The organism is Micromonospora sp. NPDC000663 (assembly GCF_042898105.1).
In the GTDB taxonomy this organism is placed as follows: Bacteria; Actinomycetota; Actinomycetes; order Mycobacteriales; family Micromonosporaceae; genus Micromonospora.
In genome coordinates, this window is sequence record NZ_JBIAYR010000001.1 from 338,947 (window position 1) to 568,092 (window position 229,146).

211 protein-coding genes, 1 tRNA gene, 1 other RNA gene and 1 pseudogene (2 of these 214 cut by a window edge) are annotated in these 229,146 nt (G+C 71.7%); 135 read left to right on the forward strand and 79 right to left on the reverse strand.

Annotated elements, in window-relative coordinates; genetic code table 11:
• The 6 genes from ACFY1S_RS01655 to deoC form a co-directional block, all read right to left on the reverse strand.
• A protein-coding gene (locus ACFY1S_RS01655) for a cytochrome ubiquinol oxidase subunit I (RefSeq protein WP_387111626.1) crosses the window boundary here: on the reverse strand, positions 1-130 show its 5' portion. 1,121 nt of this gene lie to the left of the window's left edge; the window shows 130 of its 1,251 coding nt (coding positions 1-130); it begins with the start codon at positions 128-130; its stop codon lies beyond the left edge, outside the window.
• Positions 131-292: 162 nt separating this feature from the next.
• Positions 293-1,198, reverse strand: coding sequence for a M56 family metallopeptidase (locus ACFY1S_RS01660; RefSeq protein ID WP_387111629.1), 906 nt, complete (start codon positions 1,196-1,198; stop codon positions 293-295).
• 8 nt (positions 1,199-1,206) lie between these two features.
• Complete coding sequence (locus ACFY1S_RS01665; protein ID WP_387111632.1) at positions 1,207-1,665, reverse strand: BlaI/MecI/CopY family transcriptional regulator; 459 nt, start codon at positions 1,663-1,665, stop codon at positions 1,207-1,209.
• 341 nt (positions 1,666-2,006) lie between these two features.
• Positions 2,007-2,831: an aldehyde dehydrogenase family protein gene (locus tag ACFY1S_RS01670; RefSeq protein WP_387111635.1), complete on the reverse strand. Its 825-nt coding sequence runs from the start codon at positions 2,829-2,831 to the stop codon at positions 2,007-2,009.
• On the reverse strand, positions 2,824-4,254 hold the full coding sequence (locus ACFY1S_RS01675) for an aldehyde dehydrogenase family protein (protein ID WP_387111638.1): 1,431 nt from the start codon (positions 4,252-4,254) through the stop codon (positions 2,824-2,826). Before ACFY1S_RS01675 ends, ACFY1S_RS01670 begins: the two co-directional genes overlap by 8 nt.
• 6 nt (positions 4,255-4,260) lie before the next feature.
• Positions 4,261-5,220 carry a deoxyribose-phosphate aldolase gene (deoC, locus tag ACFY1S_RS01680; protein ID WP_364368217.1) on the reverse strand — a complete coding sequence of 320 codons (960 nt, stop codon included), beginning with the start codon at positions 5,218-5,220 and terminating at the stop codon, positions 4,261-4,263.
• Between the two features lie 127 nt (positions 5,221-5,347).
• On the opposite strand from deoC, the gene upp reads away from it, so the two are divergent.
• Positions 5,348-5,980, forward strand: a complete 633-nt coding sequence (gene upp / locus ACFY1S_RS01685) for a uracil phosphoribosyltransferase (protein WP_139585043.1) — start codon at positions 5,348-5,350, stop codon at positions 5,978-5,980.
• A gap of 74 nt (positions 5,981-6,054) precedes the next feature.
• The gene (locus ACFY1S_RS01690) at positions 6,055-6,732 is read left to right on the forward strand and encodes a GPP34 family phosphoprotein (protein ID WP_387111643.1); all 678 of its coding nucleotides are present in this window, start codon (positions 6,055-6,057) and stop codon (positions 6,730-6,732) included.
• Positions 6,733-6,769: 37 nt separating this feature from the next.
• Here the strand turns inward: ACFY1S_RS01690 and ACFY1S_RS01695 are convergent, their stop codons facing one another.
• The gene (locus ACFY1S_RS01695) at positions 6,770-8,437 is read right to left on the reverse strand and encodes a phospho-sugar mutase (RefSeq protein WP_387111646.1); all 1,668 of its coding nucleotides are present in this window, start codon (positions 8,435-8,437) and stop codon (positions 6,770-6,772) included.
• Positions 8,438-8,485: 48 nt separating this feature from the next.
• Positions 8,486-10,543: a serine/threonine-protein kinase gene (locus ACFY1S_RS01700; RefSeq protein WP_387111648.1), complete on the reverse strand. Its 2,058-nt coding sequence runs from the start codon at positions 10,541-10,543 to the stop codon at positions 8,486-8,488.
• 205 nt (positions 10,544-10,748) lie between these two features.
• Here ACFY1S_RS01700 and ACFY1S_RS01705 point away from each other — a divergent pair, with 205 nt between their 5' ends.
• A complete protein-coding gene (locus ACFY1S_RS01705; protein WP_364368204.1) occupies positions 10,749-12,332 on the forward strand; it encodes a methylmalonyl-CoA mutase family protein in 1,584 nt (527 codons plus the stop codon).
• Positions 12,333-12,862: 530 nt separating this feature from the next.
• Positions 12,863-14,122, forward strand: a complete 1,260-nt coding sequence (locus ACFY1S_RS01710) for an amidohydrolase (RefSeq protein ID WP_387111652.1) — start codon at positions 12,863-12,865, stop codon at positions 14,120-14,122.
• Here ACFY1S_RS01710 and ACFY1S_RS01715 read toward each other — a convergent pair.
• Entirely contained in the window at positions 14,079-15,044 is a 966-nt protein-coding gene (locus ACFY1S_RS01715; protein WP_387114221.1) for a DUF4349 domain-containing protein, read from the reverse strand. The two genes, ACFY1S_RS01710 and ACFY1S_RS01715, sit on opposite strands and share 44 nt — an antisense overlap.
• Before the next feature lie 93 nt (positions 15,045-15,137).
• Here ACFY1S_RS01715 and ACFY1S_RS01720 point away from each other — a divergent pair, with 93 nt between their 5' ends.
• The 4 genes from ACFY1S_RS01720 (at position 15,138) to ACFY1S_RS01735 (ending at position 18,547) form a co-directional block, all read left to right on the forward strand.
• Positions 15,138-15,767 carry an MBL fold metallo-hydrolase gene (locus ACFY1S_RS01720; RefSeq protein WP_387111654.1) on the forward strand — a complete coding sequence of 210 codons (630 nt, stop codon included), beginning with the start codon at positions 15,138-15,140 and terminating at the stop codon, positions 15,765-15,767.
• A gap of 3 nt (positions 15,768-15,770) precedes the next feature.
• On the forward strand, positions 15,771-16,715 hold the full coding sequence (locus tag ACFY1S_RS01725; protein ID WP_387111657.1) for a hypothetical protein: 945 nt from the start codon (positions 15,771-15,773) through the stop codon (positions 16,713-16,715).
• A gap of 74 nt (positions 16,716-16,789) precedes the next feature.
• Positions 16,790-17,524 (forward strand): hypothetical protein, encoded by a 735-nt coding sequence (locus ACFY1S_RS01730; RefSeq protein ID WP_387111659.1) that lies wholly within the window; start codon positions 16,790-16,792, stop codon positions 17,522-17,524.
• Positions 17,525-17,587: 63 nt separating this feature from the next.
• Positions 17,588-18,547, forward strand: a complete 960-nt coding sequence (locus tag ACFY1S_RS01735) for a GNAT family N-acetyltransferase (protein ID WP_387111662.1) — start codon at positions 17,588-17,590, stop codon at positions 18,545-18,547.
• 72 nt (positions 18,548-18,619) lie between these two features.
• Here the strand turns inward: ACFY1S_RS01735 and ACFY1S_RS01740 are convergent, their stop codons facing one another.
• Positions 18,620-19,075 (reverse strand): gamma-glutamylcyclotransferase, encoded by a 456-nt coding sequence (locus ACFY1S_RS01740; RefSeq protein ID WP_387111665.1) that lies wholly within the window; start codon positions 19,073-19,075, stop codon positions 18,620-18,622.
• 106 nt (positions 19,076-19,181) lie between these two features.
• Between ACFY1S_RS01740 and ACFY1S_RS01745 the strand changes: the two genes are divergently transcribed.
• Positions 19,182-20,585: an NAD(P)H-quinone dehydrogenase gene (locus tag ACFY1S_RS01745; RefSeq protein ID WP_387111668.1), complete on the forward strand. Its 1,404-nt coding sequence runs from the start codon at positions 19,182-19,184 to the stop codon at positions 20,583-20,585.
• A 2-nt stretch (positions 20,586-20,587) separates the two neighbouring features.
• Here the strand turns inward: ACFY1S_RS01745 and ACFY1S_RS01750 are convergent, their stop codons facing one another.
• Both ACFY1S_RS01750 and ACFY1S_RS01755 read right to left on the reverse strand, forming a co-directional pair.
• Entirely contained in the window at positions 20,588-21,214 is a 627-nt protein-coding gene (locus ACFY1S_RS01750; protein WP_387111671.1) for a DUF998 domain-containing protein, read from the reverse strand.
• Between the two features lie 141 nt (positions 21,215-21,355).
• Positions 21,356-21,970 carry a DedA family protein gene (locus ACFY1S_RS01755; protein ID WP_387111674.1) on the reverse strand — a complete coding sequence of 205 codons (615 nt, stop codon included), beginning with the start codon at positions 21,968-21,970 and terminating at the stop codon, positions 21,356-21,358.
• Between the two features lie 517 nt (positions 21,971-22,487).
• Between ACFY1S_RS01755 and thrS the strand changes: the two genes are divergently transcribed.
• Positions 22,488-23,705, forward strand: a complete 1,218-nt coding sequence (thrS, locus tag ACFY1S_RS01760) for a threonine--tRNA ligase (RefSeq protein ID WP_387111676.1) — start codon at positions 22,488-22,490, stop codon at positions 23,703-23,705.
• 4 nt (positions 23,706-23,709) lie between these two features.
• On the opposite strand, the gene ACFY1S_RS01765 is transcribed toward thrS, so the two are convergent.
• The 4 genes from ACFY1S_RS01765 to ACFY1S_RS01780 are packed head-to-tail and all read right to left on the reverse strand — an operon-like array spanning position 23,710 to position 28,432.
• Complete coding sequence (locus ACFY1S_RS01765) at positions 23,710-25,755, reverse strand: ABC transporter ATP-binding protein (RefSeq protein ID WP_387111680.1); 2,046 nt, start codon at positions 25,753-25,755, stop codon at positions 23,710-23,712.
• Positions 25,752-27,485, reverse strand: a complete 1,734-nt coding sequence (locus ACFY1S_RS01770; protein ID WP_387111683.1) for an ABC transporter ATP-binding protein — start codon at positions 27,483-27,485, stop codon at positions 25,752-25,754. Before ACFY1S_RS01770 ends, ACFY1S_RS01765 begins: the two co-directional genes overlap by 4 nt.
• Positions 27,479-27,961 (reverse strand): MarR family transcriptional regulator, encoded by a 483-nt coding sequence (locus ACFY1S_RS01775; RefSeq protein WP_364368166.1) that lies wholly within the window; start codon positions 27,959-27,961, stop codon positions 27,479-27,481. Before ACFY1S_RS01775 ends, ACFY1S_RS01770 begins: the two co-directional genes overlap by 7 nt.
• A gap of 24 nt (positions 27,962-27,985) precedes the next feature.
• Entirely contained in the window at positions 27,986-28,432 is a 447-nt protein-coding gene (locus ACFY1S_RS01780) for a DoxX family membrane protein (protein ID WP_387111687.1), read from the reverse strand.
• A gap of 84 nt (positions 28,433-28,516) precedes the next feature.
• On the opposite strand from ACFY1S_RS01780, the gene ACFY1S_RS01785 reads away from it, so the two are divergent.
• A complete protein-coding gene (locus ACFY1S_RS01785) occupies positions 28,517-29,062 on the forward strand; it encodes a TetR/AcrR family transcriptional regulator (RefSeq protein WP_387111690.1) in 546 nt (181 codons plus the stop codon).
• Positions 29,063-29,109: 47 nt separating this feature from the next.
• Here ACFY1S_RS01785 and ACFY1S_RS01790 read toward each other — a convergent pair whose 3' ends face one another.
• The gene (locus ACFY1S_RS01790; RefSeq protein WP_387111693.1) at positions 29,110-30,549 is read right to left on the reverse strand and encodes a GuaB1 family IMP dehydrogenase-related protein; all 1,440 of its coding nucleotides are present in this window, start codon (positions 30,547-30,549) and stop codon (positions 29,110-29,112) included.
• 69 nt (positions 30,550-30,618) lie between these two features.
• Positions 30,619-32,370 (reverse strand): acetyl/propionyl/methylcrotonyl-CoA carboxylase subunit alpha, encoded by a 1,752-nt coding sequence (locus ACFY1S_RS01795; RefSeq protein WP_387111696.1) that lies wholly within the window; start codon positions 32,368-32,370, stop codon positions 30,619-30,621.
• Positions 32,371-32,508: 138 nt separating this feature from the next.
• On the opposite strand from ACFY1S_RS01795, the gene ACFY1S_RS01800 reads away from it, so the two are divergent.
• From ACFY1S_RS01800 to ACFY1S_RS01810, 3 genes are all read left to right on the forward strand, one after another.
• Complete coding sequence (locus ACFY1S_RS01800; protein ID WP_387114224.1) at positions 32,509-33,129, forward strand: PadR family transcriptional regulator; 621 nt, start codon at positions 32,509-32,511, stop codon at positions 33,127-33,129.
• Positions 33,130-33,241: 112 nt separating this feature from the next.
• Entirely contained in the window at positions 33,242-34,201 is a 960-nt protein-coding gene (locus tag ACFY1S_RS01805) for an ATP-binding cassette domain-containing protein (RefSeq protein WP_387111699.1), read from the forward strand.
• An 18-nt stretch (positions 34,202-34,219) separates the two neighbouring features.
• Positions 34,220-34,975 (forward strand): ABC transporter permease, encoded by a 756-nt coding sequence (locus ACFY1S_RS01810; protein WP_354817453.1) that lies wholly within the window; start codon positions 34,220-34,222, stop codon positions 34,973-34,975.
• Between the two features lie 58 nt (positions 34,976-35,033).
• Here the strand turns inward: ACFY1S_RS01810 and ACFY1S_RS01815 are convergent, their stop codons facing one another.
• The 5 genes from ACFY1S_RS01815 to ACFY1S_RS01835 form a co-directional block, all read right to left on the reverse strand.
• The gene (locus ACFY1S_RS01815) at positions 35,034-35,687 is read right to left on the reverse strand and encodes an O-methyltransferase (protein WP_364368142.1); all 654 of its coding nucleotides are present in this window, start codon (positions 35,685-35,687) and stop codon (positions 35,034-35,036) included.
• The gene (locus ACFY1S_RS01820) at positions 35,684-36,352 is read right to left on the reverse strand and encodes a Maf family protein (protein ID WP_387111704.1); all 669 of its coding nucleotides are present in this window, start codon (positions 36,350-36,352) and stop codon (positions 35,684-35,686) included. Before ACFY1S_RS01820 ends, ACFY1S_RS01815 begins: the two co-directional genes overlap by 4 nt.
• 168 nt (positions 36,353-36,520) lie before the next feature.
• The gene (locus tag ACFY1S_RS01825) at positions 36,521-37,606 is read right to left on the reverse strand and encodes a S8 family serine peptidase (RefSeq protein ID WP_387114227.1); all 1,086 of its coding nucleotides are present in this window, start codon (positions 37,604-37,606) and stop codon (positions 36,521-36,523) included.
• Between the two features lie 1,417 nt (positions 37,607-39,023).
• Complete coding sequence (locus tag ACFY1S_RS01830; protein WP_387111706.1) at positions 39,024-39,473, reverse strand: hypothetical protein; 450 nt, start codon at positions 39,471-39,473, stop codon at positions 39,024-39,026.
• 86 nt (positions 39,474-39,559) lie between these two features.
• On the reverse strand, positions 39,560-39,754 hold the full coding sequence (locus ACFY1S_RS01835) for an acyl-CoA carboxylase epsilon subunit (RefSeq protein ID WP_387111709.1): 195 nt from the start codon (positions 39,752-39,754) through the stop codon (positions 39,560-39,562).
• Between the two features lie 90 nt (positions 39,755-39,844).
• Here ACFY1S_RS01835 and ACFY1S_RS01840 point away from each other — a divergent pair, with 90 nt between their 5' ends.
• Together ACFY1S_RS01840 and ACFY1S_RS01845 are read left to right on the forward strand one after the other, a co-directional pair.
• Positions 39,845-41,800 carry a protein kinase gene (locus ACFY1S_RS01840; RefSeq protein ID WP_387111711.1) on the forward strand — a complete coding sequence of 652 codons (1,956 nt, stop codon included), beginning with the start codon at positions 39,845-39,847 and terminating at the stop codon, positions 41,798-41,800.
• A gap of 65 nt (positions 41,801-41,865) precedes the next feature.
• Positions 41,866-42,093, forward strand: a complete 228-nt coding sequence (locus ACFY1S_RS01845; RefSeq protein ID WP_357988666.1) for a hypothetical protein — start codon at positions 41,866-41,868, stop codon at positions 42,091-42,093.
• A gap of 82 nt (positions 42,094-42,175) precedes the next feature.
• Here the strand turns inward: ACFY1S_RS01845 and ACFY1S_RS01850 are convergent, their stop codons facing one another.
• Both ACFY1S_RS01850 and ACFY1S_RS01855 read right to left on the reverse strand, forming a co-directional pair.
• The gene (locus ACFY1S_RS01850) at positions 42,176-42,928 is read right to left on the reverse strand and encodes a GH25 family lysozyme (protein ID WP_387111714.1); all 753 of its coding nucleotides are present in this window, start codon (positions 42,926-42,928) and stop codon (positions 42,176-42,178) included.
• Positions 42,929-43,054: 126 nt separating this feature from the next.
• Complete coding sequence (locus ACFY1S_RS01855) at positions 43,055-43,606, reverse strand: Uma2 family endonuclease (RefSeq protein ID WP_387111717.1); 552 nt, start codon at positions 43,604-43,606, stop codon at positions 43,055-43,057.
• 100 nt (positions 43,607-43,706) lie between these two features.
• On the opposite strand from ACFY1S_RS01855, the gene ACFY1S_RS01860 reads away from it, so the two are divergent.
• The 4 genes from ACFY1S_RS01860 (at position 43,707) to ACFY1S_RS01875 (ending at position 46,872) form a co-directional block, all read left to right on the forward strand.
• Complete coding sequence (locus ACFY1S_RS01860; protein ID WP_387111719.1) at positions 43,707-44,450, forward strand: M50 family metallopeptidase; 744 nt, start codon at positions 43,707-43,709, stop codon at positions 44,448-44,450.
• A gap of 22 nt (positions 44,451-44,472) precedes the next feature.
• Positions 44,473-45,456: a ketopantoate reductase family protein gene (locus tag ACFY1S_RS01865; RefSeq protein ID WP_387111722.1), complete on the forward strand. Its 984-nt coding sequence runs from the start codon at positions 44,473-44,475 to the stop codon at positions 45,454-45,456.
• 62 nt (positions 45,457-45,518) lie between these two features.
• Positions 45,519-46,019, forward strand: coding sequence for a sigma factor-like helix-turn-helix DNA-binding protein (locus ACFY1S_RS01870; protein ID WP_357988651.1), 501 nt, complete (start codon positions 45,519-45,521; stop codon positions 46,017-46,019).
• Positions 46,012-46,872, forward strand: coding sequence for a hypothetical protein (locus ACFY1S_RS01875; protein WP_387111726.1), 861 nt, complete (start codon positions 46,012-46,014; stop codon positions 46,870-46,872). The genes ACFY1S_RS01870 and ACFY1S_RS01875 overlap by 8 nt, the downstream gene beginning before the upstream one ends.
• Before the next feature lie 10 nt (positions 46,873-46,882).
• On the opposite strand, the gene ACFY1S_RS01880 is transcribed toward ACFY1S_RS01875, so the two are convergent.
• Positions 46,883-48,466 (reverse strand): acyl-CoA carboxylase subunit beta, encoded by a 1,584-nt coding sequence (locus ACFY1S_RS01880; RefSeq protein ID WP_364368104.1) that lies wholly within the window; start codon positions 48,464-48,466, stop codon positions 46,883-46,885.
• A gap of 84 nt (positions 48,467-48,550) precedes the next feature.
• Here ACFY1S_RS01880 and ACFY1S_RS01885 point away from each other — a divergent pair, with 84 nt between their 5' ends.
• Entirely contained in the window at positions 48,551-49,426 is an 876-nt protein-coding gene (locus tag ACFY1S_RS01885) for a biotin--[acetyl-CoA-carboxylase] ligase (RefSeq protein WP_387111729.1), read from the forward strand.
• Between the two features lie 95 nt (positions 49,427-49,521).
• Complete coding sequence (locus ACFY1S_RS01890) at positions 49,522-50,094, forward strand: PH domain-containing protein (RefSeq protein WP_387111732.1); 573 nt, start codon at positions 49,522-49,524, stop codon at positions 50,092-50,094.
• Between the two features lie 44 nt (positions 50,095-50,138).
• Here ACFY1S_RS01890 and ACFY1S_RS01895 read toward each other — a convergent pair whose 3' ends face one another.
• The 4 genes and pseudogenes from ACFY1S_RS01895 to ACFY1S_RS01910 form a co-directional block, all read right to left on the reverse strand.
• Complete coding sequence (locus ACFY1S_RS01895; RefSeq protein ID WP_387111735.1) at positions 50,139-50,807, reverse strand: MaoC/PaaZ C-terminal domain-containing protein; 669 nt, start codon at positions 50,805-50,807, stop codon at positions 50,139-50,141.
• Positions 50,804-51,505, reverse strand: coding sequence for a GtrA family protein (locus tag ACFY1S_RS01900; RefSeq protein WP_387114230.1), 702 nt, complete (start codon positions 51,503-51,505; stop codon positions 50,804-50,806). Before ACFY1S_RS01900 ends, ACFY1S_RS01895 begins: the two co-directional genes overlap by 4 nt.
• Positions 51,506-51,569: 64 nt before the next feature.
• Entirely contained in the window at positions 51,570-52,106 is a 537-nt protein-coding gene (locus ACFY1S_RS01905; RefSeq protein WP_387114233.1) for a GtrA family protein, read from the reverse strand.
• Between the two features lie 213 nt (positions 52,107-52,319).
• Positions 52,320-52,409 (reverse strand): annotated as a pseudogene (locus tag ACFY1S_RS01910) (GtrA family protein); the annotation flags it as partial.
• 135 nt (positions 52,410-52,544) lie between these two features.
• Here ACFY1S_RS01910 and ACFY1S_RS01915 point away from each other — a divergent pair.
• The 4 genes from ACFY1S_RS01915 to ACFY1S_RS01930 all read left to right on the forward strand — a co-directional run bounded on the left by ACFY1S_RS01915 (position 52,545) and on the right by ACFY1S_RS01930 (position 57,586).
• Positions 52,545-54,389: a phosphoenolpyruvate carboxykinase (GTP) gene (locus ACFY1S_RS01915; RefSeq protein ID WP_387111737.1), complete on the forward strand. Its 1,845-nt coding sequence runs from the start codon at positions 52,545-52,547 to the stop codon at positions 54,387-54,389.
• Between the two features lie 37 nt (positions 54,390-54,426).
• Positions 54,427-55,299, forward strand: a complete 873-nt coding sequence (locus tag ACFY1S_RS01920) for a hypothetical protein (protein WP_387111740.1) — start codon at positions 54,427-54,429, stop codon at positions 55,297-55,299.
• A gap of 342 nt (positions 55,300-55,641) precedes the next feature.
• Positions 55,642-56,784 (forward strand): NAD(P)/FAD-dependent oxidoreductase, encoded by a 1,143-nt coding sequence (locus tag ACFY1S_RS01925; RefSeq protein ID WP_387111743.1) that lies wholly within the window; start codon positions 55,642-55,644, stop codon positions 56,782-56,784.
• 31 nt (positions 56,785-56,815) lie between these two features.
• On the forward strand, positions 56,816-57,586 hold the full coding sequence (locus ACFY1S_RS01930) for an isoprenyl transferase (protein WP_139585087.1): 771 nt from the start codon (positions 56,816-56,818) through the stop codon (positions 57,584-57,586).
• A 21-nt stretch (positions 57,587-57,607) separates the two neighbouring features.
• Here the strand turns inward: ACFY1S_RS01930 and otsB are convergent, their stop codons facing one another.
• The 3 genes from otsB to ACFY1S_RS01945 all read right to left on the reverse strand — a co-directional run bounded on the left by otsB (position 57,608) and on the right by ACFY1S_RS01945 (position 59,459).
• Positions 57,608-58,432 carry a trehalose-phosphatase gene (otsB, locus tag ACFY1S_RS01935; protein WP_364368082.1) on the reverse strand — a complete coding sequence of 275 codons (825 nt, stop codon included), beginning with the start codon at positions 58,430-58,432 and terminating at the stop codon, positions 57,608-57,610.
• Between the two features lie 67 nt (positions 58,433-58,499).
• Complete coding sequence (locus ACFY1S_RS01940) at positions 58,500-58,853, reverse strand: hypothetical protein (RefSeq protein WP_387111747.1); 354 nt, start codon at positions 58,851-58,853, stop codon at positions 58,500-58,502.
• Between the two features lie 162 nt (positions 58,854-59,015).
• Positions 59,016-59,459 carry an XRE family transcriptional regulator gene (locus ACFY1S_RS01945; RefSeq protein ID WP_364368076.1) on the reverse strand — a complete coding sequence of 148 codons (444 nt, stop codon included), beginning with the start codon at positions 59,457-59,459 and terminating at the stop codon, positions 59,016-59,018.
• 264 nt (positions 59,460-59,723) lie between these two features.
• On the opposite strand from ACFY1S_RS01945, the gene ACFY1S_RS01950 reads away from it, so the two are divergent.
• The 7 genes from ACFY1S_RS01950 (at position 59,724) to ACFY1S_RS01980 (ending at position 66,807) form a co-directional block, all read left to right on the forward strand.
• On the forward strand, positions 59,724-60,068 hold the full coding sequence (locus ACFY1S_RS01950; RefSeq protein WP_364368073.1) for a hypothetical protein: 345 nt from the start codon (positions 59,724-59,726) through the stop codon (positions 60,066-60,068).
• Between the two features lie 31 nt (positions 60,069-60,099).
• A complete protein-coding gene (locus tag ACFY1S_RS01955) occupies positions 60,100-60,435 on the forward strand; it encodes a hypothetical protein (RefSeq protein WP_387111750.1) in 336 nt (111 codons plus the stop codon).
• Positions 60,436-60,838: 403 nt separating this feature from the next.
• Positions 60,839-62,254 (forward strand): PhoH family protein, encoded by a 1,416-nt coding sequence (locus ACFY1S_RS01960; protein ID WP_387111753.1) that lies wholly within the window; start codon positions 60,839-60,841, stop codon positions 62,252-62,254.
• A 276-nt stretch (positions 62,255-62,530) separates the two neighbouring features.
• Entirely contained in the window at positions 62,531-63,208 is a 678-nt protein-coding gene (locus ACFY1S_RS01965) for a transglycosylase SLT domain-containing protein (RefSeq protein WP_387111755.1), read from the forward strand.
• Positions 63,209-63,322: 114 nt separating this feature from the next.
• The gene (locus ACFY1S_RS01970; protein ID WP_387111758.1) at positions 63,323-63,976 is read left to right on the forward strand and encodes a rhomboid family intramembrane serine protease; all 654 of its coding nucleotides are present in this window, start codon (positions 63,323-63,325) and stop codon (positions 63,974-63,976) included.
• Positions 63,977-64,081: 105 nt separating this feature from the next.
• Positions 64,082-65,050 (forward strand): NAD(P)/FAD-dependent oxidoreductase, encoded by a 969-nt coding sequence (locus tag ACFY1S_RS01975; protein ID WP_387114236.1) that lies wholly within the window; start codon positions 64,082-64,084, stop codon positions 65,048-65,050.
• Positions 65,051-65,115: 65 nt separating this feature from the next.
• Positions 65,116-66,807, forward strand: coding sequence for a hypothetical protein (locus tag ACFY1S_RS01980; RefSeq protein WP_387111760.1), 1,692 nt, complete (start codon positions 65,116-65,118; stop codon positions 66,805-66,807).
• Between the two features lie 49 nt (positions 66,808-66,856).
• On the opposite strand, the gene ACFY1S_RS01985 is transcribed toward ACFY1S_RS01980, so the two are convergent.
• Positions 66,857-67,828, reverse strand: coding sequence for a DMT family transporter (locus ACFY1S_RS01985; protein WP_387111762.1), 972 nt, complete (start codon positions 67,826-67,828; stop codon positions 66,857-66,859).
• The gene (gene glpX / locus ACFY1S_RS01990; protein WP_357992627.1) at positions 67,825-68,856 is read right to left on the reverse strand and encodes a class II fructose-bisphosphatase; all 1,032 of its coding nucleotides are present in this window, start codon (positions 68,854-68,856) and stop codon (positions 67,825-67,827) included. The genes ACFY1S_RS01985 and glpX overlap by 4 nt, the downstream gene beginning before the upstream one ends.
• Before the next feature lie 156 nt (positions 68,857-69,012).
• Here glpX and ACFY1S_RS01995 point away from each other — a divergent pair, with 156 nt between their 5' ends.
• The 3 genes from ACFY1S_RS01995 to ACFY1S_RS02005 all read left to right on the forward strand — a co-directional run bounded on the left by ACFY1S_RS01995 (position 69,013) and on the right by ACFY1S_RS02005 (position 71,783).
• Positions 69,013-69,756: a DUF4245 family protein gene (locus ACFY1S_RS01995; RefSeq protein ID WP_387111766.1), complete on the forward strand. Its 744-nt coding sequence runs from the start codon at positions 69,013-69,015 to the stop codon at positions 69,754-69,756.
• Positions 69,757-69,873: 117 nt separating this feature from the next.
• Entirely contained in the window at positions 69,874-70,695 is an 822-nt protein-coding gene (locus tag ACFY1S_RS02000) for a hypothetical protein (protein ID WP_387111769.1), read from the forward strand.
• Positions 70,696-70,931: 236 nt separating this feature from the next.
• Entirely contained in the window at positions 70,932-71,783 is an 852-nt protein-coding gene (locus ACFY1S_RS02005; RefSeq protein ID WP_387111771.1) for a hypothetical protein, read from the forward strand.
• A gap of 42 nt (positions 71,784-71,825) precedes the next feature.
• Here ACFY1S_RS02005 and ACFY1S_RS02010 read toward each other — a convergent pair whose 3' ends face one another.
• On the reverse strand, positions 71,826-72,047 hold the full coding sequence (locus tag ACFY1S_RS02010) for an exodeoxyribonuclease VII small subunit (protein ID WP_364368042.1): 222 nt from the start codon (positions 72,045-72,047) through the stop codon (positions 71,826-71,828).
• Between the two features lie 46 nt (positions 72,048-72,093).
• Positions 72,094-73,308 (reverse strand): exodeoxyribonuclease VII large subunit, encoded by a 1,215-nt coding sequence (gene xseA / locus ACFY1S_RS02015; RefSeq protein WP_387111775.1) that lies wholly within the window; start codon positions 73,306-73,308, stop codon positions 72,094-72,096.
• A gap of 132 nt (positions 73,309-73,440) precedes the next feature.
• Between xseA and ACFY1S_RS02020 the strand changes: the two genes are divergently transcribed.
• Entirely contained in the window at positions 73,441-74,421 is a 981-nt protein-coding gene (locus ACFY1S_RS02020) for a 4-hydroxy-3-methylbut-2-enyl diphosphate reductase (RefSeq protein ID WP_387111778.1), read from the forward strand.
• Positions 74,422-74,458: 37 nt separating this feature from the next.
• Positions 74,459-74,896, forward strand: coding sequence for a hypothetical protein (locus tag ACFY1S_RS02025; protein ID WP_387111780.1), 438 nt, complete (start codon positions 74,459-74,461; stop codon positions 74,894-74,896).
• Position 74,897: 1 nt separating this feature from the next.
• Here the strand turns inward: ACFY1S_RS02025 and ACFY1S_RS02030 are convergent, their stop codons facing one another.
• The gene (locus tag ACFY1S_RS02030) at positions 74,898-76,076 is read right to left on the reverse strand and encodes a DNA recombination protein RmuC (RefSeq protein WP_387111783.1); all 1,179 of its coding nucleotides are present in this window, start codon (positions 76,074-76,076) and stop codon (positions 74,898-74,900) included.
• A gap of 54 nt (positions 76,077-76,130) precedes the next feature.
• Between ACFY1S_RS02030 and ACFY1S_RS02035 the strand changes: the two genes are divergently transcribed.
• Positions 76,131-76,949, forward strand: a complete 819-nt coding sequence (locus tag ACFY1S_RS02035; protein ID WP_387111786.1) for a hypothetical protein — start codon at positions 76,131-76,133, stop codon at positions 76,947-76,949.
• Between the two features lie 70 nt (positions 76,950-77,019).
• On the opposite strand, the gene ppc is transcribed toward ACFY1S_RS02035, so the two are convergent.
• Together ppc and ACFY1S_RS02045 are read right to left on the reverse strand one after the other, a co-directional pair.
• Positions 77,020-79,806 (reverse strand): phosphoenolpyruvate carboxylase, encoded by a 2,787-nt coding sequence (gene ppc / locus ACFY1S_RS02040; protein ID WP_387111789.1) that lies wholly within the window; start codon positions 79,804-79,806, stop codon positions 77,020-77,022.
• A 128-nt stretch (positions 79,807-79,934) separates the two neighbouring features.
• Complete coding sequence (locus ACFY1S_RS02045; RefSeq protein ID WP_387111792.1) at positions 79,935-80,963, reverse strand: hypothetical protein; 1,029 nt, start codon at positions 80,961-80,963, stop codon at positions 79,935-79,937.
• 70 nt (positions 80,964-81,033) lie between these two features.
• On the opposite strand from ACFY1S_RS02045, the gene ACFY1S_RS02050 reads away from it, so the two are divergent.
• Entirely contained in the window at positions 81,034-82,074 is a 1,041-nt protein-coding gene (locus ACFY1S_RS02050; RefSeq protein WP_387111795.1) for a S66 peptidase family protein, read from the forward strand.
• 280 nt (positions 82,075-82,354) lie between these two features.
• Here ACFY1S_RS02050 and ACFY1S_RS02055 read toward each other — a convergent pair whose 3' ends face one another.
• Both ACFY1S_RS02055 and ACFY1S_RS02060 read right to left on the reverse strand, forming a co-directional pair.
• On the reverse strand, positions 82,355-83,275 hold the full coding sequence (locus ACFY1S_RS02055) for a helix-turn-helix domain-containing protein (RefSeq protein ID WP_387111797.1): 921 nt from the start codon (positions 83,273-83,275) through the stop codon (positions 82,355-82,357).
• Between the two features lie 108 nt (positions 83,276-83,383).
• On the reverse strand, positions 83,384-84,295 hold the full coding sequence (locus ACFY1S_RS02060) for a cyclase family protein (RefSeq protein ID WP_387111800.1): 912 nt from the start codon (positions 84,293-84,295) through the stop codon (positions 83,384-83,386).
• Between the two features lie 339 nt (positions 84,296-84,634).
• Between ACFY1S_RS02060 and mfd the strand changes: the two genes are divergently transcribed.
• The 4 genes from mfd to ACFY1S_RS02080 all read left to right on the forward strand — a co-directional run bounded on the left by mfd (position 84,635) and on the right by ACFY1S_RS02080 (position 91,781).
• Complete coding sequence (gene mfd, locus ACFY1S_RS02065) at positions 84,635-88,264, forward strand: transcription-repair coupling factor (RefSeq protein ID WP_387111803.1); 3,630 nt, start codon at positions 84,635-84,637, stop codon at positions 88,262-88,264.
• 66 nt (positions 88,265-88,330) lie between these two features.
• A complete protein-coding gene (locus ACFY1S_RS02070) occupies positions 88,331-89,119 on the forward strand; it encodes a hypothetical protein (protein WP_387111805.1) in 789 nt (262 codons plus the stop codon).
• Positions 89,120-89,121: 2 nt separating this feature from the next.
• A complete protein-coding gene (locus ACFY1S_RS02075; protein ID WP_387111808.1) occupies positions 89,122-90,108 on the forward strand; it encodes a nucleoside triphosphate pyrophosphohydrolase in 987 nt (328 codons plus the stop codon).
• A gap of 53 nt (positions 90,109-90,161) precedes the next feature.
• Entirely contained in the window at positions 90,162-91,781 is a 1,620-nt protein-coding gene (locus ACFY1S_RS02080; protein WP_387111811.1) for a DUF885 domain-containing protein, read from the forward strand.
• 16 nt (positions 91,782-91,797) lie between these two features.
• On the opposite strand, the gene ACFY1S_RS02085 is transcribed toward ACFY1S_RS02080, so the two are convergent.
• The gene (locus tag ACFY1S_RS02085) at positions 91,798-92,490 is read right to left on the reverse strand and encodes a hypothetical protein (RefSeq protein WP_387111814.1); all 693 of its coding nucleotides are present in this window, start codon (positions 92,488-92,490) and stop codon (positions 91,798-91,800) included.
• Between the two features lie 213 nt (positions 92,491-92,703).
• Here ACFY1S_RS02085 and eno point away from each other — a divergent pair, with 213 nt between their 5' ends.
• The 7 genes from eno to ACFY1S_RS02120 all read left to right on the forward strand — a co-directional run bounded on the left by eno (position 92,704) and on the right by ACFY1S_RS02120 (position 98,457).
• Entirely contained in the window at positions 92,704-93,987 is a 1,284-nt protein-coding gene (eno, locus tag ACFY1S_RS02090) for a phosphopyruvate hydratase (RefSeq protein ID WP_387111816.1), read from the forward strand.
• Positions 93,988-94,065: 78 nt separating this feature from the next.
• On the forward strand, positions 94,066-94,707 hold the full coding sequence (locus ACFY1S_RS02095) for a septum formation initiator family protein (RefSeq protein ID WP_387111819.1): 642 nt from the start codon (positions 94,066-94,068) through the stop codon (positions 94,705-94,707).
• A gap of 32 nt (positions 94,708-94,739) precedes the next feature.
• Entirely contained in the window at positions 94,740-95,294 is a 555-nt protein-coding gene (locus ACFY1S_RS02100; RefSeq protein ID WP_387111821.1) for a DUF501 domain-containing protein, read from the forward strand.
• Positions 95,294-95,815 carry an amino-acid N-acetyltransferase gene (locus ACFY1S_RS02105; protein ID WP_387111824.1) on the forward strand — a complete coding sequence of 174 codons (522 nt, stop codon included), beginning with the start codon at positions 95,294-95,296 and terminating at the stop codon, positions 95,813-95,815. The genes ACFY1S_RS02100 and ACFY1S_RS02105 overlap by 1 nt, the downstream gene beginning before the upstream one ends.
• Before the next feature lie 177 nt (positions 95,816-95,992).
• Positions 95,993-96,187, forward strand: a complete 195-nt coding sequence (locus tag ACFY1S_RS02110; protein ID WP_387111827.1) for a hypothetical protein — start codon at positions 95,993-95,995, stop codon at positions 96,185-96,187.
• Positions 96,188-96,500: 313 nt separating this feature from the next.
• On the forward strand, positions 96,501-97,505 hold the full coding sequence (locus ACFY1S_RS02115) for an ArsR/SmtB family transcription factor (RefSeq protein WP_387111830.1): 1,005 nt from the start codon (positions 96,501-96,503) through the stop codon (positions 97,503-97,505).
• A gap of 22 nt (positions 97,506-97,527) precedes the next feature.
• The gene (locus ACFY1S_RS02120) at positions 97,528-98,457 is read left to right on the forward strand and encodes an exopolyphosphatase (RefSeq protein WP_387114239.1); all 930 of its coding nucleotides are present in this window, start codon (positions 97,528-97,530) and stop codon (positions 98,455-98,457) included.
• 109 nt (positions 98,458-98,566) lie between these two features.
• On the opposite strand, the gene ACFY1S_RS02125 is transcribed toward ACFY1S_RS02120, so the two are convergent.
• The gene (locus ACFY1S_RS02125; protein WP_387111833.1) at positions 98,567-99,718 is read right to left on the reverse strand and encodes an FAD-dependent oxidoreductase; all 1,152 of its coding nucleotides are present in this window, start codon (positions 99,716-99,718) and stop codon (positions 98,567-98,569) included.
• 165 nt (positions 99,719-99,883) lie between these two features.
• On the opposite strand from ACFY1S_RS02125, the gene ACFY1S_RS02130 reads away from it, so the two are divergent.
• The 12 genes from ACFY1S_RS02130 (at position 99,884) to ACFY1S_RS02185 (ending at position 109,882) form a co-directional block, all read left to right on the forward strand.
• Entirely contained in the window at positions 99,884-100,369 is a 486-nt protein-coding gene (locus ACFY1S_RS02130; protein ID WP_364367970.1) for a MarR family transcriptional regulator, read from the forward strand.
• 114 nt (positions 100,370-100,483) lie between these two features.
• The gene (locus ACFY1S_RS02135) at positions 100,484-100,816 is read left to right on the forward strand and encodes a PadR family transcriptional regulator (RefSeq protein ID WP_089017691.1); all 333 of its coding nucleotides are present in this window, start codon (positions 100,484-100,486) and stop codon (positions 100,814-100,816) included.
• Positions 100,813-101,793, forward strand: a complete 981-nt coding sequence (locus tag ACFY1S_RS02140; protein ID WP_387111838.1) for an HAAS signaling domain-containing protein — start codon at positions 100,813-100,815, stop codon at positions 101,791-101,793. The genes ACFY1S_RS02135 and ACFY1S_RS02140 overlap by 4 nt, the downstream gene beginning before the upstream one ends.
• A 130-nt stretch (positions 101,794-101,923) precedes the next feature.
• Positions 101,924-102,457 carry a hypothetical protein gene (locus tag ACFY1S_RS02145; RefSeq protein ID WP_387111841.1) on the forward strand — a complete coding sequence of 178 codons (534 nt, stop codon included), beginning with the start codon at positions 101,924-101,926 and terminating at the stop codon, positions 102,455-102,457.
• A 198-nt stretch (positions 102,458-102,655) separates the two neighbouring features.
• A complete protein-coding gene (locus ACFY1S_RS02150; RefSeq protein WP_387111844.1) occupies positions 102,656-103,342 on the forward strand; it encodes a dienelactone hydrolase family protein in 687 nt (228 codons plus the stop codon).
• A 19-nt stretch (positions 103,343-103,361) separates the two neighbouring features.
• Positions 103,362-104,075, forward strand: a complete 714-nt coding sequence (locus ACFY1S_RS02155) for a uracil-DNA glycosylase (protein WP_387111846.1) — start codon at positions 103,362-103,364, stop codon at positions 104,073-104,075.
• 20 nt (positions 104,076-104,095) lie between these two features.
• Positions 104,096-104,881, forward strand: a complete 786-nt coding sequence (locus ACFY1S_RS02160) for a DUF4129 domain-containing protein (protein ID WP_387111849.1) — start codon at positions 104,096-104,098, stop codon at positions 104,879-104,881.
• Complete coding sequence (locus ACFY1S_RS02165) at positions 104,878-105,462, forward strand: hypothetical protein (protein ID WP_387111852.1); 585 nt, start codon at positions 104,878-104,880, stop codon at positions 105,460-105,462. The genes ACFY1S_RS02160 and ACFY1S_RS02165 overlap by 4 nt, the downstream gene beginning before the upstream one ends.
• A complete protein-coding gene (locus ACFY1S_RS02170; protein WP_364367951.1) occupies positions 105,462-106,469 on the forward strand; it encodes a MoxR family ATPase in 1,008 nt (335 codons plus the stop codon). The genes ACFY1S_RS02165 and ACFY1S_RS02170 overlap by 1 nt, the downstream gene beginning before the upstream one ends.
• Positions 106,469-107,890, forward strand: coding sequence for a DUF58 domain-containing protein (locus ACFY1S_RS02175; RefSeq protein ID WP_387111856.1), 1,422 nt, complete (start codon positions 106,469-106,471; stop codon positions 107,888-107,890). Before ACFY1S_RS02170 ends, ACFY1S_RS02175 begins: the two co-directional genes overlap by 1 nt.
• The gene (locus tag ACFY1S_RS02180; protein ID WP_364367945.1) at positions 107,887-108,447 is read left to right on the forward strand and encodes a hypothetical protein; all 561 of its coding nucleotides are present in this window, start codon (positions 107,887-107,889) and stop codon (positions 108,445-108,447) included. The genes ACFY1S_RS02175 and ACFY1S_RS02180 overlap by 4 nt, the downstream gene beginning before the upstream one ends.
• 103 nt (positions 108,448-108,550) lie before the next feature.
• A complete protein-coding gene (locus ACFY1S_RS02185) occupies positions 108,551-109,882 on the forward strand; it encodes an NAD(P)/FAD-dependent oxidoreductase (protein ID WP_364367942.1) in 1,332 nt (443 codons plus the stop codon).
• A 55-nt stretch (positions 109,883-109,937) separates the two neighbouring features.
• Here ACFY1S_RS02185 and ACFY1S_RS02190 read toward each other — a convergent pair whose 3' ends face one another.
• The gene (locus ACFY1S_RS02190; protein ID WP_387111859.1) at positions 109,938-111,773 is read right to left on the reverse strand and encodes a hypothetical protein; all 1,836 of its coding nucleotides are present in this window, start codon (positions 111,771-111,773) and stop codon (positions 109,938-109,940) included.
• Between the two features lie 101 nt (positions 111,774-111,874).
• Between ACFY1S_RS02190 and ACFY1S_RS02195 the strand changes: the two genes are divergently transcribed.
• The 4 genes from ACFY1S_RS02195 to ACFY1S_RS02210 all read left to right on the forward strand — a co-directional run bounded on the left by ACFY1S_RS02195 (position 111,875) and on the right by ACFY1S_RS02210 (position 114,143).
• Positions 111,875-111,958 (forward strand) — tRNA-Leu (locus ACFY1S_RS02195).
• Between the two features lie 106 nt (positions 111,959-112,064).
• A complete protein-coding gene (locus tag ACFY1S_RS02200) occupies positions 112,065-112,880 on the forward strand; it encodes a Bax inhibitor-1/YccA family protein (protein ID WP_364367937.1) in 816 nt (271 codons plus the stop codon).
• A gap of 137 nt (positions 112,881-113,017) precedes the next feature.
• Positions 113,018-113,776: a Bax inhibitor-1/YccA family protein gene (locus ACFY1S_RS02205; protein ID WP_387111862.1), complete on the forward strand. Its 759-nt coding sequence runs from the start codon at positions 113,018-113,020 to the stop codon at positions 113,774-113,776.
• Positions 113,777-113,822: 46 nt separating this feature from the next.
• Positions 113,823-114,143, forward strand: a complete 321-nt coding sequence (locus ACFY1S_RS02210) for a hypothetical protein (RefSeq protein ID WP_387111864.1) — start codon at positions 113,823-113,825, stop codon at positions 114,141-114,143.
• A gap of 7 nt (positions 114,144-114,150) precedes the next feature.
• Here the strand turns inward: ACFY1S_RS02210 and ACFY1S_RS02215 are convergent, their stop codons facing one another.
• The 3 genes from ACFY1S_RS02215 to ACFY1S_RS02225 all read right to left on the reverse strand — a co-directional run bounded on the left by ACFY1S_RS02215 (position 114,151) and on the right by ACFY1S_RS02225 (position 117,348).
• Positions 114,151-115,413: an acetyl-CoA C-acetyltransferase gene (locus ACFY1S_RS02215; protein ID WP_364367928.1), complete on the reverse strand. Its 1,263-nt coding sequence runs from the start codon at positions 115,411-115,413 to the stop codon at positions 114,151-114,153.
• A 73-nt stretch (positions 115,414-115,486) separates the two neighbouring features.
• A complete protein-coding gene (locus ACFY1S_RS02220; RefSeq protein ID WP_387111867.1) occupies positions 115,487-116,299 on the reverse strand; it encodes an SGNH/GDSL hydrolase family protein in 813 nt (270 codons plus the stop codon).
• Entirely contained in the window at positions 116,296-117,348 is a 1,053-nt protein-coding gene (locus ACFY1S_RS02225; protein ID WP_387111870.1) for an SGNH/GDSL hydrolase family protein, read from the reverse strand. The genes ACFY1S_RS02220 and ACFY1S_RS02225 overlap by 4 nt, the downstream gene beginning before the upstream one ends.
• Positions 117,349-117,498: 150 nt before the next feature.
• Here ACFY1S_RS02225 and ACFY1S_RS02230 point away from each other — a divergent pair, with 150 nt between their 5' ends.
• Complete coding sequence (locus ACFY1S_RS02230; protein WP_139584153.1) at positions 117,499-117,855, forward strand: YkvA family protein; 357 nt, start codon at positions 117,499-117,501, stop codon at positions 117,853-117,855.
• Positions 117,856-117,928: 73 nt separating this feature from the next.
• Positions 117,929-119,299: a cystathionine beta-synthase gene (locus ACFY1S_RS02235; protein WP_387111874.1), complete on the forward strand. Its 1,371-nt coding sequence runs from the start codon at positions 117,929-117,931 to the stop codon at positions 119,297-119,299.
• A gap of 201 nt (positions 119,300-119,500) precedes the next feature.
• Here ACFY1S_RS02235 and ACFY1S_RS02240 read toward each other — a convergent pair whose 3' ends face one another.
• The 4 genes from ACFY1S_RS02240 to ACFY1S_RS02255 all read right to left on the reverse strand — a co-directional run bounded on the left by ACFY1S_RS02240 (position 119,501) and on the right by ACFY1S_RS02255 (position 122,468).
• Positions 119,501-120,010, reverse strand: a complete 510-nt coding sequence (locus ACFY1S_RS02240; protein WP_387111877.1) for a GNAT family N-acetyltransferase — start codon at positions 120,008-120,010, stop codon at positions 119,501-119,503.
• Positions 120,007-120,936: a ribonuclease Z gene (locus tag ACFY1S_RS02245; protein WP_387111880.1), complete on the reverse strand. Its 930-nt coding sequence runs from the start codon at positions 120,934-120,936 to the stop codon at positions 120,007-120,009. Before ACFY1S_RS02245 ends, ACFY1S_RS02240 begins: the two co-directional genes overlap by 4 nt.
• 372 nt (positions 120,937-121,308) lie before the next feature.
• Entirely contained in the window at positions 121,309-121,971 is a 663-nt protein-coding gene (gene msrA, locus ACFY1S_RS02250; protein WP_387111883.1) for a peptide-methionine (S)-S-oxide reductase MsrA, read from the reverse strand.
• Between the two features lie 74 nt (positions 121,972-122,045).
• Complete coding sequence (locus ACFY1S_RS02255) at positions 122,046-122,468, reverse strand: HIT family protein (protein ID WP_387111885.1); 423 nt, start codon at positions 122,466-122,468, stop codon at positions 122,046-122,048.
• 67 nt (positions 122,469-122,535) lie between these two features.
• Here ACFY1S_RS02255 and ACFY1S_RS02260 point away from each other — a divergent pair, with 67 nt between their 5' ends.
• The 3 genes from ACFY1S_RS02260 to ilvA all read left to right on the forward strand — a co-directional run bounded on the left by ACFY1S_RS02260 (position 122,536) and on the right by ilvA (position 126,386).
• A complete protein-coding gene (locus ACFY1S_RS02260; protein ID WP_387111888.1) occupies positions 122,536-123,678 on the forward strand; it encodes a cystathionine gamma-synthase in 1,143 nt (380 codons plus the stop codon).
• 12 nt (positions 123,679-123,690) lie between these two features.
• A complete protein-coding gene (locus tag ACFY1S_RS02265; RefSeq protein WP_387111891.1) occupies positions 123,691-125,100 on the forward strand; it encodes an amidase in 1,410 nt (469 codons plus the stop codon).
• 65 nt (positions 125,101-125,165) lie between these two features.
• Positions 125,166-126,386 carry a threonine ammonia-lyase gene (gene ilvA / locus ACFY1S_RS02270; RefSeq protein ID WP_387111894.1) on the forward strand — a complete coding sequence of 407 codons (1,221 nt, stop codon included), beginning with the start codon at positions 125,166-125,168 and terminating at the stop codon, positions 126,384-126,386.
• A 49-nt stretch (positions 126,387-126,435) separates the two neighbouring features.
• Here ilvA and greA read toward each other — a convergent pair whose 3' ends face one another.
• Both greA and ACFY1S_RS02280 read right to left on the reverse strand, forming a co-directional pair.
• Positions 126,436-126,933: a transcription elongation factor GreA gene (greA, locus tag ACFY1S_RS02275; protein ID WP_139584162.1), complete on the reverse strand. Its 498-nt coding sequence runs from the start codon at positions 126,931-126,933 to the stop codon at positions 126,436-126,438.
• Positions 126,934-127,089: 156 nt separating this feature from the next.
• Complete coding sequence (locus tag ACFY1S_RS02280) at positions 127,090-127,530, reverse strand: DUF4307 domain-containing protein (RefSeq protein ID WP_387114242.1); 441 nt, start codon at positions 127,528-127,530, stop codon at positions 127,090-127,092.
• 200 nt (positions 127,531-127,730) lie between these two features.
• On the opposite strand from ACFY1S_RS02280, the gene mca reads away from it, so the two are divergent.
• From mca to ACFY1S_RS02300, 4 genes are all read left to right on the forward strand, one after another.
• Positions 127,731-128,612 carry a mycothiol conjugate amidase Mca gene (gene mca / locus ACFY1S_RS02285; protein ID WP_387111897.1) on the forward strand — a complete coding sequence of 294 codons (882 nt, stop codon included), beginning with the start codon at positions 127,731-127,733 and terminating at the stop codon, positions 128,610-128,612.
• Positions 128,613-128,660: 48 nt separating this feature from the next.
• A complete protein-coding gene (locus ACFY1S_RS02290) occupies positions 128,661-128,954 on the forward strand; it encodes a hypothetical protein (RefSeq protein ID WP_387111900.1) in 294 nt (97 codons plus the stop codon).
• Positions 128,955-129,133: 179 nt separating this feature from the next.
• Complete coding sequence (locus ACFY1S_RS02295; protein ID WP_387111903.1) at positions 129,134-131,656, forward strand: putative bifunctional diguanylate cyclase/phosphodiesterase; 2,523 nt, start codon at positions 129,134-129,136, stop codon at positions 131,654-131,656.
• 40 nt (positions 131,657-131,696) lie between these two features.
• Positions 131,697-133,742: a thioredoxin domain-containing protein gene (locus ACFY1S_RS02300; protein ID WP_387111906.1), complete on the forward strand. Its 2,046-nt coding sequence runs from the start codon at positions 131,697-131,699 to the stop codon at positions 133,740-133,742.
• 7 nt (positions 133,743-133,749) lie between these two features.
• Here the strand turns inward: ACFY1S_RS02300 and ACFY1S_RS02305 are convergent, their stop codons facing one another.
• Complete coding sequence (locus tag ACFY1S_RS02305; RefSeq protein WP_387111909.1) at positions 133,750-134,223, reverse strand: hypothetical protein; 474 nt, start codon at positions 134,221-134,223, stop codon at positions 133,750-133,752.
• 230 nt (positions 134,224-134,453) lie between these two features.
• On the opposite strand from ACFY1S_RS02305, the gene ACFY1S_RS02310 reads away from it, so the two are divergent.
• Entirely contained in the window at positions 134,454-135,629 is a 1,176-nt protein-coding gene (locus tag ACFY1S_RS02310) for a 5-(carboxyamino)imidazole ribonucleotide synthase (RefSeq protein WP_387111911.1), read from the forward strand.
• 31 nt (positions 135,630-135,660) lie between these two features.
• Complete coding sequence (gene purE, locus ACFY1S_RS02315) at positions 135,661-136,152, forward strand: 5-(carboxyamino)imidazole ribonucleotide mutase (protein ID WP_387111913.1); 492 nt, start codon at positions 135,661-135,663, stop codon at positions 136,150-136,152.
• A 106-nt stretch (positions 136,153-136,258) separates the two neighbouring features.
• Here the strand turns inward: purE and ACFY1S_RS02320 are convergent, their stop codons facing one another.
• Positions 136,259-141,154, reverse strand: a complete 4,896-nt coding sequence (locus ACFY1S_RS02320) for an SCO7613 C-terminal domain-containing membrane protein (RefSeq protein ID WP_387111916.1) — start codon at positions 141,152-141,154, stop codon at positions 136,259-136,261.
• A 151-nt stretch (positions 141,155-141,305) separates the two neighbouring features.
• Positions 141,306-142,733, reverse strand: a complete 1,428-nt coding sequence (locus ACFY1S_RS02325) for a UDP-glucose dehydrogenase family protein (RefSeq protein ID WP_387111919.1) — start codon at positions 142,731-142,733, stop codon at positions 141,306-141,308.
• Between the two features lie 250 nt (positions 142,734-142,983).
• On the opposite strand from ACFY1S_RS02325, the gene ACFY1S_RS02330 reads away from it, so the two are divergent.
• Complete coding sequence (locus tag ACFY1S_RS02330) at positions 142,984-144,153, forward strand: acyl-CoA dehydrogenase family protein (RefSeq protein WP_387111922.1); 1,170 nt, start codon at positions 142,984-142,986, stop codon at positions 144,151-144,153.
• Positions 144,154-144,338: 185 nt separating this feature from the next.
• Positions 144,339-145,619: a Bcr/CflA family efflux MFS transporter gene (locus tag ACFY1S_RS02335; RefSeq protein ID WP_387111925.1), complete on the forward strand. Its 1,281-nt coding sequence runs from the start codon at positions 144,339-144,341 to the stop codon at positions 145,617-145,619.
• A gap of 31 nt (positions 145,620-145,650) precedes the next feature.
• Here the strand turns inward: ACFY1S_RS02335 and ACFY1S_RS02340 are convergent, their stop codons facing one another.
• On the reverse strand, positions 145,651-146,322 hold the full coding sequence (locus tag ACFY1S_RS02340; RefSeq protein WP_387111928.1) for a hypothetical protein: 672 nt from the start codon (positions 146,320-146,322) through the stop codon (positions 145,651-145,653).
• A gap of 23 nt (positions 146,323-146,345) precedes the next feature.
• Between ACFY1S_RS02340 and ACFY1S_RS02345 the strand changes: the two genes are divergently transcribed.
• Together ACFY1S_RS02345 and ACFY1S_RS02350 are read left to right on the forward strand one after the other, a co-directional pair.
• Positions 146,346-146,864 (forward strand): hotdog domain-containing protein, encoded by a 519-nt coding sequence (locus tag ACFY1S_RS02345; RefSeq protein ID WP_364367858.1) that lies wholly within the window; start codon positions 146,346-146,348, stop codon positions 146,862-146,864.
• Positions 146,865-147,006: 142 nt separating this feature from the next.
• Complete coding sequence (locus ACFY1S_RS02350) at positions 147,007-148,989, forward strand: acetoacetate--CoA ligase (protein ID WP_387111931.1); 1,983 nt, start codon at positions 147,007-147,009, stop codon at positions 148,987-148,989.
• A 205-nt stretch (positions 148,990-149,194) separates the two neighbouring features.
• Here the strand turns inward: ACFY1S_RS02350 and ACFY1S_RS02355 are convergent, their stop codons facing one another.
• Positions 149,195-149,884 carry a TIGR03089 family protein gene (locus ACFY1S_RS02355; RefSeq protein WP_387111933.1) on the reverse strand — a complete coding sequence of 230 codons (690 nt, stop codon included), beginning with the start codon at positions 149,882-149,884 and terminating at the stop codon, positions 149,195-149,197.
• Between the two features lie 154 nt (positions 149,885-150,038).
• Between ACFY1S_RS02355 and ACFY1S_RS02360 the strand changes: the two genes are divergently transcribed.
• On the forward strand, positions 150,039-151,184 hold the full coding sequence (locus tag ACFY1S_RS02360) for a glycosyltransferase family 1 protein (RefSeq protein WP_354817741.1): 1,146 nt from the start codon (positions 150,039-150,041) through the stop codon (positions 151,182-151,184).
• Between the two features lie 62 nt (positions 151,185-151,246).
• Positions 151,247-152,341, forward strand: a complete 1,095-nt coding sequence (locus ACFY1S_RS02365; RefSeq protein WP_387114245.1) for a mannose-1-phosphate guanylyltransferase — start codon at positions 151,247-151,249, stop codon at positions 152,339-152,341.
• Here ACFY1S_RS02365 and ACFY1S_RS02370 read toward each other — a convergent pair.
• Positions 152,310-152,927, reverse strand: coding sequence for an NUDIX hydrolase (locus tag ACFY1S_RS02370; RefSeq protein WP_387111938.1), 618 nt, complete (start codon positions 152,925-152,927; stop codon positions 152,310-152,312). The two genes, ACFY1S_RS02365 and ACFY1S_RS02370, sit on opposite strands and share 32 nt — an antisense overlap.
• Before the next feature lie 39 nt (positions 152,928-152,966).
• Between ACFY1S_RS02370 and ACFY1S_RS02375 the strand changes: the two genes are divergently transcribed.
• Together ACFY1S_RS02375 and ACFY1S_RS02380 are read left to right on the forward strand one after the other, a co-directional pair.
• A complete protein-coding gene (locus ACFY1S_RS02375) occupies positions 152,967-154,025 on the forward strand; it encodes a hypothetical protein (protein ID WP_387111940.1) in 1,059 nt (352 codons plus the stop codon).
• A gap of 276 nt (positions 154,026-154,301) precedes the next feature.
• Positions 154,302-155,300 (forward strand): winged helix-turn-helix domain-containing protein, encoded by a 999-nt coding sequence (locus ACFY1S_RS02380; RefSeq protein ID WP_387111943.1) that lies wholly within the window; start codon positions 154,302-154,304, stop codon positions 155,298-155,300.
• A gap of 15 nt (positions 155,301-155,315) precedes the next feature.
• Here the strand turns inward: ACFY1S_RS02380 and ACFY1S_RS02385 are convergent, their stop codons facing one another.
• Together ACFY1S_RS02385 and cofD are read right to left on the reverse strand one after the other, a co-directional pair.
• The gene (locus ACFY1S_RS02385; RefSeq protein WP_387111945.1) at positions 155,316-156,404 is read right to left on the reverse strand and encodes a coenzyme F420-0:L-glutamate ligase; all 1,089 of its coding nucleotides are present in this window, start codon (positions 156,402-156,404) and stop codon (positions 155,316-155,318) included.
• The gene (gene cofD, locus ACFY1S_RS02390; RefSeq protein ID WP_387111948.1) at positions 156,401-157,402 is read right to left on the reverse strand and encodes a 2-phospho-L-lactate transferase; all 1,002 of its coding nucleotides are present in this window, start codon (positions 157,400-157,402) and stop codon (positions 156,401-156,403) included. The genes ACFY1S_RS02385 and cofD overlap by 4 nt, the downstream gene beginning before the upstream one ends.
• Before the next feature lie 98 nt (positions 157,403-157,500).
• Between cofD and ACFY1S_RS02395 the strand changes: the two genes are divergently transcribed.
• From ACFY1S_RS02395 to ACFY1S_RS02420, 6 genes are all read left to right on the forward strand, one after another.
• A complete protein-coding gene (locus ACFY1S_RS02395) occupies positions 157,501-158,436 on the forward strand; it encodes a hypothetical protein (protein ID WP_387111951.1) in 936 nt (311 codons plus the stop codon).
• A gap of 161 nt (positions 158,437-158,597) precedes the next feature.
• On the forward strand, positions 158,598-161,141 hold the full coding sequence (locus ACFY1S_RS02400) for a bifunctional FO biosynthesis protein CofGH (protein ID WP_387111954.1): 2,544 nt from the start codon (positions 158,598-158,600) through the stop codon (positions 161,139-161,141).
• Positions 161,142-161,301: 160 nt separating this feature from the next.
• The gene (locus ACFY1S_RS02405; RefSeq protein WP_387111957.1) at positions 161,302-161,580 is read left to right on the forward strand and encodes a hypothetical protein; all 279 of its coding nucleotides are present in this window, start codon (positions 161,302-161,304) and stop codon (positions 161,578-161,580) included.
• A 49-nt stretch (positions 161,581-161,629) separates the two neighbouring features.
• Positions 161,630-163,024: a DUF4331 domain-containing protein gene (locus ACFY1S_RS02410; protein ID WP_387111959.1), complete on the forward strand. Its 1,395-nt coding sequence runs from the start codon at positions 161,630-161,632 to the stop codon at positions 163,022-163,024.
• Between the two features lie 20 nt (positions 163,025-163,044).
• A complete protein-coding gene (locus ACFY1S_RS02415; protein WP_387111962.1) occupies positions 163,045-163,374 on the forward strand; it encodes a phospholipase in 330 nt (109 codons plus the stop codon).
• A 469-nt stretch (positions 163,375-163,843) separates the two neighbouring features.
• Positions 163,844-164,101, forward strand: a complete 258-nt coding sequence (locus ACFY1S_RS02420) for a WhiB family transcriptional regulator (protein ID WP_007455784.1) — start codon at positions 163,844-163,846, stop codon at positions 164,099-164,101.
• A 35-nt stretch (positions 164,102-164,136) separates the two neighbouring features.
• Here the strand turns inward: ACFY1S_RS02420 and ACFY1S_RS02425 are convergent, their stop codons facing one another.
• Complete coding sequence (locus ACFY1S_RS02425) at positions 164,137-164,586, reverse strand: metallopeptidase family protein (RefSeq protein ID WP_074316962.1); 450 nt, start codon at positions 164,584-164,586, stop codon at positions 164,137-164,139.
• Positions 164,587-164,739: 153 nt separating this feature from the next.
• On the opposite strand from ACFY1S_RS02425, the gene ACFY1S_RS02430 reads away from it, so the two are divergent.
• The gene (locus ACFY1S_RS02430; RefSeq protein ID WP_387111965.1) at positions 164,740-165,105 is read left to right on the forward strand and encodes a DUF3499 domain-containing protein; all 366 of its coding nucleotides are present in this window, start codon (positions 164,740-164,742) and stop codon (positions 165,103-165,105) included.
• A gap of 19 nt (positions 165,106-165,124) precedes the next feature.
• Here the strand turns inward: ACFY1S_RS02430 and ACFY1S_RS02435 are convergent, their stop codons facing one another.
• Positions 165,125-166,471 carry an aspartate aminotransferase family protein gene (locus ACFY1S_RS02435; RefSeq protein WP_364367817.1) on the reverse strand — a complete coding sequence of 449 codons (1,347 nt, stop codon included), beginning with the start codon at positions 166,469-166,471 and terminating at the stop codon, positions 165,125-165,127.
• Positions 166,472-166,748: 277 nt separating this feature from the next.
• Positions 166,749-167,261 (reverse strand): Lrp/AsnC family transcriptional regulator, encoded by a 513-nt coding sequence (locus ACFY1S_RS02440; RefSeq protein ID WP_203177830.1) that lies wholly within the window; start codon positions 167,259-167,261, stop codon positions 166,749-166,751.
• 160 nt (positions 167,262-167,421) lie between these two features.
• On the opposite strand from ACFY1S_RS02440, the gene ACFY1S_RS02445 reads away from it, so the two are divergent.
• From ACFY1S_RS02445 to ACFY1S_RS02475, 7 genes are all read left to right on the forward strand, one after another.
• Positions 167,422-168,606 (forward strand): extracellular solute-binding protein, encoded by a 1,185-nt coding sequence (locus ACFY1S_RS02445; protein ID WP_387111969.1) that lies wholly within the window; start codon positions 167,422-167,424, stop codon positions 168,604-168,606.
• Between the two features lie 4 nt (positions 168,607-168,610).
• A complete protein-coding gene (locus ACFY1S_RS02450) occupies positions 168,611-169,762 on the forward strand; it encodes an ABC transporter ATP-binding protein (RefSeq protein ID WP_387111972.1) in 1,152 nt (383 codons plus the stop codon).
• Positions 169,759-170,667, forward strand: a complete 909-nt coding sequence (locus tag ACFY1S_RS02455; protein ID WP_387111975.1) for an ABC transporter permease — start codon at positions 169,759-169,761, stop codon at positions 170,665-170,667. Before ACFY1S_RS02450 ends, ACFY1S_RS02455 begins: the two co-directional genes overlap by 4 nt.
• A gap of 55 nt (positions 170,668-170,722) precedes the next feature.
• Positions 170,723-171,556, forward strand: a complete 834-nt coding sequence (locus ACFY1S_RS02460; protein WP_387111978.1) for an ABC transporter permease — start codon at positions 170,723-170,725, stop codon at positions 171,554-171,556.
• The gene (locus ACFY1S_RS02465) at positions 171,553-172,974 is read left to right on the forward strand and encodes an NAD(P)/FAD-dependent oxidoreductase (RefSeq protein ID WP_387111981.1); all 1,422 of its coding nucleotides are present in this window, start codon (positions 171,553-171,555) and stop codon (positions 172,972-172,974) included. The genes ACFY1S_RS02460 and ACFY1S_RS02465 overlap by 4 nt, the downstream gene beginning before the upstream one ends.
• The gene (locus ACFY1S_RS02470; protein ID WP_387111984.1) at positions 172,974-174,155 is read left to right on the forward strand and encodes a saccharopine dehydrogenase family protein; all 1,182 of its coding nucleotides are present in this window, start codon (positions 172,974-172,976) and stop codon (positions 174,153-174,155) included. The genes ACFY1S_RS02465 and ACFY1S_RS02470 overlap by 1 nt, the downstream gene beginning before the upstream one ends.
• A 682-nt stretch (positions 174,156-174,837) precedes the next feature.
• On the forward strand, positions 174,838-175,260 hold the full coding sequence (locus ACFY1S_RS02475) for an endonuclease domain-containing protein (protein WP_387111986.1): 423 nt from the start codon (positions 174,838-174,840) through the stop codon (positions 175,258-175,260).
• A 121-nt stretch (positions 175,261-175,381) separates the two neighbouring features.
• On the opposite strand, the gene ACFY1S_RS02480 is transcribed toward ACFY1S_RS02475, so the two are convergent.
• Genes ACFY1S_RS02480 through ACFY1S_RS02490 form a run of 3 tightly spaced genes read right to left on the reverse strand, consistent with a single transcriptional unit; the run spans position 175,382 to position 178,557 of the window.
• Complete coding sequence (locus ACFY1S_RS02480) at positions 175,382-175,726, reverse strand: DUF779 domain-containing protein (protein WP_387111989.1); 345 nt, start codon at positions 175,724-175,726, stop codon at positions 175,382-175,384.
• Positions 175,726-177,231, reverse strand: a complete 1,506-nt coding sequence (gene adh / locus ACFY1S_RS02485) for an aldehyde dehydrogenase (protein ID WP_387111992.1) — start codon at positions 177,229-177,231, stop codon at positions 175,726-175,728. Before adh ends, ACFY1S_RS02480 begins: the two co-directional genes overlap by 1 nt.
• A gap of 42 nt (positions 177,232-177,273) precedes the next feature.
• Positions 177,274-178,557, reverse strand: a complete 1,284-nt coding sequence (locus ACFY1S_RS02490; RefSeq protein ID WP_387111994.1) for a GAF domain-containing protein — start codon at positions 178,555-178,557, stop codon at positions 177,274-177,276.
• A 164-nt stretch (positions 178,558-178,721) separates the two neighbouring features.
• On the opposite strand from ACFY1S_RS02490, the gene ACFY1S_RS02495 reads away from it, so the two are divergent.
• Positions 178,722-179,396 (forward strand): hypothetical protein, encoded by a 675-nt coding sequence (locus ACFY1S_RS02495; protein WP_387111997.1) that lies wholly within the window; start codon positions 178,722-178,724, stop codon positions 179,394-179,396.
• Here ACFY1S_RS02495 and gabT read toward each other — a convergent pair.
• Positions 179,393-180,676: a 4-aminobutyrate--2-oxoglutarate transaminase gene (gabT, locus tag ACFY1S_RS02500; RefSeq protein WP_387112000.1), complete on the reverse strand. Its 1,284-nt coding sequence runs from the start codon at positions 180,674-180,676 to the stop codon at positions 179,393-179,395. The genes ACFY1S_RS02495 and gabT overlap by 4 nt on opposite strands.
• Positions 180,677-180,679: 3 nt before the next feature.
• The gene (locus ACFY1S_RS02505; RefSeq protein ID WP_387112003.1) at positions 180,680-182,116 is read right to left on the reverse strand and encodes a gamma-aminobutyraldehyde dehydrogenase; all 1,437 of its coding nucleotides are present in this window, start codon (positions 182,114-182,116) and stop codon (positions 180,680-180,682) included.
• 139 nt (positions 182,117-182,255) lie between these two features.
• Here ACFY1S_RS02505 and ACFY1S_RS02510 point away from each other — a divergent pair, with 139 nt between their 5' ends.
• On the forward strand, positions 182,256-183,695 hold the full coding sequence (locus ACFY1S_RS02510; RefSeq protein WP_387112006.1) for an aldehyde dehydrogenase family protein: 1,440 nt from the start codon (positions 182,256-182,258) through the stop codon (positions 183,693-183,695).
• Here ACFY1S_RS02510 and ACFY1S_RS02515 read toward each other — a convergent pair.
• A complete protein-coding gene (locus tag ACFY1S_RS02515) occupies positions 183,692-184,939 on the reverse strand; it encodes an SUKH-3 domain-containing protein (protein ID WP_387112009.1) in 1,248 nt (415 codons plus the stop codon). The genes ACFY1S_RS02510 and ACFY1S_RS02515 overlap by 4 nt on opposite strands.
• A 79-nt stretch (positions 184,940-185,018) precedes the next feature.
• Here ACFY1S_RS02515 and ACFY1S_RS02520 point away from each other — a divergent pair, with 79 nt between their 5' ends.
• The 12 genes from ACFY1S_RS02520 to ahcY all read left to right on the forward strand — a co-directional run bounded on the left by ACFY1S_RS02520 (position 185,019) and on the right by ahcY (position 199,071).
• Positions 185,019-185,441 carry a YbaB/EbfC family nucleoid-associated protein gene (locus ACFY1S_RS02520; RefSeq protein WP_387112012.1) on the forward strand — a complete coding sequence of 141 codons (423 nt, stop codon included), beginning with the start codon at positions 185,019-185,021 and terminating at the stop codon, positions 185,439-185,441.
• A complete protein-coding gene (locus ACFY1S_RS02525; RefSeq protein WP_387112015.1) occupies positions 185,438-185,770 on the forward strand; it encodes a hypothetical protein in 333 nt (110 codons plus the stop codon). The genes ACFY1S_RS02520 and ACFY1S_RS02525 overlap by 4 nt, the downstream gene beginning before the upstream one ends.
• A gap of 16 nt (positions 185,771-185,786) precedes the next feature.
• Positions 185,787-189,986: a toxin glutamine deamidase domain-containing protein gene (locus ACFY1S_RS02530; RefSeq protein WP_387112018.1), complete on the forward strand. Its 4,200-nt coding sequence runs from the start codon at positions 185,787-185,789 to the stop codon at positions 189,984-189,986.
• Positions 189,987-190,039: 53 nt separating this feature from the next.
• Positions 190,040-190,423, forward strand: a complete 384-nt coding sequence (locus ACFY1S_RS02535) for a hypothetical protein (RefSeq protein ID WP_387112021.1) — start codon at positions 190,040-190,042, stop codon at positions 190,421-190,423.
• Between the two features lie 101 nt (positions 190,424-190,524).
• On the forward strand, positions 190,525-190,761 hold the full coding sequence (locus ACFY1S_RS02540; RefSeq protein WP_387112024.1) for a hypothetical protein: 237 nt from the start codon (positions 190,525-190,527) through the stop codon (positions 190,759-190,761).
• Positions 190,762-191,127: 366 nt separating this feature from the next.
• On the forward strand, positions 191,128-192,171 hold the full coding sequence (locus ACFY1S_RS02545; protein ID WP_387112027.1) for a hypothetical protein: 1,044 nt from the start codon (positions 191,128-191,130) through the stop codon (positions 192,169-192,171).
• A gap of 68 nt (positions 192,172-192,239) precedes the next feature.
• Positions 192,240-193,625, forward strand: coding sequence for a phosphomannomutase/phosphoglucomutase (locus tag ACFY1S_RS02550; RefSeq protein ID WP_387112029.1), 1,386 nt, complete (start codon positions 192,240-192,242; stop codon positions 193,623-193,625).
• A gap of 61 nt (positions 193,626-193,686) precedes the next feature.
• Complete coding sequence (locus ACFY1S_RS02555) at positions 193,687-193,872, forward strand: Trm112 family protein (protein WP_139585754.1); 186 nt, start codon at positions 193,687-193,689, stop codon at positions 193,870-193,872.
• Positions 193,869-195,065 (forward strand): SIS domain-containing protein, encoded by a 1,197-nt coding sequence (locus ACFY1S_RS02560; protein WP_387112033.1) that lies wholly within the window; start codon positions 193,869-193,871, stop codon positions 195,063-195,065. Before ACFY1S_RS02555 ends, ACFY1S_RS02560 begins: the two co-directional genes overlap by 4 nt.
• A gap of 67 nt (positions 195,066-195,132) precedes the next feature.
• Positions 195,133-196,134, forward strand: coding sequence for a cation diffusion facilitator family transporter (locus ACFY1S_RS02565; protein ID WP_387112035.1), 1,002 nt, complete (start codon positions 195,133-195,135; stop codon positions 196,132-196,134).
• A gap of 3 nt (positions 196,135-196,137) precedes the next feature.
• Positions 196,138-197,301 (forward strand): mannose-6-phosphate isomerase, class I, encoded by a 1,164-nt coding sequence (gene manA, locus ACFY1S_RS02570; protein WP_387112038.1) that lies wholly within the window; start codon positions 196,138-196,140, stop codon positions 197,299-197,301.
• Positions 197,302-197,571: 270 nt separating this feature from the next.
• Positions 197,572-199,071 carry an adenosylhomocysteinase gene (gene ahcY / locus ACFY1S_RS02575; RefSeq protein ID WP_387112040.1) on the forward strand — a complete coding sequence of 500 codons (1,500 nt, stop codon included), beginning with the start codon at positions 197,572-197,574 and terminating at the stop codon, positions 199,069-199,071.
• A gap of 58 nt (positions 199,072-199,129) precedes the next feature.
• On the opposite strand, the gene ACFY1S_RS02580 is transcribed toward ahcY, so the two are convergent.
• Positions 199,130-199,279 (reverse strand): hypothetical protein, encoded by a 150-nt coding sequence (locus ACFY1S_RS02580; RefSeq protein WP_203176626.1) that lies wholly within the window; start codon positions 199,277-199,279, stop codon positions 199,130-199,132.
• 125 nt (positions 199,280-199,404) lie between these two features.
• Here ACFY1S_RS02580 and efeU point away from each other — a divergent pair, with 125 nt between their 5' ends.
• From efeU to hpf, 8 genes are all read left to right on the forward strand, one after another.
• Positions 199,405-200,322, forward strand: coding sequence for an iron uptake transporter permease EfeU (gene efeU, locus ACFY1S_RS02585; RefSeq protein WP_387112042.1), 918 nt, complete (start codon positions 199,405-199,407; stop codon positions 200,320-200,322).
• A gap of 24 nt (positions 200,323-200,346) precedes the next feature.
• Complete coding sequence (efeO, locus tag ACFY1S_RS02590) at positions 200,347-201,480, forward strand: iron uptake system protein EfeO (RefSeq protein ID WP_387112044.1); 1,134 nt, start codon at positions 200,347-200,349, stop codon at positions 201,478-201,480.
• 25 nt (positions 201,481-201,505) lie between these two features.
• Positions 201,506-202,783 (forward strand): iron uptake transporter deferrochelatase/peroxidase subunit, encoded by a 1,278-nt coding sequence (gene efeB, locus ACFY1S_RS02595; RefSeq protein ID WP_387112047.1) that lies wholly within the window; start codon positions 201,506-201,508, stop codon positions 202,781-202,783.
• A 142-nt stretch (positions 202,784-202,925) separates the two neighbouring features.
• On the forward strand, positions 202,926-203,615 hold the full coding sequence (mtrA, locus tag ACFY1S_RS02600; RefSeq protein WP_007455837.1) for an MtrAB system response regulator MtrA: 690 nt from the start codon (positions 202,926-202,928) through the stop codon (positions 203,613-203,615).
• A gap of 12 nt (positions 203,616-203,627) precedes the next feature.
• Positions 203,628-205,385 carry an MtrAB system histidine kinase MtrB gene (gene mtrB / locus ACFY1S_RS02605; RefSeq protein ID WP_387112051.1) on the forward strand — a complete coding sequence of 586 codons (1,758 nt, stop codon included), beginning with the start codon at positions 203,628-203,630 and terminating at the stop codon, positions 205,383-205,385.
• Positions 205,382-207,190: an LpqB family beta-propeller domain-containing protein gene (locus tag ACFY1S_RS02610; RefSeq protein ID WP_387112054.1), complete on the forward strand. Its 1,809-nt coding sequence runs from the start codon at positions 205,382-205,384 to the stop codon at positions 207,188-207,190. Before mtrB ends, ACFY1S_RS02610 begins: the two co-directional genes overlap by 4 nt.
• Positions 207,191-207,194: 4 nt before the next feature.
• Positions 207,195-207,905, forward strand: coding sequence for a ComF family protein (locus tag ACFY1S_RS02615; RefSeq protein ID WP_387112057.1), 711 nt, complete (start codon positions 207,195-207,197; stop codon positions 207,903-207,905).
• A 244-nt stretch (positions 207,906-208,149) separates the two neighbouring features.
• Positions 208,150-208,788: a ribosome hibernation-promoting factor, HPF/YfiA family gene (hpf, locus tag ACFY1S_RS02620; protein ID WP_364367706.1), complete on the forward strand. Its 639-nt coding sequence runs from the start codon at positions 208,150-208,152 to the stop codon at positions 208,786-208,788.
• A 65-nt stretch (positions 208,789-208,853) separates the two neighbouring features.
• Here the strand turns inward: hpf and ACFY1S_RS02625 are convergent, their stop codons facing one another.
• Together ACFY1S_RS02625 and ACFY1S_RS02630 are read right to left on the reverse strand one after the other, a co-directional pair.
• A complete protein-coding gene (locus tag ACFY1S_RS02625) occupies positions 208,854-209,966 on the reverse strand; it encodes a GNAT family N-acetyltransferase (RefSeq protein ID WP_387112061.1) in 1,113 nt (370 codons plus the stop codon).
• Positions 209,963-211,105: a GNAT family N-acetyltransferase gene (locus ACFY1S_RS02630; protein ID WP_387114248.1), complete on the reverse strand. Its 1,143-nt coding sequence runs from the start codon at positions 211,103-211,105 to the stop codon at positions 209,963-209,965. The genes ACFY1S_RS02625 and ACFY1S_RS02630 overlap by 4 nt, the downstream gene beginning before the upstream one ends.
• Before the next feature lie 177 nt (positions 211,106-211,282).
• Here ACFY1S_RS02630 and secA point away from each other — a divergent pair, with 177 nt between their 5' ends.
• A complete protein-coding gene (gene secA, locus ACFY1S_RS02635) occupies positions 211,283-214,207 on the forward strand; it encodes a preprotein translocase subunit SecA (RefSeq protein ID WP_387112064.1) in 2,925 nt (974 codons plus the stop codon).
• A gap of 102 nt (positions 214,208-214,309) precedes the next feature.
• On the opposite strand, the gene ACFY1S_RS02640 is transcribed toward secA, so the two are convergent.
• Positions 214,310-214,891, reverse strand: a complete 582-nt coding sequence (locus tag ACFY1S_RS02640; protein ID WP_387112067.1) for an Rv3235 family protein — start codon at positions 214,889-214,891, stop codon at positions 214,310-214,312.
• 111 nt (positions 214,892-215,002) lie between these two features.
• Positions 215,003-215,230: a helix-turn-helix domain-containing protein gene (locus tag ACFY1S_RS02645; RefSeq protein ID WP_030490852.1), complete on the reverse strand. Its 228-nt coding sequence runs from the start codon at positions 215,228-215,230 to the stop codon at positions 215,003-215,005.
• Positions 215,231-215,445: 215 nt separating this feature from the next.
• Between ACFY1S_RS02645 and ACFY1S_RS02650 the strand changes: the two genes are divergently transcribed.
• The gene (locus ACFY1S_RS02650; protein WP_364367690.1) at positions 215,446-215,955 is read left to right on the forward strand and encodes a DUF6912 family protein; all 510 of its coding nucleotides are present in this window, start codon (positions 215,446-215,448) and stop codon (positions 215,953-215,955) included.
• A gap of 10 nt (positions 215,956-215,965) precedes the next feature.
• On the opposite strand, the gene ACFY1S_RS02655 is transcribed toward ACFY1S_RS02650, so the two are convergent.
• Positions 215,966-217,000: a hypothetical protein gene (locus tag ACFY1S_RS02655; RefSeq protein ID WP_387112070.1), complete on the reverse strand. Its 1,035-nt coding sequence runs from the start codon at positions 216,998-217,000 to the stop codon at positions 215,966-215,968.
• 349 nt (positions 217,001-217,349) lie between these two features.
• Here ACFY1S_RS02655 and pruA point away from each other — a divergent pair, with 349 nt between their 5' ends.
• The 10 genes from pruA to ACFY1S_RS02705 all read left to right on the forward strand — a co-directional run bounded on the left by pruA (position 217,350) and on the right by ACFY1S_RS02705 (position 226,108).
• Complete coding sequence (gene pruA, locus ACFY1S_RS02660) at positions 217,350-218,978, forward strand: L-glutamate gamma-semialdehyde dehydrogenase (protein ID WP_387112073.1); 1,629 nt, start codon at positions 217,350-217,352, stop codon at positions 218,976-218,978.
• A gap of 175 nt (positions 218,979-219,153) precedes the next feature.
• Entirely contained in the window at positions 219,154-219,669 is a 516-nt protein-coding gene (locus tag ACFY1S_RS02665) for a PadR family transcriptional regulator (RefSeq protein ID WP_203177078.1), read from the forward strand.
• Positions 219,670-219,787: 118 nt separating this feature from the next.
• Positions 219,788-220,909 carry a peptide chain release factor 2 gene (gene prfB, locus ACFY1S_RS02670; protein ID WP_387112075.1) on the forward strand — a complete coding sequence of 374 codons (1,122 nt, stop codon included), beginning with the start codon at positions 219,788-219,790 and terminating at the stop codon, positions 220,907-220,909.
• 118 nt (positions 220,910-221,027) lie between these two features.
• Positions 221,028-221,708, forward strand: coding sequence for a cell division ATP-binding protein FtsE (ftsE, locus tag ACFY1S_RS02675; RefSeq protein WP_030331491.1), 681 nt, complete (start codon positions 221,028-221,030; stop codon positions 221,706-221,708).
• 67 nt (positions 221,709-221,775) lie between these two features.
• The gene (ftsX, locus tag ACFY1S_RS02680; RefSeq protein WP_357980199.1) at positions 221,776-222,651 is read left to right on the forward strand and encodes a permease-like cell division protein FtsX; all 876 of its coding nucleotides are present in this window, start codon (positions 221,776-221,778) and stop codon (positions 222,649-222,651) included.
• A 151-nt stretch (positions 222,652-222,802) separates the two neighbouring features.
• Positions 222,803-223,282, forward strand: a complete 480-nt coding sequence (gene smpB / locus ACFY1S_RS02685; protein WP_387112079.1) for an SsrA-binding protein SmpB — start codon at positions 222,803-222,805, stop codon at positions 223,280-223,282.
• A gap of 104 nt (positions 223,283-223,386) precedes the next feature.
• Positions 223,387-223,762, forward strand: a transfer-messenger RNA (tmRNA) gene (gene ssrA / locus ACFY1S_RS02690).
• Between the two features lie 70 nt (positions 223,763-223,832).
• Positions 223,833-224,483 (forward strand): hypothetical protein, encoded by a 651-nt coding sequence (locus tag ACFY1S_RS02695; protein ID WP_387112082.1) that lies wholly within the window; start codon positions 223,833-223,835, stop codon positions 224,481-224,483.
• Between the two features lie 110 nt (positions 224,484-224,593).
• On the forward strand, positions 224,594-225,109 hold the full coding sequence (locus ACFY1S_RS02700) for a hypothetical protein (RefSeq protein WP_387112084.1): 516 nt from the start codon (positions 224,594-224,596) through the stop codon (positions 225,107-225,109).
• Between the two features lie 45 nt (positions 225,110-225,154).
• Positions 225,155-226,108: a hypothetical protein gene (locus ACFY1S_RS02705; protein WP_387114251.1), complete on the forward strand. Its 954-nt coding sequence runs from the start codon at positions 225,155-225,157 to the stop codon at positions 226,106-226,108.
• A 12-nt stretch (positions 226,109-226,120) separates the two neighbouring features.
• On the opposite strand, the gene mdlC is transcribed toward ACFY1S_RS02705, so the two are convergent.
• Entirely contained in the window at positions 226,121-227,716 is a 1,596-nt protein-coding gene (mdlC, locus tag ACFY1S_RS02710) for a benzoylformate decarboxylase (RefSeq protein WP_387112087.1), read from the reverse strand.
• 120 nt (positions 227,717-227,836) lie between these two features.
• Complete coding sequence (locus ACFY1S_RS02715) at positions 227,837-228,637, reverse strand: S-methyl-5'-thioadenosine phosphorylase (RefSeq protein ID WP_387112089.1); 801 nt, start codon at positions 228,635-228,637, stop codon at positions 227,837-227,839.
• A 172-nt stretch (positions 228,638-228,809) separates the two neighbouring features.
• Here ACFY1S_RS02715 and ACFY1S_RS02720 point away from each other — a divergent pair, with 172 nt between their 5' ends.
• Positions 228,810-229,146, forward strand: the 5' portion of a protein-coding gene (locus ACFY1S_RS02720) for a YqgE/AlgH family protein (RefSeq protein WP_357980217.1). 254 nt of this gene lie beyond the right edge of the window; the window shows 337 of its 591 coding nt (coding positions 1-337); its start codon is at positions 228,810-228,812; the stop codon falls past the right edge of the window.

Here is a 229,146-nt window from a genome sequence, read left to right on the forward strand (position 1 = left end):
TGCCGGTGAGCACCCAGGCGGTCTGCATCCCGACCAGCAGGGTCACCAGCCCGAGCGTGACCACGACGAACAGGAAGTGGATCGAGGTCGTGGTGGCGAACTGCAGGCGGGCGAGGAGCAGGGTGTCCATGGCCGGCCCTCCGTAGGTTGGCTCGCTTGTCATAGTCACCCTACACGTAGCTTGGCTACATGTTCAGCTACTACACATTGTCGTAAGAGCGTTTGCTACGACGCGTAGTACGTGAGGGAGCGCGTGCTCGTCCCCTGACCGGGGCACGGCGGGCGGGTCAGCTCAGGACAGGAACAGCGTGATCGGGAGGGCGACAAGTGTGGTGGCGACCGCGAGGGCTACGGCACCGACCACCCGGGGCGGCCGGTCGATGACCAGCAGGCGCTGCACCCGTACGTCCAGATCGCGGTCGCCCACGCCCAGCGCGCCCGCCGGGGTGATCCGGTGACCGGCGGCGGCGAACCGGCGCAGCGCAGCCGCGAGGGGCGCCTCGGCGTGCAGCTCGCGCGCCTTGTCGTCGGCGCGCATCTCGACCAGCAGGGCGACCCGCTCGTGCGCCTCGCGGACCCAGCCGAACCACGGCAACGCCCGGCAGAGCGCGGTGAACGGCAGCAGCACCAGGTCGTGCCGCTCGTGGGCGTGCGCCCGCTCGTGGCTGAGCACCGCGGCCAGCTCCGCCCGGTCCAGCAGGCTCAAGGTGCCGGCACTCACCACCACCTGCGGCTTCACGCCCGGCAGGCAGTACGCGGCAGCGCTCGGATGATCCAGCACGAGCGCGCCGGGTGCGGCCGGGTCGTCCCGGGCGACGAGGGTGAGCAGGTCCCGGTGGCGGCGCTGGGCGCGGACCGTGCCGTGGATGCTGCGCACTGTCGTGGCGAGCAGTACCGCGCCGATGCCGAAGCCGACCCCGACACCCGCCAGATGGAAGGCGGTCTCCCCGACAGGCAGGGTGCCGTGCGCGAGATCGGAGGCCAGGGCGAGCAGCGCGCTTCCGGTCGGCAGGTCGTACGCGCTCAACCCGAGCGCCATCGGCAGGCCCATCGCGGACAGGCCCAGCGCCAGGCCGACCGCCTGCCAGCAGACGATCGCCACCCGAGGGCTGCGCCACGTCCAGGTCGAGCGGGCCAGCACCTGAGCGGTCAGATAGCAGGCCAGCATGGTGGCGGCGAAGTGCACGGCGTACGCCATGGCGCGCCCTACCGCTCCGCTGCCTCGTCGGCCGTCCGCCGGCCCGCCGGCCCGTCCACGCGGTCGGTCAGCTCGGCCCCGTCGGAGCTGCCCGTCGCGGTGAGCCCGGCCTCGCTGCCCAGCGCCGCGCGCAGCACCTCGGCCTCGGTGCCGGTGACCGAGCGGGCGAAACGCACGAGCGCGGCGTCCCGGCTGCCGCCCAGGTCGAGGGCGTCGAGCATGAGCTGGGCGATGTGCGCCTCACGGCTGGCCGCCGGCCGGTACCGCCAGGCCCGGCCCTCGCGTTCCCGCTGCACCATGCCCTTGCCGGCAAGCCGGTCCAGGACGGTCATCACGGTCGTGTAAGCCAGCTCGCGGCCGTCGAGCGCGTCGGCCACCTCGCGCACGGTCACGCCGTCCGACGTGCCCGGGACCACGTCCCACAGCACGTCCATCACCGCACGCTCAAGATCGCCCAACCGAGTCACAAGCCAATCCTACCCCCGGTAGTAGACCCTTACCTCCCGCGCCCAACCGACGGGCTGGCCGAAGATCCGCGCAATTTCAGCGATGTTGCTGCCTCCCGGGCGATGGAGGCAGCAACATCCCTGTTCTTGTGCAGATCTTGGGCTGCCGGCGGCGGCGGGGCAGGGCAAGGAAGGAGAGGGGGAGGGGCCGCAAGCCAACCCGAGGCAGCACCCGTGAGCTGACCCAACCGACGAACCCGGACAGGTCAGGTTTTCCGGGGGAGCCCGCCCACGCAGGGATCAAGCCTGACCGCCCGGAGTGGGCGGGCTCCCCCGGAAAACCCCCGAAGGCCGGGAGCGAATCACACCCCCTTGGGGTGCCAGACCGTCTTCGTCTCCAGCAGGGACGTCATCCGGGCCAGACCCGGGTCGGCGGACCAGTCGTGCTCGGTCGGCGCCGGCCGGAGCACCCGCTTGAGGTTCTCGGCGGCCTTGACCTCCAGCTCCGTGGCCAGCTCGGTGTCGGTCACCCCGGTCAGGTCGATCGCGTTGACGTCCATGTGCGCGGCAAGCGTCGGCGCGGTCTCGGTGATCGCGCCGGTGAGGATGTTGACCACCCCGCCGGGCAGGTCGGACGTGGCCAGCACCTCGGCAAGCGTCACCGCCGCCAGGGGCTCGGACGGCGACGCCGCGACGACCACCGTGTTGCCTGTGACGATCGCCGGGGCGATCACGCTGACCAGGCCGAGCAGCGCCGGACGTTCCGGGGCAACCACGGCGACCACCCCGGTCGGCTCCGGCGCGGAGATGTTGAAGTACGGGCCGGCGACCGGGTTGGCGCCGCCGTACACCTGGGCGAGCTTGTCGGCCCAGCCGGCGTACCAGACCCAGCGGTCCACTGCCGCGTCCACCTCGTCGCCGGGGATGCGCAGGGCCACGAACTGCTCGCGGCGGCCCTCCAGCATCTCGGCGGCCCGGTAGAGGATCTGACCCCTGTTGTACGCGGTCGCCCCGGCCCAACCCTTCACGGCGGCGCGGGCGGCGACCACCGCGTCCCGGGCGTCCTTGCGGGAGGCCAGTGACACATTCGAGGACTGCACGAGATACGACCGTCCCGACTCGCTGCGCGGGAACTTCCCGCCGATGAAGAGCTTGTACGTCTTGCGTACCGCGACCCGCTCAGACATTGAGGTAGCCCTCCAGCCCGTGCCGGCCGCCCTCGCGACCGTAGCCCGACTCCTTGTAGCCACCGAACGGCGAGGTGGGGTCGAACTTGTTGAACGTGTTGGCCCAGACGACGCCGGCGCGCAGCCGGTCGGCCATCCACAGGATTCGGGAGCCCTTGTCGGTCCAGATCCCCGCCGACAGCCCGTACGGCGTGTTGTTGGCCTTCTCGACGGCCTCGGCAGGGGTGCGGAAGGTGAGCACCGACAGCACCGGGCCGAAGATCTCCTCGCGGGCGATCCGGTGCGCCTGGGTGACCCCGGTGAAGATGGTCGGCGCGAACCAGAAGCCACGCTCGGGCAGGTCGCACGGCGGCGACCAGCGCTCGGCGCCCTCGGCCGAGCCGGCGTCGGACAGCTCGCGGATCCGCTCCAGTTGGGCGGCCGAGTTGATCGCCCCGACGTCGGTGTTCTTGTCCAGCGGGTCGCCGACGCGCAGCAGGGCCATCCGCCGCTTCAACGACTCCAGCACCCGGTCGGCGACGTTCTCCTGCACCAGCAGGCGGGACCCGGCGCAGCAGACGTGCCCCTGGTTGAAGAAGATGCCGTTGACGATGCCCTCGACGGCCTGGTCGATAGGCGCGTCGTCGAAGACGATGTTGGCGGCCTTGCCGCCCAGTTCCAGGGTGAGCTTCTTGCGGGTGCCGGCGACGGACCGGGCGATGGCCCGGCCGACCTCGGTCGAGCCGGTGAACGCGACCTTGTCCACGTCGGGGTGCTCGACGAGGGCGCGACCTGTGTCGCCGGCGCCGGTGACGATGTTGACCACACCGGCCGGCAGTTCGGCCTGCTGGCAGATCTCGGCGAACAGCAGCGCCGTCAGCGGGGTGGTCTCGGCGGGCTTGAGCACCACAGTGTTGCCCGCCGCGAGCGCCGGGGCGATCTTCCAGGCCAGCATGAGCAGCGGGAAGTTCCACGGGATGACCTGTGCGGCCACGCCGATCGGCTGCGGGTTCGGCCCGAATCCGGCGTACGGGAGCTTGTCGGCCCAACCGGCGTAGTAGAAGAAGTGCGCGGCGACCAGCGGCAGGTCGACGTCGCGCGACTCCCGGATCGGCTTGCCGTTGTCCAGGGACTCCAGGACGGCCAGCTCACGGGAGCGCTCCTGGATGAGGCGCGCGATCCGGAACAGGTACTTCGCCCGGTCGCGGCCCGGCATCGGACCCCAGACCTTGTCGTACGCCTTGCGGGCGGCGCGTACCGCACGCTCCACGTCCTCGGCGCCGGCCTCGGCGATCTCGGCCAGCACCTCCTCCGAGGCGGGGTTGATCGACTTGAAGCTGCCACCGTCGGTCGGGTCGACGAACGTACCGTCGATGAACAGCCCGTACGAGGGTTTGAGGTCCACCACCGAGCGGGACTCGGGGGCGGGGGCGTATTCGAACATCGGCTATCAGTCCAGGGTGAAGTAGTCGGGACCGGCGTAGGTGCCGGTCGTCAGCTTGGTGCGCTGCATCAGCAGGTCGTTGAGCAGGCTGGACGCGCCGAAGCGGAACCAGTCCGGGTCGAGCCAGTCCGCGCCGACGGTCTCGTTGACCATCACCAGGTACTTGATCGCGTCCTTGGTGGTCTTGATGCCGCCGGCCGGCTTCACGCCGACCTGCCGCCCGGTGGCGGCGCGGAAGTCGCGGACCGCCTCCAGCATCACCAGGGTCACCGGCAGCGTGGCCGCGACGGGGACCTTGCCGGTGGAGGTCTTGATGAAGTCGCCCCCGGCCAGCATGGCCAGCCACGAGGCGCGGCGCACGTTGTCGTAGGTGGCCAGCTCGCCGGTCTCCAGGATCACCTTGAGGTGGGCGTCCCCGGAGGCCTCCTTGGTGGCCACGATCTCGTCGTAGACCTCCTTGTACCGCCCGGCCAGGAACGCACCCCGGTTGATCACCATGTCGATCTCGTCGGCGCCGGCCGCGACGGCGGCCCGCGTGTCGGCGAGCTTGATCTCCAGCGGCGCCTGACCGGACGGGAACGCCGTCGCCACGCTCGCCAGGTGCACACCGCTTCCGCGCAGCACCTCGGCGACGTGGGGGACCATCGCCGGGTAGACGCAGACCGCGCCGACGTGCGGGCACGACGGGTCGGCCGGGTCGGGGCGCAGCGCCTTCGCGGCGAGCGCGCGCACCTTGCCGGGGGTGTCGGCGCCCTCCAGGGTGGTCAGGTCGACCATGCGGATCGCCAGGTCGATCGCCTGCGCCTTGGCGGTGGTCTTGATGGAGCGGGTGCCGAGCTGTGCCGCCCGCTGCTCCGCGCCGACCTGGTCCACGCCGGGCAGGCCGTGCAGGAAGGTCCGCAGAGCGGTCTCGGATCGTCCCAGCTCGGAGAGCTCCGACCGGGCCGACGTCGTTGTCGCCGTCATGCCACGAAGTCTACGCACGAAACAGCTGAGTGATCTTGGTCACGCCGGGCCGCTCCGACGTGAGCGGCGTCGCTGCACCGAGTGCAGCCGCACCGGGGTGCCGACCGGACCGGTAGGTTGAGCGATCGTGGACGTACACGTCATTGACCACCCGCTGGCCCAGGCCCGGCTGACCGCCATGCGGGACGCGCGCACCGATTCGTCGACGTTTCGGGCGTCGCTGCACGAACTGACCACCATGCTGGTGTACGAGGCGGCGCGTTCCTTCCCCGTCGAGCGGTACCCGGTGCAGACGCCCGTCACCGGCACCGAGGGCACCCGGCTGGCGAACCCGCCGCTGCTGGTCCCGGTGCTGCGGGCCGGGCTGGGCATGGCGGACGCCGCGCTGGGCCTGCTGCCGGAGTCCTCGATGGGCTTCGTCGGTCTGGCCCGCGACGAGGAGACGTACGAGCCGCGCGCGTACATGGAGTCGCTGCCCCGCGACCTGGCCGGTCTGCCGGTGCTGGTGCTCGACCCGATGCTTGCCACAGGCGGCTCGCTGGAGCACTGCTGCCGGCTGCTCGCCGACCGGGGCTGCACCGACATCACTGTGCTCTGCGTCCTCGCCGCGCCTGTCGGCATCGAGCGCCTGGAACGCTCCGGTCTGCCGTTGCGCCTGGTCACGGCCTCGATCGACGAGGGGCTGAACGACCGCAAGTTCATCGTCCCGGGCCTCGGCGACGCCGGCGACCGCCAGTTCGGCGGCATGCCCCGGTTCTGACGCGTTACCCCGGTCGGTGCCGGGTCCGGCGGGTTCGCGCGCGGTGTGGCGCGGACCCGCTAGCGTCTCCGGCCATGACTGGTGTTGCGCTCGCCGAGGAGTTGCTGCTCCTCGCCTACGACGACACGACCGGCAAGGCGACCATGCCACGGATCAGCCTGGACCTCGGCATGGCCGCGGCGGTGCTGGTCGAGCTGGCCCTGGCCGGTCGGATCGCGTACGCCGACGGCTCCCTGACCGTGGTCGACCCGACGCCCACCGGCGAGCCGGTCGCCGACGAGGTGCTGGGCCGGATCGCCGCCGACACACCGCACACGCCGGCGTCCTGGGTGCAGCGTCTACGACACGGCCTGCGCGACAGGATCCTCGGTGACCTGTGCACCCAGGGTGTCGTCAGGGATGTCGACGAGACCGAGCTGGGCTTCATCCACGTGCACCGCTACCCGGTGGTGGACAGGTCCGTCGAGGCGGACACCCGCCAGCGGCTCACCGAGGCGCTGACCGGCGCGGCGGCCCCGGACGAGCGAACAGCCGCGCTCGCCACCCTGGTCGTGGTGCTGCGGATGGAGACCGCGCTGGGGATGAGCGGCGAGACCGCAGCCGACGCCCGCCGCCGGCTGGAGGAGATCGCTACCGGCGCCGGGTTCTCCGGCGAGGTGAGCGCCGACGACTCGGTGGTACGCCCGTCGGTGGGCCTGGTGGTCGCGGCCCTGGGACGCGCCGTCGACCAGGCGCTCGGCCCGCGCCGCTGACTGTCGCGCGGACGGGCCCGGACGTGGCGCGCGGAATTCAGATGCCCAGGGCGGCGCTGACCTCGGCGCGCAGCGCGGTGACGGCCGACGCCGCGCGGCCGCGGGCCGCCGCGACGTCACCGTCCACGACGGGTTCCACCACCTCCAGGTACGCCTTGAGCTTCGGCTCGGTCCCGGACGGGCGGATCACCACCCGGGCCGCGGCGGTGCGCAGGATCACCACGTCCGACTCGGGCAGCAGATCCTTGGCGCTGTCCACCGGCTGCCCGAGCAGCGTCCTCGGGGTGGCCGCCCGGATCCGGGCCATCGCGTCGGCGATCAGCCGCAGGTCGTCCACCCGGACCGAGAGCTGGTCGGTGTGGTGCACGCCGAACTCCGCGGCCAGCTCGTCGAGCCGGTCGGTGAGCGTACGACCCTGCGCCTTGAGGCCGGCGGCGAGTTCCGCCACGGTCAGCGCGGCCGTGATGCCGTCCTTGTCCCGTACGTGCTGCGGGGCGACGCAGTAGCCCAGCGCCTCCTCGTAGCCGAAGACCAGTGGCGCACTCCCGCCGCCGGCCCGGACGATCCACTTGAAGCCGGTGAGCGTCTCGTCGTACGGCAGGCCCCGGGCGGCGCACATGGCCCGCAGCAGGGACGACGAGACGATAGTCGTCGCGTACAGCCCGGTTACCCCGCGCCGCATCAGGTGGTCGGCGAGCAGGACACCGACCTCGTCGCCGCGCAGCATCCGCCAGCCGTCGCGGTCGTCACGGACCACCACGGCGCAGCGGTCCGCGTCCGGGTCGTTGGCGATGGCGAGATCCGCGCCTGTCGAGTCGGCCAGGGCGATCAGCCGGTCCACCGCTCCCGGCTCCTCAGGGTTGGGGAACGACACGGTGGGGAACTCCGGGTCCGGCTCGGCCTGGTCGGGCACCACACCGGGCACCGGGAAACCGGCGCGGGCGAACGCGGCGGTGAGCACCGCCGCGCCCACCCCGTGCAGCGGGGTGTACGCCACGTTCAGGTCCCGCGACCCGTCCGGGTCGATCACCGCTGTCGCCCGTTCGACGTACGACGCGACCAGGTCGTCGCCGAGCACCTGGCCGGGCGCGCCCAGCGGCACCTCGGTCAGCGGGCCGACCGCCCGGATGGCCGCCTCGATGCCGGTGTCTGCGGGAGGCACGATCTGCGCTCCCGCGCCCAGCTCGCCGCCCAGCTCGGCACCCAGGTAGACCTTGTAGCCGTTGTCCTGCGGAGGGTTGTGGCTGGCCGTCACCATCACGCCGGCGACCGCGCCGAGCTGGCGCACCGCGTACGCCAGGACGGGGGTGGGCAGCGGGCGCGGCAGCAGCAGCGCGGGACGCCCGGCCCCGGTGGCCACCTGGGCGGTGCGCTCGGCGAACTGGCGGGAGCCGTGCCGGGCGTCGTACCCGATCACCAGGGGGCCGGTGCCGCCCTGCGCGGCGAGCCAGTCGACCAGGCCGGCGGCGGCCCGGGTGACCACCGCCAGGTTCATCCCGTTCGGGCCGGCGCGCAGCGGCCCACGCAGGCCCGCGGTGCCGAAGGTGAGCGGCCCGGCGAACCGGTCGGCCAGGTCGGGGGCGCTCGACGGCAGCGCGTCGAGCACCGCCGTCAGCTCGTCCCGGCTGGCCGGGTCCGGGTCGTCGGCCAGCCAGCGCCGGGCTTGCTCACGAATGTCGTCGATGTCAGTGGTGTCCGCCGCCATGCCTCTTGATAGCACGGCGGCGGATCACCGCTGTCGGTTGCCTCCGGCTCAGCCGTCCCCGGTGAGCTGGAACGTGCGCACCATCTCGTCGAAGATGGGCTTGCTCTCGGCGAACTTGGCGTCGGTGGCGGTCAGGTAGAACGAGTACGCCTTGCCGCCCTGCGCCACACCCCGCCAGACGCCGTGCCGCATGGTGTCGCCCTCGCCACATGTGTACTCGAATTCGGCTGCCGGTTGGCTTGCCAGCTCCGTCTCCGTGGCGCTGATCTGGGCGTACGGCTTGACGCAGGAGGTGCTCCTGGTCTTGAGGCCGTTCTCGGCCGTCTCCGCCCACCGGGCGGAGCTGCTGGACCACTTCTCGGTGATGATGCGCACCTTGCGACCGCTGTCCTCCGGGTCGATGTAGTCGGTGTAGGAACCGCCGGTGGCCTTTTTCCAGCCCTTGGGCACCATCACCTGGATGCCTCGGGCGGCATGTTCCTGCATCTCGACGCCGGGGCCCGCGGCGGCGGACGGCGAGGGCTGCGCCTGCGGCGCGCTCGGGGCCGGATCGTCGCCGCCGGAGAGCGCCACCACGGTGATCAGCAACACGACGGCCAGCCCGCCGGCCGCGGCGAGCTGGACCTTGCGCGGCCAGCCCTTGACGGTGCTGACCAGTTGACCGCCGGTGGCCCGGACCTTGTCGAGCGCGCCGCCGCTGGACGTGGCGGGCGTCGTCCACGGCTGGCCGGTGCCCGGCACCGACCACTGGTTGCCGCCGCCGTAGGTGCCGCCGATCCGCTGGGTGGCCTCCGGCGCGCCGCCGTACCCGACCTGCTGGGTGGCGTCGGACTGGTTACCGTAGGTGACCCGCTGGGTGGCGTCCGGGTGCGCCCCGGCGTCCACCCGCTGGGTGGCGTCGGCGTTGCCGCCGTAGGTGCGCCCGACGGCGGGCCGCCCGGGGGCGGGCATCGCGCCGGTCGGGGTGTGCAGCGGACCGGCCAGCGCGTCGGCGCTGGTCTCGTCGAGCCTGGCGGCGCCTGCGGGAGCGGCAGGCGGCGGGCGTTCGCCGCGACGCAGCGCCGCCAGCCGGTCGGTCAGGGACTCGTCGGCGGCCAGCATCGCCCGGCCGCCGATCTGGTTGTCCGGCTTGGGCTCCGGCTGCGCCGGCGGGTGTACGGGTGCGGGGCGCTGCTGCACCGGCACCACGGCGTACGGGTCGGTGACCGAGTGCACTGCGGTGGCGGTGCTGCCCAGCGGGCCGGCGAGCAGCTCGCGGAGCATGGCCCGGGAGGTGTGCACGTCCAGGCGGCGGGCCGGGTCCTTCTCCAGCAGACCCATCAGCACCCGGGTCAGCGGGCCGCTGCGCTGCGGCGGGGCCGGCGGGTCCTCGACCACCGCGTGCATGGTCTCGATCGGGTCGCCCTTGTCGAACGGCGGCCGGCCCTCGACCGCCGTGTAGAGCGTCACACCGAGCGAGAACAGGTCGCTCGGTGGGCCGAACTCCTGGCCCATGGCCCGCTCGGGTGAGATGAAGTGCGGCGAGCCGAGCACCATGCCGGGGGTGGTGAGCTGCACGTCGGTGGGCATCCGGGCCACACCGAAGTCGGTAAGCACGCAGCGGCCGTCGGTGCAGATCAGCACGTTCGCCGGCTTGACGTCGCGGTGCAGCACGCCGATCGCGTGCGCGACCTCCAGCGCCCCGAGCAGCGCGATGCCGATCTTGGCGACGGCGCGGGGAGCGACCGGACCGTCCTCGATCACCATGTCGGCGAGGCTGCGCGCGTCCAGCAGCTCCATCACGATCCACGGGCGACCGGCCTCGGTGACCACGTCGTACACCTGCACCACTGCCGGGTGCTGGATCGCGGCGGCGGCGCGGGCCTCGCGCAGGGTGCGTTCGTACATGGCGTCGCGGTCGCTGGGGGCCAGCCCCGGGGGCAGGACGACCTCCTTCACCGCCACGTCACGGCGCAGCAACGTGTCTGTGGCGCGCCAGACCGTACCCATGCCGCCGTTGCCCACCGAGGACCGCAGCGAGTACCGGTCACCGATGGTGGTGCCGGGTGCTGCGCGGCCGTTGGCGGGACTGACTGGTCCGCCGCTCCACGTCGGGATCTGAGTCACAGAAAAGCCACCGGGGGAAATCGAGGGGGCTGGGACACAACCCCCCTATCTTGCTGGGTCCGACGCCCGATATGAAAGCCGACGCGACGGGCGTTTATCGAAGTCGACAGAACGTGCCCTGTCGTTCACCTCCTGTCGACCGGTCGGGACGCAGTGTGCGGTATCCCTCACCCGACGACATGCCCGGGCGTCCTACCATCCGGGGATGAGTGAACGGCGGTCAAGCGAGTCCGGTTTTCCGATCAAGGGCGTCTACACGGGTGCCGACCTTCCGGAGGACCTGGACTCCCGGCTGGGCGGTCCCGGCGAATTCCCGTACACCCGGGGCGTCTACCCCACCATGTACACCTCCCGCCCGTGGACCATGCGCCAGTACGCCGGTTTCGGCACCGCCACCGAGTCCAACGCGCGGTACCACCAGCTGTTGCGGGCCGGCACCATGGGTCTCTCGGTCGCGTTCGACCTGCCGACCCAGATGGGCTACGACTCCGACGAGCCGATCGCGCACGGCGAGGTCGGCAAGGTAGGCGTGGCCATCGACTCCATTGAGGACATGCGGCTGCTCTTCGCCGACATCCCGCTGGACAAGGTGTCCACCTCGATGACCATCAACGCGCCCGGCTCGGTGCTGCTGCTGCTCTACCAGCTCGTGGCCGAGGAGAACGGGGTGCCGGGCGCGGCGCTCAACGGCACCATCCAGAACGACATCCTCAAGGAGTACATCGCCCGGGGGACGTACATCTTCCCGCCGAAGCCGTCGCTGCGCCTGGTGGCCGACACGTTCGCGTACTGCCGCAAGGAGGTGCCGAAGTGGAACACCATCTCCATCTCCGGCTACCACATGGCCGAGGCCGGCGCGACGCCCGCGCAGGAGATCGCGTTCACCCTGGCCAACGGCGTGGAGTACGTGCGGGCGGCGCTCGCCGCCGGGCTCGCCGTTGACGACTTCGCGCCCCGGCTGTCGTTCTTCTTCGTGGCCCGCACCACGCTGCTGGAGGAGGTGGCGAAGTTCCGCGCCGCCCGGCGGATCTGGGCCCGACTGATGCGTGACGACTTCGGCGCCAAGGATCCGAAGTCGATGATGCTGCGGTTCCACACCCAGACCGCAGGCGTGCAGCTCACCGCGCAGCAGCCCGAGGTCAACCTGGTCCGGGTGGCGGTGCAGGGGTTGGGCGCGGTGCTCGGTGGCACCCAGTCGCTGCACACCAACAGCTTCGACGAGGCCATCGCGCTGCCCACCGAGAAGGCCGCCCGGCTCGCGCTGCGGACCCAGCAGGTGCTGGCGTACGAGACTGACCTGACCGCCACGGTGGACCCGTTCGCCGGCTCGTACGTGGTGGAGGCGATGACGGCCGAGATCGAGGCCGCCGCCGTGGAGCTGATGGAACGGGTGGCGGACCACGGGTCGGCGGTGGACGCCATCGAGGCCGGGTTCCAGAAGCGGGAGATCGAGCAGTCCGCGTACCGGATCGCCCAGGAGATCGACTCGGGTGAGCGGGTGGTGGTGGGGCTCAACCGGTTCACGGTGGACGAGGAGGAGCCGTACGAGCCGCTGCGGGTCGACCCGGCGATCGAGGCGGCGCAGGCCGAGCGGCTGGCGCGGCTGCGCGCCGAGCGGGACGCCGACGCGGTGGCGCGGGCGCTCGCCGACCTGCGGGCCGCCGCCGACGGTACGGAGAACGTGCTGTACCCGATGAAGGAGGCGCTGCGGGCCCGCGCCACGGTGGGTGAGGTCTGCGGGACGCTGCGCGAGGCGTGGGGGCTGTACCGGCCGACCGATCGGTTCTGATCGCCCTTCTGTCGTTTTCCCAGGTCAAGGGGTGTTTCCGGGCTTCGGCGGAGCTACCGTGGAGGGCGGAACCCCTGGGCGGCGTGGCCCTCGCGGGGGCGTTTGCGGTGTGCTCACCGCGGTTTGCGGGTACCTCGACCGGGTCGTCGGGACGCACACCCTGTGCGGTGACGGTGGTCCCGTGCGTGTGAGCGTCTTTCCGGCTCGTTGCGGAGCGTGGTCGGCTAATTGTCGGAGTGTCAGTTCATCACCCCGACTAATGCGACAATTCGCAACAGGGGCCGGTGACCGGCACCGAGATTCGTGACCGCCGGGATCGGTTACGCGTTGTAGGAGGTGAGGGGCAGATGACGGCCTTCGACCGCGATCTACCTGCTGTCCCGCACCTCTCCGAGCGTTCCCAGCAGGGCATACGTGACGCTGCGCGGTCCGATCATTACCGGAACGAGGTTGCGCAGCGTCACCGCCGGAGGTCTAGGCTGTCTGCTGTTCCCGATGATCCATCCATTTCTAGTGATCGAGAATTCGACGTGACGAGTGCGTTGACGCTGCCCACCGGCAGCCAGCTGGCGTCGTCCTGGCCGGAGCCGCCGCCCGGTTCCCAGCCGCTGCCCAGCGACCTGGACCACCTCCTGGCGCTCCGGGTACCCGGGCTGATCGCCACGCGCCGTCACATCCACTCGCACCCCGAGCTGTCCGGCACGGAGTTCGAGACGGCCGCCCTGATCGCCCGGGAGCTGTCCCTGGCCGGCCTGCAACCTCGGCTGCTGCCCAAGGGCAACGGCGTGATCTGCGACATCAACGGCCGCCCCGACGGCCCGGTCGTGGCGCTGCGCGCCGACATCGACGCGTTGCCGCTGGACGACTCCAAGGACGTGCCCTACCGGTCCACCGTGGAGGGCGTCTGCCACGCCTGCGGCCACGACGTGCACACCACGATCATGCTCGGCGTCGGCATGCTGCTGGCCCAGCTCGCCGACCTCGGTGAGCTGGACGGCCGGGTCCGGCTGATCTTCCAGCCGGCCGAGGAGATCCTGCCCTGCGGTTCGCTGGAGGTCATCGAGGCCGGTGGCCTGGACGACGTGGTGCAGATCTTCGCCCTGCACTGCGACCCGAACCTGCCGGTCGGCCAGGTCGGCCTGCGGGTCGGCCCGATCACCGCGGCCGCCGACAACGTCACCGTCCGGCTCTCCGGCCCCGGCGGGCACACCGCCCGTCCGCACCTGACCGTCGACCTGGTCGACGCGCTCGGCCGGCTGATCACCGAGGTGCCCGCCCTGGTCAGCCGCCGGGTGCCGGCCAACAGCGGCCTGCTGCTGGTCTTCGGCCACGCCTCGGCCGGCACCCGCTACAACGTCATCCCGTCCGAGGCCAGCGCGTCCGGCACCCTGCGGGTGATGGACCGCGACACCTGGGAGCAGGCCCCGAAGATCGTCGCTCAGGTGGTCCGGGACGTGATCGCCCCGACCGGCGCGACTGTCGACCTGGAGTACCTGCGCGGCCGGCCACCCGTGTGCAACGACTCCCGGGCCATCCAGGTGCTGACCGCCGCCACCGGCGCCGCCCTCGGCCCGCAGGGGATCGCCGAGACGCCGCAGAGCATGGGCGGCGAGGACTTCTCCTGGTATCTGGAGTACGTCCCCGGCGCACTCGCCCGCCTCGGCGTGGGACGCTCCGGCCCCAACGTCGACCTGCACCGCGCGTCGTTCGACGTGGACGAGGGGGCCATCCCGGCAGGCGTACGCGTCATGGTGCAGACCGCGCTGCGGGCACTTGCGGCGGCGCGCTGACCGGAGCGACAAGGGCGGGTGACTTCCGCCGCCGTCGCAGCACGACCAGCAGCACCGCAAGCGGTACGCCGAGCGCCACCAGCCACGGCAGCAGCGCGCCCAGCACCGTGAGCAGGACGGTCATCGAGACGACGAAGGCCTTCCAGCCGCCCCGGAGCCCGACCAGGAAGCCGGTCTGGGCCTTCTCCTCGGTGGCCTTCGCGGCCGGCCCGGCCAGCGACACGGTGACCGTGGAGAGGGCGGTCAGGTCGGCGAGGCGTCGCTTCTTCGCCTCCAACGAGGCCAGGTCGGCCTCCCGGCGGCCCAACTCGTTCTCCAACGACACCAGGTCGGCGATCGAGGTGGCGCGGGCCAGCAACCGGCGGGCGCTGTCCACCCGGGCACGCTGACTGGTGATCCGGGCGTCCAGGTCGACTGTCTCCTCGGTGACGTCCTGGGTGCTGATTTCCCGGCTCTGCTGCCGGCCGAGCTTCGCGATCTCCTCCACCACGCCTGTGAACCTCGCCGCCGGCACCCGCAGCTCCAACTCCGCCACCGCGTCGGCGTCGGCGCTGCGTCGCTGGTCACCGCCGACGAAGCCGCCGGCCCGGGTGGCCACGGCGGCGACCTCGCGGGCGGCCGCGTCCACATTGTCGACCTGCACCCGCATCGCTCCGGTGTAGATGATCGCCCGCTGGTCGACCCGCAGGTCCGGTGCGCCCGCTCCGGCGGCCCCCGGCGCTTCCGCTGCGGCGTCCCGGCCCGCCTCGCCGCCGACGACCGGCGCCTTGGCCGCCGAACCCGCGCTGTCCCGTGCCCCGCTGTCGTCGCCGCCGGCACCGCAGCCCGTCACGGCCAGCGCCGCCAGCAGTGTCGTCGCCGCCAGCAGTGCGCCGCGGCGTCGTCCCTCCCGTTTGTCCATCCCCGCTCCCATCGTTGTCAGCCGGTGTGGCGATACCTCGGACGTGGCGCGCGCGGCGGCTGGTTCCGGCAGACTGCGCTGAGGACGTCACGATTCGATAATCGAGGAGTCACGATGCGGCTCACCAAGTACGCGCACTCCTGCCTCCGGGTGGAACACGACGGGGGAGTGCTGGTCGTCGATCCGGGGGTGTTCAGCGATCCGGCGGCGTTGGACGGGGCCGACGCGGTGCTGATCACCCACGAGCATCCCGACCACCTCGACCTGGCGGCGGTGCGCCTGGAACTCGACAGGCGGCCGTTCCCGATCCACGGGCCCGCCGCGATCGCCGGCACCCTCGGCGACGCGGCAGAGGTGCTGCGCCCGGTCACGACCGGCGAGTCGTTCACCGCCGCCGGCATCGCCATCCGGGCGTACGGCGGGAAGCACGCGGTGATCCACCCGGACATCCCGGTGATCGACAACCTCGGCTACCTGATCAACGACGTGGTCTACCACCCCGGTGACGCCCTCGTGGTGCCGGAGGAGACACCTGTCGACACGCTCTTCGCGCCGATCCACGCCCCCTGGTCGAAGTTCTCCGAGGTCCTCGACTTCATCCGGGCGGTCGCACCCCGACGCGCGTACGCCCTGCACGACGCGCTGCTCAACGACAACGGGCTGGGTGTGCTCAACCGGCAGTACGCGGCGCTGTCCGGCACCGAGTACCAGCGGCTGGAGCCCGGTAGCCGGGTGGACGTCTGAGCGATGCCCGGCCCCTCCCCGGAGCTGGTACGACAGCTCTACCGCATTCCGCCGGACCGGTTCGTGGCCGCCCGGGACGCGGCCGTGGCCGAGGCCCGGCGGGCCGGCGACCCGAAGTCCGCCCGGGAACTGGCCCGGCTGCGTCGTCCCACGGTGGCCGCCTGGCTGGTGAACCTGCTCGCGATCCGCCGCCCCGAACTGGTCGCCGACCTGGTGCAGCTCGCGGACGCGCTGCGGTCCGCCCAGCGGGACCTGCGCGGGCCCCGGCTGCGGGAGTTGTCAGCCCAGCGTCGGGCCGTGGTCGGCGCCCTGGTCGCCGAGGTCCGCAAGCTCGCCGCTGCGGAGCCCGACGCACCGCCCGTCGGCAAGCTGCCGCTGGCCGAGGTGGAGACAACTCTCAACGCGGCGCTGTCCGACGCCGAGGTCGCCGAACAGGTCCGGGCCGGGCGCCTGCTCAGGTCGGCCACGTACGCCGGCTTCGGCGAGGTGCCCCGACCTCAGCTGCGTCTGGTCACCGGCACCGAGGAGAAGCCGGAGCCGCGCCAGCCGGCAACCAGGCGCGTCCGCACCGAGGCGGCTCCCGACCGGGCCGCCGAGCGCGCCGCGCGGGCCGCCCGCGCCGAACGGGACCGGCAGCGCCGGGCACTGGACCGGGAACTCGCCAAGGCCCGTGCCGATCAGCAGCGGGCCGAGGCCGAGTTGACCGAGGCGAGCGGGCAGGAGCGGGACGGCGCCGAGGCGCTGGACTCGATCGAGGCCGAGCTGGCCGAGTTGGAGCGCCGGCGGGCGGTCGCCGAGCAGGACCTCAGCCGGGCCAAACTCGCCAGGCGCGCGGCCGAGCGGGCGGTCACGGCGGCCCGGCGGCGCGCCGGCGAGGTCGAGGCGGCGGTGGAGGCGTTGGCGGCCGAAGAGGGGACTGCGGACTCCGCCGGTGGCGCGGCAGACTGACGATCGATGGACGACGACGAGCGGGCCTGCGGTCCGGCGGTTCCGGGCCGGAGCGGGCCGGGGTGGGCGCTCGGATGACACCGGAGCAGGTCGCCGCCGCCAGCAAACCCGTCGTGCTCGATCTGGGCGACGCGTTCAGCCGTAGCCCGACCACGCTGCGGCGGGCCCGGCTGCTCGGCATCTCCGGCTGGGCGTTCTACATCAGCGGCCGGGCCGGCGCGCTCGGCGACGTACGTGCCGAGACGGCCGCCGCCGCCCTCGGCTTCGTCGCGCCGGACGCGGTCGCCGACGGCTGGGACGCCGCCGCCCGGACCGTCCGGCCGGTCGAGGTGGCCGCCGCGAGTTTCGCCGAATGCTGCCGGTGGGGCACCCAGCAGCTCGGTCCGCTGCCCGGGACCGAACGCCTGTCCGCGCTCGTCGAGCGGGCGGTGGGAGCCGCGGACGCCAGCGGGATGCCGCTCTTCGCCGCCTGGCGGGCCATGCCGCTACCGGAGAACACCCCGGGCGCCCGCACCGCCGCCGGGTTGCGACTGCTCCGCGAACACTTCACCGGCGCGTACCTGCTGGCCGTGCGCGCCGCCGGGATGACACCGCTGGAGGCGGTGCTGGCCGGCCCGGAGGGGGAGGCCGGAGCGGTGGCCTGCGGCTGGCCCCCTCCGTACCCGCCGATCGGGCCGCTGGTGCGTCGGCGGCTGTGGGCGGAGGCGGTGACCAACCGGTTGGCCGCGCCGGCGTTCGCGGCGCTCGGCCCGGCCGACGGCGCCGAACTGGTGGAACTGCTGCACCGCACCCGGGCCGACCTGGGCTGACCCGACCGGCGGCGACGAAAAATGGGCGGCGCCGGAGCCGATCGGCTGCCAGGATCACCAGCCGTGACCCTCCCCGCAGGTTGGACCACGCGCCGACCCACCCTCGACGACGTTCCGGCGATCCTCGCGGTGGTGCACGCCGCCGACACCTTCGCCATCGGCCATCCCGACTTCGACGCCGACGATGTGACGGCGTCACTCACGGCACCCTTCTTCGACCCGACACGCGACTCCTGGCTGGCTGTCGACCCGGACGGCACCGTGGTCGGCTGGGCGACAGTGGACAACCCGACAGGGGTCGGCCGGGAGTTCGTGGAGGTCTACGTCGACCCGGTACGCGCCGCGACGGTCCGGGCGCCGCTGCTGGCCCGACAACTGGAACGGGTCGCCGAGCGCGCCGCCGAGCGGGGGCTGCCCTCGCTCACGGTCCGCTGCACGGTCTGCGCGCCGGAACGCGACTGGGAGCGGGACCTGCGGGCGGCCGGTTTCACCCGCGCCAAGCGGTACGTCCGGATGAGCCGGCCTCTGGCCGACCTGCCCGACGAGCCGGCGGCCCCGCCCGGCGTGCGGGTGCGGCCGGTACGCCCCGACGACGAGGCCGACCTGCGGGAGTTCCACCGCATCCACGAGTCGGCCTTCGCCGACACCCCCGATCACGAGCCGCTGCCCTACGACCGCTGGCGGGCCCGGATCGGTGACCTGACCGCCTGGGACGAGTGGTTGGTCGCCGAGGTGGACGGGGTGCCCGCCGGGGCGTTGCAGTCCTCGGACCAGGCGCTCGACCAGCAGGAGGGCTGGGTGAAGAAGCTGTCGGTGCTGTCCGCGTACCGTCGGCGGGGTGTGGGTGCGGCGTTGCTGCGCCGCGCCTTCGCCCGCTACGCCGCGAAGGGCCGACGCTCGGCCGGCCTGGGCGTCGACCTGACCAACCCGACCGCGCCCCTGTCGCTGTACGAGTCGGTGGGCCTGCGGGAGACCCTGTGGACCGACATGTACGAGCGTGTCGTCCCGGCCGCCGGTGTGTGATTGACGACGCCCGCGGCACCCGGCGGACGCGCCGGTCGCTGACGGTTGCAGACTGGGGGCGTGGGATACGCGCTACGCGGACGCGGTGCCGGTGGGGCGGGACCGCAGCTCGTTGACGTAGTCGTCCGGCGCGCCCGCCTTCTCGGCGGCGTTCGCGATCTCGGAGAGATACCACGACGTGGGCAGGCCACCCTCGTACCCGTTGAACACGTAGATCCACGCGGTCACGTCGCCGTCGAGGGTGGAGACCCGCACGTGCAGCTTGCGGTACGTGCCGGCGGTCGCCCCCTCCAGCTCGTCGAGCTGGGCCGCGTCGTACGGGTGGATGTCGTAGATCGCCACGAACACCCGGTCGCCGGGGGACTCGACGACCGTGGTCACCGCGCCCTCCCAGCCGATCACGTCCTCGCCGGCGAAGGTCAGCCGCCACCCCTCGAGCCAGCCGGTGCCCACCATCGGCGAGTGCGGGCAGTAGGCGCGCATCCGGGCGGGATCAAGGTTTGAGCCGTAGGCGGCGTGATGACGCACGGCGATGACGATAGCCCGGCGGACGGGTGGGGGAGAATACGACTGTGCGTGTCGGGTGCGTTCGGGAGAAGAAAGTCACTGTGAGCATCAACGAAGGGCGAACGCTGTGAGCCGGATTGTGATCATCGGCGGAGGGCCGGCCGGGTACGAGGCGGCCCTCGTCGCCGCCCAGCTGGACGCCGATGTCACCGTCGTGGAGGCAGACGGTGCGGGCGGGGCGTGCGTGCTCTCCGACTGCGTACCGTCGAAGACCTTCATCGCCAGCTCGGGGGTGGTCACCGGCTACCGGGACACCGAGGAGTTCGGTGTGCACTCGGACGGCCTGGAGGCGGTGACCGTCGACGCGCGGGCGGTGCACGAGCGGGTCAAGCGGCTGGCGCTCGCGCAGTCCGCCGACATCCACGCCAAGCTGCTCAAGGCCGGGGTCACCTTCGTGGCCGGCACGGCCCGGCTCGGTGAGGACGCTCTCGGGCACACCCACCTGGTCGTCGTCACCCCCGCCGACGGCTCCGAGGAGTACTCGATCGCCGCGTCCTCGGTGCTGGTGGCCACCGGTTCGACGCCCCGGCAGCTGCCCACCGCCGTGCCGGACGGCGAACGCATCCTGACCTGGCGTCAGGTGTACGACCTGCCCGAGCTGCCCGAGCACCTGATCGTCGTCGGGTCCGGTGTGACAGGTGCGGAGTTCGCGAGCGCGTACCTCGCCATGGGTGTCGAGGTCACCCTGGTCTCCAGCCGCGATCGGGTGATGCCGCACGAGGACGCCGACGCGGCGTCCGCCATCGAGCGGGTGTTCCGTAACCGGGGCATGGAGATCCTCAACAACTCCCGGGCGGACGCGGTGCGCCGTACCGCCGACGGTGTCGAGGTGGAGCTGTCCGACGGCCGCAAGGTCACCGGCTCGCATGCCCTGATCGCGGTCGGCTCGATCCCGAACACGGCAAACCTGGGCCTCGCCGAGTACGGCGTGGAGCTGGGCCGGGGCGGCTATATCACTGTCGACCGGGTCTCCCGGACCAACGTGCCAGGCATCTATGCCGCCGGTGACTGCACAGGGGTTCTGCTGCTGGCCAGCGTCGCCGCCATGCAGGGCCGGATCGCGATGTGGCACGCGCTCGGCGAGGCGGTCCGCCCGCTGCGGCTGCGGACCGTCGCGGCGAACGTCTTCACCGACCCGGAGCTGGCCACCGTGGGTGTCTCGCAGGACGAGGTGGACGCCGGGAAGGTGCCGGCCCGGCAGGTGATGCTGCCGTTGTCCGGTAACGCCCGGGCCAAGATGGACGACTTCTCCGACGGCTTCGTGAAGTTGTTCTGCCGGCCGGCGAGCGGTCAGGTGATCGGAGGGGTGGTGGTCGCGCCGAAGGCCAGCGAGCTGATCCTGCCGATCACGATGGCCGTGGAGAACAACCTGACAGTCAACGAGCTGGCGCAGACGATCACCATCTACCCGAGCCTGTCCGGTTCGATCACCGAGGCCGCCCGCCAGCTGATGCTCCACGAGCTGGAGTAGCCCTAGCCGGTGGTGACGCGCGTTGCCGGGCCGGAACGGGCGAGGACGAGCGCCACCGCCGTCAGTACGCCGACCTCGGTGAGGATGAGCAGACGCTCGGCCAGCCCGATCAACATGCGGTCGCCGGGGTACGCCGACCAGACCATTGCCCCGGCGAGGGCGAGACTGGCCACCGCCAGTCCGCGCAACCAGCGGGCGGCGGGCGTCAGCTGATCGCGCCGGGCGAGCAGCCAGCCGCCGGCCGGGAGTGCCAGGAAGGCGACCACCGAGGCGTACCGGTGCAGGTACGCAGCGGTGGTCATGGCTGTGCCCGGTTCGTTCGTCGGCACCACCGCGGCCAGCAGCAGCCCGGCCACCCACGCGCCGAGCAGCAACTCGGCCGTCCGACCGGAGCGCGGTCCGGGTGGGCCGGTACGGCGCAGGCCGTGGAGCAGTGCCACGGTGGCGAGCGCCAACACCACCATGGCGACGTCGATGACGCCCCCTCGGTCGGAGACGGCGAAGTCGCTGATGGTCAGCGTCCACGGGTTGAGGTCGTCGTTGACCTCCAGGTGACCGATCACGGTGAGCAGCGTCGCCACGGCGATCCCGCCGAGGGCCAGTAGGCCGGTGTTCCGGGTTCCAGGCATGCTTCAGCCTGTCGCCGCGGGCACCCCAGCCGGATCCGGGACGTCCACCGAAATCCGCCCCCGGGACCACCCCTAGAGGCCCGAATCTCACGTCGATCTTGCACTTGTGGTCGTGCTTATGCCCGGCGAGTCCGGCGACACTCAGTCCAGGGGAAGTTGGGCGGCGGCGCGGGCGTGGCGGGCGCTGACCAGGGTCATGGCCCATCCGGCGGCGGCGAAGCCGGCAGCCGCGGCGGTGGCGATGATGGCCAGCCGCCACGCCGACTCGGTGAGCGCGGTGCCGCCGAGGTGCCCGACAAGCGCGCCGTACGTGGCCCAGCCCAGCGCGGCGACCGCCTCGTACAGCACGAACAGCCGGTACGGGTAGCGGCTGCGGCCGGCCGAGAAGCAGGCCGCCATCCGGCCGCCGGGCACGAACCGGCACAGCAGGATCACCATCGGCCCGGGTTGTCGGAGCCCCTGGGTGACCCGGTTGGCCATCCGGCGGGCCCGGCTCGGCTCCGCGTGCCGGGGTGCCCGGCGGTCGGGAGCGCCTCGACCGAGCAGGTAGCAGGCCAGGTCACCGGCGAACACGCCGAGCGCGCCGACGGCGATGGTGACAGGCAGGCTGAGCCCGCCGTAGACGGTGAGCGCACCACTGGTGATCATGACGATCTGGGTGGGGATCACCGGGACGAAGGCGTCCGCGATCAGCAGAGCGAGCAGCACCAGGTACGCCCACGCCGGCGACGCGACGTCAGTGAGTAGTTCGGGCACGCCTGCCACCTCGCCGGATGCGGCCGATTGGGTGTCTCGAGCCTGACGGCGTGTCCGGCGTCACCGTGGACAGCCCTGGCCCGGCGTGACCGTCGACACGGCCAGGCCACCCCTGTTCAACGAGGCGAGCGGACCTCGGGTGACGGTTCCGGGGGTCGTCCCAGCCCCGTCGGAGCGGGCGGCGGATCAGCGCCCGTCGGCGTACCGTTGTCGGCGCGGCTCCGCCCGTCGGGTCCCCCGTTCCTGACGATTTCGAGCCGCCAGGGCCGCCGGCGGGTCCCGCGCCGGCGGCCCACCCCCTGCGCGCCGCCGCTAATCCGGGTGCGTCTGCGAGTGCCAGGCGGGTAGCGTCGCCGTATGCGCAGTGCGGTTGTGGTGACCACGACGCCGGGTGTCCCCGGCGCGCCGCTCTGACGTAACCACAGTCGACAAGGCCCCGGGGCGATCCGCCCTCGAGGGCCCTGCGGCGTTCGGTGTCCAGGTCGCCTCCGGGTCGTACCCGATCCAGGAGCCCGACATGATCGACCACCGTAGGCTCGGCCGTGAGCTGGACCTCTTCGTCTCCGATCCGCTGGCCGGCGCCGGCCTGCCGATCTGGCTGCCCGCCGGCGCCGCCGCCCGGCACGCCGTGGAGGAGTACGTCCGGGAGTTGGAGCGCCGCTCCGGCCACCAGCACGTCTACTCGCCGCCGCTGGGCAAGCGCGAACTCTTCGAACTCTCCGGGCATCTCGGCTACTTCGCCGACGACATGTTCCCGCCGATGCGGTTGAGCGCCGACGACGAGTTCGTGCTCCGGCCGGCGCTCTGCCCGCACCACGCGCTCGTGTTCCGGGCCCGGGGCCGCTCCTACCGGGAGTTGCCGCTGCGGGTTGCGGAGCTGGGCGGGATGTACCGCTCGGAGCGCTCCGGGGTGCTCGGTGGGCTGTCCCGGGTACGCGCCATCTCGCTCAACGACGCGCACACCTTCTGCGCGCCGGAGCAGGTGGGCGCGGAGGTCGCCGAGATCCTGGGGCTGATCCGGGCGGCGCACGCCGCGCTCGGCGTCCGCCCGGCCGGGTTCCGGCTGTCGCTGCGCGGGCCGGGCGGGAGGTACGTCGGAGACGACGCGCAGTGGGCGTACGCCGAGGATCTGCTCCGGGGGGCGCTGGCCGGGGTGGAGTACGTCGAGGCGCCCGGGGAGGCGGCCTTCTACGGCCCGAAGGTCGACATCCAGATCGTCGACGCGGCCGGTCGGGAGTCGACCATCTCCACCATCCAGGTCGACTTCGACAAGCCGGAGCGGTTCGACCTGTCGTACACCGACGCGGACGGCGGCAGGCGTCGGCCGGTCATGGTGCACCGCAGCCTGGTCGGCAGCATGGAGCGCCTGTTCGCGTACCTCATCGAGGTGCACGAGGGCGCCTTCCCGGCCTGGTACGCGCCGGTCCAGCTGGTGCTGCTGCCGGTGGACGCCGGGCAGGTCGACGCGGCGGGCGAGTTGGCCCGGCGGGCCGTCGACGCCGGTCTGCGGGTCGAGGTCGACGTCGCCGGCTCGTTGGGCACCCGGGTCCGGGACGCGGCCCGCCGCCGCGTCCCGTACCTCGGGGTGCTGGGTGCCCGGGAGGTGGCCGACGGGCACCTCGCGCTGCGCCTGCGCGGCGGCGACGCCCTGGCCCCGATGCCCGCCGGCGCCGCGCTCGCCCTGATCGGCGGGCAGGTCGCGGCCCGATCGGCGGATCTGCTCCCCCCGGACTGACACGTCAGACCGACGCCGGTTGAGCGGCGGTGGCCGGCTCCTCGTCGACCACCGCCCCGGTGAACTGGGAGCGGTAGAGCCTGTGGTACGCGCCCTGGGCGGCGAGCAACTGCTCGTGGGTGCCCTGCTCGACGATCCGGCCGTTCTCCATCATCAGGATCAGGTCGGCGTCGCGGATGGTGGAGAGCCGGTGCGCGATGACGAAGCTGGTGCGGTCCGAGCGCAGCGCCGCCATCGCCCGCTGGAGCAGCACCTCGGTGCGGGTGTCCACCGAGCTGGTGGCCTCGTCGAGGATCAGCAGCGACGGTTCGGCCAGGAACGCGCGGGCGATGGTGATGAGCTGCTTCTCGCCGGCGCTGACGTTGCTGCCCTCCTCGTCGATGACCGTGTCGTAGCCGTCGGGCAGGCTGCGCACGAACCGGTCCACGAAGGTGGCCCGCGCCGCCGCCACGATCTCGTCCTCGGTGGCGTCCGGCCGGCCGTAGGCGATGTTGTCGCGGATGGTGCCGCCGAAGAGCCAGGTGTCCTGGAGCACCATGCCGATCCGGCCGCGCAGGTCGTCGCGGCGCATCGTGGTGATGTCCACGCCGTCGAGCGTGATCCGGCCGGCGTCCAGCTCGTAGAAGCGCATGACCAGGTTGACAAGTGTGGTCTTGCCGGCGCCGGTCGGCCCGACGATGGCCACCGTGTGACCCGGCTCGGCGACAAGCGACAGGTCGTCGATCAGCGGCTTGTCCGGCTCGTAGCGGAACGAGACGTGTTCGAACTCGACCCGGCCGTGCGGGTCGGCCACCCGTGCCGGCTCGGCCGGGTCGGGCGTCTGCTCGTCGGCGTCGAGCACCGCGAAGACCCGCTCGGCCGACGCCACCCCGGACTGGAGCAGGTTGGCCATCGAGGCGAGCTGGGTGAGCGGCTGGGTGAACTGGCGGGAGTACTGGATGAACGCCTGCACGTCGCCGAGGCTCATCGTGCCGGAGGCGACCCGCAGCCCACCGACCACGGCGATGGCCACGTAGCTGAGGTTTCCGATGAACATCATCGACGGCATGATGATCCCGGAGATGAACTGGGCGCCGAAGCTGGCCCGGAACAACTCCTCGTTCTTCGCGTGGAACGCGGCCTCCACCTCACGCTGGCGACCGAAGACCTTCACCAGCTCGTGGCCCGTGTACGCCTCCTCGATCTGGCCGTTCAGCTCGCCGGTGTGCGTCCACTGCGCGATGAACTGCTTCTGTGAGCGCTTGGCGATCCGCTGGGTGACAAGCACCGACAGCGGTACGGCGACCAGGGCCACCAGCGCCAGCAGCGGCGAGATCCAGAACATCACGCCGAGGACGCCGACGACTGTCAGCAGGGACGTGAGCAGCTGGCTGAGGGTCTGCTGGAGGCTTGTGGAAATGTTGTCGATGTCGTTTGTGACCCGGCTGAGCAGCTCACCCCGGGGCTGCCTGTCGAAGTAGGGCAGCGGCAGCCGGTTCAGCTTCTCCTCCACCTCGGCGCGCAGCCGCAGCACGGTCCGCTGGACGACCCCGTTGAGCAGCCATCCCTGCCACCAGGACAGCACGCTGGCCGCCAGGTAGAGCCCGAGCGCCAGCAGCAGGACCCGGCTCAGGGCGTCGAAGTCGATGCCCACCCCGGGAACCACGTCCATCCGGGCCAGCATGTCGGCGAAGCTGGCGTTGCCGCTGGCCCGCGCGGCGGCGACGGCCTGCTCGGTGGTGGTGCCCGCGGGCAGCTGCCGACCGATCACACCAGTGAAGATCAGGTCGGTGGCGTGACCGAGGATCTTCGGCCCGGCCACACTGAACCCGACGCTCACCAGGGCCAACGTGATGACCGCGGCCAGGTGCAGCCGGTGCGGGCGGAGGCGACCGAGCAGCCGTCTGGCGGACGGCCCGAAGTTCATCGACTTCTCGGCGGGCATGCCGGCGCCCATCCACGGTGGGCCACCGCCCTGCCGGCCCGGAGGCAGCCGCTTGGGCGTCGGGCCGTCCGGTGCCGACTTCTGCTCGGGTACGGCCGCGGTTGGCGGCGTCTCGCGCTCGGTCATGCCGGCACCTCCGTCGTCTGCTGGGAGGCCACGATCTCGGCGTACGTCGGGCAGGACTTGAGAAGCTCAGCGTGTCGTCCCACTCCGACGACCCCTCCGTCCTCGAGAACGATGATCTGGTCGGCGTCCACGATCGTGGAGACCCGCTGGGCCACGATCACCACAGCGGACTGCGCGGTGACCGGCCGCAGGGCCGCCCGCAATCGCGCGTCGGTGCCGAGGTCGAGTGCGGAGAACGAGTCGTCGAACAGGTATATCTCCGGCTTGCGGACCAGGGCCCGGGCGATGGCGAGGCGTTGCCGCTGCCCACCGGAGACCGTGCTGCCGCCCTGGGCGATCGGCGCGTCCAGCCCGCCGGGCATCTGGGCCACGAAGTCCCGGGCCTGGGCGATCTCCAGGGCCGTCCACAGTTCCTCGTCGGTGGCGTCCGGATTGCCGTAGCGCAGGTTGCTGGCGACAGTGCCCGTGAACAGGTACGGCCGTTGCGGCACCAGCCCGATCCGACGCCACAGCTCGTCGGGGGCCAACTCGCGGACGTCCACCCCGTCGACGAGGACCGCGCCGGCGGTGACGTCGACCAGGCGGGGGATGAGCGACAGCAGTGTCGTCTTGCCCGCGCCGGTGCTGCCGATGATCGCCGTGGTGGTGCCTGGGGTGGCCCGAAAGGAGATGTCCCGCAGGACCGGGTCGACCGCACCCGGGTACTGGAAGCGCACGCCGCGCAGCTCCAACTCGGCCCGGCTGGGCAGTTCGGTGACCGGCGCGGCGGCGGGGACGACGGAGGAGTCGGTGTCCAGCACCTCGGTGATCCGTTCGGCGCAGACCGCGGCCCGGGGCACCATCATCAGCATGAAGGTCGCCATCATGACGGCCATCAGGATCTGCATCAGGTACTGCAGGAACGCGGTGAGCGCGCCGACCTGGATCGCGCCGGAGTCCACCCGCTGCGCGCCGAACCAGAGCACCGCCACGCTGGAGACGTTCAGCACCAGCATGACCACCGGGAAGATCAACGCCAGGAGCCGTCCGGTACGCAGCGCGGTGGCGGTCAGGTCGGCGTTGGCGACGCCGAAGCGGTCCGTCTCGTACGGCTCACGGACGAACGCGCGGACCACCCGGATGCCGGTGATCTGCTCGCGCAGCACCCGGTTGACCGTGTCGATCCGGGTCTGCATGAGCCGGAAGCCCGGCACCATCCGGCGGATGATCGAGCCGAGCGTGATGGCAAGCACCGGCACGCTCACCAGCATCAGCCAGGACAGCCCGATGTCCTCGCGCAGTGCCATGAACACGCCGCCGACGCTCATGATCGGTGCCGCGACGAGCATGGTGCAGCTCATCAGCACGAGCATCTGCACCTGTTGCACGTCGTTGGTGTTGCGGGTGATCAGCGACGGCGCCCCGAACCGGGCCACCTCGCGGGCGGAGAAGCGGTTGACGTGCCCGAACAACCTGGCGCGTACGTCCCGGCCGAAGCCCATCGCGACCTGCGCGCCGAGGTAGACGGCGGCGATCGAGCAGACGATCTGGATGAGGCTGACCAGCAGCATCCAGCCGCCGGTGCGCACGATGTAGCCGGTGTCGCCCCGGGCCACGCCCTGGTCGATGATGTCCGCGTTGAGGCTGGGCAGGTAGAGCGAGGCCATGGTGCCCACGAACTGGAGCAGCACCACCGCCAGCAGCGGTCTCTGGTAGGTGCGCAGTTGGTTGCGCAGTAGCCGGATCAGCACGCCGGATCCTTCGGGTCGGTGGGTCGTCCGGTCATCCGCGGGTCGTCTCCGCTGCCGATGACCTCGAGCAGGAACTCCCGGATGACCTGGGCCTTCGCCGGGTCGGCGTCGACCGAGGTGAGGGGGCGTCCGGAATGCATGAGTGCGCCGAGCGCGGCGACACGCTCCCGCCCGGCGGGGGTGATGGCGAGCCGGATGCTGCGCCTGTCGCTGTCGTCGCGCTGTCGTTCGACGAGCCCGTCACGGGCCAGTGTGTCGACGATGCCGGTCAGGGTCGCTGGGCGTACGAAGCCCTTTTCGGCGACCTCGCGGTGGGGCAGTTCGCCGTGTCGGGCGAGCGTCATCAGGGTGACCATGCCGGCCTGGGTGAGGCCGTGCTCCTCGGCGAGGTAGCGGTTCCAACGCTGCCCGACGAGGTGCCCGGCGACCACCAGCAGCCGACCGAGCGGCACGTCCTGGAGGGTGACGAGTTCCACGAGAGCAGGTTAGCTCCCTGATAGTCAGGGGCCAAACGAAATAGCGGCAGCCGTGGCGACGAACACGACCTGCAGGACGGTGCGCTGCCCGAGCGGGGTGACCGGACGCCCTGCGAGGGTCAGCTTCCGGCGCGCGGCCGACACGTTGGCCGGGAACATCGCGAGCATCAGCAGGCCCAGCGCGGCGGCGGCCCAGCGGGCGGTGGCCGGAACGAGCAGGCCGGCCGCGCCGGCCAGCTCCAGCACCCCGGTGAGCGTGACAAGCAGGTCGGGGCGGGGCAGTCGGGGCGGGACCATCGCGACCAGGTCGGCCCGGCGCTGCCCGGCGAAGTGCGCGACGCCGGTCAGCACGAACATCACCGCCAGCCCGACCCGCAGGTCGGGATGCCAGCCGTCGAGTGCGGAGATGCCGGCCAGGCCGGCGAGCCGGGCCAGCGCGGCGCCGACCACAAGGGCGATCAGGGGTGCCATCGGAATCCTCCTCGGCGGAAACTTGTCGGTGACAAGATTGCGCGTCACGGTGGAATCTTGTCAATGGCAAGATAGGATCGCCGCATGACCTCGTCGCGCGGGTACCACCACGGCGACCTCCGTCGCACCCTGCTCGCCGCCGCCGTGGAGGCGATCGACGAGGCCGGCCCGACGGCCCTGAGCCTGCGGGACCTCGCCCGCCGGGCCGGCGTCTCGCACGCCGCGCCGGCACACCACTTCGGCGACAAGGCAGGCCTGCTCACCGCACTGGCGGCCGAGGGCTTCGACGTGCTGGCCGAGGCGCTGGAGGCCGCCGACGACCTGCTGGCCGCCGGCGTGGCGTACGTCGACTTCGCCGTCGGGCACCGCGCGCACTTCGAGGTGATGTTCCGGCCCGAGCTCTACCGGGCCGATGATGCCGAGCTGGTCGCCGCGCGGGGGCGCTCCGGCGCCGCGCTCCGCTCGGGAGTGGCGACACTGTCCACAGCCGACACCGACCGGGACGCGCTCGCCGCCTGGTCGATCGCCCACGGCTTCGCCACGCTCTGGCTGGCCGGCGCCCTGCCGGACCGGGTGGGCGCCGATCCGCACGAGGCCGCCCGCGCGGTGCTGCGGCGACTGTTCGGCTGACCGGTCCCGAGTCTCCGGGTCAGGGCTGCGGGCCGCCCACCTGCTTGCTACCAGCTCGTCGGCAGCGGCATCCCCTCGGTGAAACCGGCGGCGCTCTGCACACCCACCACCGCCCGCTCGTGGAACTGTGTCAGGTTCCGCGCGCCGGCGTAGGTGAAGGCGCTGCGGACGCCGGCGATGATCTCGTCGATCAGGTCCTCGACACCGGGCCGGGTCGGGTCCAGGTACATCCGGGCCGAGGAGATGCCCTCCTCGAACACCGCCTTGCGGGCCCGGTCGTACGGGCTGTCGTCGGCGGTACGGGCGCTTACCGCCCGCGCCGAGGCCATCCCGAAGCTCTCCTTGTACCGACGCCCGTCCGGCTCGGTGTAGAGGTCACCTGGTGACTCGTAGGTGCCGGCGAACCAGGAGCCGACCATCACGTTCGACGCGCCGGCGGCGAGCGCGAGCGCGACGTCGCGGGGGTGCCGCACCCCGCCGTCCGCCCAGACGTGCCGGCCCATCTGGCGGGCGGCCGTCGAGCAGTCCAGCACGGCGGAGAACTGCGGCCGGCCCACCCCGGTCATCATCCGGGTGGTGCACATCGCGCCCGGCCCGACGCCGACCTTGATGATGTCGGCGCCCGCCTCGACCAGGTCGCGTACGCCCTCGGCGGTGACCACGTTGCCGGCCGCCACCGGGACGCCCGGGTCCAGCTTGCGGACCGCCCGCAACGCGGAGATCATCCGCTCCTGGTGGCCGTGCGCGGTGTCCACGACAAGTGTGTCCACCCCGGCCTCCAGCAGCGCGGCCGCCTTGCCTGTGACGTCACCGTTGATCCCGACCGCCGCCGCGATACGCAGCCGTCCCCGGTCGTCCACCGCCGGTGTGTAGAGGGTGGCCCGCAGGGCGCCCTGCCGGGTCAGCACCCCGACCAGCCGGCCGTCGGCGTCCACCACAGGGGCGAGCCGGCGACGGCCCGCCGAGAGCAGATCGAAGCCGGTACGTGGGTCCGCGTCCGCCGGTACGGTGTGCAGCTCGGTGGACATCACGTGCCGCAACTGGGCGAACCGGTCCACGCCCAAGGTGTCGGCCTCGGTGACCACACCCACCGGCCGGCCCGCCTCGTCGACCACGATCACCGCGCCGTGCGACCGCTTCGGCAGCAGGTGGATGGCGTCGCCGACGGTCTCGGTCGGGCCCAGGGTGATCGGGGTGTCGTAGACCAGGTGGCGCTGCTTGACCCAGGCGACGACGTTCGCCACCACCTCGATCGGGATGTCCTGCGGGATCACCGCGATCGCGCCCCGCCGGGCCACCGTCTCGGCCATCCGCCGGCCGGCGACCGCGGTCATGTTCGACACGACAAGCGGGATGGTGGTGCCGGTGCCGTCGCCGGTGGACAGGTCCACGTCGAGCCGGGAACCGAGGTCGGAACGGGCCGGCGCCATGAAGACGTCGGTGTAGGTCAGGTCGTGCGCGGGGACCGCGCCGTGAAGGAACCGCACCCGGCCATCATTGCCGCTCGTGGTCCGTCCCGCCGCCGGTGGTGTCCGAAACCACCCGCGACCAGCCCGTCACGCGATGGTGCAGATCGCGGCGCCGGAGGTGATCACGGCACCCACCTCGGCGGTCAGGCCGCTTACCGTACCCGCCTTGTGGGCGTGCAACGGCTGCTCCATCTTCATCGCCTCCAGCACCACCACCAGGTCGCCCTCGGCCACGGTGTCGCCGTCCGCCACCGCGATCTTGACGATGGTGCCCTGCATCGGCGAGGTCAACGCGTCGCCGCTGACCGGAGCGCCGGCCTTGGCGCCGCCGCCCCGCCGGCTCGGCTTACGCGAGGCCGGTGCCGCGGTGGTCGTACCCCCGCCGAAGCCGGCGGGGAGGCTCACCTCGAGGCGCTTGCCACCCACCTCGACCACGACGGTGTCGCGTTCGGCAGGCGCCTCGGCGGCGCCGGCGGCGGCGGCGAACGGCGGCACGGTGTTGTCGAACTCGGTCTCGATCCACCTGGTGTGCACGGTGAACGGCTCGGCGGTGAACGCCTCGTCCCGCACGACCAGGCGGTGGAACGGCAGGGCGGTGGCCATGCCGTCGACGACCATCTCGTCGAGCGCGCGGCGGGCGCGCTCCAGCGCCTCGGTCCGCGTCTCACCAGTGATGATCACCTTGGCGAGCAGTGAGTCGAAGTTGCCGCCGATCACGTCGCCGGCCGAGATGCCGGTGTCCACCCGCACGCCCGGGCCGGTGGGAAGCCGCAGCGCGGTGACCGTGCCCGGGGCGGGCAGGAAGTTGCGGCCCGGGTCCTCGCCGTTGATCCGGAACTCGATGGCGTGCCCGCGCGGCGCCGGGTCCTCGGTGATCCGCAGCTTCTCGCCGTCGGCGATCCGGAACTGCTCGCGGACCAGGTCGATGCCGGCGGTCTCCTCGGTGACCGGGTGCTCGACCTGGAGTCGGGTGTTGACCTCCAGGAAGGAGATCGTGCCGTCCCTACCGACCAGGTACTCCACGGTGCCGGCGCCGTGGTAGCCGGCTTCCCGGCAGATCGCCTTGGCACTGTCGTGGATCTGCGCCCGCTGGGCGTCGGTGAGGAACGGCGCGGGCGCCTCCTCGACGAGCTTCTGGTGCCGCCGCTGCAACGAGCAGTCCCGGGTGCCCACCACGATCACGTTGCCGTGCTGGTCGGCGAGGACCTGCGCCTCGACGTGCCGGGGCTGGTCCAGGTACCGCTCGACGAAGCACTCGCCCCGACCGAACGCGGCGACCGCCTCCCGGGTGGCCGACTCGAAGAGCTGGGGGATCTCCTCCATGGTCCGGGCCACCTTGAGACCGCGCCCGCCACCACCGAAGGCAGCCTTGATGGCGACCGGCAGGCCGTGGTCGACGGCGAACGCCATCACCTCGTCCGGGCTCGCGACCGGGTCCGGCGTGCCGGGGACCAGCGGAGCGCCGGCGCGCTGCGCGATGTGCCGCGCGGTGACCTTGTCACCCAGGTCGCGGATCGCCTGCGGGGTGGGGCCGATCCAGGTCAGCCCGGCGTCGATGACCGCCTGGGCGAAGTCGGCGTTCTCGGACAGGAACCCGTAACCCGGGTGTACGGCGTCCGCGCCGGACCGGGCGGCCACGTCGAGCAGCTTGTCGATGCGCAGGTACGTCTCGGTCGCGCTGTCCCCGCCCAGCGCGTACGCCTCGTCCGCGAGGGTGGCGTGCAGGGCGTCGCGGTCGGAGTCCGCGTACACGGCGACGCTGCCCAGGCCGGCGTCACGGCAGGCGCGGATGACCCGGACGGCGATCTCGCCGCGGTTGGCGATGAGTACCTTGCGCACCTTCGTGGCTCCTCCCGGGAAGTTACTGACGGGGAGTGTATCGGCCACCGTGGTGGCCCTAACGATCGCTCAGTGTGGGATGTGGCACTGACCCTAGTCAAACTTGGCTATTACGCTTGTCGGGTGTCCTCGACTCGAATGATGATCCTCGGTCTGGTGCGGTGGATGCAGCCCGTGCACGGCTACGACGTACGCCGTGAGCTGCTGAGTTGGAGCGCCGACAAGTGGGCGAACGTGCAACCCGGATCGATCTACCACGCGCTGCGCAAGCTCACCGAGGAGGGTCTGCTGCGGACGGTCGCCACCGAGCAGGTAGGTGCCCGGCCGGCCCGGACGACCTACGAGGTGACCCCCAAGGGGGAGGACGAGTTCGAGACCCTGCTGCGCAATCTCTGGTGGAACTTCGCCGAGCCGATCGACCCGTTCACCGCCGCGTTCTCCTTTCTTCCCGCCATGCCCCGCTCCGAGGCGGCGGCGGCGCTGCGCAACCGGGCCAACCTGCTGCGGGCCGGCATCGAGTCGATGCGCGCCTCGCTCCAGTCGGACTGGGTGCGCAACACCAAACCGGTGCACGTCGGTTGGATGTTCGAGCTGTGGTCGGCGCGGGCGGAGGCCGAGATGACGTGGTGTGAGCGGATCGCCGAGCGGATCGAGAGCGGCGTGTCGTACCTGCCTGCTGAGCTGGCGAACGCCGAGGGTTGGTCGGGTCGGCGCGACGGCGAGGAGCGGATCGACCCAACACGAAATAATCAACGTTGACCATAAGAGTTATATCGCGTTAGCCTGCTCTCGGCACAGCGGGGGAGTGCGCCGTCCGGCGTCGTTCCCACTCGACGGCCGGCCCGGCCGGCCAGACCGACCAGGAGCAGAAATGATCGAGACCAGAGGGCTGCGGAAGTCGTTCCGCTCCCGCGCGGGTCGAGAGACGAAGACGGTTGACGCCGTGCGGGGGGTCAACCTCGAGGTCGCCGAGGGCGAGATCTTCGGCTTCCTCGGCCCGAACGGCGCAGGCAAGACCACCACGCTGCGGATGCTCGCCACGCTTATCGAGCCGGACGGCGGAGACGCCACCATCGCCGGCGCCGACCTGCGCAAGGACCCGGCGGAGGTCCGGCGTCGCATCGGGTACGTCCCACAGGGCGGCAGCACCTGGGACGAGTCCACCGCCCGCGAGGAACTGGTGCTGCACGCCCGCATGTACGGCATCAGCAAGGCCGACGCGCAGCACCGCGCCGTCCGCGCCCTGGAAGCCTTCCAGCTCATCGAGTACGCCGACCGCAAGTGCAAGACCTACTCCGGCGGTCAGCGCCGGCGGGTCGAGATCGCGCTCGGCATCATCCACGAGCCGAAGGTCGTCTTCCTGGACGAGCCGACCACGGGCCTCGACCCGCAGAGCCGCGCCCACATGTGGGACGAGATCCGGCGCCTGCGCCGGGACGGGATGACCGTCTTCATCACCACGCACTACCTGGACGAGGCCGACGCGCTCTGCGACCGGATCGCGATCATGGATCACGGCGAGGTGGTGGCCGAGGGCACCCCGGCCGAGCTGAAGAGGGAGATCTCCGGCGACGTGGTGCTGGTCGGCCTCGACCTGACCGCGACCCCGCAGGCCGCGCAGACGCTCGACGGCGAGCCGTACGTCAACAAGCTGGAGACCGCCGACGAGGGCGGCCTGCGTCTCTACGTCGACGAGGGCGCCACCGCCATCCCGCAGGTGCTGCGCCGCCTGGACCACGCCGGGCTGGAGCTGCGCTCGATCGAGCTGCACCGTCCCAGCCTCGACGACGTCTTCCTCACCAAGACCGGCCGCTCGCTGCGCGAGTCCTGACCACCGGAGACGACTCTCATGAAATTCGCCCGTGACACGTGGCTGATCTTCCAGCGCCAGACCCAACTCCTGCTGCGCAACCCGGTCTGGGTCTTCGTCGGCGTCTTCCAGCCGGTGATGTACCTGCTGCTCTTCGCCCCACTGCTCAAGCCGGCGCTGAACGCGCCCACCCAGGCCGCCGCCTACAAGATCTTCGTACCCGGCCTGCTGGTGCTGCTGGCCATCTTCGGTGGCCTGTTCCAGGGCTTCGGCCTGATCGCCGAGCTGCGCGCCGGCGTCATCGAACGCTCCCGGGTCACCCCGATCAGCCGGCTCGCCCTCCTGCTCGGCCGCTCACTGCGCGACGTGGTCTCGCTCATCGTGCAGGCCGTCATCATCACCCTGCTGGCGCTCCTGTTCGACCTGCGGGTGTTCATCGGTGACCTGCTGTTGGCGTACCTGATGCTCGCCCTGATCGCGCTCATGACCTCGGCCGTCTCGTACGGCGTCGCGCTCAAGGTCAAGAGTGAGGACGCCCTGGCCCCGCTGATGAACACGGTGGCCCAGCCGGTGCTGCTGCTGTCCGGCATCCTGCTGCCGCTGACCTTCGCGCCCGGCTGGTTGCAGGGCATCGCCGACTGGAACCCGTTCTCCTGGGCGGTCGACGGCACCCGGGCGCTGTTCGCAGGTGACCTGGGCAGCGACAAGGTCTGGCAGGGCCTCACCATCACCGCGGTCCTCGCCGCATTGGGTGTCTTCTGGGCGGCACGCCAGTTCGCCCGCAGCGTCCGCTGACGCTCGGGGTGCTCCCCGCCTCCAGGGGAGCACCCCGCCGTCGGCGTGTGGGGCGGCCTCAGCGCACCCGGGCGAGGGTCAGGCCGTCGGCGATCGGCAGCATCACCGGGTCCACCCGTACGTCGGCCAACACCTCGTCGTTGAACGCGGCGATGGCCCTGTCGTTCTCGTCCCGGGGGGCGATCACCCGACCCCCGCGCAGCACGTTGTCGACGGCGATCACGCCGCCCGGACGCATCCGCGGCACCAGCTCCGCCCAGTACACCGGGTAGCCCGTCTTGTCCGCGTCGATGAACGCGAAGTCCAGGAAGCGCTCGTTCGGCAGCTGCCGCAGCGTCTCCCCGGCCGGGCCGATCCGCAGGTCGATCCGGTCCTGCACACCGGCGCGGGCCCAGTAGCGCCGGGCGATGCCGGTGAACTCCTCGGAGATGTCGAAGCAGGTCAGCCGCCCACCCTCGGGCAGCCCTCGTGCGATGGCCAGTGACGACAGTCCGGTGAACGTGCCGACCTCGACGGCCTGCCGTACGTCGAGCAGACGGGTGAGGAACGTCAGGAAAGCGGCCTGCTCCGGCGCCACCTGCATGGTGGCGTGCTCCGGCAGCACCGAGCGGGTCTCCTCGGCCAGGTCCCGGATGATCTCGTCCGGCGGTGCGCCGTGGGCGACCAGGTACGCGTGCAGCTCGTCGGTGAGCGGAATCGACTTGGTGGTCATGACCGGACGTTACCGAGCGGCTCCACGGATTGACCGCCCGGCGCGACAGTCGTCCACAGGTCGGTGATCCGCAGGTCCAACTCGGCGAGGAGACGGCGCAGCAGCGGCATCGACAGCCCGACAACGGTGCCCGGGTCACCCTCGATCCGCTCCACGAACGGCCCGCCCAGCCCGTCGATCGTGAACGCGCCGGCCACGGCCAGCGGTTCACCGGTGGCCACGTACGCGGCGATCTCGTCGTCACTGATGTCCGCGAAGTGAACGGTGGTCGAGGCCACCGCCTCCGCGCGCCGCCCGGCGACCATGTCGATCAGGCAGTGCCCGCTGTGCAGGATGCCGCTGCGACCCCGCATCCGCAGCCACCGCCGGGTCGCCTCCGCCGGGTCCGCCGGCTTGCCGAGGATCTCCCCGTCGAACGCCAGCACAGAGTCACAGCCGATCACCAACGTCCGCTGGTCGACGTCGGCGTTCAGCCGGGTCAGCACAGCCTGCGCCTTGAGCCGCGCCAACTCCAGGCACAGATCTTCGGCCCGGTCGGTCACCACCAGCGACTCGTCCACCCCACTGACAAGCACGTCCGGCTCGATGCCGGCGGCCTGGAGAGACTTACGACGGGCAGGGCTCGCCGAGGCGAGCACGAGGCGGAGCGGCAAAGATGCAGACACGACCCCGACGGTACCGGCTGCGGGGCTGCCCGGCGTGGGCCGACGCCCGTTGGCGCGCTCCGGCCTCCCGTACCCCTTGATCCAATCCACATCGCCGATATGGGGCTATCCCACCTCGACGAAAGCGCAATATCGGCGATATAGAGTCGATCATCGCGCTCGGGTCGGTTAGCGACTGATCCTGGGAGGCGGATCATCACCGCGCCGACGACGTCGCACCACCAACGCCCAACCGATGCCAGCGGCCACGATCACCGCGAGAGTGACGAGGCCACGAGCGGTCGCACCATCGCCGTCATCACCAGGACGAGCGCCAGCCGTCGTACTCGCCCCAGCACCGGGCGGAGCGCTCGCCGACTCAAAACCCAGCGGAGGTACGTCCGCCGTCAGCGCCGCCACAAGATCGATGACGCCGTACCCGTACTCGTCGTCACGACCAGGCGGACCCTTGTCGACGGCCGTGGCCGTGAGCCGATGCGCGACCTCCCGCGCCGGCAGGTAGGGGTACTTCGACCTGATCAACGCCGCAGCCCCCGCCACAATCGCCGTCGCACTCGAAGTGCCAGTGCCCTTCGAGTACTTCCCGTCGTAGCTGGTGCTGTAGATGTCGACCGCCGGTGCAACCACATCGATCTCCGGCCCGGTAACCGAGATTGCAGCATGTTGACCAGAGCGGTCCACACCGCCTACGGCGATCACACCTTCTTCGCTGGCTGGATAGCGCACGTCAGTATCGGGCGGTCGGTTGCCCGCTGCTGCCACCACGACAATATTGGCATCCTGTGCCGCATTTATCGCTTGCTGGAGCTTGACGCTGGCGCCAGCAACGGCTGAAATGCTAATTACGTCGGCGCCCTTATCTATCGCAAATTCGATACCCTGAGCCAGTGAGTCTGGATCGCCATCGCCGTCGGGGGGAGTATCGAAGATCGGAAGGATCTTCGCCCGTGGGGCGATTCCAAGGGCGCCTCTGTCGTTAACCCCATGAGCAGCAATAAGGCCGGCCATTGCTGTGCCATGGCTGTCCCTATCCTGGCGACCGTCGCCGTTCCCGCCGGGTATGATATCAATGCCCGACAAAAGATTATCTCGTAAGTCGGAATGGGGGGCGACTCCGGTATCTGGTACCGCGACGATGACGGCGGATCCGTTGCTCAGAAGATGCGCCTCCGACGTCCGTAGATAGTTAAGATGCCATTGGTCGCCTCGTATCAAATCGGCATCCCCTGCAGGAGCGTTCGAGGTTGCGGACATCAGAATCGTCGCGGTGGCCAAATTGAGTATGCTTACAGACAGCGCCTTGTTCACCTGCTGAAGCCGATGGCCGATCCTGGGTCGATCGGGTCATCCCCCTTCGGGGGGAGAACCACGGGCGGGACGCCTCGATCGGTCTCCCAAGGATTATCTGGGTCCCATCGATAAGGATGGTCGTCGGCTTCGGATGGCGTGCCAAGGCGAGGTGTCGTCCCATGATGTCCGGGTGCCCCGCCTATCGGGAAGCCGCTTGGGATCCCATTAAGGTTGCGTCCGCTACCTGGCCTTGTTCCTGCTGCGCCAGTCGGTGCGGTCCCAGCTCCGCCGCCGCCAATTACTCCACCGATCGGGTTGACCCTTTTGGGTGCGCCGGCACTATTGGGAGGTTGATTTGGGCCCACTCCCGGAATTCCCCCGATTAGACCTCCAGCGGAGGGGGCGGGTCGGACAGGTGTCGCATGAGGCTTTGCGTTGCCGTCGACTCCTCCGCCTATGGGGCTATTGGGAGTACCAGGCTGGATCGTCCGAGGCCGTGGTGTTGGCGGCAGACCCGAAGGAGGCGAGGGCATCCCCGACGTCAGCCCTAGACCGATGTTATATGCAGGGCCAGCGGAACCAGGTGGCGGAGCGGCTGGAAGGGCCGCGACATTCGATGACGCTGAAACTCCGCCCGTCGCCCCTCCGAGTACCGGTCCGACTCCCGGCGTTGTAGGTATAGGCCCTAGCCCTCCACTCGTACTTCCGCGGTGGACGGCGGACGCCGTTGGTGCAGGTGCCGGCAGGACTGGCGGGATAATTGGCGCCGCGTAGTCGCCGTATACATCGGGGTTGTCTGGCTGCCTTGGGCTCTTCGGCACCGCTGGTGGTTTTTCGAGGGTGGCTTGGGCTTGTTGGAGTTCGCCGCTGAGGCCGAACATCATGCTCCGTGCCTGCACGTTCAGCCGTTCCAGTTCCGCGTCGGTTACAGGTGGCTCGGTGACCCGGTTCCCCATGATCGCCTTAGGGTCGGCCGCCGTCGTTTCGTACGCCTGCTTCTGCTGCAGTTTGTCCGCGTACTCCTCGTAGATCTTGCGGAGCGCGGCGCGGGTGGTGCCGATGGCCTGGGTGGCGGCGGACAGCGCGGTGTAGTTGGCGGCGGCGGCGTCGTGGGTGTGCCGGACCTTGTCGATGAGTTCGTCGAGTTGGGCGAGGTACGTGCGGGAGGCGGGGCTGGTTTCGGGGGGCCAGGCCGTGGCGAGCCCTCGCCGGTATTCCTGGAGCCGGCCGAGGTGGATCTGTGCCAGGTCGCAGACCTTGCGCCAGCCGGCGACCTGTTTCCAGTGGTTGGCGGTTTCGTGGTCCTGGAGGCACGCCCACATGCTGTTGACGTCCATGAGTTGCCAGTTGGTGCCGGCGGTGCGGCTGTTGCCCCGTTCGTTCATGGGAGCACCACCGGCCCGGTGGGGTCGCTGAGCATCGGTGTGGGCGCGGGGGTGTCGGGCAGTACGGCGCCGGGGTCGGCGAGGGCCTGTCGCACGTCTACCACTCGGGCGGCGGAGAAGGCGTCGGTGTCGGCGTATCGGGTGGCGACGCGGCCGGCGGCTGCGGCGAGGTGGCCGGTGGCGCCTCGGACGGCGTACACCATGTCGGCGGTCGCCTGCTGTGTCTCGTGGTGAGCGTGCAGGAAGGTGACCAGCTCGACGAAGGCGTCGCACGGGTTGGGTATCTCGGCGGACATGTCGGCGGCGATGTACGGCAGGTGCGGCGCGTAGTTGCGTTCGACCTCGGCGGCGAGCTGGTCGGCGAAGTCCCTGAGTTGGCGGATGTCAGCCTCGATACCGCCGTAGTTGCGCAGCCAGGGTGCTGGCCCGTCCTCTTCGGGGATCATCGATCCTCCCTACCGTCACCACACCGTTTCCCTGAGTGAGGTTAACGGCTTCCCGCGACCCTGGCAGCCCCCGGTGGCGGGTCGTGTCAGCGGGGGAGGCCGGCGGTGCGCCAGGTGCGAGGGCTGGCCGGCCGGGCGCTGAGCGCCCAGGTGGAGACGGCGGCCGGCGCGGGGGCCGTGGCCGGGCGGGAGCGGACGATGACGGCCCCCACCAGGGCGGCCAACTCCTCGGCGGTGGGCACGCCGCGGACGACCCGGAACAGCGGCTCTTCGGCAGACATGCCGCCAGGGTACGCGGCCGGAAGTTACGGGAGACGCACAGTGGCGTGCCGGCGGTGTGACGGTCGGACGGTCCGGGTACCGTCTCACCGATGTCGAACGCGCTTCCCCAACTCGTCGCTGACCGATACCGGCTTCTGTCGCCGCTCGGCCAGGGCGGCATGGGTCGGGTGTGGAAGGCGCGCGACGAGGTGCTGCACCGGGACGTGGCAATCAAGGAGTTGGTGCCGCCGCCCGGCCTCACCGACGAGGAACGCCGCGAGATGCGGGAACGCTCTCTGCGGGAGGCGCGAGCCATCGCCCGGCTCAACCACGCCAACGTCGTGCGCATCTTCGACGTGCTGCGCACCGACGGCGATCCGTGGATCGTCATGGAGTACGTGGCGTCGAAGTCGTTGCAGGACACGCTCGCCGAGGACGGCCCGGTGCCGGTGGCCCGCGCGGTCGAGATCGGCCTCGGTGTGCTGGGCGCCCTGAACGCGGCGCACAAGGCGGGCGTCATGCACCGCGACGTGAAGCCCGGCAACGTGCTGCTCGGCAACGACGGCCGGGTGGTGCTGACCGATTTCGGTCTCGCCACCATCCCGGGCGATCCGAACGTCACCCGCACCGGCATGGTCCTCGGCTCGCCCGCGTACATCTCGCCGGAGCGGGCCCGGGACGGCACCGCCGGGCCGGAGGCCGACCTGTGGTCGCTGGGCGCGACGCTCTACGCGGCTGTCGAAGGCAAGTCGCCGTACGCCCGGCCGTCGGCGATCGGCACCCTGGCCGCGCTGGCCACCGAGCCGATCCCGCCGCCGAAGAACGCCGGCCCGCTCAAGGCCGTGCTCAACGGGCTGCTGCGTAAGGACCCGAACGAGCGGATCACCGCCGAGGTGGCCGAGCGCCTGCTGCGCCGCGCCGGCGGCAAGCGGTCGCGGGGGATTCCGCTGCTCGAAGGCGTACGCCGGCCAGGGCCGAACGGTCCGCGTCAGCCGCGCCTGCCGGTCGTGCCGGCCCCGCGACCCGCCGAGGAGCCCACCGACCGGCCGGTGTCACCGCCCCCGCCGCCCGTCGCGGAGCCTTCCGCCGACGCGACGCCGACCGCCACCGTGTCGTCCGGCACCGATGCCGAGCCGACCGCGCTGGTGCCGGCCGAGCCGACGGCGACCATCGACCCGCCGGCCACGCCTGACGCCGCCCCCACCGCGCCCGTCGCAGCCGCGGCCAGCACCTCCGGCGGGGGTACGACGACCGACGACGACGAGCCGACTGTCGTGGACGGTCCGCCGGTGGCGCCGGAGCAGCGCAAACCGTCGACCCCGACGTCGGTGATGCCCCCGGTGAGCCCGGCCGGCCGTGCGGCGGTGCCGCCGTCGGACGGCACGAAACCCAACAACACCCGGCGCAACCTCCTGATCGGCGCTCTGGTGGCCGTGCTGCTGATCGGCCTCGTGGTGATCGTTCCGATGCTCACCAAGGGTGACGACACTCCGCAGGCCGGCCCGACCGGGGCTGCCGTGACGTCCGCGCCGGCACCGACGTCCGCCCCGGCGGTGCCCCCGCCGACGAGCAGCCCTCCCAGCCCGACCGCATCGGCCACGCCGTCGGTCGACCCGAACGCGCTGCCGGCGGGCTGGAAGCTGCACAAGGACCCGGTCGGCTTCTCCCTGCCGATCCCCGACGGGTGGGTCCGCAGCCAGCCCGACAGCGACACGGTCGTCTTCGACGAGTCCAACGGCCCGGGCGAGCTGCTGGTGCAGTGGACCCCGACGCCGGCTAAGGACGCGGTCAAGGACTGGCAGGACAAGGAGCCGGACCGGAAGAGGCGGGTCACCAACTACCAGTATCTCAGCATCAAGCCGTGCGACTTCTGGAAGACGTGCGCGGACTGGGAGTGGTTGGAGACCCGCGACGGGCAGCGGATCCACGTCCGCAACCGGGGCTTCGTGACGGCCAGCAACCGGGGTTACGCCCTGCGGTGGGAGATCGCGGAGAAGGATTGGCAGGCCAACCTGCCGAACTTCGACCGGATCGCCAAGGGTTTCGTGCCCGACCGCAGGGACTGAAATTGATTCGCATGACCTTCCGCCGTCCGGGGTAATTGACCTTCGACGACGGAAGGAGGTACGACATGGGTTACCGACGGAGGGATGCCCGGCCCCGGCTGGCACTGTGGATGCTCGTCGCGTTCGGCGACGCGGTTCTGCTGCTGGTCGCCGCGGGGGTTCCGGCGTTCATCGCACTGCTCAGCGTCGTGGCCGTTGCCGTCTGCGGGGTCGGCGCGTGGCGGCTGACCCGGCGGGGTGCGCTGACTCCCGATGAGACTCCAGTGCCGGCGATGAGCCGACGGCGGGCCTGACCCGAAACCGATTGTGTGGCGGCAGCCGGACCGATTGTCGACCGTGTGGTGACCGTCGATCCCGCTGCCGCCAACGGCTCGGTCAGGTGTTGTTGGCCAGTGCGATCAGCCGGCTGCGGTCACCGTTCCAGTAGTTGCGGTCCACGTTGCCGCTGATCCCGGAGACGGCTCCCGTGCTGGTGTACTGCCAGAAGCTCCACACCGACGCGCCGGCCGGCAGGGTGCCCGGCGCGCTCGCCCAGCGGGCCAGCCAGAGCGGGTGGTTCGCCCACGGGCCGGTCCAGCTGCCGGTGCACTGGTTCCACCAGCTCGTGGTGGTGTAGATGACCGCGTACCGGCCGGTGCGCGAGCGGTAGGTGTTCAGGAAGTCCTGGATCCAGTTGCGCATCCCGGTGGTGCTCAGGCCGTAGCAGTAGCCACCGCTGTACGGGTTGCCCTCGATGTCCAGCGCCGCGGGCAGGGTGCGGCTGTCCGCCGACCAGGCGCCACCGTTGGACGCCAGGTAGTTGGCCTGGGTGGAGCCGGCGGAGATGTTCGGCCGGGCGAAGTGGTACGCCCCGCGGATCACCCCGGCGTTGTACGCGTTCACGTAGTTCGCGTTGAAGTTCGGGTCCTTGTAGCTGGTGCCCTCGGTCGCCTTGATGAAGGCGAACTGGACGCCTGCGTTGCGGACGCTTGTCCAGTTGATCGAGCCCTGGTAGCGGGACACGTCGACGCCGGGGGTGGTGGCTGCCGCCGCCGGGCCGGCGGTCGCGACGAGGGCCGCCGCCGCGGTGGCGAGGACGGTGAGGCCGGCCGCGAGTGCGCGGCGCAGCGGTGAGTCGGTGCGGGCCATGAGTGCCTCCAGATGGGGCCGTCTATTGACGCCCATCTTTGGAGGTAACTGCCCTAGATCGCAAGGGCTGCTGAAGAAAGTTTCATCGATGGGTGTCGGTCGCCCCGGTGACCGGACTCGAACTGATCAGCGCAGAGTGCCAGGGTCGAGCTGCCAGCGGAACGGCTCGACGACGGTAAGCGTTTCGCCGGGCTTTGCCACCTGGTCCTCGACGTAGTGCCCGCCGTCCAGCCGGTACAGCCGCAGCGAGTGACCGTCGCCGTCCTGCTCGACAAGCAGATACCAGGGGATGCGCGCGATGGCGTAGAGCTGCATCTTGACCAGCCGGTCGGCGGCGGCGTTGCCCGGCGAGACGATCTCGCCGACGAGGGCCACCCGGTCGGCGTCGAGGAAGGCGCCGTCGTCGTCGATGTCGGTCACGACGAGATCCGGAATGACGACCCGGTCGATGCCGAGCCGGACGTTGATCGCCTCATAGACCAGGAGGCCGTCAGGATCAGCCGCTGTCTCGATGCTGTTCGCCAGTCGGCGCGACACCCGCTGGTGCCATCGGCTCGGGGCAGGGCTCACGATCAGGCTCCCGTCGAGCAGCTCGATGCGGTCCGGGGTCTCACCCAGGGCGAAGTAGTCGGCCTCGGTCCAGAGCCCGACGTGGTGTCCCAGGGGGTCCGCACTCATCGGCGCTCACCTCCCGCTTCACTCGCCACCCGATCAGTTCACAGGATACGAGCCGGTGCCTCGGCAGCGACACGGAACGCCGCCGGTAGGCTCGCGCCCCATGATGTCGATCGACGGGCTGGGCGACATGTGGGACACGCTGTTCGACGCGCAGCCGGACCCGCCCCCGCTGCTGGTGCTGATCACCGCGATCGTCGCGCTGGTGGTGGTGTCCACCCGGCTGCCGTGGCGGATCGCCCGCAACGCCATCACCATCGCCCACGAGGGCGGGCACGCGCTCGTCGCCCTGCTCACCGGCCGCAAGCTGCGCGGAATCCGGCTGCACTCGGATACGTCGGGTCTGACGCTCTCCGCCGGTCGACCCACCGGGCCGGGCATGATCCTGACCCTGCTCGCCGGCTACGTCGCCCCGCCGCTTGTCGGGTTGGCCGGTGCCTGGCTGCTCGGCGGCAACCGGATCACCCTGCTGCTCTGGGTCGCGGTGGTGCTGCTGCTCGCCATGCTCGTCATGATCCGCAACGCCTTCGGCGTGGTGTCGCTCCTGGTCACCGGGGCGCTGGTGTTCGCCGTCTCCTGGTACGCCACCCCGCAGGTGCAGGCCGCGTTCGCGTACGCCGGGGTGTGGTTCCTGCTGCTCGGCGGGGTGCGCCCGGTTGTGGAGCTGCAACGGCTGCGCTCGCGCGGCCGGATGCCCGCCTCCGACGCAGACCAGCTCGCCGGACTGACCCCGTTCCCGGCGTTCTTCTGGGTCATTGTCTTCGCCCTGGTCAATGTGGCCGCCCTCGTCGCCGGCGCCCTGCTCCTGGCGGGCCCCATCCTCACCAGCGCCGGCCTGACGGTCTAGCCGCACCAGGCAGAATGGGGCAATGCGATACGTGATCATCGGGGCCGGCGCGGTTGGCGGAACGATCGGAGCGCGGCTGGCCGAGGCCGGCGGCGACGTGACGCTTGTGGCCCGTGGGCCGCACCTGGACGCGATCCGTGATCGAGGCCTGACCCTGCGCCAGCCCGACGGTGACATCACCGTCCGGCTCGACACCGTGGACCGGCCCGGTGACCGGCCCCTGCCCGCCGACACGGTTCTGGTCCTCACTGTGAAGTCGCAGGACACCGCCGGGGCGTTAGCCACCTGGGTGGACGCGCCGGTGGCGGGCGGCGGTACGGCGGGCGAGCGGCTGCCGCTCGTCACCGCGCAGAACGGGGTGGCGAACGAGCGGGCCGCGCTGCGGCTCTTCGCCGACGTGCACCCCGTCTGTGTCTGGCTGCCCGCCACCCACCTGCAACCGGGCGTGGTGGTGGCCAACGGGTACCCGCATCCGGGGATGCTCCACATCGGGCGGTACCCGGACGGCGCCGACGACACCGACCGGGCCGTCGCCGCCGACCTGACCGCCGCCGGATTCGTCGCGCCGGTACGCGAGGACGTGCTGCGCTGGAAGTACGGCAAGCTGCTCAGCAACCTCGGCAACGGCCTCCAGGCGCTGCTCGGGCAGGACATCCCCGACGCGCTTGCCGAGCGGGTACGCGCCGAGGGCGTCGCCGTACTCGCCGCAGCGGGCATCGCGCACACCTCCCCGCAGGAGGAGAAGGCCGAACGCGGGGACCTGGTCGGGCAGCGCCAGGTGGCCGGCGAGGCCCGATCCGGCGGCTCCACCTGGCAGAGCCTGGCCCGGGGCGCCGGCTCCACCGAGGTCGACCACCTCAACGGGGAGATCGTCCTGCTCGGCCGTCTGCACGGCGTACCGACGCCCGCGAACGCGGCGGTGCAGCGCGCGGTACGCCGGGCCGTCCGCGAACGAGTCGGCGCTGGCGCGTTCCCACTCACCGAGCTGGAGAAGATGATCGCCTGACCGGGGCAACCGACGACCCCGTCCGACGCGTGTTCCCTGCGACCGACACGGGGAGGTAACGGGTGCCGGACGTCGACGGGTTCGACGAGTTCTACCGGGGGAGCCGGCAACGGCTGCTCGGTTTCGTCTACGCCCTGACCGGCGATCGGGTCGAGGCGCAGGACGCGGTGCAGGAGGCGTACATCCGCGCGTGGCAGCGCTGGTCGACCGTCAGCCAGTACGACGACCCGGAGGCGTGGGTGCGGGTGGTGGCCAGCCGGGTTGCGGTCAGCCGGTGGCGCAGCCTGCGCAGTCGCGCCCGGGCGTACCTGCGGCACGGGGCCACCGAGACCGTTCCCGGGCCGGGCACCGACACCGTCGAGGTGGTCGCCGCGCTGCGCCGGCTGCCCGAGGAGCAACGCACCGCCATCGCCCTGTACTACCTGATGGGTATGCCTGTCGCCGAGGTGGCACGGGAGACCGAGGCGCCGGTCGGCACCGTCAAGGCCCGACTCTCCCGGGGGCGCGTCGCGCTCGCCGGCCTGCTCGCCGTCTCTGATCTGGAGGAGGCCACCGATGCGTGACGACGACCTGGCATTCGTCGAACGGATCCACCGCGAGTTGACCGACGTGCGCTGGCCGGAGCCGCAGGAGATCCGTGCCCGGGCACGGCGGCGCAGCCGACGCGCCATAGTGGTGGCGACTGTCGCGTTGACACTCGTGGGGGGCTCCGCCGCCGCGATGGCGGGAGGTGGCCGAGGGGCGGTGCCGGCTCCGGTCTCCGCGACCACACAGGCACCGGCCCGCGGTGAGATCGCGGACGACTCGCTGCTGCGGCCGACCGACCTGGCGCAGCCGGCTCAACGGGAGCTCAGCCAGTCCGGGTTGGGGGAACCCATCCTCATCGACCACCTGCTGGGCTACTGCCGCGAGAGCCAGGGAATCGCGCCCGTCTGGCAGACGTCCCGCTGGTCACGGTCACAGACGCTGCTGCGCGAGCACCGGGTGGGAGCGGCCACACTCGGCGGCGTCCTGCTCACCCAGGACCTGTACCGGGTGACGCCTGAACTGGCGAAGTCGTTCCTCGCCGACCTGGACGCCATGGTGGCGCCCTGCGCCGAGTGGCGCGGCGTCGGGCCGTACGAGTTGGCAGGGAAGACAGGTGTGGGGGAGGCAGTGCACCGCTGGGCGGTGGTCGACCGGAACTTCGCTGGCGACGGGGCCTCGTTGGTGCGGCACACGATGTCCCGGCCGGTGGACAAGCAGAGCGGTGCGCCCCTCGCCGACGAACCGCAGTCGACGAGCACGGCGATCGTCCGGGTGGGTGATCTGATCGCCGTGCTCAGCGTCGGTCAGGGCGGCACCGAGGACGACCTGCGTCGGCTGGCGACGGTCGCCGCCGGCCGGATGTGCCTCGCCGCCAATCCGCCCTGCTGACCCGTACGGATCAGAGCGGGATGTTGCCGTGCTTCTTCGGCGGCAGCGTCTCCCGCTTGGTGCGCAGGACACGCAGCGCCCGGACGATCTGCGTCCGCGTCTCGTGCGGCGGGATCACCGAGTCGATGTACCCGCGCTCGGCTGCCACGTACGGGTTGGCCAGGGTGTCCTCGTACTCGGCGATCTTCTCGGCACGGACCGCAGCCGGGTCTTCGGCGCCTGCCAACTCCGAGCGGTAGAGGATGTTCACCGCGCCCTGCGCGCCCATCACGGCGATCTGCGCGGTGGGCCAGGCGAAGTTCAGGTCCGCGCCGAGGTGCTTGGAACCCATCACGTCGTACGCCCCGCCGTACGCCTTGCGGGTGATCACGGTGACCTTCGGGACTGTCGCCTCGGCGTACGCGTAGATGAGCTTGGCACCTCGGCGGATGATGCCGTCCCACTCCTGGCCGGTGCCGGGCAGGAAGCCGGGCACGTCCACGAAGGTCAGAACCGGGATGTTGAACGCGTCGCAGGTGCGGACGAACCGGGCGGCCTTCTCCGAGGCGGCGATGTCCAGGGTGCCGGCGAAGTGCATCGGCTGGTTGGCGACCACGCCCACCGGTCGCCCCTCGACCCGGCCGTAGCCGACCACGATGTTCTGCGCGTAGAGCGGCTGAACCTCCAGGAACTCCCCGTCGTCCAGGACGTGCTCGATCACGGTGTGCATGTCGTACGGTTGGTTGGCCGAGTCCGGGATCAGCGTGTCCAGTTCCCGGTCCTCGTCGCTGACCTCCAGGTCCGCGGGGGCCTCGAAGACGACAGGCTCGTCGAGGTTGTTCGACGGCAGGTACGACAGCAGCGCCTTGACGTAGTCGACGGCGTCGTCCTCGTCGGTGGCCAGGTAGTGCGCGTTGCCGCTGCGCGTGTTGTGCGTGCGGGCCCCGCCCAACTCCTCCATGCCGACGTCCTCGCCGGTCACCGTCTTGATCACGTCGGGGCCGGTGATGAACATGTGCGAGGTCTGGTCGACCATGACCGTGAAGTCGGTGACCGCCGGGGAGTAGACCGCTCCGCCCGCGCACGGGCCCATGACCAGCGAGATCTGCGGGATGACGCCTGAGGCGCGCACGTTGCGGAAGAAGATCTCGCCGTACAGGCCGAGCGAGACGACACCCTCCTGGATGCGGGCGCCGCCGGAGTCGTTGATGCCGACCACCGGGCAGCCGATCTTCATGGCGAGGTCCATGACCTTGACGATCTTCTCGCCGAAGACCTCGCCCAGCGAGCCACCGAAGACCGTGAAGTCCTGGGCGAAGACGCAGACCTGCCGGCCGTCCACCGTGCCGTAGCCGGTGACCACGCCGTCGCCGTACGGCCGGTTCTTCTCCAGGCCGAACGCCGTGGAGCGGTGCCGGGCCAGTTCGTCGAGCTCGACGAAGGAGCCCTCGTCGAGGAGCATCTCGATCCGCTCGCGGGCGGTCTTCTTGCCCCGGGCGTGCTGCTTCTCGACCGCGCGCGCCGACCCGGCGTGCACCGCCTCGTCGACCCGGCGCTCCAGGTCCGCCAGCTTGCCCGCGGTGCTGTGGATGTTGGTCCCGGTCTCGGTAGTCACCCAGGGAATATAACGATGGTTCAGGTCGACGCGGCTGTGCAGTACGCCTCAATGCCTCCCCGGGCGTCGCCGTAGGCTGACGGGATGCCGGGCTCCCCGTACACCGATCTGGACCGCCCGCCGCTGTCGGCGGCCCGGCTGCGGCGCGCGCTTGTCGCGCCGAACGGGCCGTGGGCCCGGCTCGAGCTTCGCGCCGAGACCGGCTCCACGAACGCGGACGTGGCCGAGGCCGCCGCGGCCGGTGAGCCGGAGGGCCTGGTCGTGGTCGCCGAGCGACAGACCGCCGGGCGTGGTCGTCGCGGCCGGGTGTGGCAGTCGCCGCCGCGTGCGGGCATCGCGACGAGCGTGCTGCTCCGGCCCGGCGAGGCCGTTCCGGACCGCGGCTGGCCGGCGGCACCACCGACGGGGTACGGCTGGCTGCCGCTGCTCGCAGGCGTCGCGCTCGTCGAGGCGGTGGCCCGACTGGCCGAGCTGGACGCCGCCCTGAAGTGGCCGAACGACCTTCTGATCGGCGACGCGAAGTGCGCCGGGGTGCTCGCCGAGGCGGTGCCCGGCCGCTCGCCGGCACAGCCGCCGGCCATCATGCTCGGCGTCGGGCTCAACGTGACCCTGCGCGCCGACGAGTTGCCGGTGAACCCGACCGGGCTGCCGGCCACCTCGCTGCAACTGGCCGGTGCGGCGGCCACCGACCGCGATCCGCTGCTGCGGGCGCTGCTGCGTTCGGTCGCCGACTGGTACGACCGCTGGCGCTCGGCCGGCGGCGACGCGGTGGCCTCCGGCCTGCGCGACGCCTACCTGGCGGCCTGCGCGACTGTCGGCCGTGAGGTACGCGTCCTGCTGCCCAACGGCGAGGCGCTGACCGGTACCGCCACCGGAGTTGACCCGGACGGCCAACTGCTGCTGACCACCGCAACCGGCACCCGCACCCTGGCGGCCGGCGACGTCCTCCACCTGCGCTGATCTCCGCCCCTTGGTGGGGGCCGCGTGGCGGATGTTGTGGTGGGGGTTGGGGGGTTTACGGTCTGCGCGTCGAGAAAATGGCGTTGGAGGTTGTCGTGGCGTTTCCCGAAGACGTGCTCACCAAGGACGAGCACGTCGTGCTGCACCTGCACCCGCACTGGAAGGCGCTGATCCGGCCGATCGTGGTGCTGGTGCTGGCCATCGCGGCGGTGGTGGTCGGCGTGCTCCTGCTGCCCGAGACCAGCGGGGGTTCGATCGCGCTGGCCGTGATCGGCGTGATCGCCCTGGTCGCGGTGCTGTGGCTCGGTCTGTGGCCGTTCCTGGTCTGGCGGACCACCCACTACCTGTTCACCAACGAACGCGTGCTGCTGCAGCAGGGTGTCTTCTCCCGCGACCGGAGGGACCTGCCGCTCACCCGGATCAACGACCACTCGATGAACCAGCGCTTCGTCGAGCGGCTGCTCGGCTGCGGCACGCTCACCATCGAGTCGGCAGGCGAACGCGGCCAGTCCGTGCTGGCCGACGTGCCGGGGGTCAGCAGGGTGCAGACCACCCTGTACGAGCTGGTCGAGGCGCAGCACGACAAGCACTCCCTGGGCGACGGGGAGATGCGCGACATCCTCGCCGACATGCGCGAGGGCAAGCCTCTGCGCGACACCACGACCTGATCCCGAACGGCTGAGATCGTTCCGGCGTACCCGCCGGGGTGGTCTCAGCCGGTCGGTCCGGCCCCGGTCGGCTCGGCCCTGGTCGCGCTGGTCTCGGCGTGGTCGGCCCCATTCGGGCCGGCCCCATTCGGGCCGGGCTCGGTCGGGCGGGGCTCGGTCGGGCGGGGCTCGGTCGGGCGGGGCTCGGTCGGGCCGGGCTCGGTCGGGCCGGGCTCGGTCGGGCGCAGGGCGAACCAGCCACGGAACCGGGTCCGCAGCACCTCCTGCTCGGGCCGGCCGTCCGGGCCGAGGCGGAGCATGGTGCCGGTGAGGGTGGCCGTACCCAGCCCGGGGCGGGCTGTCGACGGTCGCGCGCCCATCACGTCGACCCGTACGGCGAGCCGGTCCCCGGCGCGCACCGGGGCGAGCCAGCGCAACTCCTCCAGGCCGGGGGAGGCGTCCGCCGCCGCCCGGGACAGCAGGTGGTCGACGTACGCCCGCATGAAGAGGCTGACCGTGTAGAAGCCGCTGGCTATCACGCCACCGTGCCGGCTGGCAGCGGCCAGTTCCTGGTCGACGTGGTACCACTGCGGGTCGAAGCGGCGGGCGAAGGCGACCATCTCGTCGCCGTCCACGGTGACCACGCCGAGATCGACGGTGAGCCCCGGGACGAGGTCTTCGAAGAACAGTTCGGCGGGAGTGCCGGTGCCGGACCGGGCGGCTGGTGTCGTCACCGGCGGGGTGAACGGCGAGTGCCGGCGTGCAGTTCGGCGGCGAGCGCCGCGTCCAGGTCGGCGGTGAGACCGGCGGTCAGCGGTGCGGGCCGGCCCTGAACGGGTGTGCCGCTCGGGTCCGGACGGTCGCTGGCCTGTGCCTCCTCCAGCTCGGTTACGGACTCGGCGAGCTCCGCGACCGGGTCCATGCCGGCCATCGTGTCCCATTCGTCCCGCGGGATGTCGTGCCAGGTCGGCTCGGGCTTGGTCTCCGCCTCGGCCGGTGCGACAGGCTGGAAGACGAACGTCCGGTAGGACCAGAACCGGAACAGTGTGGCGAGCAGGACACCCGCGGTCTTCGCCACGTTCAGGGCGAGCAGCCCGTGTACGCCGAGGCCGTACTTGGCCGCCGCCACGGCGCCGAGTTCGATAAGCAGGCCTGCGCCGTTGAACAGGAAGAACAGGACGTACTCCCGGCGAAGTGCCGATTTCGGGCGATCCCGGTACGTCCAGTGGCGATTCATCAGATATGACGTGATCGTGGCGACGATCGTCGCGATCACTGTTGCCTTCAACTGACCGTTGACGAAAACGGTAAGTGCAAGGACATTGAACACCGCGTAATTGATGACGGTGTTGATGCCGCCGACGATGCCGAACTTGAGCGCCTCGTGGATGAACTTCTGCCAGCGCTCAGGCAGCAGACGGACAAGACGCATGCGAAACACCTTAGGGCAGTCGGAGAGGCCGGCGATCACCGGCTGGACGAAGGTGGGCGGCAGGTCACGCCCCGTGGTCACGGTCGTGCTTCACCTGCGGAACGGTCCGGGTTCCCGCTTCGACAAAGACGAACCGCCGGTAGGACCAGAATCGGAACAGCGTGCCGAGGCCCGTGCCGACGACAAAGCTGGCGATGTTGTCGGCCAGCGGCGTCTGGAACACGGACGGCCAGATGCTGCCCAGCCCGTACCGGCTGATCGCGAGGCAGGCCACCGCGATGCCGAGACCGACTGCGTTGAAGAAGAAGAACAGCGCGTACTCCCGCGCGGGGTTGCTGCGCTGGCGGTGCCGCCACGTCCAGAACCGGTTACCGACGAAGGCGACGGTGGCCGCGATCACGGTGGAGATCGTCTTCGCGGTCACCTGCTCGACCCCGCGCACGGTGGTCAGGTAGTTGAACAGCGCGAAGTCGAGGAGGAAGGCGATCCCGCCCACCGTGGCGAACTTGCTCAACTCGCGGAAGAGGTGGCCGAACCGGTCGAGCAGCGCCCGAAGCGGACCCCGTCGGGTCTGCCGGGGGCCCGGTTGATCCCCGGTCATCGTGGCGGCCACAGGGCCGAGCCTACCGGCTGGTGACCAGTCAGCGGGGGAGCAACGACGAGTGGGCGTCGACGCTCGTGCTGGCTGATCACCGGGTGCGCCTCCGCTACACACAGGGTAACCAAATGGGAGGACTGACCCGCCTCCGAACGGGAATCCACGGATCGGTCGGCGGGGCAGGTCCACGACCGACCGCACCTCACGTCGGCCTGGGTGCACAACAAGATTTGCGTGAAACTGCGCGGGAAAGCGGGTATCAGATCGTGATGCCGCAGCGTGGCCGTACCTTGTGCAGTTCTTCACAACCAGTCCCACTGACTCGGAAGGCTGCCCGGTTTACGCTGAGCCCAATCCCAGGTTTCCACGAAGCGACGCATCGCGCCGCTGAGACTCGTGCATCCCATAGATCGGTCAGCGTCGACCACAAGGAGATGTGTCATGGTTGCTCCGGCTGTTGTGCGGGGTATCGATCAGGCCCCGACGTCCCATCCGAAACTGCTCGCCTGGGTCCGTGAGGTCGCAGAACTGACCACCCCCGACCGGGTCGTGTGGGTGGACGGGTCCGACGAGGAGTGGCGCCGCCTCACCGATGAACTGGTCGAGGCCGGCACGCTGATCCGTTTGAACCCGGAGAAGAAGCCCAACTCGTTCTACGCGCGCACCGACCCGACGGATGTCGCCCGGGTCGAGGAGCGCACCTTCATCTGCTCCGTCGACGAGGCGGACGCCGGCCCCACCAACAACTGGATGGCGCCGGCCGAGATGAAGCGGACGATGACCGAGTTGTACCGCGGCTCGATGCGGGGCCGCACGATGTACGTCATCCCGTTCGTGATGGGCCCGGTCGAGGCCGAGAGCCCGATGTTCGGCGTCGAGATCACCGACAGCCCGTACGTGGTCGCGTCCATGCGCATCATGACCCGGATGGGCGCGAAGGTCCTCGAGGCGATGGGGAACGACGCGGACTTCGTGCACGCGTTGCACTCGATCGGCGCGCCGCTCGCCCCCGGTCAGCAGGACGTGGCCTGGCCGTGCAACGAGACCAAGTACATCTCGCACTTCCCGGAGACCCGGGAGATCTGGTCGTACGGCTCGGGTTACGGCGGCAACTCGCTGCTCGGCAAGAAGTGCTACTCGCTGCGGATCGCCAGCGTCATGGGGCGGGACGAGGGCTGGCTCGCCGAGCACATGCTGATTCTCAAGATCACCTCGCCGGAGGGCAAGGTCCACCACATCGCAGGCGCCTTCCCCTCGGCGTGCGGCAAGACCAACCTGGCGATGGTGGAGCCCACCATCCCGGGCTGGAAGGTCGAGACCATCGGCGACGACATCGCCTGGATGCGGTTCGGCCCGGACGGCCGGCTCTACGCGGTCAACCCGGAGTACGGCCTGTTCGGCGTCGCGCCCGGCACCGACTGGAAGACAAACGCCAACGCCATGCGCACGCTGGACCGGGGCAACTCGATCTTCACGAACGTGGGCCTCACCGACGACGGCGACATCTGGTGGGAGGGCATGGGTGAGCCGCCGGCGCACCTGATCGACTGGAAGGGCAACGACTGGACGCCGGAGAGCGAGGGCCTCTCCTCGCACGCCAACAGCCGGTTCTGCACCCCGATCACCCAGTGCCCGATCCTCGCCGACGAGTACTTCGACCCCAACGGGGTGCCGATCGACGCGATCCTCTTCGGCGGTCGCCGCAAGGACACCATCCCGCTGGTGACCGAGGCCCGCGACTGGGTGCACGGCGTCTACATGGGTGCGACGCTCTCGTCGGAGACGACCGCCGCCGCGTCAGGCGCGGTCGGTGTCGTCCGCCGGGACCCGATGGCGATGCTCCCGTTCATCGGCTACCACGCGGGTGACTACTTCAGGCACTGGATCGAGATGGGCAAGGGCGCCGACGGCGACGAGGCGAAACTGCCGAAGATCTACTACGTCAACTGGTTCCGCAAGGACCCGGAGGGCTCGTTCCTCTGGCCGGGCTTCGGGGAGAACTCCCGGGTGCTCAAGTGGATCGTCGAGCGGATCGAGGGCAAGGCCGACGCGGTGGAGACCCCGGTGGGCATGGTTCCGGCACCCGACGCGCTTGACGTCGAGGGCCTGGACATGACTCCGGAGGACGTCCGGATCGCGCTCAAGGTCGACCCGGAGGAGTGGCGCAACGAGCTGCCGTTGGTCACCGAGTGGTTCGAGATGTTCGGTGACAAGCTGCCCGGCGTGCTGTGGGCCGAGTTGGACGCGCTGCGCGCACGCCTGGACGCCGCGCAGCCGCAGCGGTAGGTGTGAAAGACGCCCTTCGCGGGCATCATCGGATTCCATGAGGACGGCCGCCGAGACCGAGGTCCGGCGGCCGTCCGCCGTCCGGGTGCTCACCTTCCTGCTCGCGACGACCGCGGCGGCCACCGTCGTGGTCGAGCTGCTCAACTGGTGGTACGCCCCGGAGCAGGGCTTCGGGCTGGCCGTACGCACCGGCTGGGCGATGCTGCGCTCGTTCGGCTTCCTGCTGCTCATCGGGCACGTCCGGCGGGGTCGTACGGTGGCCCGCCCGTTCGGGCTGATCCTCGCAGTCACCACGATCTTCGCGGTCGGCCGGCTGATCGTGCCCCGGCAGGGCGTGCCGCCGCTGCCCGGGCTGCTCGGTTTCGGCGTCCTCACCGCGCTCTGCGTGACGGTGGTCTGGCTGCTCTACCGCTCGTCGGCGCTGGCCGGGCACCTGGTCCGGCACCGGCCGAGGCTGGTCATCGACCGGGACGGCATCTCCTGGCGGGAAACCCCGCCGCGCCGACCGCAGGCCAGCGCCTGGCTGCTGACCAGCCGGGTGGCGGCGTTCACCTACAGCCCGCTGATGCTGGTGCCGGCGCTGGTGGCCGGCGGCTCCATCCTGGACGGCCGGCTCAGCGCCGTACCGGCGGTGCTGTGCTGGTTCGGCGCCGGCATCGCCGCCAGCTACGCGGTGCTGTTCTGCACGGCGTTCCTGATGCGCGGCAAGGACTGGGCACGCGGCCTGCTGGTTGCCGTCACTCTTGTCGTCCTCGCGGTGGACCTGCCGTTGTGCTGGTGGCTGCTGGGGGTCGACGGCCTGGTCCGTGACGGTGGCCCGCTGCTCGCCGCCGCCGGGCTCACGTTCTACGGCCTGCGCCGAGCCGCCCGCGCCCCCGACGCCGCCGCCCCACCTGAGCCCCGCCCCTGACCGCGGCAGGGCCCCGCCCCGACGCCCCTGGCGGCCGACCCGGCGGCCGACCACGGCCCAGCCCCTGCTCCTCGCCTCCTTTGCTCTGCACCCCGATAGGCGACAGTCGCGGACGGTAACCGTCGCCTCCGCGGGTGCAGAGCAAAGGGGGGTGGGTGAGAGTGGCCGGCCCGGTGCGGGAGCGGTCCGCGCCGGTGGACAGGGGGCAGGATGGCGGGTGGCGTCGGTCACAGCATCCGGCGTCGGGGCGGCTGCGGAGATTGTCGGGGTGGTCGGCCGCGAGGCCGACCGGGTCGCCCGGCGGGAGCGGCCGCGCCAGGTCGGACCGGAGGGAGGCGCGTGGTGGGCGACGAGTTCGACGTGGTGGTGGTGGGGGCGGGCCCGGCCGGAGCGGCCGCCGCGCTGACGGCCCGCCGGGCCGGAGCGAGTGTGCTGCTGCTGGACCGGGCCGACTTTCCCCGGGACAAGGCGTGCGGCGACGGGATCGCGGCGCACTCGGTGGACGTACTCGCCGAGCTGGGGGTACCCGAGGCAGTGGCCGGTTACGCTCCGCTGCCCGCGCTGCGGATGATCGCCCCGGGGGGCGGTTCGGTGGCCCGGGCGTTGCCCAGACCTGCGTACACCGTGCCTCGGGAGGTCTTCGACGCGCGGCTGGTGGCGGCGGCGGTGGCCGCCGGGGCGCAGCTGCGGCGGCACACCGTACGCCGGGTCGAGCCGCGCGCCGACCGGGTGGTGCTCGACGGCGAGGTGTCCGGTCGGGTGGTGGTGGGCGCGGACGGCGCCGGGTCGGTGGTGCGCCGGGCGCTCGGCCATCCGGTGAACCCGGACCGGCACCTCGCACTGGCCATCCGCGGGTACGCTCCCGCGCTGCCGGGGCCGCCCGAGCAGCTCATCGTCACCTCGAAGGCGCGCTGGCCGGCGTACGCCTGGTCGTTCCCGATCGGCGACGGACGGGCGAACGTCGGGTACGGGGAGGTGCTGCGGGGCGAGCCGCTGAGCCGCGGCTACCTGCTGGACCGGCTGGTGGCGCTGCTTCCCGGCACCGACCTGGCCACGGTGACGGCGCTGCGCGCCCACCACCTGCCGCTGTCCACCCACCGACCCGCACCGGGGCAGGGTCGCGCCCTGCTGGCCGGCGACGCGCTGTCGTTGATCAATCCGTTCACCGGTGAGGGCATCTTCTACGCGCTGCTCTCCGGCGCGCTTGCCGGCTCGGCGGCCGCACGTGCGCCCGAGACCGCCGCCCGCCGCTACGCACACGGGCTGCGCCGCCGCCTCGGCACCCATCTGCGGCACAGCTCGGTGGCGGCGTGGCTGGCGCGGCGTCGGCGAGTGGTCGACGCGGCGGTGCGGGCGGCCCGTCGGGACGACCGGGTCTTCGACGACGTGGTCGAGTTGGGGTTGGGTGACGGGCGGCTCACCGTTCGTACCCTGGCCATGATCGGCGCCGGTCTGCCCGGCGGTGATCGGGCTCCGAGGCGGTGATCCGGCTGGCGGGTCGCTACGCTGCTAGGTGATGACGCTGCGGAACCTTATCTACTCCGTGTACGAGCGCCGGCTCACGGCGAAGCTCGCGGGTAAGCCGGTGCCCCGGCACGTCGGGGTGATGTGCGACGGCAACCGTCGGTGGGCGAGGGAGATGGGCTTCGTCGACCCGAACGACGGGCACCGGGTCGGCGCGGCGAAGATCAAGCATGTCCTCGGCTGGTGCGACCAGGCCGGCATCGGGCACGTGACCCTCTACCTGCTCGCCACCGACAACCTGCGCCGCCCGGCCAGCGAACTGGATCCACTGCTGAAGATCATCGAGGATCTGGTGGTGGAGCTGGCCGAGGAGGGCAACCCCTGGCGACTGCGCATCGTCGGTGCGCTCGACCTGCTGCCGGCGCAGACCGCCACGGCCCTCAAGGGCGCCGAGGAACGCACCCGCGACCGCAGCGGCGGCGCGGAGGTCAACATCGCGGTGGGGTACGGCGGCCGGCGGGAGATCACCGACGCGGTCCGCTCGCTCCTGCTGGAACACGCGGCCGCCGGCGGCACCATCGAGGAACTGGCCGAGGTACTGGACGTCGAGCACATCTCCGAGCACCTCTACACGCGCGGCCAGCCCGACCCCGACCTGGTCATCCGCACCAGCGGCGAGCAGCGGTTGTCCGGGTTCATGCTGTGGCAGTCCGCGCACTCGGAGTTCTACTTCTGCGAACTCAACTGGCCGGATTTCCGGCACATCGACTTCCTGCGCGCCCTGCGCTCGTACGCCACGCGCCAGCGCCGCTACGGCGCCTGACCCCGGGCCCGCCGGGGCCGGTCAGGGCAGGTGGGTGAGCGCCTCGGTGAGGAAGTCGCCCAGGGCGTCCGGGGACTCGATGGTCAGGTCGGCGGCGTTGGCCACCTCGTGACCGGTCTCCGGGTTGGCGACCGCCACGCAGACACCGAAGAAGTCCGGGTCGGCCGCGGCCCGGGCGCGCAGCGCGGCGAACGCCTTGATGTCCGAGACGTCGTCGCCGAAATACCACGCGCCTGTGGCGTCCCTGATGACCTCTCCGATCACCATGCCCTTGTCCCGGTCGACGGGCGGCTTGAGCTCCAGCACCATCCGCCCCGCCTGCACCCGTAGACCCAGGCGGTCGGCCTGCTCCTGCCCCCACTGCTGCACGGTCGCGCCGAGCTGCGGCGCCGTACGCCAGTGCAGCGCCACGGAGAGCCGCTTGAACTCGACGAGTGTGCCCGGCGGCAACTCCGCGCGGGCCAGGTCGGCGAGTTCCGCCATCGTCGGCACCCAGGGCAGCGCGGCGGGCTCGGTGACGATCTCGCCGTCGGAGTGGCTGTGCTCCAGCCCGTAGAGGCCGTAGAGGTCCACGCCGGTCAGCCCGCCGAGGCGTTCCCGGAGGAACTCGACAGGTCGGGCGGAGACGATCGCGACCCGTTGCACGACCGGGGCCAGCGCCTCGATCGCGGCCAGCGCCCTGGGAGCGGGGCGTACCGCGGTCGGGTCGTCGTCGACGGGCGCCAGTGTCCCGTCGAAGTCGAAGAAGAGGACCGTCCCGGCGGCCCGGCCGGCGGTGGTTCGCCAGGCCTGGTCGGCGTTCAACGGGGTCCTCGGCTGCTGATTGCCCAGATTCAACGGCGGCACGCGCGTCAGCGTACCCCGGCGCCCGGGGCTCATTCCTGGCCGAGCGGACCCACTCGGCGGCCCTCGGTCAGCGTTCGGCGGCTCCCCGACCACGCCGTCCGAACGGCACCACCGCCGCGTCCTGGCCGTGGCTCAACAGGTAGCCCTCCACGAAGCCGGTGTTGCGGTCCCCGGTGTGGCTCTCGATCTCGTTGAGGCGTGCCACCAGGAACTCGGTGAGGGCGCTGACCCGGTCGTTGAGCCGCTCGTGCAGCTCGGCGACGACGGCCAGGATGACCGCGGTGCCGGCGGTGATGAGCGCGAGAAGGTTGACGAGCAGCGGAAGCTGCCCGCCGTTGACAACGAGGGTCACCACGTTGCCGGTCACCCACAGTGTCATCGACACAGTGGCGACCACGACTGCCAACCACTTCAGGGTCATGGACAGACCCCTCCTTCTGTCCCGCAGGGCTGGGTTCGGCCTTGTCCCGTCCCCCCGCCGACGACGAGCCCAAGCAGTACGAATAGGGACGCTAGCGTGCCCGTTCCGGCCCCGGAGGGAAACGAATGAACCCGACCAGGCGTTCTTTCGCCATCTGAGGAACTAGCCTGCCTGATTGCCCCTTTTTCGGACATCGACCGGCAACGTGGGGCGGTATGCGAGGTATCTGATGGTTTCGCGGATGTGGAACTTCTCCGCGTCCGACACGTTCGGGTCGATCAGCCGGCGCAGCAGCGCCTCCACGTCCGGGTCCATCGGAGGGGCCGGTTGGCCGGCGCGCGGGCCTGTAGCGGTGCGGTCCCAGCCGAGCGCGGTGAAGGCGGCGGCCGGGTTGAGCCCCAGGCCCTCGCAGAAGGCGACCACCCGTTCGGCCTCCGGGTCACTGGCCCAGTCGCCCCGGACCCACCTGTTGATGGTCTGCCGGGACACGCCGGTGCGCCGCGACACCTCGGTGCCGCTCCAGGCCCTTGTCGCCCGCGCCTCGTCCAAGGCGCGGCGGACGAAGGTGGCGAAGGCGATCTTCCGCGCGTTGGCCGTCTCGGTCACCTCGTGACCGTACGGCGAGGCATCGGCGGACGTGCGTCCGGGCATGCCACTGTCACGCGAACGTGACAAGTTGCTCAGATTTCCGGTAAACGATCCAGTGCCGCTCTTGAGGGGTCTCACCCGGGCAGAATAGATGCCCGTAGTGGTGAAGGTAAACAGACGAAAAGCTGATACTGTCACGCTCATGGGACAACCTACGGTGTGTCACGTGCATGAGACGACTGGTGCTCACATGCGTCACGCCCCCGGTTCCGAGGGGGTGTGGTGACCGAGCTCGCCACCCGAGCCCAGGCCTTCGGGCTGATCGCCGAGGGGGTCGCCGCCGGGCTGACCGCCCCATGGCGCCTCTACCTCGCCCGAGGCTGCCGCTATCTGTCATTGAGTGTCGGAGACCGCACCGAGTGGAACGCCTGGCGTACCCATCTCGGCTGTCCGGAGCTGAGCGTCCGCGTGTACGACGCCGGCGGCGAGATCCGCCGGTCCTCGGTCGCCGAGGTCGTGCTCGACGGCTGCCGGATCAGCGTCGAGCTGGTCGAGGAGGTCAGCACCGACGACCTGGACCGGCTGCTCATCGCTGACCCGACCGCCATCGAGCCGGAGGAGCGATGATCCGGCGACCGGGCCGGGCCGGGGCCGCCCGATGAGCCCGTTCCTCGCGGTCTTCCTCGTCCTGGTGCTCGGTGCCACCAGCTACGCGGCCGGACGGCTGCACGGGCAGCTCAGCTACCGCATCGGCTACCGCTTCGGCTACCGGCAGGGCTACTTCGACGGTGACCGGGGCGCCTGGAACCGGCGTCGACGCGACGCGCAGGCAGCGATCGCGTCGGCCCTGTCGGTGCCCCCGGCCGACGTGACGCGCCCGGCCGGCACCGTCGCCCGTCCCGGCACCACCTACACCGGCTCGTCGTTCACCGCGCCGGCCGCCCCGATCACCGGGCGGCACCCGACCGGCACCCTGGTTCGACGGTCCGGCTGAGCCGGCCGGCGGGCCGCCGCTAGCGCGGTCCCGTCGACCGGCGCCACGATCGCGGTGCGTCGTCCGCGGCGGACACGCACCGTCGGGGTCACGTCAGACCGGTGACGGTGACCCCACCGGCCGGGATGCGCGCAGGGGGCATGCATCCCGGCCGGATCCGCCGCGTCCACTCCGGGTGTGCCCCGTGCCTGTTCACACGCCCGACTTCGGAGATCCACGATCGCCCTCTAGCCGCGACGGTCCGGCGCGGCTAGCGTCTAGTCATGGCACGGGGTTCTCCCGAGCCAGCCGGTCCGCCCGGCTCTGCGACCTCGCACACGGGGTTCCGCATCCGACCCCGTGTCCCCGGGCACCGGAGGAGGCGGAACACGGGTGGCGGGTGCCCATCCGTCGGAGCAGGCCTGTGACGACTCGCCGTACCACCGCCGGTGCCGATCAGACCCCGGCCGCGACTGCCACGACCCGCCGCGCCACCAGGAGCCGCCGTACGGCGGCGACCGCGCCGGCCGACCCCAAGGAGCCGCGACAATCGGGCCAGGCGTTCGTCCTGGACACGTCAGTGCTGCTCTCCGATCCGGCGGCGTTCCACCGGTTCGCCGAACACGAGGTGGTGCTGCCGCTGGTGGTCATCACCGAGCTGGAGGGCAAGCGGCACCATCCGGAGCTGGGCTGGTTCGCCAGGCAGTCGCTGCGGATGCTCGACGAGCTGCGCGTCAGGCACGGCCGGCTGGACACGCCGGTGCCCGCCAACGACGCCGGCGGCACCCTGCGGGTGGAGCTGAACCACACCGACGACGGAGTGCTGCCACCCGGCTTCCGGACCGAGAGCAACGACGCCCGGATCCTCTCCGTTGCGCTCAACCTCGCCGCCGAGGGGCGGGAGGTCACGCTGGTCAGCAAGGACATGCCGCTGCGGGTCAAGGCCGCCTCGGTGGGCCTGCGGGCCGACGAGTACCGGCACGGTCAGGCCAGCGACCCGACCTGGACGGGCATGTCCGAGCTGGAGCTGGGTGAGGAGCAGATCTCTTCGCTGTACGCGGGGGAGACGCTCGACGTGGACGAGGCGGCCGGGCTGCCGTGCCACACCGGCCTGGTGCTGCACTCGACGCGCGGCTCGGCGCTCGGCCGGGTGCTGCCTGACAAGTCGGTACGCCTGGTCCGGGGGGACCGGGAGGCGTTCGGGCTGCACGGCCGGTCGGCCGAGCAGCGGGTCGCCCTGGACCTGCTGCTCGACGAGTCGATCGGGATCGTCTCGCTGGGCGGGCGGGCCGGCACGGGCAAGTCCGCGTTGGCGCTCTGCGCCGGCCTGGAGGCGGTGATGGAGCGGCGCCGGCACAAGAAGGTGATCGTGTTCCGCCCGCTGTACGCAGTCGGTGGCCAGGAGTTGGGCTACCTGCCGGGTTCGGAGTCGGAGAAGATGTCGCCGTGGGCCCAGGCGGTCTTCGACACGCTCGGAGCGGTGGTGCACGAGAACGTGCTCGAGGAGGTCACGTCGCGGGGCATCCTGGAGGTGCTGCCGCTGACCCACATCCGGGGGCGCAGCCTGCACGACGCGTTCGTGATCGTGGACGAGGCCCAGTCGCTGGAGCGGGGGGTCCTGCTGACCGTGCTGTCCCGGATCGGGCAGGGCTCCCGGGTGGTGCTCACGCACGACGTGGCCCAACGGGACAACCTTCGGGTGGGGCGGCACGACGGGGTGACCGCCGTGATCGAGGCGCTCAAGGGTCATCCGCTCTTCGCCCACGTCACGCTCAGCCGTTCGGAGCGGTCGCCGATCGCCGCGATGGTGACGGATCTTCTGGAAGACATCCCGTTGTGATGGTGCTTTTGTAGGGGTTTATCCCTATTTTTTGTGTGGCGCAGATCACAAAGCGCTCGGTCCGTTTCCCATCGGTCTCACTGTGCGCGATGGTGTCCCACGAGCGCCCACGCACCATGAGCATCGTTGACGATCGTTCGTCCCGGGACGGACGGCATCGGCGAAGGTCGGTGCGTCGGCGCGACCGGCAACCGGTCGGGGCGCTCGTGGCACGGCCGACGGCCAGATGTGGCCGGGGCCGCGCCGCGTCCTTGCCCCCGACGAAGGGACCTCTTCGTGAGTCGGCTGTGGAGCCGGTTGGGCGCCCGTACGGCCGCTGTCGCGCTGCTCTCCGTTGGCGTCGCCGGTGGCTTCTACCTGGGCGAAGACCGGGAAACCCAGCAACAGGGCCTGACCGAACAGGTCAGCCTCGAAGTCGACAAGGCCGACCTCGCGTACCAGCGCGAGCGGCACGCCGCCCGCCAGGTGCAGTTCTCCAGGCAGCGGGCCGCCGAGTACCAGGCCAAGCTGCGGGCGGCGCAGGCCGCCAAGGAGGCCGCCGAGCGGGCCCGCAAGGCCGAGGCCGCGGCGGCGTCCCGCAAGCGCGAGCGCGACGCGGCCAACGCGGCAGCCAAGCCGTACAACGGGCCGATCCCCGCGTCCTGCGCGGAGTACAGCGGCAACCGCAAGACCGGGTGCGCGCTGATGATCGACGCGGGCTTCGGCATCGCCGAGTTCCCGTGCCTGGAGAAGCTCTGGACCAAGGAGAGCGGCTGGAACCACAAGGCCAGCAACTCCTCCTCCGGCGCGTACGGCATCCCGCAGTCGCTGCCGGGCAGCAAGATGAGCTCGGTCGCGGACGACTGGCGTACCAACCCGGCCACCCAGATCAAGTGGGGGCTGGGCTACATCAAGGGCAGGTACAAGACGCCCTGTGGCGCCTGGAACTACTTCCAGAACAACGGCCACTACTGACATCGTCGACGGCGGGGCGGGTGGACGACCACCCGCCCCGCCGTCGCGCGTCCACCCGGTGGGCGTACGGGACGCGAGTGGCGGCGGATCCTTTTTGCTGATAGCAGTTGGGGGGTGAGCCTGCACCCGCCAAACGGCGACCCGTCCCGGTTCGGCACCGAGGCGTTCTACGCCTCGCTCGGCCGGGCCTTCGTCGCCATGTGCGCGGTGGTCCCGTTCCTCTTCCTCATCGAGGCCGCCGACCAGGGCCTCGCGTTCGGCCTCGACGCCACGGCCGGCATCATCCCGCAACGCATCGACGGGCTGGACGGTGTCTTCTTCTCACCATTCCTGCACCACGGCTTCGACCACCTCTACAGCAACAGCATCCCGCTGATCCTGCTGGGCACGTTCGTGCTGGCCGCCGGTGCCCGTCGGTTTCTCTGGTCGACCCTGATCATCATCCTGGTGAGCGGGCTCGGCGTCTGGTTCACCGGCTCGCCCAACTCGGTGGTGGTCGGCGCCAGCGGGGTGATCTTCGGTTACCTGGGCATCCTGCTCACCCGGGGCATCGTCGAGCGCAGCTGGTGGAACTTCGCGGTCTTCCTGCTGGTCGGCCTGCTCTACGGGTGGCAGCTCGTCGGCATCCTCCCCACCGACGAGCGGATCTCCTGGCAGGGGCACCTGTTCGGGCTGCTCGGCGGGGTGGTCGCCGCGATCCTGTTCCGTCGCCGCCGGCCGAGCGTCGACGGGCCGGACTACTCCGGGTCCCCGCTCAGCCTGCCCTGACCTGCTCGTCGGCGCGCCTCTGGGACATGCTTGCCCGACCGCTACCACCCGCCTACGGTCGAGATCTGCAAGCGTTGATCCGTGAGCGGAAAGCGACGGTACGCCATGCCTGAGGTCGACATCGCCGTGATCGGGGCCGGGCCGTCCGGCCTCTTCGCCGCGTACTACGCCGGGTTCCGCGGGTTGTCGGTGGCGGTGATCGACGCGCTGCCCGAGCCAGGTGGTCAGGTCACCGCGATGTATCCGGAGAAGATGATCCTGGACGTGGCCGGGTTTCCCGCCGTCAAGGGCCGGGACCTGGTGGCGAACCTCGTGGCCCAGGCGGCGCCGTTCGGCCCGCAGTACCTGCTCAACACCCGTGCCGAGAAGCTCTCGTACGCCGACGAGCGGCCGGTGCTCGGCCTGGCCGGTGGTGAGCAGCTCGGCTGCGGCGCCGTGGTGGTCACCGGCGGGCTGGGCAGCTTCAGTCCCCGGCCGTTGCCCTGCGCCGACGCGGCTCCCGGGAGCGGGATCGTCTACTTCGTGACCGAGCCGGCGGAGCTGACCGATCGGGACGTGCTGATCGTCGGTGGCGGTGACTCCGCCTTCGACTGGGCATTGGCTCTGCAACCGCTGGCCCGTTCGGTGACTCTCGTACACCGGCGGGAGAAGTTCCGGGCGCACGCCTCGACTGTCGCCCGGGTGCTGTCCCTGCCGGTCCGGGTGGTGGTCAACGCCGAGGTCACCAGGCTCTTCGGAGAGGGCGCGGTGACCGGGGCCGAGGTGACCGTACGCGGTGGCGCGACCGAGACGTTGCCTGTCGACACGGTGGTCGCGGCGCTCGGCTTCACCGCCGATTTGGGCCCTCTCGCCGAATGGGGACTGCGGCTGGACCGCCGGCACATCCTGGTGGACAGCGCCATGGCCACAAACCTCCCCCGGGTCTTCGCGGCCGGTGACATCACGGAGTACCCGGGCAAGGTCCGGCTGATCGCCACCGGCTTCGGCGAGGCGGCCACCGCGGTCAACAACGCGGCGGTGGCGATCGACCCGAGCGCGCATCTCTTCCCGGGGCACTCCTCCGACGCCGGCTGACCGTCGGTATCGGACACTGACCGCTCCGTGTCCGGATCGAGACAGGCCGCCCCGACCCTGGGGGGATGTCGGATCCCGAGACACCACGCGACGGCGCGCCGACGACGTTGTCCTGGCTCTGCCATCCCAGCACCCTGCTCGCGTTGGCCGTGCTGGTGGTCAACGACCACGTACTGAAGGCGGCCTTCCCGGGCCTGCTGACCGGCAAGCTGAGCGACGTCGCGGGCCTGGTGCTCACCCCGCCGCTGGTCGCGGTGCTGCTGACCCTCCTGGTGCCGCGGTTGCCCGCCCGGGCCGCCGCGCTTGTCGCCCTGGCGTCGGTGGGCGCCGGGTTCGCGGTCGTCAAATCCAGCGGGTACGCCGCCGAGCTGGCCTCGTCGGCGTGGACCGTGCTGGCCGGTCCGTCGCTGGTCCGGGCCGATCGGACCGATCTGCTCACCCTGCCCGCGCTCGCCCTGGCCTGGTGGAGCTGGACGCGTTCGCGCCGCCGGCCGGTGCGTCGACGGACCGCCCGGGCGGTCCGGCTGCTTGTGGTGCTGCCGCCCGCGGTGCTGGCGGTGGCCGCCACCAGCGCGGTCTACTACCCCTACGCCGTGGGCACCGCGTTGCTCGACGGTCAACCGGCCATCTCGGCCGGCATGGGATACGACAGCCAGGACTGGCCGACCCGGCCGGCCGACGGGTCGTGGTTGGTCAGCGAGAACCGGGGGATCACCTGGCGCAACGCCACCCTCGACGAGGAGCGGCGGCTGTCCGGCCAGGGCGCCGGGCAGCGGCAGGCGTGCGTGCCGGCCGAGCCGCAGCGGTGCTACCGGGCGGTCGAGGGTCACCTGCGGGTGGAGCAGAGCGACGACGCGGGTACGACGTGGCGGGTGGCGTGGGAGGTGTCGGACGCGCGCCGCGAGGGGCTGGCCCGCCAGTCCTACAACCCGGGTGACGTCAGCCGGCACTTCGCCTCCCGGGACCTGATCGTCTATCCCGCCGCCGGCGGAGGCCACGAGGTGCTTGTCGCCAACGGCCGGGACGGCATCCTGCACCGCGGGTCGGATGGCGCGTGGCAACGGAAGGGCTTCCTGGAGGGGCGGTTCTCGGAGGAGGCCCGCTGGGAAGATCCGCCCCCGCTGGACGGCGGTCCCGGTGACCGCGGGACGGACCTGCTGCTCGCCGTGGCGCTCGCGCTCACCCTCGGCTGCGCGGTCACCGTGCTCGCCGGTCACCTGGCGATCCGTCGCGGTGAGGGTCCACGCTGGTGGGGGTTCGCCGGCGGCCTGTCGATACTTGTCGCGGCGAGCCCGTTGGCCGCGGTGTGGGACCGGGAGGACGACGGCCTCACGTTCATGGCCCTGGCGGCTGTCACGCTGCCGATGGGCGTGCTGGCGGCGGTGGCTCTGCTCGTCCGGGCCCGTTACCAGGGCGCGTCATCCCGGTGGATCGGTTGGGCGCTGACCGGGCTTCTGCTCACCGCGCTCCTGGCCGGGTTGCCGCTCGTCGGTTGGCTGTTCGGCAACCCTCCGCAGGGCAGGGTCACTGTGGCGATCGCCCTACTGGCCACGGTGCCGGGTGTGTTGCTGGCCATCCGGATCTCCCGCTTTGTCGACCCGGCTCGCGCGTACGAACGCCGGTACCGGCCGCGCCCGCCGTACCCGCCCTATCCGAACGCGCCCTACGCGTATCCGCCCTCTCCTCATCCGCCGCACCCTGCGGGCCCACCGGCGGTGCCGGATCCGCCCTACCCGTCGCAGCTGCCACCGCGCTGAGCAGGTCGTCCGGCGAGCTGCTGCGTCGTGCGGTCCGGGGGCGGCCCGGTCAGCGGCGGGCGGGAGGCGCCAGCGCGGCGATCAGCACGGCCACCATGGTCAGCCCGGCGCCGAGCAGGGTGTTCGGCCCCGGGTGCGAGGCAGCCGTGGGCAGCACCAGGTCCAGCAGGACCGCCCCGACGATCTGACCGGCGATGGTGGCCAGGCCGAGCAGCAGGACACCTGTGAAACGCACTATCGCGGCGGCGATCGCGATGAACACGATGCCGATGGGGCCGCCCAGGTAGAGCCACGGCTCGCTCGGCAGGTGACCGGTCGGCCAGCCGCGTACCGCGATGTCGATCGCGAACGCGACGAGCAGGACTGTCGTGCCGACGGCGAAGTTGACGAGGGTGGCGGTCAGCGCGTTCCCGGCCGCCGCCCGGACCCGCCCGTTGACCGCCTGCTGCCAGGCGGTGCCCACCCCGGCGAGCAGCGGAAGGAGGGCCAGCAGCAGCGTGCCGGGTGCACCCAGCCGGTCACCGACCGCCAGGACGACCGCGAGCACGGTGAGCACCGCACCGGCCAGCCGTTGCCGGGTGACCGGTTGTCGACCGGTCGGACCGATGCCGGCCCGGTCCACGGCGAGGCTGCTGCCGCTCTGCCCGGCGACCACGGCCACGGTGAAGACGGCAACCCCCAGCGAGCCGATGGTCAGCCCCTGGGAGGCGACCAGGAACGCCCCGCACATGCCACCGAGACACTGCCACGGCCGGAGTGTCCCCGTGGCGAGCGCCCGCCGCAGCGCGACCAGGCCACGCCGCCCGCCGGGGGTGGCGGGTACGAGCACCAGCAGCACCAGCAGACCCAGCCCGAACGACACCACCGCGGCGGCGAACCCGTCGGCCAGGCGTACACCCAACTCGCCGTTGATGCGGGACTGCACCGCCACCGCGACCCCGGAGAACGACGCCAGCGCGACGCCGGCGATCCGGCGCGTCGCGGAGAGGGCCTGCGGTGTCGCGGTGCCGGTGTCGATCACTCCTGCTCGGCCAGCGGTCGGCCGTCGAAGTCGACGGCTGAGTAGAGCGCCAGCTTCTCCAGACGGTGGTACGAGTCGATCACCCGGATCGTGCCGCTCTTGGAGCGCATCACGATCGACTGGGTGTACGCGCCGCCGGCCCGGTAGCGCACCCCGCGCAGCAGGTCGCCGGAGGTGACACCGGTGGCCACGAAGAAGCAGTTGTCCCCGGTGACGAGGTCGTCGGTGCCCAGCACCCGGTCCAGGTCGTGCCCTGCGGCGAGCGCCTTCTCCCGCTCCTCGGCGTCGCGCGGCCAGAGCTTGGCCTGCATCGCCCCGCCCATGCACTTCAACGCGCAGGCGGAGATGATGCCCTCCGGGGTGCCGCCGATGCCCATGAGCACGTCGACGTCGGACTCTCCCCGCGCCGCGGCGATCGAACCGGCGATGTCGCCGTCGGAGATGAAGCGGATGCCCGCCCCGGCCCGGCGGATCTGCGTGACGAGGTCGTCGTGGCGGCTGCGGTCCAGCACACAGACAGTCACCTCGGAGACGTCGGTGCCCTTGACCTTCGCGATCCGGCGCAGGTTCTCGGCCACCCCGGCGTTGATGTCGATCACGTCCGCGTACGCCGGGCCGACCGCGAGCTTCTCCATGTAGAAGACAGCGCTCGGGTCGAACATCGCGCCCCGCTCGGAGACGGCGAGCACCGCGAGGGCGTTCGGCATCCCCTTGCTCATCAGCGTGGTGCCGTCCACCGGGTCGACGGCGACGTCCACCTCCGGACCGGTGCCGTCGCCCACGTGTTCGCCGTTGAAGAGCATCGGCGCGTTGTCCTTCTCGCCCTCGCCGATCACCACGACACCGCGCATCTGGATCGAGTTGATCAGCTTGCGCATGGCGTCGACGGCGGCTCCGTCGCCGCCCTCCTTGTCGCCCCGGCCGACCCAGCGGCCGGCGGCCATCGCCGCGGCCTCGGTGACCCGGACCAGGTCGAGGGCAAGGTTGCGGTCGAGATCCTGTGGGATCCGCGTCCTGGTGTTCGTCATGACGGCTCCTCCTCGCGACGGTGCGGGGACGACCGGTGGCAGGGTGTCCCCCGCCGCCGGCTTTGTCGCTGATCCTCACACGATGGCCGACCGGGCGTCGGCGCGGGGCGGTGATGGCCCGGATACCGCCGGTCGGGCGGCTGCGAAGATGACGGGGTGGAACCCGCACAGCCAGCTGACCGCGTACCCGCCGACCGCACACCGCCGGAGGGCCAGCCGCCGGCCGGCGTCCCCGCCGGCCCCGGCGGTGAGCCTGCCGCGACAGTCCCGACGTCCCCGCCGGACGGCGAGCCGGCGCTTGTCGAGCCCGGGCCCACCGCCGAACCGGCCCGGCGCGACGCCGGCACCGAGACCGGTGAGTGGCCGGCGCCGCCGCCACGACGGGAGGCCGCCAGATCCGAGCGGTCGCCGAAGGACATGGCGATCTCGCTGCTGGTGCTGCTGGTCCCGATCGCGCTGCTGCTGGCGTTCTACCGGGGGTTCCTCGGCGGCGATCAGGCCACCACCGTCGACCCGGCCCCGGCGATCGAGCAGGCCCGCTCGGCGAACGTGTTCCCGGTGAGCCAACCGCAGGGGCTCGGCTCCGACTGGCGCACCGTCAGCGCCCGCTACCAGACGGTCGACGGGGGCGCGAACCTGCGTATCGGTTACCTCACACCGGAGGGGCGGGGCGTCCAACTGGTGCAGAGCAGCGTGCCGGCGGAGCGGCTGCTGCCCGCCGAGCTGACCGACCAGGGTCAGCCGCAGGGTCCGACCGAGCTGGCCGGGCGGACCTGGCAGCGCTACACCGCGCGCGGCAACCAGCAGGCACTCGTTCTGCTGGAGCCGACCCGTACGGTGCTGGTCATCGGCGACGCCCGGGACAACGAGCTACGCGAACTCGCCACCGCCCTGCGCTGAACGGATTCCGCCGATCGGCGGACCCGGACGGCAGCGAAGATCCGTTACGCTCCCACGGCTCAGATCCGGCAGATGTCGCAGCCGGATATTTTTCCCCTGTCTTGGAGTGGAATCTTCGTGAACATTCGACGGTGGAGCTACGGCTTCCTCGCCGCCACCCTGCTCGTGCCGGCTCTCGCCGCGTGCGGCTCCGACACGGACGACAAGCCGGCGGCCTCGGGTTCGTCCCCGTCCGCGCCGGCGGTCCCGGCCGACCCCAAGGAGGCGCTGCTCGCCTCCACGAAGGAGCTCGGCAAGGGCGACTTCACCTTCACCGTGGCCGGCGCCGACACGACCGGCGGCGGTCTGGTGCACAAGCCGAGCAACAGCGCGCAGTTCACAGTGAAGTTCGGTGACGCGTCCGAGGACGTGTCGATCGAGATGGACATGATCTACATCGACTCGGAGAGCTGGGTGAAGATGGACATGGGCGGTGCCATGGCCGCCGCCATCCCCGGCGCGACGAAGAACAAGGGCAAGTACCAGCACCTCGACAAGACCAAGATCAAGGATATCAAGGATCTCCAGCTGGACCCGGAGACGCTTGACCCGCTGGCCAGCGATGCGCTGGTCAAGGGTATGACCGAGGTGCAGAAGACCGGCGAGGGCGCCTACGCCGGCAAGATCGACATCACCGCCGCCGCCACCGACTCGGCCGCTCTCGACGAGGAGGTCGTGACCGCCCTGGGTGCCCAGGCCAAGGCGCTGCCGTTCACCGCGAAGCTCGACCCGCAGGGTCGGCTCACCGAGCTGGTCATCTCGGTTCCGGCCGCCGGTGAGACCGCCGCGCACGAGGTCAAGATCGGTTACACCGGCTACGGGGCCGGCGCCGGCGCGAAGAAGCCGCCGGCGGACAAGGTCGTCGAGGCTCCTGCCGAGACGTACGAGATGTTCAAGTAGGTCTGATCCACGGAACCGGGGTGGCAGTTGGCCGCCCCGGTTCCGCCTTTCCGGACCTCACCTTTTCGAGCAACCGGACAGAAGGGTGATTGTCCGACGGGCCGGCAGGGAACAGAGAGGGGGTGACCCTGGGCACGTTGCTCGGCCCGGGTCGCGCGGCGCAGCCGACGGTGCTGCTGCGTCGCCCGGTTTCCGGCGCCGTTCAGGTCGTCGGGTGACCCTCTTGGGAGACACGCATGACTGTTCGACGACTCGGCGCAGGCCTGGTAGCCGCCGCCCTGTTCACGCCCGCCCTGGCCGCCTGCGCGAGCGGCGGCACCGGCACCGCCGGATCGACGGCGTCCCCGACCGTGAGCGCGTCCGGCTCGGCGAGCCCGTCCGGCGGAGCACCGGTGGCGGGTGATGCCAAGCAGGCGCTGCTCGACTCCACCAAGGAGATCAGCAACGGCAACTTCCGGTTCACCCTCACCGCCGCCGGCTCCACCGCCGAGGGGCAGGTGCACCAGCCGAGCCAGAGCGCGGCCATGAAGATCGCCATCGGCGGCCCCTCGTCCGACCTGGCGATGAAGCTCGACGTGATCCACTTCAAGCCGGACAGCTGGGTCAAGCTGGAGCTGACCGGCCCCACCGCCAACAGCCTGCCCGCCATCAAGCAGCTCAACCTGGGCAAGTACCAGCACCTCGACCAGGCCCGCATCAAGGGCAACCGCAACCTCGGCTTCGACTTCGACAAGGTCGACCCGGCCGGCAGCGCCGTGCTGACCCAGGGCATCACCGAGGTACGCAGCACCGGCACCGGCACGTACGCGGGCACCATCGACGTCACCAAGGCCGCCGAGGCCGGCTCGCTGAACGCCGCCACGATCGCCGCGCTGGGCACCCAGGCGAAGACCGTCCCGTTCACCGCGAAGGTGGACCCGCAGGGCCGGCTCAGCGAGCTGGTGTTGCAGCTCCCGGCCGCCGGGCAGACCGCCGCCCAGGAGATCAAGATGACGTACTCCGACTACGGCACCGCCACCGCCGCGCAGAAGCCGCCGGCGGACCAGGTCGTCGAGGCGCCGGCCGAGCTGTACAGCCTGTTCAACTGACGCTCGTACGGGTGGGGTGGCTCCGGCCATCCCACCCGACGCTCAGGAGGCCTGCTCCTGCCGGGCGGAGTCGATCCGCGCCCGGGCGCCGTCAAGCCAGCGCTGACAGATCACCGCCAGGGCCTCACCGCGCTCCCAGAGCGCCAGCGACTCCTCCAGGGACGTGCCGCCGGCCTCCAGCCGCTCGACCACCGACGCCAGCTCGGCGCGGGCCTGCTCGTAGCTGAGCCGCTCGTCCGGCCCCGCCTTCGTGTCGTCAGTCATCGCGTCCCATCTCAGCACACCGCGTTGGTCTCATCGCGCCCACCACTCAGCCGTCGACCGTGGCGGCCAGTTCGCCGTCGGCCAGTCGTACCCGCAGCGGGTCGCCCTTACCGACCTCGGTCGCCGCGCGCACCACGTGGCCGTCGGCGCGCTGCACGATCGCGTACCCCCGGTCGAGGGTGGCGGCGGGGGACAGTGCGCGCAGCCGGGCCAGGGTGTGCCGCAGCTCGTCCTCGGCACCGGCCAGCCGGTGGTCCAGGCAGCGTCCGGCCCGTTGGCGCAGCGCGGCCAGGTCGGTCGTCCGCTGCTCGACCATCACCTGGGGTCGGGCCAGCACCGGCCGGGACCGCAGACTGTCGAGCCGGTGGGCCTCCCGGTCGACCAGGTTGCGCACCGCCCGGTGCAGCCGGTGCCGGGCCTGGCCGATGAGGCGTACCTCCTCGGTGAGGTCGGGCACCACACGCTTGGCCGCGTCGGTGGGGGTGGAAGCCCGGACGTCGGCCACGTAGTCGATCAGCGGCGCGTCCGTCTCGTGGCCGATGGCGCTGACCACCGGCGTACGGCAGCCGAACACCGCCCGGCACAGCGCCTCGTCGGAGAAGGGCAGCAGGTCCTCGATGCCGCCGCCGCCCCGGGCGATGATGATCACATCGATGGTCGGGTCGGCGTCCAGCACCTTGAGCGCGTCGACGATCTGCGGAACGGCGGACGGGCCCTGCACCGCCACGTTCACCGTCCGGAACTCCACCGCCGGCCAGCGACGCCTGGCGTTGGTCAGCACGTCCCGTTCGGCAGCCGAGGCGCGCCCGGTGATCAGCCCGACCCGGCCGGGCAGGAACGGCAGCCGGCGCTTGCGGGCCCGGTCGAAGAGCCCCTCGGCGGCGAGCAGCTTCTTGAGCTTCTCCAACCGGGCCAGCAGCTCACCCAGGCCCACCTGGCGGATCTCGTCGGCGCGCAGGCTCAGCGTGCCCCGGGCGGCGTAGAACTCAGGCTTGGCGTGCAGCACCACCCGGGCGCCCTCACGCAGCTCAGGCGCACCGATGTCGAGTACGTCCCGGTTGGTGGTGACGGTGAGGCTCAGGTCGGCCGACGGGTCACGCAGGGTGAGAAAGACGGTGCTGGCACCCGGCCGGCGGCTGATCTGCGCCACCTGCCCGTCCACCCAGACCCAGCCCAGCTTGGCGATCCAGGCGCCCACCTTCTGGCTGACCACCCGAACCGGCCACGGCTCCTCAGCGCTGCTCCGCGCCCCCTCAGTCACCCGCCCACCCTACGACCCACCCCACCCTGGCCCGTCGATCATGAAGTTGTCGCCCCTCCGGGCTGGCGCGTCGGAGCAACAACTTCATGATCAACGCGGAGGGGGGTGCGAGGCGGCACGTAGGATGGACGGGTGACTGATCTCCGGACCGGCAAGCGCGTGCTCCTGGCCAAGCCCCGCGGCTACTGCGCAGGTGTCGACCGCGCCGTGCAGACCGTCGAGGAGGCGCTGAAGCTCTACGGCGCCCCGATCTACGTCCGCAAGCAGATCGTGCACAACAAGCACGTCGTGCAGACCCTGGAGGCCCAGGGTGCGATCTTCGTGGAGGAGAACGAGGAGGTGCCCGAGGGCGCCACTGTCATCTTCTCCGCCCACGGCGTGGCACCGGAGGTGTACGAGCAGGCCAAGGCGCGTTCGCTGAAGGCGATCGACGCGACCTGCCCGCTCGTCACAAAGGTGCACCAGGAGGCGAAGCGGTTCGCCGCCGAGGACTACGACATCCTGCTGATCGGCCACGAGGGGCACGAGGAGGTCATCGGCACCGCCGGTGAGGCTCCCGCGCACATCCAGCTGGTGGACGGCCCGGACGACGCCGACAAGATCACCGTCCGCGACCCGGAGAAGGTGGTCTGGCTCTCCCAGACCACGCTCTCGGTGGACGAGACGCTGGAGACGGTGGCCCGGCTCAAGCAGCGGCTGCCCCTGCTCCAGTCGCCGCCCAGCGACGACATCTGCTACGCCACCTCCAACCGGCAGCACGTGGTCAAGGAGATCGCCGCCGACTGTGACGTGGTGCTCGTCGTCGGCTCGACGAACTCCTCGAACTCTGTCCGCCTGGTCGAGGTCGCCCTGGACGCCGGCGCCCGCGCCGGTCACCTGATCGACTTCGCCCACGAGATCGACGACGCCTGGCTGGAGGGCGCCACCACGGTCGGCCTGACCTCCGGCGCGAGCGTCCCGGAGGACCTGGTCAAGGACGTGCTGGCCCACCTCGCGGCGCGCGGCTTCGGCGACGTGGAAGAGATCACCACCGCCAACGAGCGGCTCACCTTCTCGCTGCCGCAGGAGCTCAAGCGGGACATGAAGGCCGCCGCCGCCGCGGCGCGCGGCTGAGGGAACGGCTCGGCGACGCGGCACGTCGGATACGGGTATGAGGATCCCTCGGCTCGCCGTACCCGCAATCGTGCTGTGCGCGGCACTTGCCGCCTGCGGCGAAACGAACGACCCCACCACGCCCGGCCCGAGCGCGTCGGCGACCGGCCAGCCCAGTCCGGAGCCGTCGCCGTCCACGGCCGTGCCGGCGACCCCCGGCCCGGGCGTGACCACCACGCCGACCCCGCCCGGACGCCCGAAGCCCGGTGGCCCCACGCTGCCGCCGCCGGTGGGCGCGACCACGCTCACCGGCACGGTCACCGCCGGGGTGGAGCCGAACTGCGTGCTGCTCGACGGCTACCTGCTGCTGGGCGGCCCCCGGGACGTGCTGCGCGCCGGCGCGAAGGTCACCGTCACCGGTCGGGTGGAGGCGGGCGTGATGACCACCTGCCAGCAGGGCACCCCGTTCCAGGTGGAGAACGCCCAGCCCGGCTGACTCAGGGACGGGTGGTCTCGCCGGCCGCCACCCCGTCGTCGGCCGCGTCGACAAGCTCGGGTGCCTGCGGTTGCCGGGGCGTCAACTCGACCTGCGCAGGCGTGGCCAACTCCTCGTCCGAGACACCCAGCTCGGCGAGCTTGCGGGCGCTGACAAGCACCCGGGCCTCCAGCGACCCGACCGCCCGGTTGTACGCGGTCACCGCCCCGGCCAGCGACGACCCGAGCTTGCCCACGTGGTCGCCGAGCGTGGACAACCGGCCGTACAGCTCCCGGGCCAGGGTGTGCACCGCCAGCGCGTTGCGGGCCAGCGCCTCCTGGCGCCACGAGTAGGCAACAGTGCGGAGCAGTGCGACAAGGGTGGCCGGCGTGGCGAGGACAACGTTGCGGGCGAAGGCGTGCTCCAGCAGCGACGGGTCACGCTGCAACGCGACGTCGAGGAACGGGTCGGCGGGCACGAACAGCACCACGAACTCCGGTGAGTTGTCGAACGCCGACCAGTACGACTTAGCGGCCAGGGCGTCCACGTGCCCGCGCAGGTGCCGGGCGTGCGCGTCGAGGTGGGTGTCCCGGCCGCGCTCGTCGCGGGCCTCCATCGCCGTCAGGTACGCGTCGAAGGGCGCCTTCGCGTCCACCACCACCGACCGCCCGCCGTGCAGCCGGACCACGAGATCCGGGCGGACGACCTGCTCGTCGGTGGCGGCCGTGACCTGCTCGGAGAAGTCGCAGTGCTCAAGCATGCCCGCCGCCTCGACGATCCGGCGTAGCTGGTGCTCACCCCACCGGCCTCGCACCTGCGGCGCGCGCAGCGCCGCCACCAGCTGTTTGGTCTCCGTACGCAGCTCGCCGGAGACCGCGCTCATCGAGCGCACCTGCTCCCGCAGCTCGGCGTACGCGTCGACCCGGTCGTGCTCCAGCTCGGCCACCCGCTGCTCGTAGCGCCGCAGGGTCTCGTGCAGCGGGGCGACCGCCCGGGCCACCGCTTCCTGGGACTGCGCGGTGGCCTCGTAGCTCAACGCCCGCATGGACTGCTCCAGCCGCCCCTCGCCCTCACGGGTGGCGGCCAGGGTGGCGTCGAGGCGGGCGATGTCGGCCACCGACCGGGACCGGGCCGCGAGCCAACCCACCGCACCGCCGACGCCGAGGCACACGATCACCAGCAGCAGCGTCGAGACGTCCATCACCGGAGCTTGCCAGACGGGTACGACGTGACACCCGGGGGTACGTTCGTTGACATGGAACTTGTGCTCTGCCTCGCGGTTGTGCTGGTCGGCGCGCTGGGCGCCGCGGCGCTCATCCGCGCTCAGGCCACCGCCCGTCGACGCACCGAGCTGGGCGACGCCCGCGCGGAGGCGCACCGCTGGTACGAGCGCCTCGGCGGCCAGTTGATGAACCTCCAGGGCGAGGAGCCGGCCGTCCGGCAGGCGCTCGCCGACGCCGGTGAGCGGTACAACGCGGCGGGTTCGCAGCTGGAGCAGGCGTCCACGCCGCACCAGTTCGCGCTGGCCCGCGAGACCGCGCTGGAGGGGCTGGCGTACATCCGGGCGGCGCGTACCGCGATGGGCATCGACCCCGGGCCCGAGCTGCCGACGCTCGCCGCCGCGCGTGGTGTCGGGCAGCTCACCAAGGAGCGCACGGTCGACGTGCAGGGCCAGACCTTCCGGGCCGGTCCGCAGCCGGGCCGGGAAACGCCCTACTACTACCCGGGTGGGCGCTACCAGGGCCGGCCGGTGCCGGCCGGCTGGTATTCGACGCCGTGGTGGAAGACGGCGCTTGGCGCGGGCGCCGGTGTACTGGGCGGCATCCTGATCGCCGACGCGCTGTTCTCGCCTGCCTTCGCCGACCCGGGGTACGGGTACGAGGAGGGCTACCAGGAGGGCTTCGGCGACGGAGCCGACCAGGGCGGGGACGGCGGCGACCAGGACTTCGGCGGTGACCAGGGCGGCGACGCCGGCGGTGACTTCGGTGGCGGCGACTACGCCGGCGGTGACTTCGGCGGAGGCTTCGGTGGGGGCGACTTCGGCGGCGGTGACTTCGGCGGGGGCGACTTCTGACAGTCGGTGAATGACATGCGAAACAGGCCCCGGTCGTGGTGACCGGGGCCTGTTTCGTCGTACCGACAGGTCAGCCGGTGTTGCGCATACCGGCGGCGATGCCGTTCACGGTGGTCAGCAGCGCGCGTTCCAGGGCGGTGCCGTCGCTCGGCGCGCGCCGGCCGCCCGGCGCGGTGGCCACCGCCCGGCCGGCGGCACCCGAGTCGCGGTACTGCCGCAGCAACGCCACCTGGAGGTGGTGCAGCGGCTCCAGGTAGGTGTCGCGGACCGCGAGGGTGCGCTGGAGCACTGGCGAGTTCTCCAGCAGGGCGGGGGAGGCGGTCACCGCCAGCACCTCCCGCTTGGTCAGCTCGTACTCCCGCTCGATCTGCTCGAAGATCGGGTGCAGCTTCTTCGGGACCAGCGTCTCGACGTACCGGCGGGCGATGCTCAGGTCGGTCTTGGTCAGCATCATCTCGACGTTCGACAGGAACGTGCGGAAGAAGTGCCAGTTGCGGTGCATCTCGGCCAGTACGTCGGCCAGCCCGGCCTCGCGGGCGGCGGCCAGACCGGAGCCGACGCCGAACCAGCCCGGCACGATCTGCCGGGTCTGCGTCCAGCCGAACACCCACGGGATGGCCCGCAGGCCGGACAGCCCCGCGCCGGTGTTCGGGCGCTTCGCCGGCCGGGAGCCGATGTTCAGCGCGCCGAGCAGCTCGGTGGGCGTGGACGCCCAGAAGTACGCAGGCAGGTCCGGATCCTCCACCAGCGATCGGTACGACCGGAATGCCGACTCGGACACCACGTCCATCGTCGCGTCCCAGCGTTCCAGCATCTCGGCCGGCTGCCGGGGTGCGGTGTGCAGCAGCGTCGCCTGGAGCACCGCGGCGAGGGTGAGTTCGAGGTTCTCCCGGGCCAGCGAGGGCAGCGTGTACTTGTCGGAGATCACCTCGCCCTGCTCGGTCACCTTGATCGCGCCGTCGAGCGTGCCGTACGGCTGGGCGAGGATCGCCTCGTGCGTCGGCCCGCCGCCACGCCCCACCGTGCCGCCCCGGCCGTGGAACAGCCGCAGGTGCACACCGTGCCGGGCGGCCACGTCCCGCAGCGCGCGCTGTGCCCGGTGGATCGACCACTGGCTGGTGGTGATCCCGGCCTCCTTGTTGGAGTCCGAGTAGCCGAGCATGACCTCCTGCACGTCACCCCGGGCCGCCACCAGCGACCGGTACGCGGGCAGGGACAGCAGCTCGTCGAGGAGTTCCCCTCCGGCGTTCAGCTCGGCGGGGGTCTCCAGCAGGGGCACGAAGCCGATCCGGGCCCGTCCGCTGTGCACGTCCACCAGGCCGGCCTCGCGGGCCAGCACCACGGCGGCAAGCACGTCGTCCACGCCCAGGGTCATCGAGATGATGTACGACTCGATGACCTCGCTGCCGAACCGGTCCTGTGCCTCACGGATCGTGCTGAACACGTCGAACGTCTTGCGCGTCGCCTCGGTGAGCGGAGTGTCCAGGGTGGACAGCGGCCGGCGGCCGGTCAGCTCGTCGGCGAGCAGCTTGGTGCGTTCCAGCCGGGTCAGCGCCGGGTAGTCGCCGACCTCGCCGACCGCCTCGTACAGCTGGGCGAGCACCGCGTGGTGCGCCTCGGCGTGCTCCCGGACGTCCATGGTGGCCAGGTGCAGGCCGAACGCGGACACCGTACGGATGGTGGAGGCCAGCCGGCCGACGGCGGTGAGCTGCCCGGAGTTGCGGGCCAGCGAGGCGCGCAGCAGCTCCAGGTCGGCGACCAGCTCGGCGGAACCGCGGTAGTCCCGTCCCGGGACGTGCGCGGTGCCCATGCGCAGCCGCTGCCGGGTGTTGGCCAGCTTCGCCTTCACGCAGCGGGCCTTGAGCCGGTACGGCTCCTCGGCGTTGACCCGGCGGAAGCGTTGCGCCACCTCGGGCAGCGCGTCCAGGTCGGCGGCGAGACTGGCGGAGAGGTCGAGCGACACCCCGCGCAGCCGGCGGGAGACGGACACCTCGTTGATCAGGTGGTCCATCGCCTTCTCGGTGGCCGCGATGCCGTGCTCGTGCTGGATGGTCAGCACCTCGCGGGTGACAGCCGGGGTGACGAACGGGTTGCCGTCCCGGTCGCCGCCGATCCAGGTGCCGAAGCTCAGCGGGCGGGCCGTCGGCGAGGTCTCCACGCCGAGCGTCCGCAGCGTGTCGGCCAGGTCGTCGAGCACCTGCGGGGCGGCCTCGGCGTACAGGTCGCGCAGGTAGTAGATGGCGTTGCGTGCCTCGTCGGTCGGGTCCGGTCGGTCCAGCCGCAGCTCGTCGGTCTGCCACATCAGGTCGAGCAGCTCGGCGAGGCGGCGGTTCGCCGGACCCTCGTCGCTGGCGCCGTAGAGGATCGCGTTCGCGGTTTCGGTGTCCAACTCGTCGGCGATGGCCCGCAACTTGGACAGGATCGAGCGGCGGGCCGCCTCGGTGGGATGCGCGGTGAAGACCGGTCGGACGGCCAGCCGGCGGGCGGCGTTGGCGATCTCCTCGGCCGGTACGCCGCGCTCGGCAATCATCTTGGCGGCCTGGTCCAGCCAGCCGCCCTGTACCGCGCGGCGGCGGCGCAGGTCGCGGGCGCGGTGCACCTGCTCGGTGATGTTGGCCAGGTGGAAGTAGGTGGAGAAGGCCCGCGCGAGCTTGGTGCCTGTGGTCACGTCCAGCCCGCCGAGCCGCTGGGCGGCAGCCGGGGCGTCGCTGCGGACCTGGGCGCGGATCTCCTCGACGAGGTCGAGCAGCGGGCGGCCCTCCTGGCGGGCCAGGGTCTGCCCGAGCAGGGTGCCGAGCCGGCGGATGTCGGCGCGCAGCGCGGCGTCCGGGCCGTCGTGGTCGTGCTGGTCGGTCACGATGCGCTCCTTACGTTGGTACGAAGGACAGCGCTGTCCGACTTCCTGGATCGTATCCGTGCCGACCCGGATGACAGGAGAGGGCCCGCCAGATCTACCGTCCCGGAAGGGCCGATTCCGACGTGATCTCAACCACCGTCCCGCCTCGGGGCGGGGTGGGAGGCGCCGGCCCGCCGGCCGCGGACCAGGCTGGCGGTGACCAGTCCGGCAGCGCCGAGGAGCGCCCAGAGGGCGAGCGCCGCCGCCGGCCAGCCCGCCGACCGCCAGTCGAAGTACACAGCCGCCTTGGTGAGGTCGTTGGCGAGTCCGGGGATGTTCCACTTGTGCATGCCGCGCAGGAGCGTGGGCAGGAACTCCGGCGCGTAGATGCCGCCCGAGCCGGGATTGCCGAGCACGACGAGCAGCAGGATGACGAGCGCGGTGCCGGCGACGCCGAGCCACCCCTGGATGGCGCTGGCGAGCATCGCGGCGGCGAAGACGGCGAGCGCGCCGATGGCGGCGATTGTCGGTACGTCGTGGTGCCAGATGTCCAGGCCGGGGCCGACCACGAGCGCGCCGGCGATGCCGAGCAGCGCGCTGTAGACCGCGAGCGCGGCGATCCGTAGCCCGGCCCGACGCGCCGTACGCGGGGTGGTGCCGGCGGAGATGCCGAGCACTGTGGAGGCGAGGTACCCGCCGAGCACGAACCCGACGTTCAGGTAGAAGGGCACCACTCCGCGCGGGTCGGCCGAGGGGACCGGCACCTCGTCGACGACCTCGAGCGGCGTGTTGGAGCGGGCCGCAGCGGTGGTCAGCACCTCACGGATCGCGCTTGTCGCGGAGGGGCCGGACGCGCTGGCGACGGTGAGGAGCAGACCGCTGTCCCGGCTGCTGAGCACCGCGTACACCGAGCGGCTGAGTAGGCCGTGCTCGGCGGCGTCCGGGTCGTCGTACCCGATGGGTTTGATGATTGTGCTCTGGTCGCGCACCGCGGCGAGCGTCGCCTCGGCGAGCTGGTCGCCGGCGGCGACGCCGACCGGCAGGTCCCGGGGTGTGGGTTGGTGCAGCGCCCCCACGTAGGCAGCGATGAACGCGGTGGCCAGCGCGAGGGTGCCGAGGAGCAGCCCGACGCTGCGCGGCGCCCAGTCGCGGGATCCACCGTGCGGCGTCTGATCCACCTTGTCAGCCTATGTGCCGGTTGGGGTTCCGCCGGGGGAAACCGTTTGGCCGGGCGGCTAGCTTCTGAGCATGGTGTCGCTGAGTTACCCGCCGAAACCACGGCCGGGCGACCGGGTCGCGGTCGTCTCGCCCTCCGCCGGCCTACCGGCCGTCTTCCCCCACGTGTACGAGTTGGGGCTGCGCCGGCTGCGCGAGGAGTTCGGCCTGGAGCCCGTCGAGTACCCGACCACCCGCGCTGCGGGAGCGGACCCGCGCGACCGGGCCCGTGACCTGACCGCCGCCTTCGCCGACCCGGGCATCACCGCAGTGCTCGCCACCGTCGGCGGAGACGACCTGATCACGGTCACCCCGCACCTCGACGACGACGTGCTGCGGGCCAACCCGAAGCCCTACTTCGGCTACTCCGACAACACGAACGTGCTCAACCACCTGTACCGGCTGGGGATCGTGGCGTACCACGGCGGTTCGGTGCTGGTGCACCTCGGCCGCCCGGGCGCGCCGCACCCGCTGACCTTCGACTCGCTGCGCGCCGCGCTGTTCACCACCGGCTGGTTCGACCTGACCCCCGCGCCGCTCTGGGGAGACCGGCCGAACCCGTGGCACGAGCCCGAGGCGCTGGCGTACGAACCGGAGATGCTGCCCGGCTCGGGCTGGCGCTGGCAGGGGCCGGCGCGGGTGGTGCAGGGACGCACCTGGGGCGGCTGCCTGGAGATCCTGCACTGGCTGATGGCCACCGACCGGGTGCCGACCGCCGACGAGCTGACCGGATCCGTACTGGTCTTCGAGACCTCGAACGAACTGCCCGGCGCCCGGGAGGTGTTCCGGATCGTGCGGAACATGGGGGAACGCGGACTGCTCGCCGCCTTCCCGGCCGTCGTCGTGGGCCGACCCAAGGCGTGGGACTTCGACAAGCCGCACTCGGTGCCGGAACGGCTCGCGTGGGGCGAGGCCCAACGCGACGCGATCACCCGTGCGCTCGCCACCTACAACCCGGACGCCGTGGTGGTCTTCGACGTCGACCTCGGCCACACCGACCCGCAGCTGATCATCCCGTACGGAGGGGAGATCCGGGTCGACGCCGTCGACCACCGGATCGCGGTGCGCTACTGACCGGTGCCGGCTCGGGCTGTCCCGTCCCGGCGCCGGCTGTGGTGAGTGAGCAATTTTGTTCAAGACCGGGGTGGGCGCGCGTCGGCAGGATGGTCCGTGTCGGTCCGGGAGCCATCAGCGACGGCTGGCGGAGCGCGGCACGCGGACCTGTTCGGGGAGGTCCGACGCCCGACCGGACCTTGGCGGGCCGCCTCGGCGCGCGCCCGTGGAGGTGCCGTACACCCACGTGCGGCACCTCCACGCGATCGTTCCGCCCGTCGTGGTTCTGCGGTGCGGCCGGTCAGGCACTTCCGCTCGCGTCGTCACCGCCGGCGGTGAGCAGCCGGCGCAGTCGGGCCGGTGGATGACCTACCTGCTCGCGGACCACCCGGGTCAGGTGTGCCTGGTCGGCGAAGCCGTACTCGGTGGCGAGCGCGCCGAGCGGGCGCCCGTCCGGCTCGGCGAGCGTGTTCAGCACCTCCCGCACCCGTAGCCGGTTCCGGTAGGCGGTCAGGCTGCTGCCCGTCATGCGCTGGAACACCCGACTCAGGTGGTGCGGTGAGCTGCCCACCTCGCGTGCCACCTCGTCCAGACTCATCGTGAAGCCGGAGTTGGCCAGCACCTCCCGGGCCCGGTCGGCGAGCCGCCGGTGCGCGGCCAGTGTCGCCGGTCGTCGCCGTACCGCACGCTCCACCTCTGCGCCCGCGTCGTCCGAGCTGAGGGCGCTGTGGTGCAGCAGACGGGCCAGGAACCGTTGCAGCCGTTCGGCCATCTCGAACCCGTCCAGCCCGCGCCGGAACTCCGCCACCAGCAGGCGGTGCGCCAGGTCCAGCGCGGCGTCCGAGGTGCCGGCCCAGCCACGTTGGTCCAACCAGCGCTCGGCGTCCTTGCGTTCCGCCAGCACCGCCGGATCGATCTCCAGGCAGGTGTACGAGTCGCCGCAGCCGAACGGGTGCGCCACCGACATCTCGTCGCCGGGCCGGGTCACAAGGACCGAGGTGGCGTCGGAGAGCCCGACCCGTCCGTTGAGCCGACGCCGGTACGCCCCGGAGCGGCCCAGCACGATCTTGTGGCGGTCCTCGGCGACGGTCTCCGTCCAGCCGTGGTTTTCGACGATGCAGTGCACCTGATAGATCAACATTCCGTCCGGGTGCCCCAGCACCCGCCATCGCGCCGGAGTGGTGCGGCGGCGCGGGTCACTCCCGGTGCCTTCTGCGGGCATCGTCCCCCCTGGCTCACGACCGGCATGGCGATCTTTCGCCCTCCCCCGATGGTGTCGGCTCGCCCGCCCCCGGTCCACCCCCACGTTCTGCGGACCGGCCTCGCGGCGTCAGCCGTCGACCACGGCGAAGGCGCGAACCGGGAAGGTGCCCATGCCGGCCACCATCGGCGGAGCCGCCGTGAACCGGAAGCCGCTCGGCGGCAGCGCGTCCAGGCCGGTCAGATGCTCCACGATCGGGATGCCGGCGGCCAGCAACGTACTGTGCGCGGGGCGTTCGCCACCGGCCGCCGGGCCCATGTCGTCGATGTTGATCGAGTCGATCCCGACCAGGGCGGCACCGGCGTCGGCAAGTGCCCGGGCAGCCTCCCCGGTGAGATGCGGCGCCTCCGGCGCGGCGTACCGCTCGGTCCCGAAGTGCGCATCCCACCCCGTGTGCAGCAGCACCGCGTGCCCCGCCACCTCGTACGGCGCCAGCATCAGCCGGTCCACCGCCCGGGCGCCCGCGGGGACCCGGACCACCACCCCGGGCAGATCGGCGATCCGGTCCAGCGGCATCCCGGTCAGATCGTCGCCGCCGGCCCACCGGTGGGCCGGAGTGTCGAGGTACGTACCGGTGTTGGCGATCAGGTCGATCCGGGCCACGTGGAACTCGGTGCCCGGGGCGTAGTTCGCCCGGGAGTCCGCGAAGGTCAACCAGTCGCTGATCCGGGGCGCCGTCCAGCCGGGCAGCGTCACCATCCCGTCGCTGATCACGTGGCTCAGCTCGACGAGCCGGCGGCCGGTGCCGGGCACCCCGGCCACGCCCCGGCCCCCCTTGTGTGGCTCCTCGATGATCGTCTTGGCGCTGATCCGTACGTCGGAGACCATCAGCAGCCCGAGGTGCCGCACGAAGAGCGCGGCCAGATCCTCGTCACTGATCTCCCGACCCTGGATGTCCAGCCGGAACCCCTCGGTGCGCAACCCGCCGCCGTTCGCGAAGCTCACCTCCGCGTCGAACTGCACCCGCCACTGACTACCCATGCCCCAAACCCGATCACGACCCCCCGCCCCGGTCAAGATCCGCACTGCGCCGTGCGGAGGCCCAGGTGCACCGCGCGGCGGGTTCCTCGCGTCTCGCGCCGGGGAGATCCGCGCACCTTCAGGGAAAGTGCTGCCTCAGCGCGCCGTGATGGCGCACTTTCCCGGAAGTTGTCCGGATCTTGGGGCGAGGCAGCGGTGTGCGGGGTGCCGGGCGCGGGGTGGACCTGGGCGGAAGGGGGTGGCTGTCGGTGGACGGGGCTAGTCTGGTTGTCGTGCACCCCCCGTCCGACCGGACGAGGGGCAGCCGTCGTGTGCGTCGACTCCCCTGGAAGTGATCACATGCTCACCGGTCTGTTCTCCGCCGCCCTGGCCGACCCGGGGCTCGCCCGGGCGCGTGACCTGGCGCGCTCCGGTGCCGCCCAGGTCGACGGCCTCGACATCACCGCCCCTGCCGCGCTGCGCCCGTTCGCCGTCGCGGCGGTCGCCGCCGACAACGAGGGCGCCGGGCGGCCCGTGCTGGCGGTGACCGCCACCACCCGGGAGGCCGACGACCTGGCCGCCGCCCTGGGTGGGTTGCTGCCGTCCGAGCAGGTGGTGGTGTTCCCCTCCTGGGAGACGCTGCCCCACGAGCGGCTGTCGCCCCGTTCGGACACCGTCGGGCGACGGTTGGCTGTTCTGCGTCGGCTGGCGCATCCCGAGTCGACCGACGCGCACGGTGGCACCGGGCCGCTGCGGGTGGTGGTGGCGCCGGTCCGTTCGCTGCTCCAACCGCAGCTCAAGGGCCTGGGCGACCTGGAGCCGGTGCAGCTCGCAGCCGGCGAGGAGGCGGACCTGGAGGAGGTCGCCCGCCGGTTGACGGACATGGCGTACGCGCGCGTGGACCTGGTCACCAAGCGGGGCGAGTTCGCGGTACGCGGCGGCATCCTCGACGTCTTCCCGCCCACCGACGAGCACCCGTCCCGGGTGGAGTTCTGGGGCGACGAGGTGGAGGAGATCCGCACCTTCGCCGTCGCCGACCAGCGGACCATCGAGCAGGTTCCGCTGCTGTGGGCGCCGCCCTGCCGTGAGCTCCTGCTGACCCCCGCGGTCCGGGAGCGGGCCGCCGCGCTGGCCGAGCAGCACCCGGAGTTGGCGGAGATCCTCGACAAGCTCGCCGAGGGCATCCCCGTGGAGGGCATGGAGTCCCTCGCCCCGGTGCTTGTCGGCCCCGACTCGCTGGAGCTGCTGCTGGACGCGATGCCGGCCGGCACCCACGTCCTGCTGTGCGACCCGGAGCGCATCCGCACGAGGGCGCACGATCTGGTGCGTACCTCGGAGGAGTTCCTTCAGGCCAGCTGGGCCGCCGCCGCGGTCGGCGGCCAGGCCCCGGTGGACGTCGGCGCCGCCGCCTTCCGAACCTTCCCCGAGGTGCGCGCCGCCGCCGGCAGGCTCGGCCAGCCGTGGTGGACGCTGTCCCCGTTCGGGCTGGTGGAGGCGGGGGCCGCCGAGACGCGCCAGCCCTGGGAGGACGCGCCCGAGCAGGCGTCGGTCACCCCGGACGACGCCATCGCGGTGACCCTCGCCGCCCAGCCGGCCCCGCTCTACCACGGCGAGACCAGCCGGGTCGTCGACGACCTCAAGCGGTGGGCCGGCGAGGGCTGGTCGATCGCGTTGGTCTTCGAGGGGCACGGCCCCGCCCAGCGGGCGGTGGAGGTGCTGCGTGACGCCGGGCTGGGCGCCCGGTTGACCGAGGAAGTCCCGACCGCGCCCGCCCCCGGTGACCTGGTGGTCACCTGCGGGGCGCTGAGCAGCGGGTTCGTCGACGAGTCGTCCCGTTTCGTGGTGCTGACCGGCAACGACGTGACGGGCGGTCGGGGCACCTCGACGCGGGACATGCGCAAGATGCCGAGCCGGCGGCGCAACACGATCGACCCGCTCGAGCTCAAGGCCGGCGACTTCGTGGTGCACGAGCAGCACGGCATCGGGAGGTACGTCGAGCTGGTGCAGCGCACGGTGAACGGCGCGAGCCGGGAATACCTGGTCATCGAGTACGCGGCGAGCAAGCGCGGCCAGCCCGGCGACCGGCTGTTCGTGCCCACCGACCAGCTCGACCAGCTCTCCCGCTACGTGGGCGGCGAGCAGCCCACGCTGCACAAGATGGGCGGCTCGGACTGGCAGAAGTCCAAGGCCCGGGCCCGCAAGGCGGTCCGGGAGATCGCCGCGCAGCTCATCCAGCTGTACGCCGCGCGCAAGGCGTCCAAGGGGCACTCGTTCGGCCCGGACACGCCCTGGCAGCGGGAGTTGGAGGACGCGTTCCCCTGGCAGGAGACGCCGGACCAGCTCGCCGCTATCGACGAGGTCAAGCGGGACATGGAGCAGACCGTCCCGATGGACCGGCTGATCTGCGGCGACGTCGGCTACGGCAAGACCGAGATCGCGGTCCGGGCGGCGTTCAAGGCGGTGCAGGACGGCAAGCAGGTGGCGGTGCTGGTGCCGACGACGCTGCTGGTGCAGCAGCACTACAACACGTTCGCCGAGCGGATGAGCCAGTTCCCGGTGCAGATCCGGCAGCTGTCCCGGTTCCAGACCGCGAAGGAGACCGAGCGGACGCTGGAGATGGTGGCCGACGGCACCGTCGACATCGTCATCGGTACGCACCGGCTGTTGCAGACGGCGACCCGGTTCAAGCAGCTGGGCCTGGTGATCGTCGACGAGGAGCAGCGCTTCGGCGTCGAGCACAAGGAGCACCTGAAGACGCTGCGTGCGTCGGTGGACGTGCTGAGCATGTCGGCCACCCCGATCCCGCGGACCCTGGAGATGGCGATCACCGGCATCCGGGAGATGTCCACGATCGCCACCCCGCCGGAGGAGCGGCACCCGGTGCTCACCTTCGTGGGCGCGCAGGACGACAGGCAGGTGGCCGCGTCCATCCACCGCGAGTTGCTCCGCGACGGACAGGTCTTCTACCTGCACAACCGGGTCGAGTCGATCGACCGGGCGGCGCGGCGGCTGCGGGAGCTGGTGCCCGAGGCGCGGGTCGCGGTGGCGCACGGCCAGATGGGCGAGGACGCCCTGGAGAAGGTGATGGTCGGCTTCTGGGAGAAGGAGTTCGACGTCCTGGTCTGCACCACGATCGTCGAGTCGGGCATCGACATCCCGAACGCCAACACGCTGATCGTGGAGCGGGCCGACCTGCTCGGCCTGGCCCAGCTCCACCAGATCCGTGGCCGGGTCGGCCGAGGCCGGGAGCGGGCGTACGCGTACTTCCTCTACCCGCCGGAGAAGCCGCTCACCGAGCACGCCCACGAGCGGCTGGCGACCATCGCGCAGCACACCGAGCTGGGCGCCGGCATGTACGTGGCGATGAAGGACCTGGAGATCCGGGGCGCCGGCAACCTGCTCGGCGGCGAGCAGTCCGGCCACATCGAGGGCGTCGGCTTCGACCTGTACGTGCGGATGGTCGGCGAGGCGGTGTCCGCGTTCAAGGGTGAGCGGCCGGAGGAGGAGACCGACGTCAAGATCGACCTGCCGGTCGACGCGCACCTGCCGCACGACTACGTGGGCGTGGAACGGCTGCGTCTGGAGATGTACCGCAAGCTCGCCGAGGCCCGCGACGAGGACCGGCTGCGCGAGGTCGTCGCCGAGATGACCGACAGGTACGGCGAGCCGCCGGCCCCGGTGCAGAACCTGGTGGAGGTGGCCCGGTTCCGCCTGCTGGCCCGCCGCTACGGCCTGACGGACGTGTCGATGCAGGGCAAGCACGTACGGTTCGGCCCGCTGCCGCTGCCCGACTCGAAGCAGATGCGGCTCAAGCGCTACCACCCGGACGCGGTCTACAAGCAGGCCACCGACCAGGTCAGTGTGCCCCGGCCGACGACCCGCCGGGTCGGTGGTGAGCCGCTGCGCGACCAGGCGCTGTTGCAGTGGTGCGCCCAGTTGCTCTCCGACGTGCTGGGTGCTCCCGCCCCGCTCGCCGCCGCCACCGCGTGAGGTGGGGCGTGCGCGGTGTGGTGGGGGCCGTCACAGCGACCGAGAGGGCATGAGAGAGTGACGGGCATGCGTGCTCGCCGTGTGATCGCCGCCGCCAGCGTCGCGGCTCTGGGTGTCCTCTCCCTCGCTGCCTGCGGGAAGTCCGCGCCGGACGTCGCCGCGTACGTCGGTGACACGACGTACTCCCTGGACCGGGTCGACGCGATCTACGACGACGTGCAGGCGAAGTACGGGGAAGCCGTCCGCCGCGAGGCCGGCCAGGCGGGCGCGTCGCCGTCGCCCGAGCAGCTGCGTTCCGCCGTCACCCGGCAGGACGTGGTGAACCTGCTGGTCAGCCTGGACCTGGGCAAGCGGGTCGCGTCGGCGAAGAACCTCCAGGTGCCCGACGAGGTCAGCCCGGAGCAGTTGGAGCAGAACCTGCGGGTGCCGGCCAGCACCGAGTACGCCAAGCTCTGGGGTGAGTGGATCGACCTGCTCCAGGCGCTCAACCAGCAGCTTCCGCCGGCCGACCTGAGCGACGACTCGTTGATGGCTGTCTACGACGCCCTCACGAAGACCGGCGCGATCCAGGGTGGGATGTCCGTGGCCGACGTGCGGCGGGCCTTCGGCGACGGCGGTTTCGTGCGCAGCGCCACCGCGCTCAGCGCCGCCCTGGAGGAGGAGGCCGACCGGGTCGACGTCACGATCAACCCGCGTTTCCGCGCTGTGGGCGTGCCGTCGGTGGTGAGCACCGGCCAGTCGTTGGTCTTCTACTCGCTGCCGTACATCAACGAGGAGGGTCCGGTCACGGACATCTCCACCCCGGAGTCGGTGCCGTCGAGTGGCAGCCCGGACGCCGAGGGCACGGCCAGCTGAGCATGACGGCACGGATCGTCCTGCTTGTCACCTCGCCCCGGCTGCCCGTGGGTCTGCTGACCGCTGCCGCCTGGGACGTCGTACGTCAGCATCCGGTGCTGTGCGGCGCGGAGAGTGAGCTGGTCACGGCCGTGCGCCAGGCGGGCGCCGAGGTGACGGTGGTGGACGGCCCGGCGACGCAGCGGCTGCTGGACACGGTGGCGGCGCACGGTACGGCGGTCTGGTTGGCCGGCCCGGCCGGTGACGAGGCGCTGGCCCGGGAGTTGGGTCTGCGGCTGGCCCGGGAGCCGGGGTTGGCCGAGATGGAGCTGATGTACGGCTCGTGGGACCCGCCGGGTGCCCGCCTGCTGGACGCGGTCGCCGTGATGGACCGGCTGGCCTCGCCTGGTGGTGATCCGTGGAAGCGGGCGCAGACGCACCGTAGCCTCGCCCCGTATCTGCTGGAGGAGAGCTACGAGGCGTACGACGCGATAGGCGCCGACGACACCGACGCGCTCCGCGAGGAGTTGGGCGACGTGCTTCTCCAGGTGGTGTTGCACGCCCGCCTGGCCGAGGAGCTGCCCGAGGGTGAGCGGTGGACCATCGACGACGTGGCCGGTGGCCTGGTCGACAAGATGATCAGGCGCAATCCGCACGTCTTCGCCGGGGCGGAGGCGGGCACGCTGGAGGAGATCACCGCCAACTGGGAGCGGATCAAGCGGGCCGAGAAGGCACGCGACTCGGTACTGGACGGGGTGGCGCTGAGCCAGCCGGCGCTGGCCCTGGCCGCGCAGATCCTGGACCGCGCCGCCCGGATCGGTCTTGCCGTTCCACCTCCGCTTGCCGACACCCAGGTGGACGAGGAGGCGAGGCTGGGTGCGAGCCTGCTGACCACGGTGGCCGCGGCCCGCGAGGCCGACCTGAACCCGGAACATGCGCTCCGCCGGGCGACCCTGGCGTACGCCGAGGCCGTCCGTACCGCCGAGGGCGGTCGACGGGCCGGATCCTGACGCGGGCTGCTTGATCAACCTGACCGGCGGAGGACTGTCGGTAGGGTGGTCGGGTGGAGGCGTTTGAGGTACTCGCTGAGCGGGTTGTCGAGGCACTGCTGGAGACGCGGCCGGGGCTTGCCACCTCGGTGGGGGACCACCGGTTCGACGATCGGCTGCCGGATCTGTCCGCCGGGGCGACAGCCGGCGACGTGGCGATGCTCTCCGACGCGGCGAACGCACTGTCCGAGCTGGACCCGGACTCGCTCGACGTGGAGGAGCAGGTGGACCACGCGCTGCTCACCTCGTTCGTCGACCGGGAGCTGTTCGAGCTGACCGAGATCCGCTCCCACGAGTGGAACCCGCTGCGGCACAACCCCGGCCCGCTGCTGCATCCGCTGCTGGCCCGCCCGTACGCCCCGGCCGAGGTGCGGCTGACCCAGCTGGCCGGCCGGCTCGCCGCCGTACCCGACGCCCTCGCCACCGCCCGCGCGACCCTGCGGGACATGCCGCGGATCCACGCCGAGACGGCGGTCGGGCAGTTCACCGGCACGGCCGCGCTGATCCGTGACGAGCTGCCGGGGCTGATCGCCCAGGCGCCGGGCAGCCTCGACCGGGTGGAGCCGGCGGCCACCGCCGCGATCGCCGCGCTTGAGGAGTTCGTCGCCTGGCTGCGCGCCGGTCTCGCCGCCGACGCCGGACCGGGCCGCGACCCACGGCTGGGCCGTCGCCGCTGGGAGGCCCGGCTCTGGCACACCCTCGACACCGAGCTGAGCGCCGCCGAGATCCAACGCCGCGCCTGGGCGAACCTGGACCGGGTCACCGAGGAGATCCGCGCGGCGGCGGTCGAGCTGGTCGGTGGCCGGGCCGACGACGAGGCGGTACGCCGGGCACTCGACGTGCTCGCCGCCGAACACCCCGACGACGCGACGATCGTCGAGCTGGCCGGCGTCACCCTCGACGAGGCGACCGACTTCGTCCGCCTCCACGACCTCGTCGGCCTTGTCGACGACAGGTGCGTCATCCAGGAGATGCCGGAGTTCGCCAGGGGCGTCGCCGTGGCGTACTGCGACTCGCCGGGCCCGCTGGAGACCGCGAACGTCCCCACCTTCTACTGCATCGCCCCCACCCCGTCGGACTGGCCGGCGCAGCGGGTCGAGTCGTTCTACCGCGAGTACAACGACCACATGATCCGCAACCTGACAGTGCACGAGGCGATGCCTGGGCACTTCCTCCAGCTCGCCCACGCCCGCCGCTACGTCGGTGGTACGCGGGTGCGGGCGCTTGCCGAGTCCGGCCCGTTCATCGAGGGCTGGGCGGTGTACGCCGAGGAGCTGATGGCCGGGTTGGGCTTCGGCGGGCTGCCGGTGCGGTTGCAGCAGCTCAAGATGCAGCTGCGGATGACCATCAACGCGTTGCTCGACCAGCTGGTGCACGCCGAGGATCTGCCCGAGGCCGAGGCGATGGCGCTGATGACCGGGCGCGGCTTCCAGGAGGAGGGCGAGGCGGCCGGCAAGTGGCGCCGGGCGTTGCTCACCTCCACGCAGCTGTCCACCTACTTCGTCGGGTACAGCGAGGTGGCCGAGATCGCCGCCGCCCGCCCGGACGGCGTGTCGATGCGCGAGTGGCACGACGCGATGCTCGCCCACGACTGCCCGCCCCCGCGCCACCTGCGCACGCTGCTGGGGGTCTAGGAGACCTCCGCGCCGGTCACGCGCCCCCGGGGCGGCGGTCCACCACGTTCGCGCCCGCGGGCGGGTCGAACGCGTCCTGCGGGACCGTCTCGGAGTAGCGGCTCAACGCCAGTTCCATCGGTTTGCCGTCGACCGGGCCGGTGAAGCTGCCCAGCACACCCTCGGTGGTCACGCAGGCGGTGAAGTCCCCGTCCGACCGTTGCACCTCGACGCATGTGGCGTGCCGCCCGGCGACCGTGGTGTCGGTCTGATTGATGACCGCCTGCGGGTCGAGCGCGGCAGCGGTCAGCAGCCCCACCACCACCGGTGGGGTGGCCAGGCCCTGCTGGTTGGCCTCGGTGAACAGCGACACGGTGGGCTTGCCGGCGGGTGTGGGAGGTGCGACGAGGGTGCACTCGGTGCGAGGGCCGGTGCCCGTGCACCTGGTGACCGCCTCCGGGGTGACGGTGAGCCGCCCACCGGGGTAGGTGTACGACGAGCGGGCCGGGTCCTGTGCCTGCACGATCGCTGCGCTCTGGCCCCCGGGGAGCTGGTAGTCGGCCGAGTAGGTCAACTCCAGCGCCCGGTCGAGGCGGGTGGCGAGGTCGTTCACGAGTTCGGAGCGTCCCAGGGCGACTCCGGCGTCCTCGAATGTCTGACAGCCGGTGACCGTGAGCGACGCGATGACCGACACGGCGAGCATGCGGAGGGTGGTCGAGGCGGCGGGCATGACGACCAGCCTGGTGGATCCGGTCCGCGCAGCGCAAACCAGTTGCCGGTTGACGCCCGGAAATCCGGGAATGTCCGTCAGTGCGGGGCGGCTCGGGTGCGCGGGCGACGCCGTGCCCTTTCCCGTGGCCCGATACGCTGCGTTCAACACCTGCCTCAGCCGCACCGTCGCGGCCCACCCACGGACCGGATCACAACAACGAGGAGCGACTCAGTGGCAACCATCGAGGGAATCGTCGCCCGGGAGATTCTCGACTCGCGGGGCAACCCCACGGTCGAGGTCGAGGTCGGCCTGGACGACGGCACGGTGGCCCGCGCCGCGGTGCCCTCCGGCGCCTCCACAGGCGCGTTCGAGGCGATCGAGCTGCGCGACGGTGACGCCGACCGCTACCAGGGCAAGGGCGTGGAGAAGGCGGTCTCCAACGTCGAAGACAAGATCGTCGACCAGATCATCGGGTACGAGGCCAGCGAGCAGCGGCTCATCGATCAGAAGATGCTCGACATCGACGGCACGGACAGCAAGTCGGAGCTGGGCGCGAACGCCATCCTCGGGGTCTCCCTGGCTGTGGCGAAGGCGGCCGCCGGCAGCGCCGAGCTGAGCCTCTTCCGCTACCTGGGCGGCCCGAACGCGCACCTGCTGCCGGTGCCGATGATGAACATCCTCAACGGTGGCGCGCACGCCGACTCCAACGTCGACATCCAGGAATTCATGATCGCGCCGATCGGCGCGCCCACGTTCCGTGAGGCGCTGCGTTCGGGCGCGGAGGTCTACCACGCGCTGAAGTCGGTGCTGAAGAAGAAGGGCCTGTCGACGGGGCTCGGCGACGAGGGTGGCTTCGCGCCGAACCTGCCGACGAACGCCGCCGCCCTGGACCTGATCGCCGAGGCGGTCGAGAAGGCCGGTTACCGGCTCGGCACCGACATCGTGTTCGCGCTCGACGTGGCGGCGACGGAGTTCTTCGAGAACGGCACGTACACGTTCGAGGGCACCGGCAAGTCCGCCGAGGAGATGAGCACCTACTACACCAAGCTCGCCGACGAGTACCCGATCGTGTCGATCGAGGACCCGCTGGCCGAGGACGACTGGAGCGGTTGGCAGACGCTCACCGCCTCGATCGGCGACCGGGTGCAGATCGTCGGCGACGACCTGTTCGTGACCAACCCGCAGCGCATCGCCCGCGGCATCGCGGAGAAGGCGGCGAACGCCGTCCTCGTCAAGGTCAACCAGATCGGTTCGCTCACCGAGACCCTGGACGCGGTGGACCTGGCCCACCGGGCCGGCTTCAAGTGCATGATGAGCCACCGTTCCGGCGAGACCGAGGACACCACCATCGCCGACCTGGCGGTGGCCACCGGCTGCGGTCAGATCAAGACCGGCGCGCCGGCCCGCTCGGACCGGGTGGCCAAGTACAACCAGCTGCTCCGGATCGAGGAGGAGCTGGCCGACGCGGCGCGCTACGCCGGCGCCGGCGCCTTCCCGCGCTACCGTTCGGCCTGAGACGTGGTCGGGAAGCCCCACCGCGGGGCTTCCCGGCAATCTCCGTAACGCATGAAGCCTCGGGGGAGGGGTGTGACGATGCAGCAGCGGCGCACACCGGGTGGTCAGCGTCCCGCCCGCCGGCCGGGTCAGTCCGGCCGGCCGGGTGGCGGCCGGGGCACCCGTGGGTCGGTCCGCGAGACAGGTGTACGCGCGGAGCCGCGGGGCGCGGCCGGCCGGGCGCCGGGCGCGGCCCGGGGCGCCGACGGCGTGCGCTCGGCGAACCGGCCGGCCGCCGCTCGGCGTACCGCCGCAGGTGGGGCCGTCAAGCGGCTCGCCGCACCCCATCCCCGTCGCTTCACCGGTCGGGCCACAGTGCTCTTCGCGGTGCTCATCGCGCTCGCCCTCGCGTACACCTATCCGGTGCGCGTCTACCTGGACCAGCAGGCCGACATCGAGCGGATGGAGGCCGCGCAGGCGGTGCAGGAGGAGGAGATCGCCAAGCTCGCCGCCGAGGCAGCGAAGTGGAAGGACAAAGCGTTCATCGAGACCAAGGCCCGGGAACGGTTCTTCATGGGTCGGCCGGGCGAGAAGATGATGGTCGTCCTGCACGATCCGGAGGGCGCCGCCCGCGACGCCGGGAAGTCGGCCGGTCCGGCCGCCCCGGCGGGTCCTGTCACCTGGTACGACACGATGTGGTCGAGCGTACGGGCGGCGGACAGCCAGCAGCCGGGCAAGTGACGAACCGACAAGCGTCAGGAGAGATGGGCACCGTGACTGTCGTACCACCGTCGGAGCCGGCGGCGGATTCCGTACCTCCGCCGAAGCGGGAACCGGCCACGCAGGCCGACCTGGCCGCGGTGGCCGCGCAGCTCGGCCGCCCGCCCCGGGGCACCCGGGCGGTGGCGCACCGCTGCCCGTGCGGCCTGCCGGACGTGGTGGAGACGACGCCGCGCCTCGCCGACGGCACCCCGTTCCCGACGCTGTACTACCTGACCTGCCCCCGGGCCACCGCCGCGTGCAGCCGGCTGGAGTCGGCGGGGCTGATGAAGGAGATGGCGGACCGGCTGACGACGGATCCGGAGCTGGCCGCCCACTACCGGGCGGCACACGAGGACTACCTCACCCGCCGGGAGGCGATCGGTGAGGTGCCGGAGATCGCCGGCATCTCGGCCGGCGGTATGCCGGGTCGGGTGAAGTGCCTGCACGTGCACCTGGGGCACGCGTTGGGCGCCGGGCCGGGTGTGAACCCGTTCGGCGACGAGACGCTGGACCTGGTCGAGCCCTGGTGGGCTGCCGGTCCGTGCGTGGACGTGCCTCCCGCCTGATGACAGCGTCTGTCGAGGGTCAGATTCTGGTGCGGCGCGCCCGCACCGGCGACGTGCGGGGCATCCGGCGGCTGGTCGACACGTACACCGACGACAGGCGTCTGCTCAGCAAGGCCACCGTCACCCTGTACGAGGATGTGCAGGAGTTCCGGGTGGCGGTCCGGGCCGAGGACGGCGTGGTGGTGGGCTGCGGCGCGCTGCACGTGATGTGGGAGGACCTGGCCGAGATCCGTACGGTGGCGGTGGATCCGTCCTGCCGGCGCCGGCGGATCGGTCACCGGCTGGTGGGCGAGCTGATCGACGCGGCCCGGGAGCTGGGTGTGGCGCGGATCTTCGTGCTCACCTTCGAGACGCGGTTCTTCGGCTCGTTCGGCTTCCGGGAGATCGACGGCGCTCCGGTGCCGCAGCCGGTGTACGAGCAGTTGCTGCGGTCGTACGACGAGGGTGTCGCGGAGTTCCTGGACCTGGAGCGGGTCAAACCGAACACGCTTGGCAACACCCGGATGCTGCTGCGCCTGTAGGTCAGGCCCTGCGGGGGTGGGCGGCGAAGAACTCCAACCGCTGTAACCGCCGCTGACCACGCCGATCGCGGCGAACCGGCCCGCGCCCTCCACCGCCGCCCGGAAGCTCATGTCGCGGCCGTTGGAGATGCCGGTGAGGAAGACCCGGTTCGGGTCGGCACGCCACGTTTGCACCAGGTGGTCGGTGAGGGCGTTGAGGAAGCCGACGTCGTCCTGGGTGCCGCAGCAGACAAGCGCGTTGAAGCCGCCACCCACCCCGTCGGGGTAGGCGACGAGCACGTTGTCCTTGTCGGCCCTGGCGTCCAGGCCGGCCAGTTCGCGCATCGCGGCGCCGGTGCCGGGATAGAAGTGCAGCGTGATGACGAGGGCTGACGACCGGTTCGGGTCGTACCCGGGCGGGGCGTGCAGCAGGTAGGTGCGGTCCTGCCCGTTGTGCTTGAGGGTGAGCAGGTGGTCGCCCGGCGCCGGGCTCTGGGCCGGTGCGGCGGACGTCGCTGGTGGGGCCGACGAGGGTTGCCCCCGCTCACCACAGGCTGCGACGAGCACGATGAGGCAGAGCCCCGTCAACACCGCCTTCGTACGCCGCACGCCGGCCACCCCCCGTCGACCCCGCCATCCACACTGGAGGTGTCGCACACGCGGATCAACCCTTTCGGTCCAGGGCGAAGGGAGGCAGGCTGTTTCCATGCTTCGCCTCCAGCTCGGGCCGGCGGACCTGTGCCGGGTGCGGTTCGCCGCTCGGTTGCACCCGGTGGGCACGGCCCTGCTGGCCGGCCAGTGGCTGCGTGATCCGACGGTCGCGGCGATGGCGCCGGCGCTCGCCGAGCGGGCGGCGGCCGTCGAGCGTACGGGTGCGGCCCAGGCGGCCACCGCCGTCCTGCGGCACCTGCTGCCCGACCGGGGGCGAATGCCTGACTTCGTCACCCCCTTCGGCGGGCTGGAATCGGTGGAGGCCGGTGTGGAGGCCATCCGGGCCACCCCGGCGTGGCGGGTCCGCGCCGAGGTCATCGAGGCGTACGCCGACACGACCGTCACCCCGCTGCGCCGACGGTTCGCGGCGGCGGATCCGGAGGTGCTGGAGCTGTTCGGCGGGGCGGTGCGCACCTGGTTCGACGCGGTCCTCGCACCGCAGTGGGCCGATCTGGTGTCCGCGTACCGCCAGCAGGTGACCTGCGCGAGCGAGCGGCTGGCGCGGCACGGCGTGGCCGGGCTGTTCGCGGGCCTGCATCCGGCGATTCGGTGGCGGGAGCCGGTGCTCGAGGTACGGACCTGGTGGAGTGGGGACCTGAGCGGCACCGGCCACGGTGTGATGCTGCTGCCGTCCCCGTTGGCCGGGCCCCGTCCCCGCGTGCTTGTCGAGCCGGGTCACCCGGTTCTGCTCGTCTACCCGGTGCCGATGCCGCCGCGCGGCGGCTCGGCGGCGGACGACGCCCTCGGCCGGCTGCTGGGTGCGACCCGGGCGTCGGTGCTGCGGCGGCTCGCCGACGAGGGCGGCCTGACCACCACGGCGCTGTCCCGGGCCGTGGGGGTCAGCCTGTCGTCGGCCTCGGAGCACGCCACCGCGCTGCGGGCGGCCGGTCTGATCGCCAGTGAACGGGTCGGCGGGGCCGTCCGGCACCACCTGACCACGCTTGGCGCGCAGGTGCTGGGAGGTCCGGTGCACGGCCGTGCGAGGCGTGGCCTGCCGTAAGGTTGCTGCCGTGACGACGCGTGTGGCGGCCATCGACTGCGGGACCAATTCGATCCGACTGCTGGTGGCCGATCTGCCCGAGGCGTCGGCCGGCTCCCAGGCGCCGCTTACCGACCTGACCCGGCGGATGGAGATCGTCCGGCTGGGGCAGGGCGTGGACCGGACGGGCCGGCTCGCGCCGGAGGCGATCGAACGGACGCGGGTGGCGCTGGCGTCGTACGCCGCCGACATCGAGAAGCTGGGCGCCGAGCGGGTGCGGATGTGCGCCACCTCCGCCTCCCGGGACGCGGCGAACGCCGCCGACTTCACCGAGATGGTGCGGGCCACCCTCGGGGTCGCGCCCGAAGTGGTCACCGGCGACGAGGAGGCCCGGCTGTCGTTCACCGGCGCGGTGCGCGGGTTGCCGTCCGACGCGAAGGAGCCGTTCCTGGTCGTCGACATCGGCGGCGGGTCGACCGAGTTCGTGGTGGGCGACCGGGCCGGTGGGGTGCGGGCGGCGATCTCGGTGGACGTCGGCTGTGTCCGGATGACCGAGCGTCACCTGGCGGGTGACCCGCCGACGCCGCAGCAGGTCGCGGCCGCGCAGGCCGACATCGCGGCTGCGGTGGACCGGGCGCTCGCGGTGGTGCCCGGCCGGGAGGCCGCCACGCTTGTCGGCCTCGCCGGGTCGGTCACGACAGTGGTCGCCATCGCGCAGGGCCTCCAGGAGTACGACCCGGAGCGCATCCACCACGCCCGGGTGTCGTACGAGGCGGTGGCCGGGGTGACCGACGATCTGCTGGCTCGCACCAGCGCGCAGCGGTTGGAGATCCCGGTGATGCACCCGGGTCGGGCCGACGTGATCGGCGCCGGCGCGCTGGTTCTCCGCGTGATCATGGAGCGGGCCGGGATGCCGTCGGTGGTCGCCTCGGAGCACGACATCCTCGACGGCATCGCCTGGAGCCTCCGGTAGGCGCCGTGCGGCCCTGATCGAAGGTCGTGTTCTAGATCCGGATCCCCCCCCGCGGCCGAAGCCGGCGGGGGGGGGGGTGATTCACGAGTCGGTGGCAGGTGTGGAGTGCTCACTGGTGTTGGTGGCCGTAGGTCTTGGTGCGGTTCATGATTTCGCGCAGGTTCGCGGGTGCGTTGTAGCCGAAGGTTTGCTCGAAGGACTGGTAGCCCTCGGTCGAGGACGCGGCGCTGCGGGGCAGCATCTGTTCGGCGAAGGTGTTGAACGCCGTGTCGATGTCGGCGGGCGTTGCGGTGATGGCTTGTGCGAGCTCAGCGCCGTCGTAGAGGGCCCAGTTCGCGCCGTCGCCGTCGGGCGGGGTGAGGTGGGCGGCGTCGCCGATGAGCATGATGCCCGGGACGCGGTCCCAGGTGTGTTCCAGCGGCAGTCCCCAGATCGGGCGTGCGACCGGCGTGGTCTCGCCTCGGGTGACCAGTTCGAGCAGCTCAGGTGCCCAGCCCTGACCCAGCTGCTCGGCGACGAGCGTCAGCGCGCGCTCGCGGTCGGAGAAGTCGACCGACCGCATCCACTCGAGCGGCTTTTTCAGTACGACGTAGGTGTGGATCACGTCGTGCGCCTCGCGGTGTCCGAAGATTCCCCTGCCCGGCTTCATCGCCAGCATCGCGCCGCTGCCGACCAGTGCGGCGCTCTGCGGGTGGTTCTTTTCGACGTCGTGGAGGAACGTTTCGACCCACAGGGTTCCCAGGTACTCGGGCATGGTGCCGTTGAGCGAGCCCCGGACCCGCGACCAGGCCCCGTCGGCGCCGATCAGCACGTTGGTTGAGACCGACGAGCCGTTCGCGAAGTTGATCATGTGCGGTCGGCGGCCGTCTCCGGGGGTGACCGAGGTGATCTTGTGGCCCCACTGGATTGTGCCGTGGGGCAGTGACTCGATCAGGATCCTGCGCAGTTCGCCGCGCAGGACTTCGGGGTTGCTCAGTTCCCCGTCGTCGAGGATCTCGCCGACGAGTTCTCCGTCGGGGCTGAGGAATCGCATGGCTTCGGCGCCCATGTTGACGATCGAGTGGAACTCGTCCATGAGCCGGCATTGCTGGAGGGCGACCTGGCCGTTGAAGTCGTGGATATCGAGCTGGCCGCCCTGGGTGCGTCCGCTGGGCGATGCCTCCGCCTCGTAGACGGTCGAGGCAATGCCGTGGACGTGCAGGACGCGGGCGAGGGCGAGTCCGGCCAGTCCGGCTCCGGCAATGGTGATCGGTCCGTTCACTGTGATGACTCCTTGAGTTCCTTCGATGGGTCTCGGGCGACTGCTGGTCTGGGTGAGTCCAGCGGACCTGGTGGGCCCGATCTCATGTCGTTATGCCGCAAAATTATTATGCCACATAACTATATGAGGTTGCCGTAAGGTGCCGAGGGTGTCGAAAGGTGGGTCATGGCAGAGGCTGAGCCGGGTGATGAGTACGAGCGGGTGCTGAGCAGCCTCACGGCCTTCACCGCCACGCAGAAGGAACTGGCAAGGGCCTTCGCCCGCAGTGCGCGGTTGCACACCACCGACGCTGACGCCATCGTGCTGATCATCGAGGCGGAACAGCGGGGTCGGCCGCTGACGCCAGCGCGCCTCGCCGAACGCGTGGGCCTCTCGCCGGGTGCGACGTCGATCCTTCTCGGACGCCTGGAGAAGGCGGGGCATGTCGAGCGCGCACGGGAGGGCTCCGACCGGCGGATCGTGACCCTGCGCTCGACCACGACGATCAACGCCGCTGCCGACACCTTCTTCGAACCGCTGCATCTGCAGCTCGGTCAGGCGTTGGGTGAGTTCACCACGGAACAGCTCGCCCTCATCGTCCGGGCCGCCGACAATCTCCGCACCGCCATGGAGGCCTACCTCCGCGACTGCGAATCAACCCCGAAGGACTAACCCTCCGGGGCCGGCCGAACCGAGCGGGGCCAACGGCCCGTCCGGCGGACTGCGGGCGCCGTTCTTCAAGGGGTTCGTTGACGGTACTTCGCACTGCACAGTAGTGTGCATTGCGTGGACACCACGCAGTTGCTGAAGGGCGTGCTCGACCTCGCCGTCCTCGCCGTGCTCCGGGAGGAGGACGGCTACGGCTACGACATCCTGCGCCGGCTCCGCGAGGCAGGGCTGGAGGAGGTCGGCGACGCCTCGGTCTACGGCACGCTGCGCCGCCTCTTCGCCGCCGGCCTGCTCACCACGTACGTCGTGCCGAGCGAATCCGGGCCGCACCGCAAGTACTACGCACTGAACGCCGCGGGCCGCGACCAGTTGACCCGCTCCGGCAAGCTCTGGCGCTCGTTCGCCACCACAATGGACAGTCTGCTCGACGATCGGGGGATGGCGGCATGACCGTCACGGAGCAGGAAATCACCGACTACGTGGCGCGGGTCCGGGCCGCCCTGGCCGACCTGCCGCCCACCCAGCGCGACGAGCTGACCGAGGATCTGGCCGACCATCTCGCCGAGTTCGCCGCCGAGACCGACGGCACCCTCGTCGAGCGGTTGGGTGAGCCCGAGACGTACGCCGCCGAGCTGCGCGCCGCGGCCGGCGCCGCCCTGGACGGAGGCCGCAACCTCGACCGGCGGGTCGCCGCCCTGGTGGTCCGGGTCCGCACCCGGCTGCGCGCGGTCGACCTTCGGGTCGGCCCCCTCCTCGGGTACGAGAACGCGAGCGAATTCCTGCGGCTGCTGCGCCCCGGTTGGTGGGTGCTGCGCGCCTACCTGGCGGCGATGCTGATCACCGTGATGAGCACCGGCGGCGACTTCGGTCTGCTGCCCCGGTTCGGCGGCGAGCTGCTGGCCGGCCTGATCATGCTTGTCGGTCTCGTGCTCGCCTCGATCTGGCTCGGCCGCCGTTCCGAACGGCTGACCCGGTGGCCACGCTTGGCGATGCACGCCGGCAGCCTGGTGCTCGTTCTCTTCGCGCTCGCCGCGCTGGCCAACGCGGAGGACCGGCTCGGCTACGACGACTACTACTACGACCAGACCTCGGTCGACAGTCAGTACAGCCAGGTCCGGGACGTCTTCGTCTACGACAGCGAGGGTCGCCTGGTGGAGAACGCCCGGCTGTTCGACCAGAACGGCAACCCGATCCGCCTCGGCTACCCGGACTGCTCCAGCCCTGTCGACGAGTACGGCAATCCGCTGCTGCGGCCCTACCCGTACTGCCTCGACCAGGCGCCCTTCGGCCACCGGGCGCCGGGCGCGGTGGTCCCGACACCCACCGGCACGCCGGAGCCCACCTCGACGCCGTCGACGAACCTGACCGCGACTACCACGCCCCCGGCGACGCCGGCTACGCCGCCGACGCCGACCCCGACGAGCTGACCGACCATGTGAACTGGATCATGTGGGGAAAGCTGGGAAATAGCTGAACGGACGAGGCGAGCGGGACGGCACCGTAAATCAATGATCGTTACGGTGTCGTCTGCTCATCAACCCCTCGGAAGGAACCCCCGTGCCAGAGCAGGTCGCACCGCCCTCCGCTCCCGACTCGACGCCGCAGCAGCCGACCGACCAGACGCCGCAGCAGCCGGCAGACGAGACGGCGAAGCCCGCCGTCGAGACGCCGACGCCCCCGCCGGTCGAGCAGGAGGCGAAGAAGTCAGGTGCGAAGAAGGCGCTCGGGATCATCGGCGCGATCGTCGTGCTCCTCGTCATCGCCGGCCTGAAGTTCGGTATCGGCTCGGCCATCGGCAACTTCCTGAACAAGGACGAGACGGCCGACGCCAAGGCCGGTGACTGCATCGCCGAGCTTCCCGAGGTGACCGGCACCAAGGAGGAGGAGGTCGACGGCGCCAAGGTCGTCTCCTGCACCTCCACCGAGGCGGCGTACAACGTGGTCGGCCGGGTGGACGGGCAGACCGAGGCGCAGGCCAAGGCGCCCACCTCGTGTGAGCAGTTCCTCAAGGAGGGCGACGAGGGCTACGTCTTCTACAACATCGAGCCGGGCAAGACGGGCTACGTGCTCTGCCTGACCAAGAAGGCCTGACGAAACATCGGCTCGGACGACGGCGGCGGGGAAAGATCCTCGCCGCCGTCGTCGTACCCAAAGTCACCGGCCGTCGAACAGGAGGTGAATGCCACTGTTCGCGCGTCTTCCCGACGGCCCCCGCGGCGTGGCAGGCTACCGGCACGTAGGACCACTGGGCGACCAGCCAACGATGACTGACCGCTAGGAGGACGGCCGATGGGCGAGATGGTGCGCTACCGCAGCAACGGGGGCACGAGCGAGGGGTATCTCGCGATACCCGCCAGCGGCACGGCCAGTCCCGCGGTCATCGTCATCCAGGAATGGTGGGGTCTGGTGCCGCACATCCGCTCGGTGGCGGACCGGTTCGCCGAGGCCGGCTTCGTGGCGCTCGCCCCGGACTTCTACAACGGTGAGACGACAAGCGAGCCGGACGAGGCGCAGCGGCTGCTGATGGCCATGCGGATGGACGAGGCGGCGAAGGACATCGCCGGCGCGGCCGACTACCTCGCCGGGCGGCCCGAGGTCACCGGCAAGGTAGGTGCCGTCGGCTTCTGCGCCGGTGGCAGCCTGGCCCTGTGGTCGGCCACCATCTCCGAGCGGATCGTCGCCGCCGCGGGCTTCTACCCGGTGCTGCCGTGGGAGTCGATGCGCCCCGAATGGGCCGACTACGCCGGCAAGGCCGCCGTCATCCACTGCTCCGAAGAGGACGGCACCTCCACCGCCGAGGGCGTACAGACCGCCCGTCGGGCCATCGAGGAGGCCGGTGGCACCTGCCACCTCTACGACTACCCGGGCACCTCGCACGCGTTCTTCAACGACGACCGGCCGGAGGCGTTCGACCAGCGTGCCGCCGCCAGCGCCTGGGCCCGGACCCTGGAACTCTTCCGGGCCAAGCTTGGCTGAGTCGCGTACCCCCGAGCAGGTGGTCGTCCGCGCAGCGCGGGCGACCGACCTGGCCGACCTCGACGCGGCGGTGAGCGACTGTTTCGCCTGCCCCCGGCTCGTCCAGTGGCGGGAGGAGGTGGCGCGTACCCGCCGTGCCTCCTTCCGCGACCAGGAGTACTGGGGTCGTCCGGTCCCGGGCTTCGGCACCGCCGACGCGCGGATCGCCATCCTCGGGCTGGCGCCCGCCGCGCACGGCGGAAACCGCACCGGCCGGATCTTCACAGGTGACCGCTCGGGCGACGTGCTGTTCGCCGCGCTGCACCGTGCCGGGCTCGCCAACCAGCCGACGAGCGTCGCCAGTGACGACGGGTTGACAGTTCGTGACCTGCGGATCTTCTCCGCCGTGCGCTGTGCTCCGCCGGACAACAAGCCCACGCCTGACGAACGGGACACCTGCGCTCCCTGGCTGCACCGCGAGGTCACGTTGATCCGGCCCACCCTGCGCGTCGTGGTCGCGCTCGGCGCGTTCGCGTGGGCCGCGTGGTGGCCGGTGCTGCGCCAGGTGTACGGGCAGCGCCCGCCCAGCCCGCGACCGGCGTTCGGCCATGGGGCACACTGGTCCGGAACGGACGCACCGGGGCTGCTCGGCTGCTACCACGTCAGCCAGCAGAACACCTTCACCGGGCGGCTGACACCAGAGATGCTGGACGATGTCTTCGGCCGGGCCAAGCAGTTGGCCGGAGTGGACTGAGAACGCGTGGGGCGGTGGCAATGACTGACGGTACGCGCCCGCCCACGTCGTACCCGGTTGCCGAGCAGGGGGTGCTGCGTCCGGCTGTCGGCCTGCTGCGCCGCTGGTGGCCGGTGGGCGTGATCGCCGTCCTGCTCGCCGGGGCCGCGCTGGCGTCCGGAAACTCGTCGATCGGGGCCAGTCGGATCCCGCCTGTGGAACAGGTGCCGTGGGTTCCGGAGTACCCGACGGCCGAGCCGCCACCGTCGATTCCGGTGGAGCCGCGCGACGCCGGAGAGGCAACCCAGGCACAGATCCCGCAGTGGATCGCGACGGTGGCGATGGTGCTGCTCGGGCTGGCCATCCTCGCCGCGCTCAGCTACCTGGGCTGGATCCTGCTGCGGGGTCTACGGCGTCGTCGGGCGACCCGCGCGCTGCCCGCGCAACGGTCCCGGCGTACGGCCGAGGGCACCGCCCGCGAGGTCGTCGCCGCTCTCGACGCGGGTCTGGTGGACCTCGACGACCAGGCCACCGACCCGCGGGTCGCGGTGATCGCCTGCTGGGTACGGCTGGAGGAGGCCGCCGCCACGGCCGGTGTTCCCAGGCGTACCGGTGACACCCCCACCGACCTGGTCAGCCGTCTGCTGCGCGGCGACCCGGACGCGGGCGTGCCGGCGATCGTCAGCGCCGACGTGCTGGCCGAGCTGGCGTACGTCTACCGGGAGGCCCGGTACGCGACCCGCCCGGTCGACGAACGCACCCGCGACCAGGCCCGCGCCGCGCTGCGCCGGTTGCGCGGCGAACTGACGACGGCGGTGGGCTCATGAGCAGCACCAGCATCGACGACCTGCTCGCCTTCGAGGAGGAGGCGGCGCCGGCCGGCCCGCAGGAGCGCGGCTCCCGGGCCCGCCCGGTGTTGCGTGCGCTCGCGGTGGCCGCCGCCGTGGTCGCGGTGCTGCTCGTCGGCCTCCGCGCCGTAGGGCTCCAGGTCTCGCTTCCCGTGCTGGTCGCCGGGGTGCTAGCCGTGCTGGCGGTCCGCCGGGTCACCGCCCTGCTCGCGCCGCCACCCCCGCCGCCACCCGCCGGCCGGATGGCCACCGGCGAGGAGGACGGCAGCTACCGCTGGACCTCCCGCGACGCGCTGCGCGCCGCGATCAACGGCTGGGAACGGCCCCTGGACTGGGCGTCCGGCAACCGCGAGCGGTTCACCGAACGGATCCTGCCCCGCCTCGGCGAGCTGGCCGACGAGCGGCTGCGCCAGCGGCACGGCCTCACCCGCGACTCCGATCCGACCCGCGCCCAGGCGCTGCTCGGTGACCAGCTCTGGAGCTTCCTCGCCACCCCCTCCCGCCGCCCCCCGTCGCCGCGCGACGTCGCGGCGATCGTCGCCGAACTGGAGAAGATCTGATGAACGACGTGGACCGGACCATGCCCGCCGCCGAGGTCGGCCACCTGGCGCGGGCGGTGCTGGACGCGGTCGGCACCGTCGTGGTCGGCAAGCGGGACGCGTTGGAGCTGGTCCTCGCCGGCATCCTGGCCGGTGGGCACGTGCTCCTGGAGGACCTGCCGGGTCTGGGCAAGACGCTCACCGCGCGTTCCTTCGCCCAGGCGCTCGGCCTGGACTTCCGCCGCCTCCAGTTCACCCCGGACCTGCTGCCCGCCGACGTCACAGGTTCGTTCCTGTACGACCAGCGCAACGGCGACTTCACCTTCCGGGCCGGGCCGGTCTTCACCAACCTGCTCCTCGCCGACGAGATCAACCGGACGCCGCCGAAGACGCAGTCCGCGCTGCTGGAGGCCATGCAGGAGAAGCAGGTCTCGGTGGAGGGGGTGACGTACAAGCTGGACGAGCCGTTCCACGTCCTGGCGACCGCCAACCCCATCGAGTACGAGGGCACGTACCCGCTGCCCGAGGCGCAGCTGGACCGTTTCCTGCTGCGGGTCTCCTTCGGCTACCCGGAGGGCGACGAGGAGTGGGAGGTGCTGCGTCGCCGGATGGGCCGCCGCCGCGAGGAGGCCGACATCAAGCCTGTGGTCGACGCGGCCACCCTGCGCACGATGCAGGCCGCCCTGGAGGACGTGGTGGTGGAGGACTCCATCGGCAGGTACATCGTGGCCCTCACGGCGGCCACCCGGGAGCACCCGTCGGTGCTGGTCGGGGCGTCTCCCCGTGGATCGCTGGCGTTGCTGCTGCTGGCCCGGGTCCGCGCGGTCTTCGGCGGCCGGGACTACGTCGTGCCGGAGGACGTCAAGGAGGTGGCGGCGCCGGCGCTCGCGCACCGGATCACGCTGCGCCCGGAGATGTGGCTGCGCCGCGTCGACCCGGCGTTCGTGGTAGGCGAGGTGCTGGACGCCACGCCCGCGCCGGCCAGCGGCGCGCTGCCGAGCTACGCCGCCGGCGGGCCCCGGCGCTGATGACCGGATCGACGGTGCCGCACGCTGCCGAGCCGGAACCGGCCACCGGCTGGGCGCCCACCCGGGCGCTCGGCCGGGCGGTGCTGCTCGCCGGTCTGCTGCTGGTGGCGGGGGTGCTGCTGGGGCGGGTCGACCTGATCGTGCTGGCCGCGCCGTTCGCGCTGGGCACCGCGTACGCGCTGCGCCGCCGACCCACCGGGCTGCCGCAGGTCTGGATCAACCCCGGGGACGACGGGCCGCTGGTCGAGGGCGGCGACGTGGCGGCGGCGGTCAGCGTCGGCAACCCGGACACTGTCGACTACGACCTGGTGGTGGTGCGGTCCCGGGTGTCGCAGTGGCTGCGGATCGACCGGGCCGGCTTCGCCGGGTCCGTCGACGACCCGCCGGTGGCCGATGCCACGGCGGCAGCGGGCGGCGCCGGTCGGTCCGCCACGGACCGGCCGTTCGTGACGTCGGTGCCCACCGGGGCGGCTGTCGACCTGGAACTCGCCGGCCGGGCCCTGCGCTGGGGCCGGCATCCGGTAGGCCCGGCCGGAGCCCGCGTCGCCACAGCGGGCGGCCTGCTGGTCTCCCGCGCGGTGATCACCGAGCCGGTCGGGGTGCGGGTCTACCCGCGCACCGAGCCGTTCGAGGCGGTGGAGGCGATGCCCCGCGCCGCCGGCCTGGTCGGGGCGCACCACTCCCGCCGGCCCGGCGAGGGCGGTGAGCTGGCCGGCGTACGGATCTTCGCTCCCGGTGACCGGCTGCGCCGCATCGACTGGCGGGTGTCACTGCGCGCCCGGCAACTGCACGTGGCGGCCACCCTCTCCGACCGGGACGCCGAGGTGGTGGTGCTGCTCGACGTGCTCGCCGAGGCCGGCCGCTCCGGCGGGGTGGGCGGTGCCGCGTCGGTGCTGGACACCACCGTGCGGGCCACCGCCGCGATCGCCGAGCACTACCTGCACCGTGGCGACCGGGTGTCGTTGCTGGAGTACGGGCCGGGGGCGCGACGGTTGCGCCCCGCCGCCGGCCGCCGGCAGTACCTGACGGTGCTGGAGTGGCTGCTCGACGTCCGCGCCGACTCCTCCCCGCACGAGCCGTACGACCAGGTGTTCGGCCCGCAGCTGCTCTCCTCGGACGCGCTGGTGGTGGTGCTCACGCCGCTGCTGGACGAGCGTTCGGCGCAGATGTTGGCCCGGCTGGCCCGCGCCGGGCGGTTCGTGGTGGCTGTCGACACGCTGCCGACCGACCTGACGCCGCCGAAGGACAGGGGCTGGGCGGAGGTGGCGTACCGGCTGTGGCGACTGGACCGGGAAACCATGATCGGCCAGTTGCGGGAGCACGGTGTCCCGGTGGTGCGGTGGGCCGGCGCCGGCAGCCTGGACCAGGTGTTGCGTGACGTGGCGCGGCTGGCCACGGCTCCGAGGGTGGGTGGCCGGTGAACGCCGTCGCCGAGCGGGTCCGGGCGGCCCAGGCCGCTTTCGGCCGGATCAGTCTCGTACCGCTGCTGGTTCGCGGTGGGATCTTCGTCACAGTGCTGGCCGGGTTCGCCCTGGCGTTCCCCGCCGAGGTGCTGCCCGGCCGGCCGTTGCTCTTCCTGACGGTGGCGGCGCTGCTGCCGGCGGTGGGGCCCCGCCGTATCTGGTCGACCTTCGCGGCGCTGGTCACGGTGGGTGGCTGGCTGCTCGCCACCGACGGGTACGGCCGGCCGGTGGCGCTGTGGCGGCTGCTGGCAATCGCCGCGCTGCTCTACCTGGGGCACACCCTGTGCGCGCTTGCCGCGCTGCTGCCGTACGACGCCGTGGTCGACCCGGATCTGGTCGTCCGTTGGCTGCTGCGGGCGGGCGCGGTGCTGCTGGGTTCGGCTGTGCTCGCGGTACTGCTGGTGCAGGTGGGGGGCCTGGGCGGCGAGACCGGCCACCAGTGGGTAACCGTGCTCGGACTGCTTGTCGCGGTGGGCACGTCCGCGTTGCTCGGCTGGCTGCTGCGCCGCAGGTAGCCCTGTGGGGCAGCAGGGTTACGCAGGTCACAGGGGTTGTGCTCCGTCACAGATGGGGGCCGCGAGCGGGATTACCTGAGCGGGCCGGGGAAAGATAGATGACGTGAATCCGAAGCGGATCCTTGTGGTGGGTGCCGGGCACGTCGGTCTTTACGCCGCCCTGCGCCTGTCGAAGAAGCTCAGCTCCCGTGAGGCTGAGGTCATCGTCGTGGACCCCCAGCCGCACATGACCTACCAGCCGTTCCTGCCCGAGGCTGCGGCGGGCAACATCTCCCCGCGGCACTCCGTGGTGCCGCTGCGGCGGGAGTTGCGCCGGTGCAAGGTGGTGGCGGGCACGGTCACCCGCATCGAGCACGAACGCAAGGTGGCCACCGTGCAGCCGATCATCGGCCCGGCCCGGGAGATCGCGTACGACCACGTGATCGTGGCGCCGGGCTCGGTGTCCCGGACGCTGCCGATCCCCGGCCTGCACGAGCAGGGCATCGGGTTCAAGACCATCGGCGAGGCGATCTACCTCCGCAACCACGTCCTCGACCGGCTGGACGTCGCCGCCGTCACCCCGGACCCGGACGTCCGCCGCTCGGCGCTGACCTTCACCTTCGTCGGCGGTGGATACGCCGGCATCGAGGCGCTCGCCGAGATGGAGGACATGGCCCGCGACGCGCTGCGCTACTACCCGGAGCTGAAGCCGGAGGACATGCGCTGGGTGCTCGTCGAGGCGACCCAGCGGGTGCTGCCCGAGGTGGACCGGGACATGGGCGCCTACACGGTGCAGCAGTTGCTCAAGCGGAACATGGACATCCGGCTGGACACCCGGCTGGAGTCCTGCGTCGACGGCGTGGTCAAGCTGTCCGACGGTGACAGCTTCCGCTCGGACACGATCGTCTGGACCGCAGGCGTGAAGCCGTCGCCGATGCTCGACGCCACGGACTTCCCGCGCGACGAGCGCCGGCGCGTCACCTGCATCCCCACCCTCCAGGTGGTCGACGGTGACCGGGTGATCGAGGGTGCGTGGAGTGCTGGCGACTGCGCCGCGGTGCCCGACCTCACGAAGGAGCCGGGCAACTTCTGCTCGCCGAGCGCCCAGCACGCGGTGCGCCAGGCGGCGCGGATGGCCGACAACATCGCGAACGTGATCCGGGGTCGCGAGCCGGTCAACTACAAGCACAAGCACGTCGGCAGCGTGGCGAGCCTCGGCCTGCACAAGGGCGTCGCCCAGGTGTACGGCATCAAGATGACCGGCTGGCCGGCGTGGTTCATGCACCGTACGTACCACATGAGCCGGATCCCTTCGTTCAACCGCAAGGTCCGGGTCGTGGTCGACTGGTCGCTGGCGTTCTTCCTCAAGCGCGAGGTGGTCGCCCTGGGCCAGCTGCACGACCCGCGCGAGGAGTTCGTCGAGGCGTCCCAGCCGGTGGGTGCCCCGCGCGTCTGATCCGATCGAACGACGAGGGCCCTGCCGTGTCGGCGGGGCCCTTCGCCGTCTCCGGTCAGACTCGCCAGGTCCAGGCGTCGGCGATCCGGGTGGACGGGCCGTAGAGCTGCTCCAGGGTCGCCTTCAGTGCCTCCGCGTGCGGGGCGTCGTCGGCCAACGCCACGCAGGACGCGCCCCAGAAGTCGGCGTCCCGCGCGGCCTGTCGGCGCTGCTCGTCGCCGATGGCCGGCTGGTCTCCACGCCGTGCGACGTCCGCCAGCAGAGCAGAGGTGGGCTGCTTGAAGGTGCCCATCGCGGCGGTGCCGCCCCGCCCGTACGGGCCGATGAAGAACCCCTCGGGCATCCCGAAACCGGCGTCGGTGGCGGCCGCCCAGCGCATCGGCCACGGATCCTTTGGCGTGGGCAGCGGCACCGGGACCAGCACCCCGCCCGGTTTCACGCACTGCCGCCACCCCCCGCCGGTGATGAACTCCGGAACTGCGGGCCGCTCGGCGGTCGGCAGCGGCGTCGGGAAGATCGGCAGCAGCGCCGCGACCACTGCCAACGGCACGAACCGTCGGACCCGACCGGTGCTGCCCAACGCCCGGTCGACCGCGAGGACGAGCAGCGTCGCGACGATCGGCAGGAGCGCCAGGCCGAACCGCATGGGCAGCGCGCCGTCCACCACGGGCAGCCCGGCGAGCAGGGCGTACGGGCCGGGCAGCGCGGTGCGGGTGCCGCCGAGCACCACCTCCGGGCCGAGCGACAGGGCCGCCATGACGAGTCCACCGGCGACGCAGGCCAGCACCAGTCGTCGTCGCCCCGCCCAGCAGGCGCAGGCCACGGCCGCCAGCAGCAGTGGCCACCCGAGGAAGGTGTTGTACTCGGCCGGGCCGGTGGTGAGCCGCGCGGACTCGTCGCTGCCGAGCACCGACAGTGGGGAGACCGTCCACCAGCTGCTCAGGTCGGCGGAGAAGTACGCGGGGCTGAACATGCCGTCGGCGACGCCCTGCGGCCCGGCGAACTGGAACCACAGCGGGTAGCCGAGCACGAGCAGCGCCAGTCCGGCGGCGACCGCCAGTCCGGCGGCGAAGTTGGGCAACGCCCGCCGTGCCAGGTCCCGGTCCGTCACCGCGTAGCTGACCGCCATCACGAAGAGTGTGATGGCGGCGAGGAACAGCACCTCCTCGCCGACGAAGACCTGCACGGTGACCGCGGCGGCCAGTCCGGCCGCGGAGGTGAGGACCCGCCGCCGGTCCGGCCCGGCGAGCGTCGTCGCCCCCGGGTCGGACGCCCGCAGCAGGCGGACCACCAGCCAGACGATCACCGGCACCAGCCACTGGGCGGTCATGTGCAGGTGACTGTTGGTCTGCGACACCATCCCGGGGCCGAACCCGCACAACCCGCCGCCGAGCGCGGCGGCGAGCCGGCGGGCACGCAGGGTCCGGTGGAACAGCAGATACCAGGCGAGCGCGGTGCCCGCCAGGTTGGCGGCGGCCAGCAGGGCGAAGGTGACCGGGGCGCCGAACAGGAGGGTGACCGGCGCGCAGACGACGCCCAGCGCGATGACAGTCGTGTTCGCCATCAGGTTGACCCCGTCCGGGGCGTTCAGCCGGTCGGTGAGCAGGCTGAAGTCGCCGAACAGCGCTCGCGCGTCGATGGCCAGGAACCACTCGTACAGGGCCTGGTCCTCCGGGTTGAGCGCGAGCGTGCGCCCGCCCGGGTCGGGCCACAGCCCGTGGGTGAGCCAGCCGGCCAGCACCACGAACAGCAGGACGACCGGCAGGTCCGCCCGACGGCGACGGACGGCAGCCACCAGCCGGACGGCCAGGGGCCGGCGGTTGGCCTGATCGGCGAGGCGCAGGGCCTGCTCAGGCGCGGCGTCGGGGGCCGTGGGGGCTGCGCTGCTCACGGCATCGACCCTAATGTGGCAAGCCCGTCGGGGTACGTCGGGTCGCCGCAGACCCGCTACGGTGACATTGCACCGTGCGTGTCGACGCGCCGGTGCCACCCGCCCGGGTGGTGGAACGGCAGACACGGCCGCCTTAAAAGCGGCTGCCGCAAGGCGTGCGGGTTCGACCCCCGCCCCGGGCACCAGTCGACTCGATACGCATCCTCATTCGTGATCACCGGGACTTGGCTGCGCCGTTTACTCTTGGAGGGCACGTTCACGTGCAAACGACCCCCTGAGGGAGGCCAGACAGTGAAGACCTCGAACCCGGTGCTCGCCCGGCTCGGCCAGGCGGCCGAGCGGGAGCGCTCCGCCGGGTACGCCCCGGCCGGGCCGTACGGACAGCCCGGCATTCCCCAGCAGTACCCCTCCCAGGCCGGTTACCCGGCCGCTCCGCCGACCGTCGCACCCATGACTGTCGACGACGTGGTCGTCAAGACGGTCGCTCTGCTCGGCATCCTCGGCATCACCGCCGCGGCGGCCTGGGTGCTCGTGCCCGACGCGCTGGTCAGCACCGCCTGGATCGGCGCGGCGGTGGTCGGCCTGGTCCTCGGCTTGATCATTTCGTTCTCCCGGATGGCCAACCCGGCGCTCGTCATCGCGTACGCGGTCGTCGAGGGTGTTTTCGTCGGCATGGTCAGCAAGGCGTTCGAGACGCTCTACGACGGCATCGTGCTCCAGGCCGCCGTGGCGAGCTTCGGCATCTTCTTCCTGATGGCGATGCTCTACAAGGCGAAGGTCATCCGGGCCACCCCGGCCTTCGTCAAGGGCATGATCGCGGCGATGGTCGGTCTCTTCGCCGTCATGATGATCAACCTGGTGCTGGCGCTGTTCGGCGTCAACACGGGCCTGCGCGACGGCAGCCCGTTGGCCATCGGCTTCAGCCTGGTCTGCATCGTGGTCGCGTCGCTGAGCTTCGTGCTCAGCTTCAAGGAGATCGAGGACGGCGTCCGGATGGGCCTGCCGCAGCGCTACTCCTGGGTGGCCGCGTTCGGCATCCTGGTCAGCCTGGTCTGGCTCTACATCGAGATCCTGCGCCTGCTGAGCTACTTCCAGGGCGACGACTGACCTCGTCCGCACTGTCGACCGGCGCCCGCTCCCGCCTCTGGTGGGGGCGGGCGCCGTCGTCCGCGCCGTTTGCCCGCCGCCGCCGGTCCGCCCGGGGCAGAGTGACTGCGAGGGGTACGCGGGCGAAGGAGGCGGCGGTGCGCAGCAACAACCCGGTGCTCAACCGGCTGGACGAGACCGGCCGGTTGGAGTCCCGGGTGCTCGGCTCCCGCGACGTCGAGCCGATGACCGTCGACGACGTGGTGGTCCGTACCGTCGGGTTGCTGCTCGTCACAGGGGTGGCCGCCGCGGTGTCCTGGGTGGTGATCCCCGACGCGGTGTGGCTCGGTGCCGCGCTGGCCGGCAGCGCCCTGGCGTCGATCGCGCTGGTCCTCGTCATCTCCCTGCGCCGGATCACCAACCCGGTTCCGATCGTCGGCTACGCCGTGCTCCAGGGGCTGCTGCTGGGGGTGGCCAGCCGGACCTTCGAGCAGGTCTATCCGGGCATCGTGGTGCAGGCGGTGGCCGGCACCTTCGGTGTCTTCATCGGCATGGCGGCGCTCTACCGGGCCCGGATCATCCGGGCGACGCCCCGGCTGGCCCGTCTGGTGATCGGGACACTGCTCGGAATCGCCGTGCTCAGCGTCGTCAACCTGGTGTCGTATCTGATCTCGGGACGGCCGGGGCTGGAGGTCTACAGCGCCAGCGGGCAGGTCGGCTGGCTGCCGTACGCCTTCTCGGTGGTGGCGATCATCGCCGGGGCGTTCAGCTTCATCCTCGACTTCGACCTCGTCGAGCGCTCGGTGCGCGACGGCCGACCCCGCCGGTACGCGTGGCTGAGCGCTTTCGGGCTGCTCACCGGGCTGGTGTTCCTGTACTGGCAGTTGCTGCGGCTGATCAGCTACCTGCGTCGCTGAGCGGCTCGGCCCGGTGTGACAAGTGCCGGCCGTAGACTCGGTGCCGATGAGCGCAACGGAGTTGGATCAGACCGTACGCCTGCTGGTCGGCCAGGTCGGGCACTGGGAGCAGCCGCGCTGGGCGGCGACCGCGACCACAGGCAACGTGCCCCGCGCCGACCTGGTGCACCGGCTGGTGCAGGAGGTCGCCAACCTGGCCGCCGACGCCGAGGGTCAGCCGCGCCGGGTGGTGCCGCGGCTCGACAACGACCTGGCCCTGCCCGACCAGCTGCGGGTGGTGACGGCCGACCTGCTGGCCGCCCGGCCCGGCGACGAGGTACTGGCGCGGGCCGCCGCCGTGGTGACGGCGACCCGCGGCGCGCTCTGAGAACAGCTCAGCTCAGCCGCTCCAGCACCATGGCCATGCCCTGCCCGCCGCCGACGCACATGGTCTCCAGGCCGATGGTCTTGTCGTGCCACTCCAACGCGTTGAGCAGCGTGCCGGTGATCCGGGCGCCGGTCATGCCGAACGGGTGGCCGACGGCGATCGCGCCGCCCATCACGTTCAGCTTCTCCTCCGGGATGCCCAACTGGCGGTAGGAGGGGATGACCTGCGCCGCGAACGCCTCGTTGATCTCCACGAGGTCGACGTCGTCGATGGTCATGCCGGCCCGCTTCAGCGCCTGCCGGGACGCCTCGACGGGCCCGAGGCCCATGATCTCCGGCGACAGGGCGGTGACGCCCGTCGAGACGATCCGGGCCAGCGGGGTCAGCCCCAGCTCCTCGGCCCGCTGGGCGCTCATCACGACCACTGCGGCGGCACCGTCGTTCAGCGGGCAGCAGTTGCCGGCGGTGATCCGGCCGTCCGGGCGGAACACCGGCTTCAGCCCGGCCACGGCGTCCAGGGTGACGCCGGCGCGCGGGCCGTCGTCGGTGCTCACCACAGTGCCGTCCGGCGTGGTGACCGGGGTGATCTCCCGGGCCCAGAAACCATCGGCGATGGCCTTCTCGGCGAGGTTCTGACTGCGGACGCCGAACTCGTCCATGTCGGCGCGGGTCACGTCGTACACCTGGGCCAGGTTCTCGGCGGTCTGCCCCATGGTCAGGTAGATGTCCGGCAGCTCGCCGGCCTCGCGCGGGTCGGTCCACACCTCGGCGCCGCCCTGCGCGCGACGCTTCGAGCGCTCGGCGGCCTCCGCGAAGCGTGGGTTCTCCCAGCCGCCGCCGACCAGGGCCTGCGCCTCCGGCGGCAGACCGTCGGAGCTGCCCCGCGCGTACCGGGAGACCATCTCCACACCCGCGGAGACGAAGACGTCCCCCTCGCCGGCGCGGATCGCGTGCAGGGCCATCCGGGTGGTCTGCAACGAGGACGCGCAGTAGCGGGTCAGCGTGGCGCCGGGCACGGTGTCGAGCCCGAGCAGGGTGGCCACCACGCGGGCCATGTTGAAGCCCTGCTCACCGCCGGGCAGGCCACACCCGAGGTAGATGTCGTCGATGGTGGTCGGGTCGAGCTGGGGGATCTTGTCCAGTGCGGCCTGGACGATTGTCGCGGCGAGGTCGTCGGAGCGGACGTCGCGCAGGGACCCCTTGTGCGCCCGGCCGATGGGGGAGCGGGCGGTGGCGACGATGACGGCGTCGCGGGACGACTCAATCGGCATGGACCAACGTTAACCGGTCAGTAACATGGCGGGAAGAAGCGAGCGCGGCGGGAAATGTCACCCCGCCCCGGGCCTAACGCCTAGAGGCGACCGCGGCCGCCGCCGCGATGGCGGGCAGCAGCGCGTGCGCCCACACCCGATAGCCGTCGGCCGAGGGGTGGAAACCGTCGTGGCAGAGCGTCCCCGCGTCGGCCCGGAACACCGGCCCGGTCTCGGTGGCCAGGTCGACCACGCTGCCGCCGGCGTCCAGCACGGCAGTGGTCTGCGCGCGTGCCATCCGCCTGCCGGACCAGCCGATGACCTGGCGCAGCGGTGGGGCGATGGCTCGTACCGCGCCGAGATCGGGGCATGTGCCCACCACCACCTCGACCCGCGCCTCGCGCAGCCGGTGCACCGCCGACCCCAGGTACGCGGCCGCGTCGGCGGGCCGGCGCATCGCTGTGGCGTCGTTCGCGCCGATCAGGATCAACGCCACGTCGGGCCGCTCACCGAGCAGGGCACGGGCCACCTGGGTGGCCAGGTCCGTCGAGCGGGAACCGGAGACTCCTACGCTGGACAGGTGCACCCGGCGGCCGGCCGGACCCTCGGAGAGCAGATGGGCCAACTGACCGCCGATGGTGTCCTCCAGGCGGTCCACGCCCACGCCCAGGGCCGACGAGTCGCCGAGCAGCACCAGCCGCAGCGGCGGCGCACCGGCCCGGCCGATCGTGGCGCGCAACGCCAGCCCCAGCTCCGGCTGGGCGTACCGCCGGTGACGGGCGACGAACGCCTCACCGGCCAGGACGGCGGCGCCGCCCACCGTGCCGGCGAGCAGCGAGAGTGCCGCCGCCCGCCCCACTCGGCCGGGGAGGCCGGCGGTCACGTCCCGCCCGCTGCGCTCGTTCATGCGAGTCCCTCCACTGTCGAGGTGTCCGGGGCGGAGCCGCGCTGCGGCACCGCGCCGACACCGAAGAACGCCCGGCGGCGCAACTGCGCCCACCGACCGGCCGGTCCTCGGTCGTGGCCCCGGACCTGGGTGCCGCTGACCTCGGTGCCGGCGTGCCGGGCCGCCTCCTGCGCGGCCTCAGGCAGCGACCGTACGCCCTCGCCGCGCGCCTGTGTAGCCCGTCGTTCCGGCCCCGCGCCGAGTGCCGAGAGCATGGTCGGCAGGAGGGCGGCGGCGGCCATCGCGTACCCCTCGGCGGAGGGATGGAACCGGTCCCAGGCGAACATCCGCGCCGGCTCGGCGGCGAACCGGGGACCGAGCAGGTCACCGAGGGAGACGGTCCAGCCGCCGGCCTCGACCACCGCCACCGTCTGGGCGGCGGCGAGCTGGCGGCTCCAGCGGTGCGCCAGCCAGCGCAGCGGCGGCTGGATCGGTCGGATCGCGCCCAGGTCGGGGCAGGTGCCGACGACCACCTCGCACCCCGCGTCGCGCAGGGTGCGCACCGCCTCGACCAGGTAACGCACGGCCAGCCCGCGAGGCGTGCGGTTGGTGATGTCGTTGCCGCCGATGAGGATCACCGCGATGTCCGGCTGGTGCTCCAGCGCCGCCTCCACCTGGTGGCGCAGCGCCGACGAGATGGCACCTACCACCGCGAAGCGGTGCAGGTGCACAGGTCGGTGCAGCCGACGCGAGAGGCCTGTGGCGAGCAGCGCGCCAGGCGTCTCCCGGCGGCGGTGCACCCCGTAGCCGGCCGCTGACGAGTCGCCGAGCACGACCATGGTGAGCGCGGGGCCGGGGAACTTCGCGCCGTACACCCCGTCGCAGCGCGGCGGCGGCGCCTCGGCCATCGGGATGGTGCGCCGGGCCTGCCGGGCCTGGCCGAGCAGCACCCCGCCGGTCGCCATCGCCGCCGCCGCGGCGGCACCCGTTCCGATGGCCGCCAGGCGGGCGACCCGCCGGGCTTGTCGCCAGCGCGGGCCAACGGGTACGACGAAACCAGCCACCCCCATACAGCGACATTATCGCGCCGGCCCGACACGCCGCTGTCGTCGTGACGGCACCCGGGTGCCTGGAAACCGACGCGACGGGGTACCAGTACGGGGGTGGCCGGCCGACTTGCGCCGACCCGCCACGCTGATCCGGCGGAGAGGAGCGCGACGATGGGGAAGACACTGAAGCGCAGCGCGGCGTTCACGGCACTGGCCCGGGCACTGGCCGCCGGGGCGCGCGGTGGCCCGTCGCTGGGCACCCGGTTGGCGGCGCTGCCCCGGATGATCAGGGCCACCACCAGGGGCGAGTACGACGGTGGCCTCCGGTTGGCCCTGATGACGGCGGCGACGGCGTACATCGTCTCGCCTATCGACCTGCTGCCGGAGATCCCGCTGGCGATCTTCGGGCTGGCCGACGACGCCGTCATGATCACCTGGTTGGCCGGCAGCGTGCTCGCCGAGACCGACCGTTTCCTGGAGTGGGAGGCCCGACGCAGCTCGGTCATCCCCGGGGGCCTGGTGCCCTGACGGCACGTACGCTGGGCGGCGAGGAAAACGTCTGCCCGGCCGCCGTCGCCGGCGCCGCAACGAAGGGCACACCGTGCAGTACTACGACAACGTCGTCGACATGATCGGCAACACCCCGCTGGTACGTCTGCGTAACGTCACCGAGGGCATCCAGGCGACAGTGCTCGCCAAGGTGGAGTACGTGAACCCGGGCGGCTCGGTGAAGGACCGGATCGCGCTGCGGATGGTCGAGGACGCCGAGGCCGCCGGCCTGCTCAAGCCGGGTGGCACCATCGTCGAGCCGACCAGCGGCAACACCGGGGTGGGGTTGGCCCTGGTGGCCCAGCTCAAGGGCTATCGCTGCGTCTTCGTCTGCCCCGACAAGGTCAGCCAGGACAAGCAGGACGTGCTGCGGGCGTACGGCGCCGAGGTGGTGGTCTGCCCGACAGCTGTCGCACCGGAGGACCCGCGCTCGTACTACAACGTCTCCGACCGGCTGACCCGGGAGATCCCCGGCGCCTGGAAGCCGAACCAGTACAGCAACCCGGCCAACCCGCGTTCGCACTACGAGACCACCGGTCCGGAGCTGTGGAAGCAGACCGAGGGCGGGCTCACCCACTTCGTGACAGGTGTCGGCACCGGCGGCACGATCTCCGGCATCGGCCGGTACCTGAAGGAGGCGTCCGAGGGCCGGGTGAAGGTCATCGGGGCCGACCCGGAGGGTTCGGTGTACTCCGGCGGCACCGGCCGGCCGTACCTGGTGGAGGGCGTCGGCGAGGACTTCTGGCCGGAGACGTACGACAGGGACGTGGCCGACGAGATCGTCGAGGTGTCGGACAAGGCGTCGTTCGAGATGACCAGGCGGCTGGCCCGCGAGGAGGGGCTGCTGGTCGGCGGCTCCTGCGGGATGGCAGTGGTCGCCGCGCTGGAGGTGGCCCGAAGGGCCGGTCCGGACGACGTGATCGTGGTGCTGCTGCCGGACGGCGGCCGGGGCTACCTGTCGAAGATCTTCAACGACTCGTGGATGGCCCGGTACGGCTTCCTCGACAACTCCGGCGCGGAGCCGACGGTGGCCGACGCGCTGGCCAGCAAGCCGGGTGGGCTCCCGGAGCTGGTGCACGTGCACCCGACCGAGACGGTCCGCGACGCGATCGACTACATGCGCGAGTACGGCGTCTCGCAGCTGCCTGTCCTCAAGGCCGAGCCGCCCGTGGTGACCGGTGAGGTCGCCGGCTCGATCGCCGAGCGTGATCTGCTCGACGCGCTGTTCACCGGTCAGGCCCACCTGCACGACACCATCGAGCGGCACATGGGCGACCCGCTGCCGATGATCGGTGGGGGTCAGCCGGTCAGCGAGGCGGTCGGCCTGCTGGAGAAGTCCGACGCGGCGCTGGTCCTGGTCGACGGCAAGCCCAAGGGCGTCCTGACCCGCCAGGACCTCCTGTCCCACCTCGGCGCCCACTGAGTCCCGTCCCGGTGCTCCGCCTCCGGGCGGGGCACCGGGCACCGGCGTCGGCCCCTTTGCTCTGCATACGCATACGCATACGCACCGCCACCGTCACTTGCGTCGGCCCCTTTGCTCTGCATACGCATATGCACCGCCGCTGCCGCCGCCACCGCTGGTGCGTATGGGTAAGCAGAGCAAAGGCGCGTGGGCGGGGACCGCTCAGAGCGGGCGGGCGTAGCGCAGTTGCAGGGTCCGGGCCGTGCCGATGTGCTCCTCGCGCTTCGCGCCCGTCGGAGCCCAGCCGCCGCGTTCGTAGAACGCACGGGCGTGCGCATTGGCCTGAAGCACCCAGAGCACCGCGCGTCGCCAGCCCTGCGCCCGCATGGCGTCCAGGGCGTCCTCCATGAGGGCGCGGCCGGTGCCCCGGCCCTGTTCACTCGGGTCGAGGTGGATCGCGTTGAGCAGCCCGGTGGCCGGGTCGTCCTCGTCGTCCGGGCCCAGGTGGCTGAACCCGACCAACCTCCCGGCCCGTTCGGCCACCGTCATCCGGTGGGTGTCCCGCTCCCACTGCCACCGCTCGACCCAGTACCGCCCCATCGCCTCCGGCGTCGGGTCGGCCAGCGCCCCGGCCGGCAGGAACGAGGAGTACGCGGCGACCCGGGAACGCTGGTGCAGGGCACCCACCCCCATCAGGTCGTCACCGGTCGCGGGACGGAGCGTGACGGTCATCCGGCCGAGGGTACCCGGCGCGGCGGCAGCTGCACGGTCGTCAGGTCCTCGGCGATGATCAGCTCACCGTCGAAGTGGGCCCGCGCCTCGTCGTGGAACCGGCGCGGGTCGGGGTACCGCTGGGAGAAGTGGGTGAGCACCAGCCGGCGTACCCCGGACTCGGTAGCCACCCGGGCGGCCTGCGCCGCGGTCAGGTGCCCGACCTCGGCGGCCAACGCGGCCTCCGACTCCAGGAACGTCGACTCGATGACCAGCAGGTCGGCGTGCTCGGCGAGGGCGTACACGCCGTCGCAGAGGCCGGTGTCCATCACGAAGGCGAACCGCTGCCCCGGGCGGGGCACGCTCACCTCGTCCCGGGTCACGCGGCGCCCGTCGAGGTCGAGGTGCCCGACGCGGATCAGCTCGCCGACCGCCGGCCCCGCGATGCCGTACGCGGCAAGCTTCTCCGGCAGCATCCGGTGCCCGTCCGGCTCGACCAGCCGGTAGCCGTACGTCTCGATGGGGTGCCGCAGCCGGCGGGCCTCCAGAAAGCCGCAGCTCAGCGCGATCCGCTGCCCGTCGGCCTCGATCGGGGTCACCGCCAGCTCGGCCGTCTCGTAGAAGGAGGTGGCGTGCCGCAGGCGGGCGAAGTACTCGGCGCCCCCGGCCGGGAAGTGCACGGCCACCGGGTGCGCCACCCGGTCCAGGGAGAGCCGCTGGATGGTGCCCGGCAGCCCCAGGCAGTGGTCGCCGTGGAAGTGCGTGACACAGATCCGGGTCAGGTCGGTGGCGGTGACAGTGGTGTGCAGGAGCTGCCGCTGGCTGCCCTCGCCCGGGTCGAAGAGGATCACCTCGTCGTCCCAGCGCAGCACGTACCCGTTGTGGTTGCGCAGCCGCGTCGGTGCTTGGCTGGCCGTCCCCAGCACCACCAACTCGCGCATCGACATCGACGGGCCTCTTCCGGATATGAAGCGACCCCCGGGGCGCTCCGCGCTGTCGCGCGGGCCGGCTGGACTGGGCCGGCGCCCCGGGGGTCGGGTGGCTGCCTGGAATTCGCCGCACCGCTGCCACACGGTCTCGACGATGGTGCAGGTTGCCCGCCTGACGGCGGACCGATCACTGTCGAGGACAGCGGCTAGCTGACAGCCACCTCACGAGTCCGATTGCTATACAAGTCTGGACCACCTCCTTTCACGTGTACCGCCACGCTATCGAGTTCCCGGCGGGCTCGGCAACGGATTTCGATCACAGGGCCGAACGGGAATGCCCGGCCACCCTCTCGGTGGCCGGGCATTCGAGGTCGTGCGGGCGTACGGCGGTCAGCCGGCGGTACGGGCCACGCCGACCGGGCAGCTCAGCCCGTTCGGGCCGTGGTTGCAGTACCCGTTCGGGTTCTTCGTCGGCGCCAGGTACTGCTGGTGGTAGTCCTCGGCGAAGTAGTAGTCACCGAGCGGGGCGACCTCCGTGGTGATCTCACCCTTGCCGGCGCGCGTCACGATCGGCTGGAACGCGTCCCGGGACGACTCCGCGATGGCCCGCTGCTCGTCGGTCGTCGTGTAGATCGCCGACCGGTACTGGGTGCCCACGTCGTTGCCCTGACGCATGCCCTGGGTCGGGTCGTGGTTCTCCCAGAAGACCTTCAGCAGGTCCTCGTACGTGATCTTGCTGGGGTCGTAGACCACCTGGACGACCTCGGCGTGCCCGGTCCGACCGGAACACGTCTCCTCGTAGGTCGGGTTCTTCGTGATGCCACCGGCGTAGCCGGCGGAGGTGGTGTACACGCCGGGCAGCGTCCAGAACAGCCGCTCGGCGCCCCAGAAACAGCCCATCCCGAACACGGCCACCTGAAGGCCCTCAGGGAAGGGCCCCTTGAGCGGGGTGCCCAGGACCTCGTGCCGGTCGGCGACAGGCATGGCGATCGGGCGGCCCGGCAGGGCCTGGTCGGGCGAGACCATCTCGGCGTTCATACGGCGCAGGAACACGGTGGGACTCCTCTCGTACCTCTCCCCGCGTGTAACACCGGTGGGTACGGCTTCCTTACCCGCGTGGGTGTGACTCAGGCCCCTGCCGGCAGGGCGGCGGCGATCCGGTCGGCGTGGGCCCGGGCCTCGGCGTCGTCGTCGTATCGGGTGCGCGGCCAGAAGAAGCCGCGCAGCCCGTCACCCTTCGTCCGCGGCACCACGTGGGTGTGCAGGTGCGGCACCGACTGGGACACCTTGTTGTTCATCGCCACGAACGTCCCACCGGCCCCCAGACCGGTCTCCACCGCGACGGCCAGCCGCCGGACCAGCGCGAAGTAGCCGGGCAGCAGCTCAGCCGGCAGCTCAGCCAGGGTCACCAGATGCACCCGTGGCACGACCAGCACGTGCCCCTTGAACACCGGCCGCGTGTCCAGGAAGGCCACCCCGTCCGGCTCGTCGGCGACCCGGAACGCCGGCACCGCACCCGCCACGATCTCGCAGAACACACACCCGCTCATCGGCCCAGGCTATGCCGACCACCCGGCTCCGCCACGCCCCGCCGGGCGGGGCACTAGCCTCACCAGAATGAGTCACGGCTTCGAGACGCTCGCCATCCACGCCGGTCAGGACCCTGAGGCCCGCACCGGCGCGGTGATTCCACCGATCTATCAGACCAGCACGTACGCCCAGGACGCCGTCGGCGCGCCCCGACTCGGCTACGAGTACAGCCGCTCCGGCAACCCGACCCGCGATGCCCTGCAGGAGTGCCTCGCGGCGCTGGAGGGTGGGCCTGTCGGTCTCGCCTTCGCCAGCGGCCTGGCCGCCGAGGACACCCTGTTGCGGGCCGTCTGCCAACCCGGCGACCACGTGATCATCCCGGACGACGCGTACGGCGGCACGTACCGGCTCTTCGCCCGGGTCGCCCAGCGCTGGGGGCTGGAGTTCACCCCGGCCAAGGTCTCCGACCCGGCCGCGATCCGGGCCGCCGTGCAGCCCGGCCGCACGAAGATCGTCTGGGTGGAGACGCCCACCAACCCGCTGCTCGGCATCGCGGACATCGCCGCCCTGGCCGCCGTGGCGCACGACGCGGGCGCGCTGCTGGTCGTCGACAACACCTTCGCTTCGCCGTACCTTCAGCAGCCGATCGCCTTCGGCGCCGACGTCGTGGTGCACTCGACCACGAAGTACATCGGCGGGCACTCCGACGTGGTGGGCGGCGCGCTCGTCGTCGCCGACGCCGCGCTCGGCGAGGAGCTGCGCTACCACCAGAACGCGATGGGCGCGATCAACGGCCCGTTCGACGCCTGGCTCACCCTGCGCGGCATCAAGACCCTCGGGGTACGGATGGACAGGCACTGCGACAACGCCGAACGCCTCGCCGCGTACCTCGACGGGCACGCCAAGGTGTCCGAGGTGATCTATCCGGGGCTGCCCTCGCACCCCGGCCACGAGGTCGCCGCGAAGCAGATGCGCCGCTTCGGCGGCATGATCTCGTTCCGCGCCTCCGGTGGCGAGGACCACGCTGTGGAGATCTGCAACCGCACCAAGCTCTTCGTGCTCGCCGAGTCGCTCGGCGGCGTGGAATCCCTGATCGAGCACCCGGGCCGGATGACACACGCAAGTGCTGCCGGCTCGCCGCTTGAAGTTCCCGGCGATCTCGTGCGACTGTCTGTCGGCATCGAGACGGTCGACGACCTGCTCGCCGATCTGGAGCAGGCACTGGGCTGACCGCTGGGGAGGATGGCCGTGCAGGACATCATGGCGACCTGGGTCGGAGCGACCGCCAAGCAGATCGCCCGGGGGGTGCGTCGGGGCGACGTCTCGGCCACCCAGGTCGTCGCCGACCACCTTGAGCACATCGCCTCGGCCGACCGCGAACTGACCGCGTTCCGCGTCGTTCGCGGCGGCGAGGCGATCACCGAGGCGGAGAAGGTCGACGAGCAGGAAGACCTGGCCAACCTGCCCCTCGCCGGGGTGCCGGTGGCGGTCAAGGAGAACACCCCGGTCGCGGGGCTGCCCACCTGGAACGGGTCGGCCGCCGCGCGTACCGACGTCGCGGAGGCCGACCACGAGGTGGTCCGCCGGCTGCGCGGTGCCGGTGCGGTGATCCTGGGCGTGACCCGGATGCCGGAGCTGGGGCTGTGGGCGCTCACCGACGACGGCAGCGCGGTGACGCGCAATCCGTGGGACAGCTCCCGTACCCCCGGCGGTTCCTCAGGCGGCGCGGCCGCCGCCGTGGCGGCCGGTCTGGTGCCGATCGCGCACGGCAACGACGGGCTCGGTTCGATCCGGATCCCCGCCGCCTGCTGCGGTCTGGTCGGGCTCAAGCCGGGCCGGGGCGTGGTGCCCTGCCAGCTCGGCGCGGACGACTGGTTCGGTCTCACCGAGCACGGAATGCTGACCAGCACCGTCGCCGACGCGGCGGTCGGCTTCGCCGTGCTCGCCGGACGGCGGCCGGAGAAGCTGGTCCCCCCGCAGCGGCTGCGGGTGGGCGTCTCGCTGCGCTCCCCGGTGCGGGGCGTGTCGCCGGACGCGCCGAACCGCGACGCGGTCGCCGCCGCCGGTCGCCTGCTCGCCGCCGCCGGGCACGACACCGTGCCTGCCGACCCGGTCTACCCCACCTCGCTCGGTTTGCAGGGCATCGCCACCTGGCTCGCCGCCGCGGCAGCCGACGTGCGGGCCGCCGGCCTGGACCGGCGCGGCCTGCAGAGGCGTACCCGTCGACACGTCGCACTTGGCGAGTGGGCGCAGCGCCGCGGGTACGTCCGGGAGGCCGACCGGGCGGCGTGGCGGGAGCGGTCCGTCGACTTCTTCACCGACCACTCGGTCGACCTGCTGCTCACCCCGGCGCTGGCCACCGCGCCGCCGGAGGCCGCGAGCTGGTCCGACCGGTCCTGGCGGGCCAACATGACGGCCAACATCAGGTACGCCCCGTACGCGGCGCCGTGGAACATCGCAGGCCTGCCCGCGATCGTCGTGCCGGTGGGCCGCCGTCCGGACGGCCTGCCGGTGGCCGTGCAACTGGTCGGTCCGCCCGGCTCGGAGCTGCTGCTGCTCGGCGTGGCCGGTCAGTTCGAGATGGCCGCTCCGTGGTCGCGCCACGCCCCCGGTTACCCCCGGGTCGGCACGGGGTCACCGGCCACCGCTTGATCGTCGAGCCGGTCGCCCCCGGTGTCGCCGACGGTGGTGCCGGGGGCGGGTGGCACGATCGGGGCATGACGGAACTGGTCGGCCTCGACGACGTGCGGGCTGCGCGGAAACTGCTCGACGGCGTCATCCGGACCACCCCGCTGGAGCCGTCCCGGCCGTTGAGCGCGCAACTGGGCGGGCCGACGTGGCTCAAGTGCGAGAACGTGCAGCGGGCCGGCTCGTACAAGGTGCGCGGCGCGTACGTGCGGATCTCCCGGTTGTCCGCGGACGAGCGGGAACGCGGTGTCGTCGCGGCGAGCGCCGGCAACCACGCGCAGGGCGTGGCTCTCGCGGCCGGCCTGGTCGGTACGCACGCGACTGTCTTCATGCCGGTCAACGCGCCGCTGCCGAAGGTCGCCGCCACGAAGGGGTACGGGGCGCAGGTCGAGTTGGCAGGCAACACCGTCGACGAGGCGCTCGTCGCCGCCCAGACGTACGCCGAGCGGACCGGCGCGGTGCTGATCCACCCGTTCGACCATCGGGACGTGATCGCCGGGCAGGGGACTGTGGCGCTGGAGATCCTCGAACAGTGCCCGGAGGTGAAGACCATCATCACCGGTGTGGGTGGCGGCGGCCTGATCTCGGGCATGGCCGTGGCGGCCAAGGCGCTGCGGCCGGACATCCGGATCGTCGGCGTCCAGGCGGCAGGTGCGGCGGCCTTCCCGCCCTCTCTGGTGGCCGGGCAGCCCGTCCGGCTGCCCGCCTTCGCGACGATCGCGGACGGCATCGCGGTGGGCCGGCCCGGCGAGATCACCTTCCAGCACGTCCGCGAGCTGGTCGACGAGATCGTCACCGTCACCGAGGAGGACATCTCCCGGGCGCTGCTGTGCCTGTTGGAGCGGGGCAAGCAGGTCGTCGAGCCGGCCGGCGCGGTCAGCGTGGCCGCGCTGCTGGCCGGTGTCGTGGAGGTGGAGACACCTGTGGTCGCGGTGCTCTCCGGCGGGAACATCGACCCGCTGCTGATGATGCGGGTGATCGAGCACGGCCTGGCCGCCGCGGGCCGCTACCTGCGGGTGACGGTGCGCTGCTCGGACCGGCCGGGGCAACTGGCCTCGCTGCTCAGCCAGATCGCCGAGCACCGGGCCAACGTGGTGGACGTGGAGCACCAGCGCGCCAACCCGCACCTGGGCCTCGGCGAGGTGGAGGTGGCGCTGTCGGTGGAGACGCGGGGTGTCGAGCACTCGGACACGCTGATCAGCGCGCTGCGGGCCAGCGGCTACCAGGTGGTCTTCGCAGCCGAGGCGTGACACCTGTGGGTGTCACGCCTCGGAAGCGGTGTCTCAGCGAGCGCCGGCGTCAGCCGGAGAAGGGCTCGAAGCTGACCACTGTCACCTTGATGTCGGCGCCGCTGGGCGCCGTGTAGGTGCAGGTCTGCCCCGGCCGGCCGCCCAGGATCGCCTTGCCGAGCGCGGACTCGGGGCTGTAGACGGTCAGGTCGGTGGTGGCCGCGATCTCCCGGGAGCCGAGCAGGAACGTCTCGGTGTCGTCGGTGTCGTCGTCGAAGTAGATCGTCACGACCATGCCTGGCGACACCGCGTCCGCCGTCGGGGCCTCGCCGACCTTCGCGGTGCGCAGCAGCTCCTGGAGGTAGCGGATGCGGCCCTCGGCCTTGCCCTGCTCCTCACGGGCGGCGTGGTAGCCGCCGTTCTCCCGCAGGTCGCCCTCCTCGCGCCGCGCGTTGATCTCGGCTGCGATCGCGGGGCGGTTGGCGATGTGCTCGTCGAGCTCGGCCTGGAGGCGGTCGTACGCGTCCTGGGACAGCCAGGTGGCGGGCGCCTCGTTGCCAGTGGACACAGGCGGTCTCCTCAGTTGTGCGTGGCTGGCTGACAGGTGAACTACCAAGTTACCAGTGCGGTACGACACAGCGTGTCGGCCATCACCGGCGGTGCCCGTGTGCAGCACCCCGGGTGAGCGGCCTCCGCCGAGCCGCGAGAGTGACGTCTTCCCAGTTCAGACCGGGGGTCGGCAGCGTAGTACCTCGCCGATGAACGGCCGTGCGGTGGTGGCGAGGTGGTGCCTGGTGGTGACGTGCCTGTCGCCCGGGGCCGCAGTCACTGTGACCTCCTCGCGGGCCACCTCGGCGCCGGCGCGGTCGCGGGCGCGCAGCACACACACCGCCGAGCCGCCCGACGGCACGGTCACCCGGAAGTCGACACGCACCTGGCTGTCGGTGATGTCGGTGTACGTGATCACCTGCGCGTCGTACACCGGGTCGCCGTACTGCTTGTAGAGGCGTACCGAGATCAGCGTCAGCGACGCCGCCAGCAGCAGGAGGGCCAGCAGGGCCAGCAGCGTACGGCGGGTCCTGCCGCCCGGTTCGCGGCGGCGGCCGTAGCGCCCGGCGGGAAAAACCGGCGCGCCCGGTGAAATTGTGGCGTGCGTCTCGGTCACCGGCGGGTATCTCCTGGCGTTGTTGTCGGCGGCATCGGCAAGAATGACAGAGTCCATCCTCCCAGCCCGGCCCAGCGGCAGGAACGGCAGGTCGGGCCCCGCGCGGTGCGGCCGGCGGCGGGGTGTGGAGGATCCCCGGCAGGTCAAGCCGGTCGAGTCCGGTCGGGTCCACCGTCCGGCACAGACGAGGAGCGCCGAAGTTGGCAGAGCAACTGCGTCTCATGGCCGTCCACGCGCACCCGGACGACGAGTCGAGCAAGGGTGCGGCGACCATGGCGAAGTACGTCGCCGAAGGGGTGGACGTCCTGGTCGTGACGTGCACCGGCGGTGAGCGCGGCAGCGTGCTCAACCCCAAGCTCGACAGGCCCGACGTGTGGGCCAACATCGCCGACATCCGGCGCGCCGAGATGGACGCCGCGCGGGCGATCCTCGGCGTCGACCAGGCCTGGCTCGGCTTCGTCGACTCGGGGCTGCCCGAGGGCGACCCGCTGCCGCCGCTGCCCGAGGGTTGCTTCGCCCTCCAGGACGTCGAGGTGGCCGCCGGGCCGCTGGTGCGGCTGATGCGCGAGTTCCGTCCGCACGTGGTCACCACGTACGACGAGGAGGGTGGCTACCCGCACCCCGACCACATCATGTGCCACAAGGTCAGCGTGGCCGCCTTCGAGGCCGCCGGCGACCCGTTGCGCTACCCGGAGCTGGGTGCCCCGTGGCAGCCGCTGAAGCTCTACTACGACATCGGCTTCTCCAAGGCCAAGATCATGGCCTTGCACGAGGGCATGCTCGCCGCGGGCCGGGAGTCGCCGTACGAGGACTGGCTCAAGCGCTGGGAGGACCGCCCGGACAAGGGCCCCCGGATCACCACCCGGGTGGAGTGCGCCGACTACTTCCCGGTCCGCGACGACGCGCTGCGCGCCCACGCCACCCAGGTCGACCCGGACGGCTTCTGGTTCCAGGTGCCGATGGAGTTGCAGCAGGGAGCCTGGCCCACCGAGGACTTCGAGCTGGCCCGATCGATGGTGGACAGCCCGATGCCCGAGTCCGACCTCTTCGCAGGTGTGCGGGAGACGGCGCACGCGCGCTGATTAACCGCGGCGCTACCCTGGTAACCAACCGCACATCGGAGGAACGCCATGCTGACCGCTGCCCAGGTGCTCGCGGAGAACAACTTCGGGGACACCCGCACGGGTGGGCTGGCCGGCCCGATGGGCCTCTTCCTCATCCTGCTGCTGGCCACCGCGACCATCCTGCTGATCCGCAACATGAACTCCCGGCTGCGCCGGCTGCCCGACCGGTTCCCCCAGCAGGGGCGGCCGACCGACCCGACCAGGGCCGATGCGGCAGTCGCTGATCCGACAGACGGGACCGGAGGCCGTGATTCATCCACGCCCGCTCCCAACGGGCACCAGCAGCACCGGAACGGGTAGTCCCCGCATGATTCACGCCCAACCGGGTGGTCGCCCCCTGTTGCGACCACCCGGTTTGGCTTAGCCTTCCGCCGGGGGGACCAAAAGTCCCCGAGCCGTGCGCGGGAGGGGGCGCCGATGACAGTCACAGCACCGGCCGCCCGTCGTACCCTCGCGAGGCCGCCTGACGGGGGAGGTCGATGACCTCCGGTCCGGTCGGCGACCGGCTCGGGGTACGCGGCACGCCGGTCCGGCTTCTCGTGCTCACCGCAGCGGTCACGCTGACCGCAGTCGTCGCCGCCACCGTGGGGTTGACCCTGCCCGCCAACCTGCCGTCGGACGACCCGCTCGGTGCTCCGGCCCGCTTCGGCATCGTCGTCGGCGTCGTCGCCCTCGCCCAGCTCGCCCGGCTGCGGTTCCGCTCACCAGCCGGGATGGTCAGCATCACCTGGGGCGAGGCGGCGTTGATCGTCTGCCTCTACCTGGCGCCCGCCGGTTGGCTGCCGTCGGCCACCCTGCTCGGCGCCGGGCTGTCCTGGACGGTGCTCTCGCTGCACAACGACCGCCGCCCGGCACTGGAGATCGTCCGGATCGCGGCGTCGTTGGCGGCCGCCGCGGCGCTGGCCGTGTCCGTGGCCACCGCGTTGGGGGAGCCGCTGCTCGCCGCGCCCACCCCGATGCTGGCGCTGGCCGTGATCGCCGGCTCGGTGACGTACCTGCTGGTGACGGCCTGGCTCGGCGGGGTGACGCTGGGCCTGCGGCACGGTCTGCCGATCGGCCCGCCCCTGCTCGCGGCGCTGCGCGGCAAGCTGCTGATGTTCGTCGGCAATGTGGCGGTGGGCCTGGTGGTGGTCGCGCTGCTGGAGTTGGACGCGCGCTGGCTGCTGCTGCTCCCGCCGCTGCTCTGGCTGCTCCAGCAGACCTACCGATACCGGCTGCGGGCCGACCAGGAACGCCGGACGTGGCGGGCCTTCGCCGAGGCCACCGCAGCCCTCAACCAGCTCGACGAGCGGGGCGCGGCCAGCGCGGCGGTCACCGGCGCGCTGGCGCTGTTCAACGCCGAGCTGGTGGACGTCGACGTGGCGCGGGCCGACGGCCGGTGGCGCCGCTACCGGGGGGACGCGGGCGGCCAGATGGTCGACCGGGAGGTGGGTCCACCGGACCTGTCGGAGCCGGACGAGCACGAGCTGGTCCGTCCCCTCTCGGTCGGCGCCGCGCCGGTCGGCCGGCTGCGGGTCCGGTTCCCACGATCCGCCCCGCCGAGCAACCGGGAACGCGACGCCGTCGCCGCGTTCGGCGACGCCCTGGCCGCCGCGCTGCACGACGCCGCGACCCACCGCGAGCTGCGGCTGGTGACCGCGCGGTCGTCGTACGAGGCGGTGCACGACCCGCTCACCGGGCTTGCCAACCGGGCGGCCATGCTCGGCAAGGGTGACCAGTCGTTGCGGCAGCTCGCCCACGACCACCCGGTGGCGCTGCTGCTGCTGGACATCAACCAGTTCAAGGAAGTCAACGACACCCTCGGGCACGCCGCCGGTGATCAGCTGCTGCGGTTGACCGCGAACCGGCTCAGTTCGATGGCCCGGTCCGGTGACCTGCTCGGCCGGCTCGGCGGTGACGAGTTCGCGCTGCTGCTCACGTCGGTGCCGGTGCTCGGCGACCGGGCCGCGCCGCTGGCGCACGCGCTGCGCCAGGCCCGGGAGATCGCCGAACGGCTGGCCGCCCCGACCGAGGTGGCCGGGGTGCGCATGTCGATCGAGGTGTCCGTCGGGGTGGTCGTCGCCGACGCCGGCACTGCAGACATGACCGAGCTGCTGCGCCGGGCGGACATCGCGATGTACCAGGCCAAGGAGGGTGGGGGCAGCGTCGCCGCGTACGACGGCAGCCGGGACGCGGCAAGCACCGACCAGCTCGCCCTGCTGGCCGAGCTGCGTGAGGCGCTGAAGGTCGACGACCAGCTGGTGCTGGCGTTGCAGCCGGCCGTGGACCTGGCCACCGGCGCGCCCACCGGCGTGGAGGCGCTGATCCGCTGGCAGCATCCCCGCCGGGGCTGGCTGGGCCCGTCCGACTTCATCCGTCCGGTGGAGAACAGCGAGCAGCTCGGCACCTTCACCAGGTACGTGCTGGACAAGGCCCTCGGTGTGGCCGCCGGCTGGGCGCGGGAGGGGCTGGACGTACCGATCTCGGTGAACCTCTCGGCGCGCAGCCTCCTCGACCCCCGGCTGCCGGCGGAGATCGCCGACGCGTTGCGCCGGCACCAGGTGCCACCGCACCGGCTCGTGTTGGAGATCACCGAGACCGTGGTGATGAGCGAGCTGGAGGTCATCGACGAGGTGCTGGCCACCCTGCGGTCGATGGGCGTGCAGCTCGCCGTGGACGACTTCGGCACCGGCTTCTCCTCGCTGACCTTCCTCACCCGGATCGCTGTGGACGAATTGAAGGTGGACCGCTCGTTCGTGATCCGGATGGCCGACTCGCCGGAGGCCGCGGCGATCGTCCGGACCACGGTGGGTCTCGCCCACGAACTGGGCCTGCGGGTGGTCGCCGAGGGGGTGGAGACCGCCGAGCAGCGGATGGCGCTGGCCGAGCTGGGCTGCACCTCCGCGCAGGGCTACCACTTCTTCAAGCCGATGCCGGCGGACAAGATCGGCGCGGTGCTGGGGACGTTGCGCGACTCGGCCGAGTCGAACGTGTTCCGGCTCCGCGCCGACGGCGCCTCCTGACCACCGGGCACGTCGGGGCGGCTGTGGTTATGGTCGTCGGGTGAACCGACTCGCCGACGCCACAAGTCCGTACCTGCTCCAGCACGCCGACAACCCGGTCGACTGGTGGCCGTGGTGCGACGAGGCGTTCGCCGAGGCGAAGAGGCGTGACGTCCCGGTGCTCATCTCGGTGGGTTACGCCGCCTGCCACTGGTGCCACGTGATGGCGCACGAGTCGTTCGAGAACGAGCAGGTCGGCGCACTGATGAACGACAACTTCGTGTCGATCAAGGTGGACCGCGAGGAGCGCCCGGACGTGGACGCGGTCTACATGACCGCCACCCAGGCGATGACCGGTCAGGGCGGCTGGCCGATGACCGTCTTCGCCACCCCGGACGGCACCCCGTTCTTCTGCGGCACCTACTTCCCGCGGGCCAACTTCGTCCGGCTGCTCCAGTCGGTGACCACCGCCTGGAAGGACCAGCGCGAGGAGGTGCTGCGCCAGGGCGCCGCCGTGGTCGAGGCGATCGGCGGCGCGCAGGCCGTGTCCGGCCCCACCGCGCCGCTGGACGCCCCGCTGCTCGACGCCGCGGCCGCCACGCTGGCCAACGAGTACGACGCCACGAACGGCGGCTTCGGGGGTGCCCCGAAGTTCCCGCCGCACATGAACCTGCTGTTCCTGCTGCGCCACCACCAGCGCACCGGCGACCCGCGCAGCCTGGAGATCGTCCGGCACACCGCCGAGGCGATGGCCCGGGGCGGCATCTACGACCAGCTCGCCGGCGGTTTCGCCAGGTACTCGGTGGACGCGCACTGGACGGTGCCGCACTTCGAGAAGATGCTCTACGACAACGCGCTGCTGCTGCGCGTCTACACCCAGCTGTGGCGGCTCACCGGCGACCGTCTGGCCCGCCGGATCGCCCGGGACACCGCCCGGTTCCTCGCCGACGAGCTGCACCGGCCGGGGGAGGGGTTCGCGTCCGCGCTGGACGCCGACACCGAGGGCGTCGAGGGCCTCACCTACGCGTGGACGCCAGCCCAGCTCGTCGAGGCGCTGGGTGAGGAGGACGGCCGGTGGGCCGCCGACCTGTTCGCCGTGACCGACGAGGGAACCTTCGAGCACGGCATGAGCGTGCTGCGCCTCGCCCGGGACGTGGACGACGCGGCACCCGAGATCCGGTCCCGCTGGCAGCAGGTGGTGGGTCGGCTGCTCGCGGCGCGCGACGAGCGGCCCCAGCCGGCCCGCGACGACAAGGTGGTGGCCGCCTGGAACGGCCTGGCGATCACCGCCATCGCCGAGTTCCTCCAGGTCGCCGCGCTGTACGCGTCGCCCGAGGACGACGACGTCAACCTGATGGAGGGCGTCACCATCGTCGCCGACGGCGCGATGCGCGACGCCGCCGAGCACCTGGCCACCGCTCACCTGGTGGACGGCCGGCTGCGCCGCGTCTCCCGCGACGGCAGGGTCGGCGATCCGGCCGGCGTCCTGGAGGACTACGGCTGCGTGGCCGAGGCGTTCTGCGCCCTGCACCAGCTCACCGGCGAGGGCCGCTGGCTCACCCTGGCCGGCCAGTTGCTGGACGCCGCGCTTGAGCATTTCGCGGCGTCCGGCGGCGCGTACTACGACACGGCCGACGACGCGGAGCGGCTGGTCGCCCGACCGGCCGACCCCACCGACAACGCCACCCCGTCCGGCCGGTCCGCGTTGGTCGCCGGGCTCGTCGCGTACGCGGCACTGACCGGGGAGACCCGTTACCGGGAAGCCGCCGAGGAGGCCCTCGCCACAGTCGCGCCGATCGTCGGGCGGCACGCCCGGTTCACCGGGTACGCCGCCACGGTCGGGGAGGCGCTGCTGTCCGGGCCGTACGAGATCGCCGTGGTGACCGACGACCCGGCCGGCGACCCGCTGGTGGCCGCTGCCCGCCGGCACGCCCCGCCCGGCGCGGTCGTGGTGGCCGGGCTCCCAGACCAGCCCGGCGTGCCTCTGCTCGCCGACCGGCCGCTTGTCGACGGGCGGCCCGCCGCGTACGTCTGCCGGGGTTTCGTCTGCCAGCGGCCGGTCACCTCGGTCGAGGAGTTGGTCGCCGAGCTGGGTGTGGCCCGCTGACCGTCGGCTACTGGTCGTGACAGCCGACCTGGTCGCCGATCTCGTTCGGGATGCCGAATGAGCTGCATTCGAGGGCGCTGCCCTCGCCGATCTTCTTCCACCTGCCGGCCGCGTACTCGAAAACGATCACGCCGTCGCCCTGCTGCCCCGGGTCGACAGCGATCACACCGGCTGTCGCCCAGCGGCGTGCGCATTTGATGTGCTCCGGGTCGATCCGGTGGGTGCTGCCCAGCCCCGCCGCCTTGTGCAGGGTCGCGGCGCTCACCGGGCAGGCGGCGGCGGTGCTGGCCGACGTGGCGGGTGCCGGGCTGGGGGTCGGCGACGCGTCGCTGGACGGCGTCGCACCGGAGGGCGTGGCGCTGGGCGCGGACGTCGTGGCGCCGGATCCGGCCACGGGATCGGGCGACGCGGTGGTGCAGGCCGTCAGCACCGCCAGCACGGCGACGGGCACGAGGACCCGTAGAGCTGTCAGATTCATCATTCCCCCATGGTCCAGCGTGGATGGTCGATGCCTGTCACACGTCCGGTCAGGCCGCGGGGTTGCGTCGGGCACCGTCGCTTTGGCGACAACCGGCACCACGCTGCCCCGCAGCCCGAAATGTTGCAGTAGTCGGTCGCATGTCCGTGTGGGGTGGCGATCCCGTGTCCTCCGGGTGGGTCGCCGGCCCTCCGGGGTGGCCACGTCGATGGCCCGGATAGGCTGGCCGCGCTATGGATTCCCGCACCGGACTACCAGTTGTCGGCATGGTGGGTGGCGGCCAGTTGGCCCGGATGACCCACCAGGCCGCGATCGCCCTCGGCCAGTCACTGCGCGTGCTCGCTGCGGCCCCCGACGACGGCGCGGCCCTGGTCGCCGCCGACGTCCAGTACGGCGACCACACCGACCTCGCCGCGCTGCGCACCTTCGCCAAGAGCTGCGACGTGATCACCTTCGACCACGAGCACGTGCCCAACGGGCACATCCGCACGCTCGCGGCCGAGGGCGTGTCCCTGTACCCGCCGGCGGACGCGCTGCTGCACGCACAGGACAAGCAGGTCATGCGGGAACGGCTGACCGAGCTGGGCGCGCCGAACCCCGCGTGGATGCCTGTCGGCGACCCGGCCGACCTTGTCGACTTCGGCACCCGCGTCGGCTGGCCTGTGGTGCTCAAGGCGGCCAGCGGTGGCTACGACGGCCGGGGCGTCTGGATGGTCGACGACGCCGCCCAGGCCACCGAGCTGGCGACCACGCTGCTCGCCGGTGGCACCCGGCTGATCGTCGAGGAGCGGGTGCCGCTGCGCCGGGAGTTGGCCGTGCAGGTGGCGCGTTCGCCGTTCGGTCAGGTGGCCGCGTACCCGGTCGTGGAGACGGTCCAGCGGGACGGCATCAACGTCGAGGTGCTCGCCCCGGCCCCCGGCCTGGACGAGGACCTGGCGGTCGCCGCCCAGCAGCTCGCCATCGACCTGGCCACCGCGCTCGGCGTGGTCGGACTGCTCGCCGTGGAGCTGTTCGAGGTACGCGACGCCGCCGGCCGCCCCGCGATCGTGGTGAACGAACTGGCCATGCGCCCGCACAACTCGGGGCACTGGACCATCGAGGGTGCACGGACCTCCCAGTTCGAGCAGCACCTGCGGGCGGTGCTGGACTACCCGATGGGCGACACCGCGCTCACCGCGCCGGTGGTCGTGATGGCGAACGTGCTCGGTGGTGAGCCGGGAGGCATGTCGATAGACGAGCGGCTGCACCACCTCTTCGCCGCCGAGCCGGGCGCGAAGGTGCACCTCTACGGCAAGCAGGTGCGACCCGGCCGCAAGATCGGGCACGTGACGGTGCTCGGCGACGACCTGGACGACGTACGGGCGCGGGCGGCGCGCGCCGCGCGCTGGCTGCGCGAGGGGCACGAGTGACCCGGGCGGCAGCAACCAAGGAGGAACCGCAGTGAGCACCGTCGGGCTGATCATGGGCAGCGACTCGGACTGGCCGACCATGCGGGCGGCGGCCGAGGTACTCGACGACTTCGGGGTGTCGTACGAGGTCCGGGTGATCTCGGCGCACCGGACTCCGGTGGCGATGATCGAGTACGGTCGCGACGCCGCCGACCGGGGCCTCAAGGTGATCATCGCTGGCGCGGGTGGGGCCGCCGCGCTGCCCGGCATGGTCGCCTCGGTGACGCCGCTGCCGGTGATCGGTGTGCCGGTGCCACTGAAGCACCTCGACGGCATGGATTCGCTGCTCTCCATCGTGCAGATGCCGGCAGGTGTTCCGGTGGCCACTGTGTCGATCGGCAACGCCCGCAACGCCGGCCTGCTCGCCGTACGGATCCTCGGCGCGTCCGACGAGGCGCTGCGCGCCCGGATGGCCACGTACCAGCAGGACCTGGAGAAGCTGGTGGCCGAGAAGGAAGCAGCCCTCCAAGCCACCCTGCCCTAACCCCCTGGTCCCGTCCTCGCCGATCTTGCACTTTCGGTCGGGATTGCGCGGCTTTTGCGCCTTATGTCGAGGCAGAAAGTGCAAGATCGGCGCGCGCCCCAGGGGTTTATCTCATGCCTCTCAAGGCTGTCTGGAGGCGTTCCTGGGCTCGGCGGCGTCGTTCGTTGCTGGCGCCGAGCACCAGCAGCAGGATGCCGACCGGGATCAGCGCCAGCCACGGGCCGAGACTGAACAGGGCGTGGATGGCGGCGATCGCGGTGACCGACGCGCCCACGATCACCGGCGCCTGCTGCCGGCTGGACGAACCGAAGATCAGCACCCCGACGGCGCCGAGCAGCAGGAGCATCTGCCGCAACGTGCTCGACTCGGTGGCCAGCACGATCGCCAGGGTGGGCACGAAGGCGGCGACAAGCGCCGGCCCGTACGCCGCCCAGCTGCTGAGGTCCGGTCGGTGGCGCAGCTCCAGGACGCCGACAAGCAGGGCCAGGGCGGCGAACGGCAGCGTGTAGGCCTCGGGCAGGGCCACGTCGGCGACCCTCATCAGGATCCACCAGGCGGTGATCTCGCAGGCCACCACCGACCAGAACAGGATCCGGCGTTCCACCGGCCGCCGGCCGGGCCGGGTGGCGGCCACGCCGAGGACCGCCCCCCAGGCGGCGAGCAGGGCGGCGATGTGCCGGGGCGAGTCGAAGGCGAGGGCGAGGGCGATCAGTGCGGCCGCGTACCCGCTCCACTCCACCGTGGAGGCCTCGCGCTGCGCTTCCGGACGGCGCAGGCGGGGCAGGGTCGCGGCGCACACCTGGAGGGCCGCCCCGACCGCGAGCACCCCGAACGCGGACCAGACGGCGGCCAGCCCGGCCACCAGACCGGCGGTGAGCACGAAGAGCTGCGCCATCAGTGAGGCGAAGAGCCAGCCGAGGATGCGGGCCCGCTGGGTGGTGCCGTAGAACGCCCCCACGGCGCCGACGGCCACCGCGCTGCCGAGGGTGAACAACGTCATGTCCCTGGTGGCCAGGCTGCCGGCCAGGCCGGCGCTGCCGGCGGTCAGCCCGATGACGAACACCAGCACCCGGGCGAGCCGCAGTGAGCGGGCCGGGTCGACAAGCGGGGGCGGCGGGGTCAGCGCGAGGCCGAGCATGGCGATGGTGAAGACGGCGAGCGCGGCGACGGTGCTCGCCGGCCAGCCCTGGCCCAGCGCGATGGGCGTGATCAGCAGGGTGACGGCGGCGCCGGGCAGCACCACCGGAACGGCCCGGGACCGCCGTCCGCCACTGAAACCGGTGGCGGCAAGCGCCGCGGTCGCGGTGAGCAGCAACGCGGTGAGCACGTGGGTCGGGTTGATCACGTCCGGGGGTGGGGTGAGCAGCTCCGGTGGCGGCCCCTGCCAGATCCGAGCCAGCGTGCGGTGCGGCTCGACCAGGGCGGTGACCAGGGCGGGCGCGATCGACACGAGGGCCAGGACGGTCGGCAGAGCCGCCGCCGCCAGCGCGCCGGCGGACGGGCTGACCCGCCACCGCCGGTTCTCCGGGTCGTCGGGCAACCGGCGCAGCGCCCCGTTGAGCAGCACCGACCACCGGCGGACCGGCTGGGCCGAGCCGGTCGGCGGCACGGTCGCGGCCCGGATCAGCTCGGCGAGCACGCCGAGCAGGGCGGCGGCGGCCGCGTAGACACCAGCGGCGAGGCCTGTGGGGATCGCCGCGAGCGCGCTGATGGTGGCCCCGCCGACCACCGCCACGCTCGCCCACGGCAGGTACTGCGGGACGTGGCGCCGGACCGCCGCCACGGCGGCCAGGCCGAGGCTTGTGGCGGCAAGCGCGGCGGTGAGCACCACCTGCGCCGAGTGGTCGAACTCGGCGGACAGCGCCGCCACCGCCCCCGGCAGGGCCAGCAGCGCGGCGCCGATCGCCGCTCCGCCGATCTGCACCAGGTGCGGTGGCATCCCCTCGGTCTCGATGTCGGTCACCTGCGGCCCGGCCAGGACGCGGGCCAGCGTGGCCACCACCACGCCGATCAGCGCGATGCTGCCCAACGCCAGCGCGGTGGTCCAGGGCCGGACCAGACCGGCCCCGGCCGCGTGCAGGGCCACCGCCCCGGCGACGGTGGCCCGGGACAGCGCCGCCCGGGCCTCCTCGGTGGCCACCGAGGCCATCCCGTAGACGGTGGCGACCATGCCGCCGACCAGGACCGGTGACCACCAGGGCAGGTCGAACGCGGCAGGTGCGCCGATCGTGGCGAGCACCACTGCCGCGCCGGACACGTCCCACCGCCACGGCGGCGGGAGCAGGATGCCTGCGGCGACGGCCAGCAGCGCCAGCGCGACAGGGGCCTGCCAGGTGGACCCGCCGGTCGGTGCGGCCGGCCAGCCGCTCAGGTTGCCGTCCCAGATCGGGCCCGGGGTCGCCAGCACGCCCACCCCGCCGCGCAGCGCCGTCCAACCGGCGAGCACACCGATGAGTACGCCGCCGACGGCGATGCCGAGGACCGGCCCGCGCCGCCACTCCTGCGGCATGGCGCGGACGCCCACGGCGACCACGAGCACGAGGCCGGCGGCCACCGCCAGCTGCCCGCCCGGCGTGAGTACGGCGGCGATGCGTACCAGCGTCGCGATGAGCGCGGTGGTCACCGCCGCCGCGGCCAGGTCCGAGCCGTCCAGGGCGAGATCGGAGCGGCGGCCGGCGTCGATAGACGGAGCCAGGAAGAGCAGCACGGCGGCGACCAGCAGCAGCGCGCCCACCCACGCGTCGGCGACCGTCGCGCCGGGTGCGCCGAAGGCCGCGGCGGTGACCACAAGCGCGCCGAGCCCGGTACCCACCGACAGCGGCGCGGGGATGCGCCGCTGGGAGACCTGCACGACGGCGGCGTACCCGAGGGTCACGCAGACGGCCAGGAAACTCGCCGCCAGCACCGGGACGGTCGCCTCGCGGAGGCTGGCCGGGGTGGGCGTGGGATCGACAGGCACGGTGGAGGCCACGAACGCGGCCACCGCGCCGGGCAGCGCGAAGGCGGCGCCGCCGGCGGCCCAGGCGGCGACCGTGTCGGCGGCCTCGGAGGCGAGGCGGACCCGGGGCGCCAGCGCGACAAGCGCGCCGGCCGCGAAGAGGGTGAGCAGGACCGCGGCGGTGAGCGGCGGCCGGGCGAGGCTGGCGCCCGCGCCGAACAGGCCTACCACCGCGGCGCCGGCACCGTGGGCCAGAGCGGCCCGGCTGGTACGCGCGGAGAGGCCGATCACCCCGATGCCGATCGCGGTGACGACCATCGGCCAGGGCGCCGACGCCCAACCGAGACCGAACGAGGCAGGTACGGCGAGTGCGGTGAGTGCCGCGCCGGCGACCGCGAACTCCCGGCGGATCTCCGGTGGCAGGGCCAGTACGGCGGCGATGGTGAGCAGGAACGCGGCGGCAGCGAGCTGCCAGGCGGTGGGACCGACAGCGGCGGCCAGTTCGGCCGGGTAGAGGTCCAGGTCCGCTGCCCAGGCGGGAAGTGACGCCCGGACCGGCGCCACCCCGGCGCGCAGCGCGCCTCCGGCGACCACCACCCCGCTGACGGTGAGCGCCACCGCCGAGGCGATCTGTGGACCCCGCCGGGCGGCCTCGGGGACCGCGCGGACGGCCAGCCCGGTGACAGTGATGACCGCCGCGATGAGCAGCAGCGACCGGCCGGGCAGCGCCACCGAGACGACGCGGCCTAGTGCGCCGATCACGGCCAGGGTGAGGATGCCGGCGGCGACGTCCGGCAGCGGCGGGCGTCGAAGCACCAGCGCGCCGGCCAGCCCCACCGCGGCGGCCAGCAGCAGCGCCGCTCCGGCGCTGACCGCCGTCGGCACGGTCTGTGCGCGCAGCAGGGCGGTGACCGCGTACGCGAGGGCGACCGCGATCGCCGCCGCGTGCAGCAGCCAGATCAGCTCGCGCAGCCCCGGCACCGGGCGGGTCGGTCGGAGGTCGGCGGACCCGGGGGTGGCGTCGACAACCTCGGCTGCCTCCTCCGGGGCGCCCTCCGGTCGGCTCTCCGGGTCACGTTGACGGGGCGCGCTCGGCGCGACCGGGTCCGGCAGGTCCTGCCGGACGGGCCGTTCGAACGCCACCCCGGAGCGGGTCAGCCACAGGTCGAACACGCCGACCACGGTCAGCACCAGGGCCCAGCCGGCGGGCCCGGTGACCCGGTCGTACGCCAGCAGGGGCAGCACCGGCTGCGCGGCGAGCACTGTGGCGAAGCGGGGTACGCGCAGACCCGTCCACCTGGCGTACCCGTACCCGACGGCGGCGGTGACCGCGAAGATCAAGGCGGCGAAGACGGCGCCGGAGGAGCCCCCGTTGCCGATCCGGTCCACCGCCCAGAGCGCGTTGCCGGCCAACGGCACCAGCAGCAGGCCGACCGCGGAGATCGTCTCGGCGGTCGAGGTGAGCCCGCGCCGGGCCAGCGCCGGTGGCGCGAGCAGCATCAGCGCGGTGGCCAGGAGCAGGATGCCGAGCCGGGCCAGCGCGTCCATCGAGCTGGTCGCCACCGCGGCGAAGACCACCGCTGCCACGCCGAGCAGCAGGGCACCGAGCCCGAGGGGGATGTTCTGCACCTCCCGCGACGACGCCTCCGGCGGATGCTCCGGGTCGTCGGCGTCCAGCCAGGACGGCCGGGGCGGGGGTGGTGGCGGATCCTCCGGCGCGTGCGGTGTGCCCTGGCGGGGCACCCGTGGTGGGGCGCCGGTGGTGGCGGTCGGTGGACGGCGGCCGGGACGGCGACGCAGCACCCGGCGGGGCCTGGTGGCCTGCTTGATCCGTTCCTCACCGGCGTGCGCGAGGATGTCCCGCTGGAAGAGCGCGGCCTGCATCTTGGCCGCGATCTGCCGTTGCTCGCGGGCGATGGCGGCGTCGCGCGCCTTCATCTCCGCGATCGAGCGCTCGATGTCCGCCAGGTGCTCGACCCACTGCGGCTGGTCGGCGCCGCAGTGCGGGCAGCGCACGGCCGGCTTTATCTCCCGACCGCACGAGGTGCACTGAAAGGTCGCCACGACACCCCTCCGCTCGCACTGTGGACTCCCACTGTCGCAGCATGCCCAAAGCTGGCGCGGATTTCGACACTTGTCGGCGGGTCCGGGGCAAACAAACGACAACGGCCGGCGGCGGAGGGTGCTCCGCGACCGGCCGTCACCGTCGAATCCGTCAGGGGCGGCCCATGCCCCGGTACTCCCAGCCGGCCTGCGTCCACAGTGTCGAGTCGAGGCAGTTGCGGCCGTCGACGACCTTGCGGCCGGCGACCAGCTCACCGAGGGCGACCGGGTCGGCGTTGCGGAAGTCGGCCCACTCGGTGAGAACGCACACCAGGTCGGCGTCGGCGACCGCCTCGTTGATGCCGACCTCGTAGGTCAGCTCGGGTACGGCGCGCCGGGCGTTCTCGGTGCCCTGCGGGTCGTACACGTGCACGTCGGCGCCGGCCTTCTGCAACAGCGCGGCGACGGCGAGCGCCGGGGCGTCGCGGACATCGTCGGTGTTCGGCTTGAAGGTGGCACCGAGCACGGCGATCCGGGTGCCGGCGAAGTCCGGACCGGCCGGCCCGGAGCGGCGGCCGAGCAGGTCCGCGGCGAGCTGGAGGACCCGGGTACGGCGGCGCAGGTTGATCAGGTCGACCTCGTGCAGGAACCGCAGCGCCTCACCGGCGCCGAGCTCCTGGGCGCGGGCCTGGAACGCGCGGATGTCCTTGGGCAGGCAGGCGCCGCCGAAACCGAGACCGGCCTGGAGGAAGCGGTTGCCGATCCGCGGGTCGTACCCGATGGCCCGGGCCAGCTGGGTGACGTCGCCGCCGGAGGCCTCGCAGACCTCGGCCATCGCGTTGATGAAGGAGATCTTGGTGGCGAGGAAGGCGTTCGCGGCGACCTTGACCAGCTCGGCGGTCGCGAAGTCGGTGACCACCAGGGGCACCTCGCGGTCCTCGGTGGCGGCCAGGTCGAAGACGCCCTTGTGCGCGGCGTAGAGCATGCCGTTGGCCCACTCGCTCTTGACGCCGACCACGATCCGGTTGGGGCGCAGCACGTCGTCGACGGCGAAGCCCTCCTGGAGGAACTCGGGGCTCCACGCAACCTCGACGCCCAGGTCGCCGGCGGTGTGCTTGCCGACCAGCTGCTCCACCCACTCGGCGGTGCCCACCGGTACGGTGGACTTGCCGACGATCAGCGCCTTGCGGGTCAGGTGCTGCGCGAGGCTGGTGACCGAAGCCTCGACGTACGACAGGTCGGCGCCCATCCCGCCGGCCCGCTGCGGGGTGCCGACGCAGATGAAGTGCACGTCGCCGAACTCGGCGGTCTCGGCGATGTCGGTGCTGAACCGCAGGCGGCCGGCGGCGAGGTTGCGCTTGAGCAGCTCGTCCAGGCCGGGCTCGTGGATCGGCACCTGACCGGCGTTCAGCATCGCGATCTTGTCGGCATCGACGTCGAACCCGAGCACGTCGTAGCCCAGCTCGGCGTAGCAGATGGCGTACGTCGCACCGAGGTATCCGGTCCCCAGGAACGTCACCCGCGGCCGAGGTGCGCCCGAAGGCGGCGTCACCGCGGCGATGGCGGGGGTCGGCTGGATGGTGGGGTAGGGGATCGTCACGCCTGTCTTCTCCGCTCGCACTGGCGGCGCGTCGTCGCGTCGCATTCTGCTGCGGCGCCTGGGCGGGCACCGGAGGGATGTCTCACTGTCTGTCTTCCATCATCGCCCAGCCGCGTGGGTGCTCCGTCATGCCCATACCTACGCGCCGGTAACATCACCTGAACTGCAGTCGCTAGTCTTCAGTCTGCGCGTTCGGCGGTCAGGAGACGTCACAGACTGCGCATGATAGCGGTGAAGGGGAGGGGCCGACATGGCCGCAGGCGAGTCGTTCGACGTCTACCGGTTGCCGGAGGAGCACCAGGCGATCCGGGAGGCGGTCCGTGAGGTCTGCGCGGCGAAGGTGGCCCCGCACGCCGCCGAGGCCGACGAGACGGGCGAGTTCCCCAAGGCGTCCTACGACGCGCTGCGGGCCGCCGACTTCCACGCGCCGCACATCCCCGAGGAGTACGGCGGGGCGGGCGCGGACGCGCTGGCCACCGCCATCGTGATCGAGGAGGTGGCCCGCGCCTGCGCGTCCTCCTCGCTGATCCCGGCGGTGAACAAGCTCGGCACGATGCCGCTGCTGCTGTCCGGTTCCGAGGACCTCAAGCGCCGCTACCTGACACCCGTCGCGGCGGGCGAGGCCATGTTCTCGTACTGCCTCTCCGAGCCGGAGGCGGGCAGCGACGCGGCCTCGATGACCACCCGGGCGGTGCGTGACGGGGATCACTGGGTGCTCAACGGCGTGAAGCGCTGGATCACCAACGCCGGTGTGTCCGAGTTCTACACGGTCTTCGCCGTCACCGACCCGGCCGCCCGGTCCCGGGGCATCTCGGCCTTCGTCGTCGAGAAGTCCGATCCCGGGGTGAGCTTCGGCGCCCCGGAGAAGAAGCTCGGCATCAAGGGCTCGCCCACCCGCGAGGTCTACCTGGACAACGTGCGGATCCCCGCCGACCGCATGATCGGCGCCGAGGGCACCGGCTTCGCCACCGCCATGAAGACCCTGGACCACACCCGGGTCACCATCGCCGCGCAGGCCGTCGGGATCGCGCAGGGCGCGCTCGACTACGCCAAGGGGTACGTCGCCGAGCGCCGGCAGTTCGGCAAGGCGATCGCCGAGTTCCAGGGCATCCAGTTCATGCTCGCCGACATGGGCATGAAGCTGGAGGCGGCCCGGCAGTTGACGTACGCCGCGGCGGGCCGGTCCGAGCGGGGCGATGCCGACCTGACCTACTTCGGCGCGGCTGCCAAGTGCTTCGCCTCGGACGCCGCCATGGAGATCACCACCGATGCGGTGCAGCTGCTCGGTGGCTACGGCTACACGCGGGACTACCCGGTGGAGCGGATGATGCGGGACGCCAAGATCACCCAGATCTACGAGGGCACCAACCAGGTGCAGCGCATCGTCATGGCACGTCAACTGCTTGCCGGCATCGCCTAGCCGCCACCCGATCACACCCGCCCCACCGCCCGCGCCGGCGGTGGGGCGGTCGTCGTGCGCCCGTGAGTCCCCCCACAGTGGGGATGTCATACGGGTCTGTGACGTTGTCAGCACGTGAGAATCACCGAAACCGATCCCCACCACTGCTCGCCCCACGACGCACGACCTGACCCAGAGAGATCGAAATGACCAAGCAGCTGGTGGAGAAGACCGCCCCCGACGTGGAGGCGCTGCCCGGCGACCTCATGACCAACCGCCAACGCGTCCAACTCGTCCTGGTGCTGGGCGCGTTGATCGCGATCGGCCCACTGACAATCGACATGTACCTGCCGGCGCTGCCCGCCATCACCGCGGGTCTGCAGACCACCGAGACCGCCGTGCAGTTGACGTTGACCGGCACGCTGCTCGGCCTCGCGCTCGGCCAGCTGCTGATCGGGCCGGTCTCCGACGTGGTCGGCCGGCGCCTGCCACTGCTCGCCGGCCTGGGCGTGCACATCGTGGCCTCCGTGCTGTGCGTCTTCGCACCCGACATCGCCGTGCTCGGCGCGCTGCGGGTGCTCCAGGGTCTCGGTGTGGCCGCCGCCACCGTGGTAGCCACGGCCGTCGTCCGCGACCTGTTCAGCGGCGCGTCCTTCGCGCGGATCTTCTCCCGCCTGATGCTGGTGATGGGGCTGGCGCCGATCCTCGCGCCGACGCTCGGCAGCGGCCTGCTGCGCTGGACCGAGTGGCGGGGTGTCTTCGCGGCGCTCGCGGTGCTGGGCGCCCTGCTGATCGTCGTCGCCGCGCTGCGACTGCCGGAGACCCTTCCGGTGACGCGACGCCGCCACGGCGGGGTGGCGGCGACCATGCGCGACTACCGAGGGCTGCTCAACGACAGGGCCTTCGTCGGTCTGGTGCTTGTCGCCGGGCTGGCCATGGCGTCGCTGTTCGCGTACGTGTCCGGGTCGTCCTTCGTCCTGCAGGACCAGTACGGCCTCGACGAACAGCAGTTCGGCCTGGCCTTCGGGGCCGGCGCCGTGGGCCTCATCGCGGCCACCCAGTTCAACGTCCGGCTGCTGCGCCGCTACACCCCGCAGCAGATCCTCGTCAGCGCCCTGGTCGCCGGTACGGCCGCCGGGCTGCTGCTGGTGCTGTTCGCCGTCACCGGCATCGGTGGCCTGGGCACCCTGCTCGCGTCGCTGTGGCTCGTCCTGGCCGCCGCCGGCCTGGCCCTGCCGAACGCTCCGGCGCTGGCCATGAGCCGGCACAGCGAGGCCGCCGGGACCGCCGCGGCGCTGCTCGGGGCCGTGCAGTTCGGCGTCGGCGCGTTGTCGGCGCCCCTCGCCGGCCTGTTCGGCACGGGGAGCGTACCGATGGCGATCGTCGTCGCGGGCGGCATGGCCGCGGCGCTGGCGGTCATGGTCCTGGTCGTTCCCCGCGCCGCCCTCGGCACGGTCGACCCGGACCTGGCAGTCGCCCTGCACTAGGGGCGGGCCGGTTGCCCGGCCCGCCCGGCGGTCAACGGATCTCGGTGGTGTCCTCGGGGCGCGGTTGGCCACGCGGCGGCGCGGACCACGGCGATTCGCCACCCACCCGGCGCGGCAGCGGCTCGGTGGGCGTCGGGTCGGCCGGGTAACCGAGGGTGAGCGGAGCGGTCTCCCGCTCGGCGGGCTCGGTGGGCGGCCAGTCGGTCAGGGTGAAGTTGTCGCTGCGGGGGCCGTCCGTCGGCGTCGTCGCGGGGGCCTCGACCGGCCCGGTCTCCGGCTGCGGCCACTGCCGCCAGCGCTGGCGGCTGAACGTCGCCATCAGCAGCAGCATGCCGATCAGGAAGAGCGTGCCGTTCTCCACCGGCAGCCGAAGCGGCAGCGGATCGCCGAACACCTTCCAGTCCTGCGGGACCGCGTCACGCACCTCGAACGGTGCCACGAACATCCCGACGTACGGGATGGCCAGCAGCAGCCCGGCAACCAGCGGGCCCAGCGGCGAGAACCGCAGCGTGCCGAGAAGGCCGAGCAGCACACCGCCGACACCGAGGTAGACGGCCGGCTCGATCAGGTTGGCGGTGTTGAAGGTGCCGATCTCCACCCAGCGGTCGACCGTCCGGCTCGACCCGTCCTGCCCCAGCGTGACGAGCACCCAGGTGATGGGCGCCACCACCAGCCCGGCGAGGAAGCTCCAGAGATGTCGCATCCGCGCACCGTACCGTTTCCGGCATGACCGAGCACCTCTCCGCCGCTCCGACCGGCAAGCCGACGTCGTACTCCCGCGTCACTCTCAGCAAGATCATGACGGCTGTCGATGTGAATCTCTACGGCACCGTGCACGGCGGAGTCCTGATGAAGTTCGTCGATGACGTGGCGGGAGCCGCGGCCGCCCGGCACAGCGGCGGTACGGCTGTCACCGCGGCGATCGACGAGATCGTCTTCTCCGAGGCGGTCCGGGTCGGTGACCTCGTGCACGCGCACGCCCAGGTGAACTGGACCGGACAGACCTCGATGGAGGTAGGCGTACGGGTGGTGGCCGAGCGCTGGGACTCGGCCGAGGACACGCCGGTGCGGGTGGCCACCGCGTACCTGGTCTTCGTCGGCGTGGACGTGGGCGGCGCGCCGCGGATGGTCCGTCCGGTGCTGCCCGAGACGGCGGAGGACGAGCGCCGGTACAAGGAGGCGGAGATTCGGCGCGCCCACCGGTTGGCCCGTCGCCGGGCCATCCAGGCCCACCGCGCCGGCTGAACCACATGGGTGGGCCGGGTGGAGTGTGGGCCGCGCACGCGTCGATCGGCGTACCCGGTGCGCAGAATGGCGCTTCGAGGTAGGGCAAGATGGCGCCACGGCCCATTCACAGTGTCGTGCCGGGCCAGGGGAGGGTTGAGCAGTGGGTGACATGCTGTGGGCGCCGCCGGCGGACGTACGCGAGCGGTCCCGGATCGGCGACTACCTGCGCTGGCTGCGCGAGCACCGCGGGCTGGACTTCGCAGACTACGACGCGCTGTGGCGCTGGTCCACCACCGACCTGGACGGGTTCTGGCGCTCGATCTGGGACCACTTCGAGGTGATCGCGCACACCCCGCCGACCGCCACCCTGGCCGAGCGGGGGATGCCCGGCGCCCGCTGGTTCCCCGGGGCAACGCTCAACTACGCGGAGAACGTACTGCGGATGCCCGGCCGCGCCGACGACGACCCGGTGGTGATCGCGCACGGTCAGACCCGCGCGCCCGTCACGCTGACCGCCGCGGAGCTGCGCGAGCAGGTCCGCCGGGTGTCGGCCGGGCTGCGCCGGCTCGGCGTCACCGCCGGGGACCGGGTGGCGGCGTACGCCCCGAACATCCCGGAGACCTACGTCCTGTTGCTGGCCACCGCCAGCCTGGGGGCGGTCTTCTCGTCCTGCGCGCCCGAGTTCGGCACCCGCAGTGTCACCGACCGCTGGCAGCAGATCGAGCCGACAGTGCTCGTCGCCGTGGACGGCTACCGGTACGGCGACAAGCCTGTGGACCGGCGTGCCGAGGTCGCCGCCATCCGCGCGGCCCTGCCGTCGCTGCGGCACACCGTCAGCATCGCGTACCTGGACCCGGCCGGCCCCGTCCCCGATGGCGCGCTGGGCTGGGCCGACCTGGCCGCGCCCACCGACGAACCGTCGACGTTCACGCCGGTGCCGTTCGACCACCCGCTGTACGTGCTGTACTCCTCGGGCACCACAGGTCTGCCCAAGCCGATCGTGCACGGGCACGGTGGCATCCTGCTGGAGCACCTGAAGATGCTCGCCCTGCACCACGACCTGGGGGCGTCCGACAGGTTCTTCTGGTTCACGACCACCGGCTGGATGATGTGGAACTTCCTGGTGTCCGGGCCGGCGGTGGGCGCCGCGATCGTGCTGTTCGACGGCAACCCGGGCCACCCCGACCTGGGTGGGCTGTGGCGGCTGGCGGCCGAGACCGGCACCACGTACTTCGGTACCTCCGCGCCGTTCCTGCTGGCGTGCCGCAAGGCCGGCCTGGTGCCCCGGGACATCGCCGACCTGTCCGCGCTGCGCGGCGTCGGTTCCACAGGCGCGCCCCTGCCCGCCGAGGGCTTCGGATGGGTGTACGACACCGTGAGCGACCACGTGCAGCTCCAGTCGCTCTCCGGCGGCACCGACGTGTGCACCGGCTTCGTCGGAGGGGTGCCGCTCCTACCTGTGTACGCCGGTGAGATCGCCTGCCGGGCGTTGGGCGCGAAGGTGGAGGCCCGGTCCGCCGACGGCACCCCGGTGATCGGCGAACTGGGTGAGCTGGTGATCACCGAGCCGATGCCGAGCATGCCTGTGGGCTTCTGGAACGACCCGGACGGCACCCGCTACCGCGAGGCCTACTTCGACGTCTACCCGGGCGTCTGGCGGCACGGCGACTGGATCACCATCAACGAGCGGGGCGGCTGCGTGATCACCGGACGCTCCGACGCCACCCTCAACCGAGGTGGGGTGCGGCTGGGCACCGCCGAGTTCTACTCGGTGGTCGAGGGCCTCGACGAGGTCGTCGACTCGGTCGTCGTGCACCTGGAGGACGACGAGGGCGGCGCCGGCGAGCTGCTGCTGTTCGTGGTGCTGGCCGAGGGCCGGGAGCTGGACGACGAGCTGCGCGGGAAGATCTGCCGGGAGCTGCGGACCGCCCTCTCGCCCCGGCACGTGCCCGACGAGATCCACCAGGTACGCGCCGTACCCCGTACCCTTTCGGCGAAGAAGCTGGAGGTGCCGGTCAAGAAGATCCTCACCGGCACCCCTGTCGATCGCGCGGCGGCCAAGGGAGCCCTGGTGAATCCGGATTCGCTCAGCGCGTTCGCCGCCCTGGCCCAACGCCGCCCTTCGAACAAGACGTCCGCCTGACAGTTGGCCGCGCGGCGACTCGTCCGCCCTGTCGGGGAGCACGATGGTGACTGGGGTGCGCCCCGGCAAGCGCGTCCTTTGCTCTGCTTACGCGGGCGCAACAGTCCGGGTCGCTTTCTGTTGCGCCGGTTGAAGCAGAGCAAAGGACGGCGCGTGCCTACCGGCAGTTGACCGTGCCGGCGCCACGGGGGCGCTGGCGGGTCGGTCACGGGAGAGCGTGCGTGACCTTCTCCGTGGTCAGGCGGGTGGGGAGGTTGGCCGCGGCCAGGTTGGCGCACAGGACGACGGTGGCGGCCCGGGTCAGCGGGGCCAGGAGCCAGTCGACCGGGTCGGGGTAGCGGCTGGTGTCGGCCAGGACACGTGCCCCACGCTCGATGCCCAGCTCGTCGGCGCGGGCCTCGGCCCGGGCCAGCAGGCGCGCGTCGGCGGGGCCCGGACCGGACTGTGGGGTGAAGTGGTCACCGTGGCGGCGTACCTCGACCACGTAGTCGGCGAACCCGGGCGGTACCTGCCGGAGCGGTGCGGCGAGCGGCGCGAGGCCCAGGGCGTACCGCTCGGCGGCCGACCAGGACTGCGCCTCGTCGAACCGGTCGACGGCGGCGAAGAGCACCTCCACGTCGCCGGGCGTGTCGGTGACGCTCACCTTGGCCGACCAGCAACCCAGCAGCACCGCCGCGGTCTGCCAGTGCGGAGGCAGCAGCACCCCCGCCGGTGAGCCCGGCGCGAGGCCCACCTCGTCGACGAGCAGGTTCGCGGTCTTCGCCACCCAGTTCGCAAGTGTGGCGCCGGACAGTTCGGTGCGGTCGCCGCTGGCGTCGTCGTACCAGGTCAGCAGCGGTCGGGTCGGGTCGGTCGCGATCGCGTCGGCGAAGACCCGGGCAATGTTGTCGGCCATCGGCGCGAACGATACGCCCCTGGGAGCCGTACTCGAAGACGATGACAAGTCGGCGTACGGTCGGGTCGCAGTCAGCGTCGGTCCCGTACTCCGGCGTAGGCTTTACCCCCGGAGTGTTGTTCCCCACAGACCCGCCAGTTCAAGGAGTCGCCCCGTGACCGCCGGTCGCCCGCCCCGCGTGCTCATCGACGCCACGAGTGTCCCCGCCGACCGTGGTGGTGTCGGTCGATACGTCGACGGTCTGCTCGGTGCCCTCGGCAAGGTCTGCGGGTCGGGGGTGGAGTTGGCCGTGGTCAGCCTCCGCACCGACCTGGAGCGGTACACCCGGATGCTGCCCGGCGCCGAGATCATTCCGGCGCCGGCCGCCGTGGCGCACCGCCCGGCGCGCCTCGCCTGGGAGCAGACCGGCCTGCCGCTGCTGGCCCAGCAGGTGGGCGCGCACGTGCTGCACTCACCCTTCTACACCTGCCCGTTGCGTGCTGGCTGTCCGGTCACGGTCACCGTGCACGACGCGACGTTCTTCACCGAGCCGGAGCACTACGACAAGTCGCGCCGGACGTTCTTCCGCAGCGCCATCAAGACCTCGATGCGGCGCGCCAACCGGGTGATCGTGCCCAGCAAGGCCACCCGGGACGAGCTGATCCGGCTGCTCGACGCCGACCCGACCCGCATCGACGTGGCCTACCACGGGGTCGACCACGCCGCCTTCCACGCGCCCAGCGAGGAGGAGAAGGCCCGGGTACGCGCCCGGTTGGGGCTCGGCAACAGCAGCTACGTCGCCTTCCTCGGCGCCAAGGAGCCGCGCAAGAACGTACCCAACCTGATTCGTGGTTGGGCGCGCGCGGTGGCGGACCGGGACGACCCGCCAGCTCTGGTGATCGCCGGCGGGCAGGGCCACGACGACGACATCGACCGCGCGGTGGCCGAGGTCCCCTCGCACCTGCGCCTGCTGCGCCCCGGCTACCTGCGCTACGGGGACCTGCCCGGCTTCCTCGGCGGCGCGCTGGTCGCCGCCTACCCGTCCTACGGTGAGGGGTTCGGCCTGCCGATCCTCGAGGCGATGGCGTGCGCCGCGCCGGTGCTGACCACGCCCCGGCTGTCGCTGCCCGAGGTGGGTGGCGACGCGGTCGCGTACACCTCTGAGGACGCCGAGCAGATCGGCACCGACCTCGCCGCCCTGCTCGACGACGAGCAGCGCCGGTTGACGCTGGCGAAGGCCGGTTTCGACAGGGCCAAGGAGTTCACCTGGGAGTCCAGCGCCGAGGTGCACATCGCCGCGTGGAGTCGCGCCCGTTCGTGAGCGTCGAGGGCTGGGTGGGCGACGCGGCCACCGGCCCGACGTCCGTCGGGCATGATGTGCGGATGCTCTATGCGGTCATCCCGGCAGGTGGCAGCGGCACGAGGTTGTGGCCGTTGTCCCGCGCCGGCCACCCCAAGTTCCTCCACCCCCTGACCGGCACCAACGCTTCGCTGCTCCAGGCGACGGTGGCCCGGCTCGCGCCGTTGACCACCGCCGAACGCACCCTTGTGGTCACCGGCGCCGCGCACGTCGCGGCGGTGGCCCGGCAACTGACCGGACTGCCCGAGGAGAACATCCTCGTCGAGCCGTCCCCACGGGACTCCTGTGCGGCGATCGCGCTCGCCGCGGCGGTGATCGCGTTGCGGGAGCCGGAGGCGGTGATGGGCAGCTTCGCCGCCGACCACCTGATCGGCGACCCGGAGAGCTGGGTGCGTACGGTCCGGGAGGCCGCCCTCGGCGCGGAGCGGGGCCTGCTGATGACCGTCGGAATCACCCCGACCCGGCCGGAGACCGGCTACGGCTACCTGGAGACCGGCGAGGAGACCAACGGCACGCCGTGGCGGGCTGTCACGGAGTTCAAGGAGAAGCCGGCCGTCGACGTCGCCGAGGCGTACGTCCGCTCCGGACGCCACCTGTGGAACGCCAGCATGTTCGTGTGGCGGGTGGACGTGTTCCTCGCCGAGCTGGCCCGCCAGCAGCCGGCGCTGCACGCCGGTGTCACCGCCATCGCCGCCGCCTGGGGGACCCCCGAGCAGGACGACGTGCTCGGTGCCATCTGGCCGACCCTGCCGAAGATCTCCGTCGACTACGCGGTCATGGAGGGCGCCGCCACTGCGGGCCGGGTGGCCACGGTGCCTGGTGACTTCGGCTGGAACGACGTCGGCGACTTCCACACCCTCGGTGAGGTACTGCCGGCCGACGAGGCGGGCAACGTGGTGCTCGGCAGCGCCGACACCAAGCCAGGCGTGCTGCTGCACGACAGCGCCGACCTGGTGGTGGTCCCGCAGTCCGGCCGGATGGTGGCCGTTCTCGGGCTCCGTGACCTGATCGTCGTGGACACTCCCGACGCGGTTCTGGTCTGTCCGCGCGACCGGGCCCAGGACGTGAAGGCCCTGGTCGACGAGCTCAAGGAGCGAGGCGAAGAGGGCTACGTCTGAGGGCCGCGAGGGCCGGCGCGACGAGTTGAGCGGTCCCGCCGGCCAGCGGCTCGGGCAGCGCGTCCGGCGGGAACCACCCCAGCGCCTCGGCCTCGTCGCTCACCTGTTCCGCCGCGCCGGGCGGCGCTAGTACGGCGAACCGGACGTCGAAGTGCAGGGAGCCGCCCTGGCAGGCGACCTGGTGCACGTCCACGTCGATCGGTAGCGGGTCGATGCGCAGGCCGTCGATCCCGGACTCCTCGGTGGCCTCCCGCAGCGCGGCGGCCACCAGTGTTTCGTCGGTCGGCTCGCAGTGCCCGCCGAGCTGCACCCACTTGCCGAACTTGCCGTGCAGGCAGAGCAGCACCCGTGAGCCGGTCGGATCGAGGATCAGCGCGCTTGCGGTGAGGTGCCCGGGGCGGTGCTGCCGGCTCATCGCGACCGGGCCGGCGGCGAGTATCGCGAGGGTCCTCTCGCGGGCGGTGGCGGCGTCCGGGCTGGTGGGCTGCCAGCCGCCGAGCAGCGCCGTGGCGTCGGCGTGCAGCGCGGCGTACGTCCCGGGATCGGTCGGGTGGGTGGCGGGTCCGGTGAGCGCGGTGTCGGGCACCTCGCCACTGTACGAGCGCCCGCTCCGTACCCTGGCGCGGTGACCCTGCGACTCGTCGAATTCGTGGTGGCCGGCAACGAGGCCAGCGATCTGCTGCCGGTGCGTTCGGCGGCGCTGCTGCGCGCGTACGGCGCCCGGCGGGGCTTCTGGACGGTGCTGGACGAGGGGCCTGTGGAGCGCTGCCTGGCGCTGCTGCTGGAGGTGGACGGCGGCGGGTGGACGGCCCGGCACGTGGTGGCGGACGCCGGGGGCGAGAACGGCCGCACCGAGGACGGTGAGGCGCTCGCCCACCACGACGGCTGGGTGTACGTCTTCGGCTCGCACTTCGGGTCGAAGGCCGGCCCGCTGCGCCCCCGGCGTGCCTTCGTGGCCCGGTTCCGGGAGGACGACGCGGCGGGCGGTCCGCTGCCGGTGCAGGTGGTCCGTAACCGGTTCCGGCTGCACCGGGCGGTCAACGACGCTCTCGCCGTGGCGCCGCTGAGCCTGCTGCCCCCGGGGGAGCGGGTGCGGGACCGGTTCATCGTGGAGACCCTGGCCCGGGGGACGGCCCGGTCGAAGAGCTGGGTGAGCCGGCTGGCCCCGGACGACCTGCCCCTGAACGTGGAGGCGGCGGCGTTCACCCCGGCCGGGACGGTGCTGCTGGGGCTGCGCTTCCCGGTCACCTCGGCCGGTGAGCCGATAGTGGTGGAGGTGGCCGGTGTTCCGGACATGTTCGCGGCCGAGCCGGCGTGGCCCAGGGCGCTGGGGGCGTACGCGGTGAGCGGGGTGACCCCGACGGGGGCGTTGACCGGGTTCCGGGCCATAGCGCCGACCTCGGACGGCGGGTACGACGCGGTGATCGGGTCGATAGACGCGCTGGGCAAGGGTTCGGTGCTGCTCGACGACCATCCGGGTGGGGGTGACGTCACGTCGCGGCATGTCCGGTTCCGGTTGCCGGCGGGTGGGTCGGGCGGCGCGGTGCCTGACGCGTACCTGCTCGACGGGGAGGTTGTGGCGGAGCTGGCGCCGTTCCACCACGTCGAGGGGCTGGCCACGCTGGACGGGCGGGTCTTCTACGTCACCGACGAGGACCACCGGGTCGCGTTGTGGGTGGGGTGAGCGGAGTTCGGCGAAATGATCGGACGGCACCTCTGCGGAGCAAGGGCCGCAGACCCTCGTGGTGCCGCCCGATCACCGGTCCTCCCCGGCCCCGGCGCCCAGGCGCCGCGTACGTCCACGACGTACCGGTGCCGTGTTCGGGCACTGGAAGCATGCCGAACTGTCCCGGGAGGCGTCGAGGTTTTTCATCTCAGGCTTAAAGATGGAGATAACTGCCGGGCAGGTAGAGTCGAACGGTCACCCGGCATCCCCCTGCCGGCGACACGGGAGTGCTCCATGCTGAAGATCCACTTTTCGGGCGAGGACATCCTCCGGACCCGGGTGGCCCCGGCGGCGGACCCGGTCTGGGAGCTGGTCCTCAGCCTGCACGCGTTGCAGGGCCGCAACCGCGACCCACTGACGTCGTCCTGGCGACGCACGGTGAGCCGGGAGTTACGCCAGGACGCCGCCTCCGAGCAGCTCAAACTCCTCTTCGCGCTGAATCCGCCACGCGGGTACTTCCCCGACTTCCTCACCCCGTACGCGAGTGTCGAGGGTTTCGAGGCCGGCCTGGACGCGGTCCGCAGCACCCCCGTCGAGCTGCTGCGCCGGGACCTGGGTGTGCTTGCCGCCGAGACGCCGCTGCCGTCGTCGGCCGCCGCGCTGGCCCGCGGCGACGTGGGGGTGCTGCACCACCTCGCCGAGTCGATGGAGCAGTACCGGTCGCTGGCGATCGGCCCGTACTGGCACCGGATCCAGGCGGCCGTGGCGGCGGACCGGGCCCGTCGGGCGCGAGCGCTGCTCGACGGCGGCGTGGAGGGGCTGCTCACCAGCCTCCGGCCGGCGATGCGCTGGGAGGGTGGGGTCCTCGAGGTTCGCGACTACCCGCACCACCGGGAGCTGCACCTGGATGGTCGGGGGCTGCTGCTGGTGCCGTCGTTCTTCTGCGCGAGCACTCCGGTCGCCCTGCTCGACCCGGCGTTGCCGCCGGTGCTCGTCTACCCGGTGGACCGGCTGGGCGGGTTGGCCCCGGCCGACGGCACCGCACCGGATGCGACAGGCGCCGGCCGGGACTCGCTTGCCGCGCTGCTCGGGCGGACCAGGGCGGCCGTGTTGCAGGCCAGCGACGACGGCTGCACCACCGGCGAGGTGGCCCGTCAGCTCAACATCTCACCGGCGGCGGCGAGCCAGCACGCCACGGTGCTGCGAAACGCCGGCCTGCTCGTCAGCCATCGTGACCGCAACCGGGTGCTGCACACGTTGACCCCGCTCGGCCGGGCCATGCTTGACGCCTGAGCGCGGCCGGACGGGTCACAGGGCGAGCGCCGCGCTCGCCGCGCTGCCGGACGGCGGCGGGAGCAGTGCCGATCCGATGCCCTCGGCGGCCAGGGCGACGCGCAGCCGGTGCAGGTCGGTGCCGAAACGGACCAGGTCCATCGGCTCGACGGGGGCCGGCGGTGAGCCGAGCACCAGGGCCGTGGCGCCGTCCGGCCATCCGGGCACCCCGGCGATCAGACCGGCGCGTACCTCCGATTCGTCGACAAGGGTGAAGACCGTGCCGGGCGCGACGACGCCGGCAACCGCCTTGATCGCCCGTCGCGTGGCCTCCGGATCGGCAGGCGTCGGACCGGGACTGTCGGGCAGCGTGACGGCGTCGGCCAGACCGGCCGCGCGGGCCTCGGCGGTGCCGAGGGAGAAGAGGTCCTGCGCGGCGTCACGCACCAGCACCTTCGCGCCGTCGCCGTCGTCCGGGCCGGTGGCCGACAGGTAGCCCCGGACCACGGCGACCGGGACCTGGTCGCACTTGCCCTTGATCAGCTCGCCGGCGGCGGCCAACTCGTCCACCACTGCCATCTGGGTCAGGTGCAGCTCGTTGCCGTACGGGTCGACCTCGCCCCGGTGGTCGCGGATGGCCGGCATCCCCGCCACGCCGAGCGCCACGTCGGTGAGGCCATTGCGCCAGGGCCGCCCCATCGTGTCGGTGACGATCACGGCGACGTCCAGCCCGTAGTGCTCGCGCAGGGCGGCGCGCAGCGCGCGGGCCGACGCGTCCGGGTCCACCGGAAGCAGGACCAGTCGGGTCTTGTCCACGTTCGACGCGTCGATGCCCGCGGACGCCATCACGAAGCCGTGGTGGGTCTGCACGATCCGGGTCGGCCCCCGGCTGGCGACCACCCGTGCGGTCTCCGCCGCCAACACCTCGTCGCGCACGGCGAGCCGCTCCGGCCCGTCCGCCGGAACGTCGACAAGCCGCCCCTCGGCCTTCGAGACGATCTTGCTGGTGACCACCAGCACATCGCCGTCGCGCAGCCAGGGCGCGGCGGTCGCGATCAGCGCCGCCAGGTCGTCGCCCTCGGTCACGTGGCCGATGCCCAGCACCGGCAGGATCTCCAGCCTCACGTCAACTCCACCGCGGCGCGGACCATCGCCGCCGTCGCCGCCTCGTCGGTCATCCGCAACGGCACCGCGCGGACCGTCACCTCCGGCACCACCGCGCCCGAGTCCTCCTCGGCGACCAGCCAGCCGTCCAGCAGGCCACCAGCCGGTCGGCCCCCGTAGAGCCGACCCACTCCCGCCGCGCTGCACTCGACGCCGAGCACGGCCAGGCACCTGTCGGCCATCCCCCGCACCGGCGCGCCGCCGATGATCGGCGACACGCCCACCACCGGTGCCGGGCCGTCCGCCACGGCCTCGCGCATCCCCGGTACGGCCAGCACCGGCGCGATGCTCACCACCGGGTTGCTCGGTGCGATGAGCACCAGGTCGGCCGCGCCGATGGCGTCCAGCACCCCAGGTGCCGGCTTCGCCGTCTCCGCGCCAACGAAGACGAAACGGTGTGTCGGGATGTCCGCCCGGTACCGCACCCACCACTCCTGGAAGTGGATGGCCCGCTGACCCTGGTCGTCCTCGACGGCGCTGGCGCTGTTCACGACTGCGGGGCTCGCAAGCTCACTCCTCCCGCTCACGACGGCGTGGGTCTCCAGCCGGTCGTCGGTCGCCGGCAGCAGGCGTACGCCCGGCTCCCAGCGGGTCGCCAGCGCCTCGGTGACCGCGCTGAGCGGGTAGCCGCCGTTGAGCATGGTGCTGCGGACCAGGTGGGTGGCGATGTCCTTGTCGCCGAGGCCGAACCAGGTCGGCTCCGCCCCGTACGCCGCCAGCTCCGTCTTGACCGTCCAGCTCTCCCCGACCCGGCCCCAGCCCCGCTCGGGGTCGGCGCCACCGCCGAGGGTGTACATGACGCTGTCCAGGTCGGGACAGATCTTCAATCCGTGCAGCCACAGGTCGTCGCCGACGTTGACAACTGCGGTCACCTCGGCGCCGACCTCGCGGGCGTACGCCCGGACGCCGAGCAGGAACCGGGCGCCGCCGATGCCGCCGGCCAGTACCACGATGCGCATGTCGACCATCCTCGCGCACGTGACGCCTCCGGGCCGCCAGTGGCCAAGGAGACTAGGCTCACGTGCGCCCTGTCCGTCCATGCCCCGAGGGGGAGCTCGTGACCAGCCCCGCCGAGCCCGCGTCCACCGACGCGACGCAGGCCCGCCAGCTGACCAGGCCACTACGCGAACTGGCTGCGCTCGCCCTGCTGGGCGCCAACGCCGTGTTCCTCTTCGTGGGCCTGCTCCGGCTGATCGCCCCGAACGACTACAGCGACTTCACCGACCGCGCGGGCAGCGCCTTCTTCGCGTTCGTCGGGATCGAGGCGGTGGTCCTGCCGCTGTTGGCCGTGCTGCTGGCCACCCACATCTCGCCGGTGCTGCCGAAGGCCAAGCTGATCACCCAGGTGGCCCTCGGCGAGTACGCGGTGAGCGCGCTGTTCGGCACGCTGACCCTGCTGGTCTGGACGGTGGGCCGGCTGGCCGAGGCCGAGGTCCTCGACGCGCTGCTGGGCGTGCTCACCCGGTTCGCCTGGATGGTGATCTTCGCGGTCGCCGCCTGGGTGGTCTTCACGCTCTGGCGCACCCTCTACTACGTGCCCAAGCCCAAGGCGCAGCCGGGCGTGTACGGCCAGCCCCAGCAGGGTTGGCCGCAGCAGCAGGGCGGGTGGCCGGGTCAGCCCGGTGGCCAGCCGCAGGGTGGGTGGCCCGCTCCCGGTCAGCCGGGTGGCTATCCGCAGGCGGGTCAGCCGGGTGGCTATCCGCAGGGCCAGTACGGGCAGCCCTCGCCGCCGTTCCAGCCCACCCCGCAGTCGGCGCCCCCGTTCCCGCAGTCCGGACCGCCGGCCCCGCAGTCCGCGCCACCGGTGAACCACGCGCCGCAGTCGGCGCCGCCCGCTCCGCCGTTCGGGCAGCCGCCGTCGGCGGACCCGACCCAGGCCATCCCGCGCCAGTCCGCCGAGCCGGGCGCCGCCGACCCGACCCAGGCCATTCCGCGCCCCGCCGACACGGACGGCGACCGTACCCAGCACATCAACCCCGACGGCCCGCGCTGAGCCAGCACCGACCAGACCCGCGCCGATCTTGCGCATTCGGTTGTCGACATGAGCGGTATACCCCTCGTGCCACGACCGAAAGTGCAAGATCGGCGGGCCGGGGTGGGTCGGGCCGGGGCGGGGCTCGTTGGGTGGGGAGCTGCTGCGCATAGGGTGAGTGGATGGTTGATCGCACCCACTCCGGTCCCAGCGAGGCGAGCGTGCGGCGGGCCCTGGGCCGGGCCGCGACCGGGCGGGCCCTCGACGTCGACGAGGCGACCGCGCTGCTCTCCGCCCGCGGTGACGCCCTCGACGAGTTGCTCCGGGTGGCCGGTGGGATCCGCGACGCCGGGCTGCGTGACGCGGGGCGGCCGGGCGTCGTCACGTACTCGAAGAAGGTCTTCATCCCGCTGACCCGGCTCTGCCGGGACCGCTGTCACTACTGCACGTTCGCCACCGTGCCGCATCGGCTGCCGGCGCCCTTCCTCGACCGTGACGAGGTCCTCGCGATCGCCCGCGAGGGCGCGGCGCAGGGCTGCAAGGAGGCGCTGTTCACCCTCGGCGACCGGCCCGAGGAGCGCTGGCCGGCGGCGCGGAGCTGGCTGGACGAGCGCGGCTACGACTCCACACTGGATTATCTGCGTGCCTGCGCGGTGGCCGTGCTGGAGGAGACGGGGCTGCTGCCGCACCTCAACCCGGGCGTGCTGTCCTGGTCGGAGCTGCAACGACTCAAGCCTGTCGCGCCGAGCATGGGCATGATGCTGGAGACCACCGCGACGCGGCTCTGGTCCGAGCCGGGCGGCCCGCACTACGGTTCACCGGACAAGGAGCCGGCGGTCCGGCTGCGGGTGCTCGACGACGCGGGCCGGGTCGGGGTGCCGTTCACCACGGGCATCCTGATCGGCATCGGCGAGACGCCTGCCGAGCGGGTCGACGCCCTCTTCGCGATCCGTCGCGCCCACCGGGAGTACGGCCACCTCCAGGAGGTGATCGTGCAGAACTTCCGCGCCAAGCCGGACACGGCGATGCGCGGCATGCCCGACGCGGAGCTGCACGACCTGGCCGCCACGGTGGCGGTGGCCCGGCTGCTGCTCGGCCCGAAGGCCCGCATCCAGGCCCCACCGAACCTCATCGCCGGCGAGTACGACCTGTTGCTGCGCGCCGGGATCGACGACTGGGGTGGTGTCTCGCCGCTCACCCCCGACCACGTCAACCCGGAGCGGCCGTGGCCGCAGATCGAGGAGTTGGCCCGGCACACCGAGCTGGCGGGGTTCACGCTGCGGGAGCGGTTGACGATCTACCCCGAGTACGTGCGGGCCGGCGACCCGTGGCTCGACCCTCGGCTGTCGCCGCACGTGAACGCCCTCGCCGACCCGGCGACCGGCATGGCTGTCGAGTCGGCGATGCCGCAGGGGCACCCGTGGCAGGAGCCGGAGGAGGTGTTCGGCGGGCGGACCGACCTGCACGCCACCATCGACACCACGGGCCGGACCGACGACCGGCGCGGCGACTTCGACAGCGTCTACGGCGACTGGTCCGAGGTCGCCGGCAAGGTCACGCCCGAGGCGGAGGCGCGGCGCACGGGCGTACCCCCGGTGGCGGCCGGAAGCGACGCGGACCGTGACCTGGCGGCCGGGCTGCGGCTGGCGGCGGACGATCCGGCGGCGCTGCTGGAGCCCGGTAACACCGACGCGGCGCTGGCGCTGTTTGGGGCGGACGGCCCGGCGCTTGACGAGCTGTGCCGGCTCGCCGACGACGTCCGCCGTGACACCGTCGGCGACGACGTCACCTACGTGGTCAACCGCAACATCAACTTCAGCAACGTCTGCTACGTGGGCTGCCGGTTCTGCGCGTTCGCCCAGCGTGAGCGGGACGCCGACGCGTACCGCCTCTCGGTCGACCAGGTCGCCGACCGGGCCGAGGAGGCGTGGGCGGCAGGTGCCAGCGAGGTGTGCCTCCAGGGCGGCATCGACCCGAAGATGCCGGTCACCGGGTATGCGGACATCGTCCGCGCGATCAAGGCCCGCGTGCCGGAGATGCACGTGCACGCCTTCTCCCCGATGGAGATCGTCACCGCCGCCGCGAAGGCCGGCGTGCCGGTCCGCGAGTGGCTGACCCAGCTCCGTGAGGCCGGACTGGACACCATCCCGGGCACCGCCGCGGAGATCCTCGACGACGACGTGCGCTGGGTCCTGACCAAGGGCAAACTCCCGGCCGCCGCCTGGGTCGACGTCGTCAGCACGGCCCACGAGCTGGGCATCCGGTCCAGCTCCACGATGATGTACGGCCACGTCGACCACCCCGGGCAGTGGCTGGCGCACTTCCGGGTGCTGGCCGGGGTGCAGGACCGCACCGGCGGGTTCACCGAGTTCGTGGCGCTGCCGTTCGTGCACACGAACGCCCCCATCTACCTGGCCGGCATCGCCCGCCCCGGCCCGACCTGGCGGGAGAACCGGGTGGTGCACGCAATGGCCCGGCTGCTGCTGCACGGCCGGATCGACAACATCCAGTGCTCCTGGGTGAAGCTCGGCGACGAGGGCACTGTGGCGATGCTCCAGGGCGGCTGCAACGACCTGGGCGGCACGCTCATGGAGGAGACCATCTCGCGGATGGCCGGCTCGGGGAACGGGTCGGCGCGTACCGAGGAGCAGTTGCGGGCCATCGCGACGGCGGCCGGGCGACCGGCGCGCAAGCGTTCGACCGCGTACGGTCACGTCCGGCCCTGAGGTCGAACCTTTTCCCGCCGGCACCCGTACCACGCGGTGCCGGCGGCGGTCGCGGCGAGGATCGCCGCCGGTGTCCCCGAGGGGCCGGCGGCGTCGGTAGACGGCACCGGACCCGTCCGTCACCGCGGGCGCGTTCGCGCCGCAGCCGGAAAGGTTGCCCATGACCAGTGATCAGCGGAAGCGGCAGTGGCCGCGACTGACCCGCAGGCAGACGTTGACCGCCGCGGCCAGCGCCACCCTCGGCGCCGCCGCGCTCACCGTGCCGGGTCTGTCCGCCGCCCAGAACGCCCCTGGCGCGGCCGCCCGTGCCGAGGAGCCGATCGTCGTGCACCTGCGGGACGCCGCCTCCGGAACGATTGACGTCTTCGTCGGCGAGTCCCGGATCGAGGTCCGCGACCGTGGCCTGGCGGACCGGCTGCGGCGCGCCGCCCGGCGCTGACCGGCCCACCACCCCGCCATCCGCCCCCGCCCAGTGAGGTTGGTCCGCCATGTCTTCCCACCGCGAGGCACCGGAGATAGCCAAGGATCCGGTCGCCGACAGTTCCGACCTGTACGCGTTCGTGAGCCCCGACAAGCCCGACACGGTCACGCTGATCGCCAACTACGTGCCGTTGCAGCTCCCGTCCGGGGGGCCGAACTTCTTCGAGTTCGGTGACGACGTGCGCTACGAGATCCATATCGACAACGACGGCGACGGCCGTCCGGATGTCACCTACCGGTTCGAATTCACCACCGAGATCACCAATCCGAACAGCTTTCTCTACAACACCGGTCCGATCGACTCGCTTGACAGCGAGACCTGGAACCGGCGGCAGTTCTACAGCCTGACCCGGGTGGCCGACGGCCGGGAGCACCGGCTGGCGCACAAGCTGCAGTGCCCGCCGTGCAACGTCGGCCCGCTGTCCACCCCGAAGTACGCCAACCTGGTCCGGCAGGCCACCTACTCGCTCTCCACAGGTGAGCGGGTCTTCGCCGGGCAGCGTGCGGACGGCTTCTTCGTCGACCTGGGGGCGATCTTCGACCTCGGCACGCTGCGGCCGTTCCAGCAGTTGCACGTGGCCGGCAAGAAGATCTTCAAGGCCGAGGGTGAACCGGTGAACGCCACCGACCGGATGAACGTGCACAGCCTCGCCGTGCAGGTGCCGCTGAACCGCGTGCGGCGGCGCGCCAACAGGTACGGCGCGGGCGACCAGGCGTCGGTGATCGGCGTGTGGACGTCGGCGTCGCGCCGGCAGGTCCGGGTGCTCGGCGACCGGGGTGCCGCGGACACCGCCACCGGCCCGTTCACCCAGGTCTCCCGGCTGGGCAATCCGCTGTTCAACGAGGTCATCGTGCCGATGTCCAAGAAGGACCTGTGGAACTCGCTGCCACCGTCGGAGGACAAGCGGTTCGCGAAGTTCGTCGAGCAGCCGGAACTGGCGGCGCTGTTGCCGGCGCTCTACCCGGACGTCTTTCCCAACCTGGACCAGCTCACCAAGTCCAAGAAGGCCCGGGCCGACCTGGTGGCGATCCTGCTCACCGGCGTACCCGCCGGGCTGATCGACGGCTTCACCAACGCCACAGGCGACGTGCAGGCCGACATGCTGCGGCTGAACACCGCGATCCCGCCGACCCGTAAGCCGGACCGGTTCGGGGTGCTCGGCGGCGATCTGGCCGGCTTTCCCAACGGGAGGCGGGTCGGCGACGACGTGGTGAGCATCGCCCTGCGGGCGATCGCCGGGGTGACCGTCCCGCTGGTGGACAGGTCGTTCCGTCCGGACGCGGCGGCCGGCGCGGTCACCCCCGGGTTGAGCGCCGCCGACGTGACCGCGCCGTTCCTCGGGAACTTCCCCTACCTGGGTACGCCGTACGACGGGTTGAACAACCCGCCGGCGTCGTCCTGACCGGGGTGGGGGAGCGGCGGATGCACGAGCACACGTACGGGCCGTCGGAGACCGGGACCGTCGTTCTCGAACTCGGCGGCGAGACCGGCGCGTTGATCCTCTACACGGGTCCCGATCTGCACGGCCGGGAGATCGAGATCAGCCGAGACGACGACCGGCGCGTCCACTCGGCGGTCCGCGAACGCCGGGTGCGGGACGGGTCGTTCCACAGCGCGGTCTACCCGGATCTGCCGGCCGGCATTTATACCGTCTGGTGGGACGAGGCTACGTCCGCCGGCACAGTTTCTGTCCATGGTGGAGCGATAGCCGAGTTCGTGTGGCCCACCAGCGGTTTCGGGGCCGCGAGCTGATCTCACCGCACCGTTTTGGCAGGCACGCCCCGTCCACATCGTGGACGGGGCGTGCCTGCTGTCCCTCACTCGACGGGCGGTCTGCGCCGCGCCGCGTTAACCTGTCCCCCACCAAGATCAGCTTGACGGGAGGGGGTCGTCCGATGTGTCTGGCGCCGTCATGGCGACGACTCGTCGGAGGCGCGCCACGGCAGAAAAGTGGGGCAACTCGCCGGAGAGGGCGTTACTCGGCCGGGGTCTGAATCGATAGGGCAGGTTGCGAGGCTGGACGACCTGAGGGGTCGGCCGGGGGTGTCGGGAGGGCGACTCCATTATCAAGTTTGGCTTGACGGCGCACGCATTACACGCGTGTAATTTGAATGGGGTTGTTCGCACGGAACGCAACAAAACGGGACCGGACGGACAAGCACGCCTTTCGCGTGGGGGGTTGCAGCGGCGATGACGCCGGTGCGCGACAAGGAGGCATTTGATGGACGGCCAGCTTGAAGTGGCCGACCTGCTCGGAAACGCGCCGGAGTGGCAGGAGCGGGCGCTGTGCTCGCAGACCGACCCCGAGGCGTTCTTTCCCGAGAAGGGCGGCTCGACCCGCGAGGCGAAGCGAATCTGTTCGCGCTGCGAGGTCAAGACCGAATGCCTCGAATACGCTCTCGGGCACGACGAGCGGTTCGGCATCTGGGGTGGGCTCTCGGAGCGGGAGCGGCGCAAGTTGAAGCGGCGGGCCGCCTGAGCGGTACGGGGTCGGGGCGGTGGGGGCCGCCCGGCTCAGGCCAGCTCGTCGGGGTCGACCCCGAGCAGGTTCGCCACCTGCTCGATGATCACATCGTGGACGAGATCGGCGAGGTCCTCACGGTCCATCGCCCGGAACTCCAGAGGCCGCCGGTACAGCACGATCCGCGGCGGCACCTCCTGCCGGCCCGGGCGGCCGGGGAGCAGCCGGGCCAACGGGACCTCGCCGTCCTCCAACACGTCGGAGTCGTAGACGTTCAGGTCCGGGGGGACGTCCTCGACGGCGAACTCGACTCCGGCCAACTCCTTGGCGAACCGGCGTTCCAGCGTCTCGACGGTGTCCAGGACCAGGTCGTCGAAGACCTCCGCCTTGGTGCGGGCCAGCGGCACCGTCGCCGGCACCAGTCGACCGCGCAGGCCGCGCCCGTGCCGGTCGCGGTGCGCGCGCCGGCCGGAACCGGGGCGGCGGTGTTCCGGACTCGTCATGAGGCAAAGGGTAGCCCCCACGCCGGGCTGGCCAGCGGCAGCGCCGCACGCGCGGCGCGGCGCGTACCGGACGGGCGAATTGTGATCACCACGACGGGCGTGTCGCATCGCGAAGCGATGCGCCGGACCCGGTAATGGAGATACCCTGCCGCCGTGAGGTCACCACGGCGCTGCTCCCGTAACGGCTGCCCCCGGCAAGCGGTCGCCACATTGACCTATGTCTACAACGAGTCGACGGCTGTGGTGGGCCCGCTCGCGGCCTTCGCCGAGCCGCACACGTACGACCTGTGTGAGCCGCACGCCCGCAGCCTCACCGCCCCCCGGGGCTGGGACGTGGTCCGGCACGAGGGCGAGTTCGAGCCGCCGCCCCCCACCACTGACGATCTGGTGGCGCTCGCCGAGGCGGTCCGTGAGGCCGCCCGCCCGGCCCCCCGCCCGCCGGAGCCCGACCAGCACCACGACAACCCCCACCAGACCGGCCGCCGAGGCCACCTGCGCGTGATCCCTCCGAACCACTGACCCCGGCGGCCGGGCCGTCTCAGAGCCGCGCCCAGGCCTCGGTGAGGACCGTCCGCAGGATCTGTTCGATCTCGTCGAAGTGCTGCTGCTCGGCGATCAGCGGCGGGGCGAGCTGGACGACGGGGTCGCCCCGGTCGTCGGCCCGGCAGTAGAGCCCGGCCTGGAACAGCGCGGTGGAGAGGAAGCCGCGCAGCAGTCGTTCCGACTCCGCCTCGTCGAAGGTCTCCCGGGTGGTCTTGTCCTTGACCAGCTCGATGCCGTAGAAGTAGCCGTCGCCCCGGACGTCGCCGACGATCGGCAGGTCGTGCAGCTTCTCCAGGGTGGACCGGAAGGCGTCCTCGTTGGCGCGTACGTGCCCGATGAGGTCCTCGCGGGCGAACACCTCCAGGTTGGCCAGGGCCACCGCGCAGGAGACCGGGTGGCCGCCGAAGGTCACCCCGTGGGCGAACATGCCGGTCTCGGTGAGGAACGGCTCCATCAGCCGGTCGCTGGCGATCATCGCGCCGAGCGGGGCGTACCCCGAGGTGATGCCCTTGGCCGTGGTGATGATGTCCGGCTGGAAGCCGTAGCGCACCGCGCCGAAGTACTCGCCGAGCCGCCCCCAGGAGCAGATCACCTCGTCGGAGACGAGCAGCACGTCGTACGCGTCGCAGATCTCCCGGACCCGCTGGAAGTAGCCGGGCGGGGGCGGGAAGCAGCCGCCGGAGTTCTGTACGGGTTCCAGGAAGACGGCGGCGACGGTGTCCGGCCCCTCCCGCTCGATGGCCCGGCCGATCTCGTCGGCGGCCCAGCGGCCGAACGCCTCGGCGTCGTCGCCGTGCTCGGGTGCCCGGTAGAAGTTGGTGTTCGGCACCTTGATCGCGCCCGGCACCAGCGGCTCGAAGTCGCTCTTGATGCCGGGCAGACCGGTGATCGACAGGGCGCCCATCGAGGTCCCGTGGTACGCGATGTACCGGCTGATCACCTTGTACTTGTTGGGCTTGCCGGTGCGCTTGAAGTACGCGCGGGCGAGCTTCCACGCCGCCTCCACCGCCTCGGAACCTCCGGTGGTGAAAAAGACCCGGTTGAGGTCGCCGGGGGTGAGCGTGGAGATCTTCTCGGCCAGCTCGACGGCCTTGGGGTGCGCGTACGACCAGAGCGGGAAGTAGGCCAGCTCGCCGGCCTGCTTGGCGGCGGCCTCGGCCAGCTCGGTACGCCCGTGGCCTGCGTTGACGACGAAGAGCCCGGCGAGCCCGTCCAGGTAGCGGCGACCCTGCGCGTCCCACACGTACGCGCCCTCGCCGCGCACGATTGTCGGCACCTCGCCGGCGGAGTAGCTCGCCATCCGGGTGAAGTGCATCCAGAGGTGGTCGGTGGCGTTGGCCATGTCAGCCCCATCGGTCGTCGGGCCGGTCCAAGGGGTGGCACCGGCCGCTCTGCCAACGGTTATCGCACAGTCCTGGTGCCTGAGGCAAGTGGGATCAGTGGCACGATGGGCTGCCAACGACGGATTTAGCGAAAGTCTGTCGCTGCTGCAACGGAATCCGCACAGTCTCCGGCTGGGGGCCGGCTCGGCGATGGTCCTGCGAGGGCGGGGACGGCGGCACGCTGACCTTCGCCCCGGCCGCGTGGGCGTCCTTTGTGGGCGGCGTCCGGCGCTGCGGTCAGGCCGTACCCCAGGTGTAGGTCTGCTTGCGCAGCTTGAGGTAGACGAACGCCTCGGTGGAGAGCACGCCGGGCACCGCGCGTAGGCGTTGCAGGATCTCCAGGAGGTGGTCGTCGTTGCGGCAGACCACCTCGGTGAGCAGGTCGAACGACCCGGCGGTGATGACCACGTAGTCGACCTCGTCCAGTTCGGCGAGCCGGTCGGCCACCGCCTCCAGGTCGCCGTCGGTACGCAGCCCGATCATCGCCTGCCGGGGAAAGCCGAGCTGGAGCGGATCGGTCACCGCGACGATCTGCATCACGCCAGAGTCGAGCAGTCGCTGCACCCGCTGGCGGACCGCCGCCTCGGAGAGCCCGACGGCCTTGCCGATGGTCGCGTACGGGCGGCGGCCGTCCTCCTGGAGCTGTTCGATGATCTGCTTGGCCACGTCGTCCAGCAGAGCGTGATTGGCACCTTCACGGACGGCGACACGTCGGCCGCCGTTGCCGTTCTCGTGCTGCCGGTTTGTCATCGTGCGCTCCCCATGTCCTGGATCGTGATGTCGCGCGTGTATCCCCGCGTAGTCTGGCGTATTTCGTCGTGCATCGCTAATCCCACAACGGAATCCCTTGTAAGGGAGGTCACCTCATGTCAGGATCAGTCGTCCACGGCACCGACCCCTAGGAGTCGTCATGCGTACTCCCCTCCGGCCCCTCTCCCGGCGTGGACTGCTCACCGGCACTCTCGGTTCGGCCGCCCTGTTGGCCGCGGGCGGTAGTCTCGCCGGCTGCGGCACCAAGGGCGCCCAGCAGACCGAGGCCGGCTGCGTCAGCGAGGACCTGTCCGGCACCGAGAAGAAGCTCGCCTTCTCCAACTGGCCGCAGTACATGGACGTGGACGAGAAGGACGAATCCAAGCGGCCCAGCCTGGACGAGTTCATCACGAAGACCGGCATCCAGGTCACGTACACCGAGGACATCAACGACAACAACGAGTTCTTCGGCAGGGTGCAGAACCAGCTGGCCGCCTGCCAGAGCACCGACCGGGACATCATCGTGCTGACCGACTGGATGGCGGCGCGGATGATCCGGCTCGGCTGGATCCAGAAGCTCGACCCGGCGAAGATCCCGAACGTGCAGGCCAACCTGCTTCCGTCACTGCTCAACCGCTCCTTCGACGCCGAGAACCGGATCTCCATCCCGTGGCAGTCAGGCCTCGCCGGCCTGGCGTTCAACGGCAGTGTCACAAAGGAGCTGCGTACCGTCGACGAACTGCTCACCCGCCCCGACCTCAAGGGCAAGGTGACGGCGCTCAGCGAGATGCGCGACACCATGGGCCTGCTCCTCGGATCCAACGGGCACGACCCGGCCAACTTCACGGCAGCCCAGTTCGACGACGCCCTCAACAAGCTCAAGAAGGCCGTCGCCTCCGGGCAGATCCGCAAGTTCACCGGCAACGACTACGCACCCGACCTGGCCAAGGGCGACATCGCCGCGTGTATCGGCTGGTCCGGAGACGTCATCCAGCTCTCCAGTGAGAACGAGAAGGTGCGGTTCGTCGCGCCCGACTCCGGCGTGATGCTGTACAGCGACAACATGATGGTGCCCAACAAGGCCACCCACAAGGGCAACGCCGAGACGCTCATCAACTACTACTACGAGCCGGCGGTCGCCGCGAAGCTCGCCGCGTACGTCAACTACATCTGCCCGGTCAAGGGCGCCCAGGCCGAGATGGAGAAGATCGACCCCGAGCTGGCGGCCAACCCGCTGATCTTCCCCGACGAGGCGCTGCTGTCGAAGTCCAAAGTGTTCATGGCCCTGGACGAGAAGCAGGAACGGGAGTACGAGGGTAAGTTCCAGCAGGTCATCGGGGCGTGACGGGATGGCGCGCGAGACACCCGCAGGCGATCTGCGCCTGGCCAACCTCACCAAACGGTTCGGCATCTTCACCGCCGTCGACGACCTCAGCCTGACCATCGCGCAGGGTTCGTTCTTCGCGCTGCTCGGCGCGTCCGGCTGCGGCAAGACCACCACGCTTCGGATGATCGCCGGCCTGGAGGAGCCGACAAGCGGCCAGGTGCTGCTCGGCGACACCGACATCGCCCGGCTGCGACCGTACAAGCGGCCGGTCAACACCGTCTTTCAGAGCTACGCGCTCTTCCCGCACCTCAGCATCTTCGAGAACGTCGCCTTCGGGCTGCGCCGACGCGGCATCCGCTCGGTCGACGACGAGGTCACCCGGATGCTGTCGCTCGTGCAGCTCGACGGCTACGGCAGCCGCCGGCCGGCCCAGCTCTCCGGCGGCCAGCAGCAACGGGTCGCGCTGGCCCGCGCGCTGATCAACAGGCCGCAGGTGCTGCTGCTCGACGAGCCGCTGGGCGCGCTCGACCTGAAGCTGCGCCGGCAGATGCAGATCGAGCTGAAGCGCATCCAGACCGAGGTCGGCATCACCTTCGTGCACGTCACCCACGACCAGGAGGAGGCCATGACGATGGCCGACACCGTCGCGGTGATGAACGCCGGCCGGATCGAGCAGCTCGGCGCACCTGCCGACCTCTACGAGTTCCCCGCCACCGCGTTCGTGGCGAACTTCCTCGGCCAGTCGAACCTGCTCGCCGCCGAGGCCGCCGGCACCACCGGCGGCGACGTCGCGGTGACGGCGCACGGCTCGCGTTTCTCGGTGCCCGCCGGCCGGTCGCGCGCCGACCGGGGTCCGGTCCACCTGGGGGTACGCCCGGAGAAGCTGCATCTGGTCGGCTCCGCCGACCAGGTGCCCCAAGGACATCAGCACGTCACAGGTGTCGTCACCGACGCCTCCTACGTGGGGGTCAGCACGCAGTACCTGCTGCGTACCGGCTGGGGGACCGAGCTGTCGGTCTTCGCCGCGAACAGCGGCGCCGTGGCGCACGTGCCGGTCGGCAGCGAGGCTGTGGCGTACTGGGATCCGCGGCACGCGTTCCTGCTGCCCCGGGAAGCCGACGACCTCGACCGGACGTCGCCGGTGCTCGACGAGCCGGTGGGCGCGTCGTCGTGACCCTCCTGGCCCCCACCCGACCGGGGCAGCCGCCGAGCGTGCCACCGGCAGCCCGGTCCGGGCGGCGCCGGCTCCTGCCGTACCTCCTGCTGTTGCCCGGCGCGGCCTGGCTGCTCATCTTCTTCGGTGTGCCGCTGGTGCAGCTCGCCGCGGCAAGCCTGTACGACCCCAGCGGCTCGCTCTCCACCGGGTATGCGCTGACCTGGGCGTTCGGCAACTACCCGGACGTGCTCCAGGCGTACTGGCCGCAGTTCCTGCGCTCGTTCGGCTACGCCGGACTGGCCCTGGTGTTGGCGCTGCTGCTGGGCTACCCGTTGGCGTACGCCATCGCGCAGAAGGCCGGCCGGTGGAAAAACCTGCTGCTGGTGTGCGTGGTGGCGCCGATGTTCACCAGTTTCCTGGTCCGCACGCTGGCCTGGAAGACGATCCTGTCGGACAACGGCGCGCTCGTCGGCCTGCTGCGGGACGTGCACCTGCTCGCGCCGGACGGCCGGCTCCTGGCCACCCCGTTCGCGGTGGTGCTGGGCCTGACGTACAACTTCCTGCCGTTCCTGGTGCTGCCGCTGTACGCGAGCCTGGAGCGGCTGGACCCTCGGCTGCTGGAGGCGGCCACCGACCTGTACGCGAGCCCGGCGCAGGCGTTCCGGCGGGTGACGCTGCCGCTGTCCATGCCCGGCCTGGTCGCCGGCACGCTGCTCTTCTTCATCCCCGCCAGCGGTGACTACATCAACGCCGAACTCCTCGGCACCCCGAACGAGTACATGATCGGGAACGTCATCGACTCGGCGTTCCTGGTCCGGCTGGACTATCCGCAGGGCGCTGCCCTGTCGTTCCTGCTGATGGCGGCGATCCTCGCGGTGGTCTTCGGCTACCTGCGCAGGGCCGGCACGGAGGAAGTGCTGTGAGCGCGAGGAGTGCAGCGCAGCGGAGCCCCGCAGTCGCGAACGAAAGGCGGCTCTGATGAGACTCTCGCGGTGGTTGGCGGACCGCTGGGTGATGATCGTGGCGCTGCTGGTGCTCGGGTACCTGGCGCTGCCGATCCTGGTGGTGGCCGGGTTGTCGTTCAACAGGCCGTCGAGCCGGCTGTCGTACGACTTCAACGAGTTCACACTGGACAACTGGCGTCAGCCGTGTGCCACCTCGGACATGTGCGACGCGGTGGTCCGCAGCGTGCAGATCGGCTTCATCGCCACGGTCGTGGCCACCGTGCTCGGCACCCTCATGGCGTTCGCGCTGGTCCGGCACCGCTTCCGGGGCCGGTCGGGGGTCAACGTGCTGATCTTCCTGCCGATGGCCACCCCTGAACTGGTGATGGGCACGTCGCTGCTGGCCCTGTTCGTGTCCGCAGGGGTGCCGCAGGGCTTCTGGACGATCATGATCGCGCACGTGATGTTCTGCGTGTCGTTCGTGGTGGTCACCGTGAAGGCGCGGCTCGCCGGGATGGACCGGCGGCTGGAGGAGGCCGCCATGGACCTCTACGCCAACGAGTGGCAGACCTTCCGGCGGATCACCCTGCCGCTGGTGCTGCCGGGCATCGTGGCCGCCGCGCTGCTGGCGTTCTCGCTGAGCTTCGACGACTTCATCATCACGAACTTCAACGCCGGCACCACAGTCACGTTCCCGATGTACGTCTGGGGCGCCGCCCAGCGGGGCATCCCGCCGCAGGTCAACGTCATCGGCACTGCCATGTTCGCGATCGCCCTGTTGCTGGTCGGGCTCAGCTCGCTGCGCGGCAGGCGGGAACGCCGGGCCAACCTGCTGGCCGGTACGGCCTCGGTTCGCCGGCCGTCATGACCGTCCGGCAGGTCGGCCGGGCGCTCGCCGACGCGGCGCCCCTGCCGTACTGGCTCGACCGACCGGAACGCCCCGACCCGCTGCCGCCGCTCACCGGCCCGCGGGACGCCGACCTGCTGGTGATCGGCGGCGGGTACGGCGGGCTCTGGGCCGCGCTGCTGGCCAAGCAGGCCGACCCCGACCGTGACGTGCTGCTCGTCGACGCCGGCACCTGCGGGTGGGCGGCGTCCGGACGCAACGGCGGGTTCTGCGCCGCCTCGCTCACCCACGGGCTGGCCAACGGCGTCGACCGGTTCCCCGACGAGGTCGGCGAACTGGAACGCCTCGGCCGCGCCAACCTCGACGCCATCGCCGCCACCGTCGACGAGTTCGGCATCGACTGCGACTTCGAGCGCACCGGTGAGCTGGTCGTCGCCGTCGAGCCGTACCAGCTCGACGGGTTGGCCGCCGACGCGGAGTTGGCCCGCAGGTACGGCCACCGGGTGCGGCTTCTGGACCGCGACGAGGTACGCGCCGAGGTCAACTCGCCGACGTACCTGGGTGGGATGGTCGACGCCGACCGGGTCGCCATGGTGGACCCGGCGAAGCTGGCCTGGGGCCTCCGCCGCGCCTGCCTCGACCTGGGCGTACGCGTGCACGAACACACCCGGGTCACCGGCCTGCGTGCCGACGGCGCGGCCCTGCACGCGGTGACCGCCGGCGGGCCGGACGCCGCTCCCGGCTCGGTGCGGGCCCGGCGGGTCGTGCTGGCCACCAACGCGTTCCCGCCACTGCTGCGCCGCCTGCGGGCGTACGTCGTGCCGGTCTACGACCACGTGCTGATGACCGAACCACTCACCCCCGCCCAGCGGGACGCGATCGGCTGGCACAACAGGCAGGGGCTGGCCGACACCGGCAACCAGTTCCACTACTACCGGATCACCGCCGACGGGCGGATCCTCTTCGGCGGCTACGACGCCGTCTACCACTACGGCAACCGGGTCGCCCCCGAACTGGAACAGAACCCGGCCACCTTCGCCACCCTCGCCCAGCACTTCTTCACCACGTTTCCGCAGCTCGCCGACGTGCGCTTCAGTCACCGCTGGGGCGGCGTCATCGACACCTGCACCCGGTTCTGCCCGTTCTTCGGCACCGCGTACGACGGTCGGCTCGCGTACGCGGCCGGCTACACAGGCCTCGGTGTCGGGGCCACCCGCTTCGGCGCCCGGGTGCTCCTCGACCTGCTCGACGGCGGGAACACCCCGCTGACCCGGCTCGACCTGGTCCGCCGCAAGCCCCTGCCGTTCCCGCCGGAACCCGTGCGCGCGATCGGCATCAACCTCACCCGCTGGTCACTGGCCCGCGCCGACGCGCGCGAGGGCCGGCGCGACCTCTGGCTCCGTACTCTCGATCGTCTCGGTTTGGGGTTTGATTCCTGATGCGTGTCCTGCTCGTCGGCGCCGGTGGCGTCGGCTCCGCCGCCGTAGCCATCGCCGCCCGACGGACCTTCTTCGAGACCATGGTCGTCGCCGACCACGACCCCGCCCGCGCCGACCGCGCGGTCGCCGGGCACGGCGACCGGTTCGTCGCCGCGCGCGTGGACGCCTCCGATGCCGACGCGGTCGCCGCGCTGTGCCGGGAGCACCGGATCACCCACGTGCTGAACGCCGTCGACCCGCGCTTCGTCCTGCCCATCTTCGAGGGCGCGTACGCGGCCGGCGCTGACTACCTGGACATGGCGATGTCGCTGTCGCACGCCGACACCGGCGTGAAGCTCGGCGACGACCAGTTCGCGCAGGCCGAAGCCTGGGCGGCCGCCGGCCGGCTGGCGCTGTGCGGCATCGGCGTCGAACCCGGCATGTCCGACGTTTTCGCCCGCTACGCCGCCGACGAACTCTTCAGCGAGATCGACGAGATCGGCGTCCGGGACGGGGCGAACCTCACAGTCGACGGGTACGACTTCGCGCCCTCGTTCTCCATCTGGACCACAATCGAGGAGTGCCTCAACCCGCCTGTCATCTGGGAGGCCGACCGGGGCTGGTACACGACCGAGCCGTTCTCCGAGCCGGAGGTCTTCCACTTCCCGGAGGGCATCGGGCCTGTCGAGTGCGTCAACGTGGAGCACGAGGAGGTGCTGCTCATTCCGCGCTGGGTCAAGGCCCGGCGGGTCACCTTCAAGTACGGCCTCGGCGACGAGTTCATCGGGGTGCTCAAGACGCTGCACAAGCTCGGCCTGGACGCGGTGTCCCCGGTGCGGGTACGCGGCGTCGACGTGTCCCCGCGCGACGTGGTGGCCGCCAGCCTGCCCGACCCGGCCACCCTCGGCGCGCGGATGCGCGGCAAGACCTGCGCCGGCACCTGGGTCCGTGGCCTCGGCCCCGACGGGCAGCCCCGGGAGGTCTACCTCTACCACGTCGTCGACAACGAATGGTCGATGCGGGAGTACGGCCACCAGGCGGTGGTCTGGCAGACCGCCGTCAACCCGGTCGTCGCGCTGGAACTGCTCGCCACCGGGGCGTGGGCCGGTGCCGGGGTTCTCGGCCCCGAGGCGCTACCCCCGACCCCCTTCCTCGACCTGCTGACCGACTACGGCTCCCCATGGGGGCTGGAGGAGCGCTGAACCCCACCCCCACCCTGTCCCTGCCCCCGCCCCCGCCCCGCGCCGATCTTGCACTTTCTGTCGCCGTATACCTCTCGTTTTGGACGTATCTACGACAGAAAGCGCAAGATCGCGAAGGGGTGCGGTGGGGGTGCGGTGGGCTAGCACGGGGGAGGGTGGGGTTGGGGGTTGTCCACAGGTGGATTTGTTGTCCACAGGTGGACTACTGCGGGCTTCGCCGCGGCTCTGGGTCGGTCAACCTGCCGGGATGGCTACTCGGTTGTGGCGTACTGACGCGCTGATGCGGGAACTCACCGTGGGACGCCTCCGTGCTCGACTCGATCGCGAGGAGCTACGTCGGGTACGCAGGGGTGTCTATGCCGACCAGCCCTGCGGTGACGATGACGAACTGCATGCGCTGATGCTTCGCCTCCCCGATGGGGCGATGTTGGCACGGCAGAGCGCTGCTCGCAGGCATGGCTTCGGCGTGCTGAGGGAGGACCTGGTTCATATCCAGCTGCCCGCCACGGTGCCCAAGCCGCGCCTGCCCGGGGTGGTCGTACACCGGACGGTTCTACCCGTCCGGCCAGTCCTGGTCAGGGGCCTGCCGTGTGTCCCCGCCGCCCACTGCGCCGTCGACCTGGCGCGTGCCGTCCGGCGGATCGACGCCCTACCAGTACTTGATGCGGCGCTCCGGTCGGGCGTGGTCTCCCAGGATGACCTGCTGGTGGAGGCGTCGGCCCACGCCGCCCTCCGTGGCGTCCGGCAGGCCCGCAGCCTCATCTCGCTGGCGGACGGTCGGGCCGAGTGCCGGCAGGAAAGCCAACTGCGACTGATCCTGATCGACGGAGGGCTTCCGCCGCCCGAGCCGCAACTGTGGGTGACCGACAGCTCTGGTGTCCGTCTCTACCGGCTCGACCTGGGCTACCGGGAGCGTCAGGTCGGCATCGAGTACGACGGACTGTCGCACCTGGACCGCGATCGACTCCGGTACGACCGGGAGCGGGTCAACTGGCTGGATGCAGCCGGCTGGCGGATGCGCTACTTCACCGACCGTGATCTCTACCGCCGCCCCCACCACATAACAGCAACCATCCGAGCAGCCCTCGCCCACCCCACCCCCTGACCCCGACCCTGACCCACCCCACCCCACCCCGCCGATCTTGCACTTTCTGTCTCGACTAATGCCACAACAAGGACATTCGAGCGACACAAAATGCAAGATCGGCGGGGGTGGGGGTGGGGGGTCAGGCTGCCAGGTGGGAGCGGATGAGGAAGCGGACTCCTTCGGGTGCCTCCAGGGAGAAGCCGCTGCCTCTGCCCGGCACCACGTCGACGGTCAGCGTGGTGTGTTTCCACAACTCCCACTGGGATGTCGACATCCAGAACTCGACAGGTTCGGACACCCCGTCGACCGAGAGCGAGGCGAGCAGCACGTCGGACGAGCCGGTGCGGAACTCGCCCGCCGGGAAGCACATCGGGGCACTGCCGTCGCAGCAGCCGCCGGACTGGTGGAACATCAGCGGCCCGTGCCGCCCCCGCAGCGACCTGATCAACTCGGCCGCCGCGGGGGTGAGTGAGACCACGGACATCAGAAGAAGCCGAGCTTCTGCGTGGAGTAGCTGACCAGCAGGTTCTTCGTCTGCTGGTAGTGCTCAAGCATCATCTTGTGGTTCTCCCGGCCGATGCCGGACTGCTTGTACCCGCCGAAGGCGGCGTGCGCCGGGTACGCGTGGTAGCAGTTCGTCCAGACCCGCCCGGCCTGGATGGCCCGCCCGGCCCGGTACGCGACGTTCATGTCCCGGGTCCACACGCCCGCGCCCAACCCGTACAGGGTGTCGTTGGCGGTCTTGACGGCGTCGTCGAGGTCGGCGAAGGACGTCACCGAAACCACCGGGCCGAAGATCTCCTCCTGGAAGATGCGCATCGAGTTGTCGCCCTCGAAGATGGTCGGCTCAACGTAGTATCCGCCGGACAGGTCGCCGCCCAGGTCGGCGCGGGAGCCGCCGGTGAGCACCTTGGCGCCCTCCTGCCGACCGATGTCCAGGTAGGACAGGATCTTCTCGAGCTGGTCGTTGGAGGCCTGCGCACCGATCATCGTCTCGGTGTCCAGTGGATGGCCGGCCACGATCGCCTTCGTGCGTTCCACGGCCGCGGCCAGGAAGTCGCTGTAGTGGCCCTGCTGGATCAGCGCCCGGGACGGGCAGGTGCACACCTCGCCCTGGTTCAGCGCGAACATGGTGAAGCCTTCGAGCGCCTTGTCGTAGAAGTCGTCGCGGGACGCGCTCACGTCGTCGAAGAAGACGTTGGGGCTCTTGCCGCCCAGCTCCAGGGTGACGGGTTTGATGTTCTCGCTGGCGTACTGCATGATCAGCCGCCCGGTGGTGGTCTCACCGGTGAACGCCACCTTCGCCACCCGGGCCGAGGACGCCAGCGGCTTGCCGGCCTCCACGCCGAAGCCGTTGACGATGTTGAGCACGCCCGGCGGCAACAGGTCCGCCACCAGCGACAGCCAGTAGTGGATGGACGCGGGGGTCTGCTCGGCCGGCTTGAGCACCACGGCGTTGCCGGCGGCCAGAGCGGGCGCCAGCTTCCAGGTGGCCATGAGGATCGGGAAGTTCCACGGGATGATCTGCCCGACCACGCCGAGCGGCTCGTGGAAGTGGTACGCCACGGTGTCGTCGTCGATCTCGCCGAGGGAACCCTCCTGCGCCCGGATCGCGCCGGCGAAGTACCGGAAATGGTCGATGGCAAGCGGGATGTCGGCCGCCAGTGTCTCCCGGACCGGCTTGCCGTTCTCCCAGCTCTCGGCGATCGCGAGGGATTCCAGATTGTCCTGCATGCGGTCGGCGATCCGGTTGAGGATCAGCGCCCGCTCGGCCACCGAGGTACGCCCCCAGGCGTCGGCGGCGCCGTGCGCGGCGTCCAGGGCCTTCTCGACGTCCGGGGCCGTGCCCCGGGCCACCTCGGTGAAGGTCTGACCGGTGACCGGGGTGGGGTTCTCGAAGTAGCCACCACCGTGCGGCTTGACGTACTCGCCGCCGATGAAGTGGTCGTAACGGGACTGCCAGTGGGTGGGCGCGTCGTAGCGCGTCATGGTTACCTCCGCCGTCGTGGTGCGGGTGTGCCGACGGCGACGCTAGTTTCCAGAACGTTGCAGCCACGTTGCGCGCGGAAGGTCGTACTCCCGGGCAAGCTGGTCGATGCGCGCCAGGGCGAGCGGCCGGCGTGGCGTGCCCACCGGCAACGCCCGCACCAGGGCCTGCCAGGCGGCCAGGTCGTCGGCGCCGGCGGGAGTCGCGGTCCAGGCCGTGAGCAGCGCCGGGTCCGCGCTGGCCAGCACGGCCGCGCGGAGCTGGCCGTCGATGAGCCGGCGCAGTCGGGCCACTCCCGGCGCGTCCGACCCGGGCAGCAACGACCCGGGGTACGCGTCGAGCGCGCCCGCGACATCGCCCTGGTCGAGCCGTGCCGCGATGGCGGTGAAGTCGGCCCGGACGGTGCCGCGCAGCCGGTACGGGCGGGAGTCGAGCAGCTCCGGCCCGAGCACCCGGCGCAACCGGGACAGCTCCGCGCGCAGGGTGACCGGGTGCAGCCGGTCGTCGCCGTAGAGGTCGAGGCCGAGCTGTTCGCCGGTGCGACCCTCAGGGTGGTGCAGCAGCAGCACCAGTAGCTCGCTGTGTCGGCGGCCGAGCCGGATCCGTCGCCCGTCGACGCGCAGTTCCGCCTCGTCGCGGCCGAGCGCGGTCACCACTGCGACGCCCGGCTCGACCGGCCGGTCCGCGGCGAGCTGCGCCTCGGCGGCGCGGGCGGTGGCCCGGACCAGCGCCAGGCTGTGCGGGTTCGCCAGATTGTCGCCGCCGGTGATGTCGACAGCACCGAGCAGCAGCCCGGTGGCCGGGTCGTGGATCGGCGCCGCCGCGCAGGTCCACCGCTGCACCGGTCGGCTGAAATGCTCGGTGGCGAAGATCTGCACGCTGTGGTCGACGGCCAGCGCGGTGCCGGGGGCGTTGGTGCCGGCGTGGGTCTCGTCCCAACGGGCGCCGGGCACGAAGTTCATCCGCTCGGCGTGCCGGAGCACCCCCGGATGCCCCTCGACCCAGAGCAGCCGCCCGTACGCGTCGCACACCGCCATCAGGTGCGCGCTGTCCTGCGCGATGCCTCCGAGCAGGTCCCGGAAGAGTGGCAGCACGCGGGCCAGTGGATGCCCGGCCCGGTACGCGGCGAGCGCGTCGTCGCGCAGGTCGACGGGCGGGGTGGCCTCCGGGTCGAGTTGCGCCGAACGTTCCCACGAGCGGCGTACCACCTCGCGGACCCGGTGTGGCGCGGCGCCGGCGGTGAGGAACGCCTCGTGGGCGGCACCGACCTGCGCGATCCGCTCGGCCGGATCGACGCCGAACTCCAGGGCGAGCCACGGGTCAGCCATGGGGCGACCTCCTCGGGCCCTATCGTGACGCAGCTCACCCTCGATCGCCAACCGTCGGGTCGCCGCGATGGCAGACACAGAGATTGCCCGGACCGGGTGAACGGTAGGGCGCTGCGATCCGTACCACGCGGTGACGAACACCACGAGGACGGGAGCGACTGGCGATGAGGGTGCAGCGCAAGCACGTGCTGGCGGCGACGGTGGCGGTGCTCGCCGCGGCGGGAGTGGCGGTCGGGACCGGATTCGGGTTCGCCGGCACCGCCCCCACGCGGTCGTCGGTCTGCTCCGGCTCGGTCACCTTCTCGGCGGAGGGTGGGGCACCGGCGGCGACAAGCGACCGCTTCCCGGTGGGTACACGGCTGCGCGTGACCAACCTGGACAACAACCGGGCCGCCACGGTGACGGTGACCGGCCCGTCGGGCAGTTGTGTGCTGCTCAACGCGGCGGCCATGGACCTCGTGCGGGAGCCGGGCAAGAACGTGATCCGCCGCAACGTGGTCGAACGCCTCGACGCCGCCCCGCCGGCCGCCGGTGCGCCGGCAGCCGGCACGGTACGCCCCGGAGCCGCGTCACCGGGCGCGTCGGGCCCGGCGCCCCGATCGGCGTGCCCGGGAGCGATCACCTTCTTCGAGGAGGCGGCCGGGCCGGCGGCGACAAGCGGGCAGTTCCCGGTGGGTACGCGGCTGCGGGTGACCAACCTGGACAACAACCGGGCGACCACCGTGACGGTGACCGGCCCGTCGGGCAGTTGCGTGCTGCTCAACTCCGCCGCCATGGAGCAGATCCGTGAGCCCGGCAAGAACCTCGTCCGCCGTAACACGGTCGAGGTGCTCCGCTAGGCGTCGGGCCGCCCGAGGGCGCCGTCGAGAATGTCGGCGCCCCGGGTGAGCTGCTCGTCGGAGATCACCAGCGGGGGCAGGAGGCGCAGCACGTTGCCGTACGTGCCGCAGGTCAGGGTGAGCAGGCCGGCGGCGTGACAGGCGGCCGAGACGGCCGCCGTGGCGACCGGGTCGGGGATGAGGGTGCCGGGCTGTACCAGCTCCACGGCGAGCATCGCGCCCCGGCCGCGTACCTCGGCGATGCGGGGATCGCGCTCGGCGGCGGCCCGGAGCCGGGGGACCAGCACGGACTCGACGCGCCGGGCGGTGGCGGCCAGGTCCAGCTCGTGCATGGTCTCGATGGTGGCCAGCGCGGCGGCGCAGGCGATCGGGTTGCCGCCGTACGTGCCGCCGAGGCCACCGACGTGCACCGCGTCCATCAGCTCGGCCCGGCCGGTCACCGCGGCCAGCGGCAGCCCACCGGCGATGCCCTTGGCCAGGGCGACCAGGTCGGGTTCGACGCCCTCGTGCTGGCAGGCGAACCAGTCGCCGGTACGGCAGAAGCCGGTCTGGATCTCGTCGGCCACGAAGACCACCCCGGCCGCCGTCGCCCAGGATCGCAGCGCCGGCAGGAAACCGGGCGCCGGCACCACGAAGCCGCCCTCACCCTGGATCGGCTCGATCAGCAGCGCGGCCACGTTCTCCGCCCCGACCTGCTTCTCGACCATCTCGATCGCCCGCGCCGCCGCGTCGGCGCCGGAGAGCCCGCCGTCGCGCAGCGGGTACGACATCGGCACCCGGTAGATTTCCCCGGCGAACGGCCCGAACCGGTGCTTGTACGGCATGTTCTTCGCGGTCAACGCCATGGTCAGGTTGGTCCGCCCGTGGTACGCGTGGTCGAACACCACCACCGCCGGCCGTCCGGTGGCGTGCCGCGCGATCTTCACGGCGTTCTCCACCGCCTCGGCACCGGAGTTGAACAGTGCCGAACGCTTCTCGAACCCGCCAGGCGTCACCGCGTTGAGCTGCTCGCACACCGCCACGTACGACTCGTACGGCGCGACCATGAAGCAGGTGTGGGTGAACCGCTCGACCTGCGCGCGGACCGCCTCGACCACCTTCGGCGCCGAGTTGCCGACGCTCGTCACCGCGATGCCGGCGGCGAAGTCGATCCACTCCCTGCCGTCGACGTCGGTGATCGTTGCACCCGACGCGCTGTCCACGTACGACGTGATGACGCTGCCGACGCCCCGGGCGACGGCACCACCGCGCCGCTTGTGCAGTTCTTCCGAGGAGGCCATGGGTCAGCCCTCGATGTTGTGCATGACGTGCTTGATCCGGGTGTAGTCCTCCAGGCTGTAGACCGAGAGGTCCTTGCCGTGTCCGGAGTGCTTGAAGCCACCGTGCGGCATCTCCGAGACGAACGGGATGTGCGTGTTCACCCAGACGCAGCCGAAGTCCAGTCGGCGGGTCATCCGCATGGCCCGGCCGTGGTCCTTCGTCCACACCGACGCGGACAGGCCGTAGTCGACGCCGTTTGCCCAGCGCACCGCCTCGTCCTCGTCGGAGAAGCGCTGCACGGTGATGACCGGCCCGAACACCTCGTCCTGGATGATCTCGTCGGCCTGACGCAGCCCGGACACCACAGTCGGCGCGTAGAAGTAGCCGCGCTCGCCCTGCCGGGAACCACCTGTCTGGATCGCCGCGTGGTCCGGCAGACGGTCGACGAAGCCGCTGACCCGGGCTAGCTGGTTGGCGTTGTTCAGTGGGCCGTAGAGCACCTCCGCGTCGTCAGGCGCGCCGGTCTTCGTGTTGCGGGCCTGCTCGGCGAGCGCCGCCACGAAGTCGTCGTGGATGCCCGGCCCGGCCAGCACCCGGGTGGCAGCCGTGCAGTCCTGCCCCGCGTTGAAGTAGCCGCCCATCGCGATGGCCTCGGCCGCAGCCGCCACGTCCGCGTCGTCGAAGATCACCACCGGGGCCTTGCCGCCCAGCTCCAGGTGGGTCCGCTTCAGATCGGGGGCCGCCGCGGCGGCGACCTCCATGCCCGCGCGGGTCGAGCCGGTGATCGACACCAGCTGCGGCGTGGGGTGCGAGACGAGGGTACGACCGGTGTCCCGGTCGCCGCAGACCACGTTGAACACACCAGGCGGGAAGAACTCGGCGGCGATCTCGGCGAGCAGCAGCGTCGACACGGGCGTGGTGTCCGACGGCTTGAGCACCACCGTGTTGCCGGCGGCCAGCGCCGGGGCGATCTTCCAGACCGCCATCATCAGCGGGTAGTTCCACGGCGTGACCTGGGCGCAGACGCCGATCGGCTCGCGCCGCACGTACGAGGTGTGCCCGGCCAGGTACTCCCCGGCGGAGCGCCCCTCCAGCAACCGGGCCGCCCCGGCGAAGAACCGGAACTGGTCCACCGCCGGCGGCAGCTCCTCGTCGGCGGTGAGCTGGCGCGGCTTGCCCGTGTTGCGGACCTCGGCGTCGACCAGCTCGGCCGCGCGGGCCTCCACGGCGTCGGCGAGCTTGAGCATCGCCCGCTGCCGCTCGGCGGGGGTGACCTCCCGCCAACTCTCGAACGCGGTGGCGGCGGCACTCATCGCCGCGTCCACATCTGCGGCGCCGGACACCGGGGCCTGCGCGAACACCTCGCCCGTGCAGGGGTCGATCAGGTCGGCGTACCCGCCGTCGGCCGGTTCGACGTAGGAGCCGTTGACGAAGTTGCGCAGCTGCTGCTGATCACTCATGGCGGGATCTCTCCGAGGGGCCGGGTGCGGTTCTGCGGCGGTTATCGCATCTCTCTGCCATCTTGGCCACTGAATTCGCGGCAGACAAGGGCTGCTGCGACTGTTTCCGTCGACTGCCGACTCGTCTACGCTGCTCGGCGTGGAGCCCACCGCGTTCTTCGTCGCCTCCCGCCCCGCCGCCGGCGAGGGTGAGCTGACCGTCCACCACCCGTACGACGGGCGCCCGGTGGGGCGTACCACGATCGCCACGCCCGACCAGGTAGAGGCCGCCGTCACCGCGGCGGCCGGTGTGGCCGCGCAGGCCGCGGCCCTGCCCGCGCACGCCCGCGCGGCGGCCCTGGACCACGTGTCCCGCCGGCTCGCCGAACGCGCCGACGAGGTCACCACGCTGATCACCGCCGAGAACGGCAAGCCGGTGAAGTGGGCGCGGGCCGAGGTGGGACGGGCCGTGTCCACCTTCCGGTGGGCCGCCGAGGAGGCGCGGCGCTTCTCCGGCGAGCTGCAACGCCTCGACACCGACCCGGCCGCCACCGGGCGGATCGCGCTGGTCCGGCGGGTGCCGAGAGGGCCGGTGCTGGGCATCGCGCCGTTCAACTTCCCGCTCAACCTCGTCGCCCACAAGGTGGCGCCGGCCATCGCCGTGGGCGCGCCGATCATCGTCAAGCCCGCCCCGGCGACCCCACTGTCCGCGTTGCTGCTCGGCGAACTGCTTGCCGAGACCGACCTGCCGGCCGGCATGTTCTCGGTGCTGCCGCTGCCCAACGACCGCGCCGCCGAGCTGGTCACCGACCCCCGGCTGCCGGTGGTGTCGTTCACCGGGTCCGGGCCGGTCGGCGCGGCCATCCGCCAGCAGGTGCCCCAGAAGCACGTCACGCTGGAACTGGGCGGCAACGCGGCGGCCGTGCTCTGCGCCGACTGGACGTCCGGCGAGGACCTGGACTTCGCCGCGCAACGGATCGCCACCTTCGCCAACTACCAGGCCGGCCAGTCGTGCATCGCCGTCCAGCGGGTGTACGTGCACCACATGCTGCACGCCGAGTTCCTGCCCCGGCTGGTCACGGCGGTCCGCGCGCTGCGCACCGGCGACCCCACCGACGAGTCGACGGACGTCGGCCCGATGGTGTCCGAGGACGCCGCCCGCCGGGTCGAGGCATGGGTGGGCGAGGCAGTGGCCGCCGGCGCCACGGTCGAGGTGGGCGGCGCGCGGGACGGCGCCACGTACCCCCCGACCGTCCTCACCGGCGTGCCCGCCGACGCCAGGGTCGTCGCCGAGGAGGTGTTCGGGCCGGTGCTCGTGGTCGCCCCGGTCGCCGACGACCAGGCCGCGTTCGCGGCGGTGAACGACTCGGCGTACGGGTTGCAGGCGGGCGTGTTCACCCGACGCCTGGACGTGGCCTTCGCTGCCGCCCGGTCGCTCGAGGTGGGCGGGGTGATCGTCGGCGACGTGCCGTCGTACCGGGCCGACCAGATTCCGTACGGCGGGGTCAAGGGCAGCGGCGTCGGCCGGGAAGGGCTGCGTAGCGCGATGGACGACTACACCGAACCGCGGGTCATGGTGCTGACCGGGCTCACCCTCTAGGCCTCGTCGGCGCGCCAGGTGCCGTCGTCGCTCACCCGGGCGGGGGCGCGGCCGAGCAGCAGGGTCGTCAACGCGGCGTCGATCGTGTCGCCCAGGAACCACTCACCGGCCTGGTCGAGGGCGAAGACCCGGCCCCGCTCGTCGACGGCGAGGATGCTGTCCTGGCCCTCGGTCCCGATCGGGAAGAGCCGTACGCCGAGGACCGCGCCGAAGTCGGCGAGCGTGTCGGCGGTGTGCGCGATCATGTGCGGGCGGATGTCGAACCGGGAGATCCACACCTGCTCGCCGGGGCCGCGCCGGGCGCCCACCAGGCTGGGGAACGCGGTCAGCGCCTCGACGGCCGCTGGGAAGACCGCGTGCCGGTGGGTGCGCCCCGCCACTGCCGTGACGTCCCGTACGGCTGCGGCGGCCATGAGCTGGTCACCGATGTGCGGTCGCCAACCGGCCGCCACCAGCGCGTTGGCCACCTCGGGCGGGAAGCGGCCCGGGTCCGGGTCGGGCTCCGCCGGCGGTAGCCAGGTCTCCGTGTACGCCCGGGTCGACTCCGGCAGGACGTTGGCGCTCACCAGGAAGTTGACGCACGAGTCGCAGGGCCGCTCGGCTGGGCCGCCCGCCGGGTCTCCCGGCTCCCGCACCCGGAGGATCTCGAACCGCGCCCCCTCCAGCAGAGCCGCCGCCTCGGCCCGGCCCATCGGCGCGATGCCCTCGGCGGCCCGCCGGTGGTCGTACTCGTGCAGCACGTCGGACACCACGATCAGCTCGGCGTGACTTTCGCCGCCGCGGACCAGCTCCCCAGGGGGCAGCTGATCCAGGTAGGTGCGCACGAGCGGGTGATGGTTCAGGGGGACGGCGTCCTTCGTGCCCTGCGCCGTCCAGATGCGACCGTCGAGTGTCAGATGCGCCGTGGTGTTCGGGGTGGCGATCCGATGGATCTCCCGTACCAGCAGGCTCGACTGGTCGACGGTGCGCGCGGCGGTCGGCCCGTCCGGCTGACTGCGCCGGTACATGTCCGCCACCACGTCGCTGGGCACCCGGGGCCAGGTGGTGACCTTCCCGGTCTGCTTGTCGACGACAGTCGTCGGCAGGTCACCCGGGACCGTCCGCACCTCGGTGGACACGACGGACGTGATGACGTAGCCGAGATCGAACTCGTCGACCACAGGCGTGCACTCGTGGCCGAGGCGCTGTGAATCGCGGCGGGCCCAGGTGGCCGCGAGCTGCTCGGCCTGTTCACGGTCGATCACACAACGAAACTACCGGACTACACGGATCGATGGCGGCCGGTATGGTTCGGGCTACCGACGGTGACGGGAGGAACGGGCGGTGAGCGAACGCGTGGACCGCGACGTCAATCGCGAGCTACGGGCCCGATTCGACGACGTGTACGGGCAGTATCAGCAGCTCAGGTCCAACCTGGACGAACTGCGTGCCCGGCTCGCCGCGGTCCGGGTGACCAGGCGGTCGGCCGACGGGCAGGTGACAGTGACAGTCGGCGCCCGGGGCGAGCTGGTCGCGATCGAGCTGGACCCGGCCATCTACCAGAACCGGGACGTCGAGGCGCTGAGTCGCAGGATCACCGAAACCGTCCACGCCGCCACCACCGCCGCCGGCGACACCACACGGGATCTGGTGGCCGCACACGTACCGGCCGGCTCCGGCTCTGTCGAGTTCCTGCGTACCGGAGATTTCGGCGCGCTGCTCGGGCGCGCCGAGGCCGTCCTCGGGCGGCGCGAGGGGCCGGCATGACCGACGGGCAGCTGTGGCTCGACCCGTACCGAGCCCGCCGGGGCGGCGCCGACCTGGCCCTCGCAGGCGAGGCGGTGACAGCCCGCCGGGCCGCGGAGGGCGGCGAGATTGAAGCCGCCAGCGGCAACCGGCCGTGGGGCCGCGACGACATCGGCGCGGCGTTCGAGCGCAACTACCGAGGGTTCGAGCAGACCGTGCTGCGGGCCTGGACGGGCATCGGCCACCGGCTCACCGAGCTAGGCACCGACGTGGTCCGCGCGGTCGACGCGAGCGTGCAGACCGACGGCAGCAGCGCCGCCCGGCTCGACCGGGCCGCCGACCGGCGCTGACAGCGGGGCGATCCGGATGAGCGTTCTGCCCAGCCCCATCCCGCACCCGCTCGACTACGCGCCCTGGGACGTGCCCGGCTGGATCTACGAGGCACTGGACTGGGTCGTCGGCGTGCAGTGGCCCGAGGGCGACGAGCGCGCCGTCTGGGACGTCGCCGACCGCTGGTACGCCGTCGCCGCCGTCCTCGCCGGGCCGCGCAGCGACGCCGCCGCCGCCGCCAGTGAGGTACGCGCCGGGTACGGCGGCGTCGGCGCGGTCGACGAGGCGTTCGAGGCGGCCTGGCGGGGGATCGCTGAGAATGCCGACGCGCCCCTGCCGGTGCTGCTCGCGGTCACCAGCGACCTGGGCCGGCTCGTCGAGGAGTGCGGCTGCGACATCGAGGGCGCCAAACTCGAAGTCTGGATCGAGCTGGGCATCCTCGTCATCGAACTGCTGACGGTGGCGGTGGCGGCCGTGCTCACCGCCGGCGCCGCCTCCCCGGCCGCCGGCGCGGCGGTCACCGCCACCCGACTGCTGATCCAGCAGATCTTCAAACGGCTGATGGGGCAACTGGCCAGCAAGTCCCTCAAACACGGGCTGAAGGAGGCGGGGGAACGGGCAGCCAAGGAGGTCGCCCGGGGCGGCGTACGCGGCCTCGCCCGGCGCGCCGCCCGCGAAGGGCTGGAGGAGGCGGCGGAAGAGGCCGGGGTCACGCTGGCCACCCAGGCGTACCAGAACTCCACCGGCCGGGCACACGGCCTGGACCTCACCGACCTGGGCGCGTCGGCCGTCGGTGGCCTCGCCGGCGGGGCGGTCGCGCCGCTGGCCGGCCTGGGCCGGCACGCGACAGGTCGCGCCGCTCGGGTCGGTGAGCACCTGGGCCGGGAGATGACAGGTGAGGTGCTCGCCGAGACCGCCGCCGGCCTGGCCACCGGGCAGGGCCTCACCTCGGTGGAGGACGTGGCCCGCGCCGCCGCCTCCGGGGCCACCGGCTCGGCCACCGCACAGACCGACCACGCGCTGCGCGCCAAACTCGACGCGCAGGCCGACTCCCTGGCGGGAGCCTCTCTCACCGGCCCGTCCCTGGCGCCCCTGTCAACCTCCACTGTGGATGGCTCTGCCGCTTCCGCCACCGACACCTCCGAATCGGGATCGTCTGCTTCCGCCTCGTCGGCACCGGCTTCGGCGGGATCGGTCTCTTCTTCGCTTTCGGCGTCCTCCGCTGTCGGCGGGCCGGTGGCCGGGTCGCCGGTGGCTGCGGCGCAGCAGGCGGTCGGTGGTGCGGATGCGGCCGCGTCACCCGTGGGGTCGGTCCCTGACGTGCGGACCGCCGTGTCGTACGGCCTGACCCAGCCCACTGTCTCGGACCTGGCCGGCTCACCTGTGTCGCCGACGATCGGCGACGAGCCGAGTCGCCTGGTGCTCCCGACCGAGACCGCCGCGCAATCCTCGGACGAGCTCACCATCGACCGGCCCGGCCCCGCGCAAGCGATCGCCACCGACCCCACCCTCTCCTCGGTCGCCGCGCCCACCACCGGCACGCTCGACCAGGCCGGCGCGCCGGCCACCGGCGTCGCGCCCACCGGGCACAACGGCGGCACGGGGACGGCCCCCGGTGTCACCGGCCCGTCCGCATGGTCGCCGTCGGCGACGAGCAGTCCCGCCCCGACAGTCGCCGCCGGGGTGGCGCCGCCGGCAGCGCACCTACCGACGTGGCAGCCGTTCGGGCCGGGACGCGTACCTGCCCACCCGGCGCGCGGCAGGGCATCGGTCCTGGGCGACCTGACCGCGCCGTCGCAGTCCGACATCGAGGCCAGCGACTGGTACGCGGCCCGGTGGGCGGCCGAGGCGGAAGCCGCCGAGCGGCAGCGCTACCGGGGCTACTACGAGTCGCGGCGCAACGAGTTCGAACACAGCCGCCGGCAGGCCGAAGCCAGCCGACTGCACGCCCTGGCCGCCGAACACGACCGCCGGGCCGTCGAGTACGCCACCTACGCCCGGCAACTCCACCGGGCCGGCCACCAGCGGTGGGCCGACGGCTGGCAGCGGGCCGCGAACGACGAGACGCGCGCGTACACCAAGTGCCGTGACCTGGCCGACGCGGTGCTGGCCGGCGCCCGGGCGCCGGCTGTCGTCGACATCAGCGACGCGGCCTTCCGGCAGGCCAACACGGACGTGGGCGCGCTCACCCTCGGTGCGGTGGAGGTCCGCGGCCCGTCCCGGCTCACCGGCGACGACGTTCCCCCGCCGATCGACGACTCCCGGCCCTACGGGCAGCCCGGGGGCCTACGCCCGCCGCTGGCCCTGCATCAGGTCGACGTCGAACGGCAGATGCCCCGCGACCCGGACGGCAGCGTCACCCGCACCGCCGACCCCCGCCACGGCGCCTGGTTCCGGCTCCTCAACGACGGTGGGCCGATGGCCGACGCCACCCGGGGTATCAACTGCCTGGACTGCACCCTGTCCATGTTCGAGACGTGGGTGCACGGGCGGCCCCGCGTGTCGGCGCCGCGCACCTTCGACGGGTACCTCGACGGCGACACCCGCCGCCCCATCCGAGGCGAAGCCGGCGGCCCCGGCCGGGTGGAGGACGTCACCGGAGGCCGGTTCCAGCGGCTGCTCGCCCCTCCGCCCGGCCAACGGCTGCACCCGGCGTACGCACGACAGGCCGCCGACCGCGGCTACCGCAACCTGCACGACCAGATGCTGCTTGGCGGACACGGCAGCTACGCGTTCCTGATCACCGAGTGGGCCGGCGGAGGCTCCCACGCCTGGGTGGCGCTCAACCAGAACGGCACGATCCTCTACGTCGACCCGCAGACCGGCATCATCCGCGACCGGCCGCTGTACCCCGACGTGGTCGGCATCGACGCGCTGGTGCTCGACGGCGCCGGCCGGCCCATGCCGCTCGGCGGACTGCCCCGAGGCCGGTTCAGCGAACGACCCGACCTGCCGACCCACCCGTCGGCGCGGGACGACGGCGGTCACGGCGACCCGTACGTCAACCGGATGTACCTGCTCCTGGACGGGCCGGGGTCGGTTCCCGACGCGGGTGACGGACCCACCCGCGGGGACGCCGCGTCGGTGGACCGTGACCCGGCTGAGGTGCTCGCGTCGGCCGGCAGTCTGGACGAGGTGTTCGCGTCCGGAGTGAGCCCGGCCGAATTCGCGGCATCGGTCGACCCGCCCACCCTCCAGCGCCTGGTGAACCTGGACGATGCGGACGCACGGGATGTGGTGCGGCTCTTCGCCGACCAGCGGGTCCGCGACATGCTTGACAGCGTCCGGCGGGAGCCAACACCGAACGAGCCGGAGTTGGCCGAGAAGCTGGCTTGCCAACTGGCACAGGCACCTGACCTGGCACGGATGATTCTCGGCACCCCAGAGCTGGCGAAATCGCTGACGGCCCGACCATTGACCCTGCACCATCTGGCGAGTCATCAGCAGGCCATCGACGCCTTGGCTGAAGTGCTCGCCGACGTCGAGCAGCAGGAAGCGGCAGGCCCCGATAGGTCGGCCCGGAAGGAAGTGCCTCAACCACAGCCGACGCCGCTGACAAGGGACCAGCGCCAAATCAGCGCCACAATCCAGGCGTCCGATGACCCGTTGAGCCAACCGGGATTCGACAAGCGTCGACAAGCGGATCACACCTATCGCCGGGACTACCTCGACAGCCTCTACGTGGCGGCGGCGGTCGCCCAGCAGGAACTGAACCGGGTGGCGGTCACTCTCGCCCACGTCGGTGACCGGCAGGTCGGTGAGCCGGGCTGGCGCTCAGGGCCCAAGGACCGACGTCGAGCTGAGGACAAGATGGACAAACACCAGGGCGACGCGTCCAAGCTGCTTGACCTGGCGGCAGCGAAGGTCGAGTTCCGCACTCTCGACGATCTGTACGCCGCACTGGAGCGACTGCGGGATCACCCTGACGTCGAGATCGTGAGCTTCGACGACCGATTCATCTCGCCACGCGACAGCGGCTACCGCGACGTGCAAACCGTGCTGCGAATGGGGAACGGCCATCTCGTTGAGTTCCGCCTGCACCTCGCAGCGATTGACGCCGTCGCGGTTTGGGAGCATGTGCTCTATGAGGTGCGCCGAGACGTCGAAGCGCTTGCGGTAGCCGAGGGTCGGGCACTTACTGCCAGCGAGCGTGCGCTCACGGGAGGAATCCGACGGCGGGAGCAACAGTTGTTTTGGCAGGCACTGCAGTCGACACTAGGGGGCAACGCTCGATGACTTCAATGCCAGGTCTGGTGCTCCCCTCTTACTACATGTATTACCAATCGCCGGTGAAGATCGTGGAGACGCCCGACGGCGGTGCCCGGGTATGGCGAGTTGCCATCGACACCGGCGGCTGGCAGGAGAAGAACGATATCTTCGTTGAGATCACCCTTGGTGTCGGCGGCGAAGTCTTCCGTCGATCTCCGGAGGATTTCGTGCAGGAGGTGGAGCGTTTTCGGGCTCACTATCTGGAAGGTAATGGCCCGGTCTTCGCCCTCTACGAAACGATCCAGGCAGTCCGCGATGTGGCGAAGGCCGAAGATCGCCACCTGACGTCGAAGGAGCGGGCGCTGATTCGGGGGATCCGGCAGCGGACGTTCGTGATGTTCGAGGAGCAGCTCCGCGCTGCTGGTGATCCTGGCGCAGACCCTGATATTGCGAGAGTGGTGTAGGCAGGGCTCTGCCGAGGACCCGTGGGTCGCGGAGGCGAACCTCAGCGCGCGTGCGTTAGGCCCTTCCGAGGGATATCGCCTGGTCCGAATAGGATCCAGACATGAGTGGGTCGAGGGCGGAGAAGAGCGGATCCCACGCCTGGGCGTGGCCGGCCGGCATCCTGATCGGTCTGGCGATCGGCATTCCCTTGTTCGGTTCGAAGGGTGGCGTCGCCTTCGGCGTGGCCCTCGGCATCGCCTTCGCAATCGCCTTCGGCGCGGCCGGGAAGCGTTCCGAGGGCGGCAAGGCCGACGGTGGCGGGTCCGAGGGTGGCGCCGACGGTCCGCATCGAGGGTGATCGACTCCAGTTCGGCGATGTGGGGGTATGCGGAGGCAGGGGATACCGCCACATCGGCGATGTTGAGTGGATCAAGCCGGGCGGCGCCGGGGAGTGTCGCGGAGGCGGTGGGCGTACAGGAGGAGTTGCGGACAACGCCACCGCCCGGGCGCTCGCGCTGGCCCCGCGCTACCGGCTGCCGGAGACCACCCGGACGGCCGACGGCTCTGCCGTGACGCGCTCGCCAGGGTGGAGGAGCAGGCTGGCCGACCGGGGGCGTAAACCGTAACGCCGCACACATGCGGGCCGCTCTATCACCAGGGGTGGGGGTGGGCCGGTAGTAGCCTGACCCGCGGACCCCACCCGGGGTGAAACGGTGAGGTGATCATGACGGTGCGTCGGCGCGCGGCGCGGTTCGCGACGGTCTGCGGTGTCCTGGGCGGCCTGGTGCTGCTCGGTGCGTCGCCGGCGTCGGCCGACGACGACTCGGTCCGGGTCGGCGCCGCCAGCAGTTTCTCCGCCGGTGGTTCGGCACAGGGGGTGAACGTCGCGGTGCGCAAGCGCTCCGACGGGTGCGTGCTGCTGCGTACCGCCCTGGGCCTGAGCCTGGAGGGTCTCCAGCCGGATCAGGTGACGGTGCAGGTGAACTCCGGCGGGCGTTGGTTCCCGCTGGCGGTGTCCGGGGGTGACGGCAGCGCGGTGACCGGGCAGACGTCGCCGGCGAAGCCGACCCTGTGCAAGGGCAAGGGCATCACGGTGCGGTACCGGGTGGCGTTCGCCGAGGGCACGCCTGGCGGGCGGCTCGTGGTGACCGGCGTGGGGGTCAGCGCGGCCGGCCAGGAGCTGGGTCGGGGCACCGACACGGCGCGGCTGAACGGCGCCCGGGTCACCCCGACGCCGTCGAAGAAGCCCACCCCGACTCCGAGTCCGACCGAGGTCGCGACCGCCAGCGAGGTGGTGAACCCGGCCGCGCTCGCGCCGACGGCCGCCGCGCCGTCCACGACGCCTGTCGCCGCCGAGTCCGGCGGCGGTTCACCTGTCATGTTCTTCGGTATCGCGATGGTCGCCGTCGGACTACTGCTCATCGTGCTGCTGGTCCGCCGCTCGCGGCAGGACCGGTCACCTGCCGACCCGCCGCCCGTGCCCCTGCCGGGCAACCCCGGCGGCACCACCTACCGCTCCGGCGGTGGGTCACCGACCGCGCCCGCCAACCCCGGCTCGGTGTACGGCCAGCAGCCGTCCGGCGGCTACGGCACCGTGCCCGCCCCCCGGCCCGCCCCCGGTGGTGTGTACGGGGCCCGACCGGTGGAGAACGCGCCGGCACCCGAGGCGACGCAGCCGATGCCGGGCGCTCCGGGCACCCCACCGCCGCCCGAGGATCCGCCCGACGGTGGCGAGCGCACGGCGATCATGCCCCGGCTCCCCGGCTGAGCGGGGCCGGACCCCTACCCTCCGATACGCTCAGGTTCGGTGGAAACTGCGGCCAAGGAGCGGAACCAGTGTCTGATCTGTCCCAGATCGTGAAGGCGTACGACGTCCGAGGGACGGTGCCGGACCAGTGGGACGAGAGGGTCGCCGAGGCGCTGGGAGCCGCGTTCACCCAGCTTCTCAAGACCACCGACGAGCCGGGCGACGCGGTCGTCGTCGGGTACGACATGCGGGCCAGTTCGCCAGGGTTGGCGGAGGCGTTCGCGGCAGGCGTCCGCGCTGAGGGCCGCTCGGTGATCGAGATCGGGCTCGCATCCACGGATCTGCTCTACTTCGCCTCCGGTTCGCTCGACCTGCCCGGCGCCATGTTCACGGCCAGCCACAACCCCGCGCAGTACAACGGCATCAAGATGTGCCGCTCCGGTGCCCGGCCCATCGGTCAGGACAGCGGGCTCGCCGAGATCCGCGATCGCGCACAGGCCCTCCTGGATTCGGGCGCGGCCCGTCCGGGCGGCGAGCCGACCCGACCTGTCGAACGCCGTGACCTGCTTCCCGACTACGCCGCGTACCTGCGCAAGCTTGTCGACCTGTCCGGCATCCGGCCATTGAAGGTGGTGGTCGATGCGGGCAACGGGATGGGCGGCTTCACGGTTCCGACAGTGCTCGGCGACGCGGCCCTGTCGGCCCTGCCGTTGGAGATCGTGCCGCTGTACTTCGAGTTGGACGGCAGCTTCCCCAACCACGAGGCCAACCCGTTGGATCCGGCGAACCTGGTCGACCTCCAGCGCGCGGTGGTCGAGCACGGCGCCGAGATCGGGCTGGCCTTCGACGGTGACGCCGACAGGTGCTTCGTGGTGGACGAGCGCGGCGAGCCGGTCTCGCCGTCGGCGATCACCGCTCTGGTCGCCGCTCGCGAGTTGGCGAAGCACCCGGGCTCCACGGTGATCCACGGCCTCATCACCTCCAGCGCCGTCCCGGAGATCATCCGTGAGCACGGCGGCGAGCCTGTCGTCGCCCGTGTCGGTCACTCCTTCATCAAGGCCGAGATGGCGCGCACCAACGCCGTCTTCGGTGGCGAGCACTCGGCGCACTACTACTTCCGGGATTTCTGGTTCGCCGACACCGGGATGCTCGCCGCGATGCACACCCTGGCCGCGCTGGGTGAGCAGTCGCTGCCGCTGTCCGTGCTGGCCGGGGAGTACGAGCGCTACGTCGCCTCCGGCGAGATCAACTCGACGGTGGCCGACCAGGCGGGCGCGGTCGCCGAGGTGCGGGCCGCGTACCCCGAGGCGGAGGCCGACGAGATGGACGGGCTCACGCTGCGTTTCCCCGACGGCGCGTGGTTCAACCTGCGCGCCTCCAACACCGAGCCGTTGCTGCGGCTCAACGTCGAGGCGCCCACCCGGGAGCGGATGGTCTCGCTCCGGGACGACGTGCTCAACCGCGTTCGCCGATAAGATCGCCTGCGCCGGTCGGCACCGCCGCCGGTGAAGCCGCACACGTGGAAGGAGCCGTGCCATGGCCCTGGATCCGCAGTTGCTCGAGATTCTCGCCTGTCCGGACACGCACCACGCCCCGCTCACCTACGATGCCGAGGCGCAGACGTTGACCTGCACGCAGTGCGGCCGGATCTTCGAGGTCCGTGACGACGTGCCGGTGCTGCTGCTCGACGAGGCCCGCGGTGGCCCCGGGCAGGCATCATGATCGACGGTACGGCCGGGGTCAGTGGTCGGCGCTACGCCGACGAGGCCCTGCTCGACAACCCGGCCGCGCTGGCCGAGCACGATCCGGGTGACATGCTCCGGCACACCGCCTCGGCGGGCGCGCAGGTGCGCGAGAGTGCGGCGCTGGCCGCCGAGGCGAATCTGGCGGTGCTCGCCGACGACGGGCGGCCCCGGGCCGTGGTGATCGCGGGCATCGGCACCGCCGGGCGTACCGGTGACGTGCTGGCCACCGTCGCCGGGCCGCGCTGCCCGGTCCCGATCATCGGGCACCGCAGCGCGGGCGTACCCGGCTGGGTGGGCGCGGCCGACGTGGTGATCGCGGTGAGCGCGTCCGGCCGGAGCCCGGAGGCGCTGGGCGCCGCCGAGGCGGCCCACAGGCGTGGTGCCCGGCTCGTCGCGGTGGGTGCACCGGATTCGCAGTTGCAGTCGATCGCCGAGCAGGCCCGGGCGCCGTTCATCCCGGTGCCCCGACGTGCGCCGGCGCGGGCCAGCCTCTGGGCGCTCACCGTGCCGGTACTGCTCGCCGCGCGTTCGCTCGGGCTGGTGAAGGTCAACGAGGCCGACCTGGCGGAGACCGCGGCCCGACTCGACGCGGACGCGGACCGCTGCCGGTCCGCCGCGGAATCGTTCGTCAACCCGGCGAAGTCGCTGGCGCTGGGCCTGGCCGGCTCGATCCCGATCGTCTGGGGTTCGTCCCCGCTGGCGACGGTGGCGGCCCGCCGGTTCGGTGACACACTGTCGGCCAACGCCCGCTACCCGGTGGTCACCGGGGCGCTCGGCGAGGCCGGTAGGGGTCGCGTCGGCCTGCTCGACGGCGTCTTCGGAGGTCTGGCCGAGGGCGAGCGGGACATCTTCGCCGACCCGGCGGAGGACGACGGCGAGGGGACCCGTCTGCGGCTGGTACTGCTGCGCGACGGCGGGCTCAACGCCGAGGACGACACCGACGAACCACTGGCGGTGGAGGAGCGCCGCGCGGACGCGGTGCAGACCCTCGCCGAGCGGCGCGGGGTGCGGTGTGACGTGGTGACCGCCGAGGGCGGCTCCGCGCTGGAACGGCTGGCCTCGCTGATCGCGGTGCCGGATTTCGCGTCGATCTACCTTGCTCTGGCACATGGGCTGGACCCGATGGCCGTACCGGCCATCACCGAGATGAAGGAGCTGTCGAACCAGTGAACGGACGTAGGGGGCGGCGCGTCATGCGCGGACCGGTTGGCTTCGTTCGGCGAAGCGGAGCGGCGGCGTGAGCGCCAACGGCGGAACGAAGGCGATCGTCGCCGCCCTGCTGGCCAACGTCGGCATCGCCGTCACCAAGTTCGTCGCGTTCCTGCTGACCGGGTCGTCGTCGATGCTTGCCGAGTCGATCCACTCGGTCGCCGACTCGGGCAACCAGGGCCTGTTGCTGCTCGGCGGCAAGCGGGCGAAGCGGGCGGCCACCCCGGAGCACCCCTTCGGGTACGGCCGGGAGCGCTACATCTACGCGTTCATCGTGTCGATCGTGCTGTTCAGCATCGGTGGCCTGTTCGCCCTGTACGAGGCGTACCACAAGTGGCACGACCCGCACGGGATCGACGAGTGGCAGTGGGTGCCGATCACGGTGCTGGTGGCGGCGATCCTGATGGAGTCGTTCTCGTTCCGGACCGCCATCAAGGAGTCCAACCACATCCGGGGCAACCAGTCCTGGGTGCGGTTCATCAGGCGTGCCAAGGCGCCGGAGCTGCCTGTCGTTCTGCTTGAGGACTTCGGCGCGCTTGTCGGTCTGATCTTCGCGCTGTTCGGCGTCACCATGACGCTGATCACCGGCAACGGCGAGTGGGACGCCGCCGGCACCGCGATGATCGGTGTCCTGCTGGTGGTGATCGCCATCGTGCTGGCGATCGAGACGAAGAGCCTGCTGCTCGGTGAGGGCGCCGAACAGCAGGACCTGGACGCCATCGAGCGGTCCATCACCGACGGTCCGGAGGTGGAGCGGATCATCCACATGAAGACGCTCTACCTGGGCCCGGAGGAGCTGATGGTCGCCGCGAAGATCGGCGTGCCGGCCTGCGAGAGCGCCGAGGCCCTGGCGCGTGGCATCAACGCCGTGGAGGCGCGGATCCGCGCCGCCGTGCCGGTCGCCCGGGTGATCTACCTGGAGCCGGACATCTGGAGTGTCGCCGCCGCCGAGGCCGGCACGGGGGCCGCCGCCGACACCGCCGTACCCCAGCCGCAGGAGGGCGAGGCGGCCGGGCGGCCCGGGGGCTGACCTGTGGAACTGCTGTACGGACCGATCCGGGACTACGCCTGGGGGTCGCGCTCGGCTCTCGCGCTGTTGCAGGGCCGGCAGGTGCCCAGCGCCGGTCCGGAGGCGGAGCTGTGGCTGGGCGCCCACCCGGGCGCCCCGGCCATGGTGGAGCGCGCCGGGCTCCAGGTCAGCCTGTGTGACCTGGTGCGGGACGAGCCGGGGCAGTGGCTCGGTGCGCGGGTGTCCGACCGGTTCGGCAGCAGGCTGCCGTTCCTGCTGAAGGTCCTCGCCGCGGACGCCCCGCTGAGCCTGCAGGCCCACCCGGACGCCGAGCAGGCCCGGGCCGGGTACGAGGCGGAGGCGGGGCGTCCGGCGGCGGAACGCAACTACTCCGACCCGCACCACAAGCCGGAGTTGCTGGTGGCGCTCACCCCGTTCGAGGCGCTGTGCGGGTTCCGGCCGCCTGTGGAGTCGGCCGGGGCGCTCGCGTCGTTCGGCGTACCGGTGCTGGCGCCCGTGGTGGAGGCGTTGCGGGCCGGGTCGCCGGGGTTGCGCACGGCGGTGCGGACGCTGCTGGCCTGGCCGGCCGGTGAGCGCGACGAGTTGTTGTCCGCGGTGGTGGCCGCGCCGGCCGACGGCCCGGACGCGGAGCTGGCCCGGCGGTTGGCGGCGGCGTACCCGGGGGATCCGGGGGTGCTTGTCGCGTTGCTGCTGCACCACGTCCGGCTGGTGCCGGGGGAGGCGATCTGGATGCCCGCCGGCAATCTGCACGCCTACCTGAGCGGTTGCGGAGTGGAGATCATGGCGGCCAGCGACAACGTGCTGCGTGGTGGGCTGACGCCGAAGCGGGTGGATGTCGACGAGTTGTTGCGGGTGCTGCGTTTCGAGGTGCTCGAGGACCCGGTCCGGGCGGCGCAGCCGGTGGGCCCGGGGGTGGACTGGTGGCCGGTGCCGGTGGACGACTTCGCGCTGCACCGGGTGCGGGTCGGCACTGCGGTGCCGTCGGTCACGTTGTCGCTGCCCGGCCCGCGGGTGGTGCTGTGCGGGTCCGGTGCGGTGACGGTGGACGACGGGGCGGGCGCTGTGACGTTGGTGTCCGGTCAGGCGGCGATCGGCGACGCCGCCGGTGCGCCGTTGCGGATCGGTGGTGCCGGTGAGGCGTACGTGGCGACGTCCGGGTTGCGCTGACGCGTTTCCCGTAACGACGCAAGTCCGACTTTCCCGGAATAGCTTGACGTCGTCTTGCCCCAGTGTGACGCTATGAATACGCAGCGTTATCGCGACGACGGTCCGACAACGTGCGGGGAACCAAACCGGGGGGATGCGCGGGGCGGGCGGGAGTGGACGGGAAGCCGTCCACTACCGACCGCCCCGTGCGCTGTCCACGTCCCCCTGATGCCCTTCGCCGACGCGCGTAAGGTGGAGGGTCGGCGCAGACATCGTTCGACAGGAGCTTTCATGACCAGCACCCTCCCGGCGTCCGCCAGCGGTACGCCGTCCGAGGCCCGGCCGAGCACGCTCGCCGAGGGCGACTTCAAGGTGGCGGATCTGTCGCTCGCCGAGTTCGGGCGCAAGGAGATCCAGCTCGCCGAGCACGAGATGCCCGGCCTGATGGCGATCCGTCGGGAGTTCGCCGACGCCCAGCCGCTCGCCGGCGCGCGGATCACCGGCTCGCTGCACATGACCATCCAGACCGCAGTCCTGATCGAGACGCTTGTGGCCCTCGGCGCGCAGGTGCGCTGGGCGTCCTGCAACATCTTCTCCACCCAGGACCACGCCGCCGCGGCGATCGTCGTCGGCCCGGACGGCACCCCCGAGGCCCCCGCCGGCGTCCCGGTGTACGCCTGGAAGGGCGAGACGCTTCCGGAGTACTGGTGGTGCACCGAGCAGGTGCTCACCTGGCCCGACGGGCAGGGCCCGAACATGATCCTCGACGACGGCGGTGACGCCACCCTGCTCGTGCACAAGGGCGCCGAGTTCGAGAAGGCCGGGGTCGTGCCGCCCGTCGAGTCCGCCGACTCCGAGGAGTACGCGGTCATCCTCGAACTGCTGCACCGCTCGCTCGGCGAGGACGGCCAGCGCTGGACGCGGATCGCCGCAGGCATCAAGGGCGTGACCGAGGAGACCACCACCGGCGTGCACCGGCTCTACGAGATGCACCGCGCCGGCACCCTGCTCTTCCCGGCCATCAACGTCAACGACTCGGTGACCAAGAGCAAGTTCGACAACAAGTACGGCTGCCGGCACTCGCTCATCGACGGCATCAACCGGGCCACCGACGTACTGATCGGCGGCAAGATGGCAGTCGTCATGGGCTACGGCGACGTGGGCAAGGGCTGCGCCGAGTCGCTGCGCGGCCAGGGGGCCCGGGTCGTGGTGACCGAGGTGGACCCGATCTGCGCGTTGCAGGCCGCGATGGACGGCTACCAGGTCGCCACCCTGGACGACGTGGTCGAGCAGGCGGACATCTTCATCACCGCCACCGGCTGCTTCGACGTCATCACCAACGAGCACATGGCCCGGATGAAGCACCAGGCCATCGTGGGCAACATCGGCCACTTCGACAACGAGATCGACATGGCCGGCCTGGCCAAGCGTTCCGACGTCGAGCGGGTCAACATCAAGCCGCAGGTCGACCTGTGGCGCTTCGCCGACGGGCACGCCATCATCGTGCTCTCCGAGGGCCGCCTGCTGAACCTGGGTAACGCGACGGGGCACCCGAGCTTCGTGATGTCGAACTCGTTCGCCAACCAGACGATCGCCCAGATCGAGCTGTTCACCAAGACCGAGGACTACCCGATCGGCGTCTACGTGCTGCCCAAGCACCTGGACGAGAAGGTTGCCCGGCTGCACCTGGGCGCGCTCGGCGCGAAGCTGAGCACGCTCACCAAGGAGCAGGCCGCGTACCTGGGTGTCTCGCCGGAGGGCCCGTTCAAGCCGGACCACTACCGCTACTGATCGTTCTTTTCGGGACCGGGTCGGCTGTTCGCAGCCGGCCCGGTTCGTCGTCTGCGCCTCAGGGCCGCCGGCGGGCGGGGCGGAACCAGGTCCAGACACACCAGGCGAGCCAGCCGAGCGACACGACTGTGGCCAGTGCCCGCAGACGTAACGCGCTGAGCAGCAGAACCACCGCCAGCACCGTCAGCCACGGCAGGAATCCCTTCACGGCGGGATCCTCCCACAGCCGGGATGAGTGAGCTTGTCATGAACGACTTGACGAGTCCCCTGAGCAGGAGGAAGGTATGGCTGCCCTAAGTTGGCTGAGGCAAACCTGACGGACACGGAGCCGGGATGTTCGCGACCTACCTGATCGGCCTGCGGGAGGGCCTGGAGGCGACCCTGGTGGTCAGCATCCTGGTGGCCTTCCTGGTGAAGTCGCAGCGCCGGGACCGGTTGCCCCAGGTCTGGGCGGGCGTCGGCCTGGCCGTCGCGCTCTCGGTGCTCTTCGGCTGGTTGATCGAGTACACGTCGACCTCGCTGCTGGCCCGCTCCGAGGAGCGGGAGCTGTTCGAGGCGATCACCTCCGTCGCCGCGGTGGTCTTCGTCACCTGGATGATCTTCTGGATGCGCCGTGCCGCCCGGACGATCGCCGGCGAGCTGCGCGGCAAGCTCACCGAGGCGCTGGCCGTCGGGTCCCTCGCGGTCGCAGGCATGGCCTTTCTCGCGGTGATCCGGGAGGGCCTGGAGACCGCGCTGATCTTCTACTCGGCCGCCCAGGGCGCGGCCGGCGACAGCGGGCCGCTGCTCGCGCTGATCGGTGGCATCCTCACCGCCGTGGTGCTCGGCGTGCTGCTCTACGCCAGCGCCCTGCGGATCAACCTCAGCAAGTTCTTCACCTGGACCGGCGCGCTGCTGATCCTGGTCGCCGCCGGCATCCTCAAGTACGGCGTGCACGACTTCCAGGAGGCAGGTGTCCTGCCCGGCCTGAACGACCTGGCCTTCGACATCACCGGGACGCTCGACCCGAGCACCTGGTACGCCGCTCTGCTGGCCGGAATGTTCAACGTGACGCCCGCGCCCACCGTGCTGGAGACGATCGCCTGGATCGGGTACGCGGTGCCGGTCCTGGCGCTCTTCCTGCGCCCGGCCCGGCGTAAGCCGGCGCCCACCGCGTCCACCGGCACCGAGCGCGTAGCCGACACCGACACCGACACCGACACCGACACCGGCACCGAGGCCGAGGCGGCGACCGCGCCGCAGCGCGCCTGACCTCACGAGGAGAGACAGCCCAAGATGCGTACCACAGGCTTTTTCGCGCTGGCCGCCGCCGGAGTGCTGGCCACGACCGGTGTCGCCGCCTGCTCCGACTCCGCGAAGGATGACGCGGCGGGGGCCGGCGGCCCGATCGTGGTCAAGGCCAGCGACACCGCCTGCGACGTCGGTACGACCGATCTGGGCGCCGGCACCGCCACCTTCAAGATCACCAACTCGGGCGCGAAGGTGACCGAGTTCTACGTGTACGCCTCAGGCGACCGGGTGATGGGCGAGGTGGAGAACATCGCCCCCGGCCTGAGCCGCGAGCTGCGCGTGGAGCTGCCGGCCGGGACGTACGAGACGGCCTGCAAGCCGGGGATGAGCGGCAAGGGCATCCGGGGTGCGCTCAAGGTCAGCGGCTCGGCGCAGCCGCTCACCGCCGACGCCGCCCTGGCCGGCGCCACTGACAACTACCAGCGTTACGTCAAGAGCCAGACCGCCGCGCTGCTGGACAAGACCGAGGAGTTCGTCGCCTCGGTAAAGGCCGGCGACGTGGCGAAGGCCAAGACGCTCTACCCGGTCGCCCGCACCTACTGGGAGCGGATCGAGCCGGTGGCCGAGATCTTCGGCGACCTCGACCCCAAGATCGACGGCCGTGAGGAGGTCATCGAGGAGGGGATGGAGTTCACCGGCTTCCACCGGATCGAGAAGGACCTCTGGCAGTCCGGCGACATCAGCAAGGACGGCCCGATCGCCGACCGGCTGCTTGTCGACGTCAAGGAGATCGTGGCCAGGGCCAACGCCGAGAAGCTCTCCCCGCTCCAGCTCGCCAACGGCGCGAAGGAACTGCTCGACGAGGTGGCCAGCGGCAAGATCACCGGCGAGGAGGACCGCTACTCGCACACCGACCTGTGGGACTTCGCCGCCAACCTGGAGGGCTCCAGGGCGGCCGTGTCGGCCCTGCGGCCGGCGCTGGAGCAGCGCTCACCGGAGCTGGTGACGCAGTTGGACACCGAGTTCGCAAACGTCGAGGCGCTGCTCGGCAAGCACCGGGCCGGCGACGGCTGGAAGCTGCACACCGCGCTGAGCAAGGCCGAACTCAAGGAACTGTCCGACGGCATCAACGCGCTCGCCGAGCCGATCAGCAAGGTCGCCGCGGCCGTCGCCAAGTGACCGTACGTCAGGGGGAGTCGAACCGATGAGCGGAAGCAGGGTGACCCGGCGCCGGGCGATCACGCTCGCCGGTGCCGGGGTGGCAGGCGTCGCCGGAGTGGCGGTCGGCGCGGGAGCGCTCGTCGGCGGCTCCCGTGGGCCGGCCGCCGCCAGCGACCATCCGGCCGGGGCGGTGCCGTTCCACGGCGAGCACCAGGCCGGGATCGTCACCCCGGCGCAGGACCGGCTGCACTTCGTCGCGTTCGACGTGATCACCAAGGACCGGGCGCGGCTGGTCGGAATGCTCGAGGAGTGGAGCGCCGCCGCCGCCCGGATGACCGCCGGCCGGGACGCCGGGGTGCTGGGCGCGGTCGGCGGGGTGCCGGAGGCTCCACCGGACGACACGGGTGAGGCGCTCGGCCTGCCCCCGTCCCAGCTCACCCTGACCATCGGGTTCGGGCCGACGCTGTTCCGCGACGCCGACGGCCGGGACCGCTTCGGCATCGCCGACAGACGTCCGGCCGCCCTCGCCGAGCTGCCGAAGTTCCCAGGTGACGCGTTGCAGCCGCAGATCTCCGGTGGCGACCTCTGCGTCCAGGCGTGCGCCAACGACCCGCAGGTGGCGGTGCATGCCATCCGGAACCTGGCCCGGATCGGCATGGGCGTGGTGAGCGTGCGCTGGTCGCAGCTCGGCTTCGGTCGTACCTCGTCGACCTCCCGGGACCAGGCCACCGCGCGCAACCTCTTCGGCTTCAAGGACGGCACGGCAAACCTCAAGGCCGAGGACACCAGCCTGCTTCGCGACCAGCTCTGGGTGCAGCCGGGCGACGGGCCGGACTGGATGACCGGCGGCGCGTACCTGGTCACCCGCAAGATCCGGATGCTGGTGGAGACCTGGGACCGGACGTCGCTGGCCGAGCAGGAGGAGATCGTCGGCCGGGCCAAGGGCAGTGGCGCGCCGCTGGGCCGGAGGAACGAGTTCGACGAACCGGACTTCGCGGCGCGCGGTGAAGATGGCAAGCCGGTGATCGCCGAGCACGCCCACGTCACGCTGGCCCATCCGAGCCGCAACAAGGGTGCCCAGCTGCTGCGCCGGGGCTACAACTTCGTGGACGGCTCGGACGGCCTCGGTCGGCTCGACGCGGGCCTGTTCTTCATCGCCTACCAGCGTGATCCGCGCCGTCAGTTCGTGCCGATCCAGACCCAACTGGCCCGCCACGACGTGATGAACGAGTACCTGCGGCACGTCTCCAGCGCGCTGTTCGCCTGCCCGCCCGGCGTCCGTGACGGCGGGGACCACTGGGGGCGTGCGCTCTTCGGCTGACAGCCGTCCGGATCACGACAGCGCGACCGGCCCGAGGCTCCGGTGGCGCTGGGCGGCGCCGACGGGGGATCATGGTTGCAGCCGGGCGGGATCCACCCGACGCCGGTCCCACCGAACTGAACGGGGATGCAATATTAATCCCATGAGAGCCCGGGTACTGGTGGTCGACGACGACCCCGCACTCGCCGAGATGCTCGGCATCGTGCTGCGTAGTGAGGGCTTCCTGCCCTCGTTCGTGGCAGATGGTGAGCGGGCGCTGGCCGCCTTCCGCGACAGCCGGCCCGATATCGTGCTGCTCGACCTGATGTTGCCCGGGATGAGTGGTATCGACGTGGCCAGGTCCATCCGGGCCGAGTCCGGCGTGCCGATCGTCATGCTGACGGCCAAGAGCGACACCGTGGACGTCGTGCTCGGCCTGGAGTCCGGCGCCGACGACTACGTGGTCAAGCCGTTCAAGCCCAAGGAGCTGGTCGCCCGGATGCGGGCCCGACTGCGCCGGGGCGAGGACGTGGCGCCGGAGATGTTGACCATCGGGCCGCCCGGCAACCAGATCACCATCGACGTTCCGGCGCACACGGTCAGCCGCAACGACGAGGAGGTGAAGCTGACTCCGCTGGAGTTCGACCTGCTTGTCGCGCTCGCCCGTAAGCCGCGTCAGGTCTTCACCCGCGAGGTGCTGCTGGAGCAGGTGTGGGGCTACCGGCACGCCGCCGACACCCGGCTGGTGAACGTGCACGTCCAGCGGCTCCGGGCCAAGATCGAGCCGGACCCGGAGCGGCCGGAAATCATCCTCACCGTGCGGGGCGTGGGCTACAAGGCGGGTACCGGATAGCCTGGTCACACTGTGTCGACCTCACCGCCCCCACACCCCCCGACAGCGGCTGCCCGCCGGCGTATCGCCGGTGGGGAGCTCTGGCGTGCGGTGAGTGGCCGCGCCGCGCGGGTGCTGGCCCGGGTGCACCAGACCTGGCGCCGCTCCCTCCAGGTGCGGGTGGTGACCATCACGCTTGTCGCCTCCAGCCTGCTGGTCGGCGGCTTCGCGTTCCTGATCGCCGACAAGATCACCACGATCCTGCTGGACAACGCCCGCACCGACGTGCGGCTGCGGGTGAACAGCGGCGCCAGCTACGCGGCCAAGCAGGTCTCCCTGTACGGCCAGCCGCAGGAGGCGCAACTCCAGGAGACCATCGACGGCACTGTCAACTACCTGGCCGGCGGTGACCCCCAGCAGACCAGTGGCGTGGTGGTGGCGATCACCGCCGACGACTACCCCAACGACATCCAGACCCGCGCCGCGCCGTCGGTGAACGTCCAGCCGCTGATCAGCCCGGAGCTGCGGGCCGCGGTCGCCGAGGGCAAGGTGGCCAGCCAGATCCGAACCGGCCGGCTCACCGGGCAGAGCACCAAATACCTGGTCTACGGCTCTCCGGTGCCCACCCGCTTCGGCCAGATCGAGCTGTACTACCTGGTGCCGCTGACCCGGCAGGACTCCACAGCGGCCGACGCCCGGGCCACGGTGGTGGCCACCGGAGTGGCGCTGGTGATCCTGCTCGGGCTGCTCGCTGCCCTGGTCACCCGCCTGGTGGTGAACCCGGTCCGGGTGGCCGCGCGTACCGCCCAGCGGCTCTCCGCCGGCCTTCTGGACCAGCGGATGGTGGTCAACGGCGAGGACGACCTCGCCCTGCTCGCCGCCTCGTTCAACCAGATGGCCACCAACCTGCAACGGCAGATCCTGCGCCTGGAGGAGATGTCCCGGTTGCAGCGCCGCTTCACCTCGGACGTCTCGCACGAGCTGCGTACCCCGTTGACCACGGTCCGGATGGCCGCCGACCTGATCTTCGCCGAGCGCGACGAGTTCGATCCGGCGGTGGCCCGCAGCGCCGAGCTGCTCCAGGCCGAACTGGACCGCTTCGAGGAGCTGCTCACCGACCTGCTGGAGATCAGCAGGTTCGACGCCGGGTTCGCCATGCTGGACGCCGAGCCGACCGACCTGGTGCCTGTGGTGCACCGGGTGGTCGAGCGGCTGGCCGGCCTGGCCGAGCGGGTGGGCGTACCCATCGAACTCGACCTGCCGGGCACCCCGGTGATCGCCGAGGTCGACCCGCGCCGGGTCGAGCGTGTGCTGCGCAACCTGGTGGGCAACGCCGTCGAGCACGGCGAGGCCCGCCCGGTGCTGATCACCCTCGGCATCGACGAGACCGCCGTGGCGATCACCGTGCGGGACCACGGGGTCGGGCTCAAGGCCGGCGAGGAGAAGCTGGTGTTCAACAGGTTCTGGCGGGCTGATCCGTCCCGGGCACGGCAGACCGGTGGCACCGGTCTGGGCCTGTCGATCAGCCTGGAGGACGCCCGACTGCACGGCGGTTGGCTGGAGGCGTGGGGCGCGCCGGGGCAGGGCGCCCAGTTCCGCCTCACCCTGCCGGCCCGGGCCGGTGACCGACTGACCACCTCGCCGCTGCGGCTGGTGCCGGCCGACGCCGCCCTGCCGTTCGGCGGCCCCCGCGACGGTGGTCCGCTGGCCATCGGGCCCGGCACCGGTGGGGCGTTGGCGATCGGCCCGGCGCCGACCGGGGACGGGCAGCGGGCGGAGGTGGGCTCATGAGGCGGCCGGTCGTGCTCGGGGCACTAGGTGTGGTGCTTCTGCTGGGCGGTGCCTGCGGCATCCCGGCCTCGTCGGACGTACGGGTGGACGGTAAGGGCGGGGCGGCGACGGGGGCCGGTTCGGGGAACGGCCGGCCGAGCGAGCCGCCGTCGCGTACGGCGAGCGGCAGCTCCAACGAGGCCTTCGTCCGCAACTTTCTGTCCGCGGCCGCCGGTGAACCGGATCGGGCCTACGAGCGGGTCAAGGCGTTCATCGCGCCGGAGGACCGGGCCAGTCTCCAGGACAAGAAGGGCAGCGAGGTCGCCATGACGGTGGTCCGGTTGCGCGAGGCCGTCTACACCCTCAACAGCGACTCGACCACCACCGTGAAGATCAGCGTGCAGCAGATCGGTGTGCTGCGGGCCAACGGCACGCTGGCCCCGCCGGTGGCGACCGAGACGGAGTACGAGTTCAGGTTGCGCAGCGGCACGTTGGACGGCGCCGCCAACGACGAACGCGCCGGCCTGTACGTGGTCGACCCCCCGAACGTGCTGCTGCTCAGCGACGTGGCCCTCCAGCAGTACTACCAGGGCGAGTCGATCTACTTCTGGAGTTCCGACCGCACCCGTCTGGTGCCCGACCAGCGTTACCTGCCGGTGGCGGTGCCGCAGGAGCGGCGGGTCAACGAGGTCGTCAAGTGGTTGGTGGCCGGTCCGTCGGACTGGCTGCGCCCCGGTGTCGTGGGGCTGCCCGACCGCACCGAGCTGATCAACAACGCCACCGGCGCGAACGACAGGTGGGAGGTCAACCTGGACATGTCCGGCGACGACCAGAACGGCATCGACCAGCTGCTCACGCAGCTCGCCTGGTCGCTGGGCGACCTCGGGGGCCAGTTGGACCTGAAGATCCGCAACAACTCGCAGCCGGTGCTGGATCTGAACGCCCGCCGCGCGGCCGAACGGCTCTACCCGATCACCGAGAGCCCGCAGCGGTTCTGCGTGTACGAGGGCGGGATCCGCCCGCTCGACTTCGTCGGCGAGCTCAGCGGGGCGGTGCCCCTGGCACCCGACATCAACCGCAACATCGTCTCCGCCGGCCTGGCCCGGGCCGACAACCGGGTGCTCGCCGCGATGGTGGTGAGCAGCGGCAAGAGTCGCCAGCGCCTCGCCGTGGGCAGCGGGCCCGCCCCGATCACCACGCTCAACCGGGGCACCTCCGAGTACGCCTCGATCAGCCGACCGGTCTGGTTGCGGATGGCCGACTCCCGGCCCGGCCGGGGCCTGGTGGTGGCCGACGGTCAGCTCTACCGCTTCGACGAGGGTGCCCGGATGTATCAGGTGCCGCTCAACGTGCCCGGTCCGGTCACCGCGGTGGCCGCCGCGCTGGACGGCCAGCGGGTCGCCCTGGTCGCCGGCGGTCAGCTCTACGTGGCGGCGGTCAACCTCGACGGCGGCGGGGTGTCCATCGGCCCGCCCCGGCAGCTGGTGACCTCGCTGACCGGCCTCACGACAGTGGACTGGGGTCGGGAGGACCAGCTCGTCGTGGCCGGGTCGGCCGGCCAGCCGGCGATCTACGAGATCAGCGTCGACGGTGCCGTGGAGACGCCGCTGCGTACCGACGTCGGTGCCAAGGTCAACCACCTGACGGCGTACCCGACCAACCGCACCGTGCCCCTGCCCAGCGGGGCGTACATGTACGAGGCGAACGGGGTGGCGTACCGCAGCAGCCCGTTGGAGCGGATCGAGCCCGACCGGGTACGCGACATCGCCCCACCGCCGGCCGGCGGCCGTCCGAGCAACCCGTCAGCCCCGTTCTTCCTCTACTGACACCATGCGCGGGCTCTGGGCGGACCTCACCGACCTGGTGCTGCCCGTCGATTGCGCGGGCTGTCGGGAACGCCGGTCCGGCCTGCGGCACGGGGTCTGCCCCTCCTGCGTGACGGCGCTCGACGCGCTGCGTCCCGGGCCGGTACGTCCCACCCCCGCCCCGGCCGGCCTCCCACCGTGTGTCGCCCTCGGTCCGTACGCCGGCCCGCTGCGGGAGGCCCTGCTGGCGTACAAGGACCATGGGCGGCACGGGTTGGCCCGTCCACTGGGCGGTCTGCTGGCGGCGGTCGTCGCGACGGCCGTCGGCGACGGAAGTCGACAGGTGGCGCTGGTTCCGGTGCCGGACACGGCGGCGGCGGCCCGGGCCCGGTACGGCGATCACCTGGACCGGTTGGCGCGGCACTGCGCGGCACGTCTTCGTCGGAGCGGCTGGTCGGTCCGTGTGCACCGGCCCCTGCGTGCGCTGCCCCGACCCGACTCGGTGACGCTTGACAGCGCGGGCCGGGCCGCGGCGGCGCAGGAGGCGTTCCGACAGCGCTCGGCCGCGCCGACAGGTGCCGATGCGGCGGGTGTCGCGCCGGTCGTGGTGCTCCTCGACGACATAGTGACGACCGGGGTCACGTTGGCCGCGGCGGCCCGCGTGCTGTCCGCTACCGGGTCGGCACCGGATGTCGCGGCGGTGCTCGCGGCGACCGAGAAAAGACTCCGTTCGTAACCGATCGTGTTTCCGTTTCACCCGTTGGTGTATGAGCTGCGAAAAATCTCGGGCGGTCTCGGCAACATGGGGTGACTGCCGGGCAAACAGGCGTTAGCGTTTTCCTGTCGGGGGTAGGAGGTCCATTCCACCCGCCCCCGGCGGTGAGAGGAGGCGTAGCCGCACTGTCCGGTCGACGCCAGCGGGTCTCCCACGGCGCGCGACCGGGTCACCGGATCGAAGACGTCCGAACAAGGGAGGTCACGTGGACATCGTGGTCAAGGGCCGCAACGTCGAAGTGCCGGACCATTACCGGGTGCACGTAGCCGAGAAACTCGCAAAGATCGAACGCTACGACCACAAACTTATTCGTGTCGATGTCGAGCTCTTTCACGAGCGCAATCCGCGCCAGGCCGACCACTGCCAGCGGGTGGAGATCACCTGCATTTCCCGGGGTCCGGTGATTCGGGCCGAGGCGTGCACGAACGACTTCTACAGCGCACTCGACGCCGCCATCGCGAAGCTCGACACCCGACTGCGCCGCGCGGCCGACCGTCGCCGCGTACACAGGGGTCGGCATGCTCCGATCTCCGTCGCCGCCGCCACCGCAGGCCTTCCTGTCGCGGATCTGGTGGCCCCCCCGCTCAGCGCGCCGGGTGACGGCGCACGCGCCGGCACGGCCGTCGCCGAGCGGGTCGAGGAGGAGGACGACGCCCAGCAGCCGTGGCACATCGCCCGGGAGAAGGTGCACCCGGCGGAGCCGATGACCATCGACGACGCGTTGTTCGAGATGGAACTGGTCGGCCACGACTTCTACCTGTTCCAGGACAAGGAGACGGGCCGTCCCAGCGTCGTCTACCGGCGCCACGCCTACGACTACGGGATCATCTCCCTCGCCACCTGACGGCAGCCGAGCCGATCGATCACGGGGTTGTGGTGGGGCAGCCCACCGCAACCCCGTGATCGCTCTCAGCGCAGGTCGGCGGGGAGCAGTGCGAACGTCAGGTCGTCCAGACGCCCGCCGTCCAGTCCCGGCAGGCGGCCGCGCTGGAGGCCCTCCCTGTGGAAACCGGCCCGCTCCAGGACCCGGTGCGAGGCGCCGTTGTCAGGCACCGTGCCCGCGACAAGCCGAGCGACACCGGCCGAGCCGAAGGCCCACGCCGCGAGCAGCCGGACAGCCCTTGTCGCGTACCCCCGGCCCCGCCAGTCGGGCAGCAGCGCGTAACCGACCGAGGCCTCGCCGCTGGCCGCGTCCGTGAACGACAACCCGCAGCTGCCCGCCGGCTCGCCGGTGGCCGCGTCGACGATCAGCAGCCGGGCGATGTCGCCGGTCAGCCACCCGCTCTCGGCGAGCAGGCAGCGCCGCTCGATCGCCTCCCACGTCGGTGGCACCGGCGGCGCCTGGTTCGCGACGACCTCCTGCCGACTGTGCAGCCGGTACATCAGCTCCGCGTCGTCGGGCGCCAGCCGGCGCAGCGTCACCACCTGGTCGGTGAGCACCCCGTCGGGCAGGTCGGGCAGCGGCCGGGCGGTCGGGCCCGGTGGGTCGTCGGCGAGACGTACCCAGGCCAGCAGGTCGTGCCGGCCCCCGTCGCGGCCGGACCCGGCCGACCGGCGCGACCCCTCGTGACGGAAGCCGGCGGCCAGCGCGACCCGCTGGCTCGGGCCGTTTGCGGCCTCGGTGAGCAGTTCCAGTCTGGCGGTTCCGGTGGCGAACGCGTGGTCGCTCAGCGCGCGGGTCGCCGCGGTGGCCACCCCGCGTCCGCGCGCTTCGGGCCGCACCCAGTAGCCGATCTCGGCCTGACCCCGTTCGGGCACCGGGTTGCTGAGACCCACCGCGCCGAGCAGCCGGTCGGTGGCCGGGTCGGCGACGGCGTACGCGGCGCCACCGCCGGTCCAGGTCGCCGGGGCGCCGACGTCGATCCACCAGCGGGCGTCGACCTCGGTGTACGGGGACGGCAGGTTCGGCACGAACCGCTGGCTGACCGAATCGGCGCAGCCGTCGACCACGTCGGCGGTGTCCTCGGTGCGGAACAGCCGCAGCCGCACCCCGTACGCCTCGACCACCTGCGGCGGCGTCATGCCAGGTCATCCGCGAGCAGCGCGGCGACCCAGACGTCGGCCCGCTCGCCCCGGTGCGGGATGCCACCCCGGGCGATCCCCTCGAACGAGAAGCCCGCCTTCTCCGCCACCCGGCGGGAGGCGTTGTTGCCCACGTGCGCCTTCCACTCGACACGCGCCAGACCCAGCGCGGTGAACCCCCAGGCGCTCAGCGCGAGCAACGCGGCGGGCATGACGCCGCGGCCACGGGCGTCGGGCGCCGTCAGGAACCCCACGTCGGCCAGCAGCGGGTCGACCGGGGAGAGCCGAAGGTCGATCGAGCCGACGTACCTGTCGGCCGGGTCGGCGATCGCGAAGCATGCAGCGTCGCCGCGGGCCCACAGCTCCCGGCAGTGCTCCTGGTACCACCGCGCGTCGGCGTGGTCGTACGGGTCCGGCACGGTGGTCCAGCGGACGGTCTCCGGGTCTCGGCAGGTCCGCACCAGGGCGTCGAGGTCCTGCTCCTCCAGTGGGCGGAGCCGCAGCTCGCCGGCTCCGGCGGTGGCGAACAGCGGGGGCTGCGGGTGGCCGAAGACGGCGGCCCGCCGAGCGGTCAGGGTGCCCGGCCCGGCCGGCCCGGTCGACCCCTGTTCGGGTACCTCGCCGGGCAGCAGCGAGCCGACCCAGCCGTCCTGGAGGCCGTCCGGCGCCGGTCGGCCGAGCCGCAGTCGGCCGTCGATCCGGAACCCGGCCCGGAGCGCGACAAGGCGGGAGGCGTGGTTGCCCACCTCGGCCTGCCAGAGAAGCCGGCGCAGCCCGAGCGTTCCGAGGGCCCAGCGGGCCACCGCCCGGGTCGCCCGGACGGCCACGCCCCGGCCGCGCGCCCACGGGGCCGTCCAGTAGCCGATCTCGCCGGTGCCGCCGCCGTCGATGGAGACCAGGCCGCACGAGCCGAGCAGCTCGCCGGACGCGGGGTCGCAGACCGCGAACGGAGCACCGGTGCCCTCCGCCCAGGCACGTCCGCTCAGCTCGGTGACGAAGCCGTGCGCGTGTTCCGGAAGGTACGGGCGCGGTACGGTGGTCCAGCGCTGAATGTCCGGATCCTGGCAGGCGCGGTGCACGTCGTCGGCGTCGGCGTTCCGCCAGGGTCGCAGCAGTACGCCGTCCTCGATGATCTCCATGGGCTCCACCCGTGCATAGTGCCGGAACGTTCGCCGACGGCGTAACCGGATAACGTCCGGCGCACGACCCGGACGCGAGTTATGTCGGGTTCGGCGGGACGGAGCACCGCCACCAGTGACCATCGCGCCGATGGAGCGCCTACGATGGTTCGAGACTGTCTAGGGGAGCGTTGATCCGTGTCGATTCTGGAAAAGGTCCTTAACGCGGGCGAGGGCCGCATGGTGCGGCGGCTCAAGGCCATCGCCAATGCCGTCAGCTCGATCGAGGACGACTACGTCAACCTCACCGACGAGGAGCTGCGCGGCATGACCGAGCAGTTCCGGGAGCGGCTCGCCGACGGTGAAACCCTCGACGACCTGCTGCCGGAGGCGTTCGCGGTGGCCCGCGAGGCGGCCGCCCGGGTGCTCGGCCAGCGGCCGTACGACGTCCAGGTGATGGGCGGCGCGGCTCTGCACTTCGGCAACATCGCCGAGATGAAGACCGGTGAGGGTAAGACGCTGACCTCGGTCATGGCTGTCTACCTCAACGCGCTCTCCGGCGACGGCGTGCACGTGGTCACCGTCAACGACTATCTCGCCCAGCGCGACGCGGCCTGGATGGGTCGCGTGCACGAGTTCCTCGGGCTGACCGTCGGCGTGGTGCTGCCCAACCGGCCGGCCAGCGAGCACAAGGCCGCCTACGAGTGCGACATCACGTACGGCACCAACAACGAGTTCGGCTTCGACTACCTGCGCGACAACATGGCCTGGTCGAAGGACGAGCTGGTCCAGCGCGGTCACAACTTCGCCGTCGTCGACGAGGTCGACTCGATCCTCATCGACGAGGCACGCACCCCGCTGATCATCTCCGGTCCGGCCGAGCACTCGGCCCGCTGGTACGGCGAGTTCGCGGGCGTGGTGGCCCGGCTCCAGCCCGGCACCGACGGCGAGGGCGACTACGAGGTCGACCACTCCAAGCGCACCATCGCGGTGACCGAGCGCGGCGTGGCCAAGGTCGAGGACCGGCTCGGCATCGACAACCTGTACGAGTCGGTGAACACTCCGCTGGTCGGCTACCTCAACAACGCCATCAAGGCCAAGGAGCTGTACAAGCGCGACAAGGACTACATCGTCAGCGACGGTGAGGTCCTGATCGTCGACGAGTTCACCGGTCGCATCCTGCACGGCCGCCGCTACAACGAGGGCATGCACCAGGCGATCGAGGCCAAGGAGGGGGTGGAGATCAAGCAGGAGAACCAGACCCTGGCCACCATCACCCTCCAGAACTACTTCCGCCTCTACAACAAGCTGTCCGGGATGACCGGTACGGCGCAGACCGAGGCGAGCGAGTTCAACAAGGTCTACAAGGTCGGCGTCGTGAGCATCCCGACCCACCGCCCGATGGTCCGCGAGGACCGGCCGGACGTCATCTACAAGACCGAGAAGGCCAAGTTCAACGCGGTAATCGAGGACATCGCCGAGCGGCACCAGATGGGCCAGCCGGTGCTTGTCGGCACCGTCTCGGTGGAAAACTCGGAGATCCTCTCCCAGTTGCTGCGTCGGCGGGGCATCCCGCACAACGTGCTGAACGCCAAGTTCCACGCCCGGGAGGCCGAGATCGTCGCCCAGGCCGGGCGTAAGGGCGCCGTCACGGTGGCCACCAACATGGCCGGCCGTGGTACGGACATCCTGCTCGGCGGCAACCCCGAGTTCCTCGCCGCGAACGAGCTGCGCCAGCGTGGCCTCGACCCGCTGGAGAACGAGGAGGAGTACGCCAAGGCGATGGAGGAGGTCCTGCCCACCTGGAAGCAGGCTTGCGACGCCGAGGCGGAGGAGGTCGCCGGCGCCGGTGGCCTGTACGTGCTGGGCACCGAGCGGCACGAGTCCCGGCGGATCGACAACCAGCTGCGCGGTCGCGCCGGCCGGCAGGGTGACCCGGGCGAGTCCCGCTTCTACCTGTCCCTGCAGGACGAGCTGATGCGGCGCTTCCGGGCCGGCGCGGTCGAGGCGGTGATGGAGCGCTTCAACATCCCGGAGGACGTGCCCATCGAGTCGAAGATGGTCACCCGGCAGATCAAGAGCGCCCAGGCCCAGATCGAGGGTCAGAACGCCGAGATCCGTAAGAACGTGCTCAAGTACGACGAGGTGCTCAACAAGCAGCGGCAGGTCGTCTACGCCGAGCGGCTCCGGGTGCTCAACGGTGAGGACCTCTCCGACCAGGTGCGCAACATGATCGACGACACCGTCGAGGCGTACGTGCGGGGTGCCACCTCGGAGGGCTACGGCGAGGACTGGGACCTCGAGCAGCTCTGGTCCAGCCTCAAGCAGCTCTACCCGGTCGGCGTGACGATCGAGGAGCTGGAGGAGGAGGCCGGCGGTTCCCGGGCCGGCATGGACGCCGACTTCCTGGTCGCCCGCCTCAAGGAGGACGCGCACGCCGCGTACGACAGGCGCGAGGAGCAGCTCGGCACCGAGGGGGTGCGCCAGCTCGAGCGGATGGTGCTGCTCCAGGTGATCGACCGCAAGTGGCGTGAGCACCTCTACGAGATGGACTACCTCCAGGAGGGCATCAACCTCCGGGCGTACGCGCAGCGGGACCCGGTTGTGGAGTACCAGCGCGAGGGCTTCGACATGTTCGCCACCATGATGGACGGCATCAAGGAGGAGACTGTCGGCTTCCTCTACAACGTGGACGTCCAGGTGACCGAGCCGGAGCCCGCGGAGTCGGAGGAGGTCACGCTCCTGGACAAGCCTGTGGAGATCCGGGCCAAGGGCCTCAACCGCGCTCCGCAGCGGCAGGGTCTGCAGTATTCGGCTCCCACCATCGACGGCGAGGCCAGCCCGGGTGCGGTGGCGGTCGAGCAGGCCGAGCAGCAGGCGCCCGCGCTCGGTGTGGGTCGCCCGGCTCAGGGCGCCCCGGCGTCGCCGGGGCAGAGCGCGCCGTCCGCCCCGCAGCGGCCGGCTTCCGGGCTGCGTGGCCCGGCGCTTCCGACGGCCGGCTCGCGCCGTCCGGCGCCGAGTCAGGCGGACGCCTCCAACGGCCCGTCGCGCAACGCGCCGTGCCCGTGCGGTTCGGGCCGCAAGTACAAGCGCTGCCACGGCGCCCCCAACGGCGGCAACTGACCGAAGCAGCTCGACCGACGGGTCCCGGCCGATTCTGGCCGTGGCCCGTCGGCGTATCCGGGCTTCACCCGGCTCCGGCCGTTGAGCAGTGCCGGTGGGTGGTCAGAGGACGTGCAGGGCGGTGCAGAGCCAGCGGCCCCTGCGGTGTTCCAGGCGCAGCGCCATCGCCCAGCTCCGGCCGCCGTCGCCGGTGAGCACGGCGGCGGCCTCCACCGCGGCGTCCCCGATCTCGCAGACCCGCAGGCGGAGCAGCCGGGCCAGCGGCCGCGCGGCGCGGCGGCGGGTCACGCCGGTCCGTCCGGAGGCCCGGGCCAGCTCGATCAGCAGCTCTCCGGAGTGGGACGGGTCGAGCAGTGGCCGCACCTGCGCCGGCGAGCGGTAGCCGTTGACCACCTCGAGGCAGGTGCTGACGAAGCGGTGCGCCGCCCGGGTCGCCTCGGAGGCGGTGGTGGACGGCAGTGGGGCGCCCGGGTGGCCGGCCGGACTGCTGGGCACCGGGCGGAGGGTGCGGCGACGCTGCGGTGGCCGGGCCTGCTCCTGGCGGGAGGCGGCGAACAGGTCGAGGGCGAGCTGGCCGTGGGTCGGCACCGGCCAGTACGGTCCCTCCGCCTCGTCCGCGTACGGGGGGTCGATGGGTGGGGCGGGGCGCAGCCGTACGGGTGGTCGGGACGGACGCTCACTCATCGCAGCCCTCTCGATCTTGCGTTTGCCTTCGTTTGCTCTCGACTCATTGATTCTGAGCGACCGGACCGTCCGGGTCAATGGCGTCGTCGAAGGGCGGGACGGCGGGCGGCGCTACTCAGGATCGCGGTCGACGAGGGGATTGCTCTGTACCCAGTCGGCGGTCTCGTCGTACTTGCGCGCGATGTACTCCTCCAGCCGGGCGCGCTCCACCCGCCACTGGCCACGCCCGCCGATCTTGATCGCCGGCAGCTCCCCGCTGCGCACCATGTGGTAGACCTGCGAGTCCGACACGTTGAGCTCGGCGGCGACGTCGGACAGCAGCAGGAACCTGGGCTCCACTGACACTCCCGGGGTTGATGTCGTTTGGTTCAGTTTGCCATCGACAGCGCGGAGAGCCCAGCGCCGGCCCGCCCGGTCGCGGGACCGGCGACTGCTGACACACCGGCGAGGAACTTCCACCGACCGGAGGTGCGGTGTATGACGGTCACGGCGTGCGGCATGATCTGCGCCCGTGCCGGCGGCCGCCGGTGGAGGACCGAGCGGGGAGACAACCGGTGAACCAGGAGCTTGTCCGGGTGTACGTACCGGCGACCGTACCGATGCTGGCCCGACTGCGTGAGCAGGGCCTGAGCGCCGACCAGGCGCACGCCGTGACGCCGGCGCTGCGCGAGTGGTACGCCGAGGGCGACGAGGAGGAGCTGGAGTACGTGGCGTTCACCAGGGCCGCCCAGGAGGCGCTGCACCTGCTCCGGGCCGACCCGGGCGCGCCCCGCCGCCGGGTCGTCGTCTCGGCCGACCTGCCGCCGGCAGCGCTCGGGCGGGGCGACGGCGAACTGGGATCCAGCATGGTGACGCTGGCCGACGTCGTGCCTGTCGCCGCCGTGGCGGCGATCCACGTGGACGGCGCGGACGCCGTCGAGGAGATCGCCGCGGCGGCCGACGTGGTGGCCGAGGCCGCCGCCGGCGACCCGGACGCCCAGTTCACAGTCGACGGCGCCGAGGACCACGAGCTGGAGTGGTACGACGTGACGGAACTCGACCTGTTGCTGCGCGCCGCCGGCTGAGCGGTCGGGGTCAGCGGGCCTGGTCCGCCTCGACGGCGTCGGTCGGGTCGCCCGCGTCGGCGGGGGAGTCGACCGGCTCGTCGTCGTCGGTGTGCGCCGGCCCGAGGGTGCGTCCGAACGCGATGAGCGCGGTCAGCGCGCCCACGAAGAGCACCCAGATGCCGTTGTCCACCCGCGAGGTGCCAAGTGAGGTCTGCGCCACCGCGTCCGCCTCGCTGAGCGCGCTGGCCAGGTCCAGCAGGGAACGGCCGCCGATCCGGATGATCACCTCGGCGAGCAGCAGGAGCAGCCCGGGTCCGGCGCCGGCGAGCAGGTACGCCGGCCAGCGCAGCGCGGGCGTCTCGGGATTATGGCGGACGGCCCGACGCCGCGCCCAGCTCAGGTAGCCGAAGGCGAGCAGCCCCGCGAGCAGTCCGGCGACGAGCGATTCGGTACGCGACACCCACTTCGCGGCGTTGACCAGCGACTCCTGGGTGTCCCCGGCGCCGAAGAGGTCGAACAGCGGGTCGCGGGCCTGGCTGAACGCCACCACGAAGAGCAGCGTGCCCAGCGCCGCGGTGACCACCGCGCCGACAGTCGGGGCCGAGCGCGCGCCGGCGATGGCACCGCCGATGATCGCGGCGGCGGCCGTGGTGCCGGCGATCACGTTAGTGGTCGCGGTGTCGAAGTAGGTGAGGTTGATGGCCAGCGCGGCGGCCAGCCCGACCACCATCCCGGCGCCGATCGCCCCGACGAAACGCAGGGTGATCCCGTCGCCGTAGCGGCGGGCCAGCAGGTTGCCGCCGGCCAGCGCCACGGCCGCCCCGGCCACCAGCGCGGCCGAGATCACGCCGGGCAGGGCGAACGCGGAGAGGCTGATCGCGGTGACCCCGGCCGCTGCCGAGGTGGTGGCCTCCCGGGTGGACCAGAGCATGGCGGCCAGCCAGCCCAGCGCCAGCAGCGCGAGCACCGCCGCGCCGGGGGCGAGCGTCGGCCGACCGTCGGTGGCGTCGACCGCCGGGTCGTCCGACTCGACGGCCGGGACGCGGCCGGGCTGCTTGGTCATCGTCTCCCCTTCGAGGCGGCAGGTCACCGACCATTCAGGGTACGCGGGCCCGCTGGGTGACCCGTCGCACCCGACGGTGCCGCCCGGTCCGGCTCCGCCAATGGCGTGGGCCGAGCGGCCGCCCGATGGCTGCGGGCTGTCGGATCGAGCCCGGTCGGTAAGGGGAGAAGGGGTGGGGCGGTCCTTGGCGTACGGAGGTGGCCGAGGTGGGGCGCACGGCCTCGCATGGGAGAATCGGAGGAGGTCCCGCCGCTGCTCGGCCCTGTCCTGCGGCGTCCGGTGTCCGGCCATCCGGTCGGTGCCCGCGGGTCCGGTTTCGCCACTGCTGTCGAGATCGCCAGGAGCCTTGATGGACGCCGTGTTCTCCGTACCCGAGCCGCGCAACGAGCCGGTTCGCAACTACGAGCCGGGCAGCGGGGATCGGGAGCGGCTTCAGCGGCGGCTGACCGCGCTCGCCGCGGAGCGCATCGACCTGCCGATGACCATCGGTGGCGAGCAGCGGATGGCCGCCGGTGACCCGATCAACGTGGTGCAGCCGCACAAGCACGCGCACGTGCTGGGTGTGACGGCGCACGCCACCCACGACGACGCGCACGCCGCCATCAAGGCAGCCAAGGCGGCCGCCCCGATGTGGCGGGCGCTGCCGTTCGAGGAGCGCGCCGCGATCTTCCTGCGCGCCGCCGAGCTGCTCGCCGGCCCGTGGCGCGACACCCTCAACGCCGCCACCATGCTCGGCCAGTCGAAGACCGCGATCCAGGCGGAGATCGACTCGGCGTGCGAGTTCATCGACTTCCTCCGGTTCAACGTGCACTTCGCCCGTCGCATCCTCGAGGAGCAGCCGGCGTCGTCGCCAGGCGTCTGGAACCGCTTCGACCACCGCCCGCTGGAGGGTTTCGTCTACGCGGTCACCCCGTTCAACTTCACAGCGATCGCCGGCAACCTGCCGTCGGCGCCGGCCCTGCTGGGCAACACGGTGATCTGGAAGCCGGGCCCGACCCAGCAGTTCGCCGCGCACTTCACCATGCGGCTGTTCGAGGCCGCCGGCCTCCCGCCCGGCGTGATCAACATGGTGACCGGCCGGGGCGAGGAGGTCTCCGACGTCGTACTCGCCGACCCGGACCTGGCCGGCATCCACTTCACCGGCTCCACCAAGGTCTTCCAGCAGTTGTGGCGGACCGTCGGCGACAACATCGCCCGCTACCGGGGCTACCCGCGGCTGGTCGGCGAGACCGGTGGCAAGGACTTCGTGGTCGCGCACACCAGTGCCGACGTGGACGCGCTGCACACCGCGCTGATCCGTGGCGCGTACGAGTACCAGGGCCAGAAGTGCTCGGCGGCGTCGCGGGCGTACGTGCCGCGCTCGCTCTGGGAGGGCGGACTGCGCGACCGGCTCGCCGCCACCGCCAACTCGCTCACCTACGGCGACGTGGCCGACTTCGGCAACTTCGGCGGCGCGGTGATCGACGACAAGGCGTTCGCCAGGCACACCGCGGCGCTGGAGCTGATCGCCGGTGACGACTCCTGCCGGGTGCTGGCCGGTGGCACGGCCGACGACTCGGTGGGCTACTTCGTCCGGCCGACCCTCTTCGAGTGCGGCGACGCCGCGCACGAGACCTTCACCACCGAGTACTTCGGGCCGATCCTGGGCGTGCACGTCTTCGACGACTCCCGCTTCGACGAGGTGGTCGCGCAGGCCGAGTCGATCGCCCCGTACGCGCTGACCGGCTCGGTGTTCGCCACCGACCGGCAGGTGATCGACTCGGTCGGCGAGCGCATGCGGTACGCGGCAGGCAACTTCTACATCAACGACAAGCCGACCGGCGCGGTGGTCGGGCAGCAGCCCTTCGGCGGCGCCCGGGCCAGCGGCACCAACGACAAGGCGGGCTCCTGGCTGAACCTGGTCCGCTGGGTGTCGCCGCGCACGATCAAGGAGACGTTCGTGCCGCCGACCGACCACACGTACCCCCACATGGGCTGACCGGCGACGACCCGCCGGCGGCGCGCTCGGTGCCGCCGGCGGTCGGCCCGCCGATCCAATCCATCGATAGTCCTCAACGGACAGTCTGTCGCCGACAGTGCACTTAGGAAGTCCTGTCGGGTGGCAAACTGCCAAATCCTGGACGCCGCGTGCGCAAAGTGGCAGCGTAGTGGGCATGGCGGAATCCGGAGTCAACCCTACGGCGGCGGCCCTGCTCGGCCTCCTCCACGAGGGCCCGATGACAGGCGGCCAGTTGATGGCCGCCGCTGAGCGCCGTCTGGCGCCGTACTGGTCGATGACCCGCAGTCAGGTCTACCGCGAGTTGCCGGTCCTGGCCGAGCGGGGTTTCGTGCGGCTCGGTAAGCCGGGGCCGCGGATGAGCCAGCCGTACGCACTCACCGCAAGCGGGAAACGGACATTTTCCCGCTGGCTGGCGGAGAACCCGGGGCGGGACACCATCCGTAACCCGATAGCGCTGCGGATGGCCTTCGGCAACCTGCACTCCGCCAGCCAGCTCAAGAGCCTGTACGCCTCCGCGAACGAGTACCACACCGAGGCCCTCGCCCAGGTCCGGGAACAGGTCAAGAACGCCAAACGGGACGGCGAGACGTACGACGCCAGCGCCCTGGAGTTCGCCGTCGCCTACCACCGGGCCGCGCTGTCGTGGTTGAAGTCCGCCCCCGTCGGGTGATCTCCGGCGGGTCCGCCGACAGGGAACGAGCTGCGCCTTCCGTGACGCAGTGCCGATTTGGCGCGGACCTGCGGGGCTCGCAAGCTCACTCCTCGTCTGCGCAGTACCCTTGTCTGTCGTGACCGCTGCCGATTACGCCGAACAGCTCAAGGAACTCGACGCGACCCTGCGCAACATCGAGGCCGTCCTCAACCTCGACCGTCTCCACGAGGACAAGGCCCGCCTTGAGCAGGAGGCTTCCGCCCCCCACCTGTGGGACGACCAGGCCAAGGCTCAGCAGGTGACCTCGCAGCTGTCGTACGTCAACGGCGAGATCAGCAAGCTGGGCAGCCTGCGCGCCCGGCTCGACGACGCCCAGGTGCTGCTGGAGTTGGCCGAGGCCGAATCCGACCCGGGTGTGCTCACCGAGGTCGAGACGGAGATCGCCGGGCTGACCAAGGCCATCCAGGAGATGGAGGTCCGCACCCTGCTCTCCGGCGAGTACGACTCCCGGGAGGCCCTGGTCGCCATCCGGGCCGGCGCGGGCGGCGTGGACGCGGCAGACTTCGCCGAGATGCTGCTGCGGATGTACCTGCGCTGGGCGGAGCGCCACGGCTACCCGACCGAGGTCTACGAGACCTCGTACGCCGAGGAGGCGGGTCTGAAGTCGGCCACCTTCGCGGTCAAGGTGCCCTACGCGTACGGCACACTCAGCGTCGAGTCGGGCACGCACCGGCTGGTCCGGATCAGCCCGTTCGACAACCAGGGCCGCCGGCAGACCAGCTTCGCGGGCGTCGAGGTCCTGCCGGTCACCGAGCAGACCGACCACATCGACATCCCGGAGAACGAGGTGCGCGTCGACGTGTACCGCTCCTCCGGCCCCGGCGGGCAGAGCGTCAACACCACCGACTCGGCGGTCCGGCTGACCCACATCCCGACCGGCATCGTGGTGACCTGCCAGAACGAGAAGTCGCAGTTGCAGAACAAGGCCTCCGCGCTGCGGGTGCTCCAGGCCCGGCTCCTGGAGCGCAAGCGCCAGGAGGAGGAAGAGAAGATGGCCGGCCTCAAGAGCGGCGGCACCAGCTCGTGGGGCGACCAGATGCGCTCGTACGTCCTGCACCCGTATCAGATGGTGAAGGATCTCCGAACCGAGCAGGAGACCGGCAATCCGAGCGGCGTCTTCGACGGCGACCTGGACGAGTTCATCGAGGCCGGTATCCGTTGGCGCAAGCAGCGTCAACTCGCCGGCGACGGTGCGTGACGGCTCGCGGGCGGAGCGCGTCATCGATCTCCAGGTAGAGGCCTGATTCGACGACGCGCACCGGATCGGTGGGGCGTGGGGCTTGGCTCAGTTGTTACACCGCGTAGACTCACCACCCGTGATTCAGCTTGAGCAAGTGACGAAGACGTACCCGAAGGCGTCCCGGCCTTCGCTCGACAACGTGTCCGTCTCGATCGAGAAGGGCGAGTTCGTCTTCTTCATCGGTCCATCCGGCTCCGGCAAGTCCACAATCATCAAGATGCTGCTGCACGAGGTAGCCCCCAACAAGGGTCGCGTCGTCGTCAACGGCAAGGACGTCACGTCGATGCGGTCCTGGAAGCGACCTCACTTCCGCCGCTCGATCGGCTGTGTCTTCCAGGACTTCCGGCTTCTGCCGAACCGCACCGCCTACGAGAACGTGGCGTTCGCTCTCGAGGTGATCGGCAAGACCAAGGCGGTTGCCCGCCGGGTCGTGCCGGAGGTGCTGGAGCTAGTCGGGCTCGGTGGCAAGGAGCACCGCTACCCGCACGAGCTCTCCGGTGGTGAGCAGCAGCGGGTCGCCGTCGCCCGGGCGTTCGTGAACCGTCCGCTGATCCTGCTGGCGGACGAGCCCACCGGAAACCTGGACCCGGACACCTCGATCGAGATCATGCGTCTGCTGGACCGGATCAACCGCACCGGCACGACCGTCGTGATGGTCACCCACGACTCCAACATCGTGAACCAGATGCGCCGCCGCGTCGTCGAGATCGAGAGCGGTCGCATCGTGCGTGACCAGGCCCGCGGCGTCTACGGGTGAGCCGGCGCTCCACCCCTGCGCAGCCTGACGACGAACACTTCATGCCGGAGACCCGGAGGAAATCCCGATGCGCGTGAAATACGTCCTGTCCGAGGTACTGGTCGGACTGTGGCGCAACGTGACCATGTCCATCGCGATGATCATCACGATGGCGGTCTCGCTGACCATGCTCGGCGCCAGCGGTCTCATGTACCGCCAGGTCGACGACATGAAGGACCTCTACTACAAGAACATCGAAGTCTCGATCTTCTTGAACCAGGAGGTGAGCGAGCAGGAGCGCACTGACCTGGATGGCAAGCTCAAGAGCGACCCACTGGTTAAGGAGGTTCTCTACGTCAACAAGGATGAGGCGTACAAGCGTTTCAAGGAGATGTACCAGGACGCGCCGGACCTGGTGAACGCCGTCAAGCCGGACCAGCTGCCCGAGTCGTTCCGGCTCAAGCTGAACAACCCGGAGCAGTACAAGAACATCTACGACCAGTACAAGGACACGGCCGGTGTCGACGAGATCGTCGACCAGAGCCGCCTGCTGGACAAGATCTTCAACATCCTCACCTCGATCCAGAACATCGCGCTGGCCGCCGCCATCGTGATGGCGATCGCCGCCCTGCTGCTGGTCGCGAACACCATCCAGGTGGCCGCGTACAGCAAGCGGCGCGAGGTGGCGGTCATGAAGCTGGTCGGCGCGTCCAACTGGTTCATCCAGGCGCCGTTCGTGCTGGAGGCCGTCGTGGCCGGCCTGATCGGTTCGCTGCTGGGCCTTGTCGCGCTCATCGCGGCGAAGTATCTGCTCTTCGACGGATCACTGAGCGCGTTGCAGGGTCTGCTCTCGCCGATCAGCTGGGGTGACATCCTGTTCATCTTCCCGCTGATGGCCGGCGTCGGTGGCCTCGTCAGCGCCGCCACCGCCTGGATCACCCTGCGGTTCTACCTGCGGGTCTAGGCACCGTACGGGCCGTCCCGTCGTCTCCCGGGGACCCTCCCGCGGCCGGAAATAAACGGCGCGGGAGGGTCCTTGTGACTCAGGTAGCATGATCGGTTGTCCGGCCGGGGTGACCTGCGGCCGTGACGTCAGACGGGAGGGGGTGGCACCGATGCCACGGGAAAAGGGGCGCAAGGTGGTCGCCTCCAACAAGAAGGCGCGCCACGACTACTCGATCCTCGACACGTACGAGGCGGGCATGGCGCTGACCGGCACCGAGGTCAAGTCGTTGCGGGCCGGGCGGGCGTCGCTTGTCGACGCGTTCGCGCAGGAACGTGACGGCGAGTTGTACCTGCACGCCATGCACATCCCGGAGTACACCCAGGGCACCTGGACCAACCACGAGCCCCGGCGTACGCGCAAGCTGCTGCTCAACCGGGGTGAGATCGACAAGCTCGTCGGCAAGACCCGCGAGGGTGGTCTGACGATCGTCCCGCTCCAGGTCTACTTCTCCGACGGCTGGGCCAAGGTGGAGATCGCCCTGGCCAAGGGCAAGAAGTCGTACGATAAGCGCCAGGACCTCGCCAAGCGCGACGCGGACCGGGAGATCGCCCGGGTGTCCGGTCGACGCGGCAAGGGAATGGCCGACTGATTCATCCCGTTTGTCCAGGTCGGCGCGCCGTCCCGGGGCTCGGGATGAAAGCCGTTGCGGCAGGCGTTAGTCTTGTCAGTGCCGCCACATCGGCGGCCTGTCGAGGGGGTGACTGGTTTCGACTTCGTACGCAGCGACAGGGGAAGCGAGCCGAGGAAGCCGACGTCGTCTCGAGAATCGGTCGTCGGAAACCAATAAGCGCCAAGAACAATCGCGCTGACTTCGCTCTCGCCGCCTGAGGCGAGTAGCTAAGTCTGTCGGCCTGGGAACGCCTTCGTCCCAGTAGCCGGCATCAGCTAGAAGGCTGGCCAATCGGACCCGGTCGCGGGGTCCGTGCGGCGAGATCAATCAGCGACTGGGCCCGTCACACCAACTTGCTCGCGTGAGCGGTGGGGCCGAGTAGAGGCACAGCGAGCTGCGCTCGGAGAAGCCCTGACAAACCGGCGAAGGACCCGGGTTCGATTCCCGGCACCTCCACCACCTCGAGCGAAGCGCCCCGGCCCCACGGCCGGGGCGCTTTGTCGTGTCCCTGGGGCACTACGCTGCCGCTGTGACGAACCAGGAGATGCGTCTGTCGGTAGGCGCGTCACCCGGCCAACGCACGGTCGCGGTGGTGCTCGGCGTCCTCGTCGCGGCGGTCGGTGCGGCGTTCGTGCTGGTGCCCCTGATCGCCGGCGGGCTGCTGCGCCGGCTGACCGGCCCCGGCGACGCGTTCTCCTCCTACGAGGAGGCCCGGGACCTGCCGCCGGGAATGCTGCCGCCGGGCCTGCGGGACTCCGGCGGCGCGGACGGGCCCAGCCCGTTCGTCGGGCTGTGCGGCCTGCCCTTCGTCCTGCTCGGCGTCCACCTCGTCCTGCGGGTGCTCCGCACCGCCGCGTGGCTGGACGGCAGCCGGGCGCGGGTGCGGGGTGCGTTCCGTACGCGCGCCGTCGACCTCGCCACGGCCCGGATCGAGGGCGGCGCGGTGTCGTACCGCGAGGTGGGAGACCCCGACCGGATGCGGAGCATCATCGCCACCGACCCGTCGAGAGGGCAGCGGGTCACCGTCCCGCTGCGCGGCATGGGGCTCGCCTCGCTGCCCCCGTCCGAGCTGCTGGCGCTCGCCGACGCGATCACGACGGGCCGGCCGGCCGACGGTCGGGACGGCGACGCCCACGCCGTCGCCGACCAACTGCGCCGCCTGGCGGGCCGCGACCGCTGAGGACTGCGGGACGGGTGGGGCGTACGGGGCAGATGAGACACGACCCGGCCCTGGACAGAGCGCGGCCGGCGGTTCACCATCGGCGTATGGGATAGAGCGCGGGAGGTGCCATGGCCACCGGACCGGTCCAGCAGCCGTCACCCGTCAGGGCGTCCACCGCGCACAGGCATCCACCCGGGCTGTCCGCCCCTGATCCGTACCCCGTCGGTCTTCCCGGTGAGCCCCGGCCCGCAGGGCTCGCGGGGGACGTGCACGCCCTCGCCCGGGCCGTCGCCGCGCCGCCGACCGAGCCGCGCTGGCGCGAGGACCTGCTGCTTCGTCTGCGTCCGGTCGGGCACCGCTTCGCCGAGCACGTCCGGGTCACCGAAGGCCCGTCCGGTCTCTACCGCGAGCTGCTCACCCACTCGCCCCGGCTGCACCACGGGGTGCTGCTGTTGACAGGTGAGCACGGCGCGATCGTCGCCACCCTCCAAGCCGTGCAGCGGTTGGCGGAGCACTCCGACGTCAACCTCGACGAGGTACGGCACCGGGCCGGGTACCTGCTGCGGGCGCTGGCCCGGCATCGACGGCGCGGCGCCGACCTGCTCTGGCAGGCGTACCAGACGGACCTCGGGGGCGAGACCTGACCACCGGTCGGGGAACCGGGGCGTCGAATGACGCGTCGTACCGGCATGCGTCGACCGGCCCTGCTCCTCGTACTCCCGCTGCTGATCACGGTGGGCTGCGCCCCGACGGACGCCGGCCCGGCGATCGGGTCCAGCGACCCGCCGCAGCGGTCGGCGGCGTTCGACAAGCGGGCCGCCGAGGTCGCCGGCGCGTGGCGACCCGACGAGACGTGGCGCAGCGGGTACGTCCCATTGCAGGGTCCGACCGTGCTCGTCGGCGACCCGCGCTTCACGCCCGACACCGAGGCGGCGTTCCGGGCCGGCTGGTACCGCGAACAGGTCCCGATCCCGCCCACCCCGGCCAGCGGGGAGATCCGGTTCCCGGACGGCCGGCTGACTGTGCCGTTGGTCAGCGCGGCCGAGGCGTACCGGCAACTCGACAAGGGTGACCCGGAGCCGTGCCCGGGGCGGCCGAAACGACAGGGGCTGCCGAGCCCCGGCGGCCCGACCGTCGAACCAGGACCGGACGGCTGGACCACGAGCGCGCCCCGGACGGCCTGCCTCGCGCTGACCGTCACCGGTGTGAAGTTCGGGAACGTGCCGGTCCGCACCAGCCGGGGTGAGGCGCAGGTGCCGGCCTGGCTGTTCACCATCGAGGAGCTGGCGACCCCGGTGGCCCGGCTCGCCGTGGCGTCGACCGCTGTCACGCCGGTCCCCGAGCCCGCGGCGCCGCCCCGTCCGCTGCCGGACGGGCTGGTCGCGGCCCAGGACCTGGCGGCTGTCGACGGCGCGCGGCTGACCGTCCGGCTCGGAGTCGGCGCCTGCGACACAGGCATCACCCCGCTGGTGTGGGAGGGGCCGGACGCCGTGGTGGTGGGTGGCGGCGTCACCCGGTCCACTGGGGTCTGCCCCGACGTGCTCAAACTCGAACCGGTCACGGTGACCCTCGCGGCGCCGCTGGGCGCCCGCCCGGTGCTGGACGTCTTCACCGGCACCCCGCTGTCGATCCCCCCAGGCTGACCGACGGGCCGGTCAGAGAATGCTCGGCACCTCGGTGCTTATCGGCACCGGCACCACTGTGGGACGGTCGGCGCGCAGCCCGGCGGTGAGCGCCGCGCCGAGCTGGTCGGGGGTCTGGACCACCTCGGTGGCGCAGCCGTAGCCGGCCGCGATGGCGGTGATGTCCAACCCCGGCAGGTCCAGCCCCGGCACCCCGGGTGTCTCCTTCAACTCGGCGAACGCCTTGAGGATCGCGTACTGCTTGTTGACCGGGACGACGACCACCACCGGCAGTGACAGGCGCGCGGCGGTCCACAGCGCCTGCACCGAGTAGTGGAACGAACCGTCGCCGATCACCGCCACCACCGGCCGACCCCGGCCGGTGTCCCGCTCGGCCAGGGCCACGCCTACCGCGGCCGGCAGGCCGTAGCCGAGGCCGCCGCTGGCCATCGTGAAGTACGACGTCGGCCGGGTGACCCGCAGTCGGCGGCGCAGCGCGGCCAGGTTGGACGGTGACTCCTGCACCAGCACCCCGTCGGCCGGCCAGTGCCCGGCCAGCGCGGCGAAGAGCGCGTCGGCTGACAACGGCGTGCTGATGTCCGGTGCGGCCTGGGCGTCACGGGGCGCCGGGGGAGTCCGGTCGGCCTGCGGGAGCAGTTCCAGCAGCGCGGCCAGGGTCAGCAGGGGATCGCCGAGAATGCTGTCGCCGACCGGGGCTCGCGCGGCCTCGTCGGGGTCGTCGGTGACGTGCAGCAGGCGGGTACCGGAGGGTAGGTGCTCGCCCGGCACGTACGGGTAGTAGCGGAACACCGGGGCGCCGACCACCAGCACCGTGTCGTGCCCGCTCAGCGCCTCGGCCAGGGGTCCGATCGCGAACGGCAGTACGCCACGGAAGTGCGGGTGGTCCTCCGGGAAGACGGCCCGCTCCGGTGCTGGCGCCGACCAGACGGGCGCGGCCAGCCGCTCGGCCAGGGCGACCGCCTCCGACCAACTGCCGGAGCGGTCCACCCCCGGCCCGAACACCAGCACCGGGTGGCGGCTGCCGGCCAGGATCCGGGCGAACTCGTCGAGGCGCCGCGGGTCCGGCCCGAACCGGGTGGCCACCGAACGCACCTCGGGTGCCGGCTCGGCGGGCTGGGCCCAGTCGTCCATCGGCAGCGACAGGAAGACCGGCCCGGTCGGGGGTTGCACAGCTGTCGCGTACGCCCGCAGCACCGCGCCGGGGATGTCCTGCGCCCGGGCCGGCTCGTAGGCCCACTTGACGTACGGCTGGGGCAGTTCGGTGGCCCGCCTGCTGGTCAGTCGGGGTTCGAGCAGCAGCATCTCCCGGGTCTGCTGGCCGGCCGTGATGATCAGCGGGGTCTTGTTGTGCCAGGCGGTGACCAGGTTGCCCATGCCGTTGCCGGTCCCCGGTGCGGTGTGCAGGTTGACGTGCGCCGGTACCCCGGCGGCCTGGGCGTAGCCGTCGGCCATCGCGACAGCCGTCGCCTCGTGCAGGGCGTGGACGTAGTGGAAGTCGGCAGGGAAGTCCCGCAGGAACGGCTCCTCGGTCGACCCGGGGTTGCCGAAGACGGTGGTCATGCCGAGGGTGCGGAGCACGTCGTACGTCGCGTCCCGGACCGTTGCCATCGTCGCCTGCCTCCGTCTCGCGCGCAGGGACGACCGCGGTCGCCCTCCCGATCATCCGAATCTATCGGGATGTGACGGACCTTTCGGGCGTTTCTCGAGCGCTTCGACTCCGACGGCGGCTCAAGGCAGCGTGAAGGGCAGGGTGATGCCGTCGAGTGCCCGACCGCAGGCGCAGTCCTGGGCGGCCGGGAGCGCGGCCAGCGCGTCGAGCAGCACGTCCCGCAGCCGGTCGGTGTTCGCCGCGAAGACCTGGAACACCTCGTCCTGGGTGACCGAATCGCCCGCCTGGACCCCGGCGTCCAGGTCGGTGACCAGGGCGATCGACGAGTAGCAGAGGGCCAACTCCCGGGCGAGGACCGCCTCCGGGTGGCCGGTCATGTTCACGACAGTGCCCCCGATCGAGGCGAACCAGCGCGACTCGGCCCGGGTGGAGAACCGCGGACCCTCGACCACCACCACCGTGCCGCCGTCCACTGCCGCGACGTCCCGACCCGCTGCCGCGGCGAGCAGCGCGCGTCGGCCGTGCGGGCAGTACGGATCGGCGAACGGCACGTGCACCGCACCCCTGTCGTAGTAGGTCTGCGTCCGGCCGCTGGTCCGGTCGATCAACTGGTCCGGCACCACGAACGTGCCAGGTCCCAGTTCAGGGCGGAGCCCACCGACCGCGCAGGGGGCGAGCACCTGGCGTACGCCCAGCGAACGCAGCGCCCAGAGATTGGCCCGGTAGGGGATCAGGTGCGGTGGATATCGATGGTCCCGACCGTGCCGGGGCAGGAACGCGACACGCCTCCCGGCCACCTCGGCGATGGTCACCGCGTCCGACGGTGGGCCGTACGGAGTGTCCAGCTCATGCGCTGTGCCGTCGAGGAGCGCGTACAGGCCCGAACCGCCGATCACCGCCACGTCCGCCGTCGGCGCCATCGAACCTCCGTCGCAACTGTCCGATCACCTGCTGGTCAGACCTTAGCCACCGCCCGGGACGCAGGCTATGGTGCCAGGCATGGCGTTGACAGCGCGGTTGATCCCGATGCACCGTGCGGATCCGGTGGGCGACGGATCCCCGGTGCGGGCTCACGGTTGACGGGTGTGTGGGATGCAGGGAGAGGGCCAGGCGATCGGCGGACGAGCGATGGAGTCGATGACCGGGAGGCTGCTGGTCGCGACTCCGGCGCTCAAGGACCCGAACTTCGACCGTACGGTGGTGCTGCTTGTCGCCCACGAGCCGGGCGGCGCGCTCGGCGTGGTGCTGAACCGGGCCACCGAGGTGCCGGTCGCTGACGTGCTCGGCGACTGGAGCGACCTGGCCCGCCACCCGGCGGTGCTCTTCGAGGGCGGCCCGGTGCAGCCCGACTCGGCCATCTGCCTGGCCCGGATGCGGCACCCGATGCGCCGGGTCAAGGGGTTCCACCAGGTGTCCGGCGCGGTAGGCA

Coding starts and splice junctions, on each gene's coding strand:
- ACFY1S_RS01660 (WP_387111629.1), bottom strand. CDS start 1,198: ATGGCGTACGCCGTGCACTTCGCCGCCACCATGCTGGCCTGCTATCTG.
- ACFY1S_RS01670 (WP_387111635.1), bottom strand. CDS start 2,831: ATGTCTGAGCGGGTCGCGGTACGCAAGACGTACAAGCTCTTCATCGGC.
- ACFY1S_RS01675 (WP_387111638.1), bottom strand. CDS start 4,254: ATGTTCGAATACGCCCCCGCCCCCGAGTCCCGCTCGGTGGTGGACCTC.
- deoC (WP_364368217.1), bottom strand. CDS start 5,220: ATGACGGCGACAACGACGTCGGCCCGGTCGGAGCTCTCCGAGCTGGGA.
- ACFY1S_RS01690 (WP_387111643.1), top strand. CDS start 6,055: ATGACTGGTGTTGCGCTCGCCGAGGAGTTGCTGCTCCTCGCCTACGAC.
- ACFY1S_RS01695 (WP_387111646.1), bottom strand. CDS start 8,437: ATGGCGGCGGACACCACTGACATCGACGACATTCGTGAGCAAGCCCGG.
- ACFY1S_RS01705 (WP_364368204.1), top strand. CDS start 10,749: ATGAGTGAACGGCGGTCAAGCGAGTCCGGTTTTCCGATCAAGGGCGTC.
- ACFY1S_RS01720 (WP_387111654.1), top strand. CDS start 15,138: ATGCGGCTCACCAAGTACGCGCACTCCTGCCTCCGGGTGGAACACGAC.
- ACFY1S_RS01725 (WP_387111657.1), top strand. CDS start 15,771: ATGCCCGGCCCCTCCCCGGAGCTGGTACGACAGCTCTACCGCATTCCG.
- ACFY1S_RS01730 (WP_387111659.1), top strand. CDS start 16,790: ATGACACCGGAGCAGGTCGCCGCCGCCAGCAAACCCGTCGTGCTCGAT.
- ACFY1S_RS01750 (WP_387111671.1), bottom strand. CDS start 21,214: ATGCCTGGAACCCGGAACACCGGCCTACTGGCCCTCGGCGGGATCGCC.
- thrS (WP_387111676.1), top strand. CDS start 22,488: ATGATCGACCACCGTAGGCTCGGCCGTGAGCTGGACCTCTTCGTCTCC.
- ACFY1S_RS01765 (WP_387111680.1), bottom strand. CDS start 25,755: ATGACCGAGCGCGAGACGCCGCCAACCGCGGCCGTACCCGAGCAGAAG.
- ACFY1S_RS01780 (WP_387111687.1), bottom strand. CDS start 28,432: ATGGCACCCCTGATCGCCCTTGTGGTCGGCGCCGCGCTGGCCCGGCTC.
- ACFY1S_RS01785 (WP_387111690.1), top strand. CDS start 28,517: ATGACCTCGTCGCGCGGGTACCACCACGGCGACCTCCGTCGCACCCTG.
- ACFY1S_RS01800 (WP_387114224.1), top strand. CDS start 32,509: ATGATGATCCTCGGTCTGGTGCGGTGGATGCAGCCCGTGCACGGCTAC.
- ACFY1S_RS01805 (WP_387111699.1), top strand. CDS start 33,242: ATGATCGAGACCAGAGGGCTGCGGAAGTCGTTCCGCTCCCGCGCGGGT.
- ACFY1S_RS01810 (WP_354817453.1), top strand. CDS start 34,220: ATGAAATTCGCCCGTGACACGTGGCTGATCTTCCAGCGCCAGACCCAA.
- ACFY1S_RS01815 (WP_364368142.1), bottom strand. CDS start 35,687: ATGACCACCAAGTCGATTCCGCTCACCGACGAGCTGCACGCGTACCTG.
- ACFY1S_RS01825 (WP_387114227.1), bottom strand. CDS start 37,606: ATGTCCGCAACCTCGAACGCTCCTGCAGGGGATGCCGATTTGATACGA.
- ACFY1S_RS01830 (WP_387111706.1), bottom strand. CDS start 39,473: ATGATCCCCGAAGAGGACGGGCCAGCACCCTGGCTGCGCAACTACGGC.
- ACFY1S_RS01835 (WP_387111709.1), bottom strand. CDS start 39,754: ATGTCTGCCGAAGAGCCGCTGTTCCGGGTCGTCCGCGGCGTGCCCACC.
- ACFY1S_RS01840 (WP_387111711.1), top strand. CDS start 39,845: ATGTCGAACGCGCTTCCCCAACTCGTCGCTGACCGATACCGGCTTCTG.
- ACFY1S_RS01845 (WP_357988666.1), top strand. CDS start 41,866: ATGGGTTACCGACGGAGGGATGCCCGGCCCCGGCTGGCACTGTGGATG.
- ACFY1S_RS01850 (WP_387111714.1), bottom strand. CDS start 42,928: ATGGCCCGCACCGACTCACCGCTGCGCCGCGCACTCGCGGCCGGCCTC.
- ACFY1S_RS01855 (WP_387111717.1), bottom strand. CDS start 43,606: ATGAGTGCGGACCCCCTGGGACACCACGTCGGGCTCTGGACCGAGGCC.
- ACFY1S_RS01860 (WP_387111719.1), top strand. CDS start 43,707: ATGATGTCGATCGACGGGCTGGGCGACATGTGGGACACGCTGTTCGAC.
- ACFY1S_RS01865 (WP_387111722.1), top strand. CDS start 44,473: ATGCGATACGTGATCATCGGGGCCGGCGCGGTTGGCGGAACGATCGGA.
- ACFY1S_RS01875 (WP_387111726.1), top strand. CDS start 46,012: ATGCGTGACGACGACCTGGCATTCGTCGAACGGATCCACCGCGAGTTG.
- ACFY1S_RS01885 (WP_387111729.1), top strand. CDS start 48,551: ATGCCGGGCTCCCCGTACACCGATCTGGACCGCCCGCCGCTGTCGGCG.
- ACFY1S_RS01900 (WP_387114230.1), bottom strand. CDS start 51,505: ATGCGTCTTGTCCGTCTGCTGCCTGAGCGCTGGCAGAAGTTCATCCAC.
- ACFY1S_RS01905 (WP_387114233.1), bottom strand. CDS start 52,106: ATGACCGGGGATCAACCGGGCCCCCGGCAGACCCGACGGGGTCCGCTT.
- ACFY1S_RS01915 (WP_387111737.1), top strand. CDS start 52,545: ATGGTTGCTCCGGCTGTTGTGCGGGGTATCGATCAGGCCCCGACGTCC.
- ACFY1S_RS01920 (WP_387111740.1), top strand. CDS start 54,427: ATGAGGACGGCCGCCGAGACCGAGGTCCGGCGGCCGTCCGCCGTCCGG.
- ACFY1S_RS01930 (WP_139585087.1), top strand. CDS start 56,816: ATGACGCTGCGGAACCTTATCTACTCCGTGTACGAGCGCCGGCTCACG.
- ACFY1S_RS01940 (WP_387111747.1), bottom strand. CDS start 58,853: ATGACCCTGAAGTGGTTGGCAGTCGTGGTCGCCACTGTGTCGATGACA.
- ACFY1S_RS01955 (WP_387111750.1), top strand. CDS start 60,100: ATGAGCCCGTTCCTCGCGGTCTTCCTCGTCCTGGTGCTCGGTGCCACC.
- ACFY1S_RS01975 (WP_387114236.1), top strand. CDS start 64,082: ATGCCTGAGGTCGACATCGCCGTGATCGGGGCCGGGCCGTCCGGCCTC.
- ACFY1S_RS01980 (WP_387111760.1), top strand. CDS start 65,116: ATGTCGGATCCCGAGACACCACGCGACGGCGCGCCGACGACGTTGTCC.
- glpX (WP_357992627.1), bottom strand. CDS start 68,856: ATGACGAACACCAGGACGCGGATCCCACAGGATCTCGACCGCAACCTT.
- ACFY1S_RS02005 (WP_387111771.1), top strand. CDS start 70,932: ATGACTGTTCGACGACTCGGCGCAGGCCTGGTAGCCGCCGCCCTGTTC.
- ACFY1S_RS02010 (WP_364368042.1), bottom strand. CDS start 72,047: ATGACTGACGACACGAAGGCGGGGCCGGACGAGCGGCTCAGCTACGAG.
- ACFY1S_RS02025 (WP_387111780.1), top strand. CDS start 74,459: ATGAGGATCCCTCGGCTCGCCGTACCCGCAATCGTGCTGTGCGCGGCA.
- ACFY1S_RS02030 (WP_387111783.1), bottom strand. CDS start 76,076: ATGGACGTCTCGACGCTGCTGCTGGTGATCGTGTGCCTCGGCGTCGGC.
- ACFY1S_RS02035 (WP_387111786.1), top strand. CDS start 76,131: ATGGAACTTGTGCTCTGCCTCGCGGTTGTGCTGGTCGGCGCGCTGGGC.
- ACFY1S_RS02050 (WP_387111795.1), top strand. CDS start 81,034: ATGGTGTCGCTGAGTTACCCGCCGAAACCACGGCCGGGCGACCGGGTC.
- ACFY1S_RS02055 (WP_387111797.1), bottom strand. CDS start 83,275: ATGCCCGCAGAAGGCACCGGGAGTGACCCGCGCCGCCGCACCACTCCG.
- ACFY1S_RS02060 (WP_387111800.1), bottom strand. CDS start 84,295: ATGGGTAGTCAGTGGCGGGTGCAGTTCGACGCGGAGGTGAGCTTCGCG.
- mfd (WP_387111803.1), top strand. CDS start 84,635: ATGCTCACCGGTCTGTTCTCCGCCGCCCTGGCCGACCCGGGGCTCGCC.
- ACFY1S_RS02070 (WP_387111805.1), top strand. CDS start 88,331: ATGCGTGCTCGCCGTGTGATCGCCGCCGCCAGCGTCGCGGCTCTGGGT.
- ACFY1S_RS02075 (WP_387111808.1), top strand. CDS start 89,122: ATGACGGCACGGATCGTCCTGCTTGTCACCTCGCCCCGGCTGCCCGTG.
- ACFY1S_RS02085 (WP_387111814.1), bottom strand. CDS start 92,490: ATGCCCGCCGCCTCGACCACCCTCCGCATGCTCGCCGTGTCGGTCATC.
- ACFY1S_RS02095 (WP_387111819.1), top strand. CDS start 94,066: ATGCAGCAGCGGCGCACACCGGGTGGTCAGCGTCCCGCCCGCCGGCCG.
- ACFY1S_RS02105 (WP_387111824.1), top strand. CDS start 95,294: ATGACAGCGTCTGTCGAGGGTCAGATTCTGGTGCGGCGCGCCCGCACC.
- ACFY1S_RS02115 (WP_387111830.1), top strand. CDS start 96,501: ATGCTTCGCCTCCAGCTCGGGCCGGCGGACCTGTGCCGGGTGCGGTTC.
- ACFY1S_RS02130 (WP_364367970.1), top strand. CDS start 99,884: ATGGCAGAGGCTGAGCCGGGTGATGAGTACGAGCGGGTGCTGAGCAGC.
- ACFY1S_RS02140 (WP_387111838.1), top strand. CDS start 100,813: ATGACCGTCACGGAGCAGGAAATCACCGACTACGTGGCGCGGGTCCGG.
- ACFY1S_RS02150 (WP_387111844.1), top strand. CDS start 102,656: ATGGGCGAGATGGTGCGCTACCGCAGCAACGGGGGCACGAGCGAGGGG.
- ACFY1S_RS02160 (WP_387111849.1), top strand. CDS start 104,096: ATGACTGACGGTACGCGCCCGCCCACGTCGTACCCGGTTGCCGAGCAG.
- ACFY1S_RS02165 (WP_387111852.1), top strand. CDS start 104,878: ATGAGCAGCACCAGCATCGACGACCTGCTCGCCTTCGAGGAGGAGGCG.
- ACFY1S_RS02170 (WP_364367951.1), top strand. CDS start 105,462: ATGAACGACGTGGACCGGACCATGCCCGCCGCCGAGGTCGGCCACCTG.
- ACFY1S_RS02175 (WP_387111856.1), top strand. CDS start 106,469: ATGACCGGATCGACGGTGCCGCACGCTGCCGAGCCGGAACCGGCCACC.
- ACFY1S_RS02210 (WP_387111864.1), top strand. CDS start 113,823: ATGAGCGCAACGGAGTTGGATCAGACCGTACGCCTGCTGGTCGGCCAG.
- ACFY1S_RS02215 (WP_364367928.1), bottom strand. CDS start 115,413: ATGCCGATTGAGTCGTCCCGCGACGCCGTCATCGTCGCCACCGCCCGC.
- ACFY1S_RS02220 (WP_387111867.1), bottom strand. CDS start 116,299: ATGAACGAGCGCAGCGGGCGGGACGTGACCGCCGGCCTCCCCGGCCGA.
- ACFY1S_RS02225 (WP_387111870.1), bottom strand. CDS start 117,348: ATGGGGGTGGCTGGTTTCGTCGTACCCGTTGGCCCGCGCTGGCGACAA.
- ACFY1S_RS02230 (WP_139584153.1), top strand. CDS start 117,499: ATGGGGAAGACACTGAAGCGCAGCGCGGCGTTCACGGCACTGGCCCGG.
- ACFY1S_RS02240 (WP_387111877.1), bottom strand. CDS start 120,010: ATGACCGTCACGCTCCGTCCCGCGACCGGTGACGACCTGATGGGGGTG.
- ACFY1S_RS02245 (WP_387111880.1), bottom strand. CDS start 120,936: ATGTCGATGCGCGAGTTGGTGGTGCTGGGGACGGCCAGCCAAGCACCG.
- ACFY1S_RS02255 (WP_387111885.1), bottom strand. CDS start 122,468: ATGAGCGGGTGTGTGTTCTGCGAGATCGTGGCGGGTGCGGTGCCGGCG.
- ACFY1S_RS02260 (WP_387111888.1), top strand. CDS start 122,536: ATGAGTCACGGCTTCGAGACGCTCGCCATCCACGCCGGTCAGGACCCT.
- ACFY1S_RS02265 (WP_387111891.1), top strand. CDS start 123,691: ATGGCCGTGCAGGACATCATGGCGACCTGGGTCGGAGCGACCGCCAAG.
- ilvA (WP_387111894.1), top strand. CDS start 125,166: ATGACGGAACTGGTCGGCCTCGACGACGTGCGGGCTGCGCGGAAACTG.
- ACFY1S_RS02290 (WP_387111900.1), top strand. CDS start 128,661: ATGCTGACCGCTGCCCAGGTGCTCGCGGAGAACAACTTCGGGGACACC.
- ACFY1S_RS02295 (WP_387111903.1), top strand. CDS start 129,134: ATGACCTCCGGTCCGGTCGGCGACCGGCTCGGGGTACGCGGCACGCCG.
- ACFY1S_RS02305 (WP_387111909.1), bottom strand. CDS start 134,223: ATGATGAATCTGACAGCTCTACGGGTCCTCGTGCCCGTCGCCGTGCTG.
- ACFY1S_RS02310 (WP_387111911.1), top strand. CDS start 134,454: ATGGATTCCCGCACCGGACTACCAGTTGTCGGCATGGTGGGTGGCGGC.
- ACFY1S_RS02330 (WP_387111922.1), top strand. CDS start 142,984: ATGGCCGCAGGCGAGTCGTTCGACGTCTACCGGTTGCCGGAGGAGCAC.
- ACFY1S_RS02335 (WP_387111925.1), top strand. CDS start 144,339: ATGACCAAGCAGCTGGTGGAGAAGACCGCCCCCGACGTGGAGGCGCTG.
- ACFY1S_RS02340 (WP_387111928.1), bottom strand. CDS start 146,322: ATGCGACATCTCTGGAGCTTCCTCGCCGGGCTGGTGGTGGCGCCCATC.
- ACFY1S_RS02345 (WP_364367858.1), top strand. CDS start 146,346: ATGACCGAGCACCTCTCCGCCGCTCCGACCGGCAAGCCGACGTCGTAC.
- ACFY1S_RS02355 (WP_387111933.1), bottom strand. CDS start 149,884: ATGGCCGACAACATTGCCCGGGTCTTCGCCGACGCGATCGCGACCGAC.
- ACFY1S_RS02365 (WP_387114245.1), top strand. CDS start 151,247: ATGCTCTATGCGGTCATCCCGGCAGGTGGCAGCGGCACGAGGTTGTGG.
- ACFY1S_RS02380 (WP_387111943.1), top strand. CDS start 154,302: ATGCTGAAGATCCACTTTTCGGGCGAGGACATCCTCCGGACCCGGGTG.
- cofD (WP_387111948.1), bottom strand. CDS start 157,402: ATGCGCATCGTGGTACTGGCCGGCGGCATCGGCGGCGCCCGGTTCCTG.
- ACFY1S_RS02400 (WP_387111954.1), top strand. CDS start 158,598: ATGGTTGATCGCACCCACTCCGGTCCCAGCGAGGCGAGCGTGCGGCGG.
- ACFY1S_RS02405 (WP_387111957.1), top strand. CDS start 161,302: ATGACCAGTGATCAGCGGAAGCGGCAGTGGCCGCGACTGACCCGCAGG.
- ACFY1S_RS02410 (WP_387111959.1), top strand. CDS start 161,630: ATGTCTTCCCACCGCGAGGCACCGGAGATAGCCAAGGATCCGGTCGCC.
- ACFY1S_RS02415 (WP_387111962.1), top strand. CDS start 163,045: ATGCACGAGCACACGTACGGGCCGTCGGAGACCGGGACCGTCGTTCTC.
- ACFY1S_RS02420 (WP_007455784.1), top strand. CDS start 163,844: ATGGACGGCCAGCTTGAAGTGGCCGACCTGCTCGGAAACGCGCCGGAG.
- ACFY1S_RS02425 (WP_074316962.1), bottom strand. CDS start 164,586: ATGACGAGTCCGGAACACCGCCGCCCCGGTTCCGGCCGGCGCGCGCAC.
- ACFY1S_RS02435 (WP_364367817.1), bottom strand. CDS start 166,471: ATGGCCAACGCCACCGACCACCTCTGGATGCACTTCACCCGGATGGCG.
- ACFY1S_RS02440 (WP_203177830.1), bottom strand. CDS start 167,261: ATGACAAACCGGCAGCACGAGAACGGCAACGGCGGCCGACGTGTCGCC.
- ACFY1S_RS02445 (WP_387111969.1), top strand. CDS start 167,422: ATGCGTACTCCCCTCCGGCCCCTCTCCCGGCGTGGACTGCTCACCGGC.
- ACFY1S_RS02450 (WP_387111972.1), top strand. CDS start 168,611: ATGGCGCGCGAGACACCCGCAGGCGATCTGCGCCTGGCCAACCTCACC.
- ACFY1S_RS02460 (WP_387111978.1), top strand. CDS start 170,723: ATGAGACTCTCGCGGTGGTTGGCGGACCGCTGGGTGATGATCGTGGCG.
- ACFY1S_RS02465 (WP_387111981.1), top strand. CDS start 171,553: ATGACCGTCCGGCAGGTCGGCCGGGCGCTCGCCGACGCGGCGCCCCTG.
- ACFY1S_RS02470 (WP_387111984.1), top strand. CDS start 172,974: ATGCGTGTCCTGCTCGTCGGCGCCGGTGGCGTCGGCTCCGCCGCCGTA.
- ACFY1S_RS02480 (WP_387111989.1), bottom strand. CDS start 175,726: ATGTCCGTGGTCTCACTCACCCCCGCGGCGGCCGAGTTGATCAGGTCG.
- adh (WP_387111992.1), bottom strand. CDS start 177,231: ATGACGCGCTACGACGCGCCCACCCACTGGCAGTCCCGTTACGACCAC.
- ACFY1S_RS02490 (WP_387111994.1), bottom strand. CDS start 178,557: ATGGCTGACCCGTGGCTCGCCCTGGAGTTCGGCGTCGATCCGGCCGAG.
- ACFY1S_RS02495 (WP_387111997.1), top strand. CDS start 178,722: ATGAGGGTGCAGCGCAAGCACGTGCTGGCGGCGACGGTGGCGGTGCTC.
- gabT (WP_387112000.1), bottom strand. CDS start 180,676: ATGGCCTCCTCGGAAGAACTGCACAAGCGGCGCGGTGGTGCCGTCGCC.
- ACFY1S_RS02505 (WP_387112003.1), bottom strand. CDS start 182,116: ATGAGTGATCAGCAGCAGCTGCGCAACTTCGTCAACGGCTCCTACGTC.
- ACFY1S_RS02525 (WP_387112015.1), top strand. CDS start 185,438: ATGACCGACGGGCAGCTGTGGCTCGACCCGTACCGAGCCCGCCGGGGC.
- ACFY1S_RS02530 (WP_387112018.1), top strand. CDS start 185,787: ATGAGCGTTCTGCCCAGCCCCATCCCGCACCCGCTCGACTACGCGCCC.
- ACFY1S_RS02540 (WP_387112024.1), top strand. CDS start 190,525: ATGAGTGGGTCGAGGGCGGAGAAGAGCGGATCCCACGCCTGGGCGTGG.
- ACFY1S_RS02545 (WP_387112027.1), top strand. CDS start 191,128: ATGACGGTGCGTCGGCGCGCGGCGCGGTTCGCGACGGTCTGCGGTGTC.
- ACFY1S_RS02555 (WP_139585754.1), top strand. CDS start 193,687: ATGGCCCTGGATCCGCAGTTGCTCGAGATTCTCGCCTGTCCGGACACG.
- ACFY1S_RS02560 (WP_387112033.1), top strand. CDS start 193,869: ATGATCGACGGTACGGCCGGGGTCAGTGGTCGGCGCTACGCCGACGAG.
- ahcY (WP_387112040.1), top strand. CDS start 197,572: ATGACCAGCACCCTCCCGGCGTCCGCCAGCGGTACGCCGTCCGAGGCC.
- efeU (WP_387112042.1), top strand. CDS start 199,405: ATGTTCGCGACCTACCTGATCGGCCTGCGGGAGGGCCTGGAGGCGACC.
- efeO (WP_387112044.1), top strand. CDS start 200,347: ATGCGTACCACAGGCTTTTTCGCGCTGGCCGCCGCCGGAGTGCTGGCC.
- efeB (WP_387112047.1), top strand. CDS start 201,506: ATGAGCGGAAGCAGGGTGACCCGGCGCCGGGCGATCACGCTCGCCGGT.
- mtrA (WP_007455837.1), top strand. CDS start 202,926: ATGAGAGCCCGGGTACTGGTGGTCGACGACGACCCCGCACTCGCCGAG.
- ACFY1S_RS02610 (WP_387112054.1), top strand. CDS start 205,382: ATGAGGCGGCCGGTCGTGCTCGGGGCACTAGGTGTGGTGCTTCTGCTG.
- ACFY1S_RS02615 (WP_387112057.1), top strand. CDS start 207,195: ATGCGCGGGCTCTGGGCGGACCTCACCGACCTGGTGCTGCCCGTCGAT.
- ACFY1S_RS02625 (WP_387112061.1), bottom strand. CDS start 209,966: ATGACGCCGCCGCAGGTGGTCGAGGCGTACGGGGTGCGGCTGCGGCTG.
- ACFY1S_RS02630 (WP_387114248.1), bottom strand. CDS start 211,105: ATGGAGATCATCGAGGACGGCGTACTGCTGCGACCCTGGCGGAACGCC.
- ACFY1S_RS02640 (WP_387112067.1), bottom strand. CDS start 214,891: ATGAGTGAGCGTCCGTCCCGACCACCCGTACGGCTGCGCCCCGCCCCA.
- ACFY1S_RS02655 (WP_387112070.1), bottom strand. CDS start 217,000: ATGACCAAGCAGCCCGGCCGCGTCCCGGCCGTCGAGTCGGACGACCCG.
- pruA (WP_387112073.1), top strand. CDS start 217,350: ATGGACGCCGTGTTCTCCGTACCCGAGCCGCGCAACGAGCCGGTTCGC.
- ACFY1S_RS02665 (WP_203177078.1), top strand. CDS start 219,154: ATGGCGGAATCCGGAGTCAACCCTACGGCGGCGGCCCTGCTCGGCCTC.
- ftsX (WP_357980199.1), top strand. CDS start 221,776: ATGCGCGTGAAATACGTCCTGTCCGAGGTACTGGTCGGACTGTGGCGC.
- smpB (WP_387112079.1), top strand. CDS start 222,803: ATGCCACGGGAAAAGGGGCGCAAGGTGGTCGCCTCCAACAAGAAGGCG.
- ACFY1S_RS02700 (WP_387112084.1), top strand. CDS start 224,594: ATGGCCACCGGACCGGTCCAGCAGCCGTCACCCGTCAGGGCGTCCACC.
- ACFY1S_RS02705 (WP_387114251.1), top strand. CDS start 225,155: ATGCGTCGACCGGCCCTGCTCCTCGTACTCCCGCTGCTGATCACGGTG.
- mdlC (WP_387112087.1), bottom strand. CDS start 227,716: ATGGCAACGGTCCGGGACGCGACGTACGACGTGCTCCGCACCCTCGGC.
- ACFY1S_RS02715 (WP_387112089.1), bottom strand. CDS start 228,637: ATGGCGCCGACGGCGGACGTGGCGGTGATCGGCGGTTCGGGCCTGTAC.